The following is a 224,661-nucleotide window of genomic DNA, read 5'->3' as shown; positions in this document are numbered from 1 at the left end:
AACCCACCGGCCGAAAACCCGGCCCACAAAAGCAATAGCCGGACCTACAAAAACGTAGGTCCGGCTATGCCGATGTCCTGAGACATCACATTGGTAGCGGGGGCGGGATTTGAACCCGCGACCTCCGGGTTATGAGCCCGGCGAGCTACCGAACTGCTCCACCCCGCGTCGGTGTCTTGCGAGATGAAACTCTACGTGAACGAACGGGGCAGACCAAATCAGCCCTCGTCGAGGGTCGCCGACCCGCCTCCCGGCTGGGCCTCCGCGGCGTCTTCGAGGTGCTTGCGCAGCTCCTTCTGGGCCTTGTCGTAGGCCGCGAAGTCACCCTTCTTCAGGGCGTCCTGGCCCTCCTTGTAGGCCTGCTCCATCCCCGAGATCGCCGCACGCAGCTTCTTCTCGTCGGCCGTGAGGTTCTTGGGCTCGGTCGGTTCCTTCGGTTCCTCGGCCGGCTCGTCACCGCCGCCACCACCCCCTTCGCCCACGCCGGCGTCGCCGCCGAAGAGCTCGTCGAGTGCACCGTCGAGGCTCTGGCCCCAGGCGACCCGACCGGCGAAGGTCGCCACGACGATCCGCAGCTGCGGGTAGCTCGTGCCCGACGCCGAGGAGATGTAGATCGGCTCGACGTGCAGGAAGCCCTCGCCGACGGGCAGCGCGAGCTGGTTGCCGAAGTGCACCTGCGACTCACCGCGGTTGGCGTTGTTGAGGTAGTCGGTGAGCGTCTGCGTGCCCGAGCCGGTGGTCGACGTCGACGAGACGATGTTGTTCTGCACCTGGCCGACGCCGGGGACGGTCGTGTCGCGTGGCACCGACAGCAGGCGAAGCTGCCCGTAGCCGGACGCCGGTTTGCCCGCCGCCGAGCCGGCATCACCGTCGGCCGACAGGTAACCGGCCATGACATTGCGGGTGCCGCGCGGGATGTAGGTCGAGGTGAGCGACCACACCGGCTGGCGCTGGTCGGGCATCGCCAGGGACAGGAAGTAGGGCGGCTGGGCCACCCCGTCGTCGCCGCGCGAGGGGTCCTCTGGCACCCGCCAGCGGTCCTGGCCGGTGCGGAAGTCGCTCGCCGCGGTCACGTGGTAGTCGGCGAGCACGGCGCGCTGCATGCGGAAGATGTCCTCCGGGTAGCGCAGGTGCGACATCAGCTCGCCGCTGATCGACTCGGTCGACTTCAGCAGCCCGGGGAAGGCCTTGTCCCAGGCGTCGACGATCGGGTCGTCCTCGTCCCACTTGTAGAGCCGGACGGTGCCGTCGTAGGCGTCGACGGTCGCCTTGACGGAGTTGCGCATGTAGTTGATCCGGTCGCCGACGAGCGAGCTGCTGCGCTGGGTCTGGACCGAGGAGACCTGCCCCGACTGCACGCCCGAGATGGAGAAGGCCGTGCTGTAGGGGTAGTCGTTGGAGGTCGTGTAGCCGTCGACGACCCACTGGATGCGCCCGTCGACGATCGTCGGGTAGACGTCGTCGTCGAGGGTCAGCCACGGGGCGACGCGCTTGACCCGCTCCTTGGGCGTGCGGTGCTCGAGCAGCCGCGAGTCGCTGCCGACGGCATCGGAGAGGATGAACTTCACGTCGCGCTTGGTGATCGCGTAGGCGGCCTGCCGGGCGAGCGAGCCGATGCCGACGCCGCCCTTGCCCTGATAGGTGTAGCGTGACTCCTCGCCGCCGGTCGGCCGGTCGACCTCGCGCGGGGTCGAGGTGTCGCCCTGACCGACGATGGAGAAGTGCTGCATCTCCTCGCCGAAGTAGATCCGCGGCTCGTACTCGCCGAACTCGCTCGTCGGGCTGAGCCACTCGGGGTCGCCGCCGCGTGACTGCGCCCCGCGGGCCATGACGAGGCCGTAGCCGTGGGTGTAGACGGTGTGGTCGTTGACCCAGTCGCGCCGGTCGGAGGGCACCTTGTCGAGGTCGAGCTCGCGGGCGCCGACGACGACGTCGACCATGTCGCCGTCGATCTCGTAGCGGTCGACGTCGAGGTCGTCCTGGAAGGTGTAGTAGGGCTGCTGGGCCTGCAGCTCCTGGTAGGTGGGGCTGACGACCGCCGGGTCGAGCAGGCGGATGCCGGGGATGGAGTCGGCGTCCTCGCGCAGCTGGCCGGACGAGACGTCGGAGACCGCGTCGTAGGAGGAGGTCTTGACGTCGGTGACGCCGTAGGCGTCGCGGGTGGCGTCGATGTTGCGCTGGAGGTAGGGCTCCTCGAGCGAGTTGCGCGAGGGCGAGACCTTGTAGGTCTCGACGAGCGCCGGGTAGATCGAGCCGACGACGACCGACAGCACGACGAGGGTGCCGACGGCGATGACCGGCAGGCGCCACGAGCGCGAGCGCACCGAGGCGAGGAAGAGCCCGGCGCACATGGCCGCGGCGACGGCGAGGATGTACTTGGTCGGGACGATGGCGTGCGCGCCGGTGTACCCGACGCCGGTGAGGACCTCGCCCTCGCGCGTCGTCAGGCCGTGGGCGTCGAGGATGTAGCTCCACGCCCGCAGCAGCGCCAGCACGGCGGCGATGATCGCCAGGTGGAGGAAGGCCGCGCGGGTGGACCGGCCGCGGCCGGGCGGGACGATGCCGCCGTAGACGTAGTGGGTGAAGAGCGAGGCGAGCAGCGTCGCGATGGCCACGACGGTGAGGAAGCCGACGACGAAGCTCCACCACGGCAGCGAGAAGAGGTAGTAGCCGATGTCGCGGCCGAACTCGGGGTCGGTGGTGCCGGTCGAGCTGCCGTTGCGCCACAGCTTCCAGGTCTGCCACTGGGCGGCGGCGGCCAGTCCGCCGAGGATCCCCAGGACCGAAGGGAGGGCGATGGCCGTCGTGCGGCGGAAGGGTTCGATGGCGCTGCGGTACTGCGCGAGCGCGTGCTCACCGGCCGTCATCGGCACGGAGAGCGGCCGAGTGCGGTGGGCGAGCCACAGGCTCACCGCGATCGGGACCGCCGTGACGAGCCCGCCGACGACGAAGAGGAAGACCTGGGTGCGCAGCCGCGACCACCACATGCCGGAGTAGCCCAGGGACTGGAACCACAGCGACTCGGTCCACAGCGAGGCTGCGAGCGTCACCAGCACGATGACGGCTGCGATCGCCAGCAGCACCTTGGTCAGGCGTGACCGCGGCACGCGTGTGGAAGGGGGGTCCTCGCCTCGGGGCGGCGGCGCGCCCCCTTCGTCCGGCCAACTCGCGCTGCTCATGGTGAGGCCACCGTACCCAGCCCGCCTGAGCGGCCGTAGGGCAGCATGGTCTTCGTGCCCGACTCGTCACCAGACCCCACCCCCACCACCGAGCCGCTCGCGGTCGCCGCCCTCGAGACCGAGCGCCACGTCGCCGCCTCCGGGTGGGACCAGAACCCCCGCGTCTTCGCCCTCGTCGACACCGCAGCGCTCGCCGCGGCCGAGCCCCAGCTGGCCGCCTCGCTCACCGGCGACGCCGACCGCGCACCGGGCGCGCTCACCGCGATCGAGCAGGAGGACCTGCCGCGCACGGCCAAGCTCGAGTCGCTGCTCGGCCGGATGGCCTGGCCCGAGACCGTCGACGGGGTCGCCCTCGCCGTCGAGCGCATCGTCGTCCCGCCCGGCGCCGAGCGTGACCTGCCCGAGGACCCCGACGCCGCCGTCGATGCCCTCGCGGCGCACCCGCAGCGCGAGGACGTGCGGCTGCTCGTCGCGGTGCACCGTGACGGTCGGGCGGTGTGCCTGCTGCGCCAGCGGGCCAACGACCGCGACGACCGGGTGGCCACCGGCGAGGACATCGCCCCCGGCCTCGTCCACGCCCTGCGGGCGACGCTCGAGGACTGAGCACTCCCCCCTTCGCCCGGGGGTGGAACTCGGCGGTCAGGAGGCGCGGGCCACGACCTGCTCGCACGTCTGCAGGTCGCCGGTCTCGCCGTCGGCGATGGCCTCGACGGTCTCGGTCGCCTCGTCGAAGTCGCCCACCGCCGCCACGCGCAGGCCGTCGGGGACGTGCCCCACGACCTCGTCGCAGTTGCTCTCGGGCGCCAGGAACCACTGCGCCCCACCGGCCTTGGCGCCGACGAGCTTTTGCTGGATGCCGCCGATCGGGCCGACGGTGCCGGCGTCGTCGATCGTGCCGGTGCCGGCGATCTGCTCGCCGCCGGTCAGCGGACCGGGCGTGATCCGGTCGTGGACGGCGAGGGCGAACATCATGCCCGCGCTCGGGCCGCCGACGTCGCCGGCGTCGATGCGGACCTCGTAGGGGTAGTCGTACTTCGGCTCGAGGGCGATGCCGATGCCGGCCCGGCCGCCGCCGAGGTCGGTCGTCTTGATCTCGACCTCACGCTCGCGCCCCTTGCGCTCGACGGTCAGGCGGACCGTGTCCCCGGGCGTGCGGTCGGAGATGGCGCTCACGATGTCGGCGACGTGCTCGGTGCGCTTGCCGTCGACCTCGAGCACCTCGTCCTCGAGCGCGAGGCGCCCGTCGGCCGGCAGGTCCTCGGCGATCGTCGCGACGAGGTTGACCTGCGGCACCTTCACACCGGTGCTGCGCAGGCCGACCGCGATCGAGTTCTTCTGCGCGCCCTGCATCTGGGCGGTGTTCATCTCGCGGACCTCCTCGTCGGTGGTGTCCGCGGGGAAGACCTCCTCCTCGGGCAGCACCCGGGAGTCGCCGTCGAGGTGCCCGGCGACCCACTCCCAGACGTTGATGTGCCGCTCCGGGCCGCCGAGCACCCGCACGGTCGTGAAGTACAGGGCGCCGTCGGTCGGGTAGCTCTTGGTGCCCTTGACCCGCACGAGGTCGGTGCCGTCGTCGAGGGCGCCGAGGGTGTCGGTGACCGGCCCGGGCTTCTCGACCGCATAGGGGACCTTGATGAAGGTGCCGGCGAGGACGACGACGAGGAGCACGAAGGAGATCGCGAGGATCCACCGGGCGATGCGCTCGCTGCGCGGGATGGCAGACACCGGCTGGGTCACAGGGCCTCCTGACCCGGGTGGGAACCATCCGGGGCCGCTCGTGGTTGGGTTGAAGGACAGCACATCCTCTCAGGAAGAGAAGAGACGTCGACGTGAGCAACGACCCCAGCACCCCGTCCGGTTCCCCCGGGGACGACGGTCTGCCCCCGGAGATCGCGCGGATCTTCCGCGACCTCAACGGCGGCCGTGACCTGCCGCCCCAGGTCGTCGAGCAGCTCAAGGCGATGGGCATCGCCGATGCCGACCCCGGCCAGGTGGCCGCCATGACCTCCCAGATCAAGTCGATGTTCACCCCCGGCGCCATGACGAAGGGGGTCGACGTCGCCTCCGCGACGACCGCCGCCCGCGAGGCCGCCGAGGACGAGGACCACGAGATGGGCGAGCGCGAGCGGGGCCTGGCCGAGCAGGCCGCCCACGTCGCGTCGATGTGGCTCGACCGGGTGACCGATCTCGAGGCCCCGGGGCTCACCGGTGCCGCGCTCTCGCGCAGCGAGTGGATCGAGGAGACGATGCCGGTCTGGGCCTCGCTCGTCGACCCGGTCGCCGACGGCCTGTCCGCCGCGATCCGCGACTCCTTCACCTCGCGGCTCCAGGGGCCCGACGCACCCGACCTGCAGGCCCTCGGTCTGCCGGCCGGCATGGACCTGTCGATGCTCACGCAACAGCTGGCCCCCTTCGTCGACACGATGGCGTCCTCGCTCATCACGGGCCAGACCGCCGAGGCCGTGGGCGCGCTCTCCTCCGACACGCTCACCGCCACCGAGGCCGGGGTGCCGCTGCTCAGCGGTCGGGTGGGGCTGCTGCCGGGCAATGTCGCGGCCTTCGCCGAGGGGCTCGACGTCCCGCTCGACGAGGTGTGGCTGCACCTGGCGGCGCGCGAGGCCGCGCGCACCCGCCTCTTCACCGCCGTCCCGTGGATCGGCCCGCAGATCCTCGCCGCGATCCAGTCCTACGCCCGCGGCATGGCCATCGACACCGACGCCATCGACGCGGCGGTGCGCGAGGTCGACCCGAGCGACCCGTCGGCGATCCAGGAGGCCCTCACCGGCGGCTTCCTCAACCCGACGCCGACGGCGGCCCAGCGCGCCGCGCTCGCCCAGCTCGAGACCTGGCTGGCGCTCGTCGAGGGGTGGGTCGACCACGTCGCGGCCAGTGCCACCGCCGACCACCTGCCGCACACCGCGGCGATGACCGAGACGATCCGGCGCCGGCGGGCGACCGGCGGACCGGCCGAGCGGACCTTCTCCGGGCTGGTCGGCCTCGAGCTGCGGCCGCGACGGCTGCGCGATGCCGCCAACCTCTTCGCCGCGCTCGAGGAGCGGGTCGGGGCGAGCGGTCGCGACGGCGTGTGGGCGCACCCCGACGTCGCGCCGACGGCCGCCGACCTCGACGACGTCCTCGGCTTCGTCGAGCGCACCGCGGCCGGCGAGGGCAGTGGCGAGCACAGCGACCTCGACGACGTCCTCGAGTCGATCCTGCGCGAGGCCGACGAAGGCGGCTCTGCCGCAGGCGGATCCGACTCCTCCCCCGGCGACCGGTGAGCACGCACGCCCACCTCGACGCCGACCTGCACGAGCTGCTGACCGGATGGTCCGCGCCCTCGCCCGAGCAGGAGCGGCTGCGCCTGGACTACCTCGCGCACCTCGCCGCGCACGAGGACGCGAGCGCCAAGGCGGGCCCGCCCGCGCACTTCACCGCGTCGTGCCTCGTCGTCGACGAGCCCCGCGAGCGGGTGCTGCTCACCCTGCACCGCAAGGTCGGCCGGTGGCTGCAGTTCGGCGGGCACATCGAGGCGAGCGACCCCGGCATCGCCGCGGCGGCCCGGCGCGAGGCGGTCGAGGAGTCGGGCCTGCCCGCCGGCTCCCTGCGGCTGCTGCCCGAGCTCGCCCAGCTCGACCGGCACGCGCTCGGGTCCGGCTTCACCCGCTGCACCGAGCACCTGAACCTGCGGTGGGTCGCCGTCGCCGCGGCCGGCGCCGAGCCGGTCGTCTCCCCGGAGTCGATCGACGTCGCGTGGTGGCCGGTCGCCGCCCTCCCCCCGGACACCGACGCCTCCATCCGCGCCCTCGTCTCTGCATTGCCGTAGGGCAATGCAGCCTCCTGCCCCCTCCGGACTGCATTGCCGTAGGGCAATGCGGCCTCCTGCCCCCTCCGGACTGCATTGCCGTAGGGCAATGCAGCCTCCTGGGCGGGACCTGTGGATGACGCAGGAGGCGGGGCGGCGATCTCCGCCAGAGTGGGCGGACCACCAGCCGCCCACCCGAAGCAGCCGCCATGCCCCATCCACCGCACGACCCGGCGCCCGCCACGCGCCGTCCGGACCTCGACCGCCTGCCGCACGACGCGCCTCCCGGCCCCCTGCGCCGGGCGCGGCTGCACCCCCTTCGTCGTCCTGACGGCAGCGTCCAGCTGGGCACCGGCCCACGGGCCACCCGTCTGCTCGGGCTGAGCGACGACGAGCTGCGGTGGCTCGCGACCCTCGACCCCGGGCGGGCGCTCACCGAGGCCGTGACGACGGCGGCGCTCGAAGGCATCGAGCCGACCCGCGCCGCCGACGTCCTCGACCGGCTCGTCGCGCTCGGGCACATCGCTCCCGCCGACACCGCCCGGCCGCCGCGGGTCGCCGTCGTCGGGGCCGGCGCACTGCCGGCCCTGCTCACCGACGTGCTCCGGCAGGGCGAGCAGGTCGACGTCACCCGGGTGCGCCCTGGAGACGCGACGAGCGTGGACCTGGCGGTCGTCGTCAGCCCCGCCCCGGCCGACCCCGCGACCATCCACCCGTGGCTGGCCGCGCGGACACCCGTCCTGCCACTGTGGTGCCAGGCCGAGCACGCGAGCATCGGCCCCGTCATCACGCCCGAGGGCCGGCCCTGCCTGCACTGCCTCGACCTGACCCGGGTCGGCGTCGACCCCGACTGGCCCTACCTGCGGGCGCAGCTCGTGCGGCCGCGGGTCGCCGGCCCCGAGCCGGCCGATGCCTCGCCCGCGGTGCGCCTGCTCGCTGCCGGCCTGACGACGGCGCTCGTCCTCGACCACCTCGCAGGGCGGGTGACGACGCCGGAGTGGTCCTTCGAGGTGGCGACGCCGGGCCCCACCCTCGAACGGCACCGCTGGCCGGCCCACCCCGGGTGCCCGGAGTGCGGTGATCCTCGCCCCCGTGCCGCGACCGACACCACGGACGAAGGGGGGTCCGCACCGGTCTCAGGGTGGGACGACACAATGGTGGGGTGAGCCAGATCCCACGCCGTGCCGCCGGCCGAGCCGCGCGGCTGGCCGCCGTCCCGATCGGCCACGCCGGGCGCAGCGCCCGAGGCGTCGGTCGACGGCTTACGGGCACGCCCGCCGACGTCGTCACCGAGGAGATCCAGCGCCGCACCGCGGAGCAGCTCTTCACCGTCCTCGGCTCGCTCAAGGGCGGCGCGATGAAGGTCGGCCAGGCCCTGTCGGTCCTCGAGGCGGCGATGCCCGAGGAGATGGTCGAGCCCTACCGCGAGATGCTCGTGCGACTGCAGGACGCCGCTCCCCCGATGTCGATCGAGCAGGTCCACGAGGTGCTGCGCCGCGACCTCGGACCCCGGTGGCGCGAGCAGGTCGACATCGAGGACGCGCCCGTCGCTGCGGCGTCGATCGGGCAGGTGCACCGGGGCGTGGCCGCCGACGGACGCGAGGTCGCGGTCAAGGTGCAGTACCCCGGTGCCGACACGGCGCTTCGCTCGGACCTGCAGCAGATCGCCCGACTGGCGCGGGTCGCGACGACCTGGATGCCCGGCGTCGACATCAAGCCGGTGACCGAGGAGCTGCTCGCCGCGGCCGATGAGGAGCTCGACTACGCCCTCGAGGCGGCCAACCAGCGCGCCTTCGCCGAGGCCTTTCGCGACGACCCGCACGTCGCCGTCCCCGATGTCGTCCTGCACACGCGGCACGTCATCGTCGGCGAGTGGCTCGCCGGCGCCCCACTCAGCCAGGTCATCCGCGAGGCCGACCAGGACGTGCGCGACCGGGTCGGCCAGCTCTACCTCGAGTTCCTCCTCGACGGCCCCGGGCGGGCCGGGCTGCTCCATGCCGACCCGCACCCGGGCAACTTCCGACTCACGCCCGACGGGCGCCTCGGCGTCATCGACTACGGCGCGGTGGCCCGGCTGCCCCATGGCATCCCGCCGGTCGTCGGGCGCCTCGTGCGCCGGGCCCTGGCCGACGACGCCCAGGGGGTCGTCGACGGGCTGCGCGCCGAGGGCTTCATCCTCCCCGGGATCGAGGTCGACGCCGACGAGGTGCTCGCCTACCTGCTCCCCTTCGTCGAGCCGCTGCGCGAGCCCGAGCACGCCTTCACCCGCGAGTGGCTGCGTGCCGCCGCGCGGGGCGTCACCGACCTGCGAGCCCCGGAGTTCGCCACGGGGCTGCGGATGAACATGCCGCGCGAGTACGCGATGATCCACCGCGTCTTCGTCGGCTCGACCGGCGTGCTGTGCCAGCTCGGCGCGACGATCCCGGCCCGCGGGTCGATGGAGCGCCTGCTGCCGGGCTTCGCCGAGGGTTAGCCCTTCGCGGCCTTCGCCTCGGCCTTCGCGGCCTTCTTGTAGTCGCGGACCTCCTGCAGCGAGGTCTCGTCGGTGACGTCGGCGACCGAGCGGCGCGACCCGTCCTCGGCGTAGGGGCCGATCGCCTCGCGCCAGCCAGCCGGTCGTACACCGAGCTGCTTGCCCAGGAGCGCGGCGAAGATGCGCGCCTTCTGGTCGCCGAAGCCGGGCAGGGCCTTCAGCCGCCCCACGATCTCGGCCGGGTCGTCGGTCGTGGTCCAGATGCGCGTGACGTCGCCGTCGTACTCGTCGCGGACGACCTCGGCGACGGCCTGGATGCGCCCGGCCATCGAACGGCCGTAGCGGTGCACGGCAGGCGGGGTGGCGCACAGGTCGGCGAACTCCTCCGGGTCCGCCGCCGCGAGCTTCGCCGGGTCGAGCGAGCCGAAGCGCTCCTTGAGCTTGGCCGGGCCGGCGAAGGCACGCTCCATCGGGAACTGCTGGTCGAGCAGCATCCCGAGCAGCAGGGCGAAGGGGTCGGAGGAGAGCAGCTCGTCGGCGGTCTCGTCCTGGGCGATGCGCAGCGTGGTGACCATGTGCACCAGAGTGCCACGCTCCTCCCTTCGCCCTCCCCACCAACGACAACAGGCCCCACCCGGGGCATCGGGTGGGGCCTGTCGGCCTCTCGGGCGGGGTCGTGATCGACGCCGCCGGTGATCGCGCTCATCGGAAGCTCAGGTGAGCGGGTCGGGGGTCCTGCCGGCGGGCGAGCAGCTCACGCCGCTCGACCTCGGGGACATAGGCCAGGGGCCGGTCCGTGGTCCGCAGCCGGGACATCTTGGGGAACTTCATCATGTCGGTACCTCCTCTCGTGATCTCGCTCAGGCGGGGATGGGGTGCTTGCGGGGGCGGCCACGCGGCCGCTTGCGGGGGATGACGCGTCCGGAGTCGAAGAGCTCTCCGCCCCAGACTCCCCAGGGCTCGCGGCGCTCGAGGGCTCCGTCGAGGCACATCTCCTGGAAGGGGCAGGACTGGCACAGGGCCTTGGCGTACTCGACGCCCGCAGGCGTCTCGGCGAACCAGATCTCCGGCTCCTCGGCCTGGCACGGCGTCAGTCGCTGTATCGGTGGGTGGGTCGTGGTCGTCACGTCGGGTTCTCCTGGTGGCGTGTGATGCGTGGTGTGGCGGGTGCTTGTGGCGGTGCCGGGACACGACGAAGGCCGCGGTTCCCGGGTGTCGGGATGCCGCGGCCTGTAGAGGAGGACCTGTGAGTCCGTCTCCTAGACGGGAGGTCCTGCAGGGCGCGGGTCCGCGACGAAGGGGGTCTTCGGCTCAGCGGCCAGGGTGCGGCCACGGTCGGTGAAGACGCCGGTGGCGCCGCCGATGCAGAGATCGGCGGACGGCACGAGGGCAGCCCAAGACTCCGGGATGAGGTTCATCGTGATGTTGTCCATGGGTCCTGCCCTCCTCTCGTCGACGCGCTCTCGGATCACACGCGTGGGTATGTCCGACTGACAACGTCCAACCTAGAGCACACCGGCCGGGTGCGCCACCGAATTAATCGCGGATCAGTCCTCGGGCTCCCCGACGGCCGCCTCGGCGACCTCGTCGGGGTCGGCTCCGCCGACGACGGCGAGCACCTGGTCGGCGTAGAGCGAGAGCTTGCGCGGACCGACACCGCTGATCGCCGACAGGTCCCGCTGGTGGGCCGGCTCGGCCTCGGCGATCGCCTCGAGGGTGGCATCGGTGAAGACGACGAAGGCGGGCACGGACGCCGCCCGGGACACCGCGAGCCGCCAGGCGCGCAGCCGCTCGAAGGTCGCCTCGTCGTAGGTGGGCGGGCAGTCGGGGCATCGGCCGGAGGCCCGCTCGGTTGCCGTGCTCAGCTCGGTGCCGCACACCTTGCACACCTTGGGCCGGGAGGGCTTCAGGGGGCCGGAGCCGCGAGCAGCCTTGGCGCGCTTGGGCGTCGAGCGTGCGCCCTCGCCGAGGATCGAGCTCGCCTGGTCGAGGAAGCGGCTGACCCGGCGGGTGCCGCGGGCCCCGGGCGTGCGAGCGCGCGCCCACGACAGGTGGAGCACCTCGCGCGCGCGGGTCACCCCGACGTACATGAGCCGCCGCTCCTCCTCGATCTCCTCCGGCCCCTCGGCCATCATGATCGGCAGCAGCCCGTCGGAGCAGCCGGCGAGGAAGACGACGTCCCACTCCAGGCCCTTGGCCGCGTGGAGGGAGGCGAGGGTCACGCCCTCGACGTCGGGGGCGTGCTGGGCGGCGATCCGCTCGTCGAGGTCGCGGACGAGATCGGGCAGCCGCGCGTCGGGCGTGGTCGAGGACAGTCGGCCGGCGAGGTCGACGAGCGCCTTGAGCGACTCCCACCGGGCCCGCACCGCACCGGAGCTCGACGGTGGGTCCTCGTGCCAGCCCATGCCACCGAGCACGTCACCGACGAAGGCCGGCAGCGGCTTGCTCCCGTCGTCGGTGCGGGCGGCGCCGCGCAGCAGGAGCACCGCCTCGCGGACCTCCTTGCGGGAGAAGAAGCGCTCGCCCCCGCGCACGAGATAGGGCACGTCGGCGTCGGCGAGCGCCGACTCGAAGGCCTCCGACTGGCCGTTGGTCCGGAAGAGGATCGCGATCTCGCGCAGCGGTCGCCCCTGGGTGACGAGCTCCTTGACCTTGCCCGCGACCCAGGCGGCCTCCGCCGGGTCGTCGTCGAGCGCCATGAGCGAAGGGGGGTTCCCCCCTTCGCGCTGCGGCACCAGCTCGACGGCACCGCCGCGACGCTGACCCTGGGCATCGGTCAGCAGGCGGTTGGCGAGGGCGAGGACGGGCGGGGTGGAGCGGTAGTTGCGCACGAGGCGCACGGTCGCCGCCCCGGGGTGCGTCGCGGTGAAGCGCAGCAGGTGCTCGGGGGTGGCGCCGGTGAAGGAGTAGATCGTCTGGGCGGGGTCGCCGACGACGCAGATGTCACCGCGGTCGCCGAGCCACAGGTCGAGCAGGCGCTGCTGGAGGGCGTTGACGTCCTGGTACTCGTCGACGACGAAGTGCCGGTACTGGTCGCGCACCGTGCGGGCGATGTCCTCGCGCTCCTCGAGGATGCCGACGGTGAGCAGCAGGACGTCCTCGAAGTCGATGACCCCGCGCTCGCCCTTGACGTCCTCGTAGGTGGCGATGAGCCGGGCCATGGCGGTGAGGTCCATGCCGGGCGCCTCGCGGCGGGCCCGGCGGGCGGCCTCGGGGTAGGTCTCGGGCGTGAGGAGCGAGACCTTGGACCACTCGATCTCGGCGGCGACGTCGCGCAGCTCACTGCGGTCGAGGCGCATGCCCATGCGGGAGGCGGCCTCGGCGACGGCCGGCACCTTGTGCGCCATGACCTCGGGCGCGGCCCCGCCGATGGCCTGCGGCCAGAAGTAGTGCAGCTGCCGCAGGGCCGCCGCGTGGAAGGTGCGCGCCTGGACCCCGACGACGCCGAGGTCGCGCAACCGCGTGCGCATCTCGCCGGCGGCGCGGGCGGTGAAGGTCACCGCGAGCACGCGCTGCGGCTGGTAGGCCCCGGAGCGCACGCCGTACGCGATGCGGTGGGTGATCGCCCGGGTCTTGCCCGTGCCGGCTCCCGCCAGCACCACCATCGGCCCACTGGGGTGGGCCGCGACCTCGCGCTGCTCGGGATCGAGGCCGGCGAGGATGTCGTCCGCGGTCTGCAGCTCGGGCGAAGGGGTCACCCCGGCACTCTCTCACCCGTCACGGACACCGCCCGCGTCGAGGGGCGGGCCCGGGGTCACACCTCGTCGAGCCGGTGCCCGAGCCAGCCCTCGATGAGCCGCGACGAGATCGACAGCCGACCCGCGGCCCGCAGGTAGCCCTCGCGCAGCTGGCTGCGGAACTCCTCGCGGGTGAACCACCGCGCCTCGGCGATCTCGTCGGGCTGCGGGGTGATGTCGGTCGTCGTGGCGCGTGCGGTGCAGCCGATCATCAGCGACGCGGGGAAGGGCCACGGCTGGTCGGCGACGAAGCGCACGTCGGTCACGGCCACCCCGGTCTCCTCCGACACCTCGCGGGCGACCGCACCGGCGATGGTCTCGCCGGGCTCGAGGAAGCCGGCGAGGACGGAGAAGCGACCCTCCGGCCAGCCGATGTTGCGGGCGAGGAGGAGCCGGTCGGCGGCGTCGGTGACGGCCATGATGACCGCCGGGTCGGTGCGCGGGTAGTGCTCGGAGCCGTCCTGAGGGCAGCGCCTGACCCACCCCGACTGGACGACCTCGGTCGCGGCGCCGCAGCGCGGGCAGCACGGGTGGCGCACGTGCCAGTTGGCCAGGCCGAGCGCCGTCGCGAAGAGACTCGCCTCCTGCGGCGGCAGCTGGGCGGCCACGGTGCGCAGGTCGGCGAAGGGGGCGGCGTCCAGGCGTTCCTCGCGCGGCACCGGCTCCGGGGGTGGCGCGGGGTGGCAGGTGGCGACGTGGGCGATGCCGTCGACGAGACCGAGGTGGACGAGCAGCCCGTCGGCGTCATCCGGCTGCGGCGGCCGCAGGTCGAGCCGACCGTCAGGACGAAGGGGGGTCTGCTCGCCCCGCAGCTCGAGGACGCGCGTGGCCGGGTCCGCGAGCAGCCGCGGCAGGAGGTCGGGGTCGGACCGCCGCACACCGTCGCGGTCGGTGTCCGAGGCGGTCATGGGCAGGTCGCGCATCGGTTCGAGGTCCACCTCGCCCACAGTAGGCCCGCCACGGATCCCTCGCGTCACGGGCGTCGCTCCCGCCCTCCGGGCCGCCGGACTCGTACGGTGGGCGGGTGACCTCTCGTGGACCGCTGACTCTCGCCGCTCTGGCCAGCGCTGCCGTGCCCGGCCTCGACCCCGACTCGGTCGAAGGAGTCGTGACGCCGGCGGTCTCCCCCTTCGACGTCGCCTTCGTCCAGGACCACGAGCACCGACGGTGGGTGGTGCGCAGCCCGCGCACGCCCGCTGCGTCCGCGCAGCTCGAGCAGTCGGCCGCGCTCCTGGCGCTGCTCGCCCGGCGGCTGACGATGCCCGTCCCGGCGGTCCGGGGCTGGGCGGCCCTGCCCGAGGGCGGACGGGCCTGCGTCACCTCCTACCTCACCGGCCGGCTCGTCGACCTCGAGTCGATCGCACCCGGGTCCCGGCTCGCCGCCGGACTGGGCCGGGCGCTCGCCCAGCTGCACAACCTCGACACCCGCGTCTACGAGGAGGCCGGTGTCCCGGTCTACGACGCGGCGTCCTACCGCACCCGTCGCCTCGCCGAGCTGGACCGCGCGGCGGCCACCGGCCGCGTGCCCACCGGGCTGCTCGCTCGCTGGGAGGGCATCCTCGACGACGCGTCGCTGTGGGGCTTCGCCGCGACGCCGACGCACGGCGCCATCGGCCCCGGCACGGTCCTGGCCACTCCCGACGACGGCGAGGAGCCTGACGTCAAGGGTCTGCTCGGCTGGGAGTCGGCCCAGGTCGCCGACCCGGCCGACGACCTCGCCCCCCTCGTCGGCGAACTGCATCCTGAGGCGCTCGACACCGTCCTCGAGGCCTATGCCCACGCCCGGGTCGAGCGCCCGGACCAGCACCTCCAGCGGCGGGCCCGGCTCGTGCACGAGATGCAGCTCGTCCGCTCGATGATGGTCGCCGTCGCCGCCGGTGACGACACGGGCGCCGAGCAGCGCGCCGCCGAGCTGCGTCGCCTCGACAAGCAGCTGGCTGCCGAGGAGGCCGCCGAGCAGTCCCGACTCCCCGAGCCGAAGGGGGAGGACCCCGCCGCGGACGAGGCCCCCGACGAGACCTCCGACGACGCGCCCGACGCGAAGGCCGGCACGACCACCACCCAGCCCGTCGCCACCGCTGCCGCGGCTCAGGCCGCCGAGTCGGACGAGGACCAGGCCGTCGAGGTCGAGCCCACCGGACCCGCGCAGCCCGTCAAGGTCGAGGCACCCGACGCCGTCGACGAGCCTTCGGACGACGGCGAGGCCCCCGAGGCCGCTGCCGACGCCGAGGACGACGCCACCGACGCGAACCTCGACACGGAAGCGACCACCGACGCGGACGCGGACACCGGCCAGGACGCGGGCGAGACCACCGACGCGGACACCGGCCAGGACGCGGGCGAGGCCACCGACGCGGGCGAGGCCACCGACGCGGCCGCGGAAGCACCGGCCGAGGCAGGCGCGCCGACCGAGGCAGGCGAGCCCGAGGAGGTCCCCGTGGCCGTGCCGCGGCAGGGCCACGGGGACCACGAGACCGCCGAGATCGTCCCGATCAACGACGAGGACGACGGCGACGACATCATCCCGGTCCTCCCCCGCCGCTGACCTGCCCCACCCCCTTCGCATTGCCCTACGGCAATGCAATCACCACGTCGCATTGCCCTACGGCAATGCAGTCACCAGGCCGCATTGCCCTACGGCAATGCAATCACCACGCCGCATTGCCCTACGGCAATGCAGTCACCCGGTCCGGCTCCACGGGAGGGGCCTGACCGTGACCCACCGTACGGAGCAACGGCGTAGGCACGCCCGCGCCCCGACACCCCGCCCACCAGGGCGGCGGCACCGCGGCGGTCAGGCGACGACCTCCCCGAGGAGCCGCACGACCTCGTCCTCGTCGAGCAGGCGAGGGCGGGTGGTCTCGCCGGTCGCGGCGTGGAAGAAGGCCCCCCGGACGCGGGCGGGGTCGAGCCCGCGCCACCGCGCGTAGGCGATCCGGTAGGCCGACAGCTGGACCGCGCGGACCTGCGCCTCGTCGCCCCGGGGCGGGCGGCCGGTCTTCCAGTCGACGACGGTCACGCCACCGTCGTCGTCGGCGAAGACCGCGTCGACGCGGCCGCGCACGGCGTGCTCCCCGATGACGGTCTCGAGGGAGAGCTCGACCTCGAGGGGCACCCGCTCGGCCCACTCGCTCGCCAGGAAGTGCTCCTGCATCGTGGCCAGGTCGGCGTCACCGAGCGATTCGTCGGCGCTGCCGGGCATCTCGAGCAGGTCGACCAGCCCCGCGTCGGCGTAGTGCTGCTCGACCCACGCGTGGAAGGCCGTGCCCCGCCGCCCGGCCACCTGCGGCGGCTGCGGCATCGGGCGTCGCAGGTCGAGGGCGAAGGCCCCGGCGTCACGCGCCAGCGAGACGAGCTGCGAGGTCGACAGGTGCGCGGGCAGCTCGACCTCGACGTCCTCGTCTCGGGCGCGACGGCGCTGCTCCCGCTCCCGCAGGAGCAGCCGCATCGTCGCGTCGATCTCGTCGGGCTCGGCACCGGCGTCGCCGCCTCCCCCGGCACCGTCAGCCGCCACGGCGCCCGCCGCCCCGTCACCGCCAGCCGTCCCGGCACGCGCGGCCATCGCCGCCGCCGCGGCCTCCAGCACAGGGCGCTCCGGCGCCGGCTCACCGCCGGGCCAGACCACCTGCCGGCCGACCTCGAGGGCGGGGTTGGTCGCCTCCTTGGTCTCGGGCATGTCCGCCCAGCCGAGCACCTCGACCGGCCCGGCCGCGAGCGCCTCGTCGAGGAAGCGTGACTGCAGCCGCGGCTGCTGCCCCGTCGCCCCCCAGACCCACGAGCCGAGGAGCAGCTGGCTGCGTGCGCGGGTGAAGGCGACATAGGCCAGGCGCCGCTCCTCGAGCAGCCCGTGCTCGCCGTTGTCGGCCCGGTAGCGCCCCAGCTCCTCCTGCAGAGGCTTGGTCTCGGCCAGGGACAGGTCGAGGTGCGGCAGGCCTTCGCGGTCGCCGCGCAGCGGGAAGGGCACGCCGTCGAGCCCGGTGATCCATCCCGAGTCGTTGACCTGGCCGACGACCCACTGCCCGTCCTTGAGCGACGCGCGTGACAGGTGCGTCGGGAAGACGCCCTCCGTCAGCCCCGGTACGGCCACGACGTCCCACTCCAGCCCCTTGGCCGCGTGGCAGGTGAGGATCTGCACGGCGTCCTTGGTCGGCTCGACGACCGGCTTCTCCAGCCCACGCTCCTGCTCGACCGCCGCCTCGATCCAGTCGATGAACCCGCCGAGCGTCGGACGGTCGGCGCTCGAGGCGAACTGCGCCGCCACATCGGCGAAGGCGTCGAGGTGCGCCCGCGCGGCTCCCGGGGACCAGCCGGGGCGCGCGAGCACCTCGACGTCGACCCCGAGCTCGCGCTCGGCCTCCCCGACGAGGTCGGGCAGGGGCACGCCGGCCTGCCGCCGCAGCCGCGCGACCATCGCCCCGATGTGCTGCAGCCGGCGCAGCGCGCTGCCGCTGATCGTCTGCCCGCCGTCCCCGGTCCACCCGGGCTCGGGCAGCCGGTCCAGCGCGTCGACGATCGTCACCGTGTCGTCGGGCCCGGGCGGCGGCGCGTCGTCGCCGAGCTCGGCCCGCGCCTCGCGCGCGAGGTGTCGCGCCCAGGTGCCGAGACCGTCGAGGTCGGCCGGCCCGAGGAGCCCCGGCGGCCCGGTGAGCAGCCGCATGAGCCGGTCGCCGCGCGAGGGGTCCTGCACGACCGTGAGCAGCGAGATGACGTCGGCGACCTCGGGCGTGAGCAGCAGCCCGCCGAGCCCCACGACCTCGTGCGGGATGTTGCGTGCCGCGAGCGCCTCGGCCACGAGGGTGAACTGGCTGCGCTTGCGGCACAGCACCGCCGCCGTGCGCCGCCCGTCGCCGCGCCGGGTCGCGATCCACTCGGCGACCTGTGCCGCCTCGTCGTGGGCGGTCTCGACCCGCAGCGCCTGCACCTGCCCCTGCCCGGCCCCGGGGCGAGGACGAAGGGGGGTCACCGGCACACCGCTCACGGCGCCCAGCGGTCCGGCCACGGCATTGGCGACGGCGAGGATCGACTCGTCGTTGCGCCAGCTCGTCGACAGGTGCTTGACGGGGGCGGCCTCGCCGGCGGTGGCGAAGGACCGCGGGAAGGTCGCCAGCGTCGTCGCGCTCGCCCCGCGCCAGGCGTAGATCGACTGGTGCGGGTCGCCGACGGCCGTGACCGCGGCCGGGGCCTGCCCGGCGGGGGCGAAGAGCTCGCGCATGAGGACCAGCTGCGCCTCGGAGGTGTCCTGGAACTCGTCGAGCAGCACGACCCGGAAGCGGTCGCGCTCGGCCTGCCCGAGGTCGGGGAAGCGCGTCGCCAGGGCGGCCGCGCGCGCCATCTGGTCGGAGAAGTCCATGACCGACCGCTCGCGCTTGACCTCGCGGTAGCGCTCGACGATCGGCAGCACGAGACGCTGCTGCGCCATGGGTGTCATGACCTTGCCGCGGAAGTCCTTGGTGAAGTCCTTGCCGGCGGCGGCCACGCCCTCGAGGTGCGCGAGGGTCCGCCGGGCGAAGTCGTCGACCTCGGCCGGCGAGCGCAGGTGCTCGGCGAGCTCGCCCGCGAGCGAGACGACGGCATTGGTCACCGTCGACTCGGTCTTGTCGATGTCGGCCATCGGCCCGTCCCAGGCGACGACGACCTCGTGCGCGAGCTGCCAGGTGGCGGCCTCGGAGAGCAGGCGGCTGTCCTTTTCGTAGCCCAGGCGCAGGGCGCCCTCACGGACGAGGCGACCGGCGTAGGCGTGGTAGGTCGAGATCGTCGGGGTGCCACCGAGTCCGTCGGCGTCGGGCTCCTGCGGCGGCGACCACACCCCCGCCGACTCGAGCGTCGCCAGACGTCGACCGACCCGCTCGGCGAGCTCGCCGGCCGCCTTGCGGGTGAAGGTCAGACCGAGGACCTGCTCGGGGGTGACGAGGTCGTTGGCCACGAGCCACACGACGCGCGCGGTCATCGTCTCGGTCTTGCCCGAGCCGGCGCCGGCGACGACGAGCAGCGGCTCGAGCGGTGCCTCGATGATCTCGCGCTGCTCGTCGGTCGGCGGGTGCTCCTGACCGAGGGCACGGGCCAGGTCGACGGCGGAGATGCGGGGCGGGTGGCTCATCGCAGTCGGCCTCCTTCTTCGTGGGCGGGGCAGGACGAGCGGACCGGGCAGATGCGGCACCGGTTGTCCTCGGGCCGGGCGACGAAGGTCGCCGCGGCCATGCCGTCGGCCGTGTCGGTGATCAGGTCGTGGAAGTGGCGCGGCTCGTCGCTGTCGGCGATCGGCTGCTGCTCCTGCACGGCGTTGCGGGAGGTGCGGGCCCGCCCGAGGTGGACGAGCGCCGCACCGGCGCCCTCGCGCCCATGCTCGCCGAAGCCGCCCTCGGCGATGGCCACCTGGTAGGAGCCGAGCTGCGGGTGCTCGACGAGCTCGGCGGCCGTGGGCGCGGACGCCCCGGTCTTGTAGTCGATGACCCGCAACCGCCCCTGCTCGTCGACCTCGAGCCGGTCGACGCTGCCGCCGAGCACCGCGCGCCCGAGCTCGACCCGGAAGCCCGCCTCGGTCGCGACCGGGCGCCACCCCTCGGCCCGGGCCCGCTGGTGGTACTCGGCCAGCCAGTGCACCATCTGACGGGCCCGCTCGAGCTTCTGGTCGGTCACCCACCCCGGGGCCATCCCCAGTTCGGGCCACCTCCGCTCGAGCTCCGCGAGGAAGGCCGCCTCCCCCGCGTCACCGAGCTCGTGGGCGATGTCGTGGACGAGCGTGCCGACCTCCTGCGAGACGCTGCTCGGACCGTCTCCGCCCGACGACTGCAGCAGCCACCGCAGCGAGCACTCGCCGAAGAGCGCCACCCGCGAGGGGCTGACGCGGACCGGGTCGTCGGGGCCGCGCAGCGCCCGGGTGTCGCTGAGGTCGCGCAGGGCCCACCACGTCGACGGCGCCGCCCCGGGCACGCCGGCCGCGGCGAGGTGCGCCAGGCCGGCGACCGCGCGGGCCACGACCCCGGAGTCGGTGCTCGCGAGCCGCTGCCGCAGCACGGCGACGAGCCCGGTGAGGTCGAGCGGCGCCGGCACGTCGGTCGGCTCGCGCCGGCTGCCGTCGTCGTCGCGCGGGTCGACGACGTCGAGGTAGACCGAGGGCTGCTCGTCCTCGGCCGCGACGGCCGTGACGACGACCCGCTCGGTGGCGCGGGTGAGCGCGACGTGGAAGAGCCGCGTCTCGTCGTGGCGCACCGCGGTCGCCGCACCGGCACCCGTGCGGTCGCGACCGGTGACGACGTCGACGAGCCGCTCAGAGCCCAGCAGCGAGCCGCGCAGCCGCAGGTCGGGCCACACGCCCTCCTGCACCCCGGCGACGACGACGGTGTGCCACTCGCGTCCGGCGGCGGTCTGCGGGGTGACGAGGGAGACCGCGTCGGCGTCGGGGCTGCGGGCCGCCAGCGAGTCGGCGGCGACGGCCTGCCCGGCGACCGCGTCGAGGAAGGCGTCGGGCCCGGACGCGGGCAGGGCGTCCTGGTGGGCGGCGGCGGCGTCGAAGAGCGCGACGACCGCGTCAAGGGCACGGTCGGCCCGGGCACCCGCCGAGCCACCGGCGAGCGCCGTTGAGCGCCAGGCGTCGGCGACCTCGAGCGCCTGCCACAGCTCCCACAGGACCGACTCGGCGGACACGCCCGGGGCCCAGCCGGTCTCGGTCGTGGTGGCTGCCGCCCGCCCCGCCGCGAGGGCCACAGCCAGACGACGAAGGGGGCCCACGTCGTCACCCAAATGGACCAGCCGCTCGGGGTCGAGGACGACCTCACCGAGCAGCTCGTCGCTCGTGCGCACGCCCCCGGCGACGAGCTCCTCGTGGCGCAGCACCCGCCGCAGCCGACGGACCGCCACGGTGTCGGCGCCGATCACCGGGCTGGTCAGCAGGTCGAGCACGTCGGGGGCCTCGAGCACGTCGACGCGGCCGCGCGCGAGGTCGACGACCGCGGTGAGCAGCTGCAGCAGCGGCCGGGCCGCCGGCTCGTCGCGCACCGGCACCCGGTGGGCGTCACCCTGCACGGGCACCCCGCGCGCGGCGAGCACCCGGCGCAGCGTCGCCTGCCTGGCCGAGCCGCGCACGACGACCGCCAGCTGCCGCCACGGGACACCGCCGAGCAGGTGCGCGGCGCGCAGCTCGTGGGCGACGAAGGCCGCCTCCTGCGCGCTCGAGTGGAGCACGTGGGCCTCGACGACGCCGCCGTCGACCGCGGGTGCCGCCCCGCGCTGCACGCCACCCCCGAGCGCGGCGATCTTGGGCGTCACCCGCGCCGCCGCGGCGTGCACGGCCGCGGGCAGCCGGTGGCCCCGCGTGAGGACGTGGGTCTCCTCCTCGCGCCCGGGCCACGGGTCGACGAGGTGGTGCGGGTCGGCCCCGCGGAAGCCCTGGACGGTCGCGTCGGGGTCGCCGACGAGGACGAGGTCGACGCCGCTGCCGGTGAGCACGCGCAGCAGCCGGGCCGCGGGCGCGGTGAGCTCGTGGGCGTCGTCGACGACGACGACGCGCAGCCCGGACCGCACCCGGTCGCGGGCCTCGGGGTCGTCCTCGAGCAGCTCGGCCGCGGCCGCGAGCACCCACGCCGGGTCGAAGGCCCCCGGCCGCGACAGCGCGGTCACCTCGTCGTACTCGCGGGCAACCTGCGCGGCGGCGACCCACTCGGGCCGCCCGTGCTCGCGCCCGAGGGTCGCCAGGTGGTCGGGCGAGACGCCGTGCTCGATGGCCCGCATGAGCAGGTCGCGCAGCTCCTCGCGGAACCCGCGGGTGGGCAGCGCCTCGGCGAGGTCGTCGGGCCACGCCGGCCCGCCGCCGGACTCGCGGTGGCCGGCGAGCAGCTCGCCGAGGACGAGGTCCTGGTCGGCGCCGGAGAGCAGGCGCGGCGCCGGCTGGCCGAGGAGCGCCGCCTGCTGCCGCAGCACCGCGAAGCCGAGCGACTGCATCGTGCGGGCCATCGGCTCGGTCGTCGCCCCGGTGAGGCCGGCGGTCACGGCATCGCGTGCCTCGGCGGCGGCGAGCCGGGTCGCGGCGACGAGCAGCACCTCGTCGGGCCGGCACTCCCCCCGCCGCACCCGGTCGAGGACCGCGGCCACGGCCACCGTGCTCTTGCCGGTGCCGGGGGCGCCGAGCACCCGCACGAGGTCGGCCCGGGAGGCGATGGCGCGCGCCTGCTCCTCGTCATGACGAAGGGGGGCGCCCGCCCCCTTCGTCACGGGTCGCCGCAAGTGCACGCTCGCCAGGTCCTCAACCACGACGCCATCCCATCACCTCGACCCGACAGCCTCCCCGGCGCACGAGCCGTCACTACCGCGCAGTAGGATCCTGTGACCCACCACACGGTGGGCCACTCATCTCGGAGGAACCATGAGCTCCCACGCGACCGGCACCCGCGTCCAGCGGATGCCCCGCGCCCAGCGACGGGCCCAGCTGCTCGGCGCGGCGCTGACCGTCTTCGTCTCCAAGGGCTACCACGCGGCCGCGATGGAGGACATCGCCGACGAGGCCGGGGTGTCCAAGCCGGTGCTCTACCAGCACTTCCCGGGCAAGCTCGACCTCTACCTCGCCCTCCTCGACAACCAGTGCGACCACCTCGAGACGCTCGTGCTCGAGGCGCTCAACTCCAGCGAGGACCACGAGGAGCGCGTCTACGCGACCGTCCGCGCCTTCTTCACCTTCGTCGCCGACGAGGGCGGCGCCTTCCGCCTGATCTACGAGTCGGACCTGACCAACGAGCCCCAGGTGCGCCACCGCATCGACGCCCTCGAGGCCCAGCTCGGCGAGGCGATCGCCCAGCGGATCATCCAGGACACCACGCTGCCGCTCGAGCTGGCCGAGATGCTCGGCCTGGCGATGTCCGGCGCGGCGCAGGTCATGGCCCGCACCTGGCTGGCGCACGGCACGCAGTTCCCGCTGGAGGTCGCGGCGCAGGCCGCGGGTCACCTCGCCTGGCGCGGCATCGGCTCCTTCCCCGTCAACCGCATGGGCGACCCCGACCGTGGCACGTCCGGGCAGGAGTGACACGATGAGCGCGAGTCACAGCACCGACAACCAAGGAGTGACCGTGGAGGTCAAGATCGGGATCCAGAACGTCGCCCGCGAGGTCGTCCTCGAGGCGAGCGGCTCCGAGGCGGAGATCGAGGCCGCCGTGCAGGCCGCGCTCGACGGTGGCGCCCTCGTGCTCACCGACGACAAGGGCCGCCGCGTCATGGTCCCCGCCGGCGCGCTCGGCTACGTCGAGGTCGGCGAGCCGAGCCGTGGTCGGGTGGGCTTCGGCGCCTGATCGCCGGGGCCACCGCACCCAAATCGTCACTTCCTGAGATTCGCCCCACCCGTCTCAGGAGTCTATGTTGGTCACGGAGCCCGCACGGGCTACCTGAGCGCGTCCGCTCACCCCTGTCGGGCGCAAGAAGGAGTGATTGCTGTGCTGTGGACCATCATCGTCACCGTCATCTTCGGTGCCATCATCGGCGCCCTCGCCCGCCTCGTGCTGCCGGGCAAGCAGAGCATCTCGACGCTCGTCACCGTCATCCTGGGCATCCTCGGAGCGCTCATCGGGTCCTGGGCCTACACGGCGCTGTCGGGCAACGAGACGACCAGCGGGATCGACTGGATCGCCCTGATCCTCGGCGTCATCGCCGCCGCGGTCCTGATCGTCGTCTACGGCATGGTCGTCGGCCGCAAGCAGGTCTGACGCACCACAGCGAAGGGGGGTCCCGCCGACTCGGCGGGACCCCCCTTCGTCATGTCGTGGGGCTGCGGACGGTGACGGCAGGCGCCTCAGGCCGACATGCCGAGGCGGGCCATCCGCTGCTGGTGCCGGTCGGTGAGCCGCTGCATGAGCTCGCCGACCTCCTCGAGGGTGGCGCCGGGCCGGTCGTGGCTCAGACCGAGGACGAGCTCGCTGAGGGCCTCGCGCTGGGCGGCGACGACCTGACCCTGGGTGAGGGCCTCGCCCATGAGCCGTCGGCCCCACAGCGCGAGCGGGCCACCGCGGCGCGGGTCTGCCTTGATGCCGCGGCGCACCGCGGCGACGATCGTGTCGCGGTCGGCCTGCAGGCCACCGGTCTGCTCGATGACCGCCCGGGCCGAGGGGTCGACGTAGCGCGAGATCTCGACGAAGAAGTCACGCGCGATGCCGTCACCGATGTAGGCCTTGACCATGCCCTCGAGCAGGTCCCGCGGTCGGGTGCGCGCGTGGTAGGCCTCGAAGGCGTCCTCGAAGGGCGCCATCGCGGCGACCGGGTCGCCGCCGAGGGCGACGATGTGATCGCACAGCTGCTCGTGACTCTGGAACTCGCGCACCGCCATGCTCGCCAGCGCCCGCTTGAGGACGAGGTCACGGGCCATCTCGGAGTCCGCCGCCATCCGGGTGAAGCCGGAGATCGAGCCGTAGGCGATGACCCCGAGGAGCTCGATCGTCCCCTCGCGCTCGCGGTCGCCGAGCTCGGGCACGGACGAAGGGGGAACCTGCTCGCTCATGGTCGCAGCCTAGTGGCGCACCGGCCTCGTTTCGGCTCCGGGAGGGGGTCGCGGGTAGCATGACGACGACCAGCGGTGCCCGGTCGGCATCCTTTGCCCCGGACGAGACGTCCGGCGCGGTCGCCCCACGTGGCGGCAGACCGCTTGACTCACCTCCGATCGGCCCGTGCCATCCACGGCGCGCGATGCGTCGTCCACGCTGATCGAGAGATTCCATGACCGACACCGACACGACCGTGCCCGCGTCCGACGCCGAGCGCGAGGCCGTCCAGGCCACGCCCGACGTCGAGGGCACCGCGCCCGAGGCGGCGCAGCAGACCTTCGGCGACTTCGACGTCCACCCCGACATCGTCGACGCGCTCGCCGACGCGGGGATCATCCACCCCTTCCCCATCCAGGCGATGACCCTGCCCGTCGCCCTCGCGGGCCACGACATCATCGGCCAGGCCAAGACCGGCACGGGCAAGACGCTCGGCTTCGGCGTCCCGATGCTCAACCGGATCGACCTCGAGTCCGACGACACCCGCCCGCAGGCCCTCGCGGTCGCCCCGACCCGTGAGCTGGCCAGCCAGGTCGCCGCCGACCTCGAGCGCGCCGGCAAGCGTCTGGGCATCAAGGTGCTCACCGTCTACGGTGGTCGCGCCTACGAGCCGCAGATCGAGGCGCTGAAGAAGGGCGTCCACGTCGTCGTCGGCACCCCCGGTCGCCTCATCGACCTGGCCCAGCAGCGCCACCTCGACCTGTCGGGCACCAAGACGGTCGTCCTCGACGAGGCCGACGAGATGCTCGACCTGGGCTTCCTGCCCGACGTCGAGAAGATCATGGCGATGACCTCCCCGGCCCGCCACACGATGCTCTTCTCCGCGACGATGCCCGGCGCGATCGTCGCCCTGGCCCGTCGCTACATGACCCAGCCGACGCACATCCGCGCAATGAGCGAGGACGGCGAGGGTGACAGCCACACCGTCAAGGCGATCGAGCAGTTCGTCTACCGCGCGCACGCGATGGACAAGGTCGAGATGCTCGCCCGCATCCTGCAGGCCAAGGACCGCGGCCTGACGATCATCTTCTCGCGCACCAAGCGCACCGCCGCCAAGGTCGCCGACGAGCTCACCGACCGGGGCTTCGCCGCGGCGTCGATCCACGGTGACCTCGGCCAGGGCGCCCGCGAGCAGGCGCTGCGTGCCTTCCGCAATGGCAAGGTCGACGTCCTCGTCGCCACCGACGTCGCCGCGCGCGGCATCGACGTCACCGACGTCACCCACGTCATCAACTACCAGTGCCCCGACGACGAGAAGACCTACGTCCACCGCATCGGCCGCACCGGCCGCGCGGGCAACACGGGCATCGCCGTCACCTTCGTCGACTGGGACGACGAGACCAAGTGGGCGATGATCAACCGCGCCCTCGACCTGGGCATCCCCGAGGCCGTCGAGACCTACTCCTCGAGCCCGCACCTCTTCACCGACCTCGACATCCCCGAGGGCACCAAGGGCCGCCTCCCCCGCGGGCAGCGCACCCGCGAGGGCCTCGACGCCGAGCGCCTCGAGGACCTCGGCGAGACCGGCAAGTCCGGCGGTCGTCGCTCCGGCGGCGGACGCGGTGGCTCCGGCGGCCGCGGCAACGACGGTGGCCGTGGTGGCGAGCGCTCCGGCCAGACCGAGGCGAAGGGGGACGGCGAGTCCCGTCCCCGTCGTCGCCGCAACCGCCGCCGCACCCGCGGTGGCCAGTCGCAGGCCTCGGGCTCGGAGAGCTGAGCGCTCCTCCCTTCGTCCCACGCGTCTCCCGATTCTCGGGTGACCCGAAAAACTGCCCCTTCGCAAGAGTTTCAAACCCTTGCGGAGGGGCAGTTTCCCTTGCCCAGCGCGAAGGGGGCCCGCCTCCCGGCTCCCTTCGGCCCGGCGAACTAGGCTGCCTCGGGTGCGTGACCCCCGAAGCCTCGCCCGCGGCGCCGCCCGCCGGGCCTACGCGACCCTGCAGCGCCTGCGTCCCCGCCCGACGGCCTCCGACGGGAGCAGCGCGGCAGAGGTCACCGCGCGGCTCGCGGCACTGACCGAGCAGCGCGACCACGCCAGCGCCGTCGACCTCGTCCGTCGCGAGGTCGACGCGCTGGGCCGGGACTCCGGCTTCCTCGACCAGGCCCGCCGCAGCGCCTCGCGGGCCGGCGAGCCGAGCCTGCAGGCCGAGGTGACCCGCGCCCAGCTCGCCGTGACCCCCCGCCTCGCCGGCCCGGCCCGCACCAGGCTGGCCGCGGCGCTCGACCAGGTCGAGGGACGACTGCGCGAGACCGACCCGACGTGGTCCCCTTCGCTCGACCCCGCCGCGGTCCGCGCCGCCCGCACGCGCCAGGAGCGCACCGCACCCGGCGGCGGCCGCCGCGTCGTCCACCTGCTGAAGATCGCCCTGCCCCACCGGCAGTCCGGCTACTCGGTGCGCACCCGCTACAACCTCGCCGCCCAGGTGCAGGCCGGCATGGACCCGGTGGCGATCACGGCGCTCGACTTCCCCGGCGGCGACGCCCCGGAGGTCGAGGAGGTCCACGGCATCCGCCACCGGCACCTGCTGCGCGAGCACGTGCCCGGCGACGAGCGGGTCGACAGCCACCTCGACGCCTACGCGAGCGCCCTGCTGCCGGCCGTGGCCGAGGAGGCCCCCGACCTGCTCCACGTACACTCCGGCGGCCGCGGCTACGAGGCGGCCCTCGTCGGGCGCGCCGTCGCCGACGCCCTCGACATCCCATGGGTCTACGAGGTCCGCGGCTTCTTCGAGGCGATCTGGAGCCAAGACCTCGATCGGGCCGAGTCCGCCGAGACCTACCGTCGTCGGCGCGACACCGACACCCGGTGCATGCAGGCCGCCGATGCGGTCATCACCCTCAGCGAGTCGATGCGCTCGGACATCATCGGTCGCGGTGTGCCCGCCGACCGGGTCCACGTCGTGCCCAACGGCGTCGACGCCCAGGCCTTCGCGCCGCGCCCCCGACGCGACGACCTCGTCGACGCCTACGGCCTGCGCGACCGCTTCGTCTTCGGCTACGTCTCCAACCTCGACCACTACCGCGAGGGGCAGGAGCTGCTCGTCGACGCCGCCGTCGCCCTGCGTGAGCGCGGCGTCGACGCGGTCGCGCTCATCGTCGGCGACGGCACCCGACGCGCCGAGCTCGAGGCCCACGCGGAGGCCGTCGGCGCCGGCGACGCGGTGGTCTTCACCGGCCGGGTCCCCCACGACGAGGTCCTCGACCACTACGCCCTCATCGACGTCTTCGTCGTCCCCCGCGTCGACGAGCAGGCGGCCCGCCTCGTCACGCCGCTCAAGCCCTTCGAGGCGATGGCCACGGGTCTGCCCGTGCTCGTCTCCGACCTGCCGGCCCTCACCGAGATCACCGGCGAGGGCGCGTGGGGAGAGTCCTTCGCCGCGGGTGACGCCGTCGCCCTGACCGACGCGCTCGAGCGACTGGCCGGCGACCCGGAGCGCCGGGCCGAGCTCGCGGCCGCCGGGCGGGCCTGGGTCGAGACCGAGCGCTCGTGGGCGGCCAACGGCCAGCGCTATGCCGACGTGTACGAGCAGGTGCTCGGCGCCCGCGCCTGGCCCCGGTGACCGCCCTCAGACGTCGACGTGCTCGCGCGGGTCGCCGTAGAAGACCACCCGGCTCGAGGCGTTCATGAAGGACGCGTCCTCAAGGGTCCACGTGTGCGCGTGCCGGTCGGTCCCGCGGATGCTCACGTAGTTGAAGCGGTCGGACGAGTAGGTCCGCACCCCGGCCGCCTGGGCGCGGTTGAGCAGGTCGGTGTCGACGGCCCGGGGCAGGTCGGAGAAGCGCAACCGCCGCGCGACCTCGCCCTGCATGAGGATCGAACCGCCCTGGACGAGCCGCTCGAAGCGGTGCTCGCTGCGCGGGAAGCGCAGGATCACCGCGCCGGTGCTGCGCAGCCAGGTGTAGTGCGCCCACTTGCCCGCGATGCCCGCGCCGGAGTAGTCCAGCGCGTCGACGAGGTCGAGCAGGTAGTGCCGCCCGTAGAAGTTGTCGTCGTCGATCTTGGCCACGTGCGCACCGTCGCTGGCGTCGATGCCGAGGTTGAGGCAGGCGCCGAGGGTGAGCGAGGAGTCGGCGGGCACGACGACGAGCTGGTCGATGCCCCGCTCCCGGAAGCGCGCCTCCACGTCGGCGACGTCGACGTCGAGCCCGTGGAGCACGAGGACGACCTGCAGCTCCCCGCTCTCGCGCAGCGACTGCCGGGCCATGTTGTCGGCGACGGTGTCGAGCTCGTGGGCGCGGTTGGTCGAGATGACCGCGCTCACGCTCCGGTCGAAGGGAGCACCCGTCGCCTGCCGCAGGTCACGGGGGCGGCCGACGAGAGCCTCGAGGTCGGCGGCCCGGTGGGCGAAGGTGTGCCCGCCGCGGACAGCGCGGGCAGCCGGCAGACCCACCCGGTCGACGAGCTCGTCCTGCCACAGGTGCGCGCGCACCTGCAGCGCCAGCTGGGTGTCGTCCTCGACCCGGCAGATGTGCTCGGCCAGGGCCTCGGGCAGCCGGTCGATCGTGGCGCCCGTGGCGACGACCGCCGTGCCGGCCGCCGCGGCCTCGAGCACGTGCCACGGCGCGACGGGACGGTCGGCGACCAGCGCCGCGGCCCGGTAGCGCCCGAGGACCGGTCGGTCGCCGGGCAGCTCGCTCGCCGCGTCGTCGCCGCCGATGACGTCGAGCCGCTGCGGCTGCACGGGGGCGAGTCGGTCGAGGTCGACCTCGGCGTCGCCGACGAGGGCGACGACCTGCTCGCGTGCCTCGGTCGCGCCGACGAGCGAGGGCGCGTGGACCGTGTGATCGACGGCCGGCGCCAGGTGACGCACCGCGCGGCCGAGGGCGGCGGCCCACTCGGGGATGCTCGCGGCGTCGTCGACGTGGATGTGCACGGGTGCGGTGACGCCTTCGACGAGACGCGCGACGTCGTCGGCGACGACCCGGGCGCTGCTCGTCACCCACACGATGACCGGCACCTCGACGCCCGCGACGGCCGCCCGCTGCCGACCGAAGGGGGCCGCCACCGTCACGCTCGATCGCGCGTCGACCTCGACGAGCACCGCGTCGGGGTCCTCGTCGGTGATGAGCCACTGGCTCGCCAGCCCGGAGCGCACGCGGTCGGAGGCGTGGACCTCGACGCGCAGCCGCTCCCGGGAGCGTCGCTCCGGGGACACCGGGGCGGTGACCCGCGCCTGCCGCCGGCTCCGGGCACGTCGGGCACGGGGGGTGGCGGTCGCGTCGCGCACGGCCGCGCGGACGGCCTTGGCGGGTCCGGTCAGGGCACTCATCGCATCTCCTCGGCAAGCTGGTGGACCCGTGCTCGGGCCTCGTCCTCGGGCAGCCACAGGGCGCTGCCGGCCGGCACGCCCCACGTCACGAGCTCGGCCTCGACGGCGGACCGGGTCCAGGCCGGCTCGACGAGGTGGGTGCGGGCGCCGCTCGGGGTGCTGACGACGACCTCACCGGTCGTCAGCTCGGGAGCCGGTCGTCCGACGGCCAGCGCCTCGGCCCGACGGACCCAGGTCACCGCGGCCTCGACGGGCTCCTCGGGGTGCACCTGGACGAGGTCGTCGGCGTGGTCGACGAGCCGGCGGACGGCCGGCAGCAGGCCCTTGCGGTACAGGCGCAGCCGCGCCGGATTTTCGCGGTGCAGCAGGCCGATGCGCACGTCGAGGTCGAGCAGCTCGTCGAGCACGTCGCGCAGCTCGTGGGGGTCGGCCATGGTGTCGGCGGCGTCGTCGACGACGAGCACGTCGAAGGGAGCCAGCGGCCGCGTCGAGATCCACGCGTGTGGCGCGGTGAAGGGGCGGCCGGGCGCACTGTCGCGCTCGGGGTCGGACTCGCCGTGGCGGGTGGCCCAGTCGAGGACGAGATCCTGGGGGACGTCGGCCCCGGCGGCGACCGGCGGCAGCTCCCCCTTCGTCCTGGCGGTGGCCAGCTGACGGTGCCACGCCTTGTAGGCCGAGCGGTAGGCCAGCCGCGCGCCGATGCCCCAGCCGACGCCGAAGTCGCTGCGGGACAACGACCCCGAGCGCAGACGGGTGATCTGCAGGGGCGGGGTGACCATCGGGGGGACCTGCCCGGTGACCGCCTCGATGCGGGCGTTGTACTCGCTGTCGGCGCTCTTGCGCACGTCGTCGAAGCTGCCCACCCGCTCGTGCGTGGACCGCCGCATCACGAGGCCGGCAGCGTTGTGTCGCACCGCCGGGTAGCCGAGCCAGGCGAGCCGCAGGTCCTCGCTGGCCCGGATCGCGAGCGCGTGCGTCGCGACGACCTCGGGGTCGGCGAGCAACGGGAGCACCTGCCGCTCGATGCGCTCGGGATGGCACCAGTCGTCGGCGTCGAGGAAGGCGAGGAACTCCCCCTGCGCCTGCGCCAGACCGAGGTTGCGCGCACGGTAGGCCCCGCCGTTGCGCTCGCGGGCGATGACCCGGGCGCGCGGGTCCAGGGCGGCGATGCGGGCGATCTCGTCGGTGAAGTCCGGCCCGGACGCGTCGTCGACGACGAGCACCTCGAGGCGCGACCAGGTCTGGTCGAGCAGGGCCCGGATCGCCGTGGCGAGCCACGGGCCGGGGCGGTAGGCGGTGACGACGACGCTGACCAGAGGCAGGTCGTCGGGGTCGACGTCGCGGCCGGTGGCCTCACGGACCCGCTCGCGCAGCCCGGCGCGGCGGGCCGCCAGCTCGTCGGCGTCGGGACCGACCCGGTCGTAGACGTCGAGGTCGTCTCCGAAGGCCGCGACCGACTGCGGCCCGACGACGGCGGCGAGCTCGGCGTCGGTGAGCAGCCGCGGCACGAGCATCCCAGCCTCGCGCCACCGGCGGGTGAGCAGCTCCAGCCAGGCGTCGCGGTCGCCCGTGATCGAGGGATGCGCGAGGTCGGTCTCGAGGTCGAGGCGCTCGTCGTCGCCGAGGGCGGTGAGCCGGGGCAGCTGCGCGGCGAGGACGGCGGCGCCCTCCCCCGCCTCGGTCTGCCGGGCGAGCAGCGTGTGGGCGTGCAGCAGGCACTGCCGCCCGGTCAGGGCACCCGCGTGACCGTCGTCGACGAGCTCGCGGAAGACCGCGGAACCGGTCCGGGCGAGGTCGGCGTCGCCGCTGGTGACGAGCAGCTCGGCCCAGCCGGCCCGCCAGCTCGGCGCGCCCGTGCGCTCGGCGAGGAGCCGGGCCGCGTCGCGCAGCAGGGCGGAGCGGGTGCGGTGGCCGGTCGCGACGAGGTCGTCGACCCCGATCTGCTCGGCACCTCGGGCATAGCTGGCGACGAGCGGGTCGGCACCGGTGAGCGGGGTGGGCCGCAGCCGGGCGCGAAGGGGGTCGATCACCCGTCGTCGGGCGGCCGGGTCACCGGTGACGACGGCCCGCAGGCCGCCGACCGCGAGGGTGCGGGCGCGTTGCAGGGTCGGCACGGCTCAGATCGCCGCGAGGATGGCTTCGGTGACCTCGCGGTAGGCGGTCGCGCCCTTGCTGGAGCGGGCGGTGTCGAGGATCGAGCGACCGGCGGCGGGCGCCTCGGCGAAGCGCACCGTGCGCGGGATCGGCGGCGAGAGCACCGGCAGCTTGTAGCGGGTGCCGAGGTCCTCGAGGACCTCGCGGGAGTGGTTGGAGCGGCCGTCGTACATCGTCGGGAGGATGCCGATGGTCTTGAGCTTCTTGTTGAGCAGGCGCTTGACGTCCTTGACCGTGTCGAGGAGCTGGCCGACGCCGCGGTGGCTGAGCATCTCTGCCTGCATCGGGATGATCAGGCCGGTCGCCGCGGTGAGCGCCGAGAGGGTGAGCACCCCCAGGCTGGGGCTGCAGTCGAGGAGGATGACGTCGTAGTCGCCGCGCACGTCCTCGAGCACCGACTGGAGGACGAACTCGCGCCCGGGGCGGGTGAGCAGCTGGGCCTCGGAGCCGGCGAGCTCGATCGTCGAGGGCAGCAGGTCGATGCCGTCGCTCGCCTCGAGGATCGCGTCGCCGATCTCGGCCTGGCCGAGGACGACCTCGTTGACCGAGAGCTCGACCGCGTCGGGGTCGATGCCGAGGCTGAAGGTCAGGCTTGCCTGCGGGTCGAGGTCGACGAGGAGGACCCGCCGGCCGAGCTCGGCCATCGCGGCACCGATCGAGGCCACGGACGTCGTCTTGGCGACGCCCCCCTTCTGGTTGGCGACCGCGATGATCGCCGCCTTCTTCGCGCGTGCCACGTGTGGGCCCTTCCGTCCGTCGGGATGCGCCGCCATCCTCTCAGGTCAGCGCCCGGCGGGGGGCACGCCACCCCGCGGCGCCGGTCACGTCACCGCACGGCGTCGACCGCGCCGATGCGCCCTTCGCGGAAGGCGCTGACGAAGAGTGCGTGGTCAGCCCGGACCCGGTCGGCGTAGTCGATCGCGAAGTCGACGAGCTGCTCGACGAACTCCTCCTCGTGACCCGCCACCGCCTCGGCGATGGCTGCCTCGGTGTGGAAGTCGACGACCGTGTGGTCGCTGTCGGCGTCGGAGACGCAGTGGATCTTGGCCGTCGCCCGCCCGAGGGCCACGACGACCGGCTCGATGTCGACCGGCTCGTGCAGGTCGACCCACGACAGGTCGATCTCGTAGGGCGAGACCTCGTCGACGACGTAGCCGACCCCGTCGACGGTCGTGTAGCCGAGGAGCGGGTCGGCGTGCACCTGCAGCGCACGCTGGCTGACGACGGTCCGCTCGCCCTCGTGGGCGAAGAGCTCGCGAGCCCGCGGCAGGTCGACGACGTCGGCGAGCGCGGGGCGGTTGGCCTGCTTCATCGACAGGACGACGTCATTTTCGTGGGCTTCGTTGTAGCCCTCGATGAGCAGGCTGTAGGCGGGCAGCCCGGCGCTGCCGATGCCGAAGCCGGACCGCCCGACGACGTCCTTGACCTCGTAGAAGGTCTCGTGCTCGGCGCGCTTGGCCTCGGGGATCGTCTCGAGGTATCGACCGTAGGCCTCGAGGACCTGCTCGCGCTCGGCGTCGTCGAGGCGCCGCACGCCGACCCCGTCGGTGAAGACCCGCCCCTCGTCGGTCACCTCGCTCATCGCGTCGAGCATCCCGGCGCGGCTGTTGCGTCGGGCCCGCTGGATCGTCGCGTGGACCGCGCCGTCGGTGTTGCCCAGCCGCAGCGCGAACTCGGTGTCGTCGGCACCGTCGACGAACTCCTGGACGAGCTCGAGGTAGCTGCGCAGGTAGGTGGCCGCGAGGTCGCGCACCGCCTGCTCGGGCAGGGCCTTGCGCCAGCCCATGACCGCCAGACCGGCGACGAAGCGCCGCAGGTCCCAGGTGAAGGGTCCGACGTAGGCCTCGTCGTAGTCATTGACGTCGAAGACGAGCTCGCCGTGGGAGTTGACGTAGGTGCCGAAGTTTTCGGGGTGGAGGTCGCCGTGGATCCACATGCGCGAGGTCCGCTCGTCGGCCCACGGCTCGTCGAGGTCGACCATGTCGCGGTGGAAGAGGCAGGCGCTGCCCCGGTAGAAGGCGAAGGGAGAGTCGGCCATCTTGCGGAACTTCACCCGGAAGGCGTCGGGCGAGGCCGCCATGAGGTCGGCGAAGGCCGCCTCGAGCGTCTCGACGACGTGCTGCCGGCGCTCGTCCTCGCCTGCGGCGCTGCCCGGCGAGCTGGTCACCGCAGCACCGGCACGCCGGTCGCGAGCGCCTCGATGCGGGCGAGGGACTCCGGCGCCGTGGTGTTTTCGCCGAGGCGGTTGGTCTTGCCGTCGCCGTGGAAGTCGCTGCTGCCGGTAGGCACGAGGTCGTGGCGGTCGGCGAGCTCGCGGGCAAGGGCCCGCCCCGGGTTGTCGTGGTCGCGGTGGTCGACCTCGATGCCGGCCAGGCCGGCCTCGACGAGCTCGGCCACGTCGTCGCCGTCGAGCGAGCGCTGGCGCTTGGTGGCAAAGGGGTGCGCGACGACCGGCACCCCACCGGCGGCGCGCACGAGCCGCACGGCCTCGACGGTCTCGACCGCGTAGTGGGGCTCGTAGTAGGCGGAGCCGTTGTGCAGCCACTGGTCGAAGACCTCGTTGCGGTGGGCCGCGATCCCCTTGGCCACGAGCGCATCGGCCAGGTGGGGGCGACCGAGCGAGGCGCCCTCCTCGACCTGCGCCATGACGTCGGCCCACGTGACGTCGAAGCCGTCGGCCGCCATCCGGTCGACGATGCGCTGCAGGCGCGGCACCCGGTCGTCGCGCATGCGGGCCATCTCGGCGAGGAGGGCCGCGTCGGTCGGGTCGAAGAGGTAGGCGAGCAGGTGGACCGAGCGCCAGCGGTGACGCGTCGACAGCTCGGCGCCCCGCACGAGGGCGACACCGTGCCGCCGGGCGGCCTCGGCCGCCTCCTCCCATCCGGCCGTCGTGTCGTGGTCGGTGATCGCCAGCGTGCCCAGCCCGGCCTGCGCCGCCTGGGCCACCAGCTCGGCGGGCGCGTCGGTGCCGTCACTGCGGGAGCTGTGGGTGTGCAGGTCGATCACATATGCACCCTATGACCTCGGGCCGACAGCCCGAGGCAACCTGCCGCCCCCTTCGCACGTGTTGATCAGCAGAGGGGTCATGAGCAGCAGGGCACGAGACCGACGAAGGGGCGACGCAGGTGGGGTGGTTCGACGACCGGGAGCGTGACGACGGGTACACCGCCTTCGTCACATCGGCGTCGCCGGCGCTCGTCCGGACCGCGTGGTTCCTCACCGGCGACGTGCACGCCGCCGAGGAGCTCGTGCAGGCGACCCTGGTCAAGCTCTACGTCGCCTGGCCCCGGGTCCGGCGCGGGGAGGTGCTCGGCATCTCCGTCGGCGCGGTCAGGAGCGCTGCCTACCGCGGCATGGCCAGGCTGCGCACCCATCTCGAGACCCCGAAGGAGGGCCTGTCGTGAGCCAGACCTGGTACGACGACCACAACGACCTCGAAGCGGCGCTGGCGACGGCCCTGCACTCGGCGGACGTGCCCGACCTCTCCCCCGACCTCGACGACGCCCTGCGCCGGGGCCGTCGGGTGGTCCCGCGGCGCCCACTCGCCGCCGTCACGGCTGGCGCGGCGGCGGCCCTCCTGCGGGGCCTGGGCATCGTCTCGGCGACGACCCTCGGTCCGGCCGAGACCCCGCCCGCGTCGACGACGAGCGTGCGGTCCGGCACCGTCGAGCTCGCCGACGTCATGGTGCTCGGCGACGGTGCGGGCGGCTACCTCACCTACGCGGTGGTCCGCGGCGAGCCCTCCGGCGTGCGCGGCTTCGCCGGTGACGACGAGGACGACCTCGTCGACTCCCGGTCGCGTCACCGCCCGGCAGCGACCTGTGGGTGCTCGTCGTGACGACCGACCCCGATGACGTGACGAGCCGGGTCGACCGGCTGACGTGGACCTCGGACGGGCAGGAGCGCGAGGCCAGCGCGCCCTAGGTCACCGACCGGGGCGCCGACGCGTGCTCAGCCCAGCCCGGGCCACTCGGGCGTGCGCTTCTCGGCGAAGGCGCGCACGCCCTCCGCCCGGTCGGCGCTGAAGGCGGTGTCGTGCCAGCGGGCGTCCTCGAGGTCGAGCCCCTCGTCGAGGCCCACGTCGAGGCCGCCGCGCATCGCGGCCTTGGCATTGCGCACCCCGACCGGGGAGTGCTTCGCGATCGTGCTCGCCAGTGCGAGGGCCTCCCCCTTCGCGTCGTCGACGAAGCGGTCGGCCAGGCCGAGGCGCAGCGCCTCCTCGGCGTCGATGCGGCGGGCGGTGAAGATCAGGTCGGCGGCCCGCGACCAGCCGATGCGGCGGGTCATCAGCTGGGTGCCCCCGCCCCCGGGGATGACCCCGACGGAGACCTCCGGCAGCGCGAAGAGCGCCCGCGGGCCGGCGACGATGAGGTCGCAGGCCAGGGCCAGCTCGCAGCCACCGCCCATGGCATAGCCGTCGACCGCGGCGATCGTCGGGACGGGCAGGTCGAGCATGGCGCGGTAGGCGAGGCGGTTGCCGGGGCGCTGGGCGCGCAGCTGCTCGTCGGTGAAGCCGTTGCGCTCCTTGAGGTCGGCACCGACGCAGAAGGCCTTGTCGTGGCTCGAGGTGAGCACCACCGCGCGCACCGAGGTGTCCTCGGCGAGGGAGGCGCCGGCCGCGGTGAGCGCGGTGGCCATCTGCGTGGAGACGGCGTTCATCGCCTCGGGGCGGTCGAGGACGACCTCGACGACGCCGGACTCGTGCCGGTCGATGCGGATGAGCGGGGTGTCGATCATGGGCCCATCCAACCAGCCGGCCCGGAGGCTGACAGAGAAGTGTGCGCAGAGCCGCCGATCCGGCCGGGGCACGATCGTCATCAGGGTGCAGCGGTCGACACGTGACCGCGTCAACGAGAGGATCGATCATGCGCTACACACTCGTCATCAGCGCCCCCGAGCCCGCCCAGGGGCAGGTCTCCCAGGAAGCGATGGCCGAGATGCAGGGCCTCATGGGCGACTACGCCGCCGCGCTGCACGCGGCCGGTGTGCTCGTCGCCGCCGAGATGCTGCGTCCCGCCGACATGACCACGACGGTGACCCGGCGACACGGCAAGGTCGAGATCCAGGACGGACCCTTCGCCGACACCAAGGAGGCGCTCGCCGGCGTCTTCGTCCTCGACGTGCCCGACCTGGATGCCGCTCTGGCCTGGGCGGAGCGGCACCCCGTCACCTCCTACGGCACCGTCGAGGTCCGGCCGAGCGCCGTCTCCGTCGTCGATGGCACCTGGGTCCCCGCGGGCTGACGCGGCGGTGCGGGCGGCCGAGGTCGCCCGCACCGGCTACGGCCGGCTCGTCGCCCTCCTCGCCGCCGCCGACGGCGACATCGCCGCGGCGGAGGACGCCCTCGGCGACGCCCTGGAGCGCGCACTGCGCCGCTGGCCGGAGGACGGCATCCCTGACCGGCCGGAGGCGTGGCTGCTGACGGTCGCCCGCAACCGGCAACGGGACCGGTGGCGCTCCGCCTCCCACCGGACCTCCGTCGAGCTCGAGCCGGACCGGCACTCACCCGCCCTGCTCGAGGACGTCGACCCCGACGCCCTGCCCGACCACCGTCTCGCCCTGATGGCCGCCTGCGCGCACCCCGCGATCGACCCGGGAGTGCGCACCCCGCTCATGCTGGGCGTCGTGCTCGGGTGCACCGCGGAACAGATCGGCCGCGCGATGTCCGTCCCGACGACGACCATGGCCTCACGGCTCGTGCGCGCCAAGCGCCGCATCCGCGAGCGCGGCATCCCCGTCGAGGTGCCCGGCTCGGACGTGCTGCCCGAGCGGATGGCGGCGATCCGGGAGGCGGTGCACGGGGTGCACGCCATCGAGTGGGCCAGCTCCGACCCCGAGCCGGTCTCCGACCTCGTCGGCGAGGCACTGCACCTCTCCGAGCTGCTCACCCGCCTCGCACCCCACGACGCCGAGGCCCACGGGCTCGCCGCCCTCGTGGCCCTCTCCGCCTCGCGGCTGCCCGCCCGAGGAGGCCGCGACGGCTTCGTCCCCCTCGCCGAGCAGGACCCCAGGCTGTGGGACCCGGACCTCATCGCGCGCGGCGAGGAGCACCTGCGGGCCGGTCACGCGCTCGGCGAGCTCGGCCGCTTCCAGGTCGAGGCCGCGATCCAGGCCGTGCACTGCGCACGCCGGCGCACCGGCCGCACGGACTGGTCCGCTCTGCGTCGTCTCCACGAGATGCTCCTGGCCCTCGCCCCAACGCGAGGTGCACGGGTCTCGCACGCGGTCGTCACGGCCGAGGGCGTGGGCCCGCAGGCGGGACTCGACCTGCTCGACGCCCTCGAGCCCGTGCGGCCGGCCTTCCAGCCGGAGTGGGCCGCGCGAGGGCACCTGCTCGCGCTGCTCGGACGCGCGGACGAGGCCCGCACGGCGTGGCAGCGGGCGATCAGCCTCACGACGGCACCCGCCCAGCGCCGCCACCTCGAGGAGCAGGTGGCGGCGCTGGCCGACCCGGGCAGGCGAGGGGCACTCCCTTCGCCCGACTGAGACGACGATCCACGAGGTGAGACGATGGGGCGATGAGCGAGGAGCAGCAGCAGGCAGACAACCGCAAGCGGCCGACGACCGACGAGTTCCGGGCCTTCGTCGCGCAGGACTGGGCCCCGCGCTCGGGCGAGCGCCCGTCGCTCACCGAGGCGGCCCAGCGGGCCGCCGAGCGTCGCGCCACCGTCTCCGCAGCCCACGAGGGTGAGCGCCTCGTCGTCCCCGCCGGCGGGCTCAAGGTCCGCAGCAACGACTGCGACTACGTCTTCCGCCCGCACTCCGCCTTCGCCCACCTCACCGGCCTCGGCGCCGACCGCGAGCCGGACGCCGTCCTCGTCATGGAGCCGCTCGGCGGGCCCGACGAGCAGGCCGGCCACGAGGCGAGCCTGTACTTCCGCCCGCTCGCGCCGCGCGACTCCGAGGAGTTCTTCGGCGACGCCCGCTACGGCGAGTTCTGGGTCGGCGCGCGCCCGTCGATCGAGGACATCGAGGCCGAGCTGGGCCTCGTCGGCCGGCACGTCGACCAGCTCGAGGACGCCGTCGGCAAGGACGCCGGTCAGGTCACCGTGCGCCTCGTGCGCGACGCCGACCGCGACCTCGCCGCCCGCCTCGACACGGTGCGTGGCCAGGCCGGCGCCGACACCGAGACGCTCGCCGAGGCCGATGCCGCGCTCGCCCACGACCTGTCGCACCTGCGGATGATCAAGGACGACTGGGAGCTCGACCAGATGCAGCAGGCCGTCGACGCGACGCGCGTCGGCTTCGAGGCGGTCATCCGCGAGCTGCCCGGCCTGCCCGAGCGCGGCCGCGGCGAGCGCTGGGTCGAGGGCACCTTCGGCCTGCACGCCCGCCACCAGGGCAATGGCGTCGGCTACGACTCGATCTGCGCCTCCGGCGACCACGCCAACACGCTGCACTGGATCAAGAACGACGGCGAGGTCAAGGACGGCGACCTCATCCTCCTCGACGCCGGGGTCGAGCTCGACTCCCTCTTCACCGCCGACATCACGCGCACGCTCCCGGTGAGCGGCACCTTCTCCCCCACCCAGCGCGAGGTCCACGAGGCCGTCGCCGCCGCGCAGGCCGCCGGCATCGCCGCGGTCAAGCCGGGCAACAAGTTCTCCGACGTCCACGCCGCGGCGATCCGCGTCGTCGCCGAGCACCTGCACGCGTGGGGCCTGCTGCCCGAGGGCGTCTCGGTCGAGGACACCCTCGACACCGAGCACGGCCAGTACCACCGCCGCTGGATGGTGCACGGCACGAGCCACCACCTCGGCATCGACGTGCACGACTGCGCCCTGGCGACCCGCGAGGAGTACATGGACGCCGAGCTGCAGCCGGGCATGGTCCTCACCGTCGAGCCGGGCATCTACTTCAAGGCCGACGACCTCAAGGTGCCCGAGCGATTCCGCGGCATCGGCGTGCGCCTCGAGGACGACGTCGTCGTCACCGAGGACGGCTGCCGCAACCTCTCCGGCGACTGGCCGCACACCGCCGACGAGGTCGAGGCCTGGATCGCCGAGGTCCAGGGGCGCTGACCTCCCTTCGTCTCCCACGCGGGCGGATGGCCGAGAAGTCCTGAGATGGCCGGGAAGTCCGGAGTTGGCCGAGCAATGGCGCGGTCATCCCCGGACTTCCCGGCCATCTGCGCTCATCCCGGTCAGGCCACCCGCGCCATCGCCTGCTGGACCATCGCGAGCACCCGCTCCGGCTGATCGAGGTCGGTCCAGACGAGACGCACGACGGCGTAGCCAGCAGCTCGCAGCCGGTCCTCGCGGGCCTTCTCCGCCGCGAGCGCTCGCCGGCCTTCGTGCCCCTCGTACTTGACGAGCCCATCGAACTCGACCACCACTCGCTCCCCCACGAGGAAGTCCACCCGCCCGATCTTGCCGCGCCGGTCGAAGATCTCGACCTGGCTGCGCAGGGACAGCCCGAGGTCCCGCAGGAGCACCCGAGTACGCGTCTCTCCGACCGACTCGCACTCTGGGTCGGCCTCCGCGACGACCCGCCGCAGCCGTCCGGCTGCCTGTCCACGAAGCCCGAGTGCCACGCCCGCAGCCTCGACCTGCGCCCCCGTCACCTGCGCCGCGTGCAGCGCCCCGTCGAGGCTGACGAGACCCGGGATGTGGCCGTGCTCGGCGATCACCTGGACGACGGCGGTCGCGAGGGAGACGACCCGCAGTCCGTCGACGACCTCGGCCTCCACCCCGTCGGGCCAGGGATGCAGGCGCACACCCCCACGCAGCCGCCGTCGGGGCGACGAGCAGATCACCTCGACGGTCGAGAGCCCCACGCCCCAGAGCGGCAGCCCGTGGAGCACCGCGGCGCTGGCGTGCGAGGCAGCTGCCCCCCGCCGCTCCCCCAGGACGGCTCGGGTGCACAGGGCAAGACGCGCCTCTGGCTTCGCCGAGCGCCATGTCTCGCCCGCGGCGAAGAGCCCCCGACGCAGCCGCACCAGCTCGCCGGACCGCACCAGACGCTCGGTCGCGTCCGCGTCGATCTCGATCGCCCGCAGCCTGGCGGTCGTGCACACCTGACCGCCCGCGACGAGCACACCTGCGAGTCGTGGATCCATCACGACATCCTTGCGGGGTCCTCCCTTCGCTCGCCGGCGTCATCCACAGGCCACCGGGCTGCGCTGCCCACGACGGCCGAGAAGTCCGGAGATGGCCGGGAAACCCGGAGTTGACCGAGCAATTGCGCGGCCAGGTCCGGCGATCTCGGCCAGTCGCGCGCTTCCCGGCCGGGTGTGGCCGGGTCAACAGCCGGACGGCCTGACCACCACGGGGGCGAAGGGGGAAGATGTCACCGACCCCCTTCGCCCCCACCGAAAGGCCCGCGCACATGTCGACCAAGACGGTCCCCGGCAACTACTTCGAGGACTTCGCGATCGGGCAGGAGATCCGGCACGCGACGCCGCGCACGGTGACCGAGGGCGACATCGCGCTCTACACCGGGCTCTACGGCTCGCGCTTCGCGGCGACGAGCGCGGCGACCTTCGCCGAGTCGATGGGCTTCGAGCGGATGCCGGTCGACTCCCTGCTCGCCTTCCACCTCGTCTTCGGCAAGTCGGTGCCCGACATCAGCCTCAACGCCGTGGCCAACCTCGGCTACGCGGGCGGTCGCTTCGGGGCGCCGCTGCACGTCGGTGACACGGTGACGACGACCTCGACGGTCATCGGCCTGAAGGAGAACTCCAACGGCCGCACCGGCGTCGTCTACGTCAACTCGGTCGGCGTCAACCAGCGCGGCGAGATGGTCGTCGACTACGTCCGCTGGGTCATGGTCAACAAGCAGGACGCCTCCTCCCCCGCCCCCGAGACGGTCATCCCCGACCTGCCGGGCGCCGTTGCGGCAGAGGACCTCCTGGTCCCCTTCGACCTCACCGGTCGCGACTACGACGTCGCGCTCGCGGGCTCGCCCTTCCTCTGGGGTGACTACGAGGTCGGCGAGCGCATCGACCACGTCGACGGCATGACGATCGAGGAGTCGGACCACATGCTGGCCACGCGGCTCTACCAGAACACCGCGAAGGTCCACTTCAACCAGCACGCCCAGTCGCAGGCCAAGATCGGGCGCCGCCTCATCTACGGCGGCCACATCATCAGCCTCGCGCGCGCCCTGTCCTTCAACGGCCTGGCCAACGGCCAGCTGATCGCGGCGATCAACGCCGGCGCGCACGCCAACCCGACCTTCGCCGGCGACACGATCTACGCCTGGTCGGAGGTCCTCGAGCGCATCGAGCTTCCCGGCCGCACCGACGTCGGCGCGCTGCGTCTGCGCACGGTCGCGACCAAGGACACCCCGTGCGCCGACTTCCCCTACAAGGGCGAGGACGGCAAGTACCTGCCCGAGGTCGTCCTCGACCTCGACTACACGGTGCTCATCCCCCGCTGACGGGCAGCGTCCGTCATGGCCGGGGGGCAGCAGGGAGAGGGCACGGCACCGGGTCGCGCCGGGCGGCTGGGCCCGTGGCTGGTCGCCGCCGTGGCGGGCGCTCTCTACGCGGTGCTCTCCTGCCTGCGGCACGAGCGCTACCTCAGCGGCATGGACCTGGCGATCTTCGGCCAGGTGGCCCGCCGGGTCGCCTCCGGTGAGGCCCCCTACAGCGAGATGAAGGGGGCCGACTACCTCATCTTCGGCGACCACCTCCACCCCGTGGTCCTCCTGCTCGGGGTCCCGTGGAGGTTGTGGGGCGACCCGCGCTCGCTGCTCGTCGCCCAGGCCGTGTGCGTGGCGATCGCCGTGGCGATCGTGGGGCGGCTGGCCGTGGAGAGACTCGGCACGCGGCTGGGCCTGCTGCTCACCGTCCTGCTCGCCCTGTCGGTCGGGGTCCAGGCGGCTGTCGTCTTCGACGTGCACGAGGTGGCCCTCGGCGCACCCCTCGTGGCCCTGGCCGGAGCCGACTTCGTGCGTCGCCGGTGGAACCGCACGGCCATCTGGGTCGCGCTCTTCCCGCTGGTCAAGGAGGACATGGCCGTCCTCGTGCTCGGCTTCGCCCTCGCCCTGCTCGTCGCCGGCCGGCGTCGGCTGGCGGCCGCCCTCGCGGTGTGGGCAGGCGTCGCGCTCGTCCTCGCCCTGCGCGTCATCATCCCGGCCCTCAACCCCCGCGGGATCTACCCCTACTCGGGCACGACGAGCGTTGCGCCGCAGCACGTCTGGGACAGCCTCGTCGCCGACGGGCGAGGGAGCATCACGGTCCTCGTCCTCGTCGCGAGCGCCGGGCTGCTCTCCCTTCGCTCCCCGCTCGTGCTCGCCGCGGCGGCACCCCTGGGGCTGCGCATGGCCTCGTCCAACGACTCCTACTGGGGGCTGGACTACCACTACTCGCTGCTGCCGGCCGTGGTCCTCGCCTGTGCGGCCGTCGACGGGCTCGCCCGGACCCGGTCGCAGGCCCTCCTCCGGGCCACCGTCGGGCTGTCGGTCGCCGTCGCCGTGTGGGCGGTGTGGACCGGCCCGCTCGTCGACGAGGTCGAGCGACAGCTCACCCCGTGCGCCCGCTGCGCCGACGCGCGCGCCGCGCTCGACCAGGTCCCCGTCGGTGCCGAGGTCGCCGCCGACGACCACCTCGCGCCGCACCTCCTCGCCGACCGAACCGTCCTGCACGTGCACCCCAACTACACCGACGAGGAGACCCGTCGCCCGGAGTGGATGCTGCTCGACCGGCGCACCGACACCGGGCGCAATGCCCACGGCCGCGCGTGGTCCGAGGAGCTCGTCGAGCACTCGATCGAGCAGGACGGCTACGAGCTGGTCTGGGAGCGCGCGGGCTATGTGGTCCTGCGGCGGTGACGTCCTCGAGCACCGTGCGAGACCATCGACCGCACGACGACCCCGCGTGCGGAGACCACCCGCACGCCATCACGACGGAGGCACGATGCGGACCGACCAAGAGACCCTCTCCCTGAGCATCACCGACGGGATCCTCCTCGTCACCCTCGATCGGCCGGAGGCGATGAACTCCTTCACGGTGACCATGGCCGACGAGCTCGAGGCGACCTTCCGCTAGGTCGACGACGACGACGAGGTCCGTGCGGTCGTCGTCACCGGCTCATGCTCAGGGCCAGCGCGACACAGCACATGGCGCGGCTGCGTGCTGTGTCATGAGGCTTGGAGGCAGCGAAGGGGGCGCTGATCCCCTACCGCTCGAAGACCTCCAGCAGCAGCGCGTGCTCGACGGCCGGGTCGGCGACCGCCTGCCCGCCCTCGCCGAGGATGTGGCCGAGCAGCTGCGCGGGCTGGGGGAAGTCCTCGGGCAGCGCGGAGTTGTAGAGGCGGTGCTCCTCGAGCGACTCGATGGCGTCGTCGAGGTGCCCGGTGACGTCCACGAAGTGGCTGGGCCGCTGGCTGCCGCCGACGGCGAGCAGCGTGACGTGCCAGGGCTCGAGGCCGTCGTCGACGAGCTCGGGGAAGATCCACCGGTTGCCGGCGTCGGCGCAGGCGTCGACGGTCGCGAGGCCCACGGCCCGGTGGTCGGCCTGGTTGAGGATGCCGCCCGGGAAGGTCACGTCGAAGGTCGTGCCGATGACGAGGTCGGGGCGAGCCCGCCGGATCGCCGCGGCGATGTCACGCCGCAGGGGCAGCCCGTACTCGATGGTCCCGTCGGGGTGGTCGCCGAACTCGACCTCCTCGACACCGACGACCGCAGCGCTCGCGCGCTCCTCGTCGGCGCGGGCGGGCGCGGCGTCGACCGGGTCCATCGTGTCGATGCCCGCCTCACCACGGGTCAGCAGGAAGTAGCGCACGCGCTTGCCCGCGGCGGTCCACTTGGCGATGGCGGCGGAGGTGCCGTACTCGATGTCGTCGGGGTGGGCGACGACGCACAGCACGGAGTCGAAGGTGGTCTCGTCGAGGGCGGCCAGGTCGGGCTGGGTGCTCACACCGACGACGCTAGTCCCGCCCCGACCCGAGCGGAAGGGGCGGACTCAGCCCTGCTGGCCGTGCTCGGCCTCGCGGCGCATCCGCTCGCCCTCGGCCCGTGCCGCTGCCTGATTGCGGGCCAGCTGCTCCCGGGCCGCGCGCGTCGGGTCGAGCTCGTGGAGCAGCTCACGCGCGCGGGCGGCGTGCTTGTGCTCGGTGAGCACCTCGTAACGCGACGCGACGACCTGGCTGACCGAGGTGAAGTCGCGCTGGCCGCCGGTGGAGCGGTAGCCGAGCCAGGCCCACACCGCACCGAAGAGCGCGCCCATCGCCATCGTCGAGGCCAGCCGCACGAGCAGGCCCTCGCTGCCTTCGAACATCGCGAAGATCAGGCCGACGAAGACACCGATCCAGATGCCGGAGAGCAGTCCACCGAGGACGACCTTGCCGCTGGTCAGACGCCCGCGGACCCGCTCGACCTGCTTGAGGTCGGTGCCGACGATCATGACGTCCTGGACCGGGAACTCCTTGTCGGCGAGGAAGTCCACCGTGCGCTGGGCCTCGGCATAGCTGTCGTAGGTCGCCAACGACATCGGGTACTCCAGACGCAGGAACTGCTGCATGTGGGCGGCCATACCGGGCTGGGTGCTCATGGGTCCAGTCTCCCACCCGGACCTGTGGGCCCGGTGTACGGGGCGGACGAGACGAAGGGGGCTGACCGTCACCTGCTTCGAGTGACGGCCAGCCCCCTTCGTCGGAGCGAGCGGGTGTCGGTGCCGGCACCGACCCGGACATCACCCCTTGAGCTGGTAGTCCTTGAGGATGCTCTTGCCGATGATCATCTTCTGGATCTCGGCGGTGCCCTCACCGATGAGCAGCATCGGGGCCTCGCGGTAGATGCGCTCGATCTCGTACTCCTTGGAGTAGCCGAAGCCGCCGTGGATGCGGAAGGACTGGTTCACCACGTCGGCGCAGTACTCGGCCGCCATGTACTTCGCGATACCGGCCTCGAGGTCGTTGCGCTCGCCCTTGTCCTTCAGACGGGCGGCCTTGACCATCAGCTGGTGCGCGGCCTCGACCTTGCTCGCCATGTCGGCGATGCGGAAGAGGATCGCCTGGTGGTCGACGATCTTCTTGCCGAAGGTCTCGCGCTGCTGGGCGTACTGGACACCGAGCTCGAAGGCGCGCATCGCCAGGCCGCAGGCGCGGGCGGCGACGTTGACGCGGCCGACCTCGACGCCGTCCATCATCTGGTAGAAGCCCTTGCCCGGCTCGCCGCCGAGGATCTGGCCGGTCGTCGTCCGGTGGCCCTCGAGGATGAGCTCGGTCGTGTCGACGCCCTTGTAGCCCATCTTGTCGATCTTGCCGGGGACGGTGACGCCCTGGGCGGTCTCGCCGAAGCCCTCGGTCTTGTCGATGAGGAAGGTCGTCATGTTCTTGTGCGGGCTGTCGTGACCGAGGTCGGTCTTGACGAGCACCGCGACGAGGTTGGCGGAGGCGCCGTTGGTCAGCCACATCTTCTGGCCGGTGATCGTCCAGTCGTCGCTGTCGCCGTCGCGCACGGCCTTGGTCTTGATGCCGGCGACGTCGGAGCCGAGTCCCGGCTCGCTCATCGAGAAGGCGCCCCGGATCTCACCGGTGGCCATCTTCGGCAAGTAGTGCTGCTTCTGCTCCTCGGTGCCGTGCTTGAGGATCATGTAGGCCACGATGAAGTGGGTGTTGATGATGCCGGAGACCGGCATCCAGCCGCGGGCGATCTCCTCGACGCACAGCGCGTAGGTGAGCAGCGACTCGCCGAGCCCGCCGAACTCCTCGGGGATCATCAGGCCGAAGATCCCCATCTCCTTCATCTGGTCGACGATCTTCTGCGGGTACTCGTCCGCGTGCTCGAGCTCCTGCGCGACCGGGATGATCTGCTCGTCGACGAACTCCTTGACCAGGCCCAGCAGGTCGACCTGCTCCTCGGTCAGTCCGTCGGTCGTCTGCAGTCGGGACATGCGTCCACCTTTGCTCTCGTGGTTCAAGGATCCGAGTCAGTATCCCAGCGCACCCCATCGCCTGCCACGGAGTCTCAGGGTGTCCTCGGCCACGATCGAAGGCGGGCGATCGGAGACGGTGGAAGGTCAGTAAACCTTGACGACGCGCCCGATGGGCGCGAGGTTCTTCCACCAGATGTAGTTGATCGCGCGGTTGCTCAGGCGGGCGCAGCCGTGCGACGCCGCGTAGCCCGGGATCGACGGCGAGCCGTGGATCGCGATGCCGCCGTTGAAGTAGCGCGGACGCCACAGCTCCCCGAGGGGGGCATTGCGCATGCCGTTGATGGCGCGGTTGAAGCGGAAGGTGCCGCTCGGGGTCGTCGCGTAGAGGTAGCGACCCGAGGCGGACGACCAGTAGCGCTCGCCGTTGCCCGTGCTGGTGTTGAAGACCCACTGGGCCCAGCCCCAGCGCGCGACGATCTGCAGCTGACGGGTCTTGTCGATCTCGAAGGCCGAGGTGGTGCGCGGGCGCGGGGTCCTGGGCTTGTAGATCGCCGACCACGTCTGCGGCCCGACGATGCCGTCGCGGCTCAGGCCGTGCGCCTTCTGCAGGGCCATGACGGCCTGCTGGGTGGTGTCGTCGAAGGTGCCGTTGGCCTGGCGCAGCCAGAAGTGGGCGTCGAGCAGACGCCGCTGCACGTTTTTGACCCACCAGCCGGTGTCGCCCTGACGCAGCTTGTCGGGCCGTGCGGCGCGGGCGTCCTCACCCGCGGTGACGACGAGCCCGCCGGCGACGGCGGTCGCGGCGGCGCCGCGGAAGAGGTCGCGGCGGTCGAGAGAGATGGTGTCCATGGTGTCCCCCTGGTGTGGATGCGCTGTACCCGTGCAGACGCCTGGACCGTCCGGTGGGTTGCGCGCTGATTGGGAAAATATAGCGCGGCCCCCATCCGTCCCGACATGAAGACATCCCGTGCGTCGCGACGCACGGGATGTCATCGAGGTCGACGGGCTGCGCCCGGGGACGAAGGGAGGGTCAGCCGCGGGCGGCGATCGCCTCGTGGGTCGCGAGCACGCGGCGCGCGATGTCGACGTGGAGGTTTTCGATCATCTTGCCGTTGTGGGTCACCACACCCTTGCCGGCGCCGTCCTCCCAGGCCTGCAGGACCCCCTTCGCCTCCTCCACGGCCGCCTCGCTCGGGGCGAAGGTGGAGTTGCACACCTCGACCTGGCCGGGGTGGATGAGGGTCTTGCCGTCGAAGCCCATGTCGCGGCCCTGCTCGCACTCGGCCGTGAAGCCCTCGAGGTCCTTGACCGCGTTGTAGACGCCGTCGAGGACCGCGATGCCGGCCTCGCGCGCGGCGAGCAGCGCCCACGACAGCGAGGTGAGGAGTGGGGCGCGGCCGGGCACGTGGTCGGCCTGCAGCTCCTTGACCAGGTCGTTGGTGCCCATGACGAAGGCGACGAGCCGGTCGGACGCCTGCGCGATCTCGCGGATGTTGAAGATCGCGGCGGGCGTCTCGATCATCGCCCAGAGCTTGGTGTGCTCCGGCGCGCCGGCGGCCTCCATCGCCGCGACGAGCTGACGCACCTCGTCGGCGGTGTTGACCTTGGGCACGACGATGCCGTGCGTGCCCGCCTGCGAGGCGGCCGCGAGGTCCTCGTCGTGCCACTGGGTGCCGATGCCGTTGACCCGGATCGTCAGCTCGCGCTCGCCGTACTCGCCGGAGCGCACCGCGGCGCACGCGGCCTCGCGGGCGGCGGGCTTGTCGTCGGGACCGACGGCGTCCTCGAGGTCGAGGATCAGCGCGTCGACGGGCAGGGTCTTCGCCTTGTCCAGCGCACGGGCGTTGGAGCTCGGCATGTAGAGGACGGAGCGGCGGGGGGTGTAGGTGCTCTCGGTCATGGCTCAGGCCTCCGCGTAGAGCTTGGCGAGCTCGGGGTCGTTGGCGGACAGGCGCTCGGCGAGCTCGAGGATGACCATGCACTGCTTGTAGCTGGCGTCGTCCTCCATCTTGCCGTCGATCATCACGGCGCCACCGCCGCTCGGCATCGCGTCCCGCACCTCGCGGGCGTGGGCGACGTCCTCGGCGCTCGGGCTGAAGACCTTCTTGGCGATGTCGATCTGCACCGGGTGCAGGCTCCACGCCCCGACGCACCCGAGGAGGAAGGCATTGCGGAACTGGTCCTCGCAGGCCACGACGTCCTTGATGTCGCCGAAGGGGCCGTAGAAGGGGAAGATCCCGTGCATCGCACAGGCGTCGACCATGCGGGCGATCGTGTAGTGCCACAGATCCTGCTGGAAGATCGTGCGCTGGCCCTGGTAGTCGGGGGCACCGTCGGCGCCCTTCGTCGGGTCCTGACGCACGAGGTAGCCGGGGTGGCCGCCACCGACGCGGGTCGTCTTCATCCGACGGTCGGCAGCCAGGTCGGCCGGGCCGAGCGAGATGCCCTGCATGCGCGGGCTCGCACCCGCGATGGCCTCGACGTTGGCCATGCCGCGGGCGGTCTCGAGGATCGCGTGGACCATGATCGGGCGCTGCACGCCCCCCTTGGCCTCGAGCTGCGCGAGGAGGCGGTCGACGTAGTGGATGTCCTCGGGGCCCTGCACCTTGGGCACCATGACGACGTCGAGCTTGTCGCCGATCTCGGTGACGAGGGTCGTCAGGTCGTCGAGGACCCACGGGCTGTCGAGGGCGTTGACCCGGGTCCACAGCTGGGTGTGCTCGCCGAAGTCGACGTCCGTGGCGATCTGCACCAGGCCCTCACGCGCGGCCTCCTTCTTGTCCGCCACGACGGCGTCCTCGAGGTTGCCCAGGAGCACGTCGGCGACGCCGACCATGTCGGGGACCTTGGCGGCCATCTTGGGGTTGCTCGGGTCGAAGAAGTGGATCATCCGGCTGGGACGCGCCGGCACCTCGCGGGCCGGGGCAGGCGCCCCGACGGCGAGTGGGGCGAAGAAGTCCTTGGCACTGCGCATGTGTGGCTCGAGTCCTCTCGGGGTGAGCGAAGGGGGGTTCTCGCGCAACCTAGCAAGGCGCCCGGGCGGGCCGATATGACGACCGACACCCGGGCACGCACCTAGGCTGCGGCCATGAGCGAGGTCAACCTCTCCGCCCTGACGACCGAGGCGCTGTCGAAGTCCGACGTGCTGTGGCTGCGCGCGGGCGGGCGCGAGCGGCTCACGTGGTTCGCCACGGGCGAGGACCAGCTCGCCGACCAGGTACTCCTCGTCTCCGGCGGCCCCGAGGCCGACCTCGGGGCCCTCCCCGAGCAGGTCGAGCTCGTCCTGCGCAGCAAGGGCGACGGTGGCCGGCTGCTCACCCTGCGCGCCCGGGCGCAGTCGATCGCCGTCGGCAACCCGTGGTGGGAGCCCGCCGCCGCTGCGCTCCTCGCGGAGCGGCTCAACGCGCCCGGCGACCTCGTCGACCGCTGGCGGGAGAGCGCCACGCTCTGGCTCCTCTCCCCCTTCGGCACACCGGTGCAGGCCCCCGGCAGCCCCGGTCCCGAGGGCGGGGCGCGCGTCGCGGGGCGGACCACCGCCGGCGCCGCCGCCACCCGGGTGCGCCGCCCGTGGCACCTCGGCGGGCGCGGCACCCGAGGCTGACCGGCACGCGCGCCGCCCGCGGTTACGCTGTCAGGCGTGAGTGCTCCCACCCGGTTCTTCGTCGCCCGCCTGGCGAGCCTCAACGTCTTCGACCCGCTCGGCGACCAGGTCGGCCGGGTCCGCGACGTCGTGGTCACCTTCTCCCCCGCCCGCCGCCCGCGGGTCATCGGCCTGGTCGTCGAGGTCCCCGGCCGGCGACGCGTCTTCGTGCCGATGACGCGGGTGACCTCGGTCGAGGGCGGCCAGGTCATCACGACCGGACTGGTCAACATGCGCCGCTTCGAGCAGCGGGCCACCGAGACGCTCGTCCTGGCCGACCTGCTCGAGCGGCCGGTCACCGTCCGCACCGACGACGGCGAGGTCGAGGCCACCGTCGAGGACATCGGCGTCGAGCAGTCCGCCAACCGCAGCTGGTTCGTCACCAAGGTCTTCGTCCGCGGTGGGCGCCAGTCCCGCCGTGGCCTCCTCGTGCGGCGAAGGGGGGAGACCTTCACCGTGCCGGTGGAGGACGTCACCGGCCTGTCGGCCTCGGTGAGCGCCGCCCAGCACTCCGCCGTCAAGCTGCTCGAGTCGGTCGAGGACCTCAAGGTCGCCGACCTCGCCGAGGTCGTCGCCGACCTGGCCCCCGAGCGTCGCGAGGCCGTCATCGCCGCCCTCGACAACGACCGTCTGGCCGACATCCTCCAGGAGCTCGGCGACGACGACCAGGGCGAGATCCTCGGCCTGCTCACCCAGAGCCGGGCCGCCGACGTCCTCGAGGCGATGGACCCCGACGACGCGGCCGACCTGCTCTCGGTCCTGCCGCCCGAGCGGGCCGAGACGCTGCTGCAGCTGATGAAGCCCGACGACGCCGAGCCGCTGCGCCGACTGCTCAGCTACGACGAGAACACCGCTGGTGGTCTCATGACGACCGACCCGGTCGTCCTGGCCCCCGAGGACACCGTCGCCGAGGCCCTGGCGATCGTGCGGCGTGAGGAGATCACCGCGGCCCTGGCCGCCACCGCCTACGTGTGCCGCCCACCCCTGGAGACCCCGACGGGCAAGTACCTCGGGATGATCCACATCCAGCGTCTGCTGCGCGAGCCCCCGCACGAGAGCATCGGTCGCTACCTCGACAAGGCGATCGACCCCCTTCGCCCCGAGGCACCGCTCGGCCAGGTGACCCGCACGCTCGCGACCTACAACCTCATCTCGGCGCCCGTCGTCGACGAGGCCGAGCACCTGCTGGGCGTGGTCACGGTCGACGACGTGCTCGACCACATCCTCCCGGACGACTGGCGCGAGGAGCGCCACGAGGTGACCGATGAGTGAGCGCCGCACGACCACGACCCGCGTGGACACCCCGCAGGAGGTGCGGCGTCAGCTGATCCGCAAGCCCTCCAGCTTCTCGACGGAGACCTTCGGGGTCATCTCCGAGAAGTTCGCCCGCTTCATGGGCACTCCGCGGTTCCTCATCTGGATGTCGCTCTTCGTGGTCATCTGGCTGGCGTGGAACACCTTCGCCCCCGAGGCGGCGCAGTTCGACCCGCGGGCGCTCAACTACACCCTGCTCACGCTCATCCTCTCGCTGCAGGCCTCCTACGCCGCCCCGCTGATCCTCCTCGCGCAGAACCGGCAGGACGACCGTGACCGCGTGGCCCTGGAGCAGGACCGCGTGCAGGCCGAGCGGGCCCTCGCCGACACCGAGTACCTCACCCGCGAGGTCGCCGCGCTGCGCATCGCCCTGCGCGACGCCGCGACCCGTGACTTCATCCGCAGCGAGCTGCGTGACCTGCTCGAGGAGCTGGAGACCAAGGGGCTCGAGGTGCGCCAGCGCGAGGAGTCCGGCGACGACGTCGCCGAGCCCAAGCCGCTCTCTCCCTGACCCGCTCCCGGAGACCCCGCCCCGCCTCCCGGCTCCGCTCCCTTCGCCGCCCGCTCCTCCTTGGCCGGGTGCGGCGCGGGCCACACTCCCGGGCGATCTACGATGGGGCAATGGCTTCTTCGCACCCCACGATCACCGATGAGCAGCTGCGCGAGGCGCTGAGCACGGTCATCGACCCCGAGATCCGTCGTCCGATCACCGAGCTCGGCATGGTCGAGACCGCCGCGGTCGACGCCGACGGCCTCGCCACGGCGACCATCCTGCTCACCGTCTCCGGGTGCCCGATGAAGGACACGCTGACGACCGACACGACCAAGGCGCTGGCGGCGATCGAGGGTGTCACCGACGTCAAGGTGACCCTCGGCGTGATGACGGACGAGCAGCGCGCCGAGCTCAAGACGCACCTGCGTGGTGGCCAGGCGGAGAAGGAGATCCCCTTCGCCAAGCCCGGCTCGCTCACCCGCGTCTACGCCATCGCCTCGGGCAAGGGCGGCGTCGGCAAGTCGTCGATCACCGCCAACCTCGCCGCGGCCCTGGCCGCCGAGGGCCTCAAGGTCGGTGTCGTCGACGCCGACATCTACGGTTTCTCCATCCCGCGCATGCTCGGTGTGACGCACCCGCCGACCCAGGTCGACGACATGATCCTGCCGCCGATCGCCTCGGACGTGAAGGTCATCTCGATCGGCATGTTCGTCCCCGGCAACCAGCCGGTCGTCTGGCGCGGGCCGATGCTCCACCGCGCGCTCCAGCAGTTCCTCGGCGACGTCTTCTGGGGCGACCTCGACGTGCTGCTCCTCGACCTGCCCCCGGGCACCGGTGACATCGCGATCTCCATCGCCCAGCTGATCCCCAACAGCGAGATCCTCGTCGTGACCACCCCGCAGCAGGCCGCGGCCGAGGTCGCCGAGCGGGCCGGGTCGATCGCCATGCAGACCCACCAGCGGCTCGTCGGCGTCATCGAGAACATGTCCTGGCTCGAGCTGCCCGACGGCTCGCGCCAGGAGCTCTTCGGCTCCGGTGGCGGTCAGACCGTCGCCGACTCGCTGAGCCGCACCGTCGGCGCCGACGTCCCGCTGCTCGGGCAGATCCCGCTCGACGTCTCGCTGCGCGAGGGCTCCGACCACGGGGACCCGGCCGTCATCTCCAACCCCGACGGCCCCGCCGCCGTCGCCCTGCGCGGCATCGCCCGCGGCCTGGCGACCCGCTCGCGTGGCCTGGCCGGCCGCAGCCTCGGCCTCACGCCCACTGGTCGCTGACAGGGGTTGAGGTGGCACCGACCGGAGAGGCGGTCACGGGTACCTCCCACCCGCACCACGACGAAGGGGGGCGAGGAGATCACTCTCCTCGCCCCCCTTCGTCATGGTCAGGGCTCAGGTGGCCTCGCGGTCCCAGGGGGTCCCGGCGGGCACAGCCGACACGGAGGACTCGGGCTCGGCCGCAGCGGTGCTCGCTCGCGACGCCGCGCTGCCCGCCGGCTTGTCGTCGATGCTGAAGGCGTCGTCGAGCGGCTCGAGCAGCGCCTGCTTGACGATCCGCCGCGGGTCGTACTGCCGGGGGTCGTACTGACGCCAGTCGAGGTCGTCGTACTCCGGCCCCATCTGCTCCTTGAGCTGGACCTTGGCGTCGTTGGCCATCCGCCGCGCCCTGACGACGAAGCGCGCCAGCTTGGCGGCGTACTCGGGCAGCTGCTTGGGACCCAGGATGATGAAGGCGAGGACGATGAGGACGAGGAACTCGGTCCCGTGGACGGGCATCGTCAGCTCTCCTCGGCCGCTTCGAGCGTCATGGTCAGCTCCTGCTCCTTGCCGTCGCGCCGGATCGTCAGGGTGACCTTATCCCCCACCGCCTTGGCCCGGATGCGGGTGATCAGCTGGTCGAGGTCGGTGATGCGGCGTCCGTCGAGCTCGGTGATGACGTCGCCGGCCTCGATGCCGGCCTTGTCGGCCGGGCCGTCGGGGACCACCGCGCGGCCGCCCTGCGCGGCGTCGTCCTCGAGGACCTTGGCCCCCTCGCCGTCCCAGCGCCGGTCGAGGCTCACGCCGATGATCGGGTGCTGCGCGCGGCCGGTCGCGATGAGCTGGTCGACGGTGCGCACGACGACGTCCGACGGGATCGCGAAGCCCACCCCGATCGAGCCGCTCGCCTGCTGCTGACCGGGCACCTGCGCGATCGCGGTGTTGACGCCGATGACGTCGCCGTCGCCGTTGAGCAGGGGGCCGCCGGAGTTGCCGGGGTTGATCGCCGCGTCGGTCTGGACCGCGGAGATGAAGGACTCGTCGCCCGCCTCGCCGGCCGTCACCGGCCGCTCGAGCGCCGAGACGATGCCGGCGGTGACCGTCGAACCGAGCCCGAGCGGGGAGCCGACGGCCACGACCTCGTCGCCGACGGCGACGTCACCGGAGCGGCCGATGTCGAGCGGGTCCAGGTCGGTCGGGTCGACCTTGAGCACGGCCAGGTCGTAGGAGGAGTCCTTGCCGACGACCGTGGCGTCGCGGCGGCTGCCGTCGGTGAGCTCGATGCTCACGCGACCGTCGTCGCCGGCGGCGTCGACGACGTGGTGGTTGGTGACGATGTGCCCGCGGTCGTCGTAGACCCAGCCCGAGCCGGTGCCGGAGCCACCGCCACCACTCACCCGGACGGTGACCACGCTGGGCACCGCGTCGGCGGCGATCGCGGCGACCGACCCGTCGGGCCGCTCGGCGCTGCCACCGTCGCGCTGGACGATCGTCGGGCCGCCCCCGTCGTCGTCCGCCAGGCCGCCGACGAGTCCGCCGACCCCGCCGGCGACGAGCGCGGCGACGAGGGCCAGCGCCAGCGCGCCGCCCCAGCCGGGACCGCGTCGGGGACGCTGGGGCTGCGGCGGGGTCAGGTGCTGCCCGGCCTGCTGCTGGGCCACCGGGTGGGCCGGGTGAGGCTGCGGGCTCGGGGCCTGCGGCTGGTCACCACCCAGGCTGTCGAAGGGGAGGTAGGGGCTCCGCGGCATCGGCTGCGTGTGCGATGCGCCGGGCTGCTCGTCGGCGCTCGCCGCCGCCCGCGGCTCGGGGGCGGCGGGCACCGGCTGAGTCGGCTCGGTGGGTGCGTCCTGCGGACGCGGCCCCTCACCGTGGTGCGGAGAGCTCATGTCTGTAGATCATGCCTTGTCGCCGGGGCTGCCGACTCACAGGGTGCCGGTCACCGGACGGGCGAGCGGGAAGCCGGAACCGCCCCGCCGGCGGCTCTCGGTGCGGGTCGACGGGGACGGGGCTCGGTGGCTCAGGCTCTCGCGCAGCAGCGATCGCCCGCGGTGGATCCGCGAGCGGACGGTGCCGAGCTTGATGCCGAGGGCGTCCGCCACCTCCTCGTAGGTCAGCCCCTCGATGTCGCACAGGACGACCGCCGCGCGGAACTGCGGGGGCAGGGCGTCGAGGGCGCGTTGGATGTCGGCGTCGAGGTGGTGCTCGAGGACGACCTGCTCGGGCGTGGCGGTGCCGCTGTGCAGCAGCGCCGCGAACTCGTCGGTCAGCGCGTCGAAGCGGATGCGCTGCCTGCGTCGGGCCCTGTCGAGGAAGAGGTTGGTCGTGATGCGGTGCAGCCACCCCTCGAAGGTGCCGGGGGTGTAGCCGTCGAGCGAGCGGAAGACGCGCACGAAGACGTCGTGGGTCAGGTCCTCGGCGTCGTGCACGTTGCCGGTGAGACGGTAGGCCAGCCGGTAGACGCGGGCACTGTGCTCCTCGACGATCTCGGCCCAGGTGGGCGGTGCCCACTCCTGCTCCGGAAGGTCTCGGGCGTCGGTGCTGCTGGTCACCCGACCATGCTCACCCCCCAACCTGAAGGAAGTCTGTGACGGCCCACTGCCGACTAGGGTGGACTCCCATGACCGCCGCCCAGCTCAACAGCCATGCCTACGCCGAGCAGTTCGTCCCCGAGGACGAGAGCTTCGAGGCCGCACGTCGCACCGGGACCGAGCTCGGGGCGGTGCCGATCGGTACGGGCGGAGGCGCCGCCCTTCGCCTGCTCGCCGCGGCCAGCGGGGCCCGGCACGTCGTCGAGGTGGGCACCGGCGCCGGCACCTCCGGCCTGTGGCTGCTCGCCGGGATGCCCGCCGACGGGGTGCTCACCTCGATCGAGATCGAGCCGGAGCACGCGCTGCGGGCCAAGCGCTCCTTCGCCGCCGCCGGCATCGCACCCCAGCGCACCCGGGTCATCACCGGTCGCGCCGTCGACGTGCTGCCGCGGATGAACGACGCGTCCTACGACCTGGTCCACATCGACGCCGACAAGGAGGGCTACCCGACCTATGTCGAGCACGCGATCCGGCTGCTGCGCCCCGGCGGTGTCCTCGCGATGGACAACATGCTCTGGCACGACAAGGTCGCCGACCCCGCTGCGCGGGATGCGACGACCGTGCTGCTGCGCAACCTGGGCAAACAGCTGCGCGACGACGAGCGGCTCGTCCCGAGCCTGCTGCCGGTGGGCGACGGCATGTTCGCCGCCGTCAAGCGCTGATCCGACCGGGGGCCGGGCGCGTCAGAGGCTGCCGGGCCCGGGGCCGCGGCGGAACTGCGCCGGCCCCTCGGCGATGGCGACGACCTCGAAGGGCGTGATCTCGATCGGCGCCGAGCCGATGATCCGCGAGCCGGCCGACTCGGTCGCACTCGAGGTGAACTCCTCGCAGAAGTCGTCCCGGTCCTTGGCGGCGTCGAAGACATAGGTGCCCTCGAACCACTCGCCCTCGCGCATCCGCCACGTCTTGAAGGCCAGCCCGTCGAGGAACATGAAGTTGGCCATCGAGGTGCCGACGACGTACTCCCTCAGCTGCTCGGCGACGTCACCCGGCGCATCGGTCAGCGACCAGCGGACGGCGAGTCCGTATCCGGCGTTCATTTCGGTCCCCTCGTGGGCTCGGAGCCAAGTCGACATGGTCCGGGCACCGTAGCCAGTGAGTCCGGCGGCCGACAGGTGCGTGTCATCATCCGGGCGTCCACGCACGACGGAGCCCCCGGACGCAGTGCGTCCGAGGGCTCACGTACCGGCGTTACTTCTGCAGACCCTCGCAGTTGTCGATGGCCTCACCCAGGGCGAGGACCTCGTCGGGCTTCATCTCGACGACGAGACGCCCACCGCCCTCCAGGGGCATGCGCAGGACGATGCCGCGACCCTCCTTGACGACCTCGAGAGGACCATCCCCCGTGCGTGGCTTCATTGCCGCCATGTGCGTTCCCTTCGATCAACACCGACCGGTGCCTCACCGGTCGGGCGGCGCAGTCGCGCCGACGCTGGCCCCCATTATCCACCTGTGGAGCGCGCTCGGCCTAATCGCCGTGGGTCACGGCGGCGTGACGTGCCAGGGCACGTAGGGCAGCAGCGCGCACGACCACGTGAGCACCCCGATGACGAGGACGCCGAGCACGACGACGGCGCGGCGGCGCCAGTGCGGGACGACCCGACCGCCGGTCGAGGTGCGCATGACGACCGACGCGAGGAGGGCCGCGATCGGGAAGTCGAGCAGGAGGAAGCGCCACATGCTCGTGATCGGCCGCACCACCGCGAAGAGGTACAGCGGGTAGACCAGCGCCCACATGCGCACCTCGAGCGGGATCCAGCGCCCGTGCCGGCCGAGGACGAGCGCGATGTAGGTCCCGACGAGCGAGACCATGACGACGACGGCGAGCAGGCCGCGCTGCTCCCAGGCCCAGCTGAACCACAGGACGAAGGGCCCCTCGTCGGGGCGCTGCCCCCACGCCGCCTGCACCCGGAAGAAGGCGTCGGGCAGCCCGGAGAGCAAGCCGACGGTGAGCGGCCAGGCGGTGCCCGACAGCCCGGTGGCGAGGAGCATGGTCGCGATCCGCAGCCGGTCGTGGCCGAAGGGGGTGACCCCCGCCTCGCGATCATCGCGCCAGCGCAGCCACAGGTGGGCGAGCACGGCCACGCCCAGCGGTGCCGCGACCCCGCGGGTGAAGCCGAGGAGCAGCGCGATGCCGGCCACCACGAGGTAGCGGCCGCGCATGAGCATGAGCAGTGCTGCGGCGATGAGGACGGCGGCCAGGGCCTCGGTGTAGGGCAGGACCATGACGCCGGTCGCCGGGTAGAAGCACCACAGGGCAGCGGCGACGAAGGCGAGCCGCTCCCGGGCGGGCTGGCTGTCGGCATGACCGGGGAAGCTCAGGACCTTCCACACGAGGAGGGTCGCGGCGCCGCCGAGGACGAGGTTGAGGGCCACCGCCGACGCGGTGAACCCGATGCCGGAGTACATGACCAGCCGGACGAGCGCCGGGAAGAGCGGGAAGAAGGCCCAGGCGCTGTAGGTGATCTCGCCGGTCTCGGGGTCGGCGGGCAGCGGGATCGGGTAGCCCTCGGTGACGATCCGGTGGTACCACTGCGTGTCCCACAGGCGGAACATGTCGGCCAGCCCCGGCTCGAGGTGCCCGACCCCCGCCGGCGTCTGGTACCAGCGGGCCGCGACCCACAGCCCCAGGACGGCGATGAGACGCGAGAGTGCGTAGATCGCCAGGAGCGAGCGGACCGGGTGGGCCAGCGCTGCCTCACTCGTGGTGCGCGCCGTCATCGGTGCGGGCCGCCTCGCGCGCCGACTCGAGCTCGGCGATGCGCTGCTGCAGCCGGTCGAGGACGTCGTCGACCTGGTCCATGCGGTAGCCGCGCAGCGCGGTGTCGAAGCGGACGGCGTCGACGTCCTCGGCCCGGAAGTCACCCGACGGCAGGCCCGGGTCGGGCGCGGACGAGACCGCTTCGGCCATCGGGTCCGGGGTGATCCGCCCGGTGACCGCCGCGCCGATGGCGACGACGACGAGCAGTGCGACGAGGACGAAGAAGATCCAGACCACGGCTACTCCGGCTGCTTGGCGGTCTCGGGCCGCACCCGCTCGGACTCCGCCTTGAGGTACTCGACGGCGTCGACGAGGTCGTCGGTGACGTAGAGGCGGTCGATGTCGTCGGGGCTGATCATGCCGCCCTCGAGCACCGAGTCACGCAGCCAGTCGATGAGGCCCTGCCAGTAGTCGGTGCCGATGAGCACGATCGGGAAGCTCGTCACCTTGCCCGTCTGGGCGAGGGTGACCGCCTCGAAGACCTCGTCGAGCGTGCCGAAGCCGCCGGGCAGGACGACGAAGCCCTCGCTGTACTTGACGAACATCGTCTTGCGGGCGAAGAAGTAGCGGAAGTTGATGCCGAGGTCGCAGTAGGGGTTCAGGCCCGCCTCGAAGGGCAGCTCGATCCCCAGACCGACGCTCGTGCCCCCGGCCTCCCTGGCCCCGCGGTTGGCCGCCTCCATGGCGCCCGGGCCGCCGCCGGTGATGACGGCGTAGCCGGCCTCGGCGACGAGGCGGCCGAGCTCGATGCCCTGGGCGTAGCGCGGCGAGTCGACGGGGGTGCGGGCGCTGCCGAAGATGCTCACGGCCGGCCCGAGTTCGGCGAGCGCACCGAAGCCCTCGACGAACTCGGCCTGGATGCGCAGCACCCGCCACGGGTCGGTGTGCAGCCAGTCGGCGTGGCCGCGGTCGTCGAGCAGTCGCTGGTCGGTCGTGGACTTGGGCACCTGGCGGCCGCGCATGAGGACCGGGCCCTTGTGGTACCAGCGGTCGGACGCCGGCTGCTTCCCCTGATCAGTCACGTCAGCGACCCTACGCGAGCCACCGCAGGACGGCCGCCGCCGCGGTCTCGATCTGCTCGACCGGGCAGCGCTCCTCGTCGTGGTGGGCGAGGTTGGGGTCGCCGGGACCGAAGTTGACCGCCGGGATGCCCAGCGCGGAGAAACGAGCCACGTCGGTCCAGCCCTCCTTGGGGCCCACGGGCACGTCGAGGGCCGCGACGAAGGCCTGTGCCGCCGGCAGGTCGAGCCCCGGCCTGGCCCCCTCGGCGACGTCACGCAGGTGCAGCTCGCGGCCGGGCAGCACGGTCTGGACGTAGGCGAGCGCCGCCTCGGTGTCCTTGTCCGGGCTGAAGCGGTAGTTGATCAGGATGCTGCAGCTGTCGGGGATGACGTTGCCGGCGATGCCGCCGCTGATGCCGACGGCCTGGAGCGCCTCGTGGTAGTCGAGCCCGTCGACCGTCACGGTCTGCTCCTCGTGGGCGGCCAGGGCGGCGAGGACCTCGTGGGCGTCGTGGATGGCGTTGTGGCCGTTCCACGGACGGGCGGAGTGGGCGGCGATGCCCTTGGTGACCACCTCGACGCGCATCGTGCCCTTGCACCCGCCCTCGACGGCCGCGTTGGTCGGCTCGAGCAGGACCGCGAAGTCGGCGGCCAGCAGGTCGGGGTCGGACTCGGCGAGCAGCTGCAGGCCGTTGTAGACCGCGTCGACCTCCTCGGCCTCGTAGAAGAGGAAGGTGATGTCGCGGCTCGGCTCCTCGACCAGCGCCGCCTTGAGCTGGACGGCGACGCCACCCTTCATGTCGACGGTGCCGCGCCCCCAGAGCACGTCGACGCCGCCGACCTGCTCGCGCCGGGTCGGCAGGTTGGCCGGGTCGCTCGTGAGCGGCACCGTGTCGATGTGCCCCGCGAGGACCACCCGCTCGTCCCGTCCGAGGTCGGTGCGCGCGATGACGGTGTTGCCCCGCCGGATCACCTCGAGATGACGAAGGGGGCGCAGCGCCGCCTCGATCGCGTCGGCGATGGCCGCCTCGTCGTGGCTCACGGACTCGATGTCGCACAGCTGCTGGGTGAGGGTCACGACGTCGGCGGTCAGGTCGAGGGTCGGCATGCCGCCACCCTACGACCGCCCGCGCCCGCTCCCCCGCTGGGTCGATGTACGGGGGTGAGCCCCAACGCACCCGGACACATCGACCCGACCCCCACGCCGTTTCGTAGGATTCGGCCCATGACGACGACGCGCGCAGCCTGGGGCCACGGAGTGGCCACCGTGACGACCGAGGGCACGGTCCTCGACACCTGGTACCCGCAGCCCGCCCTCGGCGAGGCCCCCGAGGCGACCCAGGTCCCCGAGGAGCTGCTCGCGCTGGCCGGCGACGACGAGGCGCGCGGCGTGCGCACCGAGGTCGTCACCGTCGCCATCGACCTCGACGCCGCCCCAGAGGGCGCCTCCGACGCCTACCTGCGCCTGCACCTGCTCTCGCACCGGCTCGTCCAGCCCAACTCGATCAACCTCGACGGCCTCTTCGGCCAGCTGAGCAATGTCGTGTGGACCAACCACGGCCCGTGCGCGGTCGAGGGCTTCGAGACCACCCGCGCCCGGCTGCGCGCCCGCGGCCCGGTCCAGGTGACGAGCATCGACAAGTTCCCCCGCCTCACCGACTACGTCACCCCCTCCGGCGTGCGCATCGGCGATGCCGACCGGGTCCGCCTCGGCGCCCACCTCGCTTCCGGCACGACCGTCATGCACGAGGGCTTCGTCAACTTCAACGCCGGCACCCTCGGCACCTCGATGGTCGAGGGCCGCATCAGCCAGGGCGTCGTCGTCGGCGACGGCTCCGACATCGGCGGCGGCGCCTCCACGATGGGCACCCTCTCCGGCGGCGGCACCGAGCGCGTCTCCATCGGCGAGCGCTGCCTCGTCGGCGCCGAGGCCGGCGTCGGCATCGCCCTGGGCGACGACTGCGTCGTCGAGGCCGGCCTCTACGTCACCGCCGGCACCAAGGTCACGCTGCCCGACGGCGCCGTCGTCAAGGCCGCCGAGCTCTCCGGCCGCAGCGGCCTGCTCTTCGTGCGCAACTCCGTGACCGGCACCGTCGAGGCCCGCGACCGCACCGGCCACGGCATCGCGCTCAACGACGCGCTGCACGCCAACGACTGACGTGCCCAGGGCCGAGCACCCACCGCTGCCCGACGACTCCGGACCGCGCTGGTCCGGGGTCGTCGCGCTCGTGTGCGTGCTCGCGCTCGTCGTCGGGGTCGGCGCCTGGTACGCCCGCGACCGGATCGGCCTCTTCCTCGGCGAGCAGTGCAGCGCGACCGCCCTCGGCGAGACGGTCACCTTCGCGCCCGACCAGATGCACCACGCGAGCACGATCGTGCTCCTGGGGGTCAAGCGCGGCCTGCCCGCCCGCGCCGGCACGATCGGCATCGCCACGGCGATCCAGGAGTCGAAGCTGCGCAACCTCTCCTACGGCGACCGCGACTCCGTCGGCCTCTTCCAGCAGCGACCGAGCCAGGGCTGGGGCACCGCGGCACAGCTGCAGGAGCCGGTCTACGCGACCAATGCCTTCTACGACGCCCTGGTCAAGGTCGACGGGTGGCAGCAGATGGTGATCACCGAGATCGCCCAGGAGGTCCAGCGCAGCGGCTACCCCGAGGCCTACGCCGACCACGAGCACGAGGGACGGGCGATCGCCTCCGCCCTCAGCGGCCACTCCCCCGAAGGCTTCGTCTGCCGCCTCGACGGCCCCACGGCCGCCGGCCGCCCCGACCGCTTCGTCGCCGCGCTCGACGAGGAGACCGGGCACTCCGGCACCGCCGACGGACAGACCATCAGCATCACCGCCGCGGACTCCCGCCACGCGTGGGCGGTCGGCTCGTGGTCGGTCGGCCAGGCCAAGGCCCGCAACGTCGTGCGGGTGCAGGTCGGCGACCGCGAGTGGGTCCGTGGCGCCGGCGACGACGCCCTGCGGTGGCACGACGCCGACGATCCGATCGAGGACACCCGCGTCGTCGTCACTCTCCACGACGGCTGAGCTGACCTCCCCTTCGCCCGCCGTTGCGGGCCCGGCACGCAACGACCCCCTCCGCCCGGACGGACGAAGGGGGTCGAGCTCACGTGCTGCGGGTGGGGTCAGCGGCCCTCGATGCCCACGTAGTCACGCTCGGTCGGGCCGGTGTAGATCTGGCGCGGACGGCCGATCTTGGTGTCCTTGTCCTCGATCATCTCGCGCCACTGGGCGATCCAGCCCGGGAGGCGGCCGATGGCGAAGAGGACGGTGAACATCTTCGGCTGGAAGCCCATGGCCGTGTAGATCAGGCCGGTGTAGAAGTCCACGTTGGGGTAGAGCTTGCGCTCGACGAAGTAGTCGTCGGCCAGCGCGATCTCCTCGAGCTTCATGGCGATCTCGAGCTGCTCGTCGCCACCCATCTTCTCGAGGATGGTGTGCGCGGTCTCCTTGACGATCGCCGCGCGCGGGTCGTAGCTCTTGTAGACCCGGTGGCCGAAGCCCATGAGGCGGACGCCGTCCTCCTTGTTCTTGACCTTCTTCATGAAGGTCTCGGCGCCGTCGTCGGAGGCCTGGATCTGCTGGAGCATCTCCAGGACCGCCTGGTTGGCGCCGCCGTGCAGCGGGCCGGAGAGGGCGTGGATGCCCGCGGAGACGGAGTTGAAGAGGTTGGCGTGGGCCGACCCGACGAGGCGCACCGTCGACGTCGAGCAGTTCTGCTCGTGGTCGGCGTGCAGGATGAAGAGCTGGTCGAGCGCGCGCACGATCTCGGGGTCGAGGTCGTAGGGCTCGGCCGGGAAGCCGAAGGTCATCCGGAGGAAGTTCTCCGTCAGGCTCAGCGAGTTGTCCGGGTAGAGGAAGGGCTGGCCGACGCTCTTCTTGTGCGCGTAGGCGGCGATCGTCGGCAGCTTGGCCAGGAGGCGGATCGTCGAGATCTCGACGTGCTCCGGGTCGAAGGGGTCGAGGCTGTCCTGGTAGAAGGTGCCCAGCGCGGAGACGGCCGAGGACAGGACCGGCATCGGGTGCGCGTCGCGCGGGAAGCCGTTGAAGAAGGCCTTGAGGTCCTCGTGGAGCATCGTGTGGCGCGAGATGCGCTCCTCGAAGTCGCCGAGCTGGTCGGCCGTCGGCAGCTCGCCGTAGATCAGCAGGTAGGCGACCTCGGTGAAGGTCGACTTGCTCGCCAGCTGGTCGATCGGGTAGCCGCGGTAGCGCAGGATCCCGGCGTCACCGTCGATGTAGGTGATGTCGCTCTTGCAGGAGGCGGTGTTGACGAAGCCCACGTCGAGCGTGGTGTTGCCCGTCTCCTTCATCAGCGTGGAGATGTTGTAGCCGTCATTGCCCTCGGAGGCCTTGACGAGGGGGAACGTCAGGTCCTTGCCCGCGGCGGAGAAGGTGGCGTCATCGGTCATGGAGGTCATCAGCCCTTCGGTCGTGCCGTGCCGCAGGGGCGGTGGCCCCGGGCATGCGGTGTCATCACTGAAACTACCCCAGCCGTGTGCTGGGTCACGAAGCGGGTCCGGCAGCCAGACCCGCCGCCGATGGGCCTCACGCGAAGCCCGACGTCGCGCGGGAGCCATCGCTGAAGGTCGCGGTGACGTTCCACGCGAAACTCGCTGCGATCACAAGGAGCACTGAAGTGGCCAGCGAGGTGTCGCCGGAGTACGGCGCCGACAGGACCGCCTGCGAACGCCCCAGCGGCGCCTGCCCCACGAGGACGACGGCGACGAGCCACATCCACGGAAGGAACAGACCGGCAACCGGATGCAGCCGGGACGTCAGCATCCCCAGCGCCGCCCAGAAGTAACACGGAACGACGAGCAGACGGAGCGTGCCGGAAGTCGCAACGACGCTGCCCACCGCCGCCACGATCACGACGACTACTCCCAGCAATCCGCTCATGGCTGTGGCCCGCCGCAGCCGTGCCCGGAGCCCGGAGCCACCAACCCACAGCATCGCCGGTCGACCGGCAAGGACCAGGCCTGTTGCGGCGACCGCAGCCAAGAGGACCAGGCTGGAGTCCGCGGGATCAACTCTGCTCAGCGGAAGCCTCACCTTTGCCGCACTCCCAGTCGCCGAGACAGCGAGAAGCAACCCGACGACAGCCACCAGCTCGACACGGCGGGCACGCGCCAGCACGCGCCACATGATCAACAACGACGAGGCCGTCACAGACCCTGGCAGCCCGTCAACTGGTCGCTGAGCTTCTGCGCCCGCTGAGCCTGAGCCTGCTTGGACAGCCCTGACATGGACGGCGCGATGGTCTCGAAGTCCTTCTTGCTCATTGAGCCGGCTTCGTACAGCACCCACCCCGACAGGTCCCCCACAGCCGAATCATTAGGCGGCGACTCCGAGTAAACCTGCGAACACCACACTGGATAAACAAGCGCAGCGACGGCCGCGTGCGCGGTGACCTCCCCACCACTCAGCATGTCCTCGTCCAACTCCAGCTGCCCAACGCGATGGGCCGTGGGGGCGGACCCGTCGACGATCTGCTCGACCCGGCGCGCAGGCAGGGTCACGCCGGCACGGTGGGCTGCCCCGTTGAACTTGTCCAAGGCAAAGCGCGCAGGGTCATTGGTGAAGCCGTATCCGGGGTAGAAGCAGTACTCAACTGTAGATGCGTTGTCGCACCTCACGTCCGCCACGTCGGGTCGAAACTCCCACAACGTCTCGGGGAACATGAGGCCACCGGAGACGAGGACGAGCCCCGAGAGTCCAGCCGCGACAGCTGATCGCCGTCCATGCCACACCGCCCCGCAGGCCGCGATGGCCCCCGCGCACAGGACAACCACGGTCGGCCACATTCCGGACGGGGTTCGCTGCTGTCCCAACATCGGCATCCCACCCGTCATACCTAGTGTCGACGCTGTGGTGATGTAGATCAGCGCGCCCCCGGCCAGGGCGATCAGGGCTACGGCCGGATGGCGCGAGGCACGCCCCGCGGCCACCCCCAGACACGCGGCGACGGCAAGGCCCAGTAGCTGCCGCACCACCTGCCATGTCGTGTCCACGTGAAACGTGGAGCCGTTCGAGACGGCCCACGCGGCGATCACGCCCAGAACGAGGCCGTGCAGGAACACAGGCAACATGACGGCTACGGCAAGGCGGACAACCTCAGCCCGCAATGGAATCGGAATGTGCAGTTCGCGACCTGGAGGTATCTGCAACATGGTCACTACGGTGCTCGCCAGAAGCACAACCGGGATAAGGACCCACATGTTGCCGCCCAGGCTTTCCACGGCCCAGTCGAAGTCACCCCGCCGTGCAGGGGCCTGCCACAACGCGTAGCCAAGGTCTGCTGCACAGATGACGACGAGCAACAACACTCCCGGCCCAGTCCGCAGCACATACCGCCAGCCCGGCTTGTCAAGACTCACAATGCGGCTCCTTGTTGCTGCATGAGTCTGCGTATCGCTTCAGGCACGGTCACATTCGCGCTATCGAAGGACAGACCGTCGACCCGGCCGGCGTATACCAGTTCCCCATCCGAGAGCACGAGAAGCCGGTCGGCCATCTGCTCGACCAAGTCGACATCGTGCATCGACACCACCACGGATGCTCGGGCCCCTGCTGCCGCGATCCAATGGACGAGAGCATCTCGCTGGAGTGGGTCCAGGCCTGCAAAGGGCTCATCCAGCAGGATGACGTGCGGCGAGTCAACGATGATCTGTGCCACCGCCAGCCGACGCTGCTGGCCGCCGGAGAGCCTGCGCGCGGCCACCTCTGACGCCGACGTCAAGTCCACGGACGAAAGTGCTTGCGCCGCAGCGCTCTTGAGGTCGGCGCCCGACCGGTCCGTCATCGCGGCTGCAAACTCGACGCAGTCCCGGGCAGTCACTCCGAATGGGAAGTCAACATGTTGAGGGAGATGCGCAACGCGTCCCGACGATGTCACCTTCCCGCCCCGGGGTCGCAACCTTCCTGACGCGAGATCCAAGAATGTCGATTTGCCTGCGCCATTGGCGCCAACCAGCGCGGTGACTCCCGGTTGAGCGCACCACGTCACTGGACCCAGGCGCCACCGGCCCCGCCGGACAACGGCATCCTTCAAGGCCAGAGGAGCGTCTCCGGCTTCGGGCTCACCCTCCACTGCGGTCAGTACTTCCGGGGATGGGCACGGTAGGTCCAATCAGTGCAGTCATCGGGATCCCACTTCTGGGTCTCACAGACCTTGAACAGACCCCGGGCGTAGTCGCCGCCGGTTGACAGCTTGTACGAGAGATAGTGGGTACCGCTCCATCGCGACCACCCCCACGACGGGGATTGCACCTCGTTCGAGCCAAACCATTTCTGGGTGCAACTCGTGTACTCGGGCTGGTAGCAGTACCCCGAATTGAATTGCGAGCGCATCCGGACGTGGATTCCGTTGTTGTTGGCCTTGTAGTCAAACATCCTCGCCGTGCCGTGCGACTTGGTGACCTGCGAGTCGATCCCCCATGACCCGACCCCCTTGCCCTGCCATGGCCCGTTCTCCCGAACGATCAATGGGCTCTTCGTGGTCGCCCACGGGCTACGGGCGGACGCCATTGCTGGAGCCGCTGCCCCCAGCAGGGTCGCGACTATGACGCCCCCCCTACAACCACGCGCTTCATGTTCATTCCCCCTGTGCATCGAGAACCGCGCCGACATGGCACGGTGTCGTGAGCATAAGTCAGGGCGAGCATGCTTGCAGCGCAACTCCTCCGTGCATTGCAGGAGGGACCTTCAAGCGGCCAGCCGGGCCGCCGACATCGCGATGCGTTGGTCGGTCGCCGTGAGGGCGACCCGCACGTGCTGCTCGCCGGCCGCGCCGTAGAAGTCGCCCGGCGCGACGAGGATGCCGCGCTGCGCGAGCCGGTCGACGGTCACGCGGCTCGGCTCCCCCGCGCTCGCCCACAGGTACAGGCCCGCCTCGGAGTCGTCGATGCGCAGGCCGAAGCCCTCGAGCGCCGGGCGCAGCACCTCGCGGCGGGCCCGGTAGATCTCCCGCTGGGCCGCGACGTGCGCGTCGTCGCCGACGGCCGCGAGCAGCGCCCGCTGGACCGGCCACGGCACGATCATGCCCGCGTGCTTGCGCACCTCGAGCAGCCGCCCCACGAGGGCGGGGTCACCGGCGACGAAGGCCGCGCGGTAGCCCGCGAGGTTGGACTGCTTGGAGGTCGAGTAGACGGCGAGCAGGCCCTCGTGGGAGCCACCGGTGACACGCGGGTCGAGGATCGACGGCGTCGTCGGCAGGGCCTCGTAGCCCTCGCCGCGCGCCTCCTCGGTGCGCCAGTCCAGCTCGGCATAGCACTCGTCGGAGGCGACGACGACGCCGCGCTCACGCGCCCAGGCGACGACCTTGGCCAGGTGCTCGACCCTCAGGACCTTGCCCGTGGGGTTGCTCGGGGTGTTGAGCCACAGCAGCTTCGGCGCGCTGGCCGGGGTCGTCGGACCGAAGGCGGTCGTGGCATCGGCGGCGAAGGGGGTGGCCCCCGCGATCCGGGCGCCGACGTCGTAGGTCGGGTAGGCGACCCGGGGGAAGGCGACGGTGTCGCCGGCGGTCAGGCCGAGGAGGGTCGGCAGCCACGCGACGAGCTCCTTGGAGCCCACGGTCGGCAGCACGCCGGCGGGGTCGACGCCCGGTGCACCGCGACGGCGGGCGAACCACTGCGCGATGCCCTCGCGCAGGTCGGGTGTGCCCCAGGTCTGCGGGTAGCCGGGCGCGTCAGCGGCCTCGCGCAGGGCCGTCTGCACCACCTCGGGGGTGGAGTCGACGGGCGTGCCGACCGACAGGTCGACGATGCCCTCGCCCTGCGCGGGGTCGGGCGAGACAAAGGAGCTCGCCCGCTCCTTGGCAGGAGCGAGCGAGTCCCAGGGGAAGTCAGGCAGGTCCATCAGCAGGTGCCGACACTCACTCGTCGTGCTCCTGCGGGGGCAGGGCCGCGATGATCGGGTGGTCCTTGTCGATCATGCCCATCTTGGCCGCGCCACCGGGGCTGCCGAGGTCGTCGAAGAACTCGACGTTGGCCTTGTAGTAGTCGGCCCACTCCTCGGGGGTGTCGTCCTCGTAGTAGATGGCCTCGACGGGGCACACCGGCTCGCAGGCACCGCAGTCGACGCACTCGTCCGGGTGGATGTACAGACTGCGCTTGCCCTCGTAGATGCAGTCGACGGGGCATTCCTCGATGCAGGCCTTGTCCTTGAGGTCGACACAAGGCTGCGCGATCACGTACGTCATGCCCGACATACTATGTCGCCCCATGAGTGGTCTGCCGCCGGGTCTCACCGTGGGCTCTCGTGTGGCGGTCCGTTCCCGGATCGCCCCTCCCCCGCCGTCCGGCCCGACGCTGACCGACACCGTCGGCGAGCTCGTCGGCATCGACGCCACGCACCTGCGCATCGCCACCCGCACCGGGGAGGTCACCGTGGCCCGCGACCACGTCGTCGCCGCCCGGGTCATCCCACCGAAGCCCTCGCGTCGTGGCGCACCGCACCGCGCCGTGACCATCGAGGACCTGCACCTCGTCATGACCCGCGGCCAGCCGGGAGTCGAGGAGGCCTGGCTGGGCGCTCCCGGCTCCGGCTGGCTGCTGCGGGCCGGTCTCGGGTGGACCGGGCGCTCCAACTCCGCCCTGCCCGTGGGCGACCCGGGCCTGCCGCTGCCGGAGGCCGTCGACGCCGTGGAGGCCTGGTACGACGAGCGCGGGCTCCTCCCCTTCGTCATGCTGCCGCGCCCCACCGGCGCCGCCACCACCGACGACCCGCTCGGGGCACTGCTGCTCGAGCGCGGCTGGGTCGAGGGCAACCCTGCCGACGTGCTCACCGGCCGCACCGCAGACCTGCTCGCCGACGTCCCCACCCCGCCCGGCCTGCGCCTGACCACGGCGGACGCGCCGGACGACGCGTGGTTCGCGGGCGGCTCCCCCCGCCTGCTCGACCACCTCGATGCTGCGCGGCAGATCCTCGCTCTGCCCCGCCACCAGGTCTTCCTCACCGCCCACGACGACGAAGGGAGCACCGCCGGCGTCGTGCGCGTGGCACTGAGCGACGGGTGGGCCGGCGTCTTCGGCCTGCACGTCTCCCCCGCGCACCGCGGGCGCGGCATCGGCCGGTGGCTGACCGTCGAGGCGCTCCGGATCGCGGCCGCCGCCGGCGCGAGCCTGACCTACCTGCAGGTCGAGCCGGACAACGCGCCCGCCCAGCACCTCTACCGCGGGCTGGGCATGACGACCCACCACGACTACGTCCACCTCGCGCTGCGCTGAGCGGCGGCCGACTCCGACGGCCCGTGCGTGACGAGGGTGACGTCGGCGCCGGCCACGGCGAGCGCCGCGCGGTAGCCCGGCACCGGGACCTCGAGATCGACGACCCGGACGCCGGCTGACGAGCGCGCCCCCGTGGCCTTGAAGGTCGCCTCCTCGACGACCCACCCGGCGACGCCCCCTCCGCGCCGGAGCGACTCGACGTCGACACCGACCGGCACCGCAGCGGTGGCGACGAGGACGAGCGGCCCGGCGTGCGCGACGCTCACGTGCGTGCCGTGCACGAGCGGCCGCCCGTGCGGCCCGCCGCAGTCGGTGCAGGTCCGCTCGACGGCGACCGAGCGGGGGTCGGTCCCCGTCGCGGCCCCCACTGCGACCCGCAGCAGCCACGCCCCGACGACGAAGCGCCCGAGGTCGGCCGAGCCGGCGATGCCCGCGGCCCGTGCCGCCTCGACCGGGTCGAGCAGCGGCAGGAGCGCCAGGTCCATCGCCCGCAGGTCCGACCACCAGACGTCCACGACGTGGTTGTCCATGTGAGGTCCTGACGTCAACGGTTGTACTCTCGCCCTAGCTACTAAGGATAGGCACACCAACATGACTCCCACGGCGACGCTCACGGAGGTGGCCCGCCCGGCTCCCGAGCGCGTCCCGGGCCGGGGGACCGCCCCCTTCGTCCACCCCGGGTCGACCCGTCCCGCGCTCCTCGACGGCGACCGGGTGCTGACGCACGCCGACCTGGCGGCACGGGTCGGGGCGCTCGCGGAGCGCCTGCCCGACGCGGCGACCGGTCGTCGCCTGGTCCACCTCCACCCGACGCGCGACGTCCCGGGTGTCGTGGCCCACCTGGCGGTGCTCGCCGCCGGTCACGTCGGGCTCGTCACCGGACCGGGCGCGGAGTCGGTCACCGAGCGCTTCGCCCCGGACGTGCGGCTCGTCGGCGAGCGCATCGAGGCCCTCTCGACCGATCCCCAGCACCTGCTGCACCCCGACCTCGCGCTGCTGCTGTCGACCTCCGGCAGCACCGGCAGCCCCAAGCTCGTGCGCCTCTCGCACGACAACCTCACGAGCAACGCCGCCGCCATCGCCGAGGGCCTGGGCCTGCGCGCGGACGACCGCGTGATCACCTCGCTCCCCCTCCACTACTGCTACGGCCTGTCCGTCCTGCACAGCGCGCTCCTCGCCGGCGGCGGCATCGTCGTCACCGAGCGCTCGGTGACCGACGACGAGTTCTGGCGGCTGCACGCCGAGCACCGCGTCACCGTCCTCGCGGGGGTGCCGCACACCTTCGACCTCGTCGACGCGCGCCTGCGCGCCGGGACGCCCGGGCTGCGCCTCGTGACCCAGGCCGGCGGCGCGCTCGGCGCCGAGCGGGTGCGCGAGCTCGCGGTGCTCGGCCGGCGCCAGGGCTGGGAGCTCGCGGTGATGTACGGCCAGACCGAGGCGACCGCCCGGATGGCGATCCAGCGCGGCGCCGAGGTCCTCGAGCACCCGGACGCGGTCGGGCGGGCCGTCGCCGCCTCGGCCTTCCGCCTGGACCACGACGTCCCGGGCGGGAGCGACGAGGTCGGCGAGCTCGTCTTCACCGGCCCCGGCGTCATGCTCGGCTACGCCGAGCACCCCGACGAGCTCGCCCTCGGCCGCATGGTCGCCGAGCTGCGCACCGGCGACCTCGGGCGGCTGGACGACGGCCGCGTGCGCATCGTCGGCCGCCGCGACGACATCGCCAAGGTTCTCGGCCTGCGCATCGACCTCGGCCGCGTCGCCGACGCGCTCGCGGATGCCGGTCACGAGGTGGTCGTCACCGCCGACGCCCGCCACCTCCTCGTCACCCTCGTCACCGACGAAGGGGGCAACCCCCACCTCGTCCGCTCGGTCCGCGAGCGGGCGGTCCGGGCCGCCGGCCTCGCCCCCGGGGCCGTCATCGTCGACACCGTCGCCGAGCTGCCCCGGCTGCCCAACGGCAAGACCGACCGGGCCGCGTGCCGCGAGCGCGCGCTCGCGGCGACGACCGGCGACCCCCTGCCCTCCGGCGACCAGCTCGCCGCCACCGTCGCCGTCGTCGCCGCCGCCCTGCGGCGCGACGACGTCGACCCGGACCGCTCCTTCGCCGAGCTGGGCGGGGACTCCTACAGCCTCGTGCAGACCTCAGTCGCCCTCGAGCGGGCCCTCGGGCCCCTCCCCGACGGCTGGCACCGGGTCCCCCTTCGTCGTCTCGCGGCGCAGGCCGGCACCCCCGGACGCGTCGTGCGCTGGGCCGAGACGCCCGTCGTCGTGCGCGCTCTCGCCGCCCTGGCGATCTGCGCCAGCCACCTCGGGATCATCTCCGTCCCCGGCGGCGCACACACCCTCCTCGCCCTCGCCGGCTGGTCGCTCACCAAGTTCACCCTCGACGACCCGCGGCCCGCGGAGCGGCGCCGACGCGGCCTGCGCTCGATCGCGACCTTCGCGGTGCCGTCGATGGCGGTCGCCCTCTTCGGGCTGGTCACCGCCTCGGGCTACGGCTGGGAGAACGTGCTGCTCGTCAACTGGCTCGTGGGCGAGGTCGAGTGGGGCGCCCGGATTAACCTGTGGTTCATCGAGGCCCTGCTCGCCTGCAGCGTGCTCGCCCTCGCGCTCGTCTCCGTGCCCGCGCTCGGGCGGCTCCACGTGCGCCACCCGTGGGCGTGGAGCATGGCCCTGGCCGCGGTCGCCCTGGTGCCCCGGTGGATCCTCGTCCCGGAGTCGACCGGCGCGACGCGTGGCCTGCCCGGGTCCGTCCTGTGGCTCTTCGCCCTGGGCATGGCCCTCGGCGCCGCCCGCACCCACCGCCAGCGCGCGGCGACCCTGGCGCTCACCGCCGTCGGCATGTGGGGCTTCTTCGTCGAGCCCAGCCGCGGCCTGACGGTGCTCGTCGCGATCGCCGTCCTCGGCCTCGTCCCGCGCGTGCCGCTCCCGCGCCCCCTCGCCCTGCCGCTCGGGCTCGTCGCGGCCGCGTCGCTGCACATCTACCTCGTCCAGTGGCAGGTCTTCCGGGTCGTGGACGACCCGTGGCTCGCCCTGGCCGGGTCCCTCGTCCTCGGGGTCGTGCTGTGGTGGCTGCTGCAGCGCCCGACGCACGCCCTGGCCGACCTGGCCACCCGGGACCGCCGTCCCGCCCCCGCACCGACCGGCCCCCGGGCCGAGACCGCCTGAACGATCGGAGACCCCGCGATGATGACCCGACGCACCCTCATGGTGAGCGCCCTCGGCGCCTCCGTCCTCGCCCTCGCCGCCTGCGGCGGCTCGGACGGCCCGGCGACCGACCCGGACGCGCTGCAGATCTACTCCAGCCAGCACGACAACCTCACCAAGGCGTGGGCGCAGGGCTTCACGGACAAGACCGGCATCAAGACCCAGATCCGTCCGGGCAAGGACTCGTCGATGGGCCACCAGATCGTCGAGGAGGGTGACGCCTCCCCCGCCGACGTCTTCCTCACCGAGAACAGCCCCGCGATGACCCTCGTCGAGGACGCCGGGCTGCTCGCGCCCGTCGACGCCAAGACCCTCGCCCAGGTGCCGGAGAACCGTCGCCCGTCGAGCGGTGACTGGACGAGCGTCGCCGCTCGCTCGACCGTCTTGGTCTACAACCCCGACAAGGTCTCGAAGGACGACCTGCCCGCCTCACTCATGGACCTGCAGCAGCCCGAGTACAAGGACCAGTGGGGCGCGGGCGCGACGGGCGCCGACTTCCAGGCGATCGTCGCCGGCATGCTCGCCGACCAGGGCGAGGCCAAGACGAAGACGTGGCTCGACGGCATGAAGGCCAACGCCCGGATCTACGAGAACAACATCGCGACGATGAAGGCCGTCAACGCCGGCGAGGTCCCGATGGGCGTCATCTACCACTACTACTGGTACCGCGACCAGGCCGAGACCAAGGAGGGCACGGCCAACACCGCGCTGCACTACTTCAAGGGTGAGGACCCGGGCGCCTTCGTCAGCCTCTCCGCCGCGGGCGTGCTCAAGAACGCCAAGCACGCCGACGAGGCCCAGCAGTTCGTCGACTACATCCTCTCCGAGGAGGGGCAGGCCGTCCTCGAGTCCAGCGGCTCCAAGGAGTACGCCGTGGCGAAGGGGGTCGACTCCGACCCCGACCTGCCGACGCTCGAGTCCCTCCAGGCGCCCGCCGTCGACCCCTTCTCCCTCGACTCCGAAAAGGTCACCCAGCTGATGACCGATGCCGGCATCCTCTAGGCACCTCGTGATGACCGCGGCGGTCCTCGTCGCGGTCATCACGGTGCTGCCGCTCGCGGTCGTGGCCGCGGACGGCTTCGGCAGCTCGCCCGCCGGCGCCCTCGAGTACCTGATCCGCCCGCGCACGGTGGAGCTGCTGACCAACACCCTCCTGCTGCTGCTCGTCACGGTCCCCGCGACGATCGTCCTCGGCGTCGGGGCGGCCTGGCTCGTCGAGCGCACGGACCTGCCCCTCGCCGGGGTGTGGCGGGTGCTGCTCGGTGCTCCCTTGGCCGTGCCCGCCTTCGTCGCTGCCTACGCCTGGGTCTCCTTCCGTCCGGGACTCGACGGCCTCGGCGGGGCCGCCCTGGTGACGACGGCCGCGTACTTCCCCTTCGTCTACCTGCCCGTGGCCGCGATCCTGCGCGACCTCGACGCCGCCCCGGAGGAGGACGCCCGCGCCCTCGGCGCCAGTCCGCTGCAGGCCTGGCGCCGCACGGTCCTGCCCCGGCTGCGACCGGCCATCAGTGGTGGCGGCCTGCTCGTCGGGCTGCACCTCCTCGCCGAGTTCGGCGTGCTCGAGATGATGCGCTACCCGACCTTCACCACCGCGATCCTCGTGCAGTACGAGGTGAGCTTCTCGAGCAACCAGGGCAGCGTGCTCGCGCTCGTCCTCGCCCTGATGTGCGTCACCGTCCTCACGCTCGAGCACCTGCTGCGCGGCACCGCTCGCACCGCCCGCGTCGGCCGCGGCGTCCACCGCCGGGCGGCGCTGGTACGCCTGGGTCGGTGGTCCCCCGTGGCCCTCCTCGCGCTCACCGTTGTCGTCGCCGTCTCCCTCGTCCTGCCGGTCACGCTCGTCGGTCGGTGGCTGCTCGCCCACCTGGCCGCCCCCGTCGACGAGCTCGGGATCCGCCCTTCGCTGCTCGTCACGACCGGGTCGACGATCTCGCTCGCCCTCGCCGCCGCGGCCGTCACGACCGTCCTGGCACTGCCGGGCGCATGGCTGCTCAGCCGGCGGCGCACCGCGTGGACACTGGTGCTGGAGCGGGTCACTTACATCGCGAGCTCGCTGCCCGGGGTCGTCATCGCCCTGGCCCTGATCACCGTCTCCGTCCGGTACGTCCCGGGGATCTACCAGTCGCCGCTGCTGCTCGTGCTCTGCTACTCGATCCTCTTCATCCCCCGCGCCATGGTCTCCCTGCGCTCCGGCCTGGCCGCCGCGCCCCCCGAGCTCAGCGATGCCGCGCGGTCGCTCGGGTGCAGTCCGCTCGGGGCCTTCCGTCGGGTCGTGCTGCCGCTCATCCTCCCCTCGGCGCTCACCGGAGCGGCCCTCGTGGCCATCGCGGCCGCCACGGAGCTCACCGCGACGCTGCTGCTGTCGCCGACCGGGACCTCCACCCTGGCCACCGCCTTCTGGGCCGCGAGCGACGAGTTCGACTACGCGGGCGCTGCTCCCTTCGCCGCCATGATGATCCTGCTGTCCGCGCCCTTGACCGTCCTGATGCTCCGACAGAGTGGGATCGAAGAATGAGCACCGTCGACATCCGTGGCGTCACCGTCGGGTACGGCGCCGAGCCGGTCCTGCGCGACGTCGACCTCACCGTGCCCACGGGCACGACGACCGCCGTCCTCGGTGCCTCCGGTGGCGGCAAGACGACGCTGCTGCGCGTCATCGCCGGGTTCCTCGCCCCCGACAAGGGCACCGTGACCATCGGTGACCGGGTCGTGTGCGGCGCCGGTCGGGCCGTCCCGCCCGAGCGGCGGGGCATCGGGTACGTGCGGCAGGACGGGGGGCTCTTCCCCCACCTCGACGTCGCGCACAACATCACCTTCGGCATGCCGCGGGCCGCCCGCCGGCGCGGCGACCGCGTCGAGGAGCTGCTCGAGCTCGTCGGCCTGCCCGCCGCGACCGCCACCCGACGCCCCGACCAGCTCTCGGGCGGCCAGCAGCAGCGCGTGGCCCTGGCCCGGGCGCTGGCCCTCTCCCCGTCCGTCGTCCTGCTCGACGAGCCCTTCTCCTCGCTCGACACGGCCCTGCGCGCGAGCACTCGCGATGCCGTGGCCACCGCCCTCGCGGAGACCTCGGCCACGGCGATCCTCGTGACCCACGACCAGCAGGAGGCGCTCTCCTTCGCCGACCAGGTCGCCATCATGCGCGGTGGGCGGTTCAGCCAAGTGGGTGCCCCCCGCGAGATCTACGACGAACCGGTCGACGCCCGCGAGGCCGCCTTCCTCGGCGACGTCGTGCACCTCACCGGACACCGCACCACCGACGGCATCACCTGCCCGCTCGGGATCGTCACGGCACGAGGCGACGTCCCGCGCGGCGACGGAGAGGTCGTGGTCGTCGTGCGGCCCGAGGACCTCAGCCTCAGCGACTCGCCGGGCTGCCCCCACGGCACGGTCCAGGACGTCGACTACCACGGCGCGCACGCCATGGTGCACGTGGCGCTGGCCGACGGCACCGTCGTCACCGTCCGCGTCCCCGGCCGGCACTCCCCAGAGGTCGGCGAGCAGGTCCCGGTGAGCGTCGACGGCCCGGTGCTGGCCTACCCGGGCTCCGCGCTCGTGTGACCCCCGTCAGGGGTTGGTGCAGGTGACGTCGTCCTGGGGGATGTAGGTCGTGGTGAAGGTCGAGGACTTCACCGTCGAGCCACCCTTGATGAAGGTGCGGGTGATGTCGACCGAGAAGCCCGGCGCGGGCGACTGCGGCACGCAGCCCTTCTTGTCGTCGGTGATCTTCTTGGGCGGCACGATGTTGCGGCGGGCGCTCTTGGAGGCCTCGACCTTGTCGTAGGCCTTGCGGCCGTCGAAGCTCACCGTCACCTCGTCGCCGTTGACCGCGGCGTTGATGAGGATGCCGGCGCCGGTGTCGTTGGTGAAGCGGTTGTCGACGCCCGGCCAGGAGATCGTCGCCTCACGCCCCTCGGGGTAGCGCGAGATGTAGAAGGAGTGCGGGTGGAACTCCTCGATCTTGGCCCCCGAGAAGAAGACGGCGTTGAACAGCGTCGTGGACAGCTGCGAGATGCCGCCGCCGTAGTCCTCGGTGAGTCGTCCGGCATTGATGACGCCGGCCTTCTGGTAGCCCTTGTCCGGCGTGCGGGGGCCGAGCAGCTGGTTGAGCGAGAAGGTCTCGCCGGGCGCGACGTAGGCGCCGTCGAGCTGGCGCGCGGCGATCTTGATGTTGTTGGTGCGCACGCCCCCGGTGTCGGGCAGGTAGGTCGTGAAGGTCGAGATCTGCTCCTTGGGCAGGGTGCGCTTCGCCTCGGCGGTGGTGAACTCCGGCTTGGCCTCCTGGGCCCGCGCCGTGACGGTGCGCTCGGAGCCCGACTTCTTCATCGCGGCGGCGATGTCGGCACCGAGGCCCTCGGCCTTGAGCTCGAGACCGCTGCTCGACGGGGTGACGGAGAAGCTGCGGCCGTTGCGCTGGACCGTGGCGTCCTGGGCGGGCCGGAAGCGGCCGGAGGCCTTGCCCGCGGCGACGGCCGTCTGCTGGATCTTGTCCTCGTCGACGGTCGCCGAGAGCTTGCCCTGCGAGTCCTTGATCGACACGACCGCGGCGAGCTGCTCCGCGGTCAGCTCGAAGGAGATGGTCTTGTCGGCGCCGGAGGCCTTGGGGTCGGTGGTCTTGATCGTCACCGGCCCGGAGACGAGCGGCGCGAGGTCGTCCTTGGCGAAGCGGTCGATCTCGGCCTGGCTGAGCTTCGGCTTCGGCTGGGTGGTCGCGGCGTCGATGGCGCGGTTGGACGGCCACCCCTCGACGATCGCCTCGACGACCTTGTCCCGCTCGACGGTCAGCCCGGGCTTGGACGCGGTCTTGGTGATCTTGGCCCCGTCGAGCGCGACCTTGCCCTCGGTCGGCTTGACGTCCATGCCGTCGGTCGCCTCGTCGACGGCCGCGGCGAGCGCGTCCTCGTCGACCGCGACCTCGACCTCGCGCTCGACCCCGCCACGCACGTGGTTGACGAGGTCGACGGGGTTGAGGCTGAAGCCGGTGAGCCCGCTCACCGACTCCTCGTAGTCGTAGGCGAGGCCGGAGTCGGCGGGCTCGAGCTCGACGCTCTTGCCCGCGACGTCGACGACGACCGGCTCGGCCTCCTCGTCGGCGAGCTGCTTCTCCAGCTTGGACTGCGCCTCGTCGGGGGTCAGCCCGCCGATGGCCACCCCACCGACCCGGGTGTCGGAGGGCACCCGGTCGCCGAAGTACATCGCCGCGGCGACGTAGAGCCCGGCGATGACGACGAGCACGAAGGCACCGGCGAGCGCGCCACGGCCCCGGCGGGGCCGGTCGACGATCTCGTCATCGGTCCAGCTGTCGTGGGTCATGCGGTCACCTCGTGCTCGTGTACTGGCTGCGGTAGTAGATCAGCGGGTCGCCACGGTGGGCGTCGGCGCGGCTGGCCACGACCTCGCCGACGACGATGGTGTGGTCCCCGGCGTCGTGCTGGGCGCTCGTGCGGCACTCGAGGGTGCCCAACGCGTCGTCCAGCAGGGCGACGCCGAGCTCTCCGCGATGGTGCGCCACCCGCGAGAGCTGGCCGTGCAGCGGGCGTCCGCCGGTGCTCAGCCAGCTGGCCGCGGGGCGGCCCGCTGCCGGGAGGATCGAGATCCCCCAGACGCCCGATTGTGTCACGGCCTCGTGCCAGCCCGTGTCCTTGGCGACGCAGACGAGCACGAGCGGCGGGTCGAGCGAGACCGACGTGAGGGAGTTGGCGGTCATCGCGTGGTCGTGGCCGTCCTCGAGGGTCGTCACCACGGTCACCCCGGTCGCGAAGTGCGCCATGGTGTGCCGCAGGCTCGTCGGGGCCAGACCGGTCATCGGCGGGCCACCAGCGGCGGGCGCTCCCCCGCGGGCTCACCGGGCACGGGCAGACCGGTCGCGAGGTCGAGGCGGGCGAAGCCCTCACGCCCCGGCAGCAGCGCGGCGACGTCGTTGGACAGGGCGTAGGTGTGCGACGGGCCGAGCGTGACCTGCGTGCGGTGGTGCCGCAGCGCGGCCTCCTGGTGGGCGATCGCGGACTCGTCGACGACCGCGTGGGTCACGACGGCGTCGTCGACGACCGAAGGGGGGAACTCCCCGCTCGGCTGCGTCCAGCCGGCCTGCGCCGGCGCGTGCAGCGCCGCGAGGACCTCGCGGTCCGCCTCGGCCCACGACCTCGGGGTGAAGACCCCGAAGAGGGCGGGGCGCCCCCCTTCGTCCATCGCGGCGACGGCCGCCCGGGTCACCTCGTGGGTGCGGATGTGGTCGGGGTGGGCGTAGCCGCCGTCGGCGTCGTAGGTGACGACGAGGTCGGGCGCGACCTCCTCGACGACCGCGCGCACCGCGGCGACCGCCTCGCCGTCGTCGGAGCGCACCCAGCAGCGCGGGTCCTCCGCGGCCGGGGTGCCGGCCATGCCGGAGTCGCGCCAGCGCGAGAGTCGGCCCACCGCGGGGTCCTCGCCGAGGACCTGGCTGCGGGCGCCGATCGCGGTCATCGCGCCGCGCAGCTCGTCGCGACGGAACTCGCCGAGGGTGTCCTCGTGGTCGGCGTCGAGGTGCCCCAGCTCGGGCGGGATGACCTCGCCCTGCTCACCGAGGGTGCAGGTGAGCACGTGGACCTCGTCGCCGGCGGCGACGTGGTGGGCGATGGCGACGCCGGTCGCGAGCGACTCGTCGTCGGGGTGGGCGTGGACGAAGAGCAGCCGCGCGGGGCGCCCGCGGACCAGGACCGGCTCGGCGCGGATCATCGCGACACCCCGACGACCCCGAGCTCGGGGACCCCGCCGTAGACGGGGTTGCCGATGAAGGAGGTGACCTCCGACCCGGCCGCATAGGTCAGCCGGCTCTGGCGAAGGGGGATGTAGGCCCCGTCGCGCAGCAGGTCGGTGTCGATCGCGGACCAGGCCTTGGCCCGGTCGGCCCGAGTGGTCTCCGCACCGGCCTTGTCCATCGCCTGGGTGACCTGCCTGTCGGCCCAGAGGCCGTAGTCGCGGCCGACGGAGGTCTTCGACAGGTTGATCCGGTCGTCGAAGAGGGGCGGCAGCACGGTGCTCGCCGAGGGGAAGTCGGGGCCCCAGTTGGCCCAGACGAGGTCGTGCTCCTCGGCCACCTTGCGGCTGCCGACCTGCGAGAAGTAGTCCTCCTCGTCGATGGGCTCGAGGGTGACGTCGAAGCCGGCATCCTCCCAGGTGCCCTCGAGCGCCTTGAGCGCCTTGGGCATCTGGCCACCGTCGCGGTAGGCGACCGAGATCTTCACGGGCGTGCGCACCTTGGCCTTGCGCAGCGCGGCGCGGGCCGCGGCGGCGTCGCCGGTGGGGCCGTGGTCGAGGACGGTCTCGTGCGTCGACGGCAGGGCCGTCCCGAGCAGCGACCACGACGGGGTGCCCCCGGCCGCGCCGAGTGCCTCGGTGTAGCCCTCGCGGTTGGTCGCCGTTGCCAGCGCGGTGCGCACGGCGGCCTTCTTCAGCGCGCTGCTCTTGCTGCTCACGGCGAGGTAGTCGACGAGCTGACCGTCGACGGTGACCGACTGGGCGGCGTCACCGGCCTCGTCGAGCGCCGGGGTGAGCGCTGCCGGCACGGGGTCGAGGGCCAGGGTGCGCCCGCCGTCCTTGCCGTCGACGATCGTCTCGACGGCGTCCTTGGGCTCGATGCCCTCCCGGTGCTCGATCGTCGCGGGCCCGACCCGGCGCAGCGGGTCGCTCTTGGCCGACCACTTCGGGTTGCGCACCCAGGTGCCGCCCTTGCTCGGGGTCCAGCCCTCCTTGAGCTTGTAGGGCCCGGAGCTGAAGGCGTCGTGGGCGACGTCGTCGACCTTGTCGCGCGAGGCCTTGAAGGGCGCGAACTCGGGCAGCGAGACGACCTCGTCGAAGTTGCCGACCGGCTCGGCGAGGTGGAAGGTGATCGTCCGCTCATCGCGGCACTGCACCGCCCGCTCCAGCAGCTTGCGGTTGGCGGCGGAGGTGCCCCCCTTCGCCAGCGGCCCGGGGTAGCGCGAGGTGCCGTCCGGCCGCTTGGGGATGTCGAGATAGGTCAGGGCGTAGCCGCTGGAGGTGATGTCCTCGTCGAAGGAGCGGGCGACGCCGTGCTGGACGTCCTCGCAGGTGATCGCCGAGCCGTCCTGCCAGGTCACGCCCTGCCGCAGGCGGAAGGTCCACGTCCTGGCGTCCTTGCTCGCCCGCCCGGTGCCGTCGGCGAGGTCACCGCGCAGCGCCCGCTGGCCCGCGAGGTTGGTCGCCGGGTCGTAGGCGGTGAGGGTGCGCATCCACGTGCGCGAGGCGAGGCCGGCGACCTGCCGGCTGGTGATCCGCTGCGGGTCCCATGCCGAGACCGGGCCCTCGGACAGCAGGGTCAGGCGGTCCTCGGGGCCGCTCACGCCGCCGGTGCTCGCGGACGGGCCGGGGCCGGGGCCGCCGTCACCGTCGGTGCAGGCGGTCGCGCCTACCGTGACGGCGAGCGCGACCGCACCGGCGATCAGTCCTCGGGTGCTGCGCCTCATCGGCGCTCTCCTCTCAGGAGTTGCGAGCCCGTGAAGCGGCCCGGGCACGCAGGTTGGCGTCGAGCTCGACCTTGCGGATGCGGATGGCGTCCGGGGTGACCTCGACGCACTCGTCCTCGCGGCAGAACTCGAGCGACTGCTCAAGGCTCAGCTTGCGCGGCGGGACGACCTTTTCGAAGTTGTCCGCGGAGGAGGCCCGCACGTTGGTGAGCTTCTTCTCCTTGGTGATGTTGACGTCCATGTCGTCGGCCCGCGAGTTCTCGCCGACGATCATGCCCTCGTAGACCTCGGTGCCCGGCTCGGTGAAGAGCGAGCCACGCTCCTGGAGGTTGACCATCGCGTAGGAGGTCACCGGCCCGGAGCGGTCGGCGACGAGCGAGCCGGACACGCGCGTGGTGATCGCGCCGAACCACGGCTCGTAGCCCTCGAAGACGTGGTGCGCGATGCCGGCGCCACGGGTCTCGGTGAGGAACTCGGTGCGGAAGCCGATGAGGCCGCGCGAGGGCACGAGGAACTCCATGCGGACCCACCCGGTGCCGTGGTTGGTCATCTGCTCCATGCGGCCCTTGCGGGCGGCCAGGACCTGGGTGATGGCGCCGAGGTACTCCTCGGGGGTGTCGATCGTCAGGCGCTCGACCGGCTCGTGGACCTTGCCGTCGACCTCCTTGGTGACCACCTGCGGCTTGCCGACGGTCATCTCGAAGCCCTCGCGGCGCATCTGCTCGACCAGGATCGCCAGCGCGAGCTCACCACGGCCCTGGACCTCCCAGGCGTCGGGGCGCTCGGTCGGCAGCACGCGCAGGGAGACGTTGCCGATGAGCTCCTTGTCGAGGCGGTCCTTGACCATGCGGGCGGTGACCTTGGTGCCCTTGGTCGGGCCGCGGCCGACGAGGGGCGAGGTGTTGGTGCCCAGGGTCAGCGAGATGGCCGGCTCGTCGACGGTGATGACCGGCAGCGGGATGGGGTTGTCGGCGTCGGCGATCGTGTCGCCGATCATGATGTCGGGGATGCCGGCGATGGCGATGATGTCGCCGGGGCGGGCGGCGCCGGTGTCGAGCGGCTTGCGCTCGAGGCCCTCGGTGATGAGCAGCTCGGTGATCTTGACCCGCTCGGTCGACCCGTCGTGGCGGCACCACGTGACCTGCTGGCCCTTGCGCAGCTCGCCGTTGAAGACGCGCAGCAGCGCGAGGCGACCGAGGAAGTTGCTCGAGTCGAGGTTGGTGACGTGCGCCTGGAGCGGGGCGTCCTCCTCGTAGGAGGGGGCCGGGATCGTCTCCATGATCGTCTTGAAGAGCGGCTCGAGGTCCTCGTTGTCCGGCAGGGTGCCGTCCTCGGGCCGGGTGAGGCTCGCGGCGCCGGCCTTGCCGGAGGCGTAGACGATGGGGAACTCGATCTGGTCCTCGTCGGCGTCGAGGTCCATGAAGAGCTCGTAGGCCTCGTCGACGACCTCGGCGATCCGGCTGTCGGGCCGGTCGACCTTGTTGATGCACAGGATGACCGGCATCTTGGCCGCGAGCGCCTTGCGCAGCACGAAGCGGGTCTGCGGCAGCGGGCCCTCGGAGGCGTCGACGAGCAGGACGACACCGTCGACCATCGACAGACCGCGCTCGACCTCGCCACCGAAGTCGGCGTGGCCCGGGGTGTCGATGATGTTGATCGTCACGCCGTCGGGGGCGTCGTGGGCGGCCGCGGAGGGGCCGTTGTAGTGGATCGCCGTGTTCTTGGCGAGGATCGTGATGCCCTTCTCCCGCTCGAGGTCGCCGGAGTCCATGGCCCGCTCGTCGACGTGGTCGTGCTCGCCGAAGGCACCCCCCTGCCAGAGCATCTTGTCGACGAGGGTGGTCTTGCCGTGGTCGACGTGGGCGACGATGGCGACATTGCGGATGTCGCTGCGAGAGATCAGGGGCATGGTCGCGATCATCTCAGCCCGTGGGCCCCCGGCCCAAATGGACGAAGGGGGGACCCGCCCCCTGCCGCAGGATCGGGTGAGGGTTTTCCCCCTTCGCCGCACATCCTGCGGTCGCGGCGGTCTCACTCCGGTAAAGGTCACGGCACCAGCCCCTGACGGCCTCAGGATCGGACTATATTGCCGCCCCAACCGTGTGCGGTGGATCACCATCGCCCGCGGACACGGACCCGGGCGACCGCTCCGGGCCTGGCTGAGACGAGCGAGGAACACATGTCGATGAGGAAAGCTGCCCCGCTGGCCGCGCTGGCCGCGACTGCGCTGACGCTGAGCGCGTGCGCGCAGAGCGAGCGCGACGACTCGGGCTCCGGTGGTGACGCCGAGGGCACCTTCACCTTCGGCGCCGCCGGCGCCCCCGAGGTCTTCGACCCCTTCTACGCCAGTGACGGCGAGACCTTCCGCGTCACCCGTCAGATCTTCGAGGGTCTGGTCGAGGTCGAGGAGGGCAGCTCCGAGATCGGGCCCGGCCTGGCCGAGAAGTGGGAGCCGTCCGAGGACGGCACGACGTGGACCTTCACCCTGCGTGAGGGCGTGAAGTTCAGCGACGGCGAGACCCTCGACGCCCAGGCCGTCTGCGACAACTTCGAGCGCATGGCCGACCAGAACGAGACCGCCCAGGCCGGCCCCGCCGAGTACTGGGCCTACTCGATGGAGGGCTTCGGCGATGACTCGCTCTACCGCAGCTGCGAGGCGAGCGACGAGCAGACCGTCGTGCTGAAGATCGCCCGCGCGACCTCGAAGTTCCCGGCGATGCTCTCGCTGTCGGCCTTCGGCATCCAGTCCCCCAAGGCGCTGGAGGAGGGCAAGGCCAACGACGTCAAGAAGCAGGGCGAGGGCTTCGCCTACCCCAAGAACTCCGAGAACCCCGTGGGCACCGGCCCGTACACCTTCGACGCCTACGACGAGGCCAACAAGACGGTCACGCTCAAGCGCAACGACGACTACTGGGGCGACAAGGCCAAGAACGCCGAGATTGTCTTCAACATCATCCCCAACGAGTCGACCCGCCGCCAGGAGCTCGAGGCCGACAGCATCAACGGCTACGACCTGCCCAACCCCGTGGACTGGAAGGCCCTCGAGGACGACGGCAACCAGGTCGAGATCCGCGACCCCTTCAACGTCCTCTACGTCGCCTTCAACCCCGAGAGCAACCCGGCCCTGAAGGACCTCAAGGTCCGTCAGGCGCTCGACATGGCGGTCAACCGCGAGCAGCTGGTGAAGTCCCAGCTGCCGGAGGGCGCCACCGCGGCCTCGCAGTTCTACCCCGACACCGTCGAGGGCTACAACAAGGACATCGCGGTCACCAAGTACGACCCCGAGGGCGCCAAGAAGCTGCTCAAGGAGGCGGGCCAGGAAAACCTCAAGCTGACCTTCGCCTACCCGAGCGAGGTCACCCGGCCCTACATGCCCAACCCGCAGAAGATCCACGAGGCCATCCGCAAGGACTTCGAGAAGGCCGGCGTGGAGGTCGAGGTCGTCACCAAGCCGTGGAACGGCGGCTACCTCGACGGCGTCGACAACGGCCAGTTCGACGCCTGGCTGCTCGGCTGGACGGGTGACTACAACTCCGCCGACAACTTCATCGGCACCTTCTTCGGCAACCTCAAGTCCAACGACTTCCACACCTCGGCCACGGACTTCGGTGCCGACCTGAGCAAGGAGCTCAAGGACGCCGACCAGACGGTCGACGAGGCCGAGCGGACGAAGAAGTACGAGGAGCTGAACCAGAAGATCCACGACGAGTACGTGCCCGGCCTGCCGATCTCGCACTCGCCGCCCGCGATCGTCGTCAACGAGGACGTCGAGGGGCTCGTCGCCAGCCCGCTGACCGCCGAGCGCTTCTCGTCGGTCACCGTCGGCGGCAAGTGACCCACACCAGCAGGTGACCTCGTGACGGGGCCGCCTCGACCACCAGGTCGAGGCGGCCCCGGTCCGCGGTCGACACCAGGAGCGCACTCGTGCTGAGATTCATCATCCGCCGGCTCATGCAGCTGGTGCTCGTCATCTTCGTCCTGTCGCTGCTGCTCTTCCTGTGGTTGCGCGCTCTGCCCGGCGGCATCGTCTCGGCGATGCTCGGCGAGCGCGCCACCCCGGAGAGCCGCGCCCGGCTGACCCACGAGCTCGGGCTCGACGAGCCGATCTGGGTGCAGTACTGGACCTTCCTCAAGCGAGCCGTCACCGGCGACTTCGGCGTCTCCAACGGCGTCCAGCCCGGCAAGCCGGCGATGGACCTCCTCCTCGACCGCTTCCCGGCGACGATCGAGCTCAGCCTCGTCGCGCTCGTCATCGCCATCGGCCTCGCGCTCCCCCTGGGCTACCTCGCCGCCAAGCGGCACGGCAGCCTGCTCGACAACCTCAGTGTCATCGGCTCGCTCGTCGGCGTCGCCGTCCCGGTCTTCTTCCTCGCCTTCCTCCTGCGCTACGTCTTCGCCCAGGAGCTGCACTGGCTGCCGGTCTCCGGGCGTCAGGAAGTCGACGCCACCCGGGTCACCGGCTTCTTCATCCTCGACGGGTTGCTCACCCGTGAGTGGGACGCGGCCTGGGACGCCCTCAAGCACCTGCTGCTGCCGGGGCTGGCCCTGGCGTCCATCCCCTTCGCGATGATCTTCCGGATCACCCGCGCCTCGGTGCTCGAGGTGCTCGACGAGGACTACGTGCGCACCGCCGAGTCCAAGGGCCTGACCCAGCGGGTCGTCCGGGGCCGGCACGTCATGCGCAACGCCCTGCTGCCGGTCATCACCGCGATCGGTCTGCAGATGGGCGGGCTGCTCGCCGGAGCCGTGCTCACCGAGTCGGTCTTCAACATCGCCGGCATCGGTGACGCCCTGCGCCAGGCCTTCAGCCTGCGCGACTACCCCGTGCTGCAGGTGCTCATCCTCGCGGCCGCGGGCACCTACGTCGTCGTCAACCTGATCGTCGACATCCTCTACGCCGTCGTCGACCCCCGAGTGAGGACCCGATGAGCTCCGACCAGTCCCCCCGCCGCGGGCTCGGCGCCCGCCGCAAGCAGCGCATCGACGACCTCGCCGCCTCGAGCGGCACGACGGTCGCCGAGGCCGGTGCGATCGACGACTCCGAGGGCGTCGGCCTCATCGCCTCGGCCTGGCGTCGGCTGCGTCGCAACCCGATCTTCCTGCTCGGCCTGGCGATCACCATCGCCTTCGTCGTCCTCGCGATCGTCGCGCCGTGGATCGCTCCCCACGACCCCGCCGACAACCCCCTCATCGACAAGGTGAGCCCGCAGTCCAACCCGATCCCCGGCCCGGAGGCGGGTTACCCGCTCGGTGCCGACAGCTCGGGCCGCGACTTCCTCTCCCGGCTCATCGTCGGCAGCCGGCAGACGCTCATCGTCGGAGTCGCGGCGACCCTCGGCGGCCTGTCCGGCGGTCTCGTCCTCGGCACCCTCGCCGGCGCCTTCGGCGGGGTCGTCGACGCGGTCATCATGCGCATCGTCGACGTCATGCTGTCGATCCCGAGCCTGCTGCTCGCCTTCTCCATCGCGGCGATCGCCGCCCGCCCCAGCCAGTGGACGGTCATCATCGCCATCGCCACCGTGCAGGTGCCGATCTTCGCCCGGCTGCTGCGCGGCTCGATGCTCGCCCAGCGGAGCAAGGACCACGTCCTCGCCGCCCGCGCGCTCGGCGTCAAGCGCTCGGCGATCGTCCTGCGGCACATGCTGCCCAACTCGCTCGGGCCGGTCATCGTCCAGGCGACGCTCGTCCTCGCGACGGCGATCATCGACGCCGCCGCGCTGTCCTACCTCGGCCTCGGCCTGCCCGACGACCGGGTCCCCGAGTGGGGCCAGATGCTCGGCACCTCCGAGACCTACTTCCAGGACCACCCGCACCTGGCCTTCTACCCGGCCCTGTGCATCATCGTCGTCGCGCTGGGCTTCACCCTCATGGGTGAGTCGTTGCGCGAGGCCCTCGACCCCAAGAGCCGGAGGTGAGCGGCATGTCGTCCGCCCCCACGCCGAGCAGCCCCCGCGCGGGCGCCGGCACTCCCCTGCTGTCCGTGCGCGACCTGTCGGTGACCTTCCGCCGGCAGGGGCAGACCCCCTTCACCGCCGTCGACGGGGTGAGCTTCGACGTCCAGCCGGGGCAGACCGTCGGTCTCGTCGGCGAGTCCGGCTGCGGCAAGTCGGTGACCTCGCTCGCGATCATGGGCCTGCTGCCCACCCGCGGCAACGAGGTGACCGGCTCGGTCCACCTCGACGGCACCGACCTGCTCACCCTCTCCGACAAGCAGATGCGCGAGCGTCGCGGCCGCGACGTCGGCATGATCTTCCAGGACCCGCTCTCCTCCCTCAACCCCGTCGTCCCCATCGGCCGACAGGTCACCGAGGTGCTCGAGCGGCACAGGGGCATGTCCCGCAAGGAGGCCACGCCCCACGCGCGCGACATGCTCAAGAAGGTGGGCATCCCCGACCCCGACCGTCGACTCAAGGACTACCCGCACCAGCTCTCCGGCGGCATGCGCCAGCGCGCGCTCATCGCCATGGCCCTGGCCTGCGAGCCCCGGCTGCTCATCGCCGACGAGCCGACCACGGCGCTCGACGTGACGATCCAGGCCCAGATCCTCGCCCTGCTGCGCGAGCTCGTCGAGGAGACCGGCACGGCCCTGATCATGATCACCCACGACCTCGGCGTCGTCGCCGGGCTGTGCGACGAGATCAACGTCCTCTACGGCGGCCGACTCGTCGAGCGGGCGGAGCGGCACGACCTCTTCGCGCAGCCGCGCCACCCCTACACCGGTGGCCTGCTCGCGAGCGTGCCGAGCCTCGACGGGGAGCGCGGCGCGCGTCTCAACCCCGTGCCGGGGTCGGTGGCCGACAACCTCCCGTGGACCAGCTCGTGCGCCTTCGCGCCACGCTGCGCCAGCGCCACCGACCACTGCCGCGAGGCCACCCCCGACCTGGCCCTCGGGGGCTCGCGTGCCCTGCGCTGCTTCAACCCCCTCGCGGGCGACCCCTCGCCCGCCGAGGCCGCGACGACCGAGGAGGTCCGATGACCACCACGAGCCCCGAGCCGACCGCCACGGAGAGCGACGCCGACGTCCTCGTCGACGTCCGCGGCCTCAAGGTCCACTACCCGATCACCAAGGGCGTCATCTTCGACAAGGTCGTCGGGCACGTCTACGCCGTCGACGGCGTCGACCTGCAGATCCGACGCGGCGAGACCTACGGCCTCGTCGGCGAGTCCGGCTGCGGCAAGTCCACGCTCGGCCGCGCGATCCTCCACCTCGAGCCGGCGACCGACGGCACGGTCACCTTCGGCGGCGAGCCGATCTCCACGCTGACGGGCGAGGACCTGCGCCGGCGGCGCAAGGACCTGCAGATGGTCTTCCAGGACCCCATGGGCAGCCTCGACCCCCGCCAGAGCGTCGAGGCCCTGCTCGTCGAGGGGATGAAGGCCCACGGCATCGTCAGGGACGCCAAGGAGGCCGAGCCCCGCCTGCGCCAGCTGCTCGCCGACGTCGGGCTCCCGCCGGCCGCGCTGAAGAAGTACCCCCACGAGTTCTCCGGCGGTCAGCGCCAGCGCATCGGCATCGCCCGGGCGTTGAGCGTCAACCCCGAGCTCGTCGTCGCCGACGAACCGGTCTCCGCGCTCGACGTCTCGGTGCAGGCGCAGGTCATCAACCTCATGTCGGACCTGCAGGCCGAGTACGGCCTGACCTATCTCGTCATCGCCCACGACCTCGCGGTCGTGCGGCACATCTCCGACCGCGTCGGCGTGATGTACCTCGGCGGCATCGTCGAGGAGGCGCCCGCCGACGGCCTCTACGCCGCTCCCCTGCACCCCTACACCCGGGCCCTGCTCTCGGCGGTGCCCGTGCCGGACCCGGTCGTCGAGGACACCCGCGAGCAGATCCTGCTGACCGGCGACCTGCCCTCGCCGGCCGCGCCTCCCGCGGGGTGCCGCTTCCACACCCGCTGCCCGTGGCGCCAGGAGACCCACTGCGACACCGAGCGTCCGCAGCTGAGGCTGGTGGAGATCGACGGCGCCGGCGCGGAGCACAAGGTCGCCTGCCACTGGGCCGAGCAGATCGCCTCGGGCGAGCTCCAGCCGCACGCGGTGGCCGCTCAGGTCGACGAGGCCGGCGCGCAGCTGGCCGCCGATGCCGAGGCCGAGCGGATCGTCGACGAGATCCCCTTCGCCTGACCTCCGGCAGACGCACGAAGGGGGGAGCCGCCGCTTCGGTTCACATGGTCCTCGCAACACCTCGATCTGAGGAGTTGCGAGGACCATGGTCATTTCGAGCCAAAAGCGGCGTCGTGTTGAGGTCTCTGCGGAGGTAGTTGCTGTGATGGTGGCTGCCTTCGAACGGGAAGGATCGATTGGTGCCGCAGCCAGGGCGGCTGGATGTGCTCACTCCACAGCTCGTCGGCATCTGGTTCGGGCGGGGTTGGTGCAGGCCGAGCCGATGCCGTTGGGCAAGCCGCGTCAGCGGGCCGCGGTTGAGGCGGTGGCGGTGGATCTTGCCGGACGAGGCGGGGATCGGTGCGACGCCGCACAGCATCGCGAACGCGCCCTCGGAGCGGAGCCGGTCAGCGTTCTCGCCGGCAGTGACCAGCAGCTGTCCGGCGGTGTCGGCGCCGACTCCGTTCAGCTGGAGCAGATCCGGGTTGATCGCGGCGACCAGTGGCTCGATGAGCGCGTCGAGCTCGGCGATGTCCGCTACGAGGGCAGCGTGTCGGCGGGCCAGGTTGCGCAGGGCCACCTTGGTTGCCTGTTCGGGGTCGCTGACGCGCTCGGTGTCGGGCCGCAGAGCGGCGCAGGTGGTCAGCAGCTCTCGGTCGCTCAGGACACGCAGCCGGGCGCGTAGCTCTTCTGGTGCGGTCACGATCAGGGTCTTGATTCGTCGTTGGCAGTCCGCGCGCTGGTCGACTGCGCTGCGGCGTGCCACGCGTAGGTTGCGCAAGGCCTCGACCTTCCCTTCGCGGGCCTTGGGCGTGCCAGTGCGTACCTGGGCCAGGGCGGCGCGGGCTGCGGCCTCGGCATCGATGGGGTCTGACTTGCCAGCGCTGCGTCGGGTCCTGCGGTCGGGCCGGTCCACCTCGACCATCTCGATGCCCTGACTGCTCAGGTAGCGGGCCAGGCCGGCGCCATAGGCGCCGGTGCCCTCGATCCCGACGACCAGAACCACCCCGAGGTCGTGTAGCCAGGCCAGCAGGGCGTGGTAGCCCGCCCCAGTGGCTGGGAACGTGGAGTGGCCCAGTAGCCGGCCGGCCGCATCGACCGCGGCGACAGTGTGGGTGTCTTGGTGGGTGTCGACACCTGCGGCGATCTCGATCTGGTCTCTCGAGCTGTCTGATGCGATGGTGGTCATCGTCGTCCTTCTCCTTCGACTGGTCAGGGGCGGCACGCACCAGCCGAGCGAGCGGACAAGACAGTGATGGGTGCCTGCTGGCACAGGCTCCTATGAGGTCACACACCCTCGTCCGGTGAGTGCACACGAGTCCCGCAGCGGAACGACCGACAGATCCCGTTGAAGACCCGAAGTCAGTCAGGCGCCGAGTCAGGACGACCGCTGCGGGACTCGCCTACACCATCATCACTGTCAGGCGCCGGCGGTCGAGGTGTCGGCCGAGGCACCGCCGGCGGCGGCGCCACCTGCCTGACCCGCGGCGGCCGCATCGGCCCGGTCCGTGAGGCCCTGACCCTCGAAGAGACCGTGGTCGTCCGTGACGTCGGTGGTCTCGACGACGAGCCGCGGCTCCGCGAAGTGGCAGCGGGAGGGGTGCGTCCCCGCGCCGTCCGCGCGCAGCTCGAGCTGCGGGGTCTCGGTCCGGCAGATGTCCTGCGCCTTCCAGCAGCGGGTGTGGAAGTGGCAGCCCGCCGGCGGGTTGGCCGGCGACGGGACGTCACCGGAGAGGACGATCTGGTCGCGCTTGCCGCGCAGGGTCGGGTCCGGCACCGGCACGGCCGACAGCAGCGCCTGGGTGTAGGGGTGCGTCGGACGCGAGTAGATGTCGTCCTCGTTGCCGATCTCGACCATGCGGCCGAGGTACATCACGCCGACCCGGTCGGAGATGTGGCGGACCACGGACAGGTCGTGGGCGATGAAGATGTAGGACAGGCCGAGCTCGTTCTGGAGCTTTTCCATGAGGTTGATGACCTGCGCCTGCACCGACACGTCGAGCGCGGAGACCGGCTCGTCGCAGATGAGCACCTTGGGGTTGAGCGCGATGCCGCGGGCGATGCCGATGCGCTGGCGCTGGCCACCGGAGAACTGGTGCGGGTAGCGGTTGATGTGCTCGGGGTTGAGACCGACGAGCTCGAGCAGCTCCTGCACCCGGCGCTTGCGCCCGCCCTTGGGCACGACGTCGGTGTGGATCTCCAGGGGCTCGGCGATGATCTCGCCGACCGTGCGCCGCGGGTTGAGCGATGTGTAGGGGTCCTGGAAGACGATCTGGATGTCACGCCGCAGCTTGCGCATCGCGCCGCCGGACTGGGCGTACATGTCAACCCCGTCGAAGTCGACGGTGCCCTCGGTCGGCTCCTCGAGCCGCATGAGCAGCCGGCCGAGCGTGGACTTGCCGCAGCCGGACTCACCGACGATGCCGAGGGTCTCGCCCTTGTGCAGCTCGAAGTCGACACCGTCGACGGCCTTGACGTGGCCGACGGTCGTACGGAGCACGCCACCCTTGATCGGGTAGTGCTTCTTCAGGCCCTGGGCCTTGAGGATCACCTCAGGCATCGAGCACCTCCTGGCTGAAGTGGCACGCCGACTGACGGCGCGGACCGATGTCGAGCAGCTCGGGCCGCTCGGTACGGCAGATGTCCTGGGCCATGACGCAGCGCGGGTTGAAGGCGCAGCCCTGCGGGATCCGGGTGAGGTTGGGCGGCAGGCCACCGATGGCCGACAGCGTCTGCCCCTTCTGGTCCAGTCGCGGGATCGACTCGAGCAGCCCCTTGGTGTAGGGGTGGCCCGGGTGCGCGTAGATCTCGTCGACGTCCGCCCGCTCGACGATCCGGCCGGCGTACATCACGGCGATCCGGTCGGCGACGTCGGCGACGACACCCAGGTCGTGGGTGATGAGGATCAGGCCCATCTTGTACTCCTCCTGCAGCTCCTGCAGAAGGGCCATGATCTGGGCCTGGACCGTCACGTCGAGGGCCGTCGTCGGCTCGTCGGCGATGAGGACCTTGGGGTTGAGGGCGATCGCCATCGCGATCATGATGCGCTGGCGCATACCGCCCGAGAACTGGTGCGGGTAGGCCTTGACGCGCTCCTTGGCCGCGGGGATGTTGACCCGCTCCATCAGACGCACGGCCTCGGCGTAGGCCTTGGACCGGCTCATGCCCTGGTGGACCCGGAACATCTCGGCGATCTGCCAGCCGACCGGGAAGACCGGGTTGAGCGAGCTCAGCGCGTCTTGGAAGACCATCGAGATCTCCGGGCCGCGCATGGCACGCCGCTGGGCCTCGGGCATCGTGAGGATGTCGTTGCCCTTGTAGAGGATCCGGCCGCCGGGGATGACGGCGGGCGGCATGTCGAGGATGCCCATGATCGCCTGGGCGGTCACCGACTTGCCGGAGCCGGACTCACCGAGGATCGCCAGCGTCTCGCCCTCGTCGAGGGTGAAGTTGACGCCGTTGATCGCCTTGGCCACGCCCTCGCGGGTGCGGAACTCGACGTAGAGGTCGTCGACCTCGAGCAGGTGCTCGGAGCCCGACGGAGTCGTCGTGGTGCTCATGTACTCACTCACCTGTCTCTCAGCGGCTCTTGGGGTCGAAGGCATCACGCACAGCGTCGCCGAGCATGATGAAGGCCAGGACCGCCAGGCTGAGGAAGAGGGCGGGGAAGAAGAGGATGTGCGGATAGCTCCGCAGAGGCACCAGCGCGTCGCTGATCATGACACCCCACGACACCGTCGGCGGCACCAGCCCGATGCCGAGGAAGGACAGCGTCGCCTCCGCGGTGATGTAGGCGCCGAGGTTGATCGTCGAGACGACGATCGCGGGTGCCATGGCATTGGGCAGCACGTGCCGGCGGATGATCCGCATCGGCGAGGCACCGAGGGCCCGGGCGGCCTGGACGTAGTCGTTGGGCTTGACCTGGATGACCGAGGAGCGCATGAGGCGCATGAGGCTCGGCCAGCCGAAGATCATGAAGACGAGCACGACCTGGATCACGACGCCGAAGTAGCTGTCGGTCTTCAGCCCGAGGATGCTGGGCCGTTCGCGGACCGCAGACAGGAAGATGATGCCGGCCAGGAGGAGGGGGATGGCGAAGAAGATGTCGCCGAGGCGGCTGATCAGGGTGTCGACGATGCCGCCGACGTAGCCGGCGATGAGCCCGAGGAAGGAACCCAGCAGCAGCACGCCGGTCGCCGCGAGCACCCCGACGAGGATCGAGGCCCGGGCTCCGTAGACGCTGCGGGTGTAGATGTCCTGGCCCTGGGTGTCGGTACCGAACCAGTGCTCGCCGCTCGGGCCCTCGTGGGCTCGGCTCAGGTCGTTGAACTTCAGGTCGTAGGGCGTGAAGAGCGAGGGCCACACCGCCATGAGCACGAAGACGAGGATGAGGACGCTCGAGATCCAGAAGAGCGGGTTGCGCCGCAGCGACGCGAAGGCGTCGGAGGTCAGCGACCTCGCCTGACCGCTCTCCTGGGTCACGTCGGCGGCGACCGCCGCCTCGCGGGTGGTGGTCGCGCCCATCTCGTCGTTGCCGGGGCGGGCTTCGGGGGCGACGTCGCGCGTCGCGTTGTCGTCAGTCATTGCTGATCCTCGGGTCGAGGGCGCCGTAGAGCAGGTCCACGAGCAGGTTCACGAGCAGGTAGACGATGACCAGTGCCGTGACCGCGCCGACCACGGCGATGCCATCGCGGTTGCGGATGCCTTGGAAGATGTAGCCGCCGACACCCTGGATGTTGAAGATGCCCTCGGTGACGATCGCGCCGCCGAGCAGAGCACCGAAGTCATAACCCATGAAGGTCACGACGGGGATCATCGAGTTGCGCAGGGTGTGGATGCCGATGATCCGGCGTGAGCTCAAGCCCTTGGCCTTGGCGGTCCGCACGTAGTCCGAGCGGACGTTCTCGGCGATGTTGGTCCGCATCAGGCGGGCGATGTAGGCCAGCGAGGTCGAGCCGAGGACGATCGCGGGCATGATCAGCGACACGAAGCTGGGGTCGGTGCCGCTGGCCAATGACGGCAGCAGCTCGAGGTTGAGGCCGAAGGTGTACTGCAGGACGGTACCGATGACGAAGACCGGGACCGAGATGACGAAGAGGGTGCTGACCAGCACGAGGTTGTCGATGAAGCCGCCCTTGCGCAGACCGGCGAGGACACCGGCAGCGATGCCCAGGACGCCCTCGAAGACCAGGGCCATGAGGCCGAGCCTGGCGGTGACCTGGAAGCGCTCGCCGAGCTCCTCGGCCACGGGGTTGCCGAACTGGTTCTCGCCGAGGTCCCCCTGCACGACGTTCTTCGCGTACTCGTAGTACTGGACGAGCAGCGGGTCGTTCAGGTGGTACTTCTCGTTGAACTCGGCGATGTAGGCCGGCGGACAGGGCCGCTCACCACACTTGCCTGCCGTGGGGTCACCCGGCATGGCGAAGACCATGGCGTAGATCAGGAACGTGGAGAAGATGATCACCGGGATCATCTGGAGCAATCGTCGGACGATGTACTTGCCCACGTTGCACCTCCTCAGGGAAGTCGGACGCACCTCTGCCCGGGGTGCCGGGAGAGACTAACTCAATCGTTGGGGCCGCAGGCGGCGGTCGACGCCGCGGGCTCGGCACGACGCCGACCGGCCATCACGGGAGCGGATGGCCGGCCGGCGTCGTGCGGAAAGTCAACCCTCGACGAGGATCAGTTCTTGACCTTCATCGCGGCGAGGTCCGGGTTGCCGAAGGGCGTCGCCTGGACGTCGGAGACGTTCTCCGACCAACCGATGATGGTCTTGCCGTACCAGGTCGGGATCGTCGTGAACTCCTCGGCGATCAGGCCCTCGGCCTCCTGGTAGAGCTTGTTGGCCTCCTCCGGGGTCTCGGCGGCGCCGGCCTCACGCATCGTCTTCTGGAAGTCGTCGTTGGCGTAGTTGTAGTAGTTCGAGGACGCACCCTTGCCGTAGATCGGCGCGAGGTAGTTCTCGATCGACGGGTAGTCCATGACCCAGCCCATGCGGAACATGCCCTTGAGCTCGTTCTCGCCCAGCTTGGTCAGCATGGTCGCGAAGTCGACCGTGGGGGTCGCGACGCAGTCGATGCCGAGGGTCTTGTTGATGGAGTTGCAGACCGCCTCGGTCCAGCCCTTGTGGCTGGCGTCACCGTTGTAGGTGAGGGTCAGCTTGCCGTCGTAGCCGCCGCCCTCCTCGAGCAGCTGCTTGGCCTTCTCGGGGTTGAACTCGCAGTACTCACCGCACGCGCCCTCCTTGTAGCCGTCGACGACCGGGGAGACCCACCCGGTGGCGGGGGTGTAGGCGTCGTTGAAGATCTGCTTGACGATCGTCTTGCGGTCGATGGCCATCGAGATGGCCTGGCGGACCTTGACGTTCTCGAGCTTCTTGTCGACGTGGTAGTTCATGCCGATGAACTGGAGGGTGGAGTTCTCCTTCTCCAGGAACTGGCCCTCACCGAGGTCGTCCTTGAACTTGTTGTCGACCAGCGCGCTCGCGGGGATCTCGCGGACGACGTCGAGGTCGCCGGACTGGAGCGCCACGTAGGCGGCGTCGGAGTCCTCGTAGTTCTGGAAGATGATCTCGTCGGCGTTGCCGCCGTACTCACCCGAGTAGTCCTCGAACTTGCTCAGGGTGATGGCCTGGTTCTTCTCCCAGGAGTCCAGCTTGTACGGGCCGGCCGCGATCGGCTTGTCGCCGAAGGCCTCCGGGTCGTCGAAGAAGGCGTCGGGCTGCGGGGCGAAGGCCGTGTAGCCCAGACGCAGCGGGAGGTTGGAGACCTTTTCGCTGGTCTTGATGGTGAAGGTCAGGTCGTCGACGACCTTGAGGCCGGTCAGCTCCTCGGCCTTGGGCTTGCCCTTGCCCTCGCAGGGCTTGTCCTCGTCCTCACCGGTGCACTGCAGGTCCTCGAAGCCCTCGATCGGCTCGAAGAAGTAGCTGCCCTGCTGGCCGTTGACGCCGTAGGCGGTGTAGTTCCACGCGTCGACGAAGTTCTTGGCGAGGACATCGTCGCCGTTGTGGAACTTGTAGCCCTTCTTGAGCTTGACCGTGAAGTTCTGGTTGTCGTCGGTCTCGATGGACTCGGCGATGTCGTTCTCGGGCTCGGCGGTCTCGGGGTTGTAGTGGACCAGCTTGGCGGTCAGCACGTCGAGGACGTCGCCGCCACAGGTCTCAGCGGTGTTACCTGCGACGAGCGGGTTCTCCGGGTTGCAGCCGGAAGCGGTGATGGTGCCGCCCTCGCCGCCCGAGCCGCCGTCGCTGTCGTCGCTGCCACCGCCGCACGCGGTCGCGAAAAGCGCGGCCGCGGAGATGCTGGCGATTGCCATCGCGCGAGACTTCACTCGCATGGATGTCCTCCTACGTCATGCCGCCGGGAACGGCGGGTCTATCGGCGTTCCCGATCGTCCGGGTCCACCCCTGGGCGCAGCGCGGTCCGCGACTGCTCGTGACATCAAAAACCACGGGGCCCGATCGCACCATGGACCCGTGTGCCCTGAGACACAACTGTGACTCTTCGGTGACCGACCCGGCACCCCTCAAAGGAGATGCAGGGTTAACCCTCACGATCGGGAAACCTTGCGGTGACGGCCCCGTGACACCGCCGATATCGCGGCGGGCGGACGCGGCGGAGAGGTCTCAGTCGCGACGGGCTCCGATGGCCCCCGCGACGATGTCGTCGAGGCTGACCGGACGACGGTCGGGGCCGGCGAGCGGCAGCCGCCAGTTGGGGTACTCCTCGTCGGTGCCGGGCTGGTTGATCGCCCGCACGTCGCCGACGAGATCGGTGAGGGCGATGCCCCGCAGACGCGAAGGGGTGAGCCCCAGCCACGCGTGCAGCGCCGCCACCACGTCGGCCGGCTCCGCATCGACCTGCGCCAGCAGCCCCCGCTCGTGCAGCGACTCGCGCACCGCCCGCACGCTCGCCTCCTCGGCGGCGCGCTCCTCCTCCACCGGGCGGGTGAGCAGGCCGAGGCGCTCGCGGATCGCAACGTGCTCGAGGTCGAGGTAGCCGGCGCTCGGCGGCAGGTCGTGGGTCGTGACGGTCGCCAGGCACAGCTCGCGGTAGGCCTCGGGCGGCAGCGGGCGTCCGTCGTCGCCCCACTCGAACCACGCGACGCTCGTGCCGAGCACCCCGCGCTCGAGGAGGTGCTCGCGCACCCACGGCTCGACGACGCCGAGGTCCTCGCCGATGACGACGGCCCCGGCGCGGTGAGCCTCGAGGGCGAGGATCCCGACGAGGGCCTCGTGGTCGTAGCGCACATAGGCCCCCTCCCCCGGGGCGTGCCCCTCGGGGACCCACCACAGGCGGAAGAGCCCGATGACGTGGTCGACCCGCAGCCCCCCGGCCCCGGAGAGGACGGCCCGCAGCATCTCGCGGAAGGGCGCGTAGCCGAGCTCGGCGAGCCGGTCGGGCCGCCAGGGCGGCTGCGACCAGTTCTGCCCGAGCTGGTTGAACTGGTCGGGCGGTGCGCCGACGTCGACGCCCCGGGCGAGCGCGTCACCGAGGGCCCACGCGTCGGCACCCTCGGGGTGGATGCCCACGGCGAGGTCCGTCACCACGCCGATGCCCATGCCCGCGGCCCGCAGCCGCTCCTGCGCTCGCGCCAGCTGGGTGCGGGCGACCCACTGGAGCCACACGTGGAAGGAGACCTCCTCGCGGTGCGCCTCGCGGTGGGCGAGCACCATGGGCGAGGTGGGGTCGTGCAGCTGCGGCGGCCAGGTGCTCTCCCAGAGGCTGCCGTGCTCGGCCGCCAGCGAGCACCAGGTCGCATAGTCGACGAGCGCCTGCCCCTCCCCGGCGTGCAGCGCGGCCACCTCGTCGGCCTGCCCGGCACCGAGGTGGCGGAAGGCGGTGCGCAGGGCCTGCTGCTTGAGCGCCCACACGGCGTCCCGGTCGATCCGATCGAGCCGGTTGAGCTCGCGAGCGCGGTCGGCGAGGGCGTCGATCTCGGCGCGCGCCGGCTCGGGGAGGCGGTCGGCGCCGGGCAGGTCGCGCAGGTCGACGTAGACGGCGTTGAGGAAGCGACGCGAGGTCGGCAGGTAGGGCGAGGGCTCCATCGGCGCGACGGGCTCGGCGGCGTGCAGCGGGTTGACGAGGACGAAGTGCGCGTCATGCTCGCGGGCGGCCCACTCGCCAAGGGTGCCGAGGTCGCCGAGGTCACCGATGCCCTGGCTGCCGGAACCCCGCACCTGGTACAGCTGCGTCAGCAGCCCGGCCCGCGGCTGCTCCTGCACGACGGCGGGCAGCTCCAGACGCTGGGGCACGGTGACGAGCACGGCCCGCTCGCTCCCTTCGGACAGCGGTCCGGCCTCGACCTCCGCGACGACCTCGTGCCAGCCCAGGGGCAGGTCGCCCGGGACCTCGAAGGCGGCCTCGCCCACCACCGTGCCGTCGACGTCGTGCGGCTCGACGACGTGCTCGAGCTGCTGCAGGTCACGGCGGTGCCCCCCTTCGAGCTCGACGTGGACGCCCACCGCGCTGCCGTGCGGCACGTGCACGAGGAGGCGAAGGGGGTCGCCCTCACGCTGGACGACGGTCGGGGGCAGCGTGCGGCGCCACGGTGCGGTCCGGACCCGCTCGAGGGCGGCGTGCACGGCCGCCTCGTCGGCGACGTCCTCGCCCATGGCCGTGAGCACGGCCCGCAGCGCAGCCTCCGGCACCTGACGGTGCTCGCCGCGCCAGTCCCACCAGTCGGTGTCGACGCCCTTGGCGGCGGCGAGGGAACGCAGCGAGTCCGTCGTCGAGGTCACGGGGCCACCCTTGCCGAGGTCCACGGCTGCTGTCCACCGGGATCTCGGGGGTAGCGTGGGAGTGGTGGATGACGTGCAGATCCTGCAGCCCCGCGAGGTACCGCTCGGCGGCCCCCGGGCCATGACGGTGCGACGCACCCTCCCCTCCCGTGCCCGCTCGCTGGTGGGCGGGTGGTGCTTCCTCGACCACTACGGACCGGACGACGTCGCGGCGACCGGCGGCATGGAGGTGCCGCGCCACCCGCACACCGCGCTGGCCACGGTCTCGTGGCTCTTCACCGGCGAGATCGAGCACCGCGACTCCACGGGAGCGCACGCCATGGTGCGGCCCGGCGAGCTCAACCTCATGACCGCCGGGCGCGGCGTGAGCCACTCCGAGTTCTCCACGCCGGCGACGACGGTGCTGCACGGGGTGCAGCTGTGGTTCGCCCTGCCCGGCCACGCCGTCGACTCCGACCCGGCCTTCGACCACCACGTCCCCGAGCCGACCTACGTCCCCGGCGGCATCGCCCGGGTCTTCCTCGGCGAGCTCTTCGACGTGCGCTCGCCGGTCATCACCCACGGCGCCCTCACCGGGGCCGAGATCCTCCTCGACGCCGACGCCGAGACGGTCGTCGAGGTGCCCTCGGGCCACGAGCACGCGGTGCTGCTCGACGACGGCGACGTGAGCATCGACGGCACCGCCCTCGAGCCGGGCGAGCTCGGCTACGTCGGCACCGGGCGCGAGCGCTTCACCCTGACCTCGCGTGCCGGGGCCCGACTCGTCCTCATCGGCGGCGAGCCGCTCGGCGAGCAGATCGTCATGTGGTGGAACTTCGTCGGCCGCAGCCACGACGACGTCGTCGCCGCGCGCGAGCGCTGGATGCGCGAGATCGGCGAGGGCGTGCCCGAGGGCGAGGAGCGCTTCGGGCCCTTCCCCGAGGGGCAGCCGGCCGCGCTGCCCGCGCCAGCGCTGCCCGGCGGACGACTGCGCGCGCGAGGCTGACCATGGGCTGGCACACCCCGACCGTCCGCACGGTCTTCATCCACGGCCGAGGCCGCAGCGGCGCGCGCGCCTGGCCGCTGCAGGCGGCCGCGGCCGACCCCGACCACGTCTTCCTCGAGCGCACCTGTGCCGCAGACCAGCCCGAGCGCGACGCCGACCGGGTCGTCGAGGCGCTCGGCGGGCGCGGCCACGTCGTCGGCCACTCCTACGGAGCGGTGACCGCCATGCTCGCCGCCCAGCGTCGCCCCGACCTGCTCCGCAGCCTCGTGCTCGTCGAGCCCTCGTGCTTCGACGTCGCGCGCGGTGGCCGGCACGTCGAGGCGCACATCAGCGCGATGGCCCCGGTCTTCGCCGTCGCCGACGACCCCGAGGTCGACGGCCGCGAGTTCCTCGACCGCTTCGCCGCGGGCATGAAGCACGGCCCGCTCGACCTCGACACCGAGACCTGCTCGGCGCTCGCCGAGCGGATGCGCGCCACCCCGGCCCCGTGGGAGGTCGCTCTGCGCACCGACACCCCGCGGCTGGTGCCGACCCTCGTCGTCACCGGCGACGACCGACCGATGTACACCGAGGTCGCGCAGGCACTGGCGGCGAAGGGGGCGACCCACCTCGTCCTCCCCGGCGCCGACCACCGGCCCCAGGACCACGACGAGGGCTGGGCCGCGATCCGCGACTTCCAGACCCGGCACCAGCGCTGATCCGGCCTGCCGGGCCCGGGCGGGCCGGATCTCAGCTCTGCTGGTGGAGCACCGCGACCGGGCAGGTGGCCAGGGCGAGCACCCGCTGGGTCACCGACCCGAGCAGCAGCCCGCGAAACCCGCCGCGACCGCGCGAGCCGACGAGCAGCAGGTCGGCCCCATCGGCGATCTTGACGAGGGAGTCGGCGGCGCGACCGTGCAGCACCTCGACGGTGACGTCGATGTCGGGGTGCGCTGCCCGGTCCTCGGCGATGGTCCGCTCGGCCATGTCGCGGTAGCGCTGCTCGACAGTCTGCCACTCGGGGCTGCCGGGCTCGGTGACGACGACGCCGTTCTCGACCTCGACGTTCCACGAGGTCACGGTGGTGACGTTGTGGCCCCGGACCCTGGCCGCGTCGAGGGCGTGGCGGAAGGCCAGCCGGCTGTTGCGGCTGCCGTCGATGCCGACGACGACGCGACCGTCCCCCGTGGTCCCGACGTCCTCGGGCACGAGGACCACCGGGCACGGGGTGTGCGCGACGACGCTGAGCGAGGTGGTGCCGAGGACGACCCGCTCGGCCTTGTTCTTGCGGGCGGAGCCGACGACGAGCACACGCGCTCCCTCGGCGGCGTGCAGCAGCGCGCCCGACGGCGACCCGGTCGGCAGCGCCGTCGTCACGGCCAGGTCGGGGTGGGCCGCGGTGACCCGATCGCGCGCCTCCGTGACGACCTTGGTCGACTCCTGCTCGACCCGCTCGACGATCTCGGGGCTGGTGAGCAGCTCGCCGTAGGCGGACAACGGGGTGCCGAGGTCGACGGCGTGCACGAGGTGCAGCGGCGCCGCGAGGGCGGTGGCCTCGGCAGCCGCCCAGTCGATGACGGCGTCGTCACGGTGGCTGCCGTCGAGGGCAGCCACCACGGCGTCCGAGGGCGTCGGGGTGTCGTGGGTGCTCGCGTCAGTGCTCATGCCCCATTGTCCCCATGGAAGGGGCAGCGCGGTAGGAGAGATCAGCCCCAGTTCGTCAGGCCGGCACGATCGTGGCTTCCGTCGGGCCACACCGCCCGGACGATGCCGGCCGCGGCGAGCGCCTTGCGGCAGCCGGGGCACGGCGGGTCCGTGATGTAGGCAGTCGCGCCCTTGGTGTCGCGCGTGGCGAAGAGCAGGGCGTTGACCTCGGCGTGGATCGCGATGCAGAAGCCCTCGGTGCCCGGGCGGTCGTAGTCGCCCAGGCCCGGGACGGCGTCGTAGTCGAGGCGGCCTCGCGGGCACGCACCCTCGAGGCAGTCCGGCTCCCCCGGCGCCGCGCCGTTGTAGCCCGTCGCGATGATCCGGTGCTCGATCGTCAGCACGGCGCCGACCCGTCGGCGCGTGCACTTGGCGCGGGCGGCGACGGCGCTCGCGATGCCGAGGAAGTAGTCGTCCCAGGTCGGCACGCTCGGGGTGGTGGTCTCGTCGGGCACGGACCGATCCTAGGCACTGCGGCCCCGCGTGATAGACCGCTGGGGTGACCGGCCACGAGACGACGCGACGGACTCCCCCCTTCGGCCCGGTCCTCGCGGTCCTGGCGGTGGCGCTCATCTCGATCAACCTGCGCCCCGGGGCCACCTCGGTCGGACCGCTGCTCGAGGAGGTGCGCACGGCCCTGGCCATCGGGCCGACCCTCGCGGGCGTGGTCACCGCGCTGCCGGGGTTCGCCTTCGCGGTCGCGGGCGGCGGGGCCGTCGCGCTCGCCCGCCGCGTCGGTGTCTCCGCGGGCATCACGCTCGGCGTCGCCGCGGTCGTCGTCACCCTGCTGGCCCGGGTGCTCACCGACTCCGCCGGGGTCTTCCTCGTGCTCACCGCGCTCGGCCTGGCCGGCATGGGGCTGGGCAATGTCCTCGTCCCGGCGTGGATCAAGGCGCACTCGAGCGACGGCGGGGTGCGCCTGATGACCATCTACTCGATGGGGCTGACCGTCGGCGGCACCCTCGGCCCGCTCCTCGCCGCACCGGTCGCGGCGGTGGCGCCGGGTGCCTGGCGCGGCGCGCTCGGCATGTGGGGCGTCGTCGCCCTGCTCGCCCTCGTGCCGTGGACGATCATCGCGCTGCGCGACCGGGTGCACCGACGTGCCGCCGGCGAAAATCCCACCTCGCGCATCTGGCACTCCCCCACGGCGATCGCCCTCACGGTGCTCTTCGGCGTGCAGTCGACCAATGCCTACGTGCAGTTCGGCTGGCTGCCCCAGATCTATCGTGACGCGGGGCTGTCCGCCGGCACCGCCGGCGTCTACACCTCGGTCCTCGCGGCCCTGGGCATCGGGGGCGGCCTGCTCATGCCGACCGTCATCGCCCGCAGCCGCGACCTGTCCGCGTGGATGCTCGGCTTCGGGGCGCTCGCCATCGCGGGCTACCTCGGGCTGCTGCTCGCGCCGACGACCCTGCCGTGGCTGTGGGCGGTCCTGCTCGGGCTGTCCGGCTTCGCCTTCCCCATGGCGATCTCGCTCATCACCGCCCGCAGCCGCGACCCGCACGTCACCGCTCAGCTGTCGGGCTTCGTCCAGCCGGTCGGCTACCTGCTCGCCGGCATCGGCCCCTTCCTCGTCGGCGTGCTCCACGAGCTGACCGGCGGGTGGACCCTCGTGCTGTGCCTGCTCATGGCGACCGGGGTCGGCATCGCCGTGGCCGGCCTGCGCGTGGCCCGTCCGGTCTTCGTCGACGACGAGATCGGCCTCAGCGCACCCACGCGCTGAGGCAGGCGGCGGCGGCGGCCCCCGGGTCGGCCGCGCCCATGATCTCGCGGACGACCGCGACGCCGGCGATGCCCGTGCGGGAGAGCGGCGCGACATCGGCGAGCGTGACGTCCCCGATGGCGATGACGGGCAGCTGTGTCGCCGCGGCCCGAAGGGGGTAGCCCGCCAGCCCCACGGGCGGCCGGCCGACGTCCTTGGTCGGGGTGGGTCGGAGGGGTCCGCTCCCCAGGTAGTCCGGGCGGTGCGCGCCGGTGCGGGCGTCGGCCTCGCGGACGTGCTCGAGGGTGCCGGCGGTCAGCCCGACGAGCGCGTCGGCCCCGAGGAGGGCGCGTGCCTCGGCGACCTGCAGGTCGGCCTGACCGAGGTGCACGCCGTGGACCGGGGCGCCTCGTCGGCGGGCGGCATGGGCGACGTCGGCCCGGTCGTTGACGAGCACGCGGGTGCCCGGCGCGGAGTCGGCCACGGCGGACGCGACGTCGAGGACGAGGTCGAGCAGGTCGCCGGCGAGCAGGTGCTTGGCCCGCACCTGGACGACGCCGGCACCGGCCGCGGCCGCCGCAGCCGCGGCCCGCACGGTCGCCGGGCCGTCGCCGGAGGTGACGAGGTAGAGACGCCAGTCGATCAGGTCCATGACAGGTCCACCTCCGCCGCGACCTCGTCGCCCGTCACCGCGTCGAGGGCGTCGACGAGCGCCACCTTGAAGCTGCCCGGCCCCATCGTGCCCACCCGGTCGGAGGCGACCGTGAGCAGCGCGGTGGCCGCGACCGCCGCGACGAAGGGGGGCGCCCCCGGCAGGTGGGCGGCCGTCAGGGCCCCGAGGAGGCAGCCGGTGCCGGTGACCTTGGTCAGGCGGGGCGAGCCCGAGGCGATGCGGACCACCTGCCGACCGTCGGTGACGAGGTCGACCGGGCCCGAGACGGCGACGACACAGCCGCTGCTGCGCGCGAGCGCTCGCGCGGCCTCGGCCGCGGCGTCGGGGCCGAGCGTGCTGTCGGCCCCACGACCGCGGCCGGTCCCCCCGGAGAGGGTGATGACCTCGGAGGCGTTGCCGCGCAGGACCGTCGGGCCGAGGGCGAGCAGCTCGTGGGCCAGTGGCGTGCGCACGGGGGCCAGACCGACCGCCGTCGGGTCGAGGACCCAGGGGACCCCGTGCTCGACGGCGGCCCGGGCCGTCGGGAGCAGGCCGGCCATGCCGTCGCCGCTCAGCGAGCCGAGGTTGACGAGCAGCGCGTCGGCGACGGTGACGAGCGTCGGGGCCTCCTGCTCGCTCTCGGTGAGCATCGGGCGGGCACCCGCGGCCAGGAGCCCGTCGGCGACGAGCGCGCGGGTCACCGAGCCGGTCGCCCCGTGGACGAGGGGTGCGGCGGCGCGCATCGCGTCCACGGCTGCGGCGATCTCGGCGCCGAGGCCGCGGGTGCGGGGAGCGCCGATCACGAGGCCGCCCGCGTGGTGGCAGCCGAAGAGGCCGCCACCGGCTCGGCCGGTGGGTCCGGCTGCGCCGCCACGCTCTCGACGTCACGGTCGAGGTCCGCTGCCGACAGGCGCGGACCGAGAGCCCCGCACCCGGCGACGAGGAGGCCGCCGGCGAGGAGCACCGCAGCGACCGACGCGTCGTGACCGAGCACGGACTCCAGCGTCGGCAGCCACCACGGCCACAGCGCCGGGAGGACGATCGACAACGAGTAGGCCGTGCCGTAGCCGGTGGAACGCACCGGTGCCGGGAAGCGCTCGCACAGGTAGGCCCCGACGGGTCCGTAGCCGCACACCGTGACCACCTGGAGCAGGGCCACGCCGACGACGACCGGCACGACCTGCGTCGCCATCGTGCCCGCCCACAGCAGGGGTGCGACGACCGCGGCGGCCAGCCCCCATCCGACGAGGAAGCGTCGCCGCCCGACGAGGGTCGACCAGTGACCGGTGAGCGACATGACAAGGGCCTGGGCGACCGCGGCCAGGCCCATGACGAGCGCGATCTCGCCTCCTCCCAGCCCCAGGTCGGTCGACAGCCGACCGGTCGTGAGGATGACGACCATGTTGGTCATGAGCCACAGGCCGCTCATCAGGCCGAACATCTGCCAGAAGGCGCCGGCGTGGGCACCGCCGAGGACGGCGCGCAGACCGACGGCGGCGGGGGCCCTCCCTTCGTCGGCCTGCTCGCGCTGAGGCACGACCTGCGGTGCATCGGCGACCCGGGCGGAGTAGTAGGCCAGGAGGGCCAGGCTCGCCAGGCCGCCGCAGACGAAGGACACCCGCCAGCCCCACGCGGCGTAGTCGACTGGGCCGAGCACGGCGAGCAGGCCTGCCGTGACGAAGGCGATCGTCGACTGCGCCCAGGGCGCCATCGACATGATCAGCCCGGACACCAGACCCCGGCGCCGAGGGACCGACCACTCCATGGCGAGCGGGATCGCCGAGGTGTACTCGCCGGCGAGGAAGGCACCACCGACGAAGCGCAGGACGACGACGGCGGTGATGGCCGCGACGCCGATGGCCTCGTGCGTCGGGACCGCCGCGATCGCCAGGCTGCACGCGGCGGTGCCGCCGATCGCCAGCTGGGTGGTGCGGGTACGGCCGACGCGGTCGGCGATGCGCCCGAAGAGCATCGCCCCGATGGGTCGACCGAGGAGGGTCGCGACGATGACGACGGCACCCGCGGTGACGCCCGCGTGCGGCCCGGCGAGGGTCGCCAGCGCCGGGGCGAGGGCGACGACGGGCAGGAAGATGTTGATCTGGTCAACGTAGTTGCCGACGATGCCGGCGCGCACGGCCGCGCGGCCGGTCGGGGGCAGCCCGGGCACGAGGCTCATCGGGTGGACTCCTCGCGCACGTAGACGCTCGAGCCGAGCTCGACGAACTGGCGCGACTTCGCCGCCATGCCGGCCTCGGCGATGGCCTGCTGGGCCGCACCCGACCCGTAGGCGTCGCGGATGTCCTGGCTGATCCGCATGGAGCAGAACTTCGGCCCGCACATCGAGCAGAAGTGGGCGGTCTTGGCCGGCTCCGCCGGCAGGGTCTCGTCGTGGAAGGCCATGGCCCGCGGCGGGTCGAGGGAGAGCGCGAACTGGTCGTGCCAGCGGAACTCGAAGCGGGCGCGACTCAGGGCGTCGTCGCGCTCACGCGCTCGCGGGTGCCCCTTGGCCAGGTCGGCGGCGTGCGCCGCGATCTTGTAGGTGACCACACCGGTGCGCACGTCGTCACGGTCCGGCAGACCGAGGTGCTCCTTGGGCGTGACGTAGCAGAGCATCGCCGTGCCGTGGCGGGCGATCTCGGTGGCCCCGATCGCGGAGGTGATGTGGTCGTAGCCTGGCGCGATGTCGGTGACGAGCGGGCCCAGCGTGTAGAAGGGCGCCCCGTGGCACCACTCCTGCTCGAGGTCGACGTTGTCCTTGACGAGGTGGAGCGGCACGTGCCCCGGGCCCTCGACCATGACCTGCACGTCGTGCTCCCACGCTCGCCGGGTCAGCTCGCCGAGCACCCGCAGCTCGGCGAGCTGCGCCTCGTCGTTGGCGTCGGCGACCGACCCCGGTCGCAGCCCGTCACCGAGCGAGAAGGCGACGTCGTAGCGCGCGAAGATCTCGCACAGCTCGTCGAAGTGCGTCCAGAGGAAGGACTCCTCGTGGTGGGCCAGGCACCAGCCGGCCATGATCGACCCGCCGCGGGAGACGATGCCCGTCACCCGCTCGGCCGTCAGCGGGACGAAGGCGAGCCGCACCCCGGCGTGGATCGTCATGTAGTCGACGCCCTGCTCGCACTGCTCGATGACCGTGTCCCGGAAGATCTCCCACGTGAGGTCCTCCGCCTTGCCGTCCACCTTTTCGAGGGCCTGGTAGATCGGCACGGTGCCGATCGGCACGGGGCTGTTGCGCAGGATCCACTCGCGCGTGGTGTGGATGTCGTCGCCGGTCGACAGGTCCATGACCGTGTCGGCGCCCCACCGGGTGGCCCAGGTGAGCTTGTCGACCTCTTCGGCGATCGAGGAGGTGACGGCCGAGTTGCCGATGTTGGCGTTGATCTTCGTGAGGAAGGCCCGGCCGATGACCATCGGCTCGGACTCCGGGTGGTTGACGTTGGCCGGGATGATCGCCCGGCCGGCGGCCACCTCGTCGCGGACGAGCTCGGGCGAGCAGCCTTCTCGCAGTGCGGCATAGCGCATCTCGGCGGTGATCTCACCGCGTCTGGCGTAGTGCATCTGGGTCACCGTGCGGCCAGCCACGGCACGAAGGGGGCGACGTGCCGGTCCGCGCCACGCCGCCGTGGCGCCACCGCGTCGCTGGGCCGCGCGGCCGTCGTCGGCGAGGTGACGGGACTTCCCTTCGTAGGGCTCGACGTCGCCGCGGCCGGTGATCCACCCACCGCGGTGGTCGGGTAGACCGACCGCGGGGTCGGCACCGGGTCCGCTCGTGCGGTAGACGACGACGTCGTCGTTGGCGGTGCCGTCGGGGCTGTCGGCCAGCGAGATCGCGGTGACCGCGACCCGCACCGACGGGTCGTGGGGGTCGACGACCTCCTCGCGACGGTGCTGCGGGTGGAGCTCGGACTCTTCGGGTGTGCGCACGCGGGCGCCTCCTCTTCCTTCGCCGGCATGATCCGGACAGGTTCAGACGGTCCGGACGGCAGCAGTCCGATCTCAGCCCGTGCCCGGGCTCCCGCGGGGGTGCCTCGATACAACCACATGGCTACGGTGACGGCATGGCTGCCCCTCTGCCCCGCCCTCCGGTCGCCCTCTCGATCGCCGGGTCGGACCCTTCGGGCGGCGCCGGGGTCCAGGCGGACCTCAAGACCTTCAGCGCCCTGGGCGCCTACGGCACGTGCGTCATCACCGCCCTCACGGCGCAGTCGACCCGTGGCGTGACGCACGTGCACGAGGTGCCCGTCGACGTCGTGCGCGCCCAGGTCGAGACACTCGTCGCCGACGTGCGCATCGACGTCGTCAAGGTCGGGATGCTCGCTTCCGCCGCGCTCGTCGCGAACGTCCACGAACTGCTGGCGAGCGGCCCACTGGCCGCGACACCGGTCGTCCTCGACCCGGTGATGGTCTCGACCTCCGGCTCGCGGCTGCTCTCGCCCGACGCGGTCGACGCCGTGCGGGCCCTGCTCCCCCGCGCGGATGTCATCACGCCCAATGTGCCCGAGGCCGGAGTGCTCCTCGACCAGCCGCCGGCCGGGTCCGCCGCCGAGCTGCCCGAGCAGGCCACCGCGCTCCGGGCACTGGGCGCACGTCGCGTCCTGCTCAAGGGCGGCCACCTCGACGGCACCGAGTCGGTCGACGTGTGGCACGACGAGCGCGGCACGAGCGAGCTGCGCGGACCGCGGATCGCGACGACCGCCACCCACGGCACCGGGTGCACGCTCAGCTCGGCGATCGCCGCCCTTCGCCCGCGCCACGACGGGTGGCTGCCGGCGGTCCGCGAGGCACGCGGCTGGCTCACCGAGGCACTGCGCCACGGCGAGTCGCTCGACGTCGGGTCGGGGGCCGGGCCGGTGCACCACTTCCACGAACTCGCCCGATGGAGCCAGACCATCCCCTGACCAGACCTTCACCACAACCCGGAGGGCCGGACGGCCCGGTCCATCGGCTACCTCACCGAGGCCGACTTCACGATCCTCGAGGAGGGCATCGGTCTGGCCATCGCGCAGTGCCAGGCCGACCAGCCGAGCTGAGCACCCGGCACCCTCGCTCAGGCCGCGACGTCGTGCAGGTGGTGCTCCACGTCGTGGAGCAGGTAGCGGCACAGGCCGGCGATCGTGAAGGGCGCGCCGTCCCCACGGGTGCCTGCGCGCTCCCACGCGTCACCTCGCACCCCGTCGAGGACGGCGACGGTGCGCTCGGTCTCCTCGGCGACCTGTCGGGCCACGACGCGCGGGTCACTGGCCCAGAACTCCTGGCGCACGGCCTCAGCCTCCCCGTCGTAGTCCGCGAAGGGGGCGCCCTCCCGGGCGAGCACGGCGCTCACCCGATCGCCGAGGACCCGGACCAGGTCACGCGCGTGGCAGGCGTACTCGAGGGGCGACCACACCCCCGGGGCAGGCCGCTCGCTCGCCCCCGGGCGTTGCAGTGCCGCGGCCCAGCGGGGCACCGCGGCGAGGAGCCGGTCACTCGTCGCGGCCGGGTCGTGCGGGGTGTAGCCGCACTCGTCGCACCCGTCGTCGACGACGAAGGTCCAGTCCCGGGAGTCGTGGTCGGCGGGCGGCGCGGTGCTCATGCATCCAGCCTAGGCTCGGGGCATGACGACCTGGCTGCTGCTCGCCGCCGCCATCGTCTGCGAGGTCGCGGCCACACTGAGCCTCAAGGCGGCCCTCGACCGGCCCGTGCTCTACGCCGTCGTCGTCGCCGGCTACGTCGCGTCCTTCGGCCTGCTCGCCGTCGCGCTCCGACGAGGCATGCCCTTGGGCATCGCCTACGGGATCTGGTCGGCCTGCGGTGTCGCCCTGACGACGCTCCTGTCGACCCTGCTGCTCGACGAGACCTTCACCCCGCTCATGGGACTGGGCGTCGTCCTCGTCATCGGGGGCGTCCTGCTCGTGGAGACAGGCGCCCCGCACGAGCCGGAGGCGTCGCCATGACGGCATGGGCGTGGCTCGTCGTCGCCGTGGCGGCCGAGGTCGCGGGGACGCTCTCGCTGCGCATGGCGGTCCATGGCGGCCCTCGGTGGTACGCCGCCGTCGCGCTGGGCTACGTCACGGCCTTCGTCGGGCTGTCGACGAGTCTCGCGCACGGCATGCCGCTCGGCGTCGCCTACGGGACGTGGGCCGCGGCCGGGGTCGCGCTGACGGCCATCGGCTCGCGCGTGCTCTTCGGGGAGGCCCTCACCCGGCGGATGGTCGCCGGGATCGGCCTGATCATGGTCGGTGTGCTGCTGCTCGAGCTCGGCGGCGGGCACTGACCGAGTGACCCTCAGCCGGTGCGACGCGTCAGCCGAAGAGCGCGGCGAGCCGGTCGAGGGAGGCGCGCAGGTTGCCCTCCGTCGTGTTGCGGGCTCGCTCGTAGCGCGACTCGTCGGTCAGCTCGCGCCAGTCGTAGGTGTGGGTCACCTCGGTGCCGCCGTCGTCGGTCGGGTGAGCTCCCACCCCCACTGGTGGCCGAAGGGGGTCTCCCCCTGCGCCGCCGGGCGCCAGGCGATGCGACGTCCCTCCTCGAAGTCGACGACGTGGTTGTAGCGGTCGTTGCCCCCGGTCGTCGTCGTGACGAAGACGTCGCCGACGGCGTGCACCCGCTGGCCCTCGGCCGAACGAGCGAGGTTGTCGTTGCCGTCCCACGCGAGCTGGCGGGCGGGGTCGGCGATCTCCTCGAAGACCGCCTCGGGTGCGGCGGCGATGGTGGTGGATGCGGTGACGACCTTGGTCTCGTCCATGCCCGCCACTCTAGGGGCGCTCGCCCAGGCCTGCTCGGACATCGCGGGCCAGCTGCGGGGTGCGCCCCTGCGCCACACCCGACCACCACCTGGCGACAGGGAAGGCCAACCGGCGCAGCGAGTAGTTGACCAGCTCGACGACCCCGAAGGCCCAGACGAGGAGCAGCAGGACGAGCCACCCGGTGGAGGGGGCCGCGACGAGGGTCACGACGAGTCCACCGGCGAGGAGCAGCGCGGCGAGCACCCCGAGACCGACGTAGGTCAGGGCGAGCGCGCGTGGCATGGGCGTCACGCCGACCCAGCGTCGGGCGAGCAGCCAGTAGACGCCGGCGGCGACGAGCACGAGGACGAGCGGGCCCACGGCGCCGAGGACCGCCAGGCGGCCATCCGCACCCAGGTCGGCGCCGTACCAGGTGGCCACGCCGCCGAAGACGCCCGCCGCCACGAGCTCGCCCAGCCCCAGCGACAGGTACTGGCGCCGTCGCAGCTCGCGCCGGTCGGCGGGCTCAGTCACGCGGGACGACGGGCACGACCTGCCGCAGCGCCTCGACGTCGGGCTGGCGCATGCCGAAGCCGAGCGAGGCGACCCGCTTGCCGGTGGGCACGTGCAGCAGCTGCTTGCCGTCGACCACGAGGTCACGGGGCTCCCTGATCGGCAGCCGCCGCAGGGTCATGCCGAGCGGGTTGCACATGCGCACCTCGTGCGGGTCGATCCGCACCGCGGGGTTGATCAGCTGGAGGATGCCCAGGATCGCGAGCACGGCGCCCGCCGCGACGGTCACCCAGGCGGAGGTGAGCAAGGACACGAGCGCGATGAGCACGCCCAGGACGACGAAGGTGATCGCCATGGGGCGGCTGTGGCGGATGGTCATCGGCGGCATGGTCGCACCCTAGTCGGCGACCTCGATGACGAGCTTGCCGCGGGCGGCGCCGGACTGGCTGGCCGCGAAGGCCTGCGGCACGTCCTCGAGGGCGAAGGTCCGGTCGACGTCGACCCGTAGTCGGCCGGCGGCGACCTCGTCGAGCAGGTCGGCCAGGCGTGCGCCGTCAGGTCGCACCCACACCCAACGGCCGCCGTGCTCCTCGACGGTGGGGTCGGTGATCGACGCGAGGCGTCCGCCGTCGCGCAGCATCGCGCGGCTGACGTCGAGGACGCCACCGACGAAGTCGGCGACCGCGTCGAAGCCCTCGGGCGCCACCTCGCGCAGCCGCTCCTCGAGCCCGTCGCCGTACTCCACCGGCGTCACGCCGATGTCGCGCAGCTTGTCGTGGTTGGCCGTCGACGCGGTGCCGACGACCGAAGCCCCGGCGGCGATCGCCAGCTGGGCGGCGGCGAAGCCGACGCCACCGGAGGCGGCGTGGACCAGGAGGGTGTCCCCCTTCGTCACGGCCAGCGTCTCGAGGACTCGAAGGGCGGTGAGCCCGGCGAGCGGGAGAGCCGCAGCGACGTCGTCGGTGACCTCGTCGGGGACGGCTGCCACGTCATCGACGCGGACCGTGACGTACTCGGCGAAGGTGCCGGCCGACAGGACCTGCTTGCGGGCGTAGGCGGCGACCCGGTCGCCGGGACTGAACTCGGGGCTGTCCGGGCCGACGGCGTCGATGACACCGGCGACGTCCCAGCCGGGGATGACCGGGAAGTCGGCGGAGAGCATCGGGTCGAGACCGCCGGACATGGCCTTCCAGTCGACGGGGTTGACCCCGGCCCGGGTGACCCGGATGCGGACCTCGCTCGGGCCGACCTTGGGGACCGGCAGGTCGCTCAGGTGCAGCTCGTCGGTGGTGCCGTACTGGTCGTAGGTGATGGCGCGCATGATCGGGTCAACCTCGGGAGGTGGCAGGGCATTCCACAGGGGTCAGAGTGGTCGCTTGAACCCCACGTGGCTGGCCTCGTAGCCGAGACGGTCGTAGAAGGCGTGTGCCCGCCTGCGCACCCGGTCGGTCGTCAGCTGAGAGAGGGTCGCGCCCCGGGCACGTCCGTGGTCGTGGGCCCACGAGAGCATCGCGGCACCGAGTCCCATGGACCGCTCGCTCCCGGCGACGCGCACTCCCTCGACCTGCAGCCTGGTCGCGCCGTTGCGCGAGAGTCCCGGCACGATCGACAACTGCATCGTCGCGACGACGCGGTCCTGCTCGTCCTGCACGACGGCGAGGTACTGCGCGCGGTCACGGCTGATCGCGTCGAAGACCCGCTCGTAGTGGGCGAGGTCGGTGCCCTCGCGGGTGGCGCCGAGCTCGTCGTCGGCGAGCAGGGCGACGATCGACGCGACATCGGTGCGCACCGCTCGGCGGACGCGGTAGCGACGCTCCCCGAGCTCGAGGACCCCGCCGACGGACTCGGCTGCCCGAGCCCTCAGATCGAGCGCGAGGGCGTCGAGCCAGCCGCCGACGTGCCGTCGGGCCTCGTCGGTGTCGGGGTATCGGCAGCGCAGGTGAAGGCCGGCCTCGTCGAGGATGAACCACAGCATCACCCCGTCGGAGCGGATCGTCGCCCCGACGTACTGGGCGTCCAGACCCGCCGCGTCGACCCGTACCGGCAGCCGCCGCAGGTCGAGCCAGGAGACGGCGAACATGCCGGGTGCCTCCGGCATGCCGCCCCACCGACGCATGACGTCGTCGAGCGGCCACGAACCGAGGTGCACCGCTTCTCTGACGGCGGCGGCGCAGGCCTGCGGGTCAGGGTCGGACGACTCGAGGACCGAGTTGGCGATGAACCACCCGACCGAGTCGTGCCACCTCGCGTCGTATCGCGAGTGGACGGGGAAGACGGCGCGCAGCGGTGAGTCGGCGAGGTCGCGGGTGACGGCGGTCATCGCGGCGACGACGGTGGTCAGGATCGAGACACCGTCACCGCGGGCCTGTGCGGCGAGCGCGGCCGCGTCGTCGACGTCGAGCACGTCGCGCAGCTCGACGCGCTCGGCGTGCGGCACCGGCTCCCCGAGCGGCAGCGGGAAGCGGGGCATGACGTCACCGCTGGCGGCGAGCACCTCGGCCCACCGCCGGCGGACGTCGTCGGGAGCGGGGTCACGGTCGGACAGGGCCGCGGTGTGGTCGGCGAAGGGAGGAACGAGCGTCAGCTCGGGGATGCTCTCGCCGTCGGTGAGGTCGAGCGCCGCGAGGAGGTCGCGGATGACGACGAGCATCGACCACATGTCGACGTGGGCGTGATCGGCGCCGATGACCACCGTGGGACGTTGCGCGGTCTCGAGGACCAGGAGTCGGTGCGAGGGAGTGGCGAAGGGGGTGCACGTCGCGTCGAGCACGTCCCGGACGCAGTCGTTGACCGCCTGCCCCGAGGCGACGGGGTGCTCGACCCACTGCCCCGGCGTGACCTCGAGCTCCTCGAGCACGGGCACCCCGTCGGGACCGGGCGCGAAGCCCGACCGCAACGTGCCGTGTCGCGCGATGACGGCGAGCCAGGCGGCCGAGAGCCGCTGGCGCGCAACGGGGACGGGCAGGGTGAAGCAGATCGCCATCCACGAGCCGGGCCGGTCGCCACCGCCGACGTGGCGACGCTGGTCGAAGGAGAGCGGCAGGGCGCGTCCTGTGCCGTGGGCGGTGACGTCGTAGCCCAAGAGCCTCCCGAAGGGCAGCCGCAGGTGGGCGACGTTGGACAGCCTCATGGCGGTTACCGTAGCCGCACGGTGCCGCCCGCGTGCCGGGCGAGGAGGTACCCGTGACCAGCGTCGACGTCCCCGGTGCGCGGCTGAGGCTGGAGTACAGCGACGAAGGGGGCCACCCCGTCGTCCAGCTCCACGGCCTGACCTCCAGCCTGGAGCGCGACCGGGTCCTCGACCTCGACCTCGGTCGCGGCCTGAGCGGTACCCGGCTGCTGCGCTACGACGCCCGCGGGCACGGTCGGTCGACGGGCCGGCCGGTGGCCGACGACTACCGGTGGCCCCGGCTCGCCCAGGATCTGCTCGCCCTGCTCGACGTGTGGTTCCCGGGCGAGCGCGTGCACGGGGTCGGGCCGTCGATGGGCTGCGCGACCTTGCTGCACGCGGCGCTGCTCGACCCCGGGCGCTTCAGCGGGCTGACTCTCATGGTTCCGCCGACGGCCTGGGAGACCCGCGCGGCCAAGGCGCACGACTACGAGCGCTCCGCCGAGGCTGTCGAGGCCCATGGTCTCGAGCTGCTGCTGCGAGCCCAGGCAGCGGCGCCGGCGCCGCCGGCGACCGCCGGGGCACCCGACACCGTGCCCGACGTGCGGACCGACCTGCTGCCGTGGGTCTTCCGCGGAGCCGCCCGCAGCGACCTGCCCGACCGCAAGGCACTGCGCTCGATCGACCTGCCGACGACGATCCTCGCCTGGACGGACGACCCGGCGCACCCGCTGTCGACGGCCGGGGCCCTGCTCGACCTGCTCCCCCGCGCGACCCTGCAGGTGGCGAGCACCCGGGCCGAGGTCGACCGCTGGCCCGCGGTGCTCATGGCCGACGTCGAGAGGACCGTGCGATGAGCGGCCCGCCACCCCTGCACCAGGCGATCGCCGTGCTCGACGCGGGCGGGCAGGTGCGTGTCGCGCGCTCGCGCGGCTACGCGATCGGCCTCCTCGTGCTGGGTCTGCTCGTCGGAGCGGGGCTGCTCGCCTGGCTCGTCTTCGCCGTCGCCGACGGACTGCGCCGCGACCGGATGGGCGTGGTGCTCGCGCATCCGGTGACCTGGGCCAGCACCATCGCCGTCGTGGCCTGCGCCCTCCTGCCGGTGGTCATCGCGGTGCGGCTCCACCGCCGTGAGGCCCTCGTCGTCACCCACGGGGGGCTGGCCACGGCGTCGGGTGGCGTCATCCGCTCCCACGTGCCGTGGACCGGCATCGAGCGCGTCGGCTTCGAGAGGGTGACCGGCCCCTACTACCACTTCGCCCCCCGCTCGGTGACCTACGTGCTGACTCCGGCGGCGATCGAGGCCAGGGACCGCGCCATGGTGGCCGCGGGTCGGCGCCCGCCCCGCTACGGGCTCCTCGGGCCCGGTGGGTACGTCCTCGAAGCCGGGTACGTCGGTGGGCGGCGGCGCCTCTACGAGCTCCTCGCCGCGGCGCACCACCGCTACGGCGGCGTCAGGCCTTCCTGACGACGTCCACGCGCAGGATGCGGTCGTCGCCATCGCCGGGATCGCCGCGACCGTCGGTGTTGTTGGTGAGCACCCACAGCGAGCCGTCGGTCGCGACGGCCACGTCTCGCAGCCGCCCGTGCTCGCCGACGAGGTGCTCGGTGGACGTCGTCACGTCGTCGAGGGGCACCTCGCGCAGCCGCTCGCCGCGCAGGTTGGCGATCCAGATGCTGCCGTCGTCGATCGCGATGCCGCTCGGGCTCGCGTCGTCGGGCGACCACTGCTGCACGGGGTCGGTGAACCGGTCGTCGTCGGCGGTGCCCTCGACGGTCGGCCAGCCGTAGTTGTCGCCGGCCTCGATGACGTTGAGCTCGTCCCACGTGTCCTGGCCGAACTCGCTGGCATACATCGTCCCGTCGTCGTCCCAGGCGATGCCCTGCGGGTTGCGGTGGCCGAGGGTCCAGACGAGCGAGTCGTCGAAGGGATTGTCCTCGGGCACCTCGCCCTCGGGCGTCAGCCGCAGGATCTTGCCGGCGAGGCTCTCGGGGTCCTGGGCGCGGTCGGTCTCGCCGGCGTCACCGGTCGTCACGTAGAGCATGTCGTCGGGCCCGAAGGCGATCCGGCCACCGTTGTGGAAGCTCGCCGACGGGATCCCCTCGAGGATCGTCTCGGCGTCGCCGAGCCCGAGCGAGCCCGGCTCGCCGGTCAGCTCGTGGCGCACGACGCGGTTGTCGTCGGCGCTCGTGAAGTAGGTGTAGAGGTAGTCGTCGTGCACGGCGAGGCCGAGCAGGCCCCCTTCGCCGCCCGCGGAGACGCCCTCGACGGCCCCGACCTCCCGGGTGCCGCCGTCGTCGGTGAGCTCGAGGACGCGGCCGGAGTCGCGCTCGCTGACGAGCGTCGTCTCGTCGTCGATCGTGATGGACCACGGGGCGTCGAGGTCGGTGACGACGTCGGTCGGTGCGCTGCCGGACGATGACGAAGGGGGTGTGCCCGGCGTCGTCGTGCCGGACCCGGAGGTGCCGCGGTCCGTCGCCTCCCCCGAGCACCCGACGAGCAGGGCCACCGCCGCGACGAGCGTGGCGGCGCGGGGGGCTGTCCGGCGGTCCATGACCTGACGCTACCGGCGGACCTGGCGTGAGGCCATGGACGAGACGACGGAGCAGGGGCCGACGGCGTCGGCGGAGCAGGGTCCCTTCTTCCACGGAACGACCGCGCGGCTCGAGGTCGGCGACCGGCTCAGCTGGCCGGGTCCGACCAGGGCACGAGGTCCGACCGCCCCAGCCACGAGCCGTGCTCGGACAGCGGACGGAATCGATAGGTCGCGAACTCGTGGTGGAAGTCGCGCCGCTCCCGCTCGCGCATCGCTGCCGAGTGCCGGTCCGGCTCGGGCACCTCGGAGCGGCCGTGGACCAGCTCGACCATCTCGCGCACGCTGCGCCAGATCGAAAACGTCGAGATCGTCCGCGGCGGGCGCAGCGCCGCCGCGGCCAGCGTCACCCCCGGGTGGTCGCGGACGAGACGCTCGACCGGGCGGCCGTGGTGGAGGAACCGCGGGATCTCGGGGATCTTCATGCGGGCGAGCGTGATCGCCACGACGGGCTCGTCCTGCTCGAGGGTGCCGGTGCGGGCGGGCAGCCCGTCGAAGGCCGCGATCGTCGACCAGCGCCGCACGAACTCCAGCCGCACGTGCCAGCCGGTCTCGAGCCGCTGACCCAGCGGGTCACGCTCGAGGAAGCGGACGAGAGCATCCTCGTCGCGCCACTGGGCGAAGACCGCCAGTCGGGTCAGCTGGAGCCGCTCGGGCGAGACGACGGGCGCCCCGAGCCGCATGAGGGAGAGGCACTCGAGGTGGTCGAGACCGAGGACGGTTGCCGGGGTGGGCGGCCGCAGAAGTACTGCCGCTCCGACGCGGGCGGGCACCTGCGCCAGGTGGAAGCTGTGGATCATGCCGCTGGCTCCAGCTTGTAGTGCAGGCGAAGGGCGGGACGGTCCCACATGCGCAGCACGTGATCGGTGCGCAGCACCCCCTGCGGGTCGAGGTACATGTGGAAGGTCTCCCGCAACGGCACCTTGGCCGCGTGGCTGCGTGGCCCACGGACGACGACGTAGGCGCCGTCCTCGCCAAACCGCCCACCGAGCGACTCGAGGAGGAAGCCACCGCCGTCGACGATGGAGGGCCGCAGGAAGACCTGGAGGTTGCCCGACTCGAGGGGAAAGGTCACGTGCACGCTCGGGCGGTCGGCCCCGGGGAGGGTCCGCGTCGCGTAGGCCCCGCTGAAGACGGTGCGGCCGGTGGCGCGCAGGGCGCGGGTCCACGCGGCGGCGACCTGCTCGCCCTGCCCGTCGAGGATCGGGGTCACGACGCTGTCCATGCCGTGGGCGACGTCGAGCGGGCGCATCGGCAGGGCCAGCTGCTCGACCCTCCTCCCCCACAGCCGGGCGACGAGCTCCCCGCCCGGCCAGAAGAGCGGGGACCAGGACGACCAGACCTCCATCTGCCACGAGGCCGTGTGCTCGTAGAAGTCACGCACCGCCGGGTGCAGCCGGGTCGCGTCGAAGCCCGGGCCGTCGAGGAGCGACATCGACGGCAGCAGACCGGCAATCGGGTCCGCGTCGGCCACCGAGCCGCCGTGGCGCTCGGCCTCGGCTGCCAGCCAGTCGGAGGCCACCCGAGGCGAGCCGCTCACGGGGCCGTCGAGCCAGCTCTCGGCGCCGCCGAGGTCGACGGATCTACCGGTGAGCGTCCAGAACTTCCGGGATCCGATGTCCAGCAGGTGCGGCACGGGCTCGATTGTGCCGCAGAGCGCGTGACGGTCGAGTGCGATCGCGGGGCCGGTGTCTCCGGTCGGAGGCCGCGGACGATAATGGGAGGGATGCTCCCTTCGCACCTCTGGTACGTCAGCTATGGCTCCAACATGTCCCGCCGCCGTCTTGGCTGCTACCTCGCCGGTGGCACGCCGCCCGGATCGACGAGGACCTATGCCGGGGCGCGCGATCGGACCTTGCCGACGGCCGATCACGCGGTGACCCTTCCGGGGAGCCTGTACTTCGCCGGTGAGTCGAAGACCTGGGGCGGAGGGGTCGCCTTCTACGACCACGACACCCCCGGCGAGACCGCGGCCCGGGCCTACCTGCTGACGATCGGTCAGTTCGTCGACGTGGCCAACCAGGAGATGCGCCGATCGGCGATCGAGGACGACCCGCTCGAGGAGGTGCTGCGCACAGGACTGCCCGGCGAGCGCCACAGCGCGGGACCGGGCAGGTACGAGACGATCGTGCGGGTGGGCGAGCACGAGGGGCTGCCGATGCTCACCTTCACCGCACCGCACGGCATGGACACGGTGCCGCACACCGCTCCCCGACCGGCCTACCTCGCGATGCTCGCCGAGGGACTGCGCGAGGCGCACCAGTGGGACGAGGAGCGGATCGAGGAGTACTTCGCGGCGCGTGCGCCCCGCGATCAACCGATCGTGTAGACCCGGGCAGGGGCTGCGGGGACGAGCAAGGACTGTCCGCTTCGGGTGCCACGACTCAGCCGCGTTCGATCGGGAACCACAACTCGCACGTCGCCGTGCTGAAGTCCTCGGCGTGCTCGAGAACCGCCACGATCGATGGCCCCGGACGCAGCCGCCACGGGTTCGACGGGAACCACTCCGATGCCGAGGCCGCGTACGCCTCCTGCAATGCCGCCGGGTGCGGACCCGAGGTACGGAACACGACCCACTCGCCCGCTTCGAGATCGATCACGTCGAGGTCACCCGGCATCTCGATGTCGCCCTCGACCGCGACACCGTGCAGGTAGGTCAGATCGCTCCCCTCGCGATAGTCGGGGTCGACGTCAGCGCTCACCTGGAGGATCCCGCTCGGATCCGAATTGCCGAGATCCTTGAGGCGCTGGTGCTCCGCGGCCGGCAATGACGCGATGTGCTGCTGGATGTGCGGGTTGACCCCAATGTGGACCAGCGGCACACGCGCGGCGTGGCCGATCAAGCGGAAAGCGGGTCGTTCGATGATCCGGGCATCCATGGGGACGCTCCCTTCGACGGTCAGGCGGAACCTGAGGGTGGGTTGAGTGCGAAGGGGGCCGCCATCACGACGAACGTCGCCATGGCTCACGCCATGCACGGAACGGAACGCGCGCCCGAGGGCCTCGACGGATCCGTACCCGTACCGCACGGCGATCGTCAGCAGGTCCTCACCACCGACCACATCCGCCGCCGCGACAGTCATCCGCCGCCGGCGCACGTACTCGGAGACAGGCATGCCCGCCAACGACGAGAACATGCGACGCGCGTGATAGCCCGTCGTGCCCATCGACGCGGCGAGCGCATCGATGTCGATGTCCTCGCCGACGCGGCGCTCGATCTCATCGATCAGCCGATTGAGGATCTGGATCATGGTGGCTCCCTTCGCCATCCACTCTCGTTCCGATGACATGACGCCCGCCCGACCATTCCGGTCCAATTCTGTCGGGTTCGCGTCAACAGCCGCATGCTCCGAGAGAAGGCGAGGGCCCCGCCGACCACGATGGTCGACGGGCATCCACAGGGTGGGGTCAGCTCACACGTTGAAGCGGAACTCCACCACGTCACCATCGACCATGACGTAGTCCTTGCCCTCCATGCGCACCTTGCCGGCGGCGCTGCACGCCGCCCACAACGGGATACCTGGTCACCAACGCGACCGAGGAGGACGGCTCACGCCGAGCACACTCTGACAGTCCCCTCGGCCGGTTACTTGAGGGCGGGAGACTGGTCTGCCCTCGACCGACCAGGCATCGGTCATCAGGACGCCTCGTTCGCATGAGCGAAGATTGAGCTGCGCTCCTGCGGCGTTTCGTCGATGGACTGATTGAGCCTTGTTGGGTCCTTGTGAGATCCGGTTTCAGTGCACCGACTACACCCGGCCCTCGCTCGTGTCGTCAACGGCCACTGAAGTCATTGGCCCAGGCACTGGGTCGGGCGCAGCGATCAGGTGATCCATGCGCTCGAGCAGTTTCGTGCACTGAGAGATCATCGCCTTGAGAGCTACGCTGAGCACTTCATCATCTGAGCTCGGTTGCCCGTGTTTATCCGCACTGGTCGAGTTTGCGTGCTTCGCCACTTCACTGCTTTGCTCGAGCAGCTCGCAGGGGGGAACGAGGTCGTGCCGCAGCGCTGCGTGTCGGCGGTTGGCATGGATCCACTTCTGAAATTGTTGCAGCGCGTGGTCTACCTCCGTTTCGGCAACTGCCGTTGCCGCAACAACCCAAGGTTCTTCACGATCTAGCGCCTCTTTGCCGGCGAGGGCGACGGCCAGCCGCACGAGGCGCCCGAAGTCTCGGTCCATATCGCACGCGGCTGCGAGAAGGGAGGAGCGTGCCAAGTCGTCGGTCGAGGGCAGACCGTCGGGGGAGAGTGCCCGGAAGTGTGCCCATGGTGGCGGATCGGGCTCAAGCCGTGCAAGGGCGGCGAAGACGGGCTGCACATGATCTAAAGGCGTTCTTTTGAATCGTCCACCAGCCTTGTGTTCCCAAAATTTCAAGATGACCTCGCGCGTCTCAGTCGAAAGGTCTTGATCGTTAGGGTCAGCCTCGGACCGGGTGATGAGGTCTGCGAGATGGTGAGCCATCCATCGTCCGATGATGTCGCTTGTGTCGAGGGCGTCGGCGAGGCTCATTCCGAGCTCAAGGACAGGGTCGTTCTCACTGGTCATGAATGTATCCTTCACCGTCAATCAAGAAGTACTTCGTGTAGGGCTCGAGGTAGGGCATCCACTCATGGTCGTCGGTCTCAACGCCGTATAAGCGGCGCTCGCTTGTGTCGACGTGCCGCTTGATCTGCACCTCCACGATGAGCCATCGGTCGAGCATCTGAAGGAGGGCGGAGAGACTCGACCGTTCGATCAGCAGCTGGTATCCGGAGCTGCCATGGACGCCTCTGCCGCCGTCGGACTCGTCCCAGACATGCGAGGTGAAGACGACGTGCCCGTCTGCGTTTCGCCAGATGCGCATGTCTGGGTCGGGGCTGAGTTCTGCAAGTGCCCGCACGGCCGAAGAGGGTCGCTGGGGAGGAAAATGTATACCGCGAGCGAGTGGGTCCATCGAGTCCAGACCTTCTGAGTAGCCGTGTTCTTCGATCCACCCGTTGAGCTCAAACCCGGCGATCATCGATGAGAACTCACGGTCGGACGCATTCGGGAGGCGAAAGGCCCTGAATTCCGGAGCAGTCTGCAACGCTCTCAGAAGGGATCGGGCGCTGGTTGGCGCCACTAGGGCGCTGGTCACGTGGACCGTCTCGTTGCGGCCGCGATCCTGGGTTGACCTGTACGCGGAAACCGAAAGTCGGCCTGGCTTGGGCTGCAGCTCCTCACGGAACATTGTGGCGTTGACCTCGAACCGCCAGGTAGCCCAGTCAGAGCGCATCCCACTGAGTGCCCCCGACTGCCGAGGGACCGTCGAATGTGAGGGCACCGAGTCCGCTCGGTCGGACAGCCACCTTCCGTCGACACGCGTGGGGACGTGATGCGCCAAGAAGCGTGAGTACTCGGTTTCTCCTGTCACCTCGTCTTCGTCGAAGGTCTGGGCGACCGGAAGAAGGTTGAGGAGATTGCCAGCGACCTCGTATAGCCCTTGGACGGCCAAGTAGAAGTCGAGGTCCTCTTCCAACGGCCACTCGGACTTTTGTGAGTAGGAATCCCGTGGGTATAGCCGCAGTTCGTGTCTGGGGTCATCTTTAGATCGACCGCGGGACGTGACCTGCCACCGGTCGACGAGCACCTCGTTGACGAGCTTCTCGATCGAAGTGTCGGTCAAGCCGAACGCTGTGGCGAGGGCTTCGCACCAGTAGGACCGGAAGTCGAAGAAGAAGCTAAATGCGCCCTCCCCCTCGTCCAGTGCGTCTTCGAGCGGGTCGAGGTCGTCCTCCGGGCCCCCATCGTCGGCAGCGACATCGAGGGAGCCAGTGCCGTCGTTGCGTTGGACTAGCTCGTTCAACTCAGCAAACGATCTGACGGCGTTCCGGCGCCACCTTGGTCGCCGCATCACTCCTACGGGCCGACCTACTGACTCGATGCCCGATTGCCAGTCCACTAGCTCGTACGGTGTGATCTCTGCACCGCGCAGGCGAAGGACGACGTCGCGAGCAAGTGGGCTCATCACCGCGTGTGGGGAGCCCTCCAACACTTGCCTGAACAGCGGCGCAAACTTTGCCACGCTGGGCAGCGAGCTTGCCTCAAGCGATGCGCGCGAGAGAGCAAGGAGAAGCCACTGGGTTGCGTGCCTGTCGTAGAACGGCAGCCTCCTGTCTCTGAAGGCAGTCGTATCGACTGTGCCAAGCGCGACTTCGCACAACCGCTCGGCAAGCCTCGGCGCCTCGACCGAAAGCAGAAGATGGACTGCATGGGCTGCGCGCCATCGTGTCGCAGCGGCGGGGTCGCCGAGCGCAGTCCAAACCAGGCAGGCAACCGCTGTCACGTCGTCGCAGTCCGCGGTCAAGCCGGCGGGGTGGTTGCCATCGCAGGAGTCCGCGGGCGCGGTGTCGTTGAACAGGTCAGCCGCTGCGTCGAAGATGATGAGGCGCTGCGCACGAGTCAGGCGCGAAGTCAGCTTTGCAGCCAGTGCGAACGCCTCTTCTGGCTCGAACGACGGCTTGTCCGCTACCGCTCGGCTGGCCACCAGGCCGTAGTCGGTGGCATGCCCGGTGATCGCTCGAAGCCTCGCGACGTCGAGGGAACGATAGGGCACCAAGAGGTAGTCGGAGCCCAACCGGCCGAGTAAGGCTGTCAGTGCGCCATCGAGGGCGCTTTGTGCCCCCATCGACAGGGAAGCGGACTCCAGATGCTCTAGGAATTCCGCGAGGTGCCATACGTCCACAGCCGGGCAACTGCCGAACGCCTCAAGGACCGGCGCCCGGTACCCAATCGACTCCACATGGTCGAAGAGGGCATGTCGGTCCCGGCTTAGTTGTGCTCGGTCCAGTGCAGCAACCCAGCCCTCGACCGAACTGAAGTCGATATCCGTGAAATTCAAGGGCGTGGAAGGCGCATCGACGGCCGGGGCTGCAGTCGCGTCGAGCGCGGTCGTCCAGTCCGTTAGGAGGGTTGGGTCGATGTCTTCGATGGTGCGCCTCGGGATTCCGAGACGGCCGAGCGCAAGGTCGAGGGCGTCTCCTCGGGGAGGTGTAGCGCGCCACTGTCGGAGCAGCGCCACGATGACCGGTTCTGGCGGCAAGGTCGACGACTCAAGTACGTCGGCGAGCGTGACGACGTCGGCGTGACGATCGCAGAACGGCAGGAGGGCGAGGGCGAGAGCCGGGTCCTCTTGGAGGAGGCTGACCGGTTCGGAGCAGAACGGCTCGACTAGACGGGTGAATGGAGCGACTCGCCGGTCACGCCAGCGTGAGACCAAAGCGAGCGTTTCGGAGACGCTCAGCCCGGCGGCGACCCGGACGACTCGTGCGTGGTCGAGGGAATCGCCAAGATACTCCTCTAGATTCTCCGAAATTTGTCCCAATCGGTACGCGCGACCGGATTCCTCATCGCTGGTCTCGCCCGCGAACTGAGCGATGTCGAGGAACGCGGCGAATCGTGACCAGGCGTCGTCACCGATCGCGTTGGCAATGTCCAGCGCTGCTTGGAAATGCACCTCGGCCTCATCTTGCGATGCGGCATAGGTGGCCCGCGCGAGCGACACCAGGTCCTTGGCCTTCTCGTGTGCGTCCTCTCGGGCCACCAGCAGCTCATCGTGCACCTGCCTAGCAAGCTCGGCCGTCACACCGCTCAGCTCGTCCGACGCAGCCGCTCGCTGGACGAGCAGGATCATCGTCGAGCGCCAAAGGCTTTGTCGGTTACGTTCACAGAATGCGGTGATATTGGCGCTCTCGACAATTGTGGGGTGTTGCGCCAGAACGCTGACGATCACTGAAGTTGTGATGTTCAAGTAGACTTGATCGGTCTCTTCATCGTGGAACCGGTGCCTGCCTTCGCGGCTCAAGAACGTGGTCGCCTTGTCGCGGAACTCAGACAGCATCGCCTGGCTGGGCTCGAGTTGCAGCGCTGTCCACAGGTTCGCCCACCCCACTAGGGGCTCGACGTTGGCTCGGTAGGCGCGCAGCGACCTCGATGATTCGTAGCGCTCGCGTTCTCGGGCTTGGGTGACCTTTGGGCCCTCAATCTCAGTGGCGACGAGGTCGCGCCCTTCCAGCCTGGTTCTTAGCGCGAACCCCAAAATCGGCGACCATAGGTCGCGATGGTGCCACTCGCCGGTTCGGTGACCCATGTTTTCGGGTAGGTAGAAGTTTAGGACGCGGAGGGCTTCGTCTTTCGAGATTGCCTGCAAGGCCAGAGCTCGGGTAAGTAGCCAGACGATGGCGGTCAGGCCCTCGTGCACAAGCTCGTTCAAGGGCGAACCCCACTGCTCGTCGGCTCGTCGGCTCGGCCGGACTGCCTTTGACCTTTTCAACGCAGGCTTGAGCAGGTGCTTGACGATCTCTGGTGTCATGACCAGGTTTCGCTCGGCGCATACCTGGGCGATGGCGAACTTCGCGTGCTTCCCTCGGGCATTCAGGGCTAGTAACTCCAGGTCGGCCACGCGGCCAGCGTCAGCGAGACGCCGCGCCACGAGCACGCCGACGTCGAACGCGAGTGTTCGCGGCTTCCAGCGGAGAAGGTAGTCGATACATGCAGTGGCGCCGTCGGTGTTTAGCAACCCCCAGGCGATCTGCAGGACGTCCTGGTCGCTCACGTTCGAGCGTTCGTCGTCTCTTGCAGCTTGCTGGGTCCAGGTCCGGACCCAGGTTGCAGCGCTTCGGAGGCGGTTCCTTGCTTGGTCGGATTGACCTGGTGCGCCAGCAAGTAGAGCGCCTTCGTACAGAAGGTTGGAGCTCGGCCACTTGCCCGTGATAGCGCGCGTTGCGACAAGTTGCTCCAATACATGGGCGTCGAGGAATCGGGCAGCGAGGTCCGTATTGTCGCGGACGAGTTTGAGTCGCCTGGCCCTTCCCGCGGTGAGCTCGCCGAGACGTAGGGCGAGTTGAGTCGCGGCGAAGTCGTGGTCTCCGCGCAGAGCGGCACTGAGCGCGAACTGCGTCCTCTGCTGTGAGATCTCTCGCCGCTGCAGCTCATTGCGTCGGTCTGGGGAAAGTGTGTTGTCGGGTAATGCCCTGTCTGAGAGGGCGAGTTTCACCAGGTCATCGAAGCGGTTCGCCTCAAAGAGGAGGGCGGGGAGTGACGCAGCGACGTAGGCGTCGCTGTCAGCGATCGGCGTGAGTCGCGCTAGGAACTCATCCAGCTTTGCGCCCGCGGGGCGGTAGCGCTCACGGAACCAGGTCTCGGTGGGTTCGTCTCGGAACTGGACCGTCCCGCTGTCGATCAGCAGCGGCCGGCCCAAGTCTGTGACGAAACTGAGAACCAAGGACTCCTCGATACCTGACAGTTCGGCGAGGACGCGGATGGGGATCATCGGTCGCAGTGCTGCAAGACCGATGCAGATCTGGTCGATCTCGGCAGCGCCGCTGTGGTGGGTGTCGCGCACCTCGGCTATCTGACGTTCGATAATTGAGTCGAGGGCAGCGGCGGCTGAAACAGGATTGGGGGACAGCCAGTCCAGCGCTTCTTGGATGGTGCCAGTCGCCTGAAGCACGGTGGCTTGGACCCGTGGGTTATGGCTCGTGCGCGAGTGGAACTCGGCGGCGTCTGCCGCGGCGACGCCCGGGAAGGCTTGCTCCAAGTGTGCGTGGGTCTCATCTGGGTCGAAACCCTCAAGCGGAATGTCCAGGTGGTCCGGCGGTAGGTCCAGTCGGTCGCGCCTCTCGGTGCGACACGTGACGACCAGCCTTACGTTTGGGGGGAGTTGTTCGCGCAGCAGTCCTGTGACGAATGGGCGGTCCCCTACCTCGGCCGCCATCATCGCGGCGTTGTCGGCCGCGTCGATCACCAGAATAACGAGAGCGTCTGGTGACGTGGATGCGAGAGTCGTGGCGGCGTTCTCGAGCCGTCGGAGGAAGGCGCGCGCGTAGTCCGTGTCGTCTGCAGTGGCCGACGGGACTAGCGGGTCGCACAGGGCTCGCGAAGCGAGCTCGTTAGACAGTTGCACAAGGGCTTGTTTGGCCTGATGACGCGCTCCACTTGGACGCCTGTACGAGCCATTCCCGAAGCAGTCGTAGACAACTGCTTCGCTGCCGGTCGGACCCACGTCAAGGAGCGCCATCGACAAGAGGCTCTTGCCCACTCCGCCCGGGCCGTGAATCACGACGGGCCTTCCTTGAGCGGCGCATACGAAGTCGGCGATCTGGGTGAACTGGCGTCTGGTGAGAGGAGTGGCAGGACTATGGACGAGGTTCGGGGCAGGCAGGAGTTGATCATCTGAGGTCTTTAGTGCAGCCAAAACGTCTTCGCGGAAGACCGCGGGCTGGGCGCCCGAGATAGACGTCGCCCGGCTGGAGATCATCTCTTTCAGCAATAGCGCTTGGTCCCCTGGTGCGCCAGGGAGCAGCCCAGCAACCTGGGTCTCCAAGAGCTGACGCTGCCTCAGTAGTGCGGGGGCCCGACGGTCGATCTCTAGGGCGTTGGCGAGGTCAGCGATGTGGGCGTCGTCCAGAAATTCAGCCAGCCTCTGGCGGACCGGGTCAGCGGCGGTGGACGCCCGGCCCTTTCTTAGGTCATCGAGTATCGCTAGGGCTGATTCACTGACCGGGCGGTTGGTAATGAACTCGAACCGGATTCGGCGCAGAGCCTCCGGATGGTCGACCAGAAGCGAGCGGAATTTTTTTGCGAAGCCGGCGAGGGTCTTAGTCAGGTATGAGAATGTCCAAGGCTCGTCCGCGCGCGCGGTCGAGTGCTTGAACTGTCGGTAGATGACTTGGTCAGCGTCGTCGATGTCACTGGAGCCCCAGTACTCGGCGAGGTCGATCACCTCGTCACCCGTACTTGCCGAGGAACGGTCCTCGGACCTAGGCCATGCGACGTTGTTGCTCGGGTCTGGCTCAGCCCTCGTTCGGTGCTCGCTTGGATCGACCGCTTCCACGTAAAGAGCGTGCAATCCGGTGGAGCTGTCCAACAGACGTAGCGCCTGGCGCGCTGCCCACGTGTAGTGGAACTGGTCGCCGTCCCTACTCGGACGGATGTCTGCCGGCGAAGTCATTTGTGCGTCGAACGTAGCCGATAGCCGAGGACGTGTCGCACAGTTCCAGTCACCACCCCGTCTTGCTCTAGTCAGTTAGAGCCAGCGCCTTCTTCGGGCTATCAGCATAGGCGGAGAAGGGGACGGGCCCGCCTCCCGTGCATGGCAGGCGCGCACAGGGGGCCGGGCCACCGTCTGAAGGAGGCTCGGTGGGTTCAGGTCGCTGTTGGTTGGCCGGCCCGTCGGGCGTGAAGGCCCTCTCAGCGAACCCGCCCCAGGTTTCAGTGGAGGCTGAGTTCTCCTCCTAGGGTTCTCGGCCAGGTCGTGCGGGTGAGGCGTTGCAGGGTCGCGTACTCGGCTAGGGGTCGGTAGTCGCACCAAACTTGGAGCCGGGTGTGGTTGAACCGGTCGCCCCATTCGACGGTGGCCGGTTGGACAGCGTCGCGGGTACCCCCGGGGGGTGGGGGGGCAGCTCGGTCTTGTAGAGGCCGAAGAGGGATGCGGAGGCGTTGTCGGCAGGTCACCGCCCGATCGGGGCTGTCGCGGTGAAGGCGGACTCGAGCAGGTCGGGCGGGTGTCGGGTTGCCCGTCGCGTGCCGCGATCGTGGGGCTTCTTGACCTTGCCGCGTACGGCGCCGGCCAGGCCCAGAGCTCGCATGCGTCGTTCGATGGTGCAGCGTGCGATCTAGTGGCCCCTGCCGACGCAGGGCGTTCCAGACCCTTCTGTCCACGTAGACACCGACGTTGGCCTCGTAGGTCGCTGTGCTCAGCGCGTCGACCGTGGCATCGCCGATCGAACGGGCCGACGGCGCTCGGGTCTGGGCTGCGTAATAGGTGCTCGGGGCTATCAGTACGTCGACCTCGGTCAGGACGGTGCAGATCGGTCACCAAGCGCATGTCGCGCTGGCACACTCATCTAGATACTCCTCGATGGCGGCCTGATTCGGCTCACTCCTCCGATGCCGCCTAGGACGGGACGACGAGCACCACCCGTTGCGTCGCCCCGGCCGACGTGGCCGCGCCTTGACGATCGCCACGCCGCACCGAGGACAGGAACCGACTTGAAGGCCTAACCCGCCGCTGACCTGCGGCTTCACACGTTGAAGCGGAACTCCACCACGTCACCATCAGCCATGACGTAGTCCTTGCCCTCCATGCGCACCTTGCCGGCGGCCTTCGCCTCGGCCATCGAGCCGAGCGTGTCGAGGTCCTCGAAGGAGACGACCTCGGCCTTGATGAAGCCGCGCTCGAAGTCGGTGTGGATGACGCCGGCGGCCTTGGGCGCGGTGTCGCCCTTGTGGATCGTCCACGCGCGCGACTCCTTGGGGCCGGCGGTGAGGTAGGTCTGCAGACCGAGGGTGTTGAAGCCCTTGCGCGCCAGCTGGTCCAGGCCCGGCTCGTCGATGCCGACACCCTCGAGCAGCTCGCGGGCGTCCTCGTCGTCGAGCTCGGCGACCTCGGACTCGAGCTTGGCGTTCAAGAAGATCGCCTCGGCCGGCTCGACGAGCGCCTGCCACTGGGCCTGCAGGTCGGTGTCGGTCAGCTGGTCCTCGTCGACGTTGAAGACGTAGAGGAAGGGCTTGGTCGTGAGCAGCCCGAGCTGGGAGGCGATGGTCATGTCGACCCCGGCCGCGGCCCCCTTCGCGAAGAGGGTGTCGCCGGCCTCGAGGACTCCGCGGGCGGCGAGCGCCGTGTCGAGGACGTCCTTGTCGGTCTTCTTGCCCTCGACCTCCTTCTCCATCCGCGGGATCGCGGACTCGAGGGTCTGCAGGTCGGCGAGCACGAGCTCGGTGTTGATGGTCTCCATGTCGGAGGCGGGGTCGATCTTGCCGTCGACATGCGTCACGTCGTCGTCGACGAAGGCGCGCACCACCTGGCAGATCGCGTCGGACTCACGGATGTTGGCGAGGAACTTGTTGCCCAGCCCCTCCCCTTCGCTCGCACCACGGACGATGCCGGCGATGTCGACGAAGGAGACCGTCGCGGGCAGGATCTTCTCGCTGCCGAAGATCTCGGCGAGCCGGCCCAGCCGCGCGTCCGGCAGCGGGACGACGCCGACATTGGGCTCGATGGTCGCGAAGGGGTAGTTCGCGGCGAGAACGTTGTTCTTGGTCAGTGCGTTGAACATCGTCGACTTGCCGACGTTGGGGAGACCGACGATTCCGATGGAGAGTGCCACGGGGACAGGAGTCTAACCGCGCGAAGGGGGAACCCCGGCCTCGTCGGCCCTGCCGCGGGCGTCGCCGGCGGCGACCCAGCGCCGCAGCAGCACCCGCACGAGCCGCCAGAGCGCGACGAAGAGCACGAGCAGACCGAGCAGGCGCGGCCACGAGCCACCCGAGGTGGCGACGACGGGGACGAGGAGGAGGGTGCAGGCAGCGGGCAGCGCGGCCAGCAGCAGCACGAGGTCCTTGACCGTCTCGCGACCCCACAGCGACCACAGGAGGGTCCGGCTCGTCGGCTGGCGGCGGGGCAGCTCGAGGTCGTCGAGGGGGTCGCTCACGGGTCGACTCGATCGGTGGAGTTCTCGAGGTAGAGCGTGGCGTCGGCCGCGACCGCCTCGGCGATCATCGCAGCGGTGTAGGGCGCGACCCGCTCGCCGACTGTGGCGACGTCGACCCAGTGGACCGCCTTGATCTCGCGGGCCTGCAGGACCGCGTCGTCGAGGAAGGACTCCGGCACCGTCCCGAGGTCGAAGAGGCACAGCAGCGCGTCGTCCCACCCGCGATAGGGCGGCAGCCAGTTGACCGCGAGCATGCCGCGGACGGTGACCTCGAGGCCCAGCTCCTCGCGGACCTCACGGACGACGCAGTCGGCCGGTGACTCCCCCGGGTCGACGATGCCGCCGGGCAGGTCCTGGTCGCGCTTGTAGACCAGCTCGCACAGGGCGATGCGCCCGTCCTCGCTGCGCAGCAGCCCCTGGGCGATGAGGCGCTTCTTGGGCAGGCGGGCGTTGAGCACCTTGATGAAGGCGAGCCGGCCGGCCTCCGTCGCGAGGTTGGGCCGGGTCGTCGCGGCCTTGACCTCGTCCTCGGTGGGCTCCTGGCTCGTCATGGCCACGAGGCTACCCGGGGGCGATCTCCCTTCGCCCGCAGCGTTGTCGGTGGTCGACGAGAGCATGGGTCATGGGTCGTCGACGATGACGAAGGGGGATGACGTGACGGTCATGCAGATGGGCACGGTGAAGGCCGAGGCGCTCGGCGAGGCGAGGTCGCGGACTGGTCCAGGTGATCCGGACCCGGATCGGTGGCTCGACGGAGTGCTGGGGGCGGTGACGACGGCCCGCGACCGAGCGCTGCGTGGCGCTCCCGGCCTCGACGACGGGCAGCTGGAGCGGGCGCTCGTCGCGACCGAGGCGGTGCGGCGAGCCGTCGACGGCCTCGAGCTCGTGCTCGTCGCCGAGGTCGGGCGCCGGGGCGAGGAGCGCGGGCCGGACGGGCGCTACCGCGAGGTGCGGTTGCCGGAGGGCACAGTCGCCGAGATGGCTCCCGACGCGGTGGCCGTCGCCACCGGCATCGGTCCCACCGAGGCGAGCCGACGGTGCGCCGTCGCCTCCCGAGCCGCGACCGACCTGGCCGCGCTGGCGGGACTCGTCGCCGAGGGCCGGCTCGGGCGCCGGGCCCTCGAGCAGGTGCACAAGCACACGAGCGACACCGCGCCCGAGACGACCGCGGCCATCGTCGAGCACCTGCTCGGCGAGCGTCGCGGGGCGCCGGGCTCGATCCGGATCATCGACATGGAGCCACACGAGGTCGCCAAGACCTGCCGGCGCCTCATCACGCGCCTCGAGCCCGACCTCATGCAGGCCCGGGCCGACGCCAACCGCGCCGCCAAGCTCGACGTGCGCACCGAGGCCGGTGCCGTCGGCACGACCTGGCTTACGGCGGTGCTGCCGAGCGAGGTGGGCGCGGCGATCAAGGCGGCGGTCGACGCCGCCGGTCAGCGGTGGCGCGCCGACGACCCCGATATGCCGATCGGCACGGCCCGGGCGATGGGTCTGGCCGACCTCGTGCTCTGCGGCAGCGAGGTCACCGCCGAGGTGCGGCTCGGGGTGCCGGTCATCGCGTCTGCGGTCTCCCGGCTGACCTTCGCACCCGTCGTCGACCCGAGCTGCCCGGTGTGCCGCGGTGAGCGGGACGTGCTCTTCGAGGACATGCTCGAGGAGGGCCTGACCTGTGCCGAGCCCCAGCACGCTCACCTGCGGCTCGTCACCGGCGAGGGGCCCGACCAGGTCGACGTCCTCGGCGAGGAGTGGATGAGCGACGACGTGACGACCCAGGTGCGGGTCGGTGGTGGCGACCGGTGGGTGTCCGGGACGACGATCCCGGGCGTCGGCTTCGTCCCGCCCGACGTCGTCGCGGCGATCGTCGCGCGTCTCGACACCCGGGTCGGGCGCGCGATGCTCGATGCGCGCACCGGCACCCTGCTCGAGACGTCGACGTCGAGCTACGCGATCCCGCGGGCGCAGCGCGAGTTCGTCGCCACGCGTGACGGCACCTGTCGCATGTGGGGCTGCGAGCGCCCCGTCGAGTCGCGGCGGCTCGGCTGGGCCGCCGACGTCGATCATGCGACCCCCTGGCCGCAGGGCGAGACGAGCCCGGCCAACCTCTCGGACCTGTGCCGGCACCACCACCGGGTCAAGCACTCCACACGCTGGAGCCACCGGCTGCGCGAGGACGGCTCGACCGAGTGGGTCACGCCCGGCGGGGTCGTCGCCTTCACCTTCCCGGTGCACGCGGTGGACGAAGGGGAGGATGCGTCGTCCCCGCTGACGGGGACCGACGAGCCCGACGAAGGGAGCCCCGCCTCCTCTTCGTCCCCACCCGTGGGGACCAACGCGGCCGTCACGCAGGACTCGTCCCCGCTGGCGGGGACCAACGCGGCCGAGGAGGGCGCGCCGCCCTTCTGATCGGCTGCAGCCGACGTCCCACGGCTGTCAGGGGTCGCTGGTTGGCTGGGGCCATGGACATCACGACCCTCATCACGGGACTGCTCCTCGGCCTCGTCGTCGGCGGTCTGCTCGTGTGGCTGACCGGGCGCGCAGAGGTGGCCGGCCTGCGAGCAGAGCGCGACGGGCTGCGCGAGCGGATCGACGAGATCGCAGCGGTCCACGATGACGACTCCCGCACGGCTGCGGCTCTCGCCCCCATGGGCGAGGTGCTGCAGCGGGTCTCGCGCAAGGTCGACGAGCTCGAGCGCGACCGGGTCGACCAGTTCGCGTCGGTGCGCGAAGCGCTGGGTCGCGTCGAGCAGACGACGACCCGGGTCGGCCACGAGGCCTCGTCGCTCGCCTCGTCCCTGCGCATCTCGTCGGTGCGCGGGGCATGGGGCGAAGTCCAGCTGCGACGGGTGCTCGAGGTGTCGGGGATGCTCGCGCGCACGGACTTCGAGGAGCAGGCCCAGGGCGTCGCGCGCGACGACCGTGCGGTGCGCCCCGACGTCGTGGTGCACCTGCCCGGCGGCAAGCACCTCGTCATCGACGCCAAGGCGCCGATGTCGCACTGGCTGCAGGCGCAGGCCGACTACATCGACCCCGGTGAGCGTGACCGCCTGCTCGAGGGACACGCGGCAGCGCTGCGCGCGCACGTCGACACCCTGGCGGGCAAGGCCTACTGGACCGCCTTCGACCCCTCGCCCGAGATGGTCGTGTGCTTCGTCCCCTCCGACGCGACGCTGGCGGCTGCCCTCGCGCGGGTGCCCGGCCTGCACGAGGAGGCCATGGCGGCGCGGGTCGTGCTCGTCTCCCCGAGCACCCTGCTCGCGCTCCTGCGCACCGTCGCCTTCGCGTGGCAGCAGGACACGGTGACGAGCGAAGCCCGCGAGCTGCTGTCGGTCGGCCGTGAGCTTTATGCCCGACTGGCGACGCTCGGGGAGCACGCGACCCGCATGGGCCGCTCGCTGCAGCGATCCGTCGACGACTACAACCGGCTCGTCGGGTCGCTCGAGAGCCGGGTGCTCGTCAGTGCCCGCCGCATGCACGAGCTCGGTCTCGCGACCGACGGCTTGGCCGAGGTCGAGCCGGTGTCGGTGGCCCCGCGCCCACTCACCGCGCCTGAGCTGCTCGACGCCGTCGCGGCGCCCGACGTCCGCCCCGAGCTGGACGTCGACATGCCGCCGCGCCGGTCGGAGGGTGGTCGCAGGACCAGCACGGATCAGGAGGAGGCGTCATGACGCCACCCACGACCCCGGACTGGGTGACGCCCTGGGGCCGGGACTGAGCTCCTCCCCTTCGCCCGCATTTCCCTAGGGAAATGACAGCGGCCCTCCGCATTTCCCTGGGGAAATGCGCAGTCCCTCAGACTTCCAGCGTCCGGGCGATCGGCACCCCGGCGCGGTAGCTCAGGTGCAGGTGGTTGGGGGCCTCCAGAACCGCGAGATCCGCCCGCGCGCCCACCTCGATCCGGCCGATGTCCTCGCGGTGCAGCGCGCGGGCACCACCGCGGGTCGCCGCGACGACCGCCTCGCTCGGGGTCAGCCCCATCTCGCGCACGGCGAGCGCGATGACGAAGGGCATCGAGCTCGAGTAGCAGGTACCCGGGTTGCAGTCGCTCGCGAGCGCGATGGACACCCCCGCGTCGAGCAGCGCCCGCGCGTCCGGCCACGGCGACCGGGTCGAGAACTCCACCCCCGGCAGCAGCGTCGCCGTCGTCGTCCCGGCCGACTGCACGAGGCCGTCGACGTCGGCGTCCGAGAGGTAGGTGCAGTGGTCGACGCTCGCCGCGCCGAGCTCGCAGGCGAGCTGCACACCCGGCCCGTGGCCGAGCTGGTTGCCGTGGACCCGCAGGCCGAGCCCGGCGTCGCGCCCGGCGACCAGCACCTCGCGGGCCTCCTCCCCGGTGAACGCGTGCGGCGAGTGCGGCTCGCAGAAGACGTCGACCCACCGAGCGTGCGGCGCGCAGGCGGCGAGCATCTCACCCGTGACGAGCGAGACGTATCCGGCGCGGTCCTCGCGGGCCTCGGCGGGCACGACGTGCGCGCCGAGATAGGTCACCTCGTCGGTGACCTCGGCGGCGAGCCGCAGCGCCCGCTCCTCGTCGGCGACGGTGAGCCCATAGCCGGACTTCACCTCGACGGTCGTCGTGCCCAGCGCGCGCATCTCGGCGACACGTGCCTCGAGCGCGGCGCGCAGCCACTCGTCGCTCGCCTGCCGGGTCGCGGCGACCGACACCCCGATGCCCCCGCCGTCGTAGGCCTGCCCGGCCATCCGCGCGGCGAACTCCGCGGACCGGTCGCCCGCGAAGACGAGATGGGCGTGACTGTCGACGAAACCCGGTGTGACACAACGCCCTTCGACGTCGATGACCGCGTCAGCCGCAGGCGCCGACGCGGCCGGCCCCACCCACGCGATGTGCCCGGCGTCGACGACGAGCGCGTGGTCGGCGCGGGTACCGACGCCCCCTTCGCCCGTGCCGTCGCAGGTGACGAGCTCACCGATGTTGGTCACGAGGGTCGACATGCTCAGGCCTCCTGCTGGCGTGGGGTGCTGGCGTGGCGGGTGATGATCCGGTGGATCAGCCGGGCGGCGACCCGCGCGGTCCGCTGGTCGACGTCGAGCCGCGGGTTGAGCTCGGTGACGTCGAGGTGGACGAGCTTGCCGGAGGCGACGACCGCGTCGCACACCGCCTGGACGACGAAGGGGGGAACCCCCAGTGCCGCAGGCGCGCTCACGCCGGGCGCCACGGCGGCCGGCAGCACGTCGAGGTCGATCGTCAGGTAGACCGCGTCGACCCCGGCGAGGAAGTCCTCGACGAAGCGCACCGGCGCGCCGGGCTCCTGGCTGTCGTCGTCGAGCAGCCACCGCACGCCGAGCTCGTCGGCGGTGTCGAAGAGCGTGCTCGTGTTGCTCGTGCGCGAGATGCCGACGACGGCGTAGTCGAAGTCGACGCCCGCCTCGTGGCGGTCGGCCGCGATCTGCCGGAAGGGCGTGCCCGACGTCGGCCGCTCGGCCGCCCGCAGGTCGAAGTGCGCATCGAGGTTGAGCACGCCGAGACGCGGACGCGGCCCGAGCCCGAGGTGGCTGCCGTAGGCGGTCTCGTGCCCACCCCCGAGGACGACGGTCAGGTCGGCGCTCTCGCGGGCGGCGGCGACCACCTCGCCGAGGCGACGCTGGCCCCCTTCGAGATCGCCGTCGGTGACCGCGACGTCCCCGTGGTCGACGACCGCGAGGTCCTCGTGCACGGCGAGCGAGGCGAGCGCCGCACGCAGGGCGCCGGGCCCCTCGGCGGCGCCGACCCGACCGTGGTTGCGGCGCACCCCCTCGTCGCTCGCGAAGCCGACGAGCGCGGCGTCCGCCCCACGTTGGTCGAGGCGGGAGGAGCTCTGCGACCACCCTCGAGACAGCAACGCTGGTCGAGGTGCGAGGCCGTCCGCGGCCGAGCCTCGAGACCCCGACCCCGCCTCCTCGACCGTGTGCCAGAACCGCCGGTGCTCGGGCCCGTCACCGTCGCTGCGTCCGCTCCAGGCGAAGGGGGCCACGCTCACGCCTCCTGCCCGTCCCGGACGACCGGCTCCATCGGCACACGGACCCCGCGCTCGGCGGCGACCTCGGCGGCTCGCGAGTAGCCGGCGTCGACGTGCCGCAGCACGCCCATGCCGGGGTCGTTGGTGAGCAGTCGGTCGAGCTTCTGCGCGGCGAGGTCGGTGCCGTCGGCGACGCCGACCTGGCCGGCGTGAATCGAGCGGCCGATGCCGACGCCACCACCGTGGTGGATCGACACCCAGGTCGCGCCGGAGCTTGTCGCGGTGAGGGCGTTGAGCAGCGGCCAGTCGGCGATGGCGTCGGAGCCGTCGAGCATCGACTCGGTCTCGCGGTAGGGCGAGGCGACCGAGCCGGAATCGAGGTGGTCACGGCCGATGACGATCGGCGCCTTGACCTTGCCCTCGCGCACGAGCTCGTTGAAGAGCAGACCCGCCTTGTGCCGCTCGCCGTAGCCGAGCCAGCAAATGCGCGCGGGCAGACCCTCGAACTCGACGAGCTCGCCGGCCGCGTCGAGCCAGCGGTGCAGGTGCTCGTTGTCCGGGAAGAGCTCCTTGAGCGCCGCGTCGGTGACGGCGATGTCCTCGGGGTCACCCGACAGCGCCACCCAGCGGAAGGGCCCGAGCCCCTCGCAGAAGAGCGGCCGGATGTAGGCCGGGACGAAGCCGGGGAACCCGAAGGCCCGCGTGTACCCGGCGTGCCGGGCCTCGTCGCGGATGCTGTTGCCGTAGTCGAAGACCTCGGCGCCCTCGTCCTGGAACTCGACCATCGCCTGCACCTGCGCGGCCATCGACTCGCGCGACTTCTTGGTGAAGCCTTCCGGGTCGGCCTCGGACTCGCGCTGCCACTCGTCGAGCGCGACCTCCGCCGGCAGGTAGCTCAGCGGGTCGTGGGCGCTCGTCTGGTCGGTGACGACATCGACCTCGACCTCGCCGGCCCGGTGGCGGCGCAGGATCTCGGGGAAGATCTCGGCGGCATTGCCGACGAGACCGACGGACAGGGCGTGGCGCTCCCCCTTCGCCGCCATGACCTTGGCCAGGGCGACCTCGAGATCGGTCTCGACCTCGTCGAGGTAGCGCTTGGACTGGCGCCGGCGCAGCCGGGTCTCGTCGACATCGACGATGAGGCAGGCACCACCGTTGAGGGTGACGGCGAGCGGCTGCGCGCCACCCATGCCGCCGCAGCCACCGGTGAGCGTCAGGGTGCCGGCGAGCGTGCCACCAAACCGCTTGCGCCCCACCGCGGCGAAGGTCTCGTAGGTGCCCTGGAGGATCCCCTGGGTCGCGATGTAGATCCACGACCCGGCGGTCATCTGGCCGTACATCATCAGGCCCTCGGCCTCGAGCTTGCGGAACTCCGGCCACGTGGCCCAGTCGCCGACGAGGTTGGAGTTGGCGAGGAGCACGCGCGGCGCCCACGGGTTGGTCCGCAGCACGCCGACCGGCTTGCCGGACTGCACGAGGAGGGTCTCGTCGTCGGCGAGGTCGGTGAGGGTCGCGACGATCGCGTCGAAGGCCTCCCACGACCGCGCGGCGCGGCCGGTGCCGCCGTAGACGACGAGGTCGTCGGGGCGCTCGGCGACCTCGGGGTCAAGGTTGTTCATGAGCATGCGCAACGGCGCCTCGGTCTGCCAGCTGCGGGCGGTCAGGTCGGTGCCTCGGGGGGCACGCACGGGACGAGCTCCGTCCATGGTGGGGCTCCTTCTACTTCAGCGGGCCGGTGACGGACTGGGCGGCCGCGAGGACCGACCCGTCGATGACGGCGAGGTGGGCAGCGGTGAGGTCGGGCGAGGTGAAGCGGTCCGGGCCGGGCCCGCTCTCCCCGTGCTCGGCGAGGGCGTCGACGACGGCGGCGGTGGCCGGTGCGGGACGAAGGGGGGCCCGCAACGCGATCCCCCGCGCGGCGGTGTGCAGCTCGATGGCAACGACCCGCGCGAGCGCGTCGACACTGCGGCGCAGTTTGCGCGCGCCGGCCCACCCCATCGACACGTGGTCCTCCTGCATGGCGCTGCTCGGGATCGAGTCGACGCTCGCGGGTGCTGCGAGGCGCTTCATCTCCGAGACCATGCCGGCGGCCGTGTACTGGGCGATCATCAGGCCGGAGTCGGTGCCGGGGTCATCGGCAAGAAAGGGAGGAAGGCCATTCGAGCGCTTGACGTCGAGGAAGCGGTCGGTGCGCCGCTCGCTCATGCTCGCGACGTCGGCGGCGACGATCGCGAGGAAGTCGAGGACGTAGGCCACGGGCGCCCCGTGGAAGTTGCCGTTGGACTCCACCCGCCCGTCGAGGGTGACGACGGGGTTGTCGATGGCCGAGGCGAGCTCGTGACCAGCGATCGTCGCGGCGTGCTCGACGGTGTCGCGCGCGCCGCCGTGGACCTGCGGCGCGCAGCGCAGTGAGTAGGCGTCCTGGACCCGGGTGCAGGCGGCGGGGTCGCGGTGGCTGTCGCGGATCGGGCTGTCGGAGAGGACCGCTCGCATGTTGGCGGCTGAGAGGGCCTGGCCCGGCTGCGGGCGCAGCGCCTGCAGGTCGGCGGCGAAGACGTCGTCGGTGCCGAGCAGGCCCTCGACGCTCATCGCGGTGGCGATGTCGGCCGTCGTGAGCAGCCGGCGCAGGTCGTGGATCGCCAGGCAGAGCATGCCGAGCATGCCGTCGGTGCCGTTGATGAGGGCCAGGCCCTCCTTCTCGTGCAGCTCGACGGGCGCCAGGTCGGCGGCGGCCAGGGCATCGGCGGCGGGCTGCCGGGTGCCGTCGACGACGACGTCACCCTCACCCATGAGGACGAGCGCGCAGTGGCTGAGCGGGGCGAGGTCGCCGGAGCACCCGAGCGAGCCGTACTCGTGGACGACCGGCGTGATCCCGCGCTGGAGCAGCGCGAGGTAGAGACGCAGGGTCTCCTCGCGGACGCCGGTGCGACCGGTCGCCAGGGTCTGCACGCGCAGCAGCATCAGGGCGCGCACGACCTCCTCCTCGACCGCCTCGCCCATGCCCGCGGCGTGGCTGCGCACGAGCGAGCGCTGCAGCTGGGTGCGCTTGTCGTGCGGGATGTGGGTGGTGGCGAGTGCGCCGAACCCGGTGGAGACGCCGTAGTGCGCCACGGTGTCCTCGGCCAGGCCCTCGATGACGGTGCGGGCCTGGCGGACGCGCCCCCAGGCAGCGTCGCTGATCTCGACGGGGGCGTGCTGGCGGGCGACGGCGACGACCTCGTCGATGGTGAGGGGCCGGTCGCCGAGGACGACGGTGGTGGTGTCGGTGCTCATGGGTCCATGCAACTCCCCGGCGCCGCCCCGCGCAGGACCTCCACAGGCAATACTGTCTCGGATACGAGACACACCACGCCAACGTTGGTCGAGGTGCGAGGAGCTCTGCGACGAGCCTCGAGACCCCACCCGAGAACAGGACCCCCGTGCCCAATGCCACCTCCGCCCGTCACGCCCTGCGCGCGCTGACCCACCTGGCCAGCCGCGCCGAACCCGTCCCCGCGGCCCACATCGCTCGCGCCCTGGACCTGCCCCGCAGCAGCACCTACCACCTGCTCGCGGTCCTCGTGGAGCAGGGCTACGCCGTGCACTACGCGGAGGAGCGCACCTACGGCATCGGGGCGGCGGTGCACGAACTCGGCGCCGGCTACCAGCGCCAGGACCCGTTGCAGCGGCTCGCTCGGCCGCTCGTCGAGCGTCTCGTCGACGCGACGACGCACAACGCCCACCTCGCCGTGCTCTCGGGTCGCGACGTCCTCTACGTCATCGAGGAACGCGCGGCCGGGCGCCCTTCGCTCGTCACCGACGTCGGGGTGCGGCTGCCGGCGACGCTCACCGCGAGCGGCCTGGCGATGCTCGCCGCGCTCCCCCGCCGGCAGGTCACCGCGCTCTACCCGTCGGCGTCGGTCATGGTCGGCGGCGGCCCGACGACGCCGTCGGCGCTGCGGCGCCTGCTCGTCGACGTGCGGGCCCGTGGGCACGCGGTCGAGGTCGGCAGCGTGTCACCTGACCTGTCGTCGGTCGCCGCCGCGGTCCTCGACCGCGACGATCACCCCGTGGCCGCGGTGGCGGTCACCTATCGCACCGACGACGTCGACGAAGGGGGCGCTGCCCGCCTCGCGCAGGCGGCCGCCGAGACGGCAACGAGGATCAGCCAGCGGTTGTAGTCCCCGCTGGTCGAGGTGCGACGAAGGAGCCTCGAGACCGAGGCCGAGCTCACTAGTGCAGCTGACCCGCGTCGCCGAGGGCACCGGCGTCGTGCTTCATCTGGTCGCTCATGCCGGCGGCCTTGAGGTCGCGGCGCAGCTCCTTGGGCAGGGCGAAGAGAAGCGACTCCTCGGCGGCCGTGACCGGCTGCGGCTCCCCGTAGCCGCGCTCGGCGAGGAAGTCGAGGACGCCGCGCACGAGGATCTCGGGGACGGAGGCGCCGGAGGTGACACCGACGGTGCGGACGCCGTCGAGCCAGGCCTCGTCGATCTCGTCGGCGTAGTCGACGAGGTGCCCGTCGCGCGAGCCGTGCTCGATGGCAACCTCGACGAGGCGCACGGAGTTGGAGGAGTTGCGCGAGCCGACGACGATCATCAGGTCGCAGTCCTTGGCCATCTGCTTGACGGCCAGCTGGCGGTTCTGCGTCGCGTAGCAGATGTCGTCGGAGGGCGGGTCCTGCAGCTTGGGGAACTTGTCCCGCAGCCGGCGCACCGTCTCCATCGTCTCGTCGACCGACAGGGTGGTCTGCGAGAGCCACACGATCTTGTCGGGGTCACGGACCTCGACGTTGGCGACGTCGTCGGGACCCTCGACGAGGGTGATGTGCTCGGGCGCCTCGCCGGAGGTGCCGACGACCTCCTCGTGCCCCTCGTGACCGATGAGCAGGATGTCGAAGTCGTCGTCGGCGAAGCGCACGGCCTCGCGGTGCACCTTGGTGACGAGGGGGCAGGTCGCGTCGATCGTCTTGAGGCTGAGGGCCTTGGCCTCCTCGTGGACGATCGGGGCGACGCCGTGGGCGGAGAAGACGACGGTTGCGCCCTCGGGCACCTCGTCGGTCTCCTCGACGAAGATCGCGCCCCTCTTCTCCAAGGTCGTCACGACGTGCTTGTTGTGGACGATCTCCTTGCGCACGTAGACGGGCGGGCCGTAGAGCTCCAGGGCCTTTTCCACCGTGACGACGGCGCGGTCGACGCCGGCGCAGTAGCCGCGGGGCGCGGCGAGCAGGACGCGCTTGGCGTCCTGCGGGGCGTCGGTGGCGGCGGTCGGGGTCGCACTCGTGGTCATGCCCTCCATGGTAGGTGAGTGGGCTGAACACGCCCTGACCGCAGCCGGACCGTCCGAGGTGGCTGCTTGACTGTGGGCCGTGAGCATCCCCCTTCCCGACAAGGCAGCCGACACCACGGCCGAGCAGCCGTGGCCGGTGCGCCTGCTGAGCATGAAGATCGCCGAGTACGTCGACCGCATGTCGGTGACCTGGGTCGAGGGGCAGGTCGTCCAGCTGACCCGCCGCCCGGGCGCGCGCACCGCGTGGCTGACCCTGCGCGACCCCGACGTCGACATGTCGCTGTCGTGCATGGTCCGGGTCACGGCCCTGGATGCCATGCCGACCCCGCTCGGCGAGGGCGCCCGGGTCGTCGTGCAGGCCAAGCCGAGCTATTGGACCCAGCGTGGGTCGCTGTCGATGGACGTGCGCCAGATCCGGCCGGTCGGCGTGGGCGAGCTGCTCGCCCGCATCGAGTACCTCAAGCAGCACCTGCGCTCCGAGGGGCTCTTCGAGGCGTGGCGCAAGCGTCCGCTGCCCTTCCTCCCGCGGCGGGTCGGGCTCGTCTGCGGGCGCGCGAGCGCGGCCGAGCGCGATGTCGTCGAAAATGCTCACCGCCGGTGGCCCGGGCTGCCCTTCGAGATCCGTCAGGTCGCCGTGCAGGGGCCGACGGCCGTGACCGAGGTCAGCGCGGCCATCGCCGAGCTCGACGCCATCGACGAGGTCGACGTCATCATCGTCACCCGCGGCGGCGGGTCGGTCGAGGACCTCCTGCCCTTCAGCAACGAGACGATGGTCCGGGCGGTCGCCGACGCCCGCACCCCCGTCGTCAGTGCCATCGGGCACGACGTCGACACCCCGATCCTCGACCTCGTCGCCGACGTGCGCGCCTCGACGCCCACCGACGCGGCCAAGCTCGTCTGCCCCGACGCCGCCGCCGAGCGTGCCGGGGTGCTCGAGGCGCGCGGTCGTGCCCGGTCCGCACTCGCCGGGCTCGTCGAGCGCGAACGCCGCGGCCTGGTCCACCTGACGAGCCGTCCCGTGCTCACCGACCGCACCGCCTTCGTGAGGGCCCAGCGCGAGGTGGTCACCTCCCTTCGCCGCCGTGCGCACAGCCGGGTCGAGGCCCGGCTGCACCGCGAGCGCGACCGGGTCTCGCACCTGCGGACGCAGGCGCGGGTCCTCTCGCCCGCCTCCACCCTCGAGCGCGGCTATGCGATCGTCCAACGGCCCGAAGGGGAGGTCGTCGCCTCCCGCACCGACCTCGGGGTCGACGACCTGCTGCGGGTGACGGTCGCCGACGGCGACTTCGCCGTCCGGGTCACCGACTCGTGACCCCGCCCCCACCTAGAGTGGTCGCCATGGCCACCGACCCGCAGCCCGAGCAGGAGCAGCCCGACGTCGCCGACTTGTCCTACGAGGAGGCGCGGCAGGAGCTCATCGAGCTCGTGGCCCGGCTGGAGGGCGGCCAGGCCCGTCTCGAGGAGTCGATGCGCCTGTGGGAGCGGGGCGAGGCCCTGGCCGCGCACTGCGAGGCCTGGCTCGACAAGGCCGAGGCGAGCCTGGGGTCCGAGGCCACGTCCGACGAGGGCTGAGCCTGCCGTGACCGAGCGCCTGCACCGCGTCGCGATGGGGCTGCTCGTCGCCGACGGGCGGGCACATCGAGCCCGGCGAGTCACCGGAGCAGGCCCTGGCCCGCGAGTGCACCGAGGGGATCGGTGTGGCGGTGACCCGGTGGCGGGCGCTCGACCCGCCCGTGGTCCGACTCGGCGAGGGCCTGGAGCTGTACACCTTCGTCGTCGACGCCTGGCGCGGTACCCCGGCCGGGGTTTGAGACTCCTGGACGCCGGGGATTATCGGGTCACCCGGACATCATGAGGCGGGTGAGGTGCTGACGCTCGGGCTCGACCCCGCCTTCGTCACCTTCGCGGGCGTGAGGTGCTCGGCGAACTCCTCGAGCTGCTCCCACGAGCCGGTCCCGGTGACGAGGGTGGTCAGCTCGGTCCGGTCGTCGGGGACGTGGACGAGGCTGCGCTGGACCTTGCCCTCGCGATCGCGCTGGACCCAGCGGGTGCCGTCGTCGGTCTCGATGCGCCCGATGACCCGGCCCTGGTTGGTCTGGGTGTCGACCCAGTCCTGGCCGGGGTCGACGGCCTGCTGCACCGAGACGTACTGCGCGTCCGGGGTCGTGTAGCCGGCGTTCCACACCATGACATCGCCCTTGGACCGGGCGTAGCGGACACTGGTCGCGACCCAGCCGTCGGGCAGGCCCTCGGCATAGGCGAAGGGCTGACCGGCCTGACCGCCGCGGTACTGGGCGGCGGAGGCGACGTCGACCGACTCCGGCGTCACGCTGTTGGGGCGTGCGGTGACGAGGAAGAGCGCGAGGCCGATCCCGACGATGACGAGCATCGAGCGCATCATGTTGGCGCTCGTGCCCTTGGCGTAGTGGCTCGCTCCCCGGGCCGGGACGCCCTGCTGGGCCGCGAGCTCCGCCGGGGTCGGCTCACGCTCGGACGCCGACGTCGTGGGGGTCTCGGCCTGGTCGCCGGGGGCAGAACTCATGACGTCCATGGTCGCACGCGCCACAGGCGCGCCCGGACACCTCCCGGCGACCCGGCAGATAGGCTCGGCCCGTCGAGCCGCCCGTCCCGGAGGAGAAGCATGAGCCAGGCCCAGACGTCCGCCCCCAGCCCCGGGGTGATGCACCCCGACCGCAACCTCGCGATGGAGCTGGTGCGGGTCACCGAGGCCGCGGCCCTGGCCGGTGGCCGCTGGGTCGGCCGAGGTGACAAGAACACCGCCGACGGTGCGGCGGTCGACGCGATGCGCTCGATGATCTCCAGCGTGCAGATGAACGGCGTCGTCATCATCGGCGAGGGCGAGAAGGACGAGGCCCCGATGCTCTACAACGGCGAGGAGGTCGGCGACGGTACCGGCCCCTCGTGCGATGTCGCGGTCGACCCCATCGACGGGACGACGCTCACGGCGAAGGGGATGACCAACGCCGTCTCCGTCCTCGCCGTCGCCGACCGGGGCACGATGTACGACCCGAGCGCGGTCTTCTACATGGACAAGCTCGTCACCGGCCCGGAGGCTGCCGACGTCGTCGACATCCGCCTCCCGGTCAAGGAAAACATCAAGCGGATCGCCAAGGCCAAGGGTCAGCAGCCCGAGGACGTCACCGTCGTCATGCTCGACCGCCCGCGCCACGCCGACCTGGCCGACGAGGTCCGCGCCGCGGGCGCGCGCATCCGCTTCATCTCCGACGGCGACGTCGCCGGCGCGATCATGGCCGCCCGTCCCGAGACCGGCATCGACCTGCTCCTCGGCGTGGGCGGCACCCCCGAGGGCATCATCACCGCCTGCGCGATCAAGTGCCTGGGTGGTGTCATCCAGGGGCGCCTGTGGCCGCGCGACGACGAGGAGCGCCAGCACGCGATCGACGCCGGCCACGACCTCGACCAGGTCCTCACGACCGAGGACCTCGTGCAGACCGACAACTGCTACTTCGTCGCCACCGGCATCACCGACGGCGAGCTGCTGCGCGGCGTGCGCTACCGCGCCGGGGGCGCCACCACCCACTCGCTCGTCATGCGCAGCAAGTCCGGCACGATCCGCACGGTCGAGGCCCACCACAACCTCACCAAGGTCCAGCGCCTCTCCCCCGAGCTGTCCTCCTGATCCGATGCCGGGCCGCCTCCGCTCCACACCGCCCGCCCCGACCCTCGTCATCGGCGAGTCCCTCGTCGACGTCGTCGTCGGGGCGGACGGCACGCGCAGCGAGCACGTCGGCGGTAGCCCGCTCAATGTCGCCGTCGGCCTCGCCCGGCTCGACCACCGGGTGACGCTGGCGACCCACTTCGGTCGTGATGCCCACGGCGCCGCGATCGGCGAGCACCTCGCCGAGGCCGGCGTCGGCCTCGTGCCCGGCAGCGACCGCGCCGCGGACACCTCGGTCGCGACCGCCACGCTCGACGAGAGCGGCGCCGCCACCTACGACTTCGACATCGAGTGGCGCCTGCCCGAGCTGCCGCAGGTCCCGGGCCACGTGCACACCGGGTCGATCGGGGCGCTGCTGCGACCGGGGTGCGTTGACGTGCTCTCGGCGATGTCCGGCGCGGCCCGCACCCACACGGTCTCCTACGACCCCAACTGCCGCCCGGCGCTCTTCCCCGACCCCGAGACCGCTCGCACCGAGATCGAGCGCCGGGTCGCCGTGAGCGACGTCGTCAAGGCGAGCGACGAGGACCTCGAGTGGCTCCTCGGGCGGCCCCTCGGCCACAACGACATCGCCGAGGTGCTGCGCTCCTGGTGCGACCTCGGCCCCTCCCTCGCGGTGTGCACCCTGGGCGCCGCGGGAGCCCTGGCGATCCTCCCTTCGGGCCGCCGGACCCTGCTGCGCGGCCGGCGCGTCGACGTCGTCGACACCGTGGGTGCCGGCGACTCCTTCATGGCCGGGCTGCTCTCCGGGCTGCTCGACGCGGGCCTGCTCGGCAGCGGCGACGTCAAGGGACGACTGCGCAAGGCGCGGGGCCGGGTCGTCTCCGCCGCGATCGAGCGCGGCATCGAGGCCTCGGCGATCACCGTGACGCGCGCCGGCGCACAACCACCGAGCCGCGCCGACCTCGGGGTCGACGCGGCTCGCTAGCGGTGCTGGATCAGCCGGCGTTGGCCGCCTCGCGGGCACGGGCCCGCTCGAGGCCGCGCTGGCGGTCCTCCTCCGACTGACGGGCGATCTCGGCCGCCTTGGCGTCGTCACGGGTGAGGCAGTCACCGGTCTCCGGGTCGAAGACGTGCATCAGCGCGGGGTCGAAGACGAAGCGCCCGTCGTCGCCCTCGCGCACCCGCGAGCGCGGGTCGAGGTTGATGACCATCTGGGTGCGCATGCCCTCACCGTCGAGCTCCTTGTCGAGCTCGTCGAGCTTGTCCTTGACCGGCCCCTCGACGGTGAAGGGCACGTAGGCGTACTGCTCGTTGCCCAGCCACTCCGTCTGGTCGACGGGCGCGTCGAAGCGGATGCCGTCCGCCGGCACGTCACCGAGGTCGGAGTCCTTGATGTGCTCCGGGCGGATGCCGACGATGAGCAGGTCGGCGCTGCCCGCCCGCTCCCGCACGGCCGCGGGCACGGGCACGCGGCAGAAGGGCAGGACGAGCTCGTCGCCCTCGACCGAGGCCGGCAGGAAGTTCATCGGCGGGGTGCCGATGAAGCCGGCGACGAAGAGGTTGACCGGCTGGTCGTAGAGCTCGCGCGGACTGGCGCACTGCTGGAGCACGCCCTTCTTGAGCACCGTGACCCGGTCACCGAGGGTCAGCGCCTCGGTCTGGTCGTGGGTGACGTAGATCGTCGTCGTGCCCATGCGGCGCTGCATCCGGGCGATCTCGGTACGCATCTGCCCGCGCAGCTTGGCGTCGAGGTTGGACAGCGGCTCGTCGAAGAGGAAGGCGTCGGCGTCGCGCACGATCGCCCGCCCCATCGCGACGCGCTGCCGCTGACCTCCGGAGAGGTTGGCCGGCTTGCGCTCGAGGTGGTCGTCGAGCTCGAGCATCGAGCTGGCCATGCGCACCTTCTGGTCGATCTCCTGGTCGCTGTGCTTGCCCTTGGCCAGGCGAAGGGGGAAGGCGATGTTCTCGAAGACGCTCAGGTGCGGGTAGAGGGCGTAGTTCTGGAAGACCATCGACAGGTTGCGGTCCTTGGGCGACAGGTCGTTGACCCGCGAGCCGTCGATGAGGAGCTCACCGCTCGTGATGTCCTCGAGCCCGACGACCATGCGCAACAGCGTGGACTTACCGCAGCCGGACGGGCCGACGAAGATCATGAACTCGCCGTCCTTGATGTCCAGGCTCACGTCATTGACCGCGGGGAAGCCGTCGCCGTACTTCTTGACGATGTTCTTGAGGGTGATCTCAGCCATGGGAGGTACTCCAGTTCTGTGAAGGCGGGGGTCAGCCCTTGACGGCGCCCGAGGTCAGGCCGGCGACGATCCGGCGCTGGAAGATCAGCACGAGGACGACGACGGGGATGGTCACGACGACCGAGGCCGCCATGATCGCGCCCGTCGGCTGCTCGAACTGGCTGGCACCGGTGAAGAAGGCGAGCGCGGCCGGGACCGTGCGCGCCTGGTCGGAGGTCAGCGAGATCGCGAAGACGAAGTCGTTCCACGCGGTGAAGAAGGTGATGATCGCCGTGGTGAAGACGCCCGGGGTCGCCAGCGGGATGATCACCTTGCGGAAGGCCTGCCAACTGCTGGCGCCGTCGACCTGCGCGGCCTGCTCCATCTCCCACGGGATCTGCTGGAAGAAGGCCGACATGGTCCAGATCGACAACGGCAGCGTCAGCGCGAGGTAGGGGGTGATCAGACCGGGGATGGTGTCGAAGAGCCCGACGCGGCTCCACACGTCGAACAGCGGCGTGACCATCGCGACCACGGGGAAGAAGCTGACCGCCAGGGCGGTCGTGAGGATCATCTTCTTGCCCTTGAACTCCAGCCGCGAGATCGCGTAGGCGCAGAACATCGCGAGCACGACCGAGATGAAGGTCGCGAGCAGGCAGACGATGAGCGAGTTGCGCAGCGCCGGCATGAAGAGGTCGCTCGCCCCGCCGCTGAAGATCAGCCGGTAGTTGTCGAGGGTGGGGTCCTTGGGCCAGAAGTTGCCCAGGACCGCGGCCTCGGGGTTGGCGAGGTCCTTGGCGCTCTTCAGCGACAGCGACAACATCCACAGCAACGGCAGGACGGTCCAGATCATGATCGGGATCGCGAGCACCGTCCAGATGCCCGTGCCCTTGGCGGACTCCTTGGCCATGTCAGTTCCTCCCCTGCGTCAGGTCGACCTTGAACCCCTTGACGAACAACGCCGCGATGACCAGGACGCACAGGAAGAGGATCACCGACAGCGCCGACCCGAGGCCGATCTCGGTCCGGTCGATGGTCTGTCTGAAGATGAGCCCGGAGAGCGAGTTCGTCCCGTTGGCGCCCCCGGTCATGATGAAGATGTTGTCGAAGATGCGGAAGGCGTCGAGGGTGCGGAAGAGCAGCGCCACCATGATCGCCGGCTTCATGTTCGGCAGGATCACCTTGGTGAGCACCTGCATCCACGAGGCGCCGTCGACCTTGGCGGCCTCCTCCATCGACGTGTCGACCTGAGCCAGACCGGCGAGGAGCAGCAGCGACATGAAGGGGGTCGTCTTCCAGATCTCCGAGAGGCAGATGACGAAGATCGAGGGCCAGAAGCTGCCGAACCAGTCGTAGTTGTCGCTCACCCCGGGGATCCAGCTCGTCCAGCGGTTCACGAAGCCGGTGTCGGTCTGGTACATGAAGAGCCAGGTGAAACCGGAGACGACCGTGATGATCGAGTACGGGATGAGCACGACCGTGCGCAGCGTCCGCCGCGGGAGCACGATCCGGTGCATCACCAGGGCGATGATGAAGCCGAGGACGAGCTCGACGACCACCGTGATCAGGGTGATGAGCACCGTCGCCCACATCGCGCTCCAGAAGACCGAGTCGCTGAAGGAGACGATGTAGTTGTTGAGCCCGACGAACTCGCGGTTGTCCGGGTCGGTGAGCCGGTAGACGAAGAAGCTGTTCCACACCGCCTGGAGGATCGGGTAGGCGGTGACGAGGAGCATGACGACGAAGGCCGGCATCGCCAGCTTCCAGCCGAGCCGCTGCTCGGCCCGGGCCCGGTCAGACAGGCGAGGCTTCTCCCCCTTCGTCCGTGGGGTGGTGTCGGTGGAGGCACTCACAGCAATGCATCTCCGTTCAGGACGTCCTTGAGCAGCTGCGTGGTCTGCTCCGGGGTCTTGTCGGGGGTGACCGAGCCGGGCGGGCTGTACTCGCGCTGGATGCCCGAGGAGACGTCGCCGTAGTACTGCGTGAGCGGCCGCGGACCGCTGGAGTCGAGGGACTGGCGGATGAGCGCCGCCATCGGGAAGTCCTTCTTGATGTCGGCGTCGTCGTAGACCGCCTTGCGGGCGGCCGGATTGCCGGTGCCGAGCATGTAGGCCTTCTGGCTCTCCTGCGAGGTGAGGCACTCGACGGCCTCCCACGCCTGCTCCTGGTTCGACGAGGACTGAGCCACGCCCATCTCGATCCCGCCGAGCGGAGGCTTGGACTCGGTGCCCTCGGTCGTCTGCGGGTAGCGCGTCCACGCGAGGTCCTTGATCCAGTCGACCTCGGCGCCCTTGAGCGCCGCGTAGACGTAGGGCCAGTTGACCATGAAGCCGGCCTGCTCGTTCTGGAACATGTCGAGCGTCGACGTCTCGTCGGTCGAGCCCAGCGCCGGCCCGCCGACGCCGTCGTCGTTGAGCTTCTGGATGATCTCGGCGGCCTTCTTGCCGCCCTCGGACTCGAGACCGAACTTCAGCTCCGGGCCGTCCGCCCCCGGATTTTCGACGATGTGGTCGCCGCCGCCCTCGACGAGGGCGTTGATCCACACCATGTAGCCCTCGTAGCGCGAGGCCTGGACGCCGATGTTGCTGTCGGTCTTCTTCGCAGCGTCGATGACCTGGTCCCAGGTGACCGGCTTGGTCATGTCGAGGCCGGCCTCCTTCGCCACCGACTTGCGATACCAGAGGACCTGGGTGTTGGCCCAGAAGGGGGCCGCGACGAGCTCGTCCTTCCACGTGGCGTTGGTGACCGCCGGGTCGACGACGTCGTCGGTGAAGGTGGAGACCTTGTCCTCGGGGACCGGCGCGAGATAGCCGGCCTCGGCGAACTCGGCGACGAAGACCGGGTCGATCGACATGATGTCGACGCCCTTGTCCTGCGAGGCCAGGCGCCGCAGCAGCTGCTGGCGTTGGTCGCTCGCGCTGTTGGGCAGCAGCTGGATGCTGATGTCGTAGGCGCCGTCGGAGGCGTCGGAGCACTCCTTGGCCAGCTGCGCCTGCCCGCCACCGGCCGGGTCGGAGCCACCGCCGTCGGGGTTGATGTACCAGGTCAGGCGAGCCGAGCCGCCTGACGAACCGTCGTCACCGCAGGCCGCCAGGCCGAGGCTCGCGGCCGTCGCCGCGGCGGCCATGAAGGCGATCCGACGTCGTCGTCGTGTCTCCACGTCGTTCCTTTCGTCCGCGGGGCACGACGTGGGCGTGAGCCCGACGCCGCCTCCCAGACACTGTCTACACCTCCGCTGTGCCCCACGTCACGAATAGGGGGTCACGAATTGGCAGCCTTCCCCGCGGGGCTACTGTGCAAGCACTCCCCGAAAGGACTCCCCCATGAGTGCACCCACCGGCCACGATGCCACCTTCACCGACCTGCTCGAGGCCAACCGCGCCTTCGCCGACGACTTCTCCCTCGGCGGCTTCGACGGCATCGCCCAGGCCGGCGTCGCGATCGTCACCTGCATGGACAGCCGCATCGACCCGCTGGGGATGCTCGGGCTGAAGCCGGGCGACGCCAAGATCTTCCGCAACCCCGGTGGCCGCGTCACCGCCGCAGCCCTCGAGGCCCTCGTCCTCGGTGTGCACCTGCTCAACGTCAAGCGCGTCCTCGTCATCCCGCACACCCGGTGCGCGATGACCAGCTCGACCGAGGTCGAGCTGCGGCAGAAGGTCGGCGAGTCCGCCGGTCAGGACGCGTCGTGGCAGGGCTTCCACGTCGTCACCGACCAGCTGGACTCCCTTCGTCAGGACGTCGCCGCGGTGCGCTCGCACCCGCTCATCGCCGACCGTGCCGCCGTGGGCGGGTTCGTCTACGACGTCGACACCGGCCTGATCAGCCAGCACTACTGAGTCTTCCGCCCGGCGACGACCGGGGTCGGTGACGGGGGTCACAGCCGCAGTGCCACCATGGGCTCATGACCACCGTCACCCACCCCGTCCCGACGTCCGACGCCATCGCCACACCCTGGGCGAGCGAGCAGACGATCACCTGCCGCGACGACCGCGTCGGCCTCCGCGCCGTCATCGCGATCGACGACACGACCCTCGGCCCCGGCTTCGGCGGGGTGCGCTACCGCGCCTACCCGTCCACCGAGGCCGCCGCCCGTGAGGCCCAGCGACTCGCGGCCGCGATGACCCTCAAGCACGCGCTCGCCGAGCTGCCCTACGGCGGGGCGAAGTCCGTCGTCGTGCTCGACGGCGACGCGCCCGCTCCCGGCAGCCCGGAGCGCCGCGCCCTCTTCGCCCGCTTCGGCCAGATGGTCGCCCGCACCGCCGGCTCCTACGTGCCCGGCGTCGACATGGGCACCCTCCTCGAGGACATGCAGACCATTCGCGACGACGGGGGTGCACGGGCCTTCTGCGACGAGGTGAGCCCCTCCCCCTTCACCGCCCGTGGTGTCTACGCGGCGATGCGAGCCGCGGCCGTCCACCACCACGGCGAAGGGGGTCTGTCCGATCTGCGCGTCGTCGTCCAGGGCGTCGGCAGCGTCGGCGAGGAGGTCGCCCGGCTCGCCCACGGCGACGGCGCCCGCGTCACGCTCGCCGACATCGACACCGCCCGCGCGCAGGCTCTGGCCACCGAGCTCGGCGGCGACACCGTCCCCACCGAGGCCGCCCCCTTCACCGAGGCTGACGTCTTCGCGCCCTGTGCGGTCGCGCGCGTGGTGACTCGCGACACCATCGACCGCATCCCGGCACGGATCATCGCCGGGGCGGCCAACGACACCCTCGACTCCCCCGACTGCGCCGATGCCCTGCAGGCGGCGGGCATCACCTTCGTCCCCGACTTCGTCGCCAACGCCGGCGGCGTCATCCAGGTCCACGGCGGCGTCGCGGGCTGGTCCGACGAGGAGACGCTCGCGGCGATCGACCGCATCGGCGAGCGGGTCACCGGCCTGCTCGAGGCGGCCGAGGCCGAGGGCATCACGCCCGTCGAGGCCGCCCTGCGGCGTGCCGACGCCGCCCTCGGACGGACCGTGGCCCGATGAACGCCGAGCAGGCGGTCCGTCGCTACTACGCGCTCGTCGACGCAGGCGACGTGACCGGCGTCGTCGACTGCTTCGCGCCCGACGCCACCTACCACCGTCCCGGCTACGACCCGATGGTCGGGCACGCGGCCCTCACCGACTTCTACGGCGGGGAGCGCGTCATCGCCGACGGGCGGCACGAGCTCGACGAGCTCGTCGTCGACGGCCGGCGGGTGGCGGTCCACGGGCGCTTCGTCGGCACGCTCAAGGACGGCAGCGTCGCGCGGGTCGGCTTCGCCGACTTCTGGGTCCTCGACGACTCCGGGCGGGCCGTCACCCGCCGCAGCTTCTTCGACACCCCCGCCGTCTGACCCGACCGGAGCCCGCACTGCCGTAGGGCAATGCGGCCCACCCGGCCCCGATTGCGCATTGCCGTAGGGCAATGCGGTCTCGGGGGCGGTCAGAGGGCCAGGCGCTCCTTGACGACGACGGACAGGCGCTCGGCCGACTCCTGGGCGCGCTCGTGAGTCGCGGCCTCGACCATGACCCGCACGACCGGCTCGGTACCCGACTTGCGCAGCAGGACCCGCCCCTCGTCGGCGAGCGAGGCCTGGACCTCGGTGACCGCGGCCTGCACGCCCTCGTCGTCGTCGACCCGGTGCTTGTCGACGCCCTTGACGTTGATGAGCACCTGCGGCATGCGGGTCATCGCGCCGGCCAGCTCGGCCATCGAGCGACCGGTCTCGGCGACCCGCGCGGCGAGCATCAGGCCGGTGAGGACACCGTCACCCGTGGTCGCGTGCTCCTGGAGGATGACGTGGCCGGACTGCTCGCCACCCAGCGAGAAGCCGCCCTTGCGCATCTCCTCGAGGACGTAGCGGTCGCCGACGCCGGCCTGCACGACGGTGATGCCGGCGGACTCCATGGCACGCAGGAGACCGAGGTTGCTCATGACCGTCGCGACGAGGGTGTCCTGGGCGAGCTCGCCGTGCTCCTTGAGCGCGAGCGCGAGGATCGCCATGATCTGGTCGCCGTCGACCTCGCGGCCCTGCCCGTCGACCGCCAGGCAGCGGTCGGCGTCGCCGTCGTGCGCGATGCCGAGGTCGGCGCCGTGCTCCACGACGGCGGCGCGCAAGCCCTCGATGTGCGTCGAGCCGACACCGTCGTTGATGTTGAGCCCGTCGGGGCGGGCGCCGATGACGTGCACCTCGGCGCCGGCGAGGCGGAAGGCCTCGGGCGAGACCTGGCTCGCGGCGCCGTGGGCGCAGTCGAGGACGATCGTCAGCCCGTCGAGACGCTGCTCGACCGCGTCGAGCAGGTGGCGCACGTAGCGGGCGCCTGCGTCGTCCATCGGCGTGACCCGCCCGACGTCGATGCCCGTCGGGCGGTCGGGCGTCTCGTCCATGGCCGCCTCGATGGCGTCCTCGACGGCGTCGGGGAGCTTGTGGCCCCCCTTCGCGAAGAACTTGATGCCGTTGTCGGGCATGGCGTTGTGCGAGGCCGACAGCATGACGCCGAAGTCGGCGTGCACCTCGGCGGTGAGGAAGGCGACGGCCGGCGTCGGCACCACACCGGCGTCGAGGACGTCGATGCCGCTGCTGGCGAGCCCGGCGACGACGGCGGCGGAGAGGAACTCGCCCGACGCGCGGGGGTCACGGCCCACGACCGCGACCGGCCGGTGGCCCTGCAGGCCCTCGGGGTCGCGCAGGACGCGCGCGGCGGCCTGGGCGAGAGCGAGGGCGAGGTCTGCGGTGATGACCTCGCCGTTGGCGAGGCCGCGAACACCGTCGGTGCCGAAGAGTCGGGACATGTGCGTGCTGAACCTTCCGTGGGGGGCCCGCCGCATGACACACGAGCGACGGGCTCGTGCGACGATACCCGCTGGTTAGGCTGGGAGACCGTAGGTGCGACGTCGAGAGGCCCTCATGATCGAGTTCACCCCATCAGACGGCCCCACCCTCGGGGTCGAGTGGGAGATCGCCCTCGTCGACGGGGAGACCCTCGACCTCGTGCCGCTCGCCGACTCCGTCGTCGAGCCGCTGGCCGCGGAGGACGGCCTGGCCCCCAAGGTCCACCGCGAGCTGCTCACCAACACCGTGGAGCTCGTCACGGGCATCTGCCGGGACGTCCCCGAGGTCGTCGCCGACCTCTCCGACAGCCTCTCGAGGCTGCGCGGGGTCACCGACGGCCTCGGGCTGGAGCTCATCAGCGCCGGCACCCACCCCTTCGCCAGGTGGGAGTCGCAGCAGGTGAGCGAGGGGGAGCGCTACGCGACGCTCATCGACCGCACCCGGTGGTGGGGGCGGCAGATGGTCATCTACGGCGTGCACACCCACGTGGGCGTCACGCACCGCGACAAGGTCCTGCCCCTGCTCGGGGGGATGCTCAGCTATGCGCCGCACCTCCAGGCCCTCGCGGCCTCGTCACCGTGGTGGGGCGGGGTCCCGACCGACTACGCGAGCAACCGCGCCCTGCTCTTCCAGCAGCTGCCGACCGCCGGGCTGCCCTTCCAGTTCGAGACGTGGGCCGAGTACGAGCGCTATGTCGACGACCTGCTCGTCACCGGCGTCATCGACGAGCTCAAGGAGGTGCGCTGGGACCTGCGTCCGGCGCCGCACCTGGGCACCCTCGAGGTGCGGGTGTGCGACGGCGTGCCGACGCTGCACGAGATCGCGGCGCTGACCGCCCTCACCCAGTGCCTTCTCGTGCACCTCGACGACCGGCTCACCGACGGCGGCACGATCCCGACGCTGCCGCCGTGGCACGTGCAGGAAAACAAGTGGCGCACCGCGCGCTACGGTATGGACGCCATCATCATCCTCGACTCGCGCAACCGCGAGCGCCTCGTCACCGATGAGCTGCACGACCTGCTCGAGCGCCTCACCCCGATCGCCCGCCGCCTCGGCTGCGAGCGCGAGCTGGCCGGCGTGGAGGACATCATCCGGGCCGGCGCGAGCTACCAGCGACAGCTGGCCACCGCCGACGCCCACGGTGGCGACCTCGTCGAGGTCACCCGGTCGCTCGTCGCCGAGATGCGGTCCGGGCGCCCGCTGACGGTCTAGCGGGGCACGACCCTTCGAGGCTCCTTCGTCGCACCTCAGGACAACGCGAAGGGCGGCGCCCACCGTGAGGTGAGCACCGCCCTTCGTGGTCTCGAAGACCAGCGTCGATCCGAGGATCAGCGCTTGCTGTACTGCGGCGCCTTGCGGGCCTTCTTGAGACCGGCCTTCTTGCGCTCCGGGACGCGGGCGTCACGGGTGAGGTAGCCGGCCTTCTTCAGGGTGGCGCGGTTGAGCTCGGGGTCGACGCCGTTGAGCGAGCGGGCGACGCCGAGACGGACGGCACCGGCCTGGCCGGAGGGGCCACCGCCGTGGACGCGCACGAGCACGTCGTAGGCGCCGTCGAGCTCGAGCGCGACGAGCGGCTCGTTGACGATCTGCTGGTGGACCTTGTTGGGGAAGTAGTCCTCGAGCGCACGCCCGTTGACCTTCCACTCGCCGGTGCCCGGGACGATCCGGACGCGGGCGATGGCCTGCTTGCGGCGGCCGGTCGCGGAGCCGGGAGCGGACGCGGAGGGGCGGCGCACGGGCTCGTCGGTGCCGACGGGGCCCTCGGACTCGGAGGTGTAGGAGCTCAGCTCGGGCTCGTCGCCCTCGAGCACCTCGATGTTGTCGGTGGTGTCAGCCACAGTGGTTCCTCAGTTCCTTGTCGGCGGCGCTTACTGCGCGACCTGGGAGATCGTGTAGGGGGTGGGCTGCTGAGCGGCGTGCGGGTGCTCGGCACCGGCGTAGACCTTGAGCTTGCTCAGCTGCTGGCGGCCGAGGCTGTTGCGGGGCAGCATGCCGCGCACGGCCTTCTCGACGGCGCGCGTCGGGTGCTTCTCCAGCATCTCGGTGTAGTTCATCGAGGACAGACCGCCCGGGTGACCCGAGTGACGGTAGGCGCGCTTCTGCTCGGCCTTGGCGCCGGTCAGCGCGATCTTGTCGGCGTTGATGATGATGACGAAGTCGCCGGTGTCCACGTGGGGGGCGAAGGTCGTCTTGTGCTTGCCGCGCAGCAGGGTCGCGGCCTGGCTCGCGAGGCGGCCGAGCACGACGTCCGTGGCGTCGATGATGTGCCACTGACGGGTGATCTCACCGCCCTTGGGGGTGTACGTGCGCATGTCAATGCCTTCTGCTCGTCGTTCGCTTGCCCCTGCGGGGGCGAAGGGGAGGCGCCGCACGTCGCGAGGACGGGGCGCCGCTGGGTTCAATTCTACGGACCGGCCCCCTCCCGCCGAAATCCGCACAACAGCCCCAAAACCCTTGGTACGCCGGGCATCTCACACGATCTCAGGGCGTCCACAACGGCCACCCAGCGGCGATTGCACAAAACTTGTGCAATCGTGGAGGGGTGACGGACTCCCCTTCGACCGCGCCTTGGCGACTGCTCGCCCACCCGCTGCGCTCGCGCATCCTGGCCCACCTGCGGCTGCACGGTGGTGCCACCGCCGCCGAGCTCGCCCGCGCGCTGGGCACCAACACCGGCGCCACGAGCTACCACGCCCGGGTGCTCGCCGACGCGGGGCTGCTCGAGGACACCGGCCTCGGCGACGGCCGCTCCCGCGTGTGGGCCGCGGCCGAGGAGGACGAGGAGCGCGCCGTCGACACCTCCGTCGCCGTGAGCACGATCGACGACGCCGACGACGTCGCCGACGCGCTGTGGCTCGCCCACGACCTCGTCGACCATCACGCCCAGCGGATGCACGGCTGGGTCGACGCCCAGGTGTCGTGGCCCCTGGTCTGGCAGGAGGAGTGCGGGCTCGACGACCGCGAGGTCCTCGTCGACGAGACCCAGCTGGCCGCGCTGCGGGCCGAGCTCGGCGCGGTGCTCGAGCGCTACCGACGACGCGGCGCCGGCACCCCGGGCGCGCGCCGGGTCTCCGCGGTCGTCGCCCTCACCCCCCTGCCCCGCTGACCCGACATAGGCTGACGCGCGTGAGCGAGGGCACCGAGGGCGAACGGCACTGGCTGTGGGGCGTGCTGCTGCGCATCACGATCGCCTTCGCGGTCCTGGCGCTCGTCACCCACACGCTCGTGCGGCCCTTCGTCATCCCGAGCGGGTCCATGGAGCCGACCCTGATGACCGGCGACCGCGTCGTCGCCCAGGTCGTCGGTGTCGACGGCGACGACCTCGAGCGCGGTGACATCGTCGTCTTCGGCCACGGCGAGACCTGGGACGCCGCTCGCATCGACGAGACCCACCCCGTCAAGGACGTCCTGCGCTACGCGGGCGACCTCCTCGGCGCCGGCCCCAGCCACACCGCCCACACGGTCAAGCGGGTCATCGGTCTGCCCGGCGAGACGCTCTCCTGCTGCGACGCACAGGGGCGCGTGCTCGTCGACGGCGAGCCCCTCGACGAGCCCTACGTCCGCCACGACCTGCCCTTCCTGCGGGGCGCCGACTGCAGCCGCGAAGGTGCCCCGCAGCGCTGCTTCCCCGAGGTGACCGTCCCCGACGACTCCTACCTCGTCCTCGGCGACAACCGCGCCAACAGCGCCGACTCGGTCATGGGCTGCCGTGGCCGCGGCACCGGCCCCTGCGAGGCCCGCTTCGTGCACGCCGACCGGGTCGTCGGCACCCTCGGCTGGCGCTGGTGGCCGCTGCCGCCGGGTGGCGCCGAGCGCGACTGAGCTAGTCCCGCCGGGCCCGCGCCTCGTGCGCCCGCGCGGCGAGCGCGTCGTCGGCCGGATAGCTCACCTCGACGAGGCACAGGCCGTGCGCCGGCATGACCTTGACCCGCGGGTCCCGGGCGCCAGCGGTGAGCACCTCGGCCGGGAAGCCCGCACCCCGGTCCCCCGCCCCCACCGGCACGAGCGCCCCGATGAGCGCCCGGACCATCGAGTGGCAGAAGGCGTCGGCGACGACCGTCGCCTCGAGCAGCCCGTCGTCGCGTCGGGCCCAGTCGTAGCGCAGCAGGGTGCGCGTCGTCGTGGCCCCCTCGCGCTTCTTGCAGAAGGCCGCGAAGTCGCGCAGCCCGAGCAGCTCCTGGGCCGCCGCGTGCATCGCGTCGACGTCGAGCGGGCTGCGCAGCGAGACCACCTCACGGCGACGAAGGGGGTCCACCCGGGCCGGGTCGTCACCGACGAGGTAGCGGTAGCGCCGGCTCGTCGCGGAGAAGCGGGCGTCGAAGCCCTCGGGCGCCCGCGCCACCCGGTGGACGACGACGTCGGGCGGCAGCACACCGCGCAGCAGGGTCGCGAGGGCCTCCTCGGGTGCGCGGTCGGAGTGGCCCACGGCGCGCTCCAACTCCTCTGGCTCGAGGTCGACGTGGACGACCTGCCCGGCGGCGTGGACCCCTGCATCGGTCCGCCCGGCGACGGTCAGCCGCGCCGGCTCGTTCAGTCGCAGCACCGTCGTCACCGCGGCCGCGAGCTCTCCCTCGACCGTCCGCAGCCCCGGCTGCGCCGCCCACCCGTGGAAGTCGGTGCCGTCGTAGGCGAGGTCGAGACGCAGCCGCATGCGGGTCAGCGTAGGCGAGGCACGACGAAGGCGATGTCCTGAGGCGTGAGGCCGCCCGCGGCCGAGCACACGAAGGGGCGCCGCCCACCCGGTGGGGTGAGCGGCGCCCTTCGTGCTGCACGGGTCGAGCGAGGCCTCAGGCCTCGTCGGACTCCTGCTGCTTGGCCTCGCCACCGGCGGGGGCCGCGGTCTCGTCGGCCGCGGTCTCGTCGGCGGTGGTCTCCTCGACCGTGGTCTCCTCGGCCGGGGCCTGCTCGGCCTCGTCCTTGGCGGAGCGCTGGGTGGCGGCCTCGGCCTCGGCGACGACGGCGCGCTTCGGCTTGGCGTCGACGGGCTCGCGGACGAGCTCGATGACGCACATCGGGGCGTTGTCACCCTTGCGCGGGGCGATCTTGGTGATGCGCGTGTAGCCGCCCTGGCGCTCGGCCATGTCGGGGGCGATCTCGACGAAGAGGCGGTGGACGACGCTCTTGTCCTGGACGGTCGTCATGACCTTGCGGCGCGCGTGCAGGTCGCCGCGCTTGGCGAAGGTGATGAGGCGCTCGGCCAGGGGACGCAGACGCTTGGCCTTGGCCTGCGTCGTCGTGATCTGGTCGTGCTCGAAGAGCGCGGTGGCGAGGTTCGCGAGGATGAGCCGCTCGTGAGCCGGGCCGCCACCGATACGGGGACCCTTGGTGGGGGTGGGCATGGTGTTCTCCTTGGAGGTTCTGACCTACCGCGTCGGCGGTGAGGTCGGGAAGCGGTGGGTCAGAGCTGCTCGTCCTCGGCGAACGAGGCATCCTCGTCGCCGGACTCGTCGTAGTCGTCCTCGCCGTAGCCGGGGATGGCCGTCGGGTCGAAGCCGGGAGGGCTGTCCTTGAGGGCCAGGCCCATCTCGTGCAGCTTGGCCTTGACCTCGTCGATCGACTTCGCGCCGAAGTTGCGGATGTCGAGCAGGTCGGCCTCGCTGCGACCCACGAGCTCACCCACGCTGTGGATGCCCTCGCGCTTGAGGCAGTTGTACGAGCGGACCGTGAGGTCCAGGTCCTCGATCGGCAGGGCCAGGTCGGCGGCGATCGCGGCGTCGGTCGGCGAGGGGCCCATGTCGATGCCCTCGGCCTCGACGTTGAGCTCCCGGGCCAGACCGAAGAGCTCGACGAGGGTCTTGCCGGCGGAGGCCAGCGCGTCCCGGGGGGCGATCGAGTTCTTGGTCTCGACGTCGACCACGAGCTTGTCGAAGTCGGTGCGCTGCTCGACACGGGTCGCCTCGACCTTGTAGGTCACGGCGAGGACCGGCGAGTAGATGGAGTCGACCGGGATGCGGCCGATCTCCTGGTCACCGGTCTTGTTCTGCTGCGCCGAGACGTAGCCGCGGCCGCGCTCGACGGTCAGCTCCATCTCGATGGAGCCCTTGTCGTTGAGGGTGGCGATGTGCAGGTCGGGGTTGTGGACCTCGACACCGGCCGGGGGGTTGATGTCGGCGGCGGTGACCGCGCCGGCACCCGACTTGCGCAGGTACATCACGACCGGCTCGTCGTTCTCGCTGGAGACGACGAGGGACTTGATGTTGAGGATGATCTCGGTGACGTCCTCCTTGACCCCGGGGATCGTGGAGAACTCGTGGAGCACGCCGTCGATCCGGATCGAGGTGAGGGAGGCACCCGGGATGCTCGAGAGCAGGGTGCGACGCAGCGAGTTGCCGATGGTGTAGCCGAAGCCGGGCTCGAGGGGCTCGATGACGAACCGCGAGCGGTTGTCGGCGATGACCTCTTCGCTGAGGTTGGGGCGCTGTGCGATGAGCACGTCTGTTTCCTTCCCACGGGCGACCGCTATATGACGCCTCGTGAAGGTGCCGGTCTGGTGGCCGGCGGTTGGTGCGCCTCTGTCCGTGCACCAACCGTGAGGCTCCTGCCCCCTTCGCACGAGGCGAAGGGAGCAGGAGCGACGGTGATCAGTTCTTCGAGTAGAGCTCGACGATCAGCTGCTCGGTGAGCTGGGTGTCGATCTGCTCGCGGGTCGGCAGCTGGTGCACGAGGATCTTGAGGCTGCCGGGGACGACGTGGAGCCACGCCGGGACCGGACGCTCGCCGAAGGTCTCACGCGCGAGCTGGAAGGGGAAGGCCTCCACCGACTGCTTGCGGACCGTGATGATGTCGTACTGCTCGACGCGCTGGCTCGGGACGTCGGTGCGGACACCGTTGACCTCGAAGTGGCCGTGCGTGACGAGCTGGCGGGCCTGACGACGCGTGCGGGCCAGGCCCGCGCGGTAGATGACGTTGTCGAGGCGCGACTCGAGGATGGTCAGCAGGTTGTGACCGGTCTGGCCGGGGCGGTTGGCCGCCTCCTTGTAGTACCGGACGAACTGCTTCTCCATGACGCCGTAGGTGAAGCGGGCGCGCTGCTTCTCCTGCAGCTGGGTGAGGTACTCCTTCTCCTGGATCCGCCGACGGCCGTGCTGGCCCGGGGGGAAGGGACGGAGCTCGAAGTTCTTGTCGCCGCCGACGAGGTCGAGCTTGAGTCGACGCGACTTCTTGGTGATGGGGCCGGTGTAACGAGCCATGTCTTATCTGTCTCCCGTATCTCTGCTGCTCAGACGCGACGGCGCTTGGGCGGGCGGACACCGTTGTGCGGGCTGGGCGTGACGTCCTGGATCGCGCCGACCTCGAGGCCGGCGGCGGTCAGGGAGCGGATCGCGGTCTCGCGACCGGAGCCCGGGCCCTTGACGAAGACGTCGACCTTCTTCATGCCGTGCTCCATGGCACGACGTGCAGCGGCCTCGGCAGCCATCTGGGCGGCGTACGGGGTGGACTTGCGCGAGCCCTTGAAGCCGACCTGGCCGGCGGAGGCCCACGAGATCACGGCACCGGTGGGGTCGGTGATCGAGATGATCGTGTTGTTGAACGTGCTCTTGATGTGGGCCTGGCCCACGGCCACGTTCTTCTTGACCTTGCGACGCACCTTGGCGCCGGAGCGGGTCTTGGGGGGCATGTTTCTCCTACGAAGTTCTTCGGTGTGTGGTGATCACCGCGCGGCGTGAGCCGGCAGCGGCGAGCCGTGGTGTGTCAGGCCTTCTTCTTGCCTGCGACGGTGCGCTTCGGGCCCTTGCGGGTCCGGGCGTTGGTCTTGGTGCGCTGACCGCGGACCGGGAGACCGCGGCGGTGCCGCAGGCCCTCGTAGGTGCCGATCTCGACCTTGCGGCGGATGTCGGCGGCCACCTCGCGGCGGAGGTCACCCTCGAGCTGGACGTTGGCCTCGAGGTAGTCGCGGAGGGCGACGAGCTGGTCGTCGCTGAGGTCCTTCACGCGGGTGCTCGGGTCGACGCCGGTCTCGGCGAGGGCCTTGCTTGCGGTCGTGCGTCCCACACCGAAGATGTAGGTCAGGGCGACCTCGGCGCGCTTCTCGCGCGGCAGGTCGACTCCAACAAGTCGTGCCATGTGCTGGCTTCCTTCTCGTGATTCGGAGGTCTGGTGCACCACCGATCCGGCGGTGGTCCCCGCCGATGGGGGCGGGCCGCTCGGTCCCCGGCCTCCGAGCCGGGGGTGACGTCCTGCTCCGCGAAGGGGGCAGGGGCCGGGTGGTGCGTGCTTCTTGATGTTGGCGTTGCTCGAGGATCTGTGGCGATGAGCCAAGGTCCCCGCCGTGCGGGCCGTGGTGGCCGCGATCAGCCCTGGCGCTGCTTGTGGCGCAGGTTGTCGCAGATCACCATGACCCGACCGTTACGGCGGATCACCTTGCACTTGTCGCAGATCTTCTTGACGCTCGGCTGAACCTTCATTGCCGTCTCGCATCTTTCATCGATCTGTCCCGACCCACGGGTGGTGGATGCCGGGTCGTGCGGGAGTTGCGTCCCTCGTCGGTCGCCGGGTCGACGACCGCCTCGGTCAGCGGTAACGGAAGACGATCCGGCCGCGGGTCAGGTCGTACGGGCTGAGCTCGACGACAACCTTGTCCTCGGGGAGGATTCGGATGTAGTGCTGCCGCATCTTGCCCGAGATGTGGGCGAGAACCTTGTGACCGTTGGTCAGCTCGACCCGGAACATTGCGTTCGGGAGCGCTTCGACGATCGTGCCCTCGACCTCGATGACACCGTCCTTCTTGGCCATACCCTCTCAATCCGTTGGTGGTCGCCTCCTGGATGGAGGCCACCGGGTCCGGCACGCGCGCGATGGCCTCCTCGACGAGCGAGGAGGCATGACACACGTAGCCGACGATCAAGACTAGTGGACGAAGACGCCGGGGACGAAATCCACCCCTGAGCGCCCCGGTTTGCCAGACTCGGGGGTCCGGATGCTGACCCCCTTCGAAAGGATCACACCGTGGACGCACTGGCTCGCAAACTGGGACTGCGCACCCACCCCACCATCTTCTTCGTCTCGGCGGGCCTCATGGTCCTCTTCCTGCTCGTGCTGCTGGTCTTCCCCACCCAGCTGAGCTCGGTCTTCGGCAGCGGGCGCGAGTGGATCGTCACCAACCTGGGCTGGTACTTCATCTTCGGCGTGACCGCGTGGGTGATCATGCTCCTCGCCGTGGCCTTCAGCCCCTACGGTCAGGTCCAGCTGGGCCGCAAGGAGACACCCCCCGAGTACAGCTTCGCCTCGTGGTTCGCCATGCTCTTCGCCGGCGGCATCGGCACCATCCTGATGTTCTGGGGCGTCGCCGAGCCGATCTCGCACTTCAGCGAGCCGCCTCGGTCCGGGGTCGAGCCCTACACGGTCGAGGCGGCCCAGGATGGCATGAACTTCGCGCTGTACCACCTGAGCCTGCACACGTGGGCGATCTTCTGCCTGCCGGGTCTGGCCTTCGCCTACTTCATCCACCGCTACGAGCTGCCCGTGCGGGTCAGCTCGGTCTTCTACCCGCTGCTCAAGGACCGCATCTACGGCCCGATCGGTCGCGCCATCGACATCCTCGCGATCCTTGGCACCCTCTTCGGCGTGGCCGTCTCGATCGGTCTGGGAACCTCGCAGATCGGCGCCGGCCTGGGCGAGCTCTTCGGCTGGTCCAACGACACGACCCTGCAGGTGCTCATCATCGTCGTGCTCACGACCGTCGCGACGACGTCGATCGTGCGCGGCCTCGACAAGGGCGTCAAGCTGCTGTCGAACATCAACATCGGCATGGCCATCGCGCTGATGATCTTCGTCCTGCTCACCGGCGGGATGACCCTCTTCCTCATCCGCGAGATGTTCGAGACCACCGGAAACTTCGTCGCCGCGCTGCCCGAGCTCATGCTGTGGAACGACGCCCTCGCCGACGTCACCAAGGACGACGGCTGGGGCTGGCAGGGCGGGTGGACCGTCTTCTACTGGGCGTGGACGGTGAGCTGGGCCCCCTTCATGGGGATCTTCCTCGCGCGCATCTCCAAGGGCCGCACCGTCCGCGAGTTCGTGCTCGGTGTCCTCTTCGCCCCGACGCTGTTCACGATCATCTGGTTCGTCACCTTCGGCTGGTCGGCCCTGCGCATCGACGGCATGGACGGGCAGGAGGGGCCGATCTCAGCGGCCGTCGCCGAGTCGGTCCCACTGTCGATGTTCGCCTTCTTCGACAACTACCCGGCGACGACCATCGTGAAGGGCCTGGCGGTCCTCATCGTGGCGATCTTCTTCGCGACGAGCTCGGACTCGGCCTCGCTCGTCGTCGACATGCTGTGCACCGGCGACGGCGACGCCGGCCCCACCCGTCAGCGGGTCTTCTGGGGAGTGAGCGAGGGCGTCCTCGCGGCCCTGCTCATCGTCCTGGCCGGCGACAAGGGCCTCGAGGCCCTGCAGGAGGTCATCACCGTCATCGGGCTACCGATGTTCACCCTGATGTTCGTGGCGGGGATCAGCTTCGTCATCGCCCTGCGCAAGGAAAATCTGCAGTTCGTCACCAAGGTCGAGGGCGTCCCACCGGAGGCGGTCTCCGCCGGCCGGCAGGCCAGGGACCGTGGCGAGATCACCGGCGAGCTGCCGGTCGTCGAGGAGGAACCCGAGCCCTCCCCGCACACCTGAGCGCGCCCCTCCCGATCGGGCCGCGCACCCCGTCGGGGTGCGCGGCCCGGGCACGTAGGCTCGCCCCATGACCGGCCTGACCATCGCACTCGTCGGCGCGCCGGACTGGCCGGACGCCCCCTTCGTCGCCCGTGCCGTGGCCGCACTGGCCCCCGACGCGAGCGTGCGGTGGTTGCCCGCAGGGGCCGCCCTCACTCCCGACGTCGACGGCGTCTGGCTCCTCGCGCCGCCGGCGCAGGCACCGGCGACGACCCACGACACGACGACCGGCTGGGCCCTGCAGCTCGGCGTCCCGGTCCTCGGCCCCCTCCGCACGGACCAAGGGGGGAGCCTCACCCCCTCCCCCGGCAGCCGCCTGGCGGCCATCGGCGGCGAGGCTCCGGTCGACCTGCCGACACACACCGGCTCCGCCCGTCCCGGGCGTGACTACGTCGCCGCCCCGGGGACGATCTGGTTCGCGCAGGCCCACCGGGGCGCCGAGCCCGCAGTCGTCACCGCGGGGGGATCCCCCTTCGCCACGCTCACCGACTTCCCCGCGGCGACCGCCGACGGGGTCCACCCGCTGGCCCTCGACCTCGTCGCGGCGGCCCGCCAGCGCGCCGCCAGCCGCCACGCCCCCGCGGTCGCGCCGACCTCCGGCTCCTCGCTCGCGCCGCTGCCCGACGACGAGCCGCGCAGCTACGTGCACCAGATGCGCACGGCCGGCTACCGCTGGTGGCGCCCCTTCCTCGCGCTGGGGGCGGGCATCGCCACGTGGTTCGTCCTCGCGATGGCCCTGAGCATCGCGTGGTTCGTCCTCGACCCCTCGCTGCTCGAGAGCGGCGGCAGCACCGCCGACATCGACCCCGCCGACCCGGTGACGATGCTCATCAGCAACCTCACCCTCGCCGCGCTCATCCCCGCGACGCTCGTCGCCACCCGGGTCGGCCACTGGCGGCCGATGGGCCGACTGTGGTCGGTCGCCGGGCGCATCCGCTGGCGCTGGCTCGCCGTCGCCTCGGCCGTCACCCTCGTCATCTGGGGCGGCTACCTCGCCGCGGCCTGGGTGCTCTCCGGCGAGCAGCCCACCGAGCGGCCCGCCCACTGGCCCTGGCTGCTCGTCATCACCCTGCTCACCACGCCGCTGCAGTCGGCCGGCGAGGAGGTCGCCTTCCGCGGCGGGATCCTCCAGGGCGTCGGCGCGTGGATCAAGCGGCCGGTCGTCGCCCTCGTCGTCGGCACCGTGCTGTCCGCGGCGACCTTCGCCCTGGCGCACACCTCGCTCGACCCGTGGGTGCTGCTCGACCTCGGCGGCATGGCGGTCGCCTGCTGCTACCTCACCTGGCGCACCGGCGGGCTCGAGGCCGCCATCGTGCTGCACGTCGTCAACAACCTCGTCATCATCCTCGGCCTGACGATGCTCGGCGGCCTGTCCGACGCCTACGTCACCGAGGAGACGACGAGCACCGCTGCCTCAGGTGGCCTCGGGGTCGCGGCGACCTTCGTCATGACGGCGATCCTGCTGTGGCTGGCGCGCCGGACCGGGGTGGCCCCCAAGGGCTTCGGCCGCCCCGCCCTCTCCCCCGGCGCGCCCCCCGAGTCCGCATCTGCCTGAGGTCGCATTTCCTCAAGGTCGTGCGGCCAGGTCGCGCGAAAAGGCCGCGATGATCCGGGCAGCACCGTCGACGGCGCTCACCTCGCCGGTGCGCACGCCGGGGGTGATCTCGGCGAGCAACTCGCGCACCTGCGGCGAGCGACGCACGGCGTCGCGCAGCTCGGCGTCGACCATCGCCCACATCCACTCGCGCTGCTGCTCGGCCCGGCGGGCGTGCAGCGAGCCCTGGGCCTCGAGCCACTCGCGGTGCTCGAGCACCGCGGCCCACACGTCGTCGAGACCGTCGCCGGTCTGCGCGCTGCAGGTGAGCACGGGGGGACGGCGGGCGTCGGGGTCGGAGTTCATCAGCCGCATCGCGCCGGAGAGTTCTCGGGCGGCGACCCGCGCATCGCCGGCGTGCTCGCCGTCGGCCTTGTTGACCGCGATGACGTCGGCCATCTCGAGGATGCCGCGCTTGATGCCCTGCAGCTGGTCGCCGCCGCGGGCGAGCGCCAGCAGGAGGAAGGTGTCGACCATCTCGGCGACCGCGACCTCGGACTGACCGACGCCCACGGTCTCGACGAGCACGACGTCGAAGCCCGCGGCCTCGAGCACGAGCATCCCCTCACGGGTCGCGCGGGCGACCCCACCGAGGTGCGCGCCCGACGGCGACGGCCGCACGAAGGCGTCCTCGCTCGCCGTCAGCTGCGCCATCCGGGTGCGGTCACCGAGGACCGACCCGCCGGTGCGGGAGCTGCTCGGGTCGACGGCGACGACGGCGACCCGGTGACCGCGCTCGATAAGCCGGGTGCCGAGCGCGTCGATGAAGGTCGACTTGCCGGCCCCCGGGATACCCGAGATGCCCACGCGCATGCCCTGCCCGGTGTCGGGCGCGATGAGCGCGAGCAGCTCGCGAGCCCGCTCCCGGTGGTCCGGGCGCGAGGACTCGACGAGCGTGATCGCCCGGGCGATGTGGGCGCGCGAGCGCTCCCGCACCCCCCGGGCGAGGTCGGCGACCGACTCAGGCATCGGTGCCGGCGGCCCGCTCCCGCAGGCGGTCGACGAGACGGCCGGCCGCCTCGGCGATGACCGTGCCCGGCGGGTAGATGTCGTCGGCCCCGGCGGCACGCAGCTCGTCGAAGTCCTGATCGGGGATGACGCCACCCACGACGATCATCAGGTCCTCTCGGCCGAGGGAGTCGAGCTCCTGGCGCAGCGCCGGCACGAGGGTCAGGTGACCCGCGGCCAGCGACGACACCCCGACGACGTGCACGTCGCCCTCGACGGCCTGACGGGCCACCTCGCCGGGGGTCTGGAAGAGCGGGCCCACGTCGACGTCGAAGCCGAGGTCGGCGAAGGCGGTCGCGATGACCTTCTGGCCGCGGTCGTGGCCGTCCTGGCCCATCTTGGCGACGAGGATGCGGGGGCGGCGCCCCTCGGCCTGCTCGAAGTCGTCGACCTTGGCCAGGACCTCGTCCACGGCGCCACCCTTGCCAGCCTCGTCCCGGTACACACCCGAGATCGTACGGATCTGCGCGGTGTAGCGGCCGTAGACCTCCTCGAGCGCGGACGAGATCTCGCCGACGGTCGCCTTGGCCCGGGCCGCGTCGATCGCGAGCGCGAGCAGGTTGGTCTCCATGGTGCCGCCGTCGGCCTTCGCCGCCTCGGTGAGCGCTGCGAGGGCCGCGCGGGTCTCCCCTTCGTCGCGCTCGGCACGCAGCCGCTCGAGCTTGGCGATCTGGGAGGCCCGGACCGCGGCGTTGTCGACCTTGAGGATCTCGATGGCCTCGTCGGCGGTGCTCTCGGTGACGGGGTAGGTGTTGACGCCGATGACCGGCTGCTGGCCGGAGTCGATGCGCGCCTGGGTGCGGGCGGCCGCCTCCTCGATGCGCATCTTGGGGATGCCGGCCTCGATGGCCTTGGCCATGCCGCCGGCGGCCTCGACCTCCTCGATGTGGGCCCAGGCCCGCTGCGCGAGGTCGTGCGTCAGGCGCTCGACGTAGGCGCTGCCGCCCCACGGGTCGATGACGCGCGTCGTGCCCGACTCCTGCTGGAGGACGAGCTGGGTGTTGCGGGCGATGCGCGCCGAGAAGTCCGTCGGCAGCGCGATCGCCTCGTCGAGCGCGTTGGTGTGCAGGCTCTGGGTGTGGCCCTGGGTGGAGGCCATCGCCTCGACGCAGGTGCGCACGACGTTGTTGTAGACGTCCTGCGCGGTGAGGCTCCAGCCGGAGGTCTGCGAGTGGGTGCGCAGCGACAGCGACTTGGCATTGCCCGGCTCGAAGTTCTCCTTGACCAGGCGCGCCCACAGCAGGCGGGCCGCGCGCAGCTTGGCCACCTCCATGTAGAAGTTCATGCCGATGGCCCAGAAGAAGGACAGCCGGGGCGCGAAGGCGTCGACGTCCATGCCCGCGGCCTTGCCCGCCCGGATGTACTCGATGCCGTCGGCGAGGGTGTAGCCGAGCTCGAGGTCCTGCGTGGCCCCGGCCTCCTGCATGTGGTAGCCGGAGATCGAGATCGAGTTGAAGCGCGGCATCCGCTGGCTGGTGAAGGCGAAGATGTCGGAGATGATCCGCATCGAGGGTGCCGGCGGGTAGATGTAGGTGTTGCGGACCATGAACTCCTTGAGGATGTCATTTTGGATGGTTCCGCTCAGCTGCTCCGGGCTCACCCCCTGCTCCTCGGCCGCGACGACGTAGAGCGCGAGGACCGGCAGGACCGCGCCGTTCATCGTCATCGACACGCTCATCCGGTCCAGCGGGATCCCGTCGAAGAGCGTGCGCATGTCGTAGATCGAGTCGATCGCGACACCGGCCATGCCGACGTCGCCGGACACGCGCGGGTGGTCGCTGTCGTAGCCGCGGTGGGTCGCCAGGTCGAAGGCGACCGACAGGCCCTTCTGCCCGGCCGCGAGGTTGCGCCGGTAGAAGGCGTTGGACTCCTCGGCGGTCGAGAAGCCGGCGTACTGCCGGATCGTCCACGGCTGGTTGACGTACATCGTCGGGTAGGGCCCGCGGAGGAAGGGAGCCGCGCCGGGGGCGGTCTCGAGGAAGTCGAGGTCGGCGGTGTCGGCCTCGGTGTAGACCGGGGCGACCTCGATCTTCTCCGGGGTCTCCCAGCCCTCGGCCGCACCGGGGGTGGCGTCGACAGCCTGCTGCCAGCGCTCGGCGGCGTCGGCGGACGGGGCTCCGTCGCCGAGGTCGACGGTGTCGAAGCTGGGGATCTGCGCGCTCATGCGTCTGCTCCTGCCTGCGGGGCGCTCGGGGCGCCGAGGAGATCAAGAAGTTCTGCGAGGAAGTCCACGATATTGATGCCGTCGCGGACCTCGCCGTCGACGGTGGTGTCGCCGAGCTCGGCGGCCTTGCCGGCGACGAGGACCCGGCCGACGCCGGCGGAGCGAAGGGAGGCAACGCTCGCCTCGGCATGGGCCGAGTAGCCCGCGGCGGACGAGGCGATGATCGCGGCGGGCGCACCCTGGGCCGCGGTCAGGTCGGCGTCGGGACCGTCGACCTCGATGACCTCGGGGCGGATGCCCGCGACGCCGAGGAGGTTGGTGACGAAGGTCAGCCGCGCGGTGTGCTCGCGGGCCGGCCCCAGGGCCAGCACCGGGACGCTGACGTCACCGCCGGCCGTCCGCTCGCGCAGCGCCTCGAAGATCTCGGCGTCGCGGCGACGGGGCAGGCCACCGGTGGGCTCGGTCCGCGGCGTGCGGCTCAGAAGGGTCTCCCCGGCCAGCGGGAAGGTCGAGGTGCCGGTGATCGGCAGCGCCCGCGTGGCCAGCGCGGCGCCGCGCTCGGTGCTCGTCGCGGCCAGCCGCTCGGCGACGGTGCCGGCGGCGAGGGCTGCGGCCGCTCCCCCGGCGGCGTCGAGCTGCCCGAACCACGTCCAGGCCGCGCGGGCGAGGTCGTCGGTGAGCGACTCGACGTAGGCCGAACCTCCGGCCGGGTCGGCGACCCGGGCGACATTGGACTCGGACGACAGCAGGGACTGGGTGTTGCGGGCGACCCTGCGGGAGAAGGCGGTCGGCAGACCGAGCGCGTGGTCGTAGGGCAGCACGGTGATCGCGTCGGCGCCGCCGGCGGCGGCCGCGAAGCAGGCGATGGTGTCGCGCAGGATGTTGACCCACGGGTCGGTGCGCGTCTGCATGCGCCACGAGGTGACCGCGTGCACCCACGCGCCGCGGTCGGCCTCGGGGACCTCGAGCACCTCACCGACGCGCGCCCAGGTGCGACGCAGGGCGCGCAGCTTGGCGATCGTCGTGAACTGGTCGGCGGTCGCGGCCACGCGGAAGTCGATCCGGCGGAAGGTCTCGGCCGGCTCGACGCCGGCCTCGGCGAGGTGCCGGACGTAGTCGAGGGCGGTGGCCAGGGCGAGCGCGATCTCGTCCTGGTCGCTCGCGCCGGCATCGTGGTGGACCCGGGTGTCGACGGTGATGGCGCGCACCCCGGTGAAGCGGTCGGTGCACGTGGCGACGGCCTCGGCGAGCGGCGCGAGGTCGGGCGAGCCGCCGACCGTGGCGACCTGACCGATGGGGTCGTGGCCGAGGCTGCCACGCACCACGGTGGGGTCGACCCCCTTCGCCTCCCAGGCGGCGACGAGTGCGGCCGCCGCGGCGCTCTGGTCGTCGGTGGAGCTGACGACGACCGGGGCGAGGTCGACCATGACGTCGGTGAGGACCTCGGCGACGTCACCGGGGGCGATGCCGTCGGCGCCGACGTGCAGCCACACCGAGCTCACGCCGCGCTCGAGGTCGTGGAGCACCGCCGCGCGGCTCGCGGCCGCGTCGGGGTCGTCGTGCAGCTGGCGCACGTCCCACGGCTGGTCGGGGTTGCGCGGGCCACGGCCACGGGTGAAGGGCATCGCGCCCGGCAGGCCGAGGTCGGCACCGGGCTGCGGCCAGTAGATCGGCTCGATGTCGACGCCACCGGGCAGGTGGCTCGCGAGGGCCTCGCGGGCGCCGGCGCCGTCGACCTTGCGGTCGTCGGGGCGCGACTTGTTGACCACGGCGGCGGCCAGGTCGGCCCACGCGTCCGGGGCCACCGGGGCGAAGCCCTCGGCCAGCCCCATGACGTCGTCGCGTGCAGGGGGAAGGGTCATCCTCGAAACGCTCCTCATCGACCCGGCCGCGTCGTCACGGCGTCGGACATGACTGGTCTCGCACCCTACCGACCGACCCGCCGGGGCGAAGGGAGTGTCCAGCGTCGCGTGGGCCACACCGCCCCGCTCCCTGAGGAGCTTGCTCTGCACGCGTCTCGAAGGGTGCCCGAGATCAGTCCAGCGGGCCGAAGGGGGCGCCTCGCGCGGTGAGCTCCGCCTCGCCGCCGTCGAGGGCGGTGAGCACCCACAGACCGCGCTCGGTGAGCGCGACGGTGTGCTCCCAGTGGCTGGCGACGGCGCCGTCGTCGGTGGCGACGGTCCACTCGTCGGGCAGGACGTGGTTGGCCTGGTCGCCGAGGGTGACCATCGGCTCGATGGCCAGGGTCGTGCCGACGGGCGTGCGCGGCCGGCGGCCGGGCTCGCGGTAGTTGGGCACATTGGGCGGCAGGTGCATGTGCTCGCCGATGGCGTGGCCCGTGTAGTCCTGGACGATCCCGTAGTCGACGCCGTCGTCGCGGGCATCGTCGGTGATCGAGTCCTCGACCGCGCCGCCGATGTCGTTGAGGTCGCCGTCGGGACGAAGGGCGGCGAGCCCGGCCCAGAGAGAGCGCCGGGTGACGTCGTTGAGCCGGACCGCGGCCGGGTCACCGGCCTCGTCACCGCCGACGACGAGGGTGATGGCGCTGTCGCCGTTCCACCCGTCGACCTCGGCGCCGCAGTCGATGCTCAGCAGGTCGCCGTCGCGCAGCACCCGGTCGCCCGGGATGCCGTGGACGATCTCGTCGTTGACCGACGTGCACAGCGTGTTGACGTAGCCGGGGACGAGCTGGAAGTTGGGCACTCCCCCGCCGCTGCGGATGAAGTCCTCGGCGAGGGCGTCGAGCTGGCCGGTGGTGACGCCGGCGCGGACCTCGCCGCGCAGCATCTCCAGGGTGCGGCCGGTGAGCAGACCCGCCACGCGCATCGCCCGGATCTGGTCCGGGGTGCGCGGGCGGATCCGCTCACGGCCGAAGAGGGACACGGGTCAGGCGCCCAGGGCGGCGACGATGCGCTCGGCGACCTCGTCGACCTCGCCCTCGCCGTCGACCTGCACGAGCAGGTTGCGCTCGCCGTAGGCGTCGGACAGCGGCTTGGTCTCGCGGTGGTAGATGGCCATCCGCTCGCGGATGACCTCCTCGGTGTCGTCGACGCGACCCTCGAGCTCGGCGCGCTTGAGCAGTCGCTGGACGACGACCTCGTCGTCGACGACGAGCTCGAGCACCTTGTCGATCGAGTGGTCGGTCTTGGCCAGCATGGCGTCGAGCGCCGTGACCTGGGCGGTCGTGCGCGGGTAGCCGTCGAGGAGGAAGCCGGGGGCGGCGTCGTCCTGGGCCAGCCGGTCCTCGACGATGGCGTTGGTGATGTCGTCCGAGACATAACCGCCGGAGGCGAGGATCTCCTTGACTTGGAGACCGAGCTCGGTCTCGTTCTTGATGTTGGCTCGGAAGATGTCACCCGTGGAGATCGCGGGGATGCCGTAGTGCTCGGCGATCCGGCCGGCCTGCGTGCCCTTGCCGGCACCGGGGGGACCCAAAATGATCAGACGCATCAGCGGAGGAATCCTTCGTAGTGGCGTTGCTGGAGCTGGGACTCGATCTGCTTCACCGTCTCCAGACCGACCCCCACCATGATGAGGATAGAGGTACCGCCGAAGGGGAAGTTCTGGTTGGCCCCGACGAGCACGAGGGCGATGAGCGGGATCAACGAGACCAGAGCGAGGTAGATGGCGCCCGGCACGGTGATGCGGGTGAGCACGTACTGGAGGTATTCGGCCGTGGGTCGCCCGGCGCGGATACCGGGGATGAAGCCCCCGTACTTCTTCATGTTGTCGGCCACCTCGGTCGGGTTGAAGGTGATCGAGACGTAGAAGAAGGTGAAGAAGAGGATCATCGCGGTGAAGACCGCCATGTAGATCGGGTGGTCACCCGTGACGAGATAGGTGTTGATCCAGTCGACCCAGGCCGGGTTGTCGCCCGTCGGGTCGGTCTGGAACTGGGCGATCATCTGCGGCAGCGCGAGCATCGAGCTGGCGAAGATCACCGGGATGACGTTGGCCATGTTGACCTTGATCGGGATGTACGTCGAGGTGCCGCCGTACATCTGCCGGCCGACCATCTTCTTGGCGTACTGCACCGGGATGCGGCGTTGGCTCTGCTCGACGAAGACGACCGCGGCGATGATGACCAGGCCGATGGCGATGACGAGGAAGAAGATGTCCCAGCGGCCGTCGCGCTGCTGGATCGCCCACAGCGAGCCGGGGAAGGTCGCGGTGATCGAGGTGAAGATCAGCAGGGACATGCCGTTGCCGACGCCCTTGTCCGTGACGAGCTCGCCCAGCCACATGATCAGGCCCGTGCCGGCGGTCATCGTCAGGACCATGAGGATGATCGAGAACATCGAGTCGCGGTAGAGGATCGGCCCGCACTCGGCGTTGTTGAACAGGCTCGCGGGGTTGCGCGCGAAGGTGATGAAGGTGGCCGACTGCAGCACGGCGAGGGCGATCGTCAGGTAGCGCGTGTACTGCGTCATCTTCGCCTGGCCCTGCTGCCCCTCCTTCTTCAGCTGCTCGAAGCGGGGGATGACGACCGTGAGCAGCTGCACGATGATGCTCGCGGTGATGTAGGGCATGATCCCCAGCGCGAAGATCGACAGCTGGAGCAGGGCGCCACCACTGAAGAGGTTGGCCATCCCGAGGAAGTTGTTGCCCGCGTCGTCACGCGCACCGGCGATGCAGTCCTGCACCGCGGTGTAGTTGACGTTGGGCGTCGGCACGTGGGAGCCGAGCCGGAAGAGCACGATGATGCCCAGCGTGAAGAGCAGCTTGCGCCGCAGGTCGGGCGTCTTGAACGCCCGGGTGAAGACGGAGAGCACGTGGGTTCCTCCAGGACGGTGCCGAGGTGCAGATGTGAGCTGCAGGCAGGGAGCCCACCGGCGGCGGGCAACCTGTCAGACGATACCTGCCGCGACTGCGCGGTCGCGACGTGACCCGCGGCCCCCTTCGTCACAGGGGGCCGGGAGACGCGTCGAGGCCGTCCCGGGATCGGGACGGCCTCGACACGATGGACCGAAGGGGGTCAGCGAGCGGTGATGCTGCCGCCGGCCGCCTCGATCTTGTCCTTGGCGCTCGCGGAGAAGGCGTCGACCGTGAGGTCGACCTTCACCGTGATCTCGCCGGACCCGAGGACCTTGACCGGGTGTCCGCCACGGACGGCACCCTTGGCCACGAGCTCCTCGACACCCACGCTGCCACCCTCGGGGAAGAGGGCGGAGATGCGGTCGAGGTTCACGACCTGGTACTCGGTCTTGAAGGGGTTCTTGAAGCCACGGAGCTTCGGCAGACGCATGTGCAGCGGCGTCTGACCGCCCTCGAAGCGCTCCGGCACCTGGTACCGGGCCTTGGTGCCCTTGGTACCGCGGCCGGCGGTCTTGCCCTTGGAGGCCTCACCGCGACCCACACGGGTCTTCGCGGTCTTGGCGCCGGGGGCCGGACGCAGGTGGTGCACCTTGAGCGCGTGGGTCGAGCCCTGCTCCGGGTTCGGGGTGGCCTTGGAGTCAGCCATGATCAGTCAACCTCCTCGACGGTCACCAGGTGGCGAACCGTCTGGACCATGCCACGGATCTCCGGGCGGTCCTCCTTGACGACGACGTCGCCGATGCGCTTCAGACCGAGGCTGCGCAGGGTGTCGCGCTGGTTCTGCTTGCCACCGATCTCCGAACGGGTCTGGGTCACCTTCAGCTGAGCCATCACGCACCCGCCTTTGCCTTCTCGGCGGCCTCGGCGCGGCCAGCAGCCTGGGCGCGCAGCATGGCAGCCGGGGCGACCTCGTCCAGGGGCAGACCGCGGCGAGCCGCGACGGCCTCGGGACGCTCGAGGCCGCGGAGGGCCTCGACGGTCGCGTGGACGATGTTGATCGCGTTGTCCGAGCCGAGGCTCTTGGACAGCACGTCGTGGATGCCGGCGCACTCGAGCACCGCACGCACCGGGCCACCGGCGATGACACCGGTACCGGGGCTGGCGGGGCGCAGCATGACGACACCGGCCGCGGCCTCACCCTGGATGGGGTGCGGGATCGTGCCCTGGATGCGCGGGACGGTGAAGAAGTTCTTCTTCGCCTCCTCGACACCCTTGGCGATCGCGGCCGGGACCTCCTTGGCCTTGCCGTAGCCGACACCGACGGTGCCGTCACCGTCACCGACGACGACGAGGGCGGTGAAGCTGAAGCGGCGACCACCCTTGACGACCTTGGCGACACGGTTGATGGTCACGACGCGCTCGAGGAACTGGCTCTCGTTGCGGTCGCGGCCACCGTCACGACGGTCGCGGCCACCGCCGCGGTTGTCACGACGGTCGTTGTTGGAGCGCTCGTTGGTGCCTGCGGCACCGGCGCCTCGACGCTGGGGTCCGGGCATCAGATGTTCCTCTTCTCGACGTTCTGGGTCTGCATCACAGCGTCAGACCCCCTTCGCGGGCGCCGTCCGCGATCGCGGCGACGCGACCGTGGTAGCGGTTGCCACCGCGGTCGAAGACGACGGCCTCGACACCGGCGGACTTGGCGCGCTCGGCGACGAGTTCACCGACCTTCTTGGCCCGCTCGGTCTTGTCGGCCTCGAGCGCACGCACGTCGGCCTCCATGGTCGACGCGGACGCGACGGTCTTGCCGACCGTGTCGTCGACGACCTGGACGAAGACGTGACGGCTGCTGCGGGTGACCACCAGCCGCGGACGCGCCGCGGTGCCGGTGACCTTCTTGCGCAGGCGCAGGTGGCGACGCCCGCGAGCGGCGCTCTTGCCCTTGGCACGCTTGACGATCTTGGCCATGGGTTACTTACCAGCCTTTCCGACCTTGCGACGGATGTGCTCGCCCTCGTACCGGACACCCTTGCCCTTGTACGGGTCGGGGCGGCGGAGCTTGCGGATGTTGGCAGCGGTCTCGCCGACGAGCTGCTTGTCGATGCCCTGGACGCTGAAGCGCGTGGGGTTCTCGACGTTGAAGCTGATCCCCTCGGGGGCCTCGATCGTGATCGGGTGGCTGTAGCCGAGCGCGAACTCGAGCGAGCCGCCCTTGTTCTGCACGCGGTAACCCGTGCCGTGGATCTCGAGCTTCTTCTCGTAGCCCTCGGTGACACCGACGACCATGTTGTTGATGAGGCTGCGGGTCAGGCCGTGGAGCGAGCGCGACTCGCGCTCGTCGTCGGGACGCTTGACCTCGACGCCGGCCTCGGTCTTCTCGACCGTGATCGGCTCGGTCACGATGACCTGCAGCTCGCCCTTGGGGCCCTTGACCTTGACGGTCTGGCCCTCGATGGCGATGTCGACACCGCTGGGGATGGCGACCGGGAGTCGTCCGATTCGCGACATGTCTGCTTCCCCTTACCAGACGTAGGCGAGGACTTCCCCGCCCACACCCTTGGTTGCGGCCTGCTTGTCGGTGAGGAGGCCGGAGGACGTGGAGATGATCGCCACGCCCAGGCCGCCGAGCACCTTGGGCAGGTTGGTGGACTTCGCGTAGACGCGCAGACCGGGCTTGGACACCCGGCGCACGCCCGCGATGGAACGCTCACGGTTGGGGCCGTACTTGAGGTTGATCGTCAGCGTCTTGCCGACGGTCGCCTCCTCGACCTCCCACCCCGCGATGAAACCCTCGGCCTGGAGGATCTCCGCGATGTGCGACTTGAGCTTGGAGTACGGCATGGAGACAGCGTCGTGGTGCGCCGAGTTGGCGTTCCGGACGCGGGTCAGCATGTCCGCGATCGGGTCGGTCATGGTCATGGGCTCTGCCTGCCCCTTCTCACCGCGGTTTCCCCTGGGGACCTTCGGTGTCGTGGTGTTGAAACGTGGTGGCCCGCTGCAGGGTTCTGCGCGAGCAAAGCGAGCTGGTGGCTCCGGGCGATTACCAGGAGGACTTGGTGACGCCGGGGAGCTCGCCGCGGTGGGCCATCTCCCGAAGGCACACGCGGCACAGGCCGAACTTGCGGTAGACCGAGTGCGGCCGGCCGCAGCGCTGGCACCGCGTGTACCCGCGGACCTTGAACTTCGGCTTCTTGTTCGCCTTGTTGATCAGGGCGGTCTTCGCCATGTCAGTTCTCCTTGAAGGGGAAGCCCAGCTGCTTGAGCAGCGCGCGGCCCTCGTCGTCGTTCGTCGCGGTCGTGACCACGGTGATGTCCATGCCGCGGACGCGATCGATCTTGTCCTGGTCGATCTCGTGGAACATCGACTGCTCAGTCAGACCGAAGGTGTAGTTGCCGTTGCCGTCGAACTGCTTGGGGTTCAGGCCACGGAAGTCGCGGATACGGGGCAGCGCGATCGCCGTGAGGCGGTCGAGGAACTCCCACATGCGGGCGCCGCGCAGCGTGACGTGGCAGCCGATCGGCATGCCCTCGCGCAGCTTGAACTGCGCGATGGACTTGCGGGCCTTGGTGACCTGCGGCTTCTGACCGGTGATGGCGGTCAGGTCGCGGATCGCGCCCTCGATGAGCTTGCTGTCCTTGGCGGCGTCGCCGACGCCCATGTTGACGACGACCTTGACGACGCGGGGGACCTGCATCGCGTTGCCGTAGCCGAACTGCTCCTGCAGCGCGGGCACGACCTGGTCGCTGTACTTGCCCTTGAGGCGCGGGGCCTCGACGGTGGTCTCGATGGTGTCAGTCATGCTCAGAGGTCCTTGCCCGAGCGGCCCGCGACGCGGGTGCGGCTCGCCTTGGTGCGACCGTCGCGCTCGACGGTCTCGACGCGGGTCTTGATGCGGGTCGGCTTGTTGTCCTCCGGGTCGACGATCGCCACGTTGCTCACGTGGATCGACGCCTCGGAGACGACCAGGCCACCGGCCTGGCCGCCGAAGCCGGCCTTGGTGTGGCGGGTGACCCGCTGGACACCCTCGACCACGACGCGCTCGGTCTCGGTGTTGACCGAGATGACCTTGCCCTGCAGGCCCTTGTCCTTGCCGGACAGCACCTGGACGAGGTCGCCCTTCTTGATCTTGAGCTTGGCCATGGATCAGATCACCTCCGGTGCGAGCGAGACGATCTTCATGAACTTCTTGTCGCGCAGCTCGCGACCGACCGGGCCGAAGATGCGCGTCCCGCGCGGCTCGCCGTCGGCCTTGAGGATGACGGCGGCGTTCTCGTCGAACTTGATGTAGGAACCGTCGTTACGACGACGCTCCTTGGTGGTGCGGACGATGACGGCCTTGACGACGTCACCCTTCTTGACGTTGCCACCGGGGATGGCGTCCTTGACGGTGGCGACGATGGTGTCGCCGACGCCGGCGTACCGGCGGCCGGAGCCACCGAGCACACGGATGCACAGGATCTCCTTGGCACCGGTGTTGTCGGCGACGCGCAGTCGCGACTCCTGCTGGATCACTTCTCACTCCTGTCGTCGAGCTGGTTCTCGCTCGCGGCGAGCCTGGCCGAACTGATGTGGTCTATGCCGGTGCGAAGGGGGCGGGGCCCCCTTCGCGTCCGGGGTGGCCTTACTTGGCCTTCTCGAGGATCTCGACGATGCGCCAGCGCTTGTTGGCCGACAGCGGTCGCGTCTCCATGATGAGGACGTGGTCGCCGATGCCGGCGCTGTTGTCCTCGTCGTGCGCCTTGACCTTGGAGGTCTTGCGCATGACCTTGCCGTAGAGCGCGTGCTTGACGCGGTCCTCGACCTCGACGACGACGGTCTTGTCCATCTTGTCGCTGACGACGTAGCCACGACGCGTCTTGCGGTCGTTGCGCTCGGAGGTGGTCACGGTCTCATCCTTCACGTTCTCACTCACTTCGACGCTCCGATCCCGAGCTCGCGCTCACGCATCTCCGTGTAGATCCGAGCGATGTCCTTGCGGACCGCGCGGAGGCGGCCGTGGTTCTCCAGCTGGCCGGTGGCCGACTGGAAGCGGAGGTTGAACAGCTCCTCCTTGGCCTTGCGCAGCTCGTCGACCAGGCGGTCGTCGGTCAGCTCACGCAGCTCGGCCGGGGTCAGGTCCTTGGATCCGACTGCCATCAGTTGACACCACCCTCACGCACGACGAAGCGGCACTTCATCGGCAGCTTGTGCATCGCCAGGCGCATGGCCTCGCGTGCGACGGTCTCGTCCACACCGGAGATCTCGAACATGATCCGGCCCGGCTTGACGTTGGCGACCCACCACTCGGGCGAGCCCTTACCGGAACCCATGCGGGTCTCAGCCGGCTTCTTGGTGAGCGGGCGGTCCGGGTAGATGTTGATCCAGACCTTGCCGCCACGCTTCATGTAGCGCGTCATGGCGATACGAGCCGCCTCGATCTGGCGGTTGGTGACGTAGGCCGGCTCGAGAGCCTGGAGGCCGTAGTCACCGAAGGAGACGGCGGTGCCGCCCTTCGCCATGCCGGAGCGCTTGGGGTGGTGCTGCTTGCGGTGCTTGACCCGTCGGGGGATCAACATCTCAGGACTCTCCCTCGGTCTTGGCCGGGGCCTCGGCAGCGGGAGCCTCAGCGGGGGCGGCGGCCTGGGCCTGGCCCTCGTTGCGGTCGCCGCGGCGGGCGCGGGCGGGACGGTCGTCGCGGTCGCGACGGGGGCCACGACCACGGGGAGCGGCGGTCGCCTGCTGGGCCGCGAACTCCTTCTCGGTCATGTCGCCCTTGTAGATCCAGACCTTGACGCCGATGCGGCCGAAGGTCGTGCGGGCCTCGTAGAAGCCGTAGTCGATGTTGGCGCGGAGGGTGTGCAGGGGCACGCGGCCCTCGCGGTAGAACTCCGAGCGCGACATCTCGGCGCCGCCGAGGCGACCGGAGCACTGGATCCGGATGCCCTTGGCACCGGCGCGAAGGGAGGACTGCATCCCCTTGCGCATCGCGCGACGGAAGGTCACGCGGGCAGCGAGCTGCTCGGCGATGCCCTGGGCGACGAGCTGGGCCTCGATCTCGGGGTTCTTGACCTCGAGGATGTTCAGCTGGACCTGCTTGCCGGTGAGCTTCTCGAGCTCGCCGCGGATGCGGTCGGCCTCGGCGCCACGGCGACCGATGACGATGCCCGGGCGCGCGGTGTGGATGTCCACACGCACGCGGTCACGGGTGCGCTCGATCTCGACGCGGGCGATGCCGGCGCGCTCCATGCCCGTGGACATGAGCTTGCGGATCGCGACGTCTTCCTTGACGTAGTCGCGGTAGCGCTGACCCTCCTTGTTGGAGTCGGCGAACCAGCGGCTCTTGTGGTCGGTGGTGATGCCCAGACGGAAGCCGTGCGGGTTGATCTTCTGACCCATCAGCGGGTCCCTCCCTTCGCGGCCTTCTCAGGCTTGCTCGTCACGAGGACGGTGATGTGGCTGGTGCGCTTGTTGATCCGACCGGCGCGGCCCTGGGCCCGCGGACGGAAACGCTTCATCGTGGGGCCCTCGTCGACGAAGGCGGAGGAGATGACGAGGTTGCGCTCGTCGAAGGGCTCCCCGGCCTCGTCGGCCTTGACGCGCAGGTTGGCGATGGCGCTCTGCAGGACCTTGAGGGTCGGCTCGGCCGCACCCTGGGGGGCGAACTGCAGGGTCGCGATCGCGGTCTGGGTGTCCTTGCCGCGGATCATGTCGACGATGCGACGCGCCTTCTGCGGCGTGACCCGCACGTGGCGGGCGGAGGCGCGGGCGACCAGCGTCTCCTGCTCGGTGGTCTCGGTGGCAGGCATCAGCGACGACGTCCCTTCTTGTCGTCCTTCACGTGACCGCGGAAGGTGCGGGTCGGTGCGAACTCGCCGAGCTTGTGACCGACCATCGCCTCGGTGACGAACACCGGGACGTGCTTGCGGCCGTCGTGCACGGCGAAGGTGTGGCCGAGCATGTCCGGCGAGATCACCGAACGGCGCGACCAGGTCTTGATGACGTTCTTGGTGCCCGCTTCGTTCTGGACGTCGACCTTCTTCTGAAGGTGGTCGTCGATGAAGGGGCCCTTCTTCAAACTACGAGGCATGTCCAAAGGCTCCTATCAGCGCTTCTTGCCGGTGCGGCGGCGACGGACGATGAGCTTGTCGCTCGCCTTGCCGGGACGCCGGGTACGGCCCTCGGGCTTGCCCCAGGGCGAGACGGGGTGACGACCACCGGAAGTGCGGCCCTCGCCACCACCGTGCGGGTGGTCCACGGGGTTCATCACGACACCACGGACGGTCGGGCGCTTGCCCTTCCACCGCATGCGGCCGGCCTTGCCCCAGTTGATGTTCGACTGCTCGGCGTTGCCGACCTCGCCGACGGTGGCGCGGCAGCGCACGTCGACGCGACGGATCTCACCGGAGGGCATGCGCAGGGTCGCGTAGGGACCCTCCTTGCCCAGCAGCTGGATGCTGGTGCCGGCGGAACGAGCGAGCTTCGCTCCCCCACCCGGACGCAGCTCCACGGCGTGGATCGTCGTACCGGTCGGGATGTTGCGCAGCGGCAGGTTGTTGCCCGGCTTGATGTCGGCCGAGGGGCCGTTCTCGATGACCGTGCCCTGCGTCAGCTTGTTCGGCGCCAGGATGTAGCGCTTCTCGCCGTCGGCGTAGTGCAGCAGCGCGATGCGGGCGGTGCGGTTGGGGTCGTACTCGATGTGAGCGACCTTCGCCGGGATGCCGTCCTTGTCGTGGCGACGGAAGTCGATGACGCGGTAGGCGCGCTTGTGGCCACCACCGATGTGACGGGTGGTGATACGACCGGAGGCGTTGCGGCCACCGGACTTGGTGAGCGGGCGAACGAGCGACTTCTCCGGCGTGGAGCGCGTCACCTCGACGAAGTCGGCGACGGAGCTGCCGCGACGACCCGGGGTGGTCGGCTTGTACTTACGGATTCCCATGTTGTCCTTGTCCTCTCCGTCAGCCCTGGCCGCCGAAGATGTCGATCGTGCCCTCGCGGAGGGTGACGATCGCGCGCTTCGTGTCCTTGCGCTTACCGGTGCCGAACCGCGTGCGTCGGGCCTTGCCGACACGGTTCATCGTGTGCACGGAGTCGACCTTGACGTCGAAGATCTGCTCGACGGCGATCTTGATCTCGGTCTTGTTGGCCCGCGGGTCGACGATGAAGGTGTACTTGCCCTCGTCGAGCAGGCCGTACGACTTCTCCGACACGACGGGACGGATCAGGATGTCGCGCGGGTCCTTGAGCTGGGCCGCACTCGAAATGGACTCAGTCACTTGTCCGTCTCCTCTGCAGTCTTGGGCGCGGGCCCGGCGAGGAAGGCCTCGAGAGCCGCCTGGGTGAAGACGACGTCGTCGGCGCACAGCACGTCGTAGGTGTTGAGCTGGTCAGCGGCCAGGACGTGCACGTCGGCGAGGTTGCGCACCGACTTCCACGCGGTGTCGTTGTCGCGCTCGATGACGACGAGCAGGTTCTTGCGCTCGCTCAGGCCACCGAGGACGCTCGCGACGTTCTTGGTGGAGGGGGTGTCCCCGTCCACCAGCGCGCTGAGCACGTGGATGCGGCCGTGACGCGCCCGGTCGGAGAGGGCACCGCGCAGGGCGGCGGCCTTCATCTTCTTGGGGGTGCGCTGCGCGTAGTCACGCGGCTGCGGGCCGTGGACGGTGCCACCGCCGGCGAACTGCGGCGCACGGGTCGAGCCCTGGCGGGCGCGTCCCGTGCCCTTCTGGCGGTAGGGCTTGCGGCCACCACCGCGGACGTTGCCACGGGTCTTGGTCGCGTGGGTGCCCTGGCGCGCGGCGGCGAGCTGGGCGACGACGACCTGGTGGATCAGCGGGACGTTGACCTGCACGTCGAAGATCTCGGCGGGCAGCTCGACGGTGCCGTTGGCAGCGCCCTGCGGGCTGATGATGTCGATGGTCGGCACGTCAGGCTCCCTTCACCGCGGTGCGGACGAGGACGACGCCGCCGCGGGGGCCGGGGACGGCGCCCTTGACGAGCAGCAGACCCTTGTCGGCGTCCACGGCGTGGATCGTGAGGTTCTGGGTGGTCTGGCGCACGCCGCCCATGCGGCCGGCCATGCGCATGCCCTTGAAGACGCGACCCGGGGTGGCGCAGCCACCGATCGAGCCGGGCTTGCGGTGGTTGCGGTGGGCACCGTGCGAGGCGCTGACACCGGCGAAGCCGTGGCGCTTCATGACGCCGGCGAAGCCCTTGCCCTTGGTCGTGCCGGTGACGTCGATGGCCTGCCCGGACTCGAACAGCTCGACGGTCACCTCCTGACCCAGGGAGTACTCGGAGGCGTCGGCGGTGCGCAGCTCGACGAGGTGACGGCGCGGGGTCACGCCGGCCTTGGCGAAGTGGCCGCTCTTGGGCTGGTTGACCTTGCGGGGGTCGATGGCGCCGTAGGCGATCTGGACGGCGTCGTACCCGTCGGTCTCCGCGTTGCGGACCTGGGTGACGACGCACGGGCCGGCCTGGATGACGGTCACGGGCACGAGGCGGTTGTCCTCGTCCCAGACCTGCGTCATGCCGAGCTTCTCGCCGAGCACGCCCTTGACGGTCTTGGTGGCAGTGGTAGTCATCTCGTTCAGCCTCAGAGCTTGATCTCGATGTTGACGTCAGCCGGAAGGTCGAGACGCATCAGCGAGTCGACGGCCTTGGGCGTCGGGTCGATGATGTCGATGAGGCGCTTGTGGGTGCGCATCTCGAAGTGCTCGCGGCTGTCCTTGTACTTGTGGGGCGACCGGATGACGCAGAACACGTTCTTCTCCGTGGGCAGCGGCACGGGGCCCACCACCGTCGCGCCGGCACGGGTCACGGTGTCGACGATCTTCCGCGCCGAGTTGTCGATGACCTCGTGGTCATACGACTTCAACCGGATGCGGATCTTCTGTCCCGCCATCTTGTGTCCGTCTCTCTCTCGCCGTCTTGCCTTGGTCTGTGTCGGTCGGCCTGGCCTCCGACCCACGCGGTCGGGTGTGTCGCATCCGCTCCGCGACGCGACGACATGCCGAAGGGCAGGTCGTGCGATCTGGTCGTCGACCCGGTCGAACCGGATCGTGCTTCGTGTCCGATGTGTCGCCCCGCCTCAGGCGGTTCGATGCGTTGTCATCGGGGGAGGCGGTGGCACCTGGCGACCGGGGCAAAGTCCGATCGCGGCGTCACCGCACAACAAGCAACCTGAACAGTGTGCCAGAGCCTGCAGGCTCAGTCCAAATCGGGCCGGGGCGGTGCTTGACAGCCCCGGCTCCGGCGCTCCGGCGCGGTCGGCCGGGGTCGCACCCGACCGACCGGAGTCAGTCCTGCTCGGCGAGGTCGGCGGTCGATTTGCCCTGGTCGCGCAGCCCGTCGATGCGCAGGGAGCGGGCCTCCTCGCGCACCTCCACCTCGGCCTCGGCGGCCGCATCGGACTTCGTGGTGTCGCGCAGCGGGAGGAGCAGGTCCTCCTCGGCCGCCATGCCGGCCTGCAGCTGGCGGGAGCGCTCGATCTCGGAATCGAGCTCGGCACCCAGGAGCAGCACGTTGTTGAGGATCCACAGCCACAGCAGGAAGACGATGACGCCGGCCAGCGAGCCGTAGGTCGCGTTGTAGGAGCCGAAGTTGGAGACGTAGAAGCCGAAGGCCACGGACGCGACGATCGCCACGACGATCGCGACGGCCGCGCCGGGGCTGAGCCAGCGGAACGTCGGATGCTTGACGTTGGGCGTGGCCCAGTAGAGCAGGCCCACCATGAAGGTGACGACGAGCAGGATGACCGGCCACTTGGCGAGGTTCCACGTCATCACCGCGGCCTCGCCGAGGCCGATGGTGTTGCCGATGGCCCGGGCCACGTCACCGCTGACGGCGACGGACAAGATCGTGGCCGCGGCCAGGACGAGCAGCACCGCGGTGACCGCGAGCTGCATGGGCCGCAGCTTGACGAAGCCACGCCCCTCGGGCACCTCGTAGATCCTGTTGAGGGCCCGGCCGAAGGCTCCGACGTACCCCGAGGCCGACCACAGCGCACCCGCGATACCGGCGACGAGGCCGAGGCCGGCCCCGCTGGAGTTGACCATCTGGTCGATCGGGCCCTCGAGGATGTCGACGACGTTGTCCTGGCCCAGCTGGCCGATGACGTCGAGCAGGGTCTTCTTCGTCTCGTCGGGGTCGCCCACGAGACCGATGATCGAGACGAGCGCCAACAGCCCGGGGAAGATCGACAGCACCGCGAAGTAGGTGAGCGCGGCGGCCAGGTCGGTGCACCCGTCAGCGCTGAACTCCTTGATCGCCCGCTTGAAGGCGAAGACCCAGCTGCGCTTCTTCATCTGGCGCAGGGTCGGCTTGGCCACCTCGTCGAGGCCCTCCTCCTCGGGGGCGAGGTCCTCGGTCGTGGTGCTCTCGTCGGTAGCCATGTGGCGTGGTCTCCGTGGTCGGGTGCGGCGGTCGTCACCACCATAGGCCGAAGGGGGCCGCCCCTCCCGTTGTCACACGCCAACGCGCCCACCGCCCGGAGGGGCGATGGGCGCGCTTGGTGGTGCGGTCAGTTGCAGATGGCGACCGTGATCCCCAGCACCGTAGCGATGATGTAGTTGGCCGAGGACTGGCTGCCCGCGACCGCGACGGTGGCGGTGCCCACCACCTGGGCATCCAGCAGACTCGGCGGGAAGACCTCGATCGGGATGCTGTCGCCCGGTTCGAGGTCCGACTGCAGCATCAGAACGCCATTGTTCTGGTACAGCACCCCTGCGTTCAGGGATACAAGCTGCTCGAGCGTCAGCCCCACAAGCCCCGACACAGTGATGTCGACGGGAGTGCCAGCGGGGACCACACAGCCACTGCTCGCCGGGTTGGCCACAGTGAAGGTCAGGGAGTCCGTGCTCAGTGCCGGAGGGCAGTTACGCGTGACCTGAAGCGCGCCGGGCTCACAGACCGGGAGGGGCGAAGCGGCGAGGGCGGGTGCGGCGGCCGCGACGGTGACGGCGGGGACGGCCCAGGCGGCCCCCTTCGCGATCTGACGGCGCGACGGACCGGCGGTGGTGATGTCCTTGGACAAGGCGGGGCTCTCTCTGCGGACAGGCGCGGGTCAGGTGCGCCGCGCGGATGCCACGGCCGGGTCCAGGGTCCTCCCCCCGGGCGAGCGACTCCCTGTCGAGGCACTCACGCGCGAGATTAGGACACTCCCGCGGCCCCACCTCCAATGCACCCAGAAGGACTAGAGCCACCCGGACACGACGAGTGCGCGGTGCAGTCCTTCGCGGGTCTCGGTCCCCCAATGGCCCGCCTTGGCGCGGATGTTGGCGACATGCGCCTTGAGGGTACGTTCGCTGATCCCGAGTCGGCGCGCGACGTCCGCCCGCGGGTGGTCCGACCACTCGACCAGATAGGCCCGGGCGACGTGCTGCTCCGTCGGGGTCAACCGCGTCATCGCCTCGGGCGGCGCCGGCCACGGCACGGACTGCCCGGCGAGCACGCGGCGGACGACGTCGACGACCTCGTGCGGGGGGCGGAGCATGGAGACGTAGGCCGCGGCCCCGGCCGCGCGCACCGCCGCGACGCGTGGCGAAGGGAGGACCCCACCCCACACGACCGTCGGCCGACCCTTCGCCCTCCGATGATCGAGAAGATCAGGGAGGTCGGGCAGCAGGACACCCGCGACGAGAAGTCCGTCGACGTCACCACCTTCGTCGACGGTCCGCGCGTCGACGCCTCCGGAGACGAGGACCGAGGTGACGGCATCGGCGTGCAGCCGCCATCGCGACCAGACGCTGACCACCGGCTCCGGATACATGGGAGCATCGTGCCCGATGTCCGCCGCCGCCCGCCTCGACCTGGTCTACACCTCCCCCGTCGTGACGACGGCGCTGCGCCGCGAGCTGCAGTCCGGGCCTCGTCCGCTGCAGGTGACGACGGCCGTCCACGCGTGGACCGACTTCCAGCACGAGTGGGACTTCGCCGGGGACTTCGTCGTCGTCGACGCCCAGCTCGACGACCACCTGCCACTCGCCGTCAAGGTGCGCGCCCTGCGCCGACTCGGCTCGCACCGGATCGTCATCGGACCGGGACGGCACTCCCCCTTCGCCCGCCGGGCAGGCACCGAGGGTGCGACCGCGTGGATCGCGCCGACACAGAGCCTGAGCGCGACCGCCGACGCCATCCGCGCGATCGCCGACGGCAGGACCCCTGACGTCGCGCGGCTCGAGCCGGCGGGGGCGCCCGATGTCCGGCTGACCGACCGCCAGCTGCAGGTGCTTGCGCTCTTCGTCGCCGCTCGCGGTCACTCCCCCGCCCATCTGGCCCGGGTGCTCGCCCTGCGCACCGAGACCGTCCGCAGCCACATCGAGCGCGGGCGGGCTCGCTACCGCGACGCCGGGCACCCGACCAACAACCGGGCGGCACTGCGCTCGGCGCTGGTTGCCGACGGCTGGACCTACGACCCGCAGGTGTGGATCGACTCAGGGCGGCCATGACACGACGCAGGGCCCGCCTTCCCGGACGGGGAGACGGGCCCTGCGTGGATGCTGACTCGAGGTCAGCCCAGGATCACTTGACGATCTTGGTGACGCGACCGGCGCCGACGGTGCGGCCACCCTCGCGGATGTTGAACTTCAGGCCCTCCTCCATGGCGATCGGCTGGATGAGCTCGACCTTCATGTCGGTGTTGTCGCCGGGCATGACCATCTCGGTGCCCTCGGGCAGGGAGACGACGCCGGTGACGTCGGTGGTCCGGAAGTAGAACTGCGGACGGTAGGAGTCGTAGAACGGCGTGTGACGGCCGCCCTCCTCCTTCGACAGGATGTAGACCTGCGCCTCGAACTCGGTGTGCGGGGTGATCGAGCCCGGCTTGCAGATGACCTGCCCGCGCTCGACGTCCTCGCGCTTGGTGCCACGCAGGAGCAGACCGACGTTCTCACCGGCGCGACCCTCGTCGAGCAGCTTGCGGAACATCTCGATGCCCGTGACGGTCGTGGTCGTCTTCTCCTCGCGGATACCGACGATCTCGACCTCCTCGTTGACCTTGAGGATGCCGCGCTCGATACGACCGGTGACGACGGTGCCACGACCGGTGATCGTGAAGACGTCCTCGACCGGCATCATGAACGGCTTGTCGAGGTCACGCTCCGGCTCGGGGATGTACTCGTCGACGGCCGTCATGAGCTCCATGATCGACTCGCCCCACTGGGCGTCGCCCTCGAGCGCCTTGAGCGCCGAGACCTTGACGACCGGGACGTCGTCGCCGGGGAACTCGTAGGAGGACAGCAGCTCGCGGACCTCCATCTCGACGAGCTCCATGATCTCCTCGTCGTCGACCATGTCGGCCTTGTTGAGCGCCACGACGATGTAGGGGACGCCGACCTGGCGGGCCAGGAGGACGTGCTCCTTCGTCTGCGGCATCGGGCCGTCGGTGGCGGCGACGACGAGGATCGCACCGTCCATCTGCGCCGCACCGGTGATCATGTTCTTCACGTAGTCGGCGTGACCCGGGCAGTCGACGTGCGCGTAGTGACGCGACTCCGTCTGGTACTCGATGTGCGCGATCGAGATCGTGATACCGCGCTGCTTCTCCTCGGGAGCCTTGTCGATCGTGTCGAACGCCGAGGCCTCGTTGAGGTCGGGGAGCTTGTCGTGCAGCACGCGGGAGATCGCGGCCGTCAGCGTCGTCTTGCCATGGTCGATGTGACCGATGGTGCCGATGTTGACGTGCGGCTTGCTCCGCTCGAACTTTGCCTTCGCCACTGTGTTGTCCTCCTCAGGACGTCTTCTTGGTTACGCCTTTGCCCGGCAGGGTGGCGTCGTGTGTGGGTGTGTGTGGTTGGTCCGTGTCGGGATCCCGGTAATGCTACCGGTCACTCGCCTCGGGTCTTCTTGATGATCTCCTCGGCGACCGCCTTGGGGACCTCCGCGTAGGAGTCGAACTCCATCGAGTAGTTCGCGCGGCCCTGGGTCTTGGACCGCAGGTCACCGACGTAGCCGAACATCTCGGACAGGGGCACGAGGCCGGTGACGACCTTGGCGCCGCTGACGTCCTCCATGGACTGGATCTGCCCACGGCGAGAGTTGATGTCGCCGATGACGTCGCCCATGTAGTCCTCGGGCGTACGCACCTCGACCTTCATCATCGGCTCCATGAGCACCGGGTCGGCCTTGCGGGCGGCCTCCTTGAAGGCCATCGACCCGGCGATCTTGAACGCCATCTCCGAGGAGTCGACGTCGTGGTAGGCACCGTCGATGAGGGTGGCCTTGACACCGACGACCGGGTAGCCGGCGAGCACGCCGTACTGCATGGCGTCCTGGATACCGGCGTCGACGCTCGGGATGTACTCACGCGGGATGCGACCACCGGTGACGGCGTTCTTGAACTCGTAGAGTTCGCCGTCGGTGTCCTCGGACGCCTCGAGCGGCTCGAAGGTGATCTGCACCTTGGCGAACTGACCGGAACCACCGGTCTGCTTCTTGTGCGTGTAGTCGTACTTCTCGACCGCGCGACGGATCGTCTCGCGGTAGGCCACCTGCGGCTTGCCGATGTTGGCCTCGACCTTGAACTCGCGCTTCATCCGGTCGACGAAGACGTCGAGGTGCAGCTCGCCCATGCCGGCGATGATCGTCTGGCCGGTCTCCTCGTCGAGGCTGACCTGGAAGGTCGGGTCCTCGGCGACGAGCTTCTGGATCGCGGTGCCCAGCTTTTCCTGGTCGCCCTTGGTCTTGGGCTCGATGGCCACCTGGATGACCGGGGCCGGGAAGGACATCGACTCGAGGATGACCTGGTCGTTGACGTCGCTCAGGGTGTCACCCGTGGTCGTCTCCTTGAGACCGATGACGGCGTAGATGTGGCCCGCCATCGCCTCCTCGACCGGGTTCTCCTTGTTGGCGTGCATCTGGAAGAGCTTGCCCAGACGCTCCTTCTTGCCCTTGGTCGAGTTGATGACCTGGGTGCCCGGCGTGATCTTGCCCGAGTAGACCCGGATGAAGGTCAGCGTGCCGAAGAAGGGGTGCGCCGCGATCTTGAAGGCCAGCGCGGAGAAGGGCTCGTCGACGCTGGGCTTGCGCAGGACGACCTTCTCCTCGTCGCCCGGGGCGTGGCCCTCCATGGCCGCGACGTCGAGCGGGCTGGGCAGGTAGTCACGGACCGCGTCGAGGACGGGCTGGACACCACGGTTCTTGAAGGCCGAGCCGCAGAAGATCGGGTAGAGCTCGGAGTTGACCGTCAGCTTGCGCACGCCGGCCTTGATCTCCTCGACCGTCAGGTCCTCGCCACCGAGGTACTTCTCCATGAGCTCGTCGTCGGACTCGGCGACGCGCTCGACGAGGTGGTTGCGGTACTCCTCGGCCTTGGCCTGCAGGTCCTCCGGGATCTCGCGGGTCTCGTAGGAGGCACCCAGGGTGACGTCACCCTTGGCGTCGCCGGGCCACACGAGAGCCTTCATGTGCACGAGGTCGACGACACCGACGAAGTCGTTCTCGGCACCGATCGGCAGCTGCATGACGAGCGGCTCCGCACCGAGGCGGTCCTTGATGGTGTCGACGGTGAAGTAGAAGTCCGCGCCGAGCTTGTCCATCTTGTTGACGAAGGCGATGCGGGGGACGTCGTACTTGTCCGCCTGGCGCCACACGGTCTCGGACTGGGGCTCGACGCCCTCCTTGCCGTCGAAGACCGCGACCGCACCGTCGAGGACGCGCAGCGAGCGCTCGACCTCGACCGTGAAGTCGACGTGACCCGGGGTGTCGATGATGTTGATCTGGGTGTCGTCCCAGAAGGAGGTGACCGCGGCGGACGTGATCGTGATGCCGCGCTCCTTCTCCTGCTCCATCCAGTCGGTGGTGGAGGCGCCGTCGTGCGTCTCGCCCAGCTTGTGGTTGACGCCGGTGTAGAAAAGGATGCGCTCAGTCGTCGTCGTCTTGCCGGCGTCGATGTGCGCCATGATGCCGATGTTGCGGACCTTGGTGAGGTCCGTCAGGACGTCCTGTGCCACTCGTTATCTCATCTCGCTCGTTGCGGTCGTGTCTGCCCGGGAAGGGCGGTGGTGGTCGGGGCCGGCGGCTGCCGGCCCCGACCTGCTGTCACCAGCGGTAGTGCGCGAAGGCCTTGTTGGACTCGGCCATCTTGTGCGTGTCCTCGCGACGCTTGACAGCGGCGCCCAGGCCGTTGCTGGCATCGAGGATCTCGTTCATGAGGCGCTCGGTCATCGTCTTCTCGCGACGCTGACGGGCGTAGCCGACGAGCCAGCGCAGCGACAGGGTCGTGGCGCGGCCGGGCTTGACCTCGATCGGGACCTGGTAGGTCGCACCGCCGACGCGGCGGGACTTGACCTCGAGGGAGGGCTTGACGTTGTCGAGCGCGCGCTTGAGCGTCTGGACCGGGTCGGTACCGGTCTTCTCACGGCAGCCCTCGAGGGCGTCGTAGACGATCGACTCGGCGATGGACTTCTTGCCGTCGAGCAGGATCTTGTTGACCAGCTGGGTCACCAGCGGGGACTGGTAGACCGGGTCGACGACGAGGGGGCGCTTCGGAGCAGGACCCTTGCGAGGCATTACTTCTTCTCCTTCTTCGCGCCGTAGCGGCTGCGGGCCTGCTGGCGACCCTTGACACCCTGGGTGTCGAGCGAACCGCGGACGATCTTGTAGCGGACACCGGGCAGGTCCCTCACACGACCACCACGCACGAGCACGATGGAGTGCTCCTGCAGGTTGTGGCCGACACCCGGGATGTACGCGGTGACCTCGATGCCGGACGTGAGGCGCACACGGGCGACCTTACGAAGGGCAGAGTTCGGCTTCTTGGGGGTGGTCGTGTACACGCGGGTGCACACGCCACGGCGCTGCGGCGACCCCTTGAGGGCCGGGGTGGCGGCCTTGGACGGCTTGTCCTGCCGCCCCTTGCGCACCAGCTGGTTGATGGTAGGCAACCTGTTCTCCGTACGTCGGTGATGTTGTCTGCACCCGCCGGGACGAACCCGGCCGATGCTCCTTGGATGCCGCCGACGACCCCCGCACTCGGGTGTGTCGCCTACGGTGCTCTCCCCTGCACTCCCCCGTCACGGTCGAAGACCGCTGCTGGGGGCGCCCGGCGAGAGGGCGAGGAGGGTCGTCACCGACCTTCCTCTGCGCGCGTCACGGCACAGCCGAGCCACGCACGCTGATCAACGATACCGGCGTGCCGATGCCCTCACAAATCGTTACCTCAGCCCAGGCGGTCGAAGGCCGGCGCGTACCGGAAGTCACCGGCCATCTGTGGGCGCCAGGCCCGCAACGGCTTGGCCTGGAAGTAGCGATCCTCCCACTCCCCCGGGGACGCGATGCCCAGGCCGGAGGCCGGCACGAAGCCGAAGAAGCCGTAGTACTCCGGGTCGCCGAGCAGGACGACGGCCGGCTCTGCCTGCTGCTCCGCGCTGGCGACGACGGCCATCATCAGGGCCGCGCCGATCCCCTGCCGCTGGTGGTCGGGACGCACGCCGATCGGTCCGAGGCCGACGCTCGGCTCCCCCGCGAGGCTGCCGCGACTGCACACGACGTGGCCCACGACCTCGCCGTCGAGCTCGGCGACGAAGGTCAGCTCGTCGATGACCGAGCCGTCGGCCCGCAGCCCCCGCAGGAGCTCACGTTCGACGGACTCGCTCCTGCCGTCGGGGACGCCGAAGGCGGCGTCGTGCAGGGCCTCGGTGGCCGCGGTGTCGTCCGGCGTCTCGCGTCGGATGATGAGGTCGTCGCGCATCAGTACCTGTCCGTGATCCAGTGGCTGTTGCCGGTGAGGAAGGCCCCGAGGTAGACCCCGGCGACGACGAGGAGCACGACCGAGACGATCGTGGCGTCGCTGCGCGAGCGTCGGGCGAAGGTCGTGACCGCCGCGCCCGCGAGGACGAGCGCGAGCAGCTTGCTCACCCCACCGGGCTTGAGGAGCAGCACGAGTGCGCCGACCGCCAGGATCGTGCCGAGCGCCCAGCGCGCCGCGGTGGCACGCACCGACATCGGCTGGCTGGAGTCGTGGTCAGGGGCGGGCACGCCCCCATCCTCTCTCACCTGCCGGGTACGACGAAGGGGGCCGGTCACCGTGCGGTGACCAGCCCCCTTCGGGCAGTGCTGCGGCAATCAGCCCTTGGCCGCGGCCTTGAGGGCGCTGCCGGCGGTGAGCTTGGCGGCGTAGCCACCGGGGATGGTCATCTCCTCACCCGTCTGCGGGTTGCGGCCCTTGCGCTCGGCGCGCTCGACGCGCTCGAGGCTGAAGAAGCCGGGGACGGTGACCTTCTCGCCCTTGGCGACGGAGTCGGACAGGACCGCCTGGAGGGCGGTGATGACCTCGGACGCCGCGGAAGCGGACACGCCAGCCTTCTCGGCGACGGCGCTGGCGAGCTCGGACTTGTTCATAGTGGGATCTCCATCCTTGAAGTTCTTAGGTCGAACAGGGACCAATCAACCACGAATCCCCGGCCGCCGTCGACTTGCCCGTCGGCGTGTTTCCCTTGATTTTCCGGCGATCTTCGCCCCTGAGCCCTCCCTGACCACATCCGTCACGTCCGTCGCCGGACGACGAAGGGGGTCGCCTCCCGCGCGGGAAGCGACCCCCTTCCTTGTCAGGCGCTTGCAGAGCAAGCTCCTGAAGGAAACGGTGAGTGCGGCGACTCAGACGTCCAGGTCCAGGTCGTCGAGGCGGATCGCCTCGCCGGAGCCGGGACCGAAGACCGGGTAGGCGTACTCGTCGTAGTTGGGCAGCGAGTACATCGCGGCCTTGGCCTCCTCGGTGGGCTCGACCTCCACGTTGCGGTAACGGGGCAGGCCCGTACCGGCGGGGATGAGCTTTCCGAGGATGACGTTCTCCTTCAGGCCCAGCAGCGGGTCGGAGCGGCCCTCCATCGCGGCCTCGGTGAGGACGCGGGTCGTCTCCTGGAAGGAGGCGGCGGAGAGCCAGGAGTCCGTGGCGAGCGAGGCCTTGGTGATGCCCATGAGTTCGGGACGACCCGAGGCCGGGCGACCGCCCTCGGCAACGACACGGCGGTTTTCCGACTCGAAGCGCGCACGCTCGGCGAGCATGCCCGGCAGGAGGTTGGCGTCACCCGACTCGAGGATGGTGATCCGGCGCAGCATCTGCCGGACGATGACCTCGATGTGCTTGTCGTGGATCGACACACCCTGCTGGCGGTAGACCTTCTGCACCTCGTCGACGAGGTGCTTCTGGGCGTGGCGCGGGCCGAGGATGCGCAGGACCTGCTTGGGGTCGATGGCGCCCTGGACGAGCTGGGTGCCGACGGCAACCCGCTCGCCGTCCTCGACGAGCAGGCGCGAACGCTTGCTCACCGGGTAGGCGTGCTCCTCGCCGTCGCGGTCCGCGACGAGCAGGATGCGACGGCCCTTGTCGGTCTCCTCGATGGTGATCCGACCGTCGGCCTCGGCGATCGGGGCCACACCCTTGGGGGTACGCGCCTCGAAGAGCTCGACGACTCGCGGCAGACCCTGCGTGATGTCGTCACCGGCCACACCACCGGTGTGGAAGGTCCGCATCGTCAGCTGGGTACCGGGCTCACCGATCGACTGGGCCGCGATGATGCCGACGGCCTCGCCGATGTCGACGAGCTGGCCGGTGGCCAGGCTGCGGCCGTAGCACTTGGCGCAGGTGCCCACCTTGGACTCGCAGGTAAGGACCGAACGGATCTTCAGCTCGTCGACGCCGGCCTTGTAGAGCTTGTCGATGACGACATCGCCCAGGTCGGAGCCGGCCTCGGCCAGGACGGTGCCCTCGTGCTCGACGTCGGTCGCGACGCAGCGCGCGTAGACCGTGAACTCGACGTCGTCGTGCTTGCGACGGGTGCCCGTGAGCTCGTCGAACTGCGCGATCGGCATCGTCAGGCCGCGCTCGGTCCCGCAGTCGTCCTCGCGGATGATGACGTCCTGGGAGACGTCGACGAGACGACGGGTCAGGTAGCCCGAGTCGGCGGTACGAAGGGCGGTGTCGGCCAGACCCTTGCGCGCACCGTGCGTCGAGATGAAGAACTCGACGACGGACAGACCCTCACGGAAGTTCGTACGGATCGGGCGCGGGATGATCTCACCCTTGGGGTTGGCCATGAGGCCACGCATACCGGCGATCTGGCGCAGCTGGAACCAGTTACCACGAGCACCCGAGTTGACCATCCGGAAGATGGGGTTGTCCTTCGGGAAGTTCTGCTGCATCTCGGCAGAGACCTCGTTGGTCGCCTGGGTCCAGATCTCGATCTGCTCCTGACGGCGCTCGTCGTCGGTGATCAGACCGCGCTCGTACTGCTTCTGGACCTTGGTCGCCTTCTCCTCGTAGGTCGCGAGGATCTCGGGCTTGCGCGGCGGCGTGACGACGTCGGAGACGGCAACCGTCGTGCCCGAACGGGAGGCCCAGTGGTAGCCGGCCTCCTTGAGGGCGTCGAGCGATGCCGCGACCTCGACCTTGGTGTAGCGCTCGGCGAGGTCGTTGACGATCGTCGACAGACGCTTGCGGTCGACCGGCTCGTTGACGAAGGGGTAGTTCTCCGGGAGCGTCTCGTTGAAGAGCGCCCGGCCCAGCGTCGTCTCGGCGGTCCACGTCGCGAGCATGCCGCGCTCGTCGAGCTCGGCACCCTCGGGCAGCTCGTGGCCGATCGGCGGGACGACGTCGGTCAGCCGGACCTTGATCGGCGTACCGATCTTGATCTCGCCGGCGTCGAAGGCCATGCGGGCCTCGGCCGTCGTCGCGAAGGCGCGACGGTGCTCGGTCTCCAGCGCCACCTCGGAGGAGAGGTGGAACAGGCCGATGACCATGTCCTGCGTCGGCATGGTGACGGGTCGACCGTCGGCCGGCTTGAGGATGTTGTTGCTCGAGAGCATGAGGATCCGGGCCTCGGCCTGGGCCTCCGCGCTCAGCGGCAGGTGGACGGCCATCTGGTCACCGTCGAAGTCGGCGTTGAAGGCCGTGCAGACGAGCGGGTGGATCTGGATGGCCTTGCCCTCGACGAGCTGCGGCTCGAAGGCCTGGATGCCCAGACGGTGCAGCGTGGGCGCACGGTTGAGCAGCACGGGGTGCTCGGTGATGACCTCTTCGAGGACGTCCCACACGACCGAGCGCTGACGCTCGACCATGCGCTTGGCCGACTTGATGTTCTGGGCGTGGTCGAGGTCGACGAGCCGCTTCATGACGAAGGGCTTGAACAGCTCGAGCGCCATGGCCTTGGGCAGACCGCACTGGTGCAGCTTCAGCTGCGGGCCGACGACGATGACCGAACGGCCGGAGTAGTCGACGCGCTTGCCGAGGAGGTTCTGACGGAAGCGACCCTGCTTGCCCTTGAGCATGTCGGACAGCGACTTCAGCGGGCGGTTGCCCGGGCCGGTGACCGCACGACCGCGACGACCGTTGTCGAAGAGGTTGTCGACGGCCTCCTGCAGCATCCGCTTCTCGTTGTTGACGATGATCTCGGGCGCGCCGAGGTCGAGCAGTCGCTTGAGGCGGTTGTTGCGGTTGATGACCCGGCGGTAGAGGTCGTTGAGGTCGGAGGTGGCGAAGCGGCCACCGTCGAGCTGGACCATCGGGCGCAGGTCCGGCGGGATGACCGGGACCGCGTCCAGAACCATGCCGGCCGGCTTGTTGTCGGTGGTGAGGAAGGCGGTGACGACCTTGAGGCGCTTGAGGGCGCGGGTCTTCTTCTGCCCCTTGCCGGTGGCGATGATCTCGCGCAGCTTGTCGGCCTCGGCCTCGAGGTCGAAGGTCTCGAGGCGCTTCTGGATCGCCGCAGCGCCCATGCCGCCCTCGAAGTACAGACCGAAGCGGTCGCGCATCTCGCGGTAGAGGACCTCGTCGCCCTCGAGGTCCTGGACCTTGAGGTTCTTGAAGCGGTCCCAGACCTGCGCGAGGCGCTCGACCTGCTGGTCGGCCCGCTTGCGGATCTGGTTCATCTCGCGCTCGGCGGAGTCGCGGACCTTGCGCTTGGCGTCGGACTTGGCGCCCTCGGCCTCGAGCTCGGCGATGTCCTTCTCGAGCTTCTGGGCGCGGGTCTCGACGTCCGCGTCGCGGCGGTTCTCCAGCTCGCGCTTCTCGGCCTCGATCTGGGCCTCGAGCGAGGGCAGGTCGCTGTGACGCTGGTCCTCGTCGACGCTCGTGATCATGTAGGCGGCGAAGTAGATGACCTTCTCGAGGTCCTTCGGCGCCAGGTCGAGCAGGTACCCGAGGCGGCTCGGGACGCCCTTGAAGTACCAGATGTGGGTGACGGGGGCGGCCAGCTCGATGTGACCCATCCGCTCACGACGCACGCCGGCGCGGGTGACCTCGACGCCGCAGCGCTCGCAGATGATGCCCTTGAAGCGGACTCGCTTGTACTTGCCGCAGGAGCACTCCCAGTCCCGGGTGGGGCCGAAGATCCGCTCGCAGAACAGGCCCTCCTTCTCGGGCTTGAGGGTGCGGTAGTTGATGGTCTCGGGCTTCTTGACCTCGCCGTGGCTCCAGTTGCGGATGTCCTCCGCGGTGGCCAGGCCGATGCGCAGCTCGTCGAAGAAGTTGACGTCCAGCACTTCGTGCTTCCTTCTCTCGTTGTCGAGGATGACTCGATAAGTTCTGTGGCCCGGTGACGATCACGAAGGGCGACCGTCTGGGCTTGTTGAGGGTGCTCGGGGGACCCGGACCGGGGCGGGCCCGGGTCCCCCGGGCTCTCAGACCTCTTCGACCGAGCTCGGCTCGCGCCGGGACAGGTCGATGCCGAGCTCCTCGGCGGCGCGGAAGACGTCGTCCTCGTTGTCGCGCATCTCGATGGTGCCGCCCTCGGAGTTGAGGACCTCCACGTTGAGGCAGAGGGACTGCATCTCCTTGATGAGCACCTTGAAGGACTCCGGGATCCCCGGCTCGGGGATGTTGTCGCCCTTGACGATGGCCTCGTAGACCTTGACGCGACCGGTCACGTCGTCGGACTTGATGGTGAGCAGCTCCTGGAGCGCGTAGGAGGCGCCGTAGGCCTCGAGGGCCCACACCTCCATCTCGCCGAAGCGCTGGCCACCGAACTGGGCCTTACCACCCAGCGGCTGCTGGGTGATCATCGAGTACGGACCCGTGCTGCGGGCGTGGATCTTGTCGTCCACGAGGTGGTGCAGCTTGAGGATGTACATGTAGCCGACGGACACCGGGTCCGGGTAGGGCTCACCGGTACGGCCGTCGAAGAGGTTGGCCTTGCCGGAGCGGTCGATGAGCCGCACACCGTCGCGGGTCGGGGTCGTCGAGTCGAGCAGACCGGTGATCTCCTCCTCGCGGGCACCGTCGAAGACGGGGCTGGCAACGCGCGTGTTGGCCGGAGCCTGGCGCGCGTCGTGCGGGATCATCTCGGCCCACTCGGGCTCGCCCTCGATCTGCCATCCGCGGCTGGCGGCCCAGCCCAGGTGCAGCTCGAGGATCTGGCCGATGTTCATGCGGCCGGGGACACCGAGCGGGTTGAGCACGACGTCGACCGGGGTGCCGTCCTCGAGGAAGGGCATGTCCTCGACGGGCAGGATCTTGGAGATGACGCCCTTGTTGCCGTGACGGCCGGCGAGCTTGTCACCATCGGTGATCTTGCGCTTGTTGGCGACGTAGACGCGCACCAGCTGGTTGACGCCCGGGGGCAGCTCGTCGCCCTCGTCCTTGTCGAAGACCTTGACGCCGATGACGGTGCCGGTCTCGCCGTGGGGGACCTTCATCGAGGTGTCGCGAACCTCGCGCGCCTTCTCGCCGAAGATCGCGCGGAGCAGGCGCTCCTCGGGGGTCAGCTCGGTCTCGCCCTTGGGCGTGACCTTGCCGACGAGCAGGTCGCCGTCGCGCACCTCGGCACCGATGCGGATGATGCCGCGCTCGTCGAGGTCCGCGAGGACCTCCTCGGAGACGTTGGGGATGTCGCGGGTGATCTCCTCGGGGCCGAGCTTGGTGTCGCGGGCGTCGACCTCGTGCTCCTCGATGTGGATCGAGGAGAGGACGTCGTCCTGCACCAGACGCTGGCTGAGGATGATGGCGTCCTCGTAGTTGTAGCCCTCCCAGGGCATGAAGGCGACGAGGAGGTTGCGCCCGAGGGCCATCTCGCCGCCGTCGGTCGCGGGACCGTCGGCGATCAGCTGGCCGGCCTCGACGCGGTCACCCTCGGAGACCATGACGCGCTGGTTGTAGCTGTTGCCCTGGTTGGACCGGGAGAACTTCATCATCTTGTACGAGCGCGAACCGCCCTCGTCCTGCGTGACGGTCACCAGGTCGGCGGAGACCTCGGTGACGACACCCGCCTTCTCAGCACGGACGACGTCGCCCGAGTCGAGCGCTGCACGGTGCTCCATGCCGGTGCCGACGAAGGGGGCCTCGGCCTGGACGAGCGGCACGGCCTGACGCTGCATGTTGGCGCCCATGAGCGCGCGGTTGGCGTCGTCGTGCTCGAGGAAGGGGATCATCGCGGTCGCGGCGGAGACCATCTGTCGCGGCGAGACGTCCATGTAGTCGACGTCCTCGGCCGGGATCTGGTCGACCTCGCCACCCTTGGTCCGGGCGAGGACCCGCTCCTCGGCGAAGGTGCCGTCGTCGAGGAGGACGGCGTTGGCCTGGGCCACGATGACCTTGTCCTCCTCGTCCGCCGAGATGTAGACGATCTCGTCGGTGACCCGACCGGCCTCGACCTTGCGGTACGGGGTCTCGATGAAGCCGAAGGCGTTGATCCGGCCGTAGCTGGCCAGCGAGCCGATCAGACCGATGTTGGGACCCTCAGGGGTCTCGATCGGGCACATGCGGCCGTAGTGCGACGGGTGGACGTCACGGACCTCCATCTGCGCGCGGTCACGGGAGATACCGCCCGGGCCCAGCGCGTTGAGGCGACGCTTGTGCGTCAGCCCCGACAGCGGGTTGTTCTGGTCCATGAACTGCGACAGCTGGCTGGTGCCGAAGAACTCCTTGATGGAGGCGACGACCGGCCGGATGTTGATGAGCGTCTGGGGCGTGATCGCCTCGACGTCCTGGGTCGTCATCCGCTCGCGCACGACGCGCTCCATCCGCGACAGGCCGGTGCGGACCTGGTTCTGGATGAGCTCACCGACCGAGCGCAGACGACGGTTGCCGAAGTGGTCGATGTCGTCGGTCTCGACCGGCACCTCGAAGGGCTCGCCGTCGCGGACACCCGGGAGCGTCGGCTGGTCGGCGTGCAGGGCGACGAGGTACTTGAGCGTCGCGACGATGTCCTCGAGCAGGAGCACCGAGGAGTCGAGGTCGGCCTCGACACCGAGCTTGCGGTTGACCTTGTAGCGGCCGACCTTGGCCAGGTCGTAGCGCTTGGGGTTGAAGTAGAGGTTGTCGAGCAGGTTCTGCGCGGCCTCACGGGTCGGCGGCTCACCGGGGCGCAGCTTGCGATAGATGTCGAGCAGCGCGGCGTCCTGGTCCTCGACGGTGTCCTTGTCGAGGGTGGCACGCATCGACTCGTAGTCGCCGAACTCCTCGAGGATCTCCGCGGAGGTCATGCCCAGGGCCTTGAGCAGGACGGTGACCGACTGCTTGCGCTTGCGGTCGACGCGGACGCCGACCATGTCGCGCTTGTCGACCTCGAACTCGAGCCACGCACCGCGGCTCGGGATGACCTTGGCCGAGTAGACGTCCTTGTCGGAGGTCTTGTCGGGGGTGCGCTCGAAGTAGACGCCGGGGCTGCGCACGAGCTGCGAGACGACGACGCGCTCGGTGCCGTTGATGATGAAGGTGCCGCGCTCGGTCATGAGCGGGAAGTCACCCATGAAGACCGTCTGGCTCTTGATCTCGCCGGTCTCGGCGTTCATGAACTCGGCGGTGACGAAGAGGGGCGCGGAGTAGGTCTGGTCGCGCTCCTTGCAGTCGTCGACGGAGTACTTCGGCTCCTCGAAGCGGCTCTCCCGGAAGGAGAGGCTCATCGAGCCGGAGAAGTCCTCGATCGGGGAGATCTCCTCGAAGATCTCCTCCAGCCCCGGGTGCTCGGGGACGTCACGTCGACCGGCGTCGAGAGCGTCGGCGAGACGCTCCTGCCACTTCTCGTTGCCCAGGAGCCAGTCGAAGCTCTCCGTCTGGAGGGCCAGGAGGTCGGGGACCTCGAGGGGCTCGCGGATCTTTGCGAAGGACAGACGGCCACTGGCCGTCCGTGCGGTGGACATCGGGGAAGCGGTGCGCGAGGCAGCCAAGGATGGATCCTTCCACGGGCCTTGAGAGTCGGGCGGTGCCACCGGGTCCGGATCGCGTCCCGGCGGGGCTCTCGACACCCTCGGGAACGAGGGGATGTGAGCGGTCCGACGGGGTCACGACAGGAACAAGGCAGCGCAAAGCGACAGCGTAGTCCACAAACACACAAGTGTCCAACCCGGTCGAACCGACGGCTCGACGGTGGTCCACGGCCCCTCTCCCGCAGACGCGGTGGGGCCGGATCAATCGACGCCATGAGGATGGACGACGGGAACCGCCACGTCAAGGCACGTCCCCGGCGGGTCGCGAGCCGATGCCCGGACCGGGTCGGCGGGATCCCCCCTTCGACCCGGGCCCTAGGGTGGGGCCATGAATGCGCGCTCGATCCGCCGACGCCGACGCCGGCTCGAGGTGCGACGTGCGGTCCGGCGCACGGCCGGCGCCGTCGTCGCGACCCAGCTGCTCACTGTCGCAGGCCTGCTCGTCTTCGACAGCCAGCGCCGCAAGGACCGTCCGGACAAGGAGTTCCCGCACCAGCAGGGCGGTCCGGTGCCCGTCCCCGGCGGCGACGTGCGCATCTACACCTTCGGCGAGCACCTCTTCGAGGACATGCTCGCCGACATCGACGCGGCGCAGGAGCGCATCTACTTCGAGACCTACATCTGGAAGGACGATGCCATCGGGCAGCGCTTCCGGGACGCGCTCGTCGCGGCCCACGAGCGCGGCGTGCGCGTCTTCGTCGTCTACGACACCTTCGCCAACCTCGTCGTCCCGCGCCGCTTCTTCCAATCGCTCCCCGAGGGCATCCACGTCAAGCGCCACCCGCTCGTCACGGGGGGCCTGAACTTCTTCCACCCCGGCCACTGGGGGCGCAACCACCGCAAGCTCCTCGTCGTCGACGAGACGGCCGCCTACCTCGGCGGCTACAACATCGGCCAGGACTACGCCAACCGCTGGCGCGACACCCATGCCCGCTACGCCGGCGACATGGTCGTCGAGCTCGAAAATGCCTTCGTCGACTACTGGAACATCTACGACGGCAGCCCGGCGCTCCCCCAGCCGAGCCGCCGCACGTGGAGCCGCGACATGCGCATCCACCGCAACCTGCCGGCCGACATGGTCTACCCGATCCGCAACATGTACCTCGAGGCGATCGACCGGGCCAGCGAGCGGGTGTGGCTGACGACCGCCTACCTCATCCCCGACGACGCCTTCATCCGCAGCCTCGTCAACGCCGCCGAGCGCGGGGTCGACGTGCGCGTCATCGTGCCCCACTTCAGCAACCACATCGTCGCCGACTGGCTCAGCCGCGTCGCCTACGAGCGGCTGCTGCGCGGCGGGGTGCGCCTGCTCCGCTTCGAAAATGCCATGGTGCACGCCAAGACCGCGACGATCGACGGGCTGTGGTCGACCATCGGCACCGCCAACATCGACCGGTTGAGCCTCGCGGGCAACTACGAGGTCAACATGGAGATCCTCGACGCCGACGTCGCCGCCCGGATGGAGGAGATCTTCACCCTCGACTCGGGCAACACCACCGAGCTGACCCTCGACGAGTGGACCCGTCGCCCGCTCATCAGCCGGGTCACCGAGGGCATCCTCTCCCCCTGGCGCCCGCTGCTCTGACGAGGCACACGCCGAAGGGCGGGTCGCACCAGGTGGTGCGACCCGCCCTTCGGCAGATCAGTGCTCGTCAGTGACGAGCCGAGATCACTTGAGCTCGACGGTGGCGCCGGCGCCCTCGAGGGCCTCCTTGGCCTTCTCCGCGGCGTCCTTGTCGACCTTCTCGAGGACGGGCTTGGGGGCGCCGTCGACGAGGTCCTTGGCCTCCTTGAGGCCGAGGCTGGTGAGCGCGCGGACCTCCTTGATGACCTGGATCTTCTTGTCGCCGGCCGCGGCGAGGATGACGTCGAACTCGTCCTGCTCGGCGGCGGCGTCGCCACCGGCGTCGCCACCGGCGGCCGGGGCGGCACCCGCAACGGCAACCGGGGCCGCGGCGGTGACCTCGAAGGTCTCCTCGAACTGCTTCACGAACTCGGAGAGCTCGATGAGGGTCATCTCCTTGAAGGCCTCAAGGAGCTCGTCGGTGCTGAGCTTCGCCATGATGGGCGTCCTTTCTGATCAAACGTGTGTGCCGAAAGTGGCGGGGTCGTGCAGTGGCCGAGAGGCGGGTGCCTCAGGCCTCGTCGCCACCCTCGGGGGTGGTCTCGGTGGAGGCGACGGCCTCGGCGGCCGGCTCCTCGGTGTCCGCAGCGGGGGCGTCGGTCGCGACCGGGCCCTGCTCCTCGACCTTCGCGCGCAGCGCGTCGACGACGCGAGCCGTCTGCGCGAGCGGCGCGTTGAAGAGGTACGCGGCCTGGGTGAGCTGGGCCTTCATGGCGCCAGCCAGCTTGCCCAGGAGAACCTCGCGGGACTCGAGCTTCGCGAGCTTGTCGATCTCCTCCGGCGTGAGCGGGTTCCCGTCGAGGATTCCGCCCTTGATCACCAGGAGGGGGTTGTCCTTGGCGAAGTCACGCAGACCCTTGGCAGCCTCGACGGGGTCGCCCTCGACGAAGGCGATCGCGTTGGGGCCGACGAGCTGGCCCTCGAAGGCGGACTCGACGCCCGCCTCCTTGGCAGCCCGCTCGGTCAGCGTGTTCTTCACCACGGAGTAGGTGGCGTTGCCACGGAGCTTGCTGCGCAGCTCGCCGAGCTGCGCCACGGTCAGACCGCGGTACTCCGTGATCACGGCCGCGCTGGAGCTGCGGAACTTCTCCGCGAGCTCGGCGATGGCGGCGTCCTTCTGGGGGTTCGCCATGCGGGCCTCCTTCTCGTGTGGTGCCACCGGGGCCCGGAACGAGAAAAGGAGCCCCGGCGCAGGCACGGGACTCCGGCACGCACGTCACGAGGACGGGTGCGAATCAAGTGGCCTGCGCGGGTCGCCCGCTCTCGCGGAACCTTGGGTCACGATCACGTGGATCACGACAACCGGCGGTCAATGGTCGGGAGCAACAGTACGGCAGGTGGACCGGTGGGGACAAATCGTCGCCGGCGCAGCCTGGCGGACATGACGAAGGGGGTCGCACCCGGGCGGGTGCGACCCCCTTCGAGGTCACGCGAAGGCGTGGGTCACTCCGAGGCGGGGACCTCGTCGGCCGCCACCGGGACGGTCTCCTCGAGGAGGTTCTTGACCCGCGAGGAGTCCAGGACGATGCCCGGGCCCATGGTCGTGCTCAGCACGGCCTTGGTGATGTAGCGGCCCTTGGAGGCGGACGGCTTGAGACGCAGGATCTCCTCGAGCGCCGTCTGGTAGTTCTCCACGAGCTGCTTCTCGTCGAAGCTCGCCTTGCCGATGATGAAGTGCAGGTTGGCGTGCTTGTCGTTGCGGAACTCGATCTTGCCGCCCTTGATGTCGGCGACGGCCTTGGCCGTGTCCATCGTGACGGTGCCCGTCTTGGGGTTGGGCATGAGACCACGGGGGCCCAGGACCTTGCCGAGACGGCCGACCTTGCCCATGAGGTCCGGGGTGGCGACGACGGCGTCGAAGTCCATCCAGCCGCCCTGGACCTTCTCGAGCATGTCGTCGGACCCGACGAAGTCGGCGCCGGCCTCACGGGCGGCGTCGGCCTTGTCGCCGTTGGCGAAGACGAGGACGCGGGCGGTCTTGCCCGTGCCGTGCGGGAGGTTGACCGTGCCGCGGACCATCTGGTCGGCCTTGCGGGGGTCGATGCCGAGACGGAAGGCGACCTCGACGGTCTCGTCGAAGGTCTTCTTCGCGCCCTCCTTGGCGAGTCGGACGGCCTCGAGGGGGGCGTAGGCGAGATCGCGGTCGACCTTGTCCGCCGCGGCGCGGTAGCTCTTGCTGCGCTTCATGGGTACTCCTTGGGTGGTGGTGGAGGTGTGGTGCGGGCCAGCGCAGGCCCTCCCACGGGTCGGGCTCAGATGCCCGGGGTCTCGATGCCCATCTGACGCGCGGTGCCGGCGATGATCTTCATCGCGGCGTCGATGTCGTTGGCGTTGAGGTCGGGCATCTTGGTCTCGGCGATCTCGCGCACCTGGTCCTTGGTCAGCGAGGCGACCTTGACCTTGTGCGGCTCACCGGAGGCCTTCTTGACGCCCGCGGCCTTCTTGATCAGCTCGGCGGCCGGCGGGGTCTTGGTGATGAAGGTGAAGGAGCGGTCTTCGTAGACCGTGATCTCGACCGGGACGACGTTGCCGCGCTGGTCCGCCGTGGCGTCGTTGTACGCCTTGACGAACTCCATGATGTTGACGCCGTGCTGACCCAGCGCCGGACCGACCGGCGGGGCGGGGGTGGCGGCACCAGCCTGGATCTGCAGCTTGATGTAGCCGGAGACCTTCTTCTTGGGGGGCATGCGATGTTCCTACTTCCGTGTTGTGGGCCGACGCCGTGGGCGATGACCCGGTTGCAGATGCGCCGCCAGTCGGCGACGCGGCTTCTCAGAGCTTGGCGACCTGGTGGAAGCCGAGCTCGACCGGGGTCTCCCGGCCGAAGATGGAGACGAGGACCTTGAGCTTCTGGCTCTCGGGGAGGATCTCGGAGATCGTCGCCGGCATGGTCTCGAAGGGCCCGTCCATGACGGTGACCGACTCGCCGACCTCGAAGTCGACGTCCACCGGGGCGGCGGGGGCGGACAGGCCGTCCTGCGTCGGGGCGGCCCCGGCGGCCGCCGGGGCGGCGGCCTTCTCGAGGTCCGCGGGCTTGATCATCGTGAAGACCTCGTCGAGGCTCAGCGGCACCGGGTCGTGCGCATTGCCCACGAAGCCCGTGACACCCGGCGTGTGCCGCACGGCGCCCCAGGACTCGTCGGTGAGGTCCATGCGCACGAGGACGTAGCCGGGCATGCGCGGCTGCTTGCGCACCTTCTTCTGACCGGACTTGATCTCGGTGACCTCGTCGATGGTGACGGCCACCTCGAAGATGTAGTCCTCCATGTCGAGGTTGGCGACACGGGTCTCGAGGTTGTGCTTGACCCGGTTTTCGTAGCCCGCGTAGGTGTGGATGACGTACCAGTCGCCGAACTTGCCGGCGAGCTCGTCCTTGAAGGCCTGGACCGGGTCGGCGCTGTCCTCGGGGAGCACGTCGCCGTCGGCGTCGCTCTCGCGGGTCTGCGGCTCGGCGGGGGCCTCGTGGGCCTCTTCCGCGGCGGCCTCCTCGAGGGCCTCGTCGGCGGCGCGGGCGTCGTCGGCCTCCTGGGCCGAAGGGAGGTCCGCCGGCGGCTGCGCAGCGTGCTCGGCCTGCTCGGCGGCGATGACGCTCGAGGTGCCCTCGGTGTCCTGGGACTCGGGGGTCGGGGCCTGCTCGGACATGACCTGTTTCCTCACTTCAGCTTCGTACGTCGGCGCGGGAGCGCGCCCGGTCTGCGGGTGTGGTGCGGCGGCGTCAGCCGCCGAACACCCAGAGCACTGCCCGGGTGAACGCCGCGTCCAGGCCCGAGACGATGAGCATCATCACGGAGACGAAGACGATGACCACGAGCGTGTAGTTGATCAGCTCGGACCGGGTCGGCCGGACGACCTTGCGGAGCTCGTCGAGCACCTGGGCAAGGAAGAGGCCGATGGAGCCGAAGAAGCGAGAGATCGGGTTGCCGCCCTTCGGCTCGCGCCGCGCCTTGGTCGGCTGCGCTCCGAGCTGGCTCACGTCGTCTCTTCTCCGTCGGGGTCTCACCTGGCTGCGCAACGGGTGTCGTGCAACGCAGGGCAGGAGGGACTCGAACCCCCAACCGCCGGTTTTGGAGACCGGTGCTCTACCAATTGAGCCACTGCCCTTCGGAAGGTCGCGTTGGGGGCGGCCTCCCGTGGCCGTCTCGGACCATCTCCCTCGGTGTGCGGGCACGCCGGAGAGTCTGGTCCAAGTCAACCGAGGGATCACTGTACGTCACGGAGGCACCGCACCGCGAACCCACGCGAGGTGGAAGACTGACGGCGTGACTTCGACGCCCGACGCTCGCCCCCTGTCCGACCTCTCCGCGCAGGAGCTGCACGCCCTCGCGCAGACCCAGCGCGAGGCCCACGCCGCGCAGGCCGCCAAGGGCACCAAGCTCGACGTGACGCGCGGCAAGCCGAGCTCCGCACAGCTCGACCTCGCCGACGACATGCTCTCGCTGCCCTCTGCGACGACGGACCGCGCCGGCACCGACGTGCGCAACTACGGGGGCCTCACCGGCCTGACCGAACTGCGCGAGATCTTCGCCGAGCTGCTCTGGGTCGAGCTCGAGCAGCTCGTGGCCGGCGGCAACTCGTCGCTGACGATGATGCGCGACGTCCTCGTCGACCTCCTCCTCTTCGGTGCCGTCGACTCCCCCCGCCCGTGGGCGAAGGAGGACAAGGTCACCTTCATCTGCCCCGTCCCCGGCTACGACCGCCACTTCGCCCTCCTCGAGGACCTCGGCATCGAGATGGTGACCGTGCCGATGACCGCCGAGGGTCCCGACGTCGACGAGGTCGCCCGCATCGCCGGCTCCGACCCGTCGATCAAGGGCATGTGGGTCGTGCCGACCTATGCCAACCCGACCGGCGCGATCGTCTCGCACGAGGTCGCCAGCCGGCTGGCGGCGATGAAGACCGCCGCCCCGGACTTCAAGATCTTCTGGGACAACGCCTACGCCCTCCACCACCTCACCGAGGAGGAGGCCAAGAGCGCCGACATGATCACGCTGTGCTCCGGCGCCGGGCACCCCCACCGCACCGTCATGTTCGCCTCGACCTCGAAGATCACCTGGGCGGGCGCGGGCGTCGCCTTCCTCGCCTCGTCGACCGAGCAGGTCGCCTGGTACCTCGAGCACCTCGGCAAGGGCTCCATCGGCCCGGACAAGGTCAACCAGCTGCGGCACGCCGAGTTCTTCGGCGACGCCGACGGGGTGCGGGCGCACATGCGCAGGCACGCCGAGATCATCGCCCCGAAGTTCGCCGAGGTCGACCGGGTGCTCACCGAGCGCCTCGGCGGCCTCGGGGTCGCGACGTGGAACCGCCCGACGGGCGGCTACTTCGTCAACCTCGACGTGCTTCCCGGCACGGCCTCCCGTGTCGTCGCCCTCGCCAAGGAGGCCGGCCTGTCGCTGACCCCCGCGGGTGCCTCCTTCCCCCTCGGGCAGGACCCGGACGACACCAACATCCGCTTGGCGCCCACCATGCCGCCGATGTCCGAGCTCACCGAGGCCATGGAGACGGTCGCCACGTGCGTCCTCATCGCGGCCGCGGAGCAGCTGGGCGCAACCACCAAGGAGTGACCATGTCCGAGCGTGAAGACCTCGACACCGACCTGACGAGCTACAGCCTCGACGACGAGGACCAGCTGCAGCCGGGCGACAGCCTCATGGGCACCGGCGCCGGGGACGAGGACCCGCTCGACGCGGGCTACTCCCCGCCCGACTCGGCCCGCGGCTCCTACGCCCACGGCGTGACGGCGGCCGAGCAGCAGGTCGGCGAGACGATCGACCAGCGGGTCAAGCAGGAGGAGCCCGACACCCGGTGGGGTGACCCGGACGAGCCCGGGCGTCGCGGCGACGACCGCGTGGGCGGCGACGACCCGGACTCGATCGCTGCCGAGGACGACTGGATCGGCGACCAGGAGGTCGGTGACGCCCGCGCCGGACGACTCGTCAGTCCCGACGAGGGCAGCCACGCCGACGTCGACGACCAGGCCTGGGGACGCGACGTCGGGGTCGACGGCGGCGCCGCCTCGGCCGAGGAGGCCGCCATGCACGTCATCGACGGCCGGGCCGAGGAGGAGGAGGACTGACCTCCTCGACCCGCGACCTGCGGGCCCTGCCCAAAGCCCACCTGCACCTGCACTTCACCGGCTCGATGCGGGTGGAGACCGTCCGGGACATGGCGGCCGCGCAAGGTCTGCGGTTGCCCGACTCCCTTCGCTCGGCCTATCCCCCACGACTGTCCGCGGCCGACGAACGGGGGTGGTTCCGCTTCCAGCGGCTCTACGATGCGGCCCGCCACTGCGTGCGAGGCGAGGCCCAGATGCGCCGGATCGTGCGCGAGGCGGCCCTCGACGACGGCGCCGAGGGCTCGCGCTGGCTCGAGATCCAGGTCGACCCGACGTCGTACGCCCCCTTCGTCGGTGGCATCACCCCCGCGATGGAGGTGGTCCTCGACGAGGCCCGCTCCGTCAACACCACGGCGGACGAGACGGGGTCAGCGCGGGTCGGCGTCGTCATGGCGGCCAGCCGCATCCGCCACCCCCTCGAGGCGCGCACCCTGGCCCGGCTCGCGGCCCGGCTGGCCGACCGAGGGCCAGAGGGGGTCCTCGGCTTCGGCCTGTCCAACGACGAGCGCCGCGGGTCCACCCCCGACTTCGCCCCGGCCTTCCGCATCGCCGAGCGGGCCGGGCTGATGCTGGTGCCGCACTCGGGCGAGCTGCTCGGCCCGGACGCCATCGCCGAGACCCTCACGAGCCTGCGCCCGCAGCGGCTCGGGCACGGCGTGCGCAGCACCGAGGATCCTCGCGTGCTCGAGGCGCTCGTCGCCGCCGATGTGGCCCTGGAGGTCTGCCCCGGGTCCAATGTCGCTCTCGGGGTCTACCGCGAGGAGCACGACGTGCCGCTGCGCACGGTGCTCGACGCCGGCGCCACGGTCGCGCTCGGCGCCGACGACCCGCTGCTCTTCGACTCGCGCCTCCTCGCGCAGTACGAGACCGCCCGGTCGGTGCACGGCCTCGACGACGCGCAGCTCGCCGAGCTGGCGCGCGGCTCCTTCCGCGCGAGCCGCGCCCCGCGTGAGGTCGTCGACTCCGCGATGGCCGACATCGACGAGTGGCTGGCGACTCCCCCTTCGTCCTGAGCCAGCCGGGCCCTGACGAAGGGAGATCTGCCGAAGATCCTGCGGCGTTCGACGCGCACGACGCGTGATCTTCTGCCAAGATCGCCGGTGCCGCGGCTCGATCCCCGGCCCGCGGTCACCAAGGGAGGAAATGCACATGGCTTCACGCATGCGACCGCGCGGCGCTCGACTGGCGGCTGCTGCCGCCGTCGTCGGCCTCGGCGTCATCGGCGCCCAGTCGGCCACCGGAGCGACCCAGGACGAGCCGGTCTCGACCCCGGTCCCGATCTCGACCCCTGAGGGTCAGATCTCCAGCTACGTCATCAACACCAAGATCGTCAGCCCCGGTCAGGTGCGCAAGGTCGAGCGTGCGGTCCAGTCCGCCGGCGGGGTCGTCGTGCAGTCCTGGCCGCAGATCGGCGTCGTCGTGGCCCACTCGACCAAGGCCGACTTCCGCACCGCCGTGGCCTCCGCGGCCGGCAGTGCGGTCGAGTCGGTCGGCCCGACCCGGTCGGTCGCCGTCAGCGAGGGCACCCCGGCGGGCGCCCAGGCCCCGTGGGGCCCGGGCAAGGGCCAGCTGAAGAAGGCCCTGACGAAGAAGGGCGACGTCTCCGAGGGCACCGCCGCCACGAGCACCGACCCGCGCGAGGGCGAGCAGTGGGACATGCAGATGATCAACGTGCCGCAGGCGCACCAGATCACCACCGGCTCCCCTGACGTCACCGTCGGCGTCCTCGACTCGGGCATCGACCCCGACCACCCGGACCTGGCCAACCAGATCGACCGCGCCAACTCGGTCGGCTGCACCGACGCGGGCCGCCCGGCGACCGGCGAGTCCGCCTGGGCCCCGACGACGAGCGACCACGGCACCCACGTCGCCGGCACGATCGGCGCCGAGCGCAACGGCGTCGGCATCGTCGGCATCGCCCCCGGGGCGAAGATGGCCTCGGTCAAGGTCGTCAACGACGACGGGTTCATCTACCCCGAGTACGCGGTCTGCGGCTTCATGGAGGCCGGCCTCAAGGGCATGGACGTGACCAACAACAGCTACTACGTCGACCCCTTCGAGTTCTGGTGCGGCGACCAGCCCGAGCAGGCCCCCGCCCTGGAGGCCGTGCGTCGCGCGGTCGACTGGTCGACGGAGCAGGGCACCGTCCACGCGGCGGCCGCCGGCAACAGCGCCTACGACCTGTCGAACAAGACGACGAACGCATCGAGCCCCAACGACGGGACCGCGGTCGAGCGCATGATCAACAGCTCGTGCAAGGACATCCCGACCGAGCTCGACGGGGTCGTCACCGTCTCGTCGATCGACCGCCAGGGCAAGCTGTCCTCCTTCTCCAACCGCGGCCTCGGCTCGATCGACGTCGCCGCTCCCGGCAGCTCGATCCTCTCGACGATCGTCCGGGACAACGGGTGGGGCCTCAAGAGCGGCACCTCGATGGCCTCGCCGCACGTCGCCGGCGTCCTGGCCCTGATGAAGTCGGCCCACCCGACGTGGGGCCCGGAGAAGATGATCAGCGAGCTGCGGGCCCAGGCCACCGACACCCCGTGCTCGAGCACCACGCGAGGCGCCGAGTGCGTCGGCACCCCGCAGGAGAACTCCTACTACGGCGACGGCATCGTCGACGCCTACGCGGCCGTGCGCTGACCCCCACGCACGACGCACGCCGACGGGCCCACGGTCGACCTGACCGTGGGCCCTTCGGCACCTACAGCTCGTGCCCGACGAAGACCGGTTCGTTGACCAGGGTGACGCCGAAGGCCTCGCGCACCCCGTCACGCACCTCGCGGGCGAGCGCGGCCACGTCGGCCGCGGTGGCCGTGCCTCGGTTGGTGATGGCCAGGGTGTGCTTGGTCGACAGGGCCGCCGGCCCGGGCATGTGGTGCCCCTTGCCGAAGCCCGCCTTGTCGATGAGCCAGGCGGCGCTGGTCTTGGCCCGCCCCTCCCCGGCCGGGAAGACCGGCGGGACCGGACCGTCAGCGCCGAGTCGGGCGCCCGCGCGCTCGACGAGCGCGTCCATCTCGCCCGTCGTGAGGATCGGGTTGGTGAAGAAGGAGCCACAGCTCCACGTGTCGTGGTCGGTCTCGTCGAGGACCATGCCGCGGTTGCCGCGCTGCACGAGCACGGCGTCACGGGCCGCCGCGAGTGGCACCCGCTCCCCCTGCTCGACCCCGAGCTCGCGCGCCAGGTCGGCGTAGGCGACCGGCGCGGAGAGCCCGCCGAGGCCGAGGCGGAAGGTCACCTCGAGGACGACGTAGCGGCCGGTCTGCTTGAAGACCGAGTGCCGGTAGGTGAAGTCGCACGCCGCGTTGTCGAAGTCGACCTCGCGGCCCTCGTGCCGGTCCCAGGCGAGGACCCGAACGATCGTCTGGGCGACCTCCTGGCCGTAGGCGCCGACATTCTGCACCGGGGTGGCACCGGCGAGACCGGGGATGCCGGAGAGCGCCTCGATGCCCGACCAGCCCTCGGCGACGGCCCGGGCCACGACGTCGTCCCACACCTCGCCGGCGGCGACGGTGACCTCGACCGCCTCGCCGTCGGGCGTCGGGGTGACGTCGACCCCCTTCGTCATGATCCGCACGACGGTGCCGCGGAAGCCCTGGTCGGCGATGACGAGGTTGGACCCACCGGACAACAGGAGAAGGGGGGTACCCGCGTCGTCGGCGGACCGCACCGCGTCGATCACCTCGGCCGAGGTCGTCGCGGTGACGAGGGTGTCGGCGGGGCCGCCGACGCGCATGGTCGTGTGCGGCGCCAGGGCGGCGCCGGGCTCGCTCGTCGCCATCAGTCGAGCTGTGCGACGGCTCGGCAGCGGCCGAGGACCTTGTCTTTGCCGCAGGTCACGGTGAGCTCGACGGTGACCTGCCGGGTCTGCGCGTCGAGCGACCGCACCGCTCCGGACACCTCGATGGACGCGCCCCCGTCGTGGGGGACGACGACCGGCTTGGTGAAGCGGGTGCCGTAGTCGACGATGCGGCCGGCGTCGCCGACCCAGTCCGTGACGACCTGGACCGCCGCACCCATCGTCCACATGCCGTGGGCGATGACGTCGGGCAGGCCGACGGCCTGCGCGGTGCGCTCGTCCCAGTGGATGACGTTGCGGTCGCCGGAGGCTCCGGCGTAGTGCACGAGGGTGGCCCTCGTGACCGGGATGGTGCGGCTGGGGAGGGACTCGCCCTCGCTCACCTGCGAGAACTCGCGCACGGCCATGGTCACTCTCCTCCTCGCACGACGATCGTCGACAGGCTCGTCGCGACCGGCTCGTCGTGGGCGTCGATGATCTCGCTGCGCATCGTCACCATCTGGTGGCCGCCGGCGGCGCGGATCGCGTCGATGTGCAGCACGCCGCGCAGCTCGTCGCCCGCGACGATCGGTCGGTGGTGGGTGAAGCGTTGCTCGCCGTGGACGACGCGCGTGTAGTCGACGCCGGCCTCCGGGTCGGCGACGAACTGGCGGTCGGTGCGCTGCCCCGGGATGACGGCGAAGGTCGGCGGCGCGACGAGGTCGGCGTAGCCGGCGGCCCGCGCGGCCTCGACGTCGGTGTGGATCGGGTCGGTCGCGCCGACCGCCGCGGCGAAGTCGCGGATGTGCTCACGCCCGACGTCGAAGGGGGGCGTGGGCTCGTAGCTGCGCCCTTGGAAGTCCTCGTTCACGGCCATGCGGTCAGTCTAGGCACGCGCCCCGTGCACGACGACGCGGCCGCTCGAGCAGGTGCTCGAGCGGCCGCGTCGGGAAGCGTGCAGGTGCAGGGACCTCAGCGGGTCTCGCGGTGCGCGGTGTGCTTGCGGCACCGCGGGCAGAACTTCGCCAGCTCCATGCGGTCAGGGTTGTTGCGGCGGTTCTTCTTGGTGATGTAGTTCCGCTCCTTGCACTCCGTGCACGCCATGGTGATCTTGGGGCGGACGTCGGCGCTCTTCGTGGCCACGGTAAGAACCTGCTCTCAGACACTTCGGGTGGTACTCGCCTGGCGCCGGTCTGCGCTGGGCGGGAGGTGTGTGGTGCGTTGTCACCTCGGGGGCACAACACAACGACGCACAAGAATAGTCCACGGGGCGGCCCCACCGGAAATCGGTGGTGGTCGCACCCGTGGCACTGCGTAGCGGGAGCGGGACTCGATCCCGCGACCTCACGATTATGAGTCGTGCGCTCTAACCAGCTGAGCTACCCCGCCGTGGCGGTCGACCTGCGCACAGCGCGGGCCGAACCCGAGCCCCCTGTCGGAATCGAACCGACGACCTTTTCCTTACCATGGAAACGCTCTGCCGACTGAGCTAAGGGGGCAGGCCCTCCGGATCGGAGTGATCCGGTGGACAACCTCGGGAGAGATTACACGGCAAGTGCCGTGGTCATGAAATCGGGGGCCCGACCGAGGTCTGCCGGGCCCCCGACCACGGGTCAGCGGGGGCCGTCGACCTGCCAGATCGTCGTCGTCCCGGACACCTCGTTGCCGACGAGCAGCAGCGGCTGGCCCGTGGGGCTGTCCTGCTCCGGGATGAAGTGCAGCCCCTCCGGGCCGAGGTCTCCGGCGGTCCCGGCCTCCGGGTCACCGGCCTGGTCGCGGTTCTTGGCGTAGCCGACGATCTCGGCGGCGGCCGGGTCGGTCACGTCGACGACGGCGATGCCCGAGTCGCGCTCGAGGCCGACGAAGGCGTAGCTGCGGTCACCGATCGCGCCGATGTCCAGCCCCTCCGGCTCGGGGCCCTTGGCGTCGCTGCGGGTGTCGAAGGAGTCGTTCTCGTCGTGGCCCGAGTTGAAGTTGTCCGGGTCGCGCTCGGCGACGAGCTGCTCGAGCCCGTCACCGCTGTCCCAGACCTGCTGGCCGGAGGCGTCGAGGATGCTCACGGAGCGCCCGCCGAAGGAGTGCAGCTCGGTGTACCCGTCGGGACCGTGCGGAGCGGTCGTCGTGACCGTGAGACGGCCGATGGCCTCGTTGTCCTGCAGGGCGGCCGCGTCGGGGAAGGCGATCGGGTCGAGGTCGAGGTCCTTGACCCGCTCCTCCTCGGCGAAGCAGTCGTACTCGCGCGCGTCACCCTCGTTGGCGGTCACGACGTACTCGGCGCCGTCGCCCGCGCTGTAGGCGACCGCCCCGTCGGGCATGTACATGCCCTTGACCGGGTGGGTGTCGATGGCGATCGCGTCGTCCTTGTCGGACGCGTCGATGCCCTGACCCTCGACCGAGTGGTCCTTGAGGCCGAGGGGGACGATCTTGGCCACCCGCGCGGCCTGCAGGTCGACGACGGCGACCGCGTTGGCCTCCTGCAGCGTGACCCACGCCGTGCGGCCGTCAGCACTCGTCGCGACGTACTCGGGCTCGAGGTCCTGGGCGACGGTCGCGTCGGGGCCGAAGAGTCGCACCCCGGCCGCCTCGAGCTTCTTGGCCCGACCGTTGAAGGAGGTGAAGTCGGCGGTACGCACCTTGGCCCGGTCCACGCCCTTGCTGACGTCGATGACCGAGATGCTGCCCTCGGGGTCGACCTGACCATCGCAGTAGCCCTCGGGCTCGCCCTCGTTGGCGACCACGACGCGGCGGCCGTCGGGCGTGAAGGTCACCATGTCGGGCAGCGAGCCGACGGTGACAGTGCGCCGGGCCTCGAGGGTCTCGGCGTCGAAGAAGGAGACCGTGCCGGCGTCGGTCGTGGTGTCGGCCTGCTCGGCGACGACGACCAGACCGTCGTGGACGTCGACCGAGTTGGCGCCGGGGGTGTCGAGGGTGCCGACCTTGGTCGGGTCGGTCGGGTCGGCGATGTCGAGCACGTCGACCGTGCCGGCCTGCGCGTTGACGACGAAGGCGCGCTGGGTCTGCGGGTCGTGGGCGACGATCTCCGAGGCTCCCTCGTCGAAGGCGCCGGTCGAGAAGGTGCCGAGCGGGGTGAGGGTGACGTCGTCGCCGGGGGCAGCGGAGGCGAGGCTCGCGCCGAAGGGGGCGACGAGGGCGGTGGACATGACGAGGGCCAGCGCTGCGGTGCGCGGTCGGGGCAGGGGTGCGGTCATGGCGGGGAACCTAGGCAGCCCCTCCCCTTCGCAGCCGACGCGTGGATGAACGGGCGCTTAAGCCTGGGCGACCAGTGAGTCCAGATGTGGCCGCAGGCCGGTCGGGATCTGCACCGGGCGTCGCGACACCGCGTCGACGAAGACGTGCGCCCCCGTCGTCAGGGCGACGAGCTCGCCGTCGCTCGCCCGCAGCAGCGCGCACTCCCAGCGCACACTGGTCCGGCCGACGGACAGCGTGCGTAGCCCGACCTCGAAGGAGTCCGGGTAGGAGATCTCGGCGAGGTAGCGGCAGCCGGTCTCGGGGATGAGGTTGATGACGTCACCGCCGGCCGCGACGTCGAAGCCGTGCGCCTTGAGCCAGTCGTTGATGACCGTGTCCATCACCTCGTAGTGCACGGCGTTGTTGACGTGGCCGAAGACGTCGTTGTCGTTCCACCGGGTCGGCACCGTCGTCCAATGGCCGTAGGCAGTGCGGTCGAAGGGGGTCACCCGGCCCATCCTGCACCCGCCGGCGCCGTCGTCTCGAGCGGCGCCGTCCCGACACGACGCGAGCCCCGGGCCGGGTTCCCGGCTCGGGGCTCGCTGTGCACTGCTGGTGGCAGGTGAAGGATTCGAACCTTCGTAGGGATAACCCGACGGATTTACAGTCCGTTTCCATTGGCCGCTCGGACAACCTGCCGTGTGCGTCTGAGAGGATAGCAAGTCGATCGCCCAACAGCAGAATCCACCCCGAGGAGCGCCCCGGACATGGCCAGCAGCAGCTTCGACATCGTCAGCAAGGTCGACCGCCAGGAGGTCGACAACGCCCTCAACCAGGCGGCCAAGGAGGTCTCCCAGCGCTACGACTTCAAGGGGGTCGGCGCCTCCATCGCCTGGAGCGGCGAGAGCATCGTCATCAAGGCCAACACCGCCGAGCGGGTGCTCGCGGTCCTCGACGTCTTCGAGTCCAAGCTCGTGCGCCGTGGCGTCTCGCTGAAGAACATCGACTTCGGCGACAAGGAGCCGCAGGCCTCCGGCAAGGAGTACGTTCTCTCCGGCCCGACCAAGGAGGGCATCGACCAGGACAACGCGAAGAAGATCTCCAAGATCATCCGCGACGAGGGCCCCAAGGGGGTCAAGCCGCAGATCCAGGGCGACGAGCTGCGGGTCACCGGCAAGTCCCGCGACGAGCTCCAGGAGGTCATCTCGTTGCTCAAGGGCAAGGACCTCGACGTCGCGCTGCAGTTCACCAACTATCGCTGAGCGAGTTATCCACAGGCTGGCGTGCTCCCGCTTTACCACAGGCCACAGGCTTCTATCGACGAACCTCACGCCCTCTGATGCTCCCCGACGGTTCCTGACGACCACACTCAGAACACACTGGCGGCCGCCGAGGTGAGTCCCTAAACCCTGGCAGGTGCGCGCCCGCTCCACCTGCCGGTCCGGGCCGCAGGGTGTCACATCCCCACCCCTGCGGGACACACCAGGCCGTCATGCCTGCACCCCGCGAGCGCGCCGGCTCACGCCCCACAGCTGACGATCTCGCGCGGCATCTCTGCGAGGTGGACACCTACGTCGATGAGCTCGCCTGGCACGCGCTGCTGACCGGCGATCCCCTGACGCCTCGCCAGGTCCGGGGCTACCGCCGCGCGCTGAAGGGCGATGCTCTCCACTGGTACAGCCGGGGCTGTCCTGACACCGAGAATCGCCCGCCCTTCTGATCGACCCATGGAAGCGCGCCGATCCGGCCGACCCATGGAAGCGCGCCGATCCGGCCGACCCATGGAAGCGCGCCGATCCGGCCGACCCATGGAAGCGCCGACCCCATGAAAGTGCCCCGCGTCTCTCAGCCCGCGTTCTGCTGGGCTGCTGCGCTAGCTGGGAGCGGTAGTGGAGAGAGGGAGAGGGACGACGGTCAGACGGCGAACCGGGACCCGAGTCGCGGCGGACTCGGGTGGTGTTGCTGTCTGGCGTCGTCGTGGTGCAGGTAGATCGTGTCGCCGCGCTGAGTGCCTGATCGAAGCGCCACCGAGCCGCTGGCGGTCCGTTCCCCGCTTGCCCCCGCTGCACTGCGTCTCGCTCCCGTCCTGATTCACACCAAATAGCCCGCGCGCCGCGCTCAGACTCACTTGCCGTGACACGTGGGTCTGCCCGCGATCGCGGGCGACAGGACGACTCTCAGAACCACCGGACCTAAAAAATGGGGTCAGCCCAGAAGAAGTTGAGGTTCGTGCCGCCACCAGCCGTGGCGCCAGATCGTGGCAACACGCAACTTTTCGTCCACCAGCACGGCGACTTCGGCCCACGACTGGTACAGACCACCCAGTTGGAACATCACCGCCCTTTGGCCCACCTAGCTGACGTCGTGTTCGCGGATCCCGCCTGGAGTGGGCTGACGACCGAACCAGCCACTTGTGTGGAGGTCAATCCTCGGTTCCTTGCGCGGCGATCCGTACGGCGTAGTAGTCCCCCGAGGCGCTACTGTTGCCGCTCTGATCTGCACGACCGACTGAGTACCGGCTCTTGAGAGCGGACGTCAGACGCAGATGAGGCACGTTGCCCTCGTCATCCGTCATCCACCCGGGCCACCCCTCGGTCACCAGCTTGGTGGGCTGGGTGAAGCTCGCGAGTGCGAAGTGAGGAACCACGCCCGGATACCTCCCCTCCTCACGACCGATGACAGCCTCAAGGCGCGCCGACTTGGAGCCCATCTGCTTGTTCGTCCATCCGCTGTGCGCCTTTGCCTCCACCAGCCCGAGGTGCGTCAGCCCGTCGCTCTCCCAGACCAGCAGAAGGTCGATGTCTTCCTGGTTGTTCTCCAGGGCCCGGCGGACCTCGTCGTCCGGGACTCCCGTGGTGTCCGTCGGTACTGAATGAACGTCGTTCCGGGCCTTCGTCTCAGACCCACCGTCAGAGACCCAGCTGCCCGCGTGCAGCTCAAGGGCGGCATACAGCCAGTTGAGGTGGTAGTCCATGAGGATGAGCACCCCGTGCTCGGGCACGGGCCACCCAAGAGCGCACAGCCGCTTCCGGAAGTCCGGCGAGAGCTGCACCTCCCCCTCCGTGGCGACCTGCTGGAAGAGGACGTAGCGCTCCTTGCGGTTGAAGCGCTCAATGATGTCGATCAGAGGCTCGTGACTTTCGGCAACCAGCATCAGGCGGTCCTGTTCTGTATAGGGAGAGGTGGGTTGAACGACCAAGCTGTCGCAGCCTGGCACGACTCTCTCCCGCGCGTGTGCTCCTGACGCAGGAATACGCCGCTATCGAAGCCCGGCGCTGATTCCCTCCTGGACAAGGAGGGCGGCGCAGCCCCGGGCTCAGTCGCCCTCAGGCCGCAAGAACCTCGCCACCTTCGGCGCCAGCTCCTCGGCCAGTACGAGCAGCCCGAGGTGCCCGTCGTCGAAGACGACGAGCTCGGAGTTGGGCAGCCCGCGGTGCAGGAGCTTCGCGTTGATGAGCGGGATGATCGGGTCGTCGCTGCCGGCGAGGATGAGCACCGGCTGACGCAGCAGCTTGAGGAAGGGCAGGCTCGTCCACCCCGTTCCGGCCGCGAGCTGCAGGTAGTAGCCCCTTCGTCCCGTGGCCGCCGGCCGCTGGCCCGCGTAGAAGCGGCGCCCGATGCTCGGGTCGTGGCGGAACGCGCCCCCGTAGATCGAACCGGCCACCGCCGCGCCGTAGTCGCGGTCCCGGTAGCGCCGCGGGGTCGCCATGGTCCTCAGGACGTGCGGCTTGCCCGGGACCATCATCCAGCCGGGCGAGGTGCTCACGAGCACCACCCGACGACACCGGCGCGGATGCTGCGCGGCGAACTGCTGAGCGAGCGCACCACCCCACGAGATGCCGAGGACGTCCACCCGGTCGTACCCCAGCTCGGTGACGACCTTGCCGAGCGAGCGCGCGAGCATCGCGAAGTTGTACGGGTGGCGCGGCAGCTCAGACCCCCCGATCCCCGGGACGTCGAAGCGGATGACCGGGATCGAGGGGTCGAGGGCGTCGACGAAGGTCTGCAGCAGCTCCAGGCTCGCACCGATGCCGTTGCACATGAGGAGCGGGATCCCCTCCCCCGGCCGGACAGACACCTTCATCCGCCGACCGTTGACCAGAACCTCGTGGACCGTCTCGCTCCGCTGCGTCGTCGCCATTCCCGCAGGATAGGACGCGTCTTGTCATCGGGGCACCCGTGTGATGGCCTTGACCCGCTGGCACGACGATGTGCCCCCGCACAAGGAGGACCCATGGCCCGGGAAGCCACCGAGACCGCCGGTTCGCTGGACGACATGCTCACCCAGGCATCCACGGGCGTCGTGCAGAGGCTCTTCCCCGTCGGTCCGGGCCTGAGGTTCCTGGCGAAGGCGTCCACCCGCCCCGACAAGGTCGCCGCCCGGGTGGGGTCGGCCGTCCTCGAGCTCGGCCGGATCGCCGTCGGCACCTCCGAGATCGCCCCGGCCCGGCGGGACCGCCGCTTCGCCGACCCGGCCTGGATGCAGAACCCGCTCCTGCGCCGGACCGTGCAGACGTACCTGCTGAGCGGGCAGACGATCAACGACATCGTGGGCGACGTGCCGATGGGCTGGGAGGACTCCCAGCGGCTCGACTTCGCCGTCACGAACTTCGTCGACGCGATCGCCCCGAGCAACAACCCCTTCATCTCCCCGGTCGCGTGGAAGGCGGTCATCGACTCCGGCGGCGCCAACATGGTCAAGGGCCCGGCCAACCTCCTCAAGGAGCTGTCCAGCTCCCCGCGCATCCCCTCGATGGTCGACGAGGACGCCTTCGCCGTCGGCAAGGACCTCGCGGTCACGCCCGGCTCTGTGGTCCTTCGCACCTCCGTCCTCGAGCTCATCCAGTACGCCCCTCAGACCGAGACGGTCCACGCGGTGCCGCTGCTCGTCGTCCCGCCCACGATCAACAAGTTCTACGTCCTCGACCTCGCCCCCGGGCGCAGCCTCATCGAGTACCTCGTCCAGCAGGGCCAGCAGGTCTTCGTCATCTCCTGGCGCAACCCCGAGGCCCGGCACCGGGACTGGGGTATCGACACCTACGCCGAGGCCATCCTCGAGGCCTTCGACGCGGTCGCGGCCATCACCGGTCAGAAGAAGGCGCACGGGGTCGCCGCCTGCTCCGGCGGGCTGCTGGCCTGCCTCACCGCGGCGCACCGGGCCGCGGTGGGCAAGATCGGCCGCCTCGCCAGCCTGAGCCTGCTCGTGACGATGATCGACCAGAGCAAAGCCGGCCTCCCCTCGGCCATGATCGACGAGAGCGTCGCCCACGCCGCGATCGCCCGCTCACGCCGCAAGGGCTACCTCGACGGCAAGCAGCTCTCCGAGCTCTTCGCCTGGCTGCGCCCCAACGACCTCATCTGGAACTACTGGGTCAACAACTACCTCGAGGGCAAGCGCCCGGCGAAGTTCGACATCCTCTACTGGAACGCCGACGCCACTCGGATGAGCGCCCAGCTGCACCAGGACTTCGTCGAGGCCGGGCTGAACAACAAGCTCGCCCAGCCACGCGGGATGACCGTCCTCGGCACCGAGGTCGACCTCAGCATGATCAAGGTCGACTCCTACGTCGTCGCCGGATCCGCCGACCACATCTGCCCGTGGGTCAACTGCTATCGCAGCTCCCAGCTCCTCGGTGGCAAGACCCGCTTCGTCCTCTCGACGAACGGTCACATCGCCGCCCTGGTCAACCCGCCGTCGAACCCGAAGTCCAGCTACCAGGTCTCCGACGACGTCTCCCCCGAGCCGGAGTCGTGGCTGGAGTCCGCCGAGATGGTCAAGGGATCGTGGTGGGCCGACTACGCCGGCTGGCTCGCCGAGCGGTCCGGCAAGGAGATCCCCGCCCCCACCGAGCTCGGCGACGCGGAGCACCCGCCCATCGTCGAGGCTCCCGGGAGCTACGTCCACGCCCGGTAGCGAAGGGGGGTCCGCCAGTCCGGTGGGTTACTCCCCCTTCGCCATCCGGGCCCGGGCGATCCCGCTCGTGCGCGCCTCCCCGGCCACCCGGTCGGGGTGGTCGCGCTCGTTGAACTGGCGCAGACCTTCGCCCATCTCGGCGCCGCCGATCAGACGGTTGTAGATCTCCGCCTCGATCCGCAGACCCTCCTGCAGCTCGCGGTTCGCGCCCTTGATGAGCGCCTCCTTGTCGCCACGGATGGCCGGCTGGGGCAGGGCGGCGATCTGGTGCGCGAGCTCGCGGGCCCGCGTCAGCGCCTGCCCGCTCGGGGTGATCTCGTTGACGAGCCCGATCCGCAGGGCCTCATCGGCGTCGATGACCCGCCCGGTGATGATGAGTTCCATCGCCCGGCGCCAGCCGAGGATGCGCGGCAGGCGCTGGGTCCCGCCGTCGGCGAGCCCGATTTTCCACCGGCGGCAGGTCACCCCGAAGGTCGCGTGGGCGTCGGCGATCGCCATGTCCGTCCAGCAGGCCCACTCCAGCCCGCCGGCGTAGGCGACGCCGTTGATCGCTGCGATCGTCGGCTTGTAGATGTCCGTCCAGCGCGACGGGCCCAGCACCCCGGGGGCCTCGCCACGGGCGTGCCGGGCCTGACCCTCCGGCGTGGTCGGGTGCGGCGGGTTGCCCTCTTGCACGCTCTTGAGGTCGCCGCCGGCGCAGAAGGCCTCGTCGCCGGCGCCGGTGAGCACGGCGACGAGCGCTGAGTCGTCCACCCGGAAGCGGTCCCAGGCGTCGACGAGCTCGCCGTGCATCACGGATCCGATGGCGTTCATCCGGTCCGGCCGGTTGAAGGTGATGGTCACCACCGGTCCGTCCTGCTCGTAGCCGACGAACTCGGACTCGGGTGTGGTCATGGGTCTCTCCTTGGATCAGATGGTCAGGCGGTGGGGTCGAGCAGTGCTGCGGACAGGCGGGTTGGATCGCCCCGGGAAGGGTGGAGGGCTTGATCTCCCCAGGAGGATGGAGTCATGCCTGCACCGAGGAAGTATCCCGATGAGATTCGCCAGCGAGCTGTGAGGCTGGTGCGCGACCGGATTGCTGATGAGCCCGCGCTACCGGTCTCTCGTGCCTGCCGGCTCGTGGGTGAGCAGCTAGGGATCAACGGCGACACCCTGCGTAACTGGGTCCGCTCCGAGCGCGTCGATGACGGTGAGGTCGCGGGCAGGACCAGCAGTGACGCCGCGCGGATGGCTGAGCTGGAGAAGGAGAACCGCGAGCTGCGCAGAGCGAACACGATTCTTCGGCAGGCGAGTGCGTATTTCGCGCAGGCGGAGCTCGACCGCCGCTGAAGGACCTCGATGCGTTCATCGACGATCACCGCGACGAGCACGGGGTCGAGCCGATCTGCACCACCTTGGCCGAGGCCGGGGTCCAGATCGCCCCGAGTTCGTACTACGCCCGCAAGGTACGACCGCCCTCGGCCAGGGCGGTACGTGAGGCCGTCATCGACGAACGCCTAGCCGCGCTGCACGAGGAGAACATGGGCGTGTACGGGACGCGGAAGATGTGGAAGGCGATGAACCGGGCCCATCCAGACGATCCGGTCGCTCGGTGCACCGTTGAGCGCCGGATGCGCGCGCTGGGCCTGTCCGGGGTGCCCAACGCTCGCTCGACTCGCACGACTCGACCCGCACCCCTTGGCGGCTGAGCCGCGGGACCGCCTCGAGCGTGACTTCAC

218 protein-coding genes, 5 tRNA genes, 4 pseudogenes, 1 riboswitch and 1 other annotated feature are annotated in these 224,661 nt (G+C 71.0%); of the genes and pseudogenes, 72 read left to right on the top strand and 155 right to left on the bottom strand.

Annotated features, from left to right (window positions below):
- Positions 1-91: 91 nt before the first annotated feature.
- Both B9B60_RS05205 and B9B60_RS05200 read right to left on the bottom strand, forming a co-directional pair.
- A tRNA-Met gene (locus B9B60_RS05205) sits at positions 92-168 on the bottom strand.
- A 50-nt stretch (positions 169-218) separates the two neighbouring features.
- Positions 219-3,179 (bottom strand): UPF0182 family membrane protein, encoded by a 2,961-nt coding sequence (locus tag B9B60_RS05200; protein WP_084450129.1) that lies wholly within the window; start codon positions 3,177-3,179, stop codon positions 219-221.
- A gap of 45 nt (positions 3,180-3,224) precedes the next feature.
- Here B9B60_RS05200 and B9B60_RS05195 point away from each other — a divergent pair, with 45 nt between their 5' ends.
- Positions 3,225-3,782, top strand: a complete 558-nt coding sequence (locus tag B9B60_RS05195) for a PPA1309 family protein (RefSeq protein WP_084450128.1) — start codon at positions 3,225-3,227, stop codon at positions 3,780-3,782.
- Between the two features lie 36 nt (positions 3,783-3,818).
- On the opposite strand, the gene B9B60_RS05190 is transcribed toward B9B60_RS05195, so the two are convergent.
- The gene (locus B9B60_RS05190; RefSeq protein ID WP_084450127.1) at positions 3,819-4,916 is read right to left on the bottom strand and encodes a YlbL family protein; all 1,098 of its coding nucleotides are present in this window, start codon (positions 4,914-4,916) and stop codon (positions 3,819-3,821) included.
- Positions 4,917-5,008: 92 nt separating this feature from the next.
- Between B9B60_RS05190 and B9B60_RS05185 the strand changes: the two genes are divergently transcribed.
- The 4 genes from B9B60_RS05185 to B9B60_RS05170 all read left to right on the top strand — a co-directional run bounded on the left by B9B60_RS05185 (position 5,009) and on the right by B9B60_RS05170 (position 9,454).
- Positions 5,009-6,457 carry a zinc-dependent metalloprotease gene (locus tag B9B60_RS05185; RefSeq protein ID WP_084450126.1) on the top strand — a complete coding sequence of 483 codons (1,449 nt, stop codon included), beginning with the start codon at positions 5,009-5,011 and terminating at the stop codon, positions 6,455-6,457.
- Positions 6,454-7,002, top strand: a complete 549-nt coding sequence (locus B9B60_RS05180; protein ID WP_084450125.1) for an NUDIX domain-containing protein — start codon at positions 6,454-6,456, stop codon at positions 7,000-7,002. Before B9B60_RS05185 ends, B9B60_RS05180 begins: the two co-directional genes overlap by 4 nt.
- A gap of 188 nt (positions 7,003-7,190) precedes the next feature.
- Positions 7,191-8,147, top strand: a complete 957-nt coding sequence (locus tag B9B60_RS05175; protein ID WP_084450124.1) for a TOMM precursor leader peptide-binding protein — start codon at positions 7,191-7,193, stop codon at positions 8,145-8,147.
- Positions 8,144-9,454: an ABC1 kinase family protein gene (locus tag B9B60_RS05170; RefSeq protein WP_084450123.1), complete on the top strand. Its 1,311-nt coding sequence runs from the start codon at positions 8,144-8,146 to the stop codon at positions 9,452-9,454. The genes B9B60_RS05175 and B9B60_RS05170 overlap by 4 nt, the downstream gene beginning before the upstream one ends.
- Here the strand turns inward: B9B60_RS05170 and B9B60_RS05165 are convergent.
- From B9B60_RS05165 to nudC, 6 genes are all read right to left on the bottom strand, one after another.
- A complete protein-coding gene (locus B9B60_RS05165) occupies positions 9,451-10,029 on the bottom strand; it encodes an HhH-GPD-type base excision DNA repair protein (RefSeq protein WP_084450122.1) in 579 nt (192 codons plus the stop codon). The genes B9B60_RS05170 and B9B60_RS05165 overlap by 4 nt on opposite strands.
- A 127-nt stretch (positions 10,030-10,156) precedes the next feature.
- A complete protein-coding gene (locus B9B60_RS17670; RefSeq protein WP_268766697.1) occupies positions 10,157-10,288 on the bottom strand; it encodes a hypothetical protein in 132 nt (43 codons plus the stop codon).
- Between the two features lie 26 nt (positions 10,289-10,314).
- A complete protein-coding gene (locus B9B60_RS05160; protein WP_084450121.1) occupies positions 10,315-10,581 on the bottom strand; it encodes a WhiB family transcriptional regulator in 267 nt (88 codons plus the stop codon).
- Positions 10,582-10,713: 132 nt separating this feature from the next.
- Positions 10,714-10,887 (bottom strand): hypothetical protein, encoded by a 174-nt coding sequence (locus B9B60_RS17110; RefSeq protein WP_159451153.1) that lies wholly within the window; start codon positions 10,885-10,887, stop codon positions 10,714-10,716.
- Between the two features lie 114 nt (positions 10,888-11,001).
- Positions 11,002-13,152 (bottom strand): ATP-dependent DNA helicase UvrD2, encoded by a 2,151-nt coding sequence (locus B9B60_RS05155; protein WP_084450120.1) that lies wholly within the window; start codon positions 13,150-13,152, stop codon positions 11,002-11,004.
- A 56-nt stretch (positions 13,153-13,208) separates the two neighbouring features.
- Entirely contained in the window at positions 13,209-14,129 is a 921-nt protein-coding gene (gene nudC / locus B9B60_RS05150) for an NAD(+) diphosphatase (RefSeq protein WP_084450160.1), read from the bottom strand.
- 86 nt (positions 14,130-14,215) lie between these two features.
- On the opposite strand from nudC, the gene B9B60_RS16815 reads away from it, so the two are divergent.
- Complete coding sequence (locus B9B60_RS16815; protein WP_143445437.1) at positions 14,216-15,736, top strand: phosphotransferase; 1,521 nt, start codon at positions 14,216-14,218, stop codon at positions 15,734-15,736.
- A 249-nt stretch (positions 15,737-15,985) separates the two neighbouring features.
- On the opposite strand, the gene B9B60_RS05140 is transcribed toward B9B60_RS16815, so the two are convergent.
- Positions 15,986-19,288: an ATP-dependent helicase gene (locus B9B60_RS05140; RefSeq protein ID WP_084450119.1), complete on the bottom strand. Its 3,303-nt coding sequence runs from the start codon at positions 19,286-19,288 to the stop codon at positions 15,986-15,988.
- Positions 19,285-22,437, bottom strand: a complete 3,153-nt coding sequence (locus B9B60_RS05135) for an ATP-dependent helicase (protein ID WP_234993744.1) — start codon at positions 22,435-22,437, stop codon at positions 19,285-19,287. Before B9B60_RS05135 ends, B9B60_RS05140 begins: the two co-directional genes overlap by 4 nt.
- A 112-nt stretch (positions 22,438-22,549) precedes the next feature.
- Between B9B60_RS05135 and B9B60_RS05130 the strand changes: the two genes are divergently transcribed.
- The 3 genes from B9B60_RS05130 (at position 22,550) to B9B60_RS05120 (ending at position 23,876) form a co-directional block, all read left to right on the top strand.
- The gene (locus B9B60_RS05130; protein ID WP_084450118.1) at positions 22,550-23,203 is read left to right on the top strand and encodes a TetR/AcrR family transcriptional regulator; all 654 of its coding nucleotides are present in this window, start codon (positions 22,550-22,552) and stop codon (positions 23,201-23,203) included.
- A gap of 43 nt (positions 23,204-23,246) precedes the next feature.
- Positions 23,247-23,465: a DUF3107 domain-containing protein gene (locus B9B60_RS05125; protein ID WP_072623903.1), complete on the top strand. Its 219-nt coding sequence runs from the start codon at positions 23,247-23,249 to the stop codon at positions 23,463-23,465.
- Positions 23,466-23,606: 141 nt separating this feature from the next.
- Complete coding sequence (locus B9B60_RS05120) at positions 23,607-23,876, top strand: GlsB/YeaQ/YmgE family stress response membrane protein (RefSeq protein ID WP_327078569.1); 270 nt, start codon at positions 23,607-23,609, stop codon at positions 23,874-23,876.
- An 86-nt stretch (positions 23,877-23,962) separates the two neighbouring features.
- Here the strand turns inward: B9B60_RS05120 and B9B60_RS05115 are convergent, their stop codons facing one another.
- On the bottom strand, positions 23,963-24,664 hold the full coding sequence (locus B9B60_RS05115; protein ID WP_084450117.1) for a ferritin-like fold-containing protein: 702 nt from the start codon (positions 24,662-24,664) through the stop codon (positions 23,963-23,965).
- 215 nt (positions 24,665-24,879) lie between these two features.
- Between B9B60_RS05115 and B9B60_RS05110 the strand changes: the two genes are divergently transcribed.
- Positions 24,880-26,421 (top strand): DEAD/DEAH box helicase, encoded by a 1,542-nt coding sequence (locus B9B60_RS05110; RefSeq protein WP_084450116.1) that lies wholly within the window; start codon positions 24,880-24,882, stop codon positions 26,419-26,421.
- Between the two features lie 163 nt (positions 26,422-26,584).
- Positions 26,585-28,261: a glycosyltransferase family 4 protein gene (locus B9B60_RS05105; protein WP_143445436.1), complete on the top strand. Its 1,677-nt coding sequence runs from the start codon at positions 26,585-26,587 to the stop codon at positions 28,259-28,261.
- A 6-nt stretch (positions 28,262-28,267) separates the two neighbouring features.
- Here B9B60_RS05105 and B9B60_RS05100 read toward each other — a convergent pair whose 3' ends face one another.
- The 5 genes from B9B60_RS05100 to B9B60_RS05080 form a co-directional block, all read right to left on the bottom strand.
- Entirely contained in the window at positions 28,268-29,971 is a 1,704-nt protein-coding gene (locus B9B60_RS05100) for a glycosyltransferase family protein (RefSeq protein WP_084450114.1), read from the bottom strand.
- Positions 29,968-32,085: a glycosyltransferase family A protein gene (locus B9B60_RS05095; protein ID WP_084450113.1), complete on the bottom strand. Its 2,118-nt coding sequence runs from the start codon at positions 32,083-32,085 to the stop codon at positions 29,968-29,970. Before B9B60_RS05095 ends, B9B60_RS05100 begins: the two co-directional genes overlap by 4 nt.
- Before the next feature lie 3 nt (positions 32,086-32,088).
- The gene (locus B9B60_RS05090; RefSeq protein ID WP_084450112.1) at positions 32,089-32,862 is read right to left on the bottom strand and encodes a ParA family protein; all 774 of its coding nucleotides are present in this window, start codon (positions 32,860-32,862) and stop codon (positions 32,089-32,091) included.
- An 89-nt stretch (positions 32,863-32,951) separates the two neighbouring features.
- The gene (locus B9B60_RS05085) at positions 32,952-34,292 is read right to left on the bottom strand and encodes a DUF2252 domain-containing protein (RefSeq protein WP_234993743.1); all 1,341 of its coding nucleotides are present in this window, start codon (positions 34,290-34,292) and stop codon (positions 32,952-32,954) included.
- Positions 34,289-35,131 (bottom strand): PHP domain-containing protein, encoded by an 843-nt coding sequence (locus B9B60_RS05080; protein ID WP_084450111.1) that lies wholly within the window; start codon positions 35,129-35,131, stop codon positions 34,289-34,291. Before B9B60_RS05080 ends, B9B60_RS05085 begins: the two co-directional genes overlap by 4 nt.
- 119 nt (positions 35,132-35,250) lie before the next feature.
- Between B9B60_RS05080 and B9B60_RS05075 the strand changes: the two genes are divergently transcribed.
- Both B9B60_RS05075 and B9B60_RS05070 read left to right on the top strand, forming a co-directional pair.
- Positions 35,251-35,529, top strand: coding sequence for a sigma factor (locus tag B9B60_RS05075; RefSeq protein ID WP_084450110.1), 279 nt, complete (start codon positions 35,251-35,253; stop codon positions 35,527-35,529).
- Positions 35,526-35,963 carry a hypothetical protein gene (locus B9B60_RS05070; protein ID WP_084450109.1) on the top strand — a complete coding sequence of 146 codons (438 nt, stop codon included), beginning with the start codon at positions 35,526-35,528 and terminating at the stop codon, positions 35,961-35,963. The genes B9B60_RS05075 and B9B60_RS05070 overlap by 4 nt, the downstream gene beginning before the upstream one ends.
- 113 nt (positions 35,964-36,076) lie before the next feature.
- On the opposite strand, the gene B9B60_RS05065 is transcribed toward B9B60_RS05070, so the two are convergent.
- Positions 36,077-36,862: an enoyl-CoA hydratase/isomerase family protein gene (locus B9B60_RS05065; protein ID WP_084450108.1), complete on the bottom strand. Its 786-nt coding sequence runs from the start codon at positions 36,860-36,862 to the stop codon at positions 36,077-36,079.
- Between the two features lie 128 nt (positions 36,863-36,990).
- Here B9B60_RS05065 and B9B60_RS05060 point away from each other — a divergent pair, with 128 nt between their 5' ends.
- The 3 genes from B9B60_RS05060 to B9B60_RS05050 are packed head-to-tail and all read left to right on the top strand — an operon-like array spanning position 36,991 to position 40,146.
- Positions 36,991-37,368 (top strand): YciI family protein, encoded by a 378-nt coding sequence (locus B9B60_RS05060; protein ID WP_084450107.1) that lies wholly within the window; start codon positions 36,991-36,993, stop codon positions 37,366-37,368.
- Positions 37,369-37,375: 7 nt separating this feature from the next.
- Positions 37,376-38,611 (top strand): RNA polymerase sigma factor, encoded by a 1,236-nt coding sequence (locus tag B9B60_RS05055; protein WP_234993742.1) that lies wholly within the window; start codon positions 37,376-37,378, stop codon positions 38,609-38,611.
- A 32-nt stretch (positions 38,612-38,643) separates the two neighbouring features.
- The gene (locus tag B9B60_RS05050; RefSeq protein ID WP_084450105.1) at positions 38,644-40,146 is read left to right on the top strand and encodes an aminopeptidase P family protein; all 1,503 of its coding nucleotides are present in this window, start codon (positions 38,644-38,646) and stop codon (positions 40,144-40,146) included.
- A gap of 122 nt (positions 40,147-40,268) precedes the next feature.
- Here the strand turns inward: B9B60_RS05050 and B9B60_RS05045 are convergent, their stop codons facing one another.
- Complete coding sequence (locus tag B9B60_RS05045; RefSeq protein ID WP_143445435.1) at positions 40,269-41,183, bottom strand: PDDEXK family nuclease; 915 nt, start codon at positions 41,181-41,183, stop codon at positions 40,269-40,271.
- A gap of 269 nt (positions 41,184-41,452) precedes the next feature.
- Between B9B60_RS05045 and B9B60_RS05040 the strand changes: the two genes are divergently transcribed.
- From B9B60_RS05040 to B9B60_RS17665, 3 genes are all read left to right on the top strand, one after another.
- Complete coding sequence (locus tag B9B60_RS05040; protein ID WP_084450103.1) at positions 41,453-42,505, top strand: MaoC family dehydratase; 1,053 nt, start codon at positions 41,453-41,455, stop codon at positions 42,503-42,505.
- Between the two features lie 15 nt (positions 42,506-42,520).
- Positions 42,521-43,900, top strand: a complete 1,380-nt coding sequence (locus tag B9B60_RS05035) for a DUF2079 domain-containing protein (protein ID WP_072623889.1) — start codon at positions 42,521-42,523, stop codon at positions 43,898-43,900.
- An 85-nt stretch (positions 43,901-43,985) separates the two neighbouring features.
- A complete protein-coding gene (locus B9B60_RS17665; RefSeq protein ID WP_268766696.1) occupies positions 43,986-44,117 on the top strand; it encodes a hypothetical protein in 132 nt (43 codons plus the stop codon).
- 130 nt (positions 44,118-44,247) lie between these two features.
- On the opposite strand, the gene B9B60_RS05030 is transcribed toward B9B60_RS17665, so the two are convergent.
- From B9B60_RS05030 to B9B60_RS05005, 6 genes are all read right to left on the bottom strand, one after another.
- Positions 44,248-44,988 (bottom strand): PIG-L deacetylase family protein, encoded by a 741-nt coding sequence (locus B9B60_RS05030; protein WP_084450102.1) that lies wholly within the window; start codon positions 44,986-44,988, stop codon positions 44,248-44,250.
- A 45-nt stretch (positions 44,989-45,033) separates the two neighbouring features.
- Positions 45,034-45,621: a YflT domain-containing protein gene (locus B9B60_RS05025; protein WP_084450101.1), complete on the bottom strand. Its 588-nt coding sequence runs from the start codon at positions 45,619-45,621 to the stop codon at positions 45,034-45,036.
- A 141-nt stretch (positions 45,622-45,762) separates the two neighbouring features.
- Complete coding sequence (locus B9B60_RS05020) at positions 45,763-46,965, bottom strand: acyl-CoA dehydrogenase family protein (protein ID WP_084450100.1); 1,203 nt, start codon at positions 46,963-46,965, stop codon at positions 45,763-45,765.
- 126 nt (positions 46,966-47,091) lie between these two features.
- Entirely contained in the window at positions 47,092-47,796 is a 705-nt protein-coding gene (locus B9B60_RS05015) for a L,D-transpeptidase family protein (protein ID WP_084450099.1), read from the bottom strand.
- Between the two features lie 181 nt (positions 47,797-47,977).
- Positions 47,978-48,847 carry an HpcH/HpaI aldolase/citrate lyase family protein gene (locus B9B60_RS05010; protein ID WP_084450098.1) on the bottom strand — a complete coding sequence of 290 codons (870 nt, stop codon included), beginning with the start codon at positions 48,845-48,847 and terminating at the stop codon, positions 47,978-47,980.
- A gap of 3 nt (positions 48,848-48,850) precedes the next feature.
- Positions 48,851-49,921 carry an HpcH/HpaI aldolase/citrate lyase family protein gene (locus B9B60_RS05005; RefSeq protein ID WP_084450097.1) on the bottom strand — a complete coding sequence of 357 codons (1,071 nt, stop codon included), beginning with the start codon at positions 49,919-49,921 and terminating at the stop codon, positions 48,851-48,853.
- A gap of 114 nt (positions 49,922-50,035) precedes the next feature.
- On the opposite strand from B9B60_RS05005, the gene B9B60_RS05000 reads away from it, so the two are divergent.
- From B9B60_RS05000 to B9B60_RS04985, 4 genes are all read left to right on the top strand, one after another.
- A complete protein-coding gene (locus B9B60_RS05000) occupies positions 50,036-50,548 on the top strand; it encodes a hypothetical protein (RefSeq protein ID WP_084450096.1) in 513 nt (170 codons plus the stop codon).
- Between the two features lie 36 nt (positions 50,549-50,584).
- Positions 50,585-51,859, top strand: coding sequence for a magnesium transporter MgtE N-terminal domain-containing protein (locus B9B60_RS04995; RefSeq protein WP_072623881.1), 1,275 nt, complete (start codon positions 50,585-50,587; stop codon positions 51,857-51,859).
- The gene (locus B9B60_RS04990) at positions 51,852-52,412 is read left to right on the top strand and encodes a DUF1003 domain-containing protein (RefSeq protein WP_143445434.1); all 561 of its coding nucleotides are present in this window, start codon (positions 51,852-51,854) and stop codon (positions 52,410-52,412) included. Before B9B60_RS04995 ends, B9B60_RS04990 begins: the two co-directional genes overlap by 8 nt.
- Positions 52,413-52,522: 110 nt before the next feature.
- Complete coding sequence (locus tag B9B60_RS04985) at positions 52,523-53,668, top strand: Mrp/NBP35 family ATP-binding protein (RefSeq protein WP_072623879.1); 1,146 nt, start codon at positions 52,523-52,525, stop codon at positions 53,666-53,668.
- Between the two features lie 114 nt (positions 53,669-53,782).
- Here the strand turns inward: B9B60_RS04985 and B9B60_RS04980 are convergent, their stop codons facing one another.
- Genes B9B60_RS04980 through sigE form a run of 3 tightly spaced genes read right to left on the bottom strand, consistent with a single transcriptional unit; the run spans position 53,783 to position 56,196 of the window.
- On the bottom strand, positions 53,783-54,166 hold the full coding sequence (locus tag B9B60_RS04980) for a twin-arginine translocase TatA/TatE family subunit (RefSeq protein WP_072623878.1): 384 nt from the start codon (positions 54,164-54,166) through the stop codon (positions 53,783-53,785).
- Positions 54,167-54,168: 2 nt separating this feature from the next.
- Positions 54,169-55,533, bottom strand: coding sequence for a S1C family serine protease (locus B9B60_RS04975; RefSeq protein WP_084450095.1), 1,365 nt, complete (start codon positions 55,531-55,533; stop codon positions 54,169-54,171).
- Positions 55,534-55,569: 36 nt separating this feature from the next.
- Positions 55,570-56,196 carry an RNA polymerase sigma factor SigE gene (sigE, locus tag B9B60_RS04970; protein WP_200811154.1) on the bottom strand — a complete coding sequence of 209 codons (627 nt, stop codon included), beginning with the start codon at positions 56,194-56,196 and terminating at the stop codon, positions 55,570-55,572.
- Between the two features lie 68 nt (positions 56,197-56,264).
- On the opposite strand from sigE, the gene B9B60_RS04965 reads away from it, so the two are divergent.
- Positions 56,265-56,897, top strand: a complete 633-nt coding sequence (locus tag B9B60_RS04965; protein WP_072623875.1) for an O-methyltransferase — start codon at positions 56,265-56,267, stop codon at positions 56,895-56,897.
- A gap of 21 nt (positions 56,898-56,918) precedes the next feature.
- Here B9B60_RS04965 and B9B60_RS04960 read toward each other — a convergent pair whose 3' ends face one another.
- The 6 genes from B9B60_RS04960 to dapE all read right to left on the bottom strand — a co-directional run bounded on the left by B9B60_RS04960 (position 56,919) and on the right by dapE (position 61,105).
- Positions 56,919-57,275: a hypothetical protein gene (locus tag B9B60_RS04960; protein ID WP_084450093.1), complete on the bottom strand. Its 357-nt coding sequence runs from the start codon at positions 57,273-57,275 to the stop codon at positions 56,919-56,921.
- A gap of 151 nt (positions 57,276-57,426) precedes the next feature.
- A complete protein-coding gene (locus B9B60_RS04955; protein WP_007923758.1) occupies positions 57,427-57,603 on the bottom strand; it encodes a DUF3117 domain-containing protein in 177 nt (58 codons plus the stop codon).
- Between the two features lie 114 nt (positions 57,604-57,717).
- Complete coding sequence (locus B9B60_RS04950) at positions 57,718-58,956, bottom strand: hypothetical protein (RefSeq protein WP_084450092.1); 1,239 nt, start codon at positions 58,954-58,956, stop codon at positions 57,718-57,720.
- Positions 58,934-59,233 carry a DivIVA domain-containing protein gene (locus tag B9B60_RS04945; RefSeq protein ID WP_234993741.1) on the bottom strand — a complete coding sequence of 100 codons (300 nt, stop codon included), beginning with the start codon at positions 59,231-59,233 and terminating at the stop codon, positions 58,934-58,936. Before B9B60_RS04945 ends, B9B60_RS04950 begins: the two co-directional genes overlap by 23 nt.
- A 2-nt stretch (positions 59,234-59,235) precedes the next feature.
- On the bottom strand, positions 59,236-60,018 hold the full coding sequence (locus B9B60_RS04940; RefSeq protein WP_072623871.1) for an LOG family protein: 783 nt from the start codon (positions 60,016-60,018) through the stop codon (positions 59,236-59,238).
- Between the two features lie 10 nt (positions 60,019-60,028).
- Entirely contained in the window at positions 60,029-61,105 is a 1,077-nt protein-coding gene (dapE, locus tag B9B60_RS04935) for a succinyl-diaminopimelate desuccinylase (RefSeq protein WP_084450091.1), read from the bottom strand.
- A gap of 117 nt (positions 61,106-61,222) precedes the next feature.
- Here dapE and dapD point away from each other — a divergent pair, with 117 nt between their 5' ends.
- Both dapD and B9B60_RS04925 read left to right on the top strand, forming a co-directional pair.
- Positions 61,223-62,155, top strand: a complete 933-nt coding sequence (gene dapD, locus B9B60_RS04930; protein ID WP_072623869.1) for a 2,3,4,5-tetrahydropyridine-2,6-dicarboxylate N-succinyltransferase — start codon at positions 61,223-61,225, stop codon at positions 62,153-62,155.
- 1 nt (position 62,156) lies between these two features.
- Positions 62,157-63,032: a hypothetical protein gene (locus tag B9B60_RS04925; protein WP_084450090.1), complete on the top strand. Its 876-nt coding sequence runs from the start codon at positions 62,157-62,159 to the stop codon at positions 63,030-63,032.
- 98 nt (positions 63,033-63,130) lie between these two features.
- Here B9B60_RS04925 and B9B60_RS04920 read toward each other — a convergent pair whose 3' ends face one another.
- The 6 genes from B9B60_RS04920 to fdxA all read right to left on the bottom strand — a co-directional run bounded on the left by B9B60_RS04920 (position 63,131) and on the right by fdxA (position 69,204).
- Entirely contained in the window at positions 63,131-64,414 is a 1,284-nt protein-coding gene (locus B9B60_RS04920) for a citrate synthase (protein ID WP_084450154.1), read from the bottom strand.
- 136 nt (positions 64,415-64,550) lie between these two features.
- Positions 64,551-65,141, bottom strand: a complete 591-nt coding sequence (locus B9B60_RS04915) for a hypothetical protein (protein ID WP_143445433.1) — start codon at positions 65,139-65,141, stop codon at positions 64,551-64,553.
- A 29-nt stretch (positions 65,142-65,170) separates the two neighbouring features.
- Positions 65,171-66,382, bottom strand: a complete 1,212-nt coding sequence (locus B9B60_RS04910; protein WP_084450088.1) for a hypothetical protein — start codon at positions 66,380-66,382, stop codon at positions 65,171-65,173.
- Positions 66,379-67,011 (bottom strand): ATP-binding cassette domain-containing protein, encoded by a 633-nt coding sequence (locus B9B60_RS04905; RefSeq protein WP_234993754.1) that lies wholly within the window; start codon positions 67,009-67,011, stop codon positions 66,379-66,381. Before B9B60_RS04905 ends, B9B60_RS04910 begins: the two co-directional genes overlap by 4 nt.
- A 698-nt stretch (positions 67,012-67,709) precedes the next feature.
- On the bottom strand, positions 67,710-68,861 hold the full coding sequence (gene dapC, locus B9B60_RS04900) for a succinyldiaminopimelate transaminase (protein WP_084450086.1): 1,152 nt from the start codon (positions 68,859-68,861) through the stop codon (positions 67,710-67,712).
- Positions 68,862-68,877: 16 nt separating this feature from the next.
- Positions 68,878-69,204: a ferredoxin gene (gene fdxA / locus B9B60_RS04895; protein WP_072626107.1), complete on the bottom strand. Its 327-nt coding sequence runs from the start codon at positions 69,202-69,204 to the stop codon at positions 68,878-68,880.
- A gap of 22 nt (positions 69,205-69,226) precedes the next feature.
- Here fdxA and B9B60_RS04890 point away from each other — a divergent pair, with 22 nt between their 5' ends.
- Positions 69,227-70,231 (top strand): GNAT family N-acetyltransferase, encoded by a 1,005-nt coding sequence (locus tag B9B60_RS04890; RefSeq protein WP_125932769.1) that lies wholly within the window; start codon positions 69,227-69,229, stop codon positions 70,229-70,231.
- Here the strand turns inward: B9B60_RS04890 and B9B60_RS04885 are convergent.
- The gene (locus B9B60_RS04885) at positions 70,207-70,761 is read right to left on the bottom strand and encodes a 4'-phosphopantetheinyl transferase family protein (RefSeq protein WP_072623862.1); all 555 of its coding nucleotides are present in this window, start codon (positions 70,759-70,761) and stop codon (positions 70,207-70,209) included. The genes B9B60_RS04890 and B9B60_RS04885 overlap by 25 nt on opposite strands.
- Positions 70,762-70,822: 61 nt before the next feature.
- Between B9B60_RS04885 and B9B60_RS04880 the strand changes: the two genes are divergently transcribed.
- The 4 genes from B9B60_RS04880 to B9B60_RS04865 are packed head-to-tail and all read left to right on the top strand — an operon-like array spanning position 70,823 to position 76,996.
- Positions 70,823-73,399: an AMP-binding protein gene (locus B9B60_RS04880; RefSeq protein WP_072623861.1), complete on the top strand. Its 2,577-nt coding sequence runs from the start codon at positions 70,823-70,825 to the stop codon at positions 73,397-73,399.
- 21 nt (positions 73,400-73,420) lie between these two features.
- Positions 73,421-74,440 (top strand): iron ABC transporter substrate-binding protein, encoded by a 1,020-nt coding sequence (locus B9B60_RS04875; protein ID WP_084450153.1) that lies wholly within the window; start codon positions 73,421-73,423, stop codon positions 74,438-74,440.
- A 10-nt stretch (positions 74,441-74,450) separates the two neighbouring features.
- On the top strand, positions 74,451-75,953 hold the full coding sequence (locus B9B60_RS04870; RefSeq protein ID WP_234993740.1) for an ABC transporter permease: 1,503 nt from the start codon (positions 74,451-74,453) through the stop codon (positions 75,951-75,953).
- Positions 75,950-76,996 carry an ABC transporter ATP-binding protein gene (locus B9B60_RS04865; protein ID WP_084450084.1) on the top strand — a complete coding sequence of 349 codons (1,047 nt, stop codon included), beginning with the start codon at positions 75,950-75,952 and terminating at the stop codon, positions 76,994-76,996. The genes B9B60_RS04870 and B9B60_RS04865 overlap by 4 nt, the downstream gene beginning before the upstream one ends.
- Before the next feature lie 6 nt (positions 76,997-77,002).
- Here the strand turns inward: B9B60_RS04865 and B9B60_RS04860 are convergent, their stop codons facing one another.
- From B9B60_RS04860 to typA, 5 genes are read right to left on the bottom strand one after another with little or no spacing between them, the layout of a single operon-like run.
- The gene (locus B9B60_RS04860) at positions 77,003-78,748 is read right to left on the bottom strand and encodes a VanW family protein (RefSeq protein WP_084450083.1); all 1,746 of its coding nucleotides are present in this window, start codon (positions 78,746-78,748) and stop codon (positions 77,003-77,005) included.
- 4 nt (positions 78,749-78,752) lie between these two features.
- Complete coding sequence (locus B9B60_RS04855; RefSeq protein ID WP_200811152.1) at positions 78,753-79,241, bottom strand: flavin reductase family protein; 489 nt, start codon at positions 79,239-79,241, stop codon at positions 78,753-78,755.
- Positions 79,238-80,149, bottom strand: a complete 912-nt coding sequence (gene mshB, locus B9B60_RS04850; protein ID WP_084450082.1) for an N-acetyl-1-D-myo-inositol-2-amino-2-deoxy-alpha-D-glucopyranoside deacetylase — start codon at positions 80,147-80,149, stop codon at positions 79,238-79,240. Before mshB ends, B9B60_RS04855 begins: the two co-directional genes overlap by 4 nt.
- Complete coding sequence (locus tag B9B60_RS04845) at positions 80,146-81,897, bottom strand: ABC transporter substrate-binding protein (RefSeq protein WP_084450081.1); 1,752 nt, start codon at positions 81,895-81,897, stop codon at positions 80,146-80,148. The genes mshB and B9B60_RS04845 overlap by 4 nt, the downstream gene beginning before the upstream one ends.
- A 13-nt stretch (positions 81,898-81,910) precedes the next feature.
- The gene (typA, locus tag B9B60_RS04840) at positions 81,911-83,806 is read right to left on the bottom strand and encodes a translational GTPase TypA (RefSeq protein ID WP_084450151.1); all 1,896 of its coding nucleotides are present in this window, start codon (positions 83,804-83,806) and stop codon (positions 81,911-81,913) included.
- Between the two features lie 270 nt (positions 83,807-84,076).
- On the opposite strand from typA, the gene B9B60_RS04835 reads away from it, so the two are divergent.
- The 5 genes from B9B60_RS04835 to B9B60_RS04815 all read left to right on the top strand — a co-directional run bounded on the left by B9B60_RS04835 (position 84,077) and on the right by B9B60_RS04815 (position 90,024).
- Positions 84,077-85,732, top strand: a complete 1,656-nt coding sequence (locus B9B60_RS04835) for an ABC transporter substrate-binding protein (RefSeq protein WP_084450080.1) — start codon at positions 84,077-84,079, stop codon at positions 85,730-85,732.
- Between the two features lie 89 nt (positions 85,733-85,821).
- Entirely contained in the window at positions 85,822-86,826 is a 1,005-nt protein-coding gene (locus tag B9B60_RS04830) for an ABC transporter permease (protein WP_072623853.1), read from the top strand.
- Positions 86,823-87,812 (top strand): ABC transporter permease, encoded by a 990-nt coding sequence (locus B9B60_RS04825; RefSeq protein ID WP_072623852.1) that lies wholly within the window; start codon positions 86,823-86,825, stop codon positions 87,810-87,812. The genes B9B60_RS04830 and B9B60_RS04825 overlap by 4 nt, the downstream gene beginning before the upstream one ends.
- A 5-nt stretch (positions 87,813-87,817) precedes the next feature.
- Positions 87,818-88,873 (top strand): ABC transporter ATP-binding protein, encoded by a 1,056-nt coding sequence (locus B9B60_RS04820; RefSeq protein ID WP_084450079.1) that lies wholly within the window; start codon positions 87,818-87,820, stop codon positions 88,871-88,873.
- Positions 88,870-90,024 (top strand): ABC transporter ATP-binding protein, encoded by a 1,155-nt coding sequence (locus B9B60_RS04815; RefSeq protein ID WP_084450078.1) that lies wholly within the window; start codon positions 88,870-88,872, stop codon positions 90,022-90,024. Before B9B60_RS04820 ends, B9B60_RS04815 begins: the two co-directional genes overlap by 4 nt.
- Positions 90,025-90,064: 40 nt before the next feature.
- Here B9B60_RS04815 and B9B60_RS04810 read toward each other — a convergent pair whose 3' ends face one another.
- The 7 genes from B9B60_RS04810 to malQ all read right to left on the bottom strand — a co-directional run bounded on the left by B9B60_RS04810 (position 90,065) and on the right by malQ (position 99,742).
- Complete coding sequence (locus tag B9B60_RS04810; RefSeq protein WP_143445431.1) at positions 90,065-91,192, bottom strand: IS110 family RNA-guided transposase; 1,128 nt, start codon at positions 91,190-91,192, stop codon at positions 90,065-90,067.
- 231 nt (positions 91,193-91,423) lie between these two features.
- Positions 91,424-92,563: an ABC transporter ATP-binding protein gene (locus tag B9B60_RS04805; protein ID WP_084450077.1), complete on the bottom strand. Its 1,140-nt coding sequence runs from the start codon at positions 92,561-92,563 to the stop codon at positions 91,424-91,426.
- Positions 92,556-93,563, bottom strand: coding sequence for an ABC transporter ATP-binding protein (locus B9B60_RS04800; RefSeq protein ID WP_084450076.1), 1,008 nt, complete (start codon positions 93,561-93,563; stop codon positions 92,556-92,558). The genes B9B60_RS04805 and B9B60_RS04800 overlap by 8 nt, the downstream gene beginning before the upstream one ends.
- A 19-nt stretch (positions 93,564-93,582) precedes the next feature.
- Complete coding sequence (locus tag B9B60_RS04795) at positions 93,583-94,587, bottom strand: ABC transporter permease (protein ID WP_200811151.1); 1,005 nt, start codon at positions 94,585-94,587, stop codon at positions 93,583-93,585.
- Complete coding sequence (locus B9B60_RS04790; protein ID WP_072623847.1) at positions 94,580-95,509, bottom strand: ABC transporter permease; 930 nt, start codon at positions 95,507-95,509, stop codon at positions 94,580-94,582. The genes B9B60_RS04795 and B9B60_RS04790 overlap by 8 nt, the downstream gene beginning before the upstream one ends.
- 176 nt (positions 95,510-95,685) lie before the next feature.
- Positions 95,686-97,317, bottom strand: coding sequence for a peptide ABC transporter substrate-binding protein (locus tag B9B60_RS04785; RefSeq protein ID WP_234993739.1), 1,632 nt, complete (start codon positions 97,315-97,317; stop codon positions 95,686-95,688).
- 310 nt (positions 97,318-97,627) lie between these two features.
- The gene (malQ, locus tag B9B60_RS04780) at positions 97,628-99,742 is read right to left on the bottom strand and encodes a 4-alpha-glucanotransferase (protein WP_234993738.1); all 2,115 of its coding nucleotides are present in this window, start codon (positions 99,740-99,742) and stop codon (positions 97,628-97,630) included.
- 64 nt (positions 99,743-99,806) lie between these two features.
- Between malQ and B9B60_RS04775 the strand changes: the two genes are divergently transcribed.
- Entirely contained in the window at positions 99,807-100,727 is a 921-nt protein-coding gene (locus tag B9B60_RS04775) for a pirin family protein (RefSeq protein WP_084450074.1), read from the top strand.
- A 2-nt stretch (positions 100,728-100,729) separates the two neighbouring features.
- Positions 100,730-101,425, top strand: coding sequence for an alpha/beta fold hydrolase (locus tag B9B60_RS04770; RefSeq protein WP_084450073.1), 696 nt, complete (start codon positions 100,730-100,732; stop codon positions 101,423-101,425).
- 31 nt (positions 101,426-101,456) lie between these two features.
- On the opposite strand, the gene B9B60_RS04765 is transcribed toward B9B60_RS04770, so the two are convergent.
- A complete protein-coding gene (locus tag B9B60_RS04765; RefSeq protein ID WP_084450072.1) occupies positions 101,457-102,371 on the bottom strand; it encodes a universal stress protein in 915 nt (304 codons plus the stop codon).
- A gap of 41 nt (positions 102,372-102,412) precedes the next feature.
- Positions 102,413-102,865, bottom strand: a complete 453-nt coding sequence (locus tag B9B60_RS04760) for a deoxycytidylate deaminase (RefSeq protein ID WP_072623842.1) — start codon at positions 102,863-102,865, stop codon at positions 102,413-102,415.
- 44 nt (positions 102,866-102,909) lie between these two features.
- Here B9B60_RS04760 and B9B60_RS04755 point away from each other — a divergent pair, with 44 nt between their 5' ends.
- Entirely contained in the window at positions 102,910-104,133 is a 1,224-nt protein-coding gene (locus tag B9B60_RS04755; protein ID WP_084450071.1) for an MFS transporter, read from the top strand.
- Here B9B60_RS04755 and B9B60_RS04750 read toward each other — a convergent pair.
- Genes B9B60_RS04750 through thiC form a run of 4 tightly spaced genes read right to left on the bottom strand, consistent with a single transcriptional unit; the run spans position 104,114 to position 108,613 of the window.
- Positions 104,114-104,764 (bottom strand): thiamine phosphate synthase, encoded by a 651-nt coding sequence (locus tag B9B60_RS04750; protein WP_084450070.1) that lies wholly within the window; start codon positions 104,762-104,764, stop codon positions 104,114-104,116. The genes B9B60_RS04755 and B9B60_RS04750 overlap by 20 nt on opposite strands.
- Complete coding sequence (thiM, locus tag B9B60_RS04745; protein WP_234993737.1) at positions 104,755-105,567, bottom strand: hydroxyethylthiazole kinase; 813 nt, start codon at positions 105,565-105,567, stop codon at positions 104,755-104,757. Before thiM ends, B9B60_RS04750 begins: the two co-directional genes overlap by 10 nt.
- Positions 105,564-106,940 (bottom strand): MFS transporter, encoded by a 1,377-nt coding sequence (locus B9B60_RS04740; protein WP_084450069.1) that lies wholly within the window; start codon positions 106,938-106,940, stop codon positions 105,564-105,566. The genes thiM and B9B60_RS04740 overlap by 4 nt, the downstream gene beginning before the upstream one ends.
- Positions 106,937-108,613, bottom strand: coding sequence for a phosphomethylpyrimidine synthase ThiC (gene thiC, locus B9B60_RS04735; RefSeq protein ID WP_327078570.1), 1,677 nt, complete (start codon positions 108,611-108,613; stop codon positions 106,937-106,939). Before thiC ends, B9B60_RS04740 begins: the two co-directional genes overlap by 4 nt.
- A gap of 72 nt (positions 108,614-108,685) precedes the next feature.
- Positions 108,686-108,793: riboswitch (TPP riboswitch) on the bottom strand.
- Positions 108,794-108,822: 29 nt separating this feature from the next.
- Between thiC and thiD the strand changes: the two genes are divergently transcribed.
- Entirely contained in the window at positions 108,823-109,662 is an 840-nt protein-coding gene (gene thiD, locus B9B60_RS04730) for a bifunctional hydroxymethylpyrimidine kinase/phosphomethylpyrimidine kinase (protein ID WP_084450068.1), read from the top strand.
- Positions 109,663-109,811: 149 nt separating this feature from the next.
- On the opposite strand, the gene B9B60_RS04725 is transcribed toward thiD, so the two are convergent.
- Complete coding sequence (locus B9B60_RS04725) at positions 109,812-110,336, bottom strand: DinB family protein (RefSeq protein ID WP_084450067.1); 525 nt, start codon at positions 110,334-110,336, stop codon at positions 109,812-109,814.
- A 22-nt stretch (positions 110,337-110,358) separates the two neighbouring features.
- Between B9B60_RS04725 and B9B60_RS04720 the strand changes: the two genes are divergently transcribed.
- Positions 110,359-110,697, top strand: a complete 339-nt coding sequence (locus B9B60_RS04720) for a DMT family transporter (RefSeq protein ID WP_084450066.1) — start codon at positions 110,359-110,361, stop codon at positions 110,695-110,697.
- The gene (locus B9B60_RS04715) at positions 110,694-111,017 is read left to right on the top strand and encodes a DMT family transporter (RefSeq protein ID WP_084450065.1); all 324 of its coding nucleotides are present in this window, start codon (positions 110,694-110,696) and stop codon (positions 111,015-111,017) included. Before B9B60_RS04720 ends, B9B60_RS04715 begins: the two co-directional genes overlap by 4 nt.
- A gap of 28 nt (positions 111,018-111,045) precedes the next feature.
- On the opposite strand, the pseudogene B9B60_RS04710 reads toward B9B60_RS04715, so the two are convergent.
- The 5 genes and pseudogenes from B9B60_RS04710 to B9B60_RS04690 all read right to left on the bottom strand — a co-directional run bounded on the left by B9B60_RS04710 (position 111,046) and on the right by B9B60_RS04690 (position 115,108).
- A pseudogene (locus B9B60_RS04710) lies at positions 111,046-111,485 on the bottom strand (SRPBCC family protein).
- 10 nt (positions 111,486-111,495) lie between these two features.
- Positions 111,496-111,999: a hypothetical protein gene (locus tag B9B60_RS04705; RefSeq protein ID WP_084450064.1), complete on the bottom strand. Its 504-nt coding sequence runs from the start codon at positions 111,997-111,999 to the stop codon at positions 111,496-111,498.
- Complete coding sequence (locus B9B60_RS04700) at positions 111,992-112,366, bottom strand: DUF308 domain-containing protein (RefSeq protein WP_084450063.1); 375 nt, start codon at positions 112,364-112,366, stop codon at positions 111,992-111,994. Before B9B60_RS04700 ends, B9B60_RS04705 begins: the two co-directional genes overlap by 8 nt.
- A 9-nt stretch (positions 112,367-112,375) precedes the next feature.
- Positions 112,376-113,299 (bottom strand): NADP-dependent oxidoreductase, encoded by a 924-nt coding sequence (locus B9B60_RS04695; protein WP_084450062.1) that lies wholly within the window; start codon positions 113,297-113,299, stop codon positions 112,376-112,378.
- A 42-nt stretch (positions 113,300-113,341) separates the two neighbouring features.
- A complete protein-coding gene (locus B9B60_RS04690) occupies positions 113,342-115,108 on the bottom strand; it encodes a GNAT family N-acetyltransferase (RefSeq protein ID WP_084450061.1) in 1,767 nt (588 codons plus the stop codon).
- A gap of 53 nt (positions 115,109-115,161) precedes the next feature.
- Between B9B60_RS04690 and B9B60_RS04685 the strand changes: the two genes are divergently transcribed.
- Positions 115,162-115,944: an alpha/beta fold hydrolase gene (locus tag B9B60_RS04685; RefSeq protein ID WP_084450060.1), complete on the top strand. Its 783-nt coding sequence runs from the start codon at positions 115,162-115,164 to the stop codon at positions 115,942-115,944.
- The gene (locus tag B9B60_RS04680) at positions 115,941-116,555 is read left to right on the top strand and encodes a hypothetical protein (RefSeq protein WP_084450059.1); all 615 of its coding nucleotides are present in this window, start codon (positions 115,941-115,943) and stop codon (positions 116,553-116,555) included. The genes B9B60_RS04685 and B9B60_RS04680 overlap by 4 nt, the downstream gene beginning before the upstream one ends.
- Here the strand turns inward: B9B60_RS04680 and B9B60_RS04675 are convergent.
- The 3 genes from B9B60_RS04675 to B9B60_RS04665 all read right to left on the bottom strand — a co-directional run bounded on the left by B9B60_RS04675 (position 116,542) and on the right by B9B60_RS04665 (position 119,317).
- Positions 116,542-117,642 (bottom strand): PQQ-dependent sugar dehydrogenase, encoded by a 1,101-nt coding sequence (locus B9B60_RS04675; RefSeq protein ID WP_084450058.1) that lies wholly within the window; start codon positions 117,640-117,642, stop codon positions 116,542-116,544. The genes B9B60_RS04680 and B9B60_RS04675 overlap by 14 nt on opposite strands.
- A 128-nt stretch (positions 117,643-117,770) precedes the next feature.
- A complete protein-coding gene (locus B9B60_RS04670) occupies positions 117,771-118,481 on the bottom strand; it encodes a hypothetical protein (protein WP_084450057.1) in 711 nt (236 codons plus the stop codon).
- Positions 118,478-119,317 (bottom strand): hypothetical protein, encoded by an 840-nt coding sequence (locus B9B60_RS04665; RefSeq protein ID WP_084450056.1) that lies wholly within the window; start codon positions 119,315-119,317, stop codon positions 118,478-118,480. Before B9B60_RS04665 ends, B9B60_RS04670 begins: the two co-directional genes overlap by 4 nt.
- A gap of 90 nt (positions 119,318-119,407) precedes the next feature.
- Between B9B60_RS04665 and B9B60_RS04660 the strand changes: the two genes are divergently transcribed.
- Positions 119,408-120,010, top strand: a complete 603-nt coding sequence (locus tag B9B60_RS04660) for a histone deacetylase (protein ID WP_084450055.1) — start codon at positions 119,408-119,410, stop codon at positions 120,008-120,010.
- 55 nt (positions 120,011-120,065) lie between these two features.
- Here the strand turns inward: B9B60_RS04660 and B9B60_RS04655 are convergent, their stop codons facing one another.
- The 8 genes and pseudogenes from B9B60_RS04655 to B9B60_RS04630 all read right to left on the bottom strand — a co-directional run bounded on the left by B9B60_RS04655 (position 120,066) and on the right by B9B60_RS04630 (position 131,685).
- Complete coding sequence (locus B9B60_RS04655; RefSeq protein ID WP_084450147.1) at positions 120,066-120,932, bottom strand: AraC family transcriptional regulator; 867 nt, start codon at positions 120,930-120,932, stop codon at positions 120,066-120,068.
- A 162-nt stretch (positions 120,933-121,094) separates the two neighbouring features.
- A pseudogene (locus B9B60_RS04650) lies at positions 121,095-121,187 on the bottom strand (DUF933 domain-containing protein); the annotation flags it as partial.
- A 243-nt stretch (positions 121,188-121,430) separates the two neighbouring features.
- Positions 121,431-122,228 carry a hypothetical protein gene (locus B9B60_RS16810; RefSeq protein WP_143445430.1) on the bottom strand — a complete coding sequence of 266 codons (798 nt, stop codon included), beginning with the start codon at positions 122,226-122,228 and terminating at the stop codon, positions 121,431-121,433.
- Entirely contained in the window at positions 122,218-128,535 is a 6,318-nt protein-coding gene (locus B9B60_RS04645) for a hypothetical protein (RefSeq protein ID WP_143445429.1), read from the bottom strand. Before B9B60_RS04645 ends, B9B60_RS16810 begins: the two co-directional genes overlap by 11 nt.
- 616 nt (positions 128,536-129,151) lie before the next feature.
- Positions 129,152-129,289, bottom strand: a complete 138-nt coding sequence (locus B9B60_RS17105; RefSeq protein ID WP_159451151.1) for a hypothetical protein — start codon at positions 129,287-129,289, stop codon at positions 129,152-129,154.
- 435 nt (positions 129,290-129,724) lie between these two features.
- On the bottom strand, positions 129,725-130,810 hold the full coding sequence (gene ychF / locus B9B60_RS04640; protein ID WP_084450053.1) for a redox-regulated ATPase YchF: 1,086 nt from the start codon (positions 130,808-130,810) through the stop codon (positions 129,725-129,727).
- Between the two features lie 12 nt (positions 130,811-130,822).
- Positions 130,823-131,134, bottom strand: a complete 312-nt coding sequence (locus tag B9B60_RS04635; protein WP_084450052.1) for a hypothetical protein — start codon at positions 131,132-131,134, stop codon at positions 130,823-130,825.
- Positions 131,131-131,685 carry an NUDIX domain-containing protein gene (locus B9B60_RS04630; protein ID WP_327078568.1) on the bottom strand — a complete coding sequence of 185 codons (555 nt, stop codon included), beginning with the start codon at positions 131,683-131,685 and terminating at the stop codon, positions 131,131-131,133. Before B9B60_RS04630 ends, B9B60_RS04635 begins: the two co-directional genes overlap by 4 nt.
- A 112-nt stretch (positions 131,686-131,797) precedes the next feature.
- On the opposite strand from B9B60_RS04630, the gene B9B60_RS04625 reads away from it, so the two are divergent.
- Positions 131,798-133,540: an HNH endonuclease signature motif containing protein gene (locus B9B60_RS04625; RefSeq protein WP_234993752.1), complete on the top strand. Its 1,743-nt coding sequence runs from the start codon at positions 131,798-131,800 to the stop codon at positions 133,538-133,540.
- 53 nt (positions 133,541-133,593) lie between these two features.
- On the top strand, positions 133,594-134,802 hold the full coding sequence (locus B9B60_RS04620; RefSeq protein WP_084450049.1) for a DNA recombination protein RmuC: 1,209 nt from the start codon (positions 133,594-133,596) through the stop codon (positions 134,800-134,802).
- Between the two features lie 124 nt (positions 134,803-134,926).
- Here B9B60_RS04620 and hutI read toward each other — a convergent pair whose 3' ends face one another.
- Genes hutI through hutH form a run of 4 tightly spaced genes read right to left on the bottom strand, consistent with a single transcriptional unit; the run spans position 134,927 to position 140,364 of the window.
- Positions 134,927-136,087 (bottom strand): imidazolonepropionase, encoded by a 1,161-nt coding sequence (hutI, locus tag B9B60_RS04615; RefSeq protein WP_084450048.1) that lies wholly within the window; start codon positions 136,085-136,087, stop codon positions 134,927-134,929.
- A gap of 2 nt (positions 136,088-136,089) precedes the next feature.
- The gene (gene hutG / locus B9B60_RS04610) at positions 136,090-137,106 is read right to left on the bottom strand and encodes a formimidoylglutamase (RefSeq protein WP_084450047.1); all 1,017 of its coding nucleotides are present in this window, start codon (positions 137,104-137,106) and stop codon (positions 136,090-136,092) included.
- Between the two features lie 2 nt (positions 137,107-137,108).
- Complete coding sequence (hutU, locus tag B9B60_RS04605; RefSeq protein ID WP_084450046.1) at positions 137,109-138,797, bottom strand: urocanate hydratase; 1,689 nt, start codon at positions 138,795-138,797, stop codon at positions 137,109-137,111.
- Positions 138,798-138,810: 13 nt separating this feature from the next.
- Positions 138,811-140,364: a histidine ammonia-lyase gene (gene hutH, locus B9B60_RS04600; protein ID WP_084450045.1), complete on the bottom strand. Its 1,554-nt coding sequence runs from the start codon at positions 140,362-140,364 to the stop codon at positions 138,811-138,813.
- A gap of 146 nt (positions 140,365-140,510) precedes the next feature.
- Between hutH and B9B60_RS04595 the strand changes: the two genes are divergently transcribed.
- Complete coding sequence (locus B9B60_RS04595; RefSeq protein WP_084450044.1) at positions 140,511-141,251, top strand: IclR family transcriptional regulator; 741 nt, start codon at positions 140,511-140,513, stop codon at positions 141,249-141,251.
- A 52-nt stretch (positions 141,252-141,303) separates the two neighbouring features.
- Here B9B60_RS04595 and B9B60_RS04590 read toward each other — a convergent pair whose 3' ends face one another.
- Complete coding sequence (locus B9B60_RS04590) at positions 141,304-142,356, bottom strand: 4-hydroxy-3-methylbut-2-enyl diphosphate reductase (RefSeq protein WP_084450043.1); 1,053 nt, start codon at positions 142,354-142,356, stop codon at positions 141,304-141,306.
- Between the two features lie 79 nt (positions 142,357-142,435).
- Here B9B60_RS04590 and xseA point away from each other — a divergent pair, with 79 nt between their 5' ends.
- The 3 genes and pseudogenes from xseA to B9B60_RS04575 form a co-directional block, all read left to right on the top strand.
- On the top strand, positions 142,436-143,668 hold the full coding sequence (xseA, locus tag B9B60_RS04585) for an exodeoxyribonuclease VII large subunit (protein WP_084450042.1): 1,233 nt from the start codon (positions 142,436-142,438) through the stop codon (positions 143,666-143,668).
- 26 nt (positions 143,669-143,694) lie between these two features.
- A complete protein-coding gene (locus tag B9B60_RS04580) occupies positions 143,695-143,928 on the top strand; it encodes an exodeoxyribonuclease VII small subunit (protein ID WP_084450146.1) in 234 nt (77 codons plus the stop codon).
- Positions 143,929-143,972: 44 nt separating this feature from the next.
- Positions 143,973-144,167 (top strand): annotated as a pseudogene (locus B9B60_RS04575) (NUDIX domain-containing protein); the annotation flags it as partial.
- 38 nt (positions 144,168-144,205) lie between these two features.
- Here B9B60_RS04575 and B9B60_RS04570 read toward each other — a convergent pair.
- Positions 144,206-144,898: a DUF4245 domain-containing protein gene (locus B9B60_RS04570; protein ID WP_159451149.1), complete on the bottom strand. Its 693-nt coding sequence runs from the start codon at positions 144,896-144,898 to the stop codon at positions 144,206-144,208.
- Between the two features lie 99 nt (positions 144,899-144,997).
- On the opposite strand from B9B60_RS04570, the gene glpX reads away from it, so the two are divergent.
- Together glpX and B9B60_RS04560 are read left to right on the top strand one after the other, a co-directional pair.
- Positions 144,998-146,017 (top strand): class II fructose-bisphosphatase, encoded by a 1,020-nt coding sequence (gene glpX / locus B9B60_RS04565; protein WP_084450040.1) that lies wholly within the window; start codon positions 144,998-145,000, stop codon positions 146,015-146,017.
- 4 nt (positions 146,018-146,021) lie between these two features.
- On the top strand, positions 146,022-146,984 hold the full coding sequence (locus tag B9B60_RS04560) for a PfkB family carbohydrate kinase (RefSeq protein ID WP_084450039.1): 963 nt from the start codon (positions 146,022-146,024) through the stop codon (positions 146,982-146,984).
- Between the two features lie 10 nt (positions 146,985-146,994).
- Here B9B60_RS04560 and B9B60_RS04555 read toward each other — a convergent pair whose 3' ends face one another.
- Genes B9B60_RS04555 through B9B60_RS04540 form a run of 4 tightly spaced genes read right to left on the bottom strand, consistent with a single transcriptional unit; the run spans position 146,995 to position 151,387 of the window.
- Complete coding sequence (locus tag B9B60_RS04555) at positions 146,995-148,248, bottom strand: ABC transporter ATP-binding protein (protein ID WP_084450038.1); 1,254 nt, start codon at positions 148,246-148,248, stop codon at positions 146,995-146,997.
- Between the two features lie 31 nt (positions 148,249-148,279).
- Entirely contained in the window at positions 148,280-149,137 is an 858-nt protein-coding gene (locus tag B9B60_RS04550) for a carbohydrate ABC transporter permease (RefSeq protein ID WP_072623804.1), read from the bottom strand.
- Between the two features lies 1 nt (position 149,138).
- A complete protein-coding gene (locus B9B60_RS04545) occupies positions 149,139-150,080 on the bottom strand; it encodes a carbohydrate ABC transporter permease (protein ID WP_072623803.1) in 942 nt (313 codons plus the stop codon).
- Entirely contained in the window at positions 150,077-151,387 is a 1,311-nt protein-coding gene (locus B9B60_RS04540; protein WP_234993736.1) for an extracellular solute-binding protein, read from the bottom strand. The genes B9B60_RS04545 and B9B60_RS04540 overlap by 4 nt, the downstream gene beginning before the upstream one ends.
- Positions 151,388-151,550: 163 nt before the next feature.
- Here B9B60_RS04540 and B9B60_RS04535 point away from each other — a divergent pair, with 163 nt between their 5' ends.
- The 3 genes from B9B60_RS04535 to B9B60_RS04525 all read left to right on the top strand — a co-directional run bounded on the left by B9B60_RS04535 (position 151,551) and on the right by B9B60_RS04525 (position 153,555).
- On the top strand, positions 151,551-152,066 hold the full coding sequence (locus B9B60_RS04535) for a beta-class carbonic anhydrase (RefSeq protein WP_072623801.1): 516 nt from the start codon (positions 151,551-151,553) through the stop codon (positions 152,064-152,066).
- A 65-nt stretch (positions 152,067-152,131) separates the two neighbouring features.
- Positions 152,132-153,205: a Glu/Leu/Phe/Val dehydrogenase dimerization domain-containing protein gene (locus tag B9B60_RS04530; RefSeq protein ID WP_084450037.1), complete on the top strand. Its 1,074-nt coding sequence runs from the start codon at positions 152,132-152,134 to the stop codon at positions 153,203-153,205.
- On the top strand, positions 153,202-153,555 hold the full coding sequence (locus B9B60_RS04525) for a nuclear transport factor 2 family protein (RefSeq protein WP_084450036.1): 354 nt from the start codon (positions 153,202-153,204) through the stop codon (positions 153,553-153,555). Before B9B60_RS04530 ends, B9B60_RS04525 begins: the two co-directional genes overlap by 4 nt.
- Before the next feature lie 89 nt (positions 153,556-153,644).
- Here B9B60_RS04525 and glmM read toward each other — a convergent pair whose 3' ends face one another.
- Positions 153,645-154,994 (bottom strand): phosphoglucosamine mutase, encoded by a 1,350-nt coding sequence (gene glmM / locus B9B60_RS04520; protein WP_084450035.1) that lies wholly within the window; start codon positions 154,992-154,994, stop codon positions 153,645-153,647.
- Between the two features lie 115 nt (positions 154,995-155,109).
- On the opposite strand from glmM, the gene B9B60_RS04515 reads away from it, so the two are divergent.
- Positions 155,110-156,246, top strand: coding sequence for a glutamate--cysteine ligase (locus B9B60_RS04515; RefSeq protein ID WP_084450034.1), 1,137 nt, complete (start codon positions 155,110-155,112; stop codon positions 156,244-156,246).
- Positions 156,247-156,362: 116 nt separating this feature from the next.
- Here the strand turns inward: B9B60_RS04515 and rpsI are convergent, their stop codons facing one another.
- Both rpsI and rplM read right to left on the bottom strand, forming a co-directional pair.
- Positions 156,363-156,872, bottom strand: a complete 510-nt coding sequence (rpsI, locus tag B9B60_RS04510; RefSeq protein WP_072623796.1) for a 30S ribosomal protein S9 — start codon at positions 156,870-156,872, stop codon at positions 156,363-156,365.
- Between the two features lie 30 nt (positions 156,873-156,902).
- Positions 156,903-157,346, bottom strand: coding sequence for a 50S ribosomal protein L13 (gene rplM, locus B9B60_RS04505; protein ID WP_072623795.1), 444 nt, complete (start codon positions 157,344-157,346; stop codon positions 156,903-156,905).
- Positions 157,347-157,576: 230 nt separating this feature from the next.
- Here rplM and B9B60_RS04500 point away from each other — a divergent pair, with 230 nt between their 5' ends.
- Positions 157,577-158,140 carry a winged helix-turn-helix domain-containing protein gene (locus B9B60_RS04500; RefSeq protein ID WP_084450033.1) on the top strand — a complete coding sequence of 188 codons (564 nt, stop codon included), beginning with the start codon at positions 157,577-157,579 and terminating at the stop codon, positions 158,138-158,140.
- 20 nt (positions 158,141-158,160) lie between these two features.
- Positions 158,161-158,856, top strand: coding sequence for a signal peptidase I (lepB, locus tag B9B60_RS04495; protein WP_234993735.1), 696 nt, complete (start codon positions 158,161-158,163; stop codon positions 158,854-158,856).
- 1 nt (position 158,857) lies between these two features.
- Here lepB and truA read toward each other — a convergent pair whose 3' ends face one another.
- The 8 genes from truA to infA form a co-directional block, all read right to left on the bottom strand.
- Positions 158,858-159,685: a tRNA pseudouridine(38-40) synthase TruA gene (truA, locus tag B9B60_RS04490; RefSeq protein ID WP_084450032.1), complete on the bottom strand. Its 828-nt coding sequence runs from the start codon at positions 159,683-159,685 to the stop codon at positions 158,858-158,860.
- 136 nt (positions 159,686-159,821) lie between these two features.
- Entirely contained in the window at positions 159,822-160,373 is a 552-nt protein-coding gene (gene rplQ, locus B9B60_RS04485; protein ID WP_072623792.1) for a 50S ribosomal protein L17, read from the bottom strand.
- 59 nt (positions 160,374-160,432) lie between these two features.
- Entirely contained in the window at positions 160,433-161,467 is a 1,035-nt protein-coding gene (locus B9B60_RS04480) for a DNA-directed RNA polymerase subunit alpha (protein WP_084450031.1), read from the bottom strand.
- A gap of 148 nt (positions 161,468-161,615) precedes the next feature.
- The gene (gene rpsD / locus B9B60_RS04475; protein ID WP_072623790.1) at positions 161,616-162,224 is read right to left on the bottom strand and encodes a 30S ribosomal protein S4; all 609 of its coding nucleotides are present in this window, start codon (positions 162,222-162,224) and stop codon (positions 161,616-161,618) included.
- Positions 162,225-162,253: 29 nt separating this feature from the next.
- The gene (rpsK, locus tag B9B60_RS04470; RefSeq protein ID WP_007928041.1) at positions 162,254-162,652 is read right to left on the bottom strand and encodes a 30S ribosomal protein S11; all 399 of its coding nucleotides are present in this window, start codon (positions 162,650-162,652) and stop codon (positions 162,254-162,256) included.
- A gap of 74 nt (positions 162,653-162,726) precedes the next feature.
- Positions 162,727-163,098, bottom strand: a complete 372-nt coding sequence (rpsM, locus tag B9B60_RS04465) for a 30S ribosomal protein S13 (protein WP_084450030.1) — start codon at positions 163,096-163,098, stop codon at positions 162,727-162,729.
- A 227-nt stretch (positions 163,099-163,325) separates the two neighbouring features.
- A complete protein-coding gene (gene rpmJ / locus B9B60_RS04460; RefSeq protein WP_007928044.1) occupies positions 163,326-163,439 on the bottom strand; it encodes a 50S ribosomal protein L36 in 114 nt (37 codons plus the stop codon).
- 106 nt (positions 163,440-163,545) lie between these two features.
- On the bottom strand, positions 163,546-163,767 hold the full coding sequence (gene infA, locus B9B60_RS04455; protein WP_007928045.1) for a translation initiation factor IF-1: 222 nt from the start codon (positions 163,765-163,767) through the stop codon (positions 163,546-163,548).
- 213 nt (positions 163,768-163,980) lie between these two features.
- On the opposite strand from infA, the gene B9B60_RS04450 reads away from it, so the two are divergent.
- Complete coding sequence (locus tag B9B60_RS04450) at positions 163,981-165,654, top strand: BCCT family transporter (RefSeq protein WP_084450029.1); 1,674 nt, start codon at positions 163,981-163,983, stop codon at positions 165,652-165,654.
- 67 nt (positions 165,655-165,721) lie between these two features.
- Positions 165,722-167,248 carry a CPBP family intramembrane glutamic endopeptidase gene (locus tag B9B60_RS04445; RefSeq protein ID WP_084450028.1) on the top strand — a complete coding sequence of 509 codons (1,527 nt, stop codon included), beginning with the start codon at positions 165,722-165,724 and terminating at the stop codon, positions 167,246-167,248.
- Between the two features lie 12 nt (positions 167,249-167,260).
- On the opposite strand, the gene meaB is transcribed toward B9B60_RS04445, so the two are convergent.
- The 30 genes from meaB to B9B60_RS04290 form a co-directional block, all read right to left on the bottom strand.
- Positions 167,261-168,256, bottom strand: coding sequence for a methylmalonyl Co-A mutase-associated GTPase MeaB (meaB, locus tag B9B60_RS04440; RefSeq protein ID WP_084450027.1), 996 nt, complete (start codon positions 168,254-168,256; stop codon positions 167,261-167,263).
- Positions 168,249-170,459 carry a methylmalonyl-CoA mutase gene (scpA, locus tag B9B60_RS04435; RefSeq protein ID WP_084450026.1) on the bottom strand — a complete coding sequence of 737 codons (2,211 nt, stop codon included), beginning with the start codon at positions 170,457-170,459 and terminating at the stop codon, positions 168,249-168,251. Before scpA ends, meaB begins: the two co-directional genes overlap by 8 nt.
- The gene (locus B9B60_RS04430; RefSeq protein WP_234993734.1) at positions 170,456-172,321 is read right to left on the bottom strand and encodes a methylmalonyl-CoA mutase family protein; all 1,866 of its coding nucleotides are present in this window, start codon (positions 172,319-172,321) and stop codon (positions 170,456-170,458) included. The genes scpA and B9B60_RS04430 overlap by 4 nt, the downstream gene beginning before the upstream one ends.
- Positions 172,322-172,493: 172 nt before the next feature.
- Positions 172,494-173,342, bottom strand: a complete 849-nt coding sequence (gene map, locus B9B60_RS04425) for a type I methionyl aminopeptidase (protein ID WP_084450024.1) — start codon at positions 173,340-173,342, stop codon at positions 172,494-172,496.
- 3 nt (positions 173,343-173,345) lie between these two features.
- Complete coding sequence (locus B9B60_RS04420; RefSeq protein WP_084450023.1) at positions 173,346-173,909, bottom strand: adenylate kinase; 564 nt, start codon at positions 173,907-173,909, stop codon at positions 173,346-173,348.
- A complete protein-coding gene (gene secY, locus B9B60_RS04415) occupies positions 173,909-175,231 on the bottom strand; it encodes a preprotein translocase subunit SecY (RefSeq protein WP_072623781.1) in 1,323 nt (440 codons plus the stop codon). Before secY ends, B9B60_RS04420 begins: the two co-directional genes overlap by 1 nt.
- Positions 175,232-175,434: 203 nt before the next feature.
- Positions 175,435-175,920 (bottom strand): 50S ribosomal protein L15, encoded by a 486-nt coding sequence (rplO, locus tag B9B60_RS04410; RefSeq protein ID WP_084450022.1) that lies wholly within the window; start codon positions 175,918-175,920, stop codon positions 175,435-175,437.
- Between the two features lie 2 nt (positions 175,921-175,922).
- Entirely contained in the window at positions 175,923-176,105 is a 183-nt protein-coding gene (gene rpmD / locus B9B60_RS04405; RefSeq protein ID WP_072623779.1) for a 50S ribosomal protein L30, read from the bottom strand.
- Positions 176,105-176,770 carry a 30S ribosomal protein S5 gene (gene rpsE, locus B9B60_RS04400; protein WP_072623778.1) on the bottom strand — a complete coding sequence of 222 codons (666 nt, stop codon included), beginning with the start codon at positions 176,768-176,770 and terminating at the stop codon, positions 176,105-176,107. The genes rpmD and rpsE overlap by 1 nt, the downstream gene beginning before the upstream one ends.
- A 34-nt stretch (positions 176,771-176,804) precedes the next feature.
- Positions 176,805-177,179: a 50S ribosomal protein L18 gene (rplR, locus tag B9B60_RS04395; protein ID WP_072623777.1), complete on the bottom strand. Its 375-nt coding sequence runs from the start codon at positions 177,177-177,179 to the stop codon at positions 176,805-176,807.
- Positions 177,180-177,182: 3 nt separating this feature from the next.
- Complete coding sequence (gene rplF, locus B9B60_RS04390) at positions 177,183-177,719, bottom strand: 50S ribosomal protein L6 (RefSeq protein WP_072623776.1); 537 nt, start codon at positions 177,717-177,719, stop codon at positions 177,183-177,185.
- A gap of 12 nt (positions 177,720-177,731) precedes the next feature.
- Positions 177,732-178,130: a 30S ribosomal protein S8 gene (gene rpsH, locus B9B60_RS04385; protein ID WP_072623775.1), complete on the bottom strand. Its 399-nt coding sequence runs from the start codon at positions 178,128-178,130 to the stop codon at positions 177,732-177,734.
- Positions 178,131-178,251: 121 nt separating this feature from the next.
- Positions 178,252-178,437 (bottom strand): type Z 30S ribosomal protein S14, encoded by a 186-nt coding sequence (locus tag B9B60_RS04380; protein WP_007924699.1) that lies wholly within the window; start codon positions 178,435-178,437, stop codon positions 178,252-178,254.
- 1 nt (position 178,438) lies between these two features.
- Positions 178,439-179,011 (bottom strand): 50S ribosomal protein L5, encoded by a 573-nt coding sequence (gene rplE, locus B9B60_RS04375; RefSeq protein ID WP_072623774.1) that lies wholly within the window; start codon positions 179,009-179,011, stop codon positions 178,439-178,441.
- 2 nt (positions 179,012-179,013) lie between these two features.
- On the bottom strand, positions 179,014-179,352 hold the full coding sequence (rplX, locus tag B9B60_RS04370) for a 50S ribosomal protein L24 (RefSeq protein ID WP_072623773.1): 339 nt from the start codon (positions 179,350-179,352) through the stop codon (positions 179,014-179,016).
- Positions 179,353-179,355: 3 nt separating this feature from the next.
- Complete coding sequence (rplN, locus tag B9B60_RS04365; protein ID WP_068315433.1) at positions 179,356-179,724, bottom strand: 50S ribosomal protein L14; 369 nt, start codon at positions 179,722-179,724, stop codon at positions 179,356-179,358.
- A 109-nt stretch (positions 179,725-179,833) separates the two neighbouring features.
- Positions 179,834-180,097, bottom strand: coding sequence for a 30S ribosomal protein S17 (gene rpsQ, locus B9B60_RS04360; RefSeq protein WP_257786372.1), 264 nt, complete (start codon positions 180,095-180,097; stop codon positions 179,834-179,836).
- 23 nt (positions 180,098-180,120) lie between these two features.
- A complete protein-coding gene (gene rpmC / locus B9B60_RS04355; RefSeq protein ID WP_072623771.1) occupies positions 180,121-180,348 on the bottom strand; it encodes a 50S ribosomal protein L29 in 228 nt (75 codons plus the stop codon).
- A complete protein-coding gene (gene rplP, locus B9B60_RS04350) occupies positions 180,348-180,767 on the bottom strand; it encodes a 50S ribosomal protein L16 (RefSeq protein ID WP_072623770.1) in 420 nt (139 codons plus the stop codon). Before rplP ends, rpmC begins: the two co-directional genes overlap by 1 nt.
- Before the next feature lies 1 nt (position 180,768).
- Positions 180,769-181,587, bottom strand: coding sequence for a 30S ribosomal protein S3 (gene rpsC / locus B9B60_RS04345; RefSeq protein WP_072623769.1), 819 nt, complete (start codon positions 181,585-181,587; stop codon positions 180,769-180,771).
- The gene (rplV, locus tag B9B60_RS04340; RefSeq protein ID WP_084450021.1) at positions 181,587-181,997 is read right to left on the bottom strand and encodes a 50S ribosomal protein L22; all 411 of its coding nucleotides are present in this window, start codon (positions 181,995-181,997) and stop codon (positions 181,587-181,589) included. Before rplV ends, rpsC begins: the two co-directional genes overlap by 1 nt.
- Entirely contained in the window at positions 181,997-182,278 is a 282-nt protein-coding gene (gene rpsS / locus B9B60_RS04335) for a 30S ribosomal protein S19 (RefSeq protein ID WP_007924678.1), read from the bottom strand. The genes rplV and rpsS overlap by 1 nt, the downstream gene beginning before the upstream one ends.
- 15 nt (positions 182,279-182,293) lie before the next feature.
- Complete coding sequence (rplB, locus tag B9B60_RS04330) at positions 182,294-183,130, bottom strand: 50S ribosomal protein L2 (RefSeq protein ID WP_072623767.1); 837 nt, start codon at positions 183,128-183,130, stop codon at positions 182,294-182,296.
- Between the two features lie 19 nt (positions 183,131-183,149).
- A complete protein-coding gene (gene rplW / locus B9B60_RS04325) occupies positions 183,150-183,467 on the bottom strand; it encodes a 50S ribosomal protein L23 (protein WP_234993733.1) in 318 nt (105 codons plus the stop codon).
- Positions 183,464-184,117, bottom strand: a complete 654-nt coding sequence (gene rplD, locus B9B60_RS04320) for a 50S ribosomal protein L4 (RefSeq protein ID WP_084450020.1) — start codon at positions 184,115-184,117, stop codon at positions 183,464-183,466. Before rplD ends, rplW begins: the two co-directional genes overlap by 4 nt.
- A gap of 1 nt (position 184,118) precedes the next feature.
- Entirely contained in the window at positions 184,119-184,775 is a 657-nt protein-coding gene (gene rplC / locus B9B60_RS04315; protein WP_084450019.1) for a 50S ribosomal protein L3, read from the bottom strand.
- Positions 184,776-184,786: 11 nt separating this feature from the next.
- Entirely contained in the window at positions 184,787-185,095 is a 309-nt protein-coding gene (gene rpsJ / locus B9B60_RS04310) for a 30S ribosomal protein S10 (protein ID WP_007924661.1), read from the bottom strand.
- Positions 185,096-185,489: 394 nt separating this feature from the next.
- Complete coding sequence (locus B9B60_RS04305; protein ID WP_084450018.1) at positions 185,490-186,584, bottom strand: YihY/virulence factor BrkB family protein; 1,095 nt, start codon at positions 186,582-186,584, stop codon at positions 185,490-185,492.
- 128 nt (positions 186,585-186,712) lie between these two features.
- Positions 186,713-187,225: a hypothetical protein gene (locus tag B9B60_RS16805; RefSeq protein ID WP_125932766.1), complete on the bottom strand. Its 513-nt coding sequence runs from the start codon at positions 187,223-187,225 to the stop codon at positions 186,713-186,715.
- A gap of 159 nt (positions 187,226-187,384) precedes the next feature.
- Complete coding sequence (locus B9B60_RS04290) at positions 187,385-187,960, bottom strand: helix-turn-helix transcriptional regulator (RefSeq protein ID WP_072623761.1); 576 nt, start codon at positions 187,958-187,960, stop codon at positions 187,385-187,387.
- 16 nt (positions 187,961-187,976) lie between these two features.
- On the opposite strand from B9B60_RS04290, the gene B9B60_RS04285 reads away from it, so the two are divergent.
- On the top strand, positions 187,977-188,639 hold the full coding sequence (locus B9B60_RS04285; protein WP_084450017.1) for a helix-turn-helix transcriptional regulator: 663 nt from the start codon (positions 187,977-187,979) through the stop codon (positions 188,637-188,639).
- Between the two features lie 73 nt (positions 188,640-188,712).
- Here the strand turns inward: B9B60_RS04285 and tuf are convergent, their stop codons facing one another.
- The 9 genes from tuf to rpoB all read right to left on the bottom strand — a co-directional run bounded on the left by tuf (position 188,713) and on the right by rpoB (position 202,287).
- The gene (gene tuf / locus B9B60_RS04280; RefSeq protein ID WP_072623759.1) at positions 188,713-189,906 is read right to left on the bottom strand and encodes an elongation factor Tu; all 1,194 of its coding nucleotides are present in this window, start codon (positions 189,904-189,906) and stop codon (positions 188,713-188,715) included.
- A gap of 110 nt (positions 189,907-190,016) precedes the next feature.
- On the bottom strand, positions 190,017-192,140 hold the full coding sequence (gene fusA / locus B9B60_RS04275; protein ID WP_084450016.1) for an elongation factor G: 2,124 nt from the start codon (positions 192,138-192,140) through the stop codon (positions 190,017-190,019).
- A gap of 88 nt (positions 192,141-192,228) precedes the next feature.
- Positions 192,229-192,699 (bottom strand): 30S ribosomal protein S7, encoded by a 471-nt coding sequence (gene rpsG / locus B9B60_RS04270; protein ID WP_072623757.1) that lies wholly within the window; start codon positions 192,697-192,699, stop codon positions 192,229-192,231.
- Entirely contained in the window at positions 192,699-193,073 is a 375-nt protein-coding gene (gene rpsL, locus B9B60_RS04265; RefSeq protein WP_084450015.1) for a 30S ribosomal protein S12, read from the bottom strand. The genes rpsG and rpsL overlap by 1 nt, the downstream gene beginning before the upstream one ends.
- A gap of 275 nt (positions 193,074-193,348) precedes the next feature.
- Positions 193,349-193,879, bottom strand: coding sequence for a GNAT family N-acetyltransferase (locus B9B60_RS04260; RefSeq protein WP_084450014.1), 531 nt, complete (start codon positions 193,877-193,879; stop codon positions 193,349-193,351).
- On the bottom strand, positions 193,879-194,166 hold the full coding sequence (locus B9B60_RS04255; protein WP_072623755.1) for a hypothetical protein: 288 nt from the start codon (positions 194,164-194,166) through the stop codon (positions 193,879-193,881). The genes B9B60_RS04260 and B9B60_RS04255 overlap by 1 nt, the downstream gene beginning before the upstream one ends.
- An 87-nt stretch (positions 194,167-194,253) precedes the next feature.
- Positions 194,254-194,529: an HU family DNA-binding protein gene (locus B9B60_RS04250; RefSeq protein ID WP_072623754.1), complete on the bottom strand. Its 276-nt coding sequence runs from the start codon at positions 194,527-194,529 to the stop codon at positions 194,254-194,256.
- 255 nt (positions 194,530-194,784) lie between these two features.
- A complete protein-coding gene (locus B9B60_RS04245) occupies positions 194,785-198,666 on the bottom strand; it encodes a DNA-directed RNA polymerase subunit beta' (RefSeq protein ID WP_084450013.1) in 3,882 nt (1,293 codons plus the stop codon).
- A 138-nt stretch (positions 198,667-198,804) separates the two neighbouring features.
- A complete protein-coding gene (gene rpoB / locus B9B60_RS04240; protein ID WP_084450012.1) occupies positions 198,805-202,287 on the bottom strand; it encodes a DNA-directed RNA polymerase subunit beta in 3,483 nt (1,160 codons plus the stop codon).
- A 367-nt stretch (positions 202,288-202,654) separates the two neighbouring features.
- Between rpoB and B9B60_RS04235 the strand changes: the two genes are divergently transcribed.
- Complete coding sequence (locus B9B60_RS04235; protein WP_084450011.1) at positions 202,655-203,911, top strand: phospholipase D-like domain-containing protein; 1,257 nt, start codon at positions 202,655-202,657, stop codon at positions 203,909-203,911.
- Between the two features lie 84 nt (positions 203,912-203,995).
- Here B9B60_RS04235 and rplL read toward each other — a convergent pair whose 3' ends face one another.
- From rplL to B9B60_RS04200, 7 genes are all read right to left on the bottom strand, one after another.
- On the bottom strand, positions 203,996-204,388 hold the full coding sequence (rplL, locus tag B9B60_RS04230) for a 50S ribosomal protein L7/L12 (RefSeq protein WP_007929164.1): 393 nt from the start codon (positions 204,386-204,388) through the stop codon (positions 203,996-203,998).
- Positions 204,389-204,461: 73 nt separating this feature from the next.
- Positions 204,462-205,082 carry a 50S ribosomal protein L10 gene (gene rplJ / locus B9B60_RS04225; RefSeq protein ID WP_072623749.1) on the bottom strand — a complete coding sequence of 207 codons (621 nt, stop codon included), beginning with the start codon at positions 205,080-205,082 and terminating at the stop codon, positions 204,462-204,464.
- 311 nt (positions 205,083-205,393) lie between these two features.
- On the bottom strand, positions 205,394-206,137 hold the full coding sequence (gene rplA, locus B9B60_RS04220; protein ID WP_084450010.1) for a 50S ribosomal protein L1: 744 nt from the start codon (positions 206,135-206,137) through the stop codon (positions 205,394-205,396).
- Between the two features lie 65 nt (positions 206,138-206,202).
- On the bottom strand, positions 206,203-206,637 hold the full coding sequence (gene rplK / locus B9B60_RS04215) for a 50S ribosomal protein L11 (protein WP_084450009.1): 435 nt from the start codon (positions 206,635-206,637) through the stop codon (positions 206,203-206,205).
- Between the two features lie 85 nt (positions 206,638-206,722).
- Positions 206,723-207,592: a transcription termination/antitermination protein NusG gene (gene nusG / locus B9B60_RS04210; RefSeq protein WP_084450008.1), complete on the bottom strand. Its 870-nt coding sequence runs from the start codon at positions 207,590-207,592 to the stop codon at positions 206,723-206,725.
- A 73-nt stretch (positions 207,593-207,665) separates the two neighbouring features.
- A complete protein-coding gene (gene secE, locus B9B60_RS04205) occupies positions 207,666-207,923 on the bottom strand; it encodes a preprotein translocase subunit SecE (RefSeq protein ID WP_072623745.1) in 258 nt (85 codons plus the stop codon).
- A gap of 55 nt (positions 207,924-207,978) precedes the next feature.
- Positions 207,979-208,051: transfer RNA gene (locus tag B9B60_RS04200), tRNA-Trp, on the bottom strand.
- A 158-nt stretch (positions 208,052-208,209) separates the two neighbouring features.
- Between B9B60_RS04200 and B9B60_RS04195 the strand changes: the two genes are divergently transcribed.
- From B9B60_RS04195 to B9B60_RS04180, 4 genes are all read left to right on the top strand, one after another.
- Positions 208,210-209,511, top strand: a complete 1,302-nt coding sequence (locus B9B60_RS04195) for an aspartate aminotransferase type Ic (protein WP_159451148.1) — start codon at positions 208,210-208,212, stop codon at positions 209,509-209,511.
- A 2-nt stretch (positions 209,512-209,513) separates the two neighbouring features.
- A complete protein-coding gene (locus tag B9B60_RS04190) occupies positions 209,514-210,023 on the top strand; it encodes a DUF5709 domain-containing protein (RefSeq protein WP_084450006.1) in 510 nt (169 codons plus the stop codon).
- A complete protein-coding gene (locus B9B60_RS04185) occupies positions 210,020-211,075 on the top strand; it encodes an adenosine deaminase (RefSeq protein WP_084450005.1) in 1,056 nt (351 codons plus the stop codon). Before B9B60_RS04190 ends, B9B60_RS04185 begins: the two co-directional genes overlap by 4 nt.
- Positions 211,076-211,211: 136 nt before the next feature.
- Positions 211,212-212,705, top strand: a complete 1,494-nt coding sequence (locus tag B9B60_RS04180; RefSeq protein ID WP_234993732.1) for a S8 family peptidase — start codon at positions 211,212-211,214, stop codon at positions 212,703-212,705.
- A gap of 61 nt (positions 212,706-212,766) precedes the next feature.
- On the opposite strand, the gene B9B60_RS04175 is transcribed toward B9B60_RS04180, so the two are convergent.
- The 9 genes from B9B60_RS04175 to B9B60_RS04135 all read right to left on the bottom strand — a co-directional run bounded on the left by B9B60_RS04175 (position 212,767) and on the right by B9B60_RS04135 (position 217,728).
- Positions 212,767-213,843: a UDP-N-acetylmuramate dehydrogenase gene (locus B9B60_RS04175; protein ID WP_143445426.1), complete on the bottom strand. Its 1,077-nt coding sequence runs from the start codon at positions 213,841-213,843 to the stop codon at positions 212,767-212,769.
- On the bottom strand, positions 213,843-214,268 hold the full coding sequence (locus B9B60_RS04170) for a MaoC family dehydratase (protein ID WP_084450003.1): 426 nt from the start codon (positions 214,266-214,268) through the stop codon (positions 213,843-213,845). The genes B9B60_RS04175 and B9B60_RS04170 overlap by 1 nt, the downstream gene beginning before the upstream one ends.
- A 2-nt stretch (positions 214,269-214,270) precedes the next feature.
- Positions 214,271-214,717 (bottom strand): FAS1-like dehydratase domain-containing protein, encoded by a 447-nt coding sequence (locus tag B9B60_RS04165; RefSeq protein WP_084450002.1) that lies wholly within the window; start codon positions 214,715-214,717, stop codon positions 214,271-214,273.
- Positions 214,718-214,812: 95 nt separating this feature from the next.
- Positions 214,813-214,983 (bottom strand): 50S ribosomal protein L33, encoded by a 171-nt coding sequence (gene rpmG / locus B9B60_RS04160; RefSeq protein WP_084450001.1) that lies wholly within the window; start codon positions 214,981-214,983, stop codon positions 214,813-214,815.
- A 172-nt stretch (positions 214,984-215,155) separates the two neighbouring features.
- A tRNA-Met gene (locus B9B60_RS04155) sits at positions 215,156-215,229 on the bottom strand.
- A gap of 37 nt (positions 215,230-215,266) precedes the next feature.
- Positions 215,267-215,339: transfer RNA gene (locus B9B60_RS04150), tRNA-Thr, on the bottom strand.
- 114 nt (positions 215,340-215,453) lie between these two features.
- A complete protein-coding gene (locus tag B9B60_RS04145; protein WP_234993731.1) occupies positions 215,454-217,049 on the bottom strand; it encodes a choice-of-anchor I family protein in 1,596 nt (531 codons plus the stop codon).
- Positions 217,050-217,106: 57 nt separating this feature from the next.
- Positions 217,107-217,538, bottom strand: coding sequence for an acyl-CoA thioesterase (locus B9B60_RS04140; RefSeq protein WP_234993730.1), 432 nt, complete (start codon positions 217,536-217,538; stop codon positions 217,107-217,109).
- 104 nt (positions 217,539-217,642) lie between these two features.
- Positions 217,643-217,728 (bottom strand) — tRNA-Tyr (locus tag B9B60_RS04135).
- 68 nt (positions 217,729-217,796) lie between these two features.
- Here B9B60_RS04135 and B9B60_RS04130 point away from each other — a divergent pair.
- Both B9B60_RS04130 and B9B60_RS16800 read left to right on the top strand, forming a co-directional pair.
- On the top strand, positions 217,797-218,291 hold the full coding sequence (locus B9B60_RS04130; protein WP_072623735.1) for a YajQ family cyclic di-GMP-binding protein: 495 nt from the start codon (positions 217,797-217,799) through the stop codon (positions 218,289-218,291).
- Positions 218,292-218,521: 230 nt separating this feature from the next.
- Positions 218,522-218,749 carry a hypothetical protein gene (locus B9B60_RS16800; RefSeq protein ID WP_143445425.1) on the top strand — a complete coding sequence of 76 codons (228 nt, stop codon included), beginning with the start codon at positions 218,522-218,524 and terminating at the stop codon, positions 218,747-218,749.
- A gap of 702 nt (positions 218,750-219,451) precedes the next feature.
- Here B9B60_RS16800 and B9B60_RS04125 read toward each other — a convergent pair.
- Both B9B60_RS04125 and phaZ read right to left on the bottom strand, forming a co-directional pair.
- Complete coding sequence (locus B9B60_RS04125) at positions 219,452-220,183, bottom strand: hypothetical protein (protein WP_084449999.1); 732 nt, start codon at positions 220,181-220,183, stop codon at positions 219,452-219,454.
- A gap of 162 nt (positions 220,184-220,345) precedes the next feature.
- On the bottom strand, positions 220,346-221,170 hold the full coding sequence (phaZ, locus tag B9B60_RS04120) for a poly(3-hydroxyalkanoate) depolymerase (protein WP_084449998.1): 825 nt from the start codon (positions 221,168-221,170) through the stop codon (positions 220,346-220,348).
- 93 nt (positions 221,171-221,263) lie between these two features.
- On the opposite strand from phaZ, the gene B9B60_RS04115 reads away from it, so the two are divergent.
- Entirely contained in the window at positions 221,264-222,943 is a 1,680-nt protein-coding gene (locus B9B60_RS04115; protein WP_084449997.1) for a PHA/PHB synthase family protein, read from the top strand.
- A gap of 27 nt (positions 222,944-222,970) precedes the next feature.
- Here the strand turns inward: B9B60_RS04115 and B9B60_RS04110 are convergent, their stop codons facing one another.
- On the bottom strand, positions 222,971-223,837 hold the full coding sequence (locus B9B60_RS04110; RefSeq protein WP_084449996.1) for an enoyl-CoA hydratase/isomerase family protein: 867 nt from the start codon (positions 223,835-223,837) through the stop codon (positions 222,971-222,973).
- A gap of 114 nt (positions 223,838-223,951) precedes the next feature.
- Here B9B60_RS04110 and B9B60_RS17840 point away from each other — a divergent pair.
- Positions 223,952-224,155 (top strand): annotated as a pseudogene (locus tag B9B60_RS17840) (transposase); the annotation flags it as partial.
- A gap of 80 nt (positions 224,156-224,235) precedes the next feature.
- Positions 224,236-224,367, top strand: a sequence feature (AL1L pseudoknot).
- A 96-nt stretch (positions 224,368-224,463) separates the two neighbouring features.
- On the top strand, positions 224,464-224,631 hold the full coding sequence (locus tag B9B60_RS17835) for an IS3 family transposase (RefSeq protein ID WP_407656456.1): 168 nt from the start codon (positions 224,464-224,466) through the stop codon (positions 224,629-224,631).
- Positions 224,632-224,661 lie beyond the last annotated feature (30 nt).

Origin of the sequence: Janibacter indicus (assembly GCF_900176385.1) — a bacterium.
Lineage (GTDB): Bacteria > Actinomycetota > Actinomycetes > Actinomycetales > Dermatophilaceae > Janibacter > Janibacter indicus.
This window is presented reverse-complemented; position numbering and strand designations above follow the sequence as displayed.

Excerpts from the sequence above, each read along its gene's own strand:
- phaZ (WP_084449998.1), bottom strand. The coding sequence starts at position 221,170 with ATGGCGACGACGCAGCGGAGCGAGACGGTCCACGAGGTTCTGGTCAAC.
- B9B60_RS04625 (WP_234993752.1), top strand. The coding sequence starts at position 131,798 with ATGCAGATGGGCACGGTGAAGGCCGAGGCGCTCGGCGAGGCGAGGTCG.
- rpsJ (WP_007924661.1), bottom strand. The coding sequence starts at position 185,095 with ATGGCGGGACAGAAGATCCGCATCCGGTTGAAGTCGTATGACCACGAG.
- rpsH (WP_072623775.1), bottom strand. The coding sequence starts at position 178,130 with ATGACCATGACCGACCCGATCGCGGACATGCTGACCCGCGTCCGGAAC.
- B9B60_RS04580 (WP_084450146.1), top strand. The coding sequence starts at position 143,695 with ATGGCCACCGACCCGCAGCCCGAGCAGGAGCAGCCCGACGTCGCCGAC.
- B9B60_RS17665 (WP_268766696.1), top strand. The coding sequence starts at position 43,986 with ATGCGGACCGACCAAGAGACCCTCTCCCTGAGCATCACCGACGGGATC.
- B9B60_RS04170 (WP_084450003.1), bottom strand. The coding sequence starts at position 214,268 with ATGGCCGTGCGCGAGTTCTCGCAGGTGAGCGAGGGCGAGTCCCTCCCC.
- infA (WP_007928045.1), bottom strand. The coding sequence starts at position 163,767 with ATGGCCAAGAAGGACGGTGTCATCGAGGTCGAGGGCACGATCGTCGAA.
- B9B60_RS04955 (WP_007923758.1), bottom strand. The coding sequence starts at position 57,603 with ATGGCGGCAATGAAGCCACGCACGGGGGATGGTCCTCTCGAGGTCGTC.
- rplX (WP_072623773.1), bottom strand. The coding sequence starts at position 179,352 with ATGGCCAAGCTCAAGATCAAGAAGGGCGACCTCGTCCAGGTGCTGTCC.
- rplC (WP_084450019.1), bottom strand. The coding sequence starts at position 184,775 with ATGACTACCACTGCCACCAAGACCGTCAAGGGCGTGCTCGGCGAGAAG.
- B9B60_RS04260 (WP_084450014.1), bottom strand. The coding sequence starts at position 193,879 with ATGCGCGACGACCTCATCATCCGACGCGAGACGCCGGACGACACCGCG.
- B9B60_RS04445 (WP_084450028.1), top strand. The coding sequence starts at position 165,722 with ATGACCGGCCTGACCATCGCACTCGTCGGCGCGCCGGACTGGCCGGAC.
- rpsM (WP_084450030.1), bottom strand. The coding sequence starts at position 163,098 with ATGGCACGACTTGTTGGAGTCGACCTGCCGCGCGAGAAGCGCGCCGAG.
- rplK (WP_084450009.1), bottom strand. The coding sequence starts at position 206,637 with ATGCCCCCCAAGAAGAAGGTCTCCGGCTACATCAAGCTGCAGATCCAG.
- B9B60_RS05130 (WP_084450118.1), top strand. The coding sequence starts at position 22,550 with ATGAGCTCCCACGCGACCGGCACCCGCGTCCAGCGGATGCCCCGCGCC.
- B9B60_RS05140 (WP_084450119.1), bottom strand. The coding sequence starts at position 19,288 with ATGAGCCACCCGCCCCGCATCTCCGCCGTCGACCTGGCCCGTGCCCTC.
- typA (WP_084450151.1), bottom strand. The coding sequence starts at position 83,806 with ATGCCCCTGATCTCTCGCAGCGACATCCGCAATGTCGCCATCGTCGCC.
- glpX (WP_084450040.1), top strand. The coding sequence starts at position 144,998 with ATGAGCCAGGCCCAGACGTCCGCCCCCAGCCCCGGGGTGATGCACCCC.
- B9B60_RS04190 (WP_084450006.1), top strand. The coding sequence starts at position 209,514 with ATGTCCGAGCGTGAAGACCTCGACACCGACCTGACGAGCTACAGCCTC.
- B9B60_RS04720 (WP_084450066.1), top strand. The coding sequence starts at position 110,359 with ATGACGACCTGGCTGCTGCTCGCCGCCGCCATCGTCTGCGAGGTCGCG.
- B9B60_RS04165 (WP_084450002.1), bottom strand. The coding sequence starts at position 214,717 with ATGGCCGTGAACGAGGACTTCCAAGGGCGCAGCTACGAGCCCACGCCC.
- B9B60_RS04890 (WP_125932769.1), top strand. The coding sequence starts at position 69,227 with ATGAGTGGTCTGCCGCCGGGTCTCACCGTGGGCTCTCGTGTGGCGGTC.
- B9B60_RS04950 (WP_084450092.1), bottom strand. The coding sequence starts at position 58,956 with ATGACGGCGCGCACCACGAGTGAGGCAGCGCTGGCCCACCCGGTCCGC.
- B9B60_RS04555 (WP_084450038.1), bottom strand. The coding sequence starts at position 148,248 with ATGGCTGAGATCACCCTCAAGAACATCGTCAAGAAGTACGGCGACGGC.
- B9B60_RS04865 (WP_084450084.1), top strand. The coding sequence starts at position 75,950 with ATGAGCACCGTCGACATCCGTGGCGTCACCGTCGGGTACGGCGCCGAG.
- dapE (WP_084450091.1), bottom strand. The coding sequence starts at position 61,105 with ATGCCGACCCTCGACCTGACCGCCGACGTCGTGACCCTCACCCAGCAG.
- B9B60_RS05100 (WP_084450114.1), bottom strand. The coding sequence starts at position 29,971 with ATGAGTGCCCTGACCGGACCCGCCAAGGCCGTCCGCGCGGCCGTGCGC.
- B9B60_RS05025 (WP_084450101.1), bottom strand. The coding sequence starts at position 45,621 with ATGAGCACCCAGCCCGGTATGGCCGCCCACATGCAGCAGTTCCTGCGT.
- B9B60_RS04175 (WP_143445426.1), bottom strand. The coding sequence starts at position 213,843 with ATGGCGACGAGCGAGCCCGGCGCCGCCCTGGCGCCGCACACGACCATG.
- B9B60_RS04815 (WP_084450078.1), top strand. The coding sequence starts at position 88,870 with ATGACCACCACGAGCCCCGAGCCGACCGCCACGGAGAGCGACGCCGAC.
- B9B60_RS04965 (WP_072623875.1), top strand. The coding sequence starts at position 56,265 with ATGACCGCCGCCCAGCTCAACAGCCATGCCTACGCCGAGCAGTTCGTC.
- meaB (WP_084450027.1), bottom strand. The coding sequence starts at position 168,256 with ATGCCTGAGTCGGTCGCCGACCTCGCCCGGGGGGTGCGGGAGCGCTCG.
- B9B60_RS04770 (WP_084450073.1), top strand. The coding sequence starts at position 100,730 with ATGGGCTGGCACACCCCGACCGTCCGCACGGTCTTCATCCACGGCCGA.
- B9B60_RS04290 (WP_072623761.1), bottom strand. The coding sequence starts at position 187,960 with ATGTATCCGGAGCCGGTGGTCAGCGTCTGGTCGCGATGGCGGCTGCAC.
- B9B60_RS05050 (WP_084450105.1), top strand. The coding sequence starts at position 38,644 with ATGAGCGAGGAGCAGCAGCAGGCAGACAACCGCAAGCGGCCGACGACC.
- hutI (WP_084450048.1), bottom strand. The coding sequence starts at position 136,087 with ATGTCGACCCTCGTGACCAACATCGGTGAGCTCGTCACCTGCGACGGC.
- B9B60_RS05005 (WP_084450097.1), bottom strand. The coding sequence starts at position 49,921 with ATGCGCAGTGCCAAGGACTTCTTCGCCCCACTCGCCGTCGGGGCGCCT.
- B9B60_RS04570 (WP_159451149.1), bottom strand. The coding sequence starts at position 144,898 with ATGAGTTCTGCCCCCGGCGACCAGGCCGAGACCCCCACGACGTCGGCG.
- B9B60_RS04130 (WP_072623735.1), top strand. The coding sequence starts at position 217,797 with ATGGCCAGCAGCAGCTTCGACATCGTCAGCAAGGTCGACCGCCAGGAG.
- rplO (WP_084450022.1), bottom strand. The coding sequence starts at position 175,920 with ATGGCTGACTCCAAGGCCACCCCGAACCCGGAGCAGGGCTCGACCCAC.
- rpsE (WP_072623778.1), bottom strand. The coding sequence starts at position 176,770 with ATGCCCGGACCCCAGCGTCGAGGCGCCGGTGCCGCAGGCACCAACGAG.
- fdxA (WP_072626107.1), bottom strand. The coding sequence starts at position 69,204 with ATGACGTACGTGATCGCGCAGCCTTGTGTCGACCTCAAGGACAAGGCC.
- B9B60_RS04985 (WP_072623879.1), top strand. The coding sequence starts at position 52,523 with ATGGCTTCTTCGCACCCCACGATCACCGATGAGCAGCTGCGCGAGGCG.
- B9B60_RS16800 (WP_143445425.1), top strand. The coding sequence starts at position 218,522 with ATGCCTGCACCCCGCGAGCGCGCCGGCTCACGCCCCACAGCTGACGAT.
- B9B60_RS04785 (WP_234993739.1), bottom strand. The coding sequence starts at position 97,317 with ATGGCAATCGCCAGCATCTCCGCGGCCGCGCTTTTCGCGACCGCGTGC.
- B9B60_RS05175 (WP_084450124.1), top strand. The coding sequence starts at position 7,191 with ATGCCCCATCCACCGCACGACCCGGCGCCCGCCACGCGCCGTCCGGAC.
- truA (WP_084450032.1), bottom strand. The coding sequence starts at position 159,685 with ATGCGGCTGCGTCTCGACCTCGCCTACGACGGCACCGACTTCCACGGG.
- rpmJ (WP_007928044.1), bottom strand. The coding sequence starts at position 163,439 with ATGAAGGTTCAGCCGAGCGTCAAGAAGATCTGCGACAAGTGCAAGGTG.
- B9B60_RS05200 (WP_084450129.1), bottom strand. The coding sequence starts at position 3,179 with ATGAGCAGCGCGAGTTGGCCGGACGAAGGGGGCGCGCCGCCGCCCCGA.
- B9B60_RS05010 (WP_084450098.1), bottom strand. The coding sequence starts at position 48,847 with ATGACCGAGAGCACCTACACCCCCCGCCGCTCCGTCCTCTACATGCCG.
- B9B60_RS04655 (WP_084450147.1), bottom strand. The coding sequence starts at position 120,932 with ATGATCCAGATCCTCAATCGGCTGATCGATGAGATCGAGCGCCGCGTC.
- B9B60_RS04820 (WP_084450079.1), top strand. The coding sequence starts at position 87,818 with ATGTCGTCCGCCCCCACGCCGAGCAGCCCCCGCGCGGGCGCCGGCACT.
- B9B60_RS05040 (WP_084450103.1), top strand. The coding sequence starts at position 41,453 with ATGTCGACCAAGACGGTCCCCGGCAACTACTTCGAGGACTTCGCGATC.
- rpsS (WP_007924678.1), bottom strand. The coding sequence starts at position 182,278 with ATGCCTCGTAGTTTGAAGAAGGGCCCCTTCATCGACGACCACCTTCAG.
- B9B60_RS04750 (WP_084450070.1), bottom strand. The coding sequence starts at position 104,764 with ATGGACCTGATCGACTGGCGTCTCTACCTCGTCACCTCCGGCGACGGC.
- rplM (WP_072623795.1), bottom strand. The coding sequence starts at position 157,346 with ATGCGCACGTACACCCCCAAGGGCGGTGAGATCACCCGTCAGTGGCAC.
- thiD (WP_084450068.1), top strand. The coding sequence starts at position 108,823 with ATGGCTGCCCCTCTGCCCCGCCCTCCGGTCGCCCTCTCGATCGCCGGG.
- glmM (WP_084450035.1), bottom strand. The coding sequence starts at position 154,994 with ATGTCCCGACTCTTCGGCACCGACGGTGTTCGCGGCCTCGCCAACGGC.
- B9B60_RS04145 (WP_234993731.1), bottom strand. The coding sequence starts at position 217,049 with ATGACCGCACCCCTGCCCCGACCGCGCACCGCAGCGCTGGCCCTCGTC.
- B9B60_RS04810 (WP_143445431.1), bottom strand. The coding sequence starts at position 91,192 with ATGACCACCATCGCATCAGACAGCTCGAGAGACCAGATCGAGATCGCC.
- B9B60_RS04380 (WP_007924699.1), bottom strand. The coding sequence starts at position 178,437 with ATGGCGAAGACCGCCCTGATCAACAAGGCGAACAAGAAGCCGAAGTTC.
- B9B60_RS04115 (WP_084449997.1), top strand. The coding sequence starts at position 221,264 with ATGGCCCGGGAAGCCACCGAGACCGCCGGTTCGCTGGACGACATGCTC.
- B9B60_RS04180 (WP_234993732.1), top strand. The coding sequence starts at position 211,212 with ATGGCTTCACGCATGCGACCGCGCGGCGCTCGACTGGCGGCTGCTGCC.
- B9B60_RS05035 (WP_072623889.1), top strand. The coding sequence starts at position 42,521 with ATGGCCGGGGGGCAGCAGGGAGAGGGCACGGCACCGGGTCGCGCCGGG.
- B9B60_RS04800 (WP_084450076.1), bottom strand. The coding sequence starts at position 93,563 with ATGAGCACCACGACGACTCCGTCGGGCTCCGAGCACCTGCTCGAGGTC.
- rpsK (WP_007928041.1), bottom strand. The coding sequence starts at position 162,652 with ATGCCCCCCAAGACCCGCTCCGGCGCCAAGGTGCGTCGCAAGGTCAAG.
- nusG (WP_084450008.1), bottom strand. The coding sequence starts at position 207,592 with ATGTCCGAGCAGGCCCCGACCCCCGAGTCCCAGGACACCGAGGGCACC.
- B9B60_RS04725 (WP_084450067.1), bottom strand. The coding sequence starts at position 110,336 with ATGAGCACCGCGCCGCCCGCCGACCACGACTCCCGGGACTGGACCTTC.
- B9B60_RS04550 (WP_072623804.1), bottom strand. The coding sequence starts at position 149,137 with ATGGCCAAGGAGTCCGCCAAGGGCACGGGCATCTGGACGGTGCTCGCG.
- B9B60_RS05110 (WP_084450116.1), top strand. The coding sequence starts at position 24,880 with ATGACCGACACCGACACGACCGTGCCCGCGTCCGACGCCGAGCGCGAG.
- rplE (WP_072623774.1), bottom strand. The coding sequence starts at position 179,011 with ATGACTGACACCATCGAGACCACCGTCGAGGCCCCGCGCCTCAAGGGC.
- B9B60_RS04530 (WP_084450037.1), top strand. The coding sequence starts at position 152,132 with ATGACCACCGTCACCCACCCCGTCCCGACGTCCGACGCCATCGCCACA.
- B9B60_RS04980 (WP_072623878.1), bottom strand. The coding sequence starts at position 54,166 with ATGCCCGTCCACGGGACCGAGTTCCTCGTCCTCATCGTCCTCGCCTTC.
- B9B60_RS04870 (WP_234993740.1), top strand. The coding sequence starts at position 74,451 with ATGACCGCGGCGGTCCTCGTCGCGGTCATCACGGTGCTGCCGCTCGCG.
- B9B60_RS04920 (WP_084450154.1), bottom strand. The coding sequence starts at position 64,414 with ATGACCGATGACGCCACCTTCTCCGCCGCGGGCAAGGACCTGACGTTC.
- rplQ (WP_072623792.1), bottom strand. The coding sequence starts at position 160,373 with ATGCCCACCCCCACCAAGGGTCCCCGTATCGGTGGCGGCCCGGCTCAC.
- B9B60_RS04990 (WP_143445434.1), top strand. The coding sequence starts at position 51,852 with ATGAGTGAGCGCCGCACGACCACGACCCGCGTGGACACCCCGCAGGAG.
- scpA (WP_084450026.1), bottom strand. The coding sequence starts at position 170,459 with ATGAGCGCGCAGATCCCCAGCTTCGACACCGTCGACCTCGGCGACGGA.
- rplA (WP_084450010.1), bottom strand. The coding sequence starts at position 206,137 with ATGAAGCGCAGCAAGAGCTACCGCGCCGCGGCGGACAAGGTCGACCGC.
- B9B60_RS17105 (WP_159451151.1), bottom strand. The coding sequence starts at position 129,289 with ATGCGAGCTCTGGGCCTGGCCGGCGCCGTACGCGGCAAGGTCAAGAAG.
- B9B60_RS04715 (WP_084450065.1), top strand. The coding sequence starts at position 110,694 with ATGACGGCATGGGCGTGGCTCGTCGTCGCCGTGGCGGCCGAGGTCGCG.
- rplB (WP_072623767.1), bottom strand. The coding sequence starts at position 183,130 with ATGGGAATCCGTAAGTACAAGCCGACCACCCCGGGTCGTCGCGGCAGC.
- B9B60_RS04975 (WP_084450095.1), bottom strand. The coding sequence starts at position 55,533 with ATGAGCTCTCCGCACCACGGTGAGGGGCCGCGTCCGCAGGACGCACCC.
- rplV (WP_084450021.1), bottom strand. The coding sequence starts at position 181,997 with ATGCCTGCCACCGAGACCACCGAGCAGGAGACGCTGGTCGCCCGCGCC.
- B9B60_RS04235 (WP_084450011.1), top strand. The coding sequence starts at position 202,655 with ATGAATGCGCGCTCGATCCGCCGACGCCGACGCCGGCTCGAGGTGCGA.
- B9B60_RS04695 (WP_084450062.1), bottom strand. The coding sequence starts at position 113,299 with ATGCGCGCCATCACCTACGACCAGTACGGCACCACCGACGAGCTGCAC.
- B9B60_RS04110 (WP_084449996.1), bottom strand. The coding sequence starts at position 223,837 with ATGACCACACCCGAGTCCGAGTTCGTCGGCTACGAGCAGGACGGACCG.
- B9B60_RS04885 (WP_072623862.1), bottom strand. The coding sequence starts at position 70,761 with ATGGACAACCACGTCGTGGACGTCTGGTGGTCGGACCTGCGGGCGATG.
- B9B60_RS04675 (WP_084450058.1), bottom strand. The coding sequence starts at position 117,642 with ATGGACCGCCGGACAGCCCCCCGCGCCGCCACGCTCGTCGCGGCGGTG.
- B9B60_RS04680 (WP_084450059.1), top strand. The coding sequence starts at position 115,941 with ATGAGCGGCCCGCCACCCCTGCACCAGGCGATCGCCGTGCTCGACGCG.
- B9B60_RS05065 (WP_084450108.1), bottom strand. The coding sequence starts at position 36,862 with ATGATCGACACCCCGCTCATCCGCATCGACCGGCACGAGTCCGGCGTC.
- B9B60_RS04670 (WP_084450057.1), bottom strand. The coding sequence starts at position 118,481 with ATGATCCACAGCTTCCACCTGGCGCAGGTGCCCGCCCGCGTCGGAGCG.
- dapD (WP_072623869.1), top strand. The coding sequence starts at position 61,223 with ATGACGACGACGCGCGCAGCCTGGGGCCACGGAGTGGCCACCGTGACG.
- rplF (WP_072623776.1), bottom strand. The coding sequence starts at position 177,719 with ATGTCGCGAATCGGACGACTCCCGGTCGCCATCCCCAGCGGTGTCGAC.
- B9B60_RS16810 (WP_143445430.1), bottom strand. The coding sequence starts at position 122,228 with ATGACCAGTGAGAACGACCCTGTCCTTGAGCTCGGAATGAGCCTCGCC.
- B9B60_RS04590 (WP_084450043.1), bottom strand. The coding sequence starts at position 142,356 with ATGACCACGAGTGCGACCCCGACCGCCGCCACCGACGCCCCGCAGGAC.
- B9B60_RS04825 (WP_072623852.1), top strand. The coding sequence starts at position 86,823 with ATGAGCTCCGACCAGTCCCCCCGCCGCGGGCTCGGCGCCCGCCGCAAG.
- rpmC (WP_072623771.1), bottom strand. The coding sequence starts at position 180,348 with ATGGCAGTCGGATCCAAGGACCTGACCCCGGCCGAGCTGCGTGAGCTG.
- B9B60_RS04630 (WP_327078568.1), bottom strand. The coding sequence starts at position 131,685 with ATGACGAGCCAGGAGCCCACCGAGGACGAGGTCAAGGCCGCGACGACC.
- B9B60_RS17110 (WP_159451153.1), bottom strand. The coding sequence starts at position 10,887 with ATGGACAACATCACGATGAACCTCATCCCGGAGTCTTGGGCTGCCCTC.
- B9B60_RS04525 (WP_084450036.1), top strand. The coding sequence starts at position 153,202 with ATGAACGCCGAGCAGGCGGTCCGTCGCTACTACGCGCTCGTCGACGCA.
- B9B60_RS04700 (WP_084450063.1), bottom strand. The coding sequence starts at position 112,366 with ATGCCGCCGATGACCATCCGCCACAGCCGCCCCATGGCGATCACCTTC.
- B9B60_RS04125 (WP_084449999.1), bottom strand. The coding sequence starts at position 220,183 with ATGCTGGTTGCCGAAAGTCACGAGCCTCTGATCGACATCATTGAGCGC.
- B9B60_RS04535 (WP_072623801.1), top strand. The coding sequence starts at position 151,551 with ATGAGTGCACCCACCGGCCACGATGCCACCTTCACCGACCTGCTCGAG.
- B9B60_RS04835 (WP_084450080.1), top strand. The coding sequence starts at position 84,077 with ATGTCGATGAGGAAAGCTGCCCCGCTGGCCGCGCTGGCCGCGACTGCG.
- B9B60_RS04765 (WP_084450072.1), bottom strand. The coding sequence starts at position 102,371 with ATGAGCACTGACGCGAGCACCCACGACACCCCGACGCCCTCGGACGCC.
- rpmD (WP_072623779.1), bottom strand. The coding sequence starts at position 176,105 with ATGGCTCAGCTGAAGGTGACCCAGACCCGTTCGGAGATCGGTGGCAAG.
- B9B60_RS04620 (WP_084450049.1), top strand. The coding sequence starts at position 133,594 with ATGGACATCACGACCCTCATCACGGGACTGCTCCTCGGCCTCGTCGTC.
- B9B60_RS04690 (WP_084450061.1), bottom strand. The coding sequence starts at position 115,108 with ATGAGGCTGTCCAACGTCGCCCACCTGCGGCTGCCCTTCGGGAGGCTC.
- rpsD (WP_072623790.1), bottom strand. The coding sequence starts at position 162,224 with ATGGCTCGTTACACCGGCCCCATCACCAAGAAGTCGCGTCGACTCAAG.
- rplJ (WP_072623749.1), bottom strand. The coding sequence starts at position 205,082 with ATGGCGAACCCCCAGAAGGACGCCGCCATCGCCGAGCTCGCGGAGAAG.
- B9B60_RS04860 (WP_084450083.1), bottom strand. The coding sequence starts at position 78,748 with ATGACCCACGACAGCTGGACCGATGACGAGATCGTCGACCGGCCCCGC.
- B9B60_RS04430 (WP_234993734.1), bottom strand. The coding sequence starts at position 172,321 with ATGACCCTTCCCCCTGCACGCGACGACGTCATGGGGCTGGCCGAGGGC.
- hutH (WP_084450045.1), bottom strand. The coding sequence starts at position 140,364 with ATGAGCACCGACACCACCACCGTCGTCCTCGGCGACCGGCCCCTCACC.
- rpsG (WP_072623757.1), bottom strand. The coding sequence starts at position 192,699 with ATGCCTCGCAAGGGTCCTGCTCCGAAGCGCCCCCTCGTCGTCGACCCG.
- rplL (WP_007929164.1), bottom strand. The coding sequence starts at position 204,388 with ATGGCGAAGCTCAGCACCGACGAGCTCCTTGAGGCCTTCAAGGAGATG.
- B9B60_RS04515 (WP_084450034.1), top strand. The coding sequence starts at position 155,110 with ATGATCGAGTTCACCCCATCAGACGGCCCCACCCTCGGGGTCGAGTGG.
- hutU (WP_084450046.1), bottom strand. The coding sequence starts at position 138,797 with ATGGACGGAGCTCGTCCCGTGCGTGCCCCCCGAGGCACCGACCTGACC.
- B9B60_RS04285 (WP_084450017.1), top strand. The coding sequence starts at position 187,977 with ATGTCCGCCGCCGCCCGCCTCGACCTGGTCTACACCTCCCCCGTCGTG.
- B9B60_RS17670 (WP_268766697.1), bottom strand. The coding sequence starts at position 10,288 with ATGATGAAGTTCCCCAAGATGTCCCGGCTGCGGACCACGGACCGGCCC.
- rplP (WP_072623770.1), bottom strand. The coding sequence starts at position 180,767 with ATGTTGATCCCCCGACGGGTCAAGCACCGCAAGCAGCACCACCCCAAG.
- B9B60_RS04880 (WP_072623861.1), top strand. The coding sequence starts at position 70,823 with ATGACTCCCACGGCGACGCTCACGGAGGTGGCCCGCCCGGCTCCCGAG.
- B9B60_RS04305 (WP_084450018.1), bottom strand. The coding sequence starts at position 186,584 with ATGGCTACCGACGAGAGCACCACGACCGAGGACCTCGCCCCCGAGGAG.
- B9B60_RS04250 (WP_072623754.1), bottom strand. The coding sequence starts at position 194,529 with ATGAACAAGTCCGAGCTCGCCAGCGCCGTCGCCGAGAAGGCTGGCGTG.
- B9B60_RS05000 (WP_084450096.1), top strand. The coding sequence starts at position 50,036 with ATGAGCGAGGTCAACCTCTCCGCCCTGACGACCGAGGCGCTGTCGAAG.
- B9B60_RS04960 (WP_084450093.1), bottom strand. The coding sequence starts at position 57,275 with ATGAACGCCGGATACGGACTCGCCGTCCGCTGGTCGCTGACCGATGCG.
- B9B60_RS05165 (WP_084450122.1), bottom strand. The coding sequence starts at position 10,029 with ATGGTCACCACGCTGCGCATCGCCCAGGACGAGACCGCCGACGAGCTG.
- B9B60_RS05045 (WP_143445435.1), bottom strand. The coding sequence starts at position 41,183 with ATGGATCCACGACTCGCAGGTGTGCTCGTCGCGGGCGGTCAGGTGTGC.
- B9B60_RS05060 (WP_084450107.1), top strand. The coding sequence starts at position 36,991 with ATGCGCTACACACTCGTCATCAGCGCCCCCGAGCCCGCCCAGGGGCAG.
- B9B60_RS04875 (WP_084450153.1), top strand. The coding sequence starts at position 73,421 with ATGACCCGACGCACCCTCATGGTGAGCGCCCTCGGCGCCTCCGTCCTC.
- B9B60_RS04855 (WP_200811152.1), bottom strand. The coding sequence starts at position 79,241 with ATGACCGGTCTGGCCCCGACGAGCCTGCGGCACACCATGGCGCACTTC.
- B9B60_RS05015 (WP_084450099.1), bottom strand. The coding sequence starts at position 47,796 with ATGGACACCATCTCTCTCGACCGCCGCGACCTCTTCCGCGGCGCCGCC.
- rpsC (WP_072623769.1), bottom strand. The coding sequence starts at position 181,587 with ATGGGTCAGAAGATCAACCCGCACGGCTTCCGTCTGGGCATCACCACC.
- B9B60_RS04660 (WP_084450055.1), top strand. The coding sequence starts at position 119,408 with ATGCTCCCTTCGCACCTCTGGTACGTCAGCTATGGCTCCAACATGTCC.
- B9B60_RS05115 (WP_084450117.1), bottom strand. The coding sequence starts at position 24,664 with ATGAGCGAGCAGGTTCCCCCTTCGTCCGTGCCCGAGCTCGGCGACCGC.
- B9B60_RS04795 (WP_200811151.1), bottom strand. The coding sequence starts at position 94,587 with ATGACTGACGACAACGCGACGCGCGACGTCGCCCCCGAAGCCCGCCCC.
- B9B60_RS04560 (WP_084450039.1), top strand. The coding sequence starts at position 146,022 with ATGCCGGGCCGCCTCCGCTCCACACCGCCCGCCCCGACCCTCGTCATC.
- rplR (WP_072623777.1), bottom strand. The coding sequence starts at position 177,179 with ATGGCCAAGATCGTCAAGCGTGCCAAGGGCAAGAGCGCCGCTCGCGGG.
- dapC (WP_084450086.1), bottom strand. The coding sequence starts at position 68,861 with ATGGACCTGCCTGACTTCCCCTGGGACTCGCTCGCTCCTGCCAAGGAG.
- B9B60_RS04740 (WP_084450069.1), bottom strand. The coding sequence starts at position 106,940 with ATGAGCCTCGTGCCCGGGCTGCCCCCGACCGGCCGCGCGGCCGTGCGC.
- mshB (WP_084450082.1), bottom strand. The coding sequence starts at position 80,149 with ATGATCCGCGCCGAGCCGGTCCTGGTCCGCGGGCGCCCCGCGCGGCTG.
- B9B60_RS05195 (WP_084450128.1), top strand. The coding sequence starts at position 3,225 with ATGGTCTTCGTGCCCGACTCGTCACCAGACCCCACCCCCACCACCGAG.
- B9B60_RS04420 (WP_084450023.1), bottom strand. The coding sequence starts at position 173,909 with ATGCGTCTGATCATTTTGGGTCCCCCCGGTGCCGGCAAGGGCACGCAG.
- B9B60_RS04805 (WP_084450077.1), bottom strand. The coding sequence starts at position 92,563 with ATGCCTGAGGTGATCCTCAAGGCCCAGGGCCTGAAGAAGCACTACCCG.
- B9B60_RS04845 (WP_084450081.1), bottom strand. The coding sequence starts at position 81,897 with ATGAGGCGCAGCACCCGAGGACTGATCGCCGGTGCGGTCGCGCTCGCC.
- B9B60_RS05020 (WP_084450100.1), bottom strand. The coding sequence starts at position 46,965 with ATGTCCCGACTGCAGACGACCGACGGACTGACCGAGGAGCAGGTCGAC.
- B9B60_RS17835 (WP_407656456.1), top strand. The coding sequence starts at position 224,464 with ATGGGCGTGTACGGGACGCGGAAGATGTGGAAGGCGATGAACCGGGCC.